At 45.4% G+C, this 230,686-nt stretch carries 194 protein-coding genes, 7 tRNA genes, 1 other RNA gene, 3 pseudogenes and 1 riboswitch (2 of these 206 cut by a window edge); of the genes and pseudogenes, 139 read left to right on the top strand and 66 right to left on the bottom strand.

All coding sequences use genetic code 11. The annotated features are described in order from the left end of the window. Window positions 1-544 carry the 3' portion of a COG3650 family protein gene (locus A3773_RS02050; protein WP_156473418.1) on the top strand. The gene continues 464 nt to the left of window position 1, outside the view, so 544 of the gene's 1,008 nt are visible here — the last part of the coding sequence; its start codon lies beyond the left edge, outside the window; it ends in the stop codon at window positions 542-544. Here A3773_RS02050 and A3773_RS02045 read toward each other — a convergent pair. Continuing rightward, window positions 534-1,031 (bottom strand): DnaJ domain-containing protein, encoded by a 498-nt coding sequence (locus A3773_RS02045; protein WP_067982356.1) that lies wholly within the window; start codon window positions 1,029-1,031, stop codon window positions 534-536. The genes A3773_RS02050 and A3773_RS02045 overlap by 11 nt on opposite strands. A 216-nt stretch (window positions 1,032-1,247) precedes the next feature. On the opposite strand from A3773_RS02045, the gene A3773_RS02040 reads away from it, so the two are divergent. Continuing rightward, window positions 1,248-2,999, top strand: coding sequence for a hypothetical protein (locus A3773_RS02040; protein WP_067982353.1), 1,752 nt, complete (start codon window positions 1,248-1,250; stop codon window positions 2,997-2,999). A gap of 73 nt (window positions 3,000-3,072) precedes the next feature. On the opposite strand, the gene olsF is transcribed toward A3773_RS02040, so the two are convergent. Continuing rightward, on the bottom strand, window positions 3,073-4,842 hold the full coding sequence (gene olsF, locus A3773_RS02035; protein ID WP_067982350.1) for a bifunctional ornithine lipid synthase OlsF: 1,770 nt from the start codon (window positions 4,840-4,842) through the stop codon (window positions 3,073-3,075). Between the two features lie 138 nt (window positions 4,843-4,980). Here olsF and dinB point away from each other — a divergent pair, with 138 nt between their 5' ends. The 3 genes from dinB to A3773_RS02020 all read left to right on the top strand — a co-directional run bounded on the left by dinB (window position 4,981) and on the right by A3773_RS02020 (window position 8,290). After that, window positions 4,981-6,045: a DNA polymerase IV gene (gene dinB / locus A3773_RS02030; RefSeq protein ID WP_067982347.1), complete on the top strand. Its 1,065-nt coding sequence runs from the start codon at window positions 4,981-4,983 to the stop codon at window positions 6,043-6,045. 38 nt (window positions 6,046-6,083) lie between these two features. Beyond that, window positions 6,084-6,650, top strand: coding sequence for a nucleoside deaminase (locus tag A3773_RS02025; protein ID WP_067982343.1), 567 nt, complete (start codon window positions 6,084-6,086; stop codon window positions 6,648-6,650). 86 nt (window positions 6,651-6,736) lie between these two features. Next, a complete protein-coding gene (locus tag A3773_RS02020; protein WP_067982339.1) occupies window positions 6,737-8,290 on the top strand; it encodes a SulP family inorganic anion transporter in 1,554 nt (517 codons plus the stop codon). A gap of 69 nt (window positions 8,291-8,359) precedes the next feature. Here A3773_RS02020 and A3773_RS02015 read toward each other — a convergent pair whose 3' ends face one another. Beyond that, window positions 8,360-8,695 carry a HopJ type III effector protein gene (locus tag A3773_RS02015; protein WP_067982337.1) on the bottom strand — a complete coding sequence of 112 codons (336 nt, stop codon included), beginning with the start codon at window positions 8,693-8,695 and terminating at the stop codon, window positions 8,360-8,362. Window positions 8,696-8,920: 225 nt separating this feature from the next. Here A3773_RS02015 and A3773_RS02010 point away from each other — a divergent pair, with 225 nt between their 5' ends. Next, window positions 8,921-9,172 carry a hypothetical protein gene (locus A3773_RS02010; RefSeq protein ID WP_067982334.1) on the top strand — a complete coding sequence of 84 codons (252 nt, stop codon included), beginning with the start codon at window positions 8,921-8,923 and terminating at the stop codon, window positions 9,170-9,172. 50 nt (window positions 9,173-9,222) lie between these two features. Here A3773_RS02010 and A3773_RS02005 read toward each other — a convergent pair whose 3' ends face one another. Continuing rightward, complete coding sequence (locus tag A3773_RS02005; protein WP_067982331.1) at window positions 9,223-9,468, bottom strand: TIGR02647 family protein; 246 nt, start codon at window positions 9,466-9,468, stop codon at window positions 9,223-9,225. Window positions 9,469-9,739: 271 nt separating this feature from the next. Continuing rightward, window positions 9,740-11,779 carry a methionine--tRNA ligase gene (gene metG / locus A3773_RS02000; RefSeq protein WP_067982328.1) on the bottom strand — a complete coding sequence of 680 codons (2,040 nt, stop codon included), beginning with the start codon at window positions 11,777-11,779 and terminating at the stop codon, window positions 9,740-9,742. 76 nt (window positions 11,780-11,855) lie between these two features. On the opposite strand from metG, the gene A3773_RS17760 reads away from it, so the two are divergent. The 13 genes from A3773_RS17760 to A3773_RS01940 all read left to right on the top strand — a co-directional run bounded on the left by A3773_RS17760 (window position 11,856) and on the right by A3773_RS01940 (window position 27,969). Further along, window positions 11,856-12,065 (top strand): hypothetical protein, encoded by a 210-nt coding sequence (locus tag A3773_RS17760; protein ID WP_156473417.1) that lies wholly within the window; start codon window positions 11,856-11,858, stop codon window positions 12,063-12,065. Between the two features lie 110 nt (window positions 12,066-12,175). Continuing rightward, window positions 12,176-13,414, top strand: coding sequence for a response regulator (locus tag A3773_RS01995; RefSeq protein WP_067982325.1), 1,239 nt, complete (start codon window positions 12,176-12,178; stop codon window positions 13,412-13,414). Between the two features lie 129 nt (window positions 13,415-13,543). Continuing rightward, on the top strand, window positions 13,544-14,632 hold the full coding sequence (trmA, locus tag A3773_RS01990; protein ID WP_067982322.1) for a tRNA (uridine(54)-C5)-methyltransferase TrmA: 1,089 nt from the start codon (window positions 13,544-13,546) through the stop codon (window positions 14,630-14,632). Between the two features lie 68 nt (window positions 14,633-14,700). Further along, window positions 14,701-15,384 (top strand): response regulator transcription factor, encoded by a 684-nt coding sequence (locus A3773_RS01985; RefSeq protein ID WP_067982319.1) that lies wholly within the window; start codon window positions 14,701-14,703, stop codon window positions 15,382-15,384. A 9-nt stretch (window positions 15,385-15,393) separates the two neighbouring features. Beyond that, on the top strand, window positions 15,394-16,821 hold the full coding sequence (locus A3773_RS01980) for an ATP-binding protein (RefSeq protein WP_067982316.1): 1,428 nt from the start codon (window positions 15,394-15,396) through the stop codon (window positions 16,819-16,821). Between the two features lie 181 nt (window positions 16,822-17,002). Then, window positions 17,003-18,226: an efflux RND transporter periplasmic adaptor subunit gene (locus A3773_RS01975; RefSeq protein WP_067982312.1), complete on the top strand. Its 1,224-nt coding sequence runs from the start codon at window positions 17,003-17,005 to the stop codon at window positions 18,224-18,226. A 6-nt stretch (window positions 18,227-18,232) separates the two neighbouring features. Next, window positions 18,233-20,224, top strand: coding sequence for a MacB family efflux pump subunit (locus A3773_RS01970; protein WP_067982308.1), 1,992 nt, complete (start codon window positions 18,233-18,235; stop codon window positions 20,222-20,224). Between the two features lie 216 nt (window positions 20,225-20,440). Next, window positions 20,441-23,896, top strand: coding sequence for an acyl-[ACP]--phospholipid O-acyltransferase (locus tag A3773_RS01965; protein ID WP_067982305.1), 3,456 nt, complete (start codon window positions 20,441-20,443; stop codon window positions 23,894-23,896). Between the two features lie 176 nt (window positions 23,897-24,072). Then, complete coding sequence (gene apbC, locus A3773_RS01960) at window positions 24,073-25,164, top strand: iron-sulfur cluster carrier protein ApbC (protein WP_067982727.1); 1,092 nt, start codon at window positions 24,073-24,075, stop codon at window positions 25,162-25,164. Between the two features lie 162 nt (window positions 25,165-25,326). Further along, window positions 25,327-25,506 carry a hypothetical protein gene (locus A3773_RS01955; RefSeq protein ID WP_067982302.1) on the top strand — a complete coding sequence of 60 codons (180 nt, stop codon included), beginning with the start codon at window positions 25,327-25,329 and terminating at the stop codon, window positions 25,504-25,506. A gap of 151 nt (window positions 25,507-25,657) precedes the next feature. Then, the gene (gene dcd / locus A3773_RS01950; RefSeq protein WP_067982299.1) at window positions 25,658-26,224 is read left to right on the top strand and encodes a dCTP deaminase; all 567 of its coding nucleotides are present in this window, start codon (window positions 25,658-25,660) and stop codon (window positions 26,222-26,224) included. An 18-nt stretch (window positions 26,225-26,242) separates the two neighbouring features. Continuing rightward, on the top strand, window positions 26,243-26,887 hold the full coding sequence (locus tag A3773_RS01945) for a hypothetical protein (protein ID WP_067982294.1): 645 nt from the start codon (window positions 26,243-26,245) through the stop codon (window positions 26,885-26,887). A gap of 275 nt (window positions 26,888-27,162) precedes the next feature. Then, window positions 27,163-27,969 (top strand): hypothetical protein, encoded by an 807-nt coding sequence (locus A3773_RS01940; protein WP_067982291.1) that lies wholly within the window; start codon window positions 27,163-27,165, stop codon window positions 27,967-27,969. Between the two features lie 9 nt (window positions 27,970-27,978). Here the strand turns inward: A3773_RS01940 and A3773_RS01935 are convergent, their stop codons facing one another. Together A3773_RS01935 and A3773_RS01930 are read right to left on the bottom strand one after the other, a co-directional pair. Continuing rightward, a complete protein-coding gene (locus tag A3773_RS01935; protein WP_067982287.1) occupies window positions 27,979-29,949 on the bottom strand; it encodes an HD domain-containing phosphohydrolase in 1,971 nt (656 codons plus the stop codon). Between the two features lie 120 nt (window positions 29,950-30,069). Continuing rightward, window positions 30,070-30,666, bottom strand: a complete 597-nt coding sequence (locus A3773_RS01930; RefSeq protein WP_075109452.1) for a transglutaminase-like cysteine peptidase — start codon at window positions 30,664-30,666, stop codon at window positions 30,070-30,072. Window positions 30,667-31,005: 339 nt separating this feature from the next. Between A3773_RS01930 and A3773_RS01925 the strand changes: the two genes are divergently transcribed. The 7 genes from A3773_RS01925 (at window position 31,006) to A3773_RS01895 (ending at window position 37,879) form a co-directional block, all read left to right on the top strand. After that, on the top strand, window positions 31,006-32,301 hold the full coding sequence (locus tag A3773_RS01925; RefSeq protein ID WP_067982281.1) for a HupA family protein: 1,296 nt from the start codon (window positions 31,006-31,008) through the stop codon (window positions 32,299-32,301). A gap of 154 nt (window positions 32,302-32,455) precedes the next feature. Continuing rightward, window positions 32,456-33,730 (top strand): outer membrane protein assembly factor BamD, encoded by a 1,275-nt coding sequence (locus tag A3773_RS01920; RefSeq protein WP_067982278.1) that lies wholly within the window; start codon window positions 32,456-32,458, stop codon window positions 33,728-33,730. 565 nt (window positions 33,731-34,295) lie between these two features. Further along, on the top strand, window positions 34,296-35,465 hold the full coding sequence (locus A3773_RS01915; protein ID WP_156473416.1) for a hypothetical protein: 1,170 nt from the start codon (window positions 34,296-34,298) through the stop codon (window positions 35,463-35,465). A 161-nt stretch (window positions 35,466-35,626) separates the two neighbouring features. Then, window positions 35,627-36,328: a DUF1538 domain-containing protein gene (locus tag A3773_RS01910; RefSeq protein ID WP_067982269.1), complete on the top strand. Its 702-nt coding sequence runs from the start codon at window positions 35,627-35,629 to the stop codon at window positions 36,326-36,328. Continuing rightward, window positions 36,328-37,107, top strand: a complete 780-nt coding sequence (locus tag A3773_RS01905; protein ID WP_067982266.1) for a DUF1538 domain-containing protein — start codon at window positions 36,328-36,330, stop codon at window positions 37,105-37,107. Before A3773_RS01910 ends, A3773_RS01905 begins: the two co-directional genes overlap by 1 nt. A gap of 20 nt (window positions 37,108-37,127) precedes the next feature. Beyond that, a complete protein-coding gene (locus A3773_RS01900) occupies window positions 37,128-37,478 on the top strand; it encodes a P-II family nitrogen regulator (protein WP_067982263.1) in 351 nt (116 codons plus the stop codon). Continuing rightward, window positions 37,475-37,879, top strand: coding sequence for a CBS domain-containing protein (locus tag A3773_RS01895; RefSeq protein WP_067982260.1), 405 nt, complete (start codon window positions 37,475-37,477; stop codon window positions 37,877-37,879). Before A3773_RS01900 ends, A3773_RS01895 begins: the two co-directional genes overlap by 4 nt. Window positions 37,880-37,947: 68 nt before the next feature. On the opposite strand, the gene A3773_RS01890 is transcribed toward A3773_RS01895, so the two are convergent. The 4 genes from A3773_RS01890 to A3773_RS01875 all read right to left on the bottom strand — a co-directional run bounded on the left by A3773_RS01890 (window position 37,948) and on the right by A3773_RS01875 (window position 42,719). Beyond that, entirely contained in the window at window positions 37,948-39,303 is a 1,356-nt protein-coding gene (locus A3773_RS01890; RefSeq protein WP_067982257.1) for a class II 3-deoxy-7-phosphoheptulonate synthase, read from the bottom strand. A 257-nt stretch (window positions 39,304-39,560) separates the two neighbouring features. Beyond that, the gene (locus A3773_RS01885) at window positions 39,561-40,475 is read right to left on the bottom strand and encodes a LysR family transcriptional regulator (protein WP_067982255.1); all 915 of its coding nucleotides are present in this window, start codon (window positions 40,473-40,475) and stop codon (window positions 39,561-39,563) included. A 106-nt stretch (window positions 40,476-40,581) separates the two neighbouring features. Next, entirely contained in the window at window positions 40,582-41,487 is a 906-nt protein-coding gene (gene argF, locus A3773_RS01880; protein WP_067982251.1) for an ornithine carbamoyltransferase, read from the bottom strand. Then, window positions 41,484-42,719, bottom strand: coding sequence for an aspartate aminotransferase family protein (locus A3773_RS01875; protein ID WP_067982247.1), 1,236 nt, complete (start codon window positions 42,717-42,719; stop codon window positions 41,484-41,486). Before A3773_RS01875 ends, argF begins: the two co-directional genes overlap by 4 nt. Window positions 42,720-42,999: 280 nt before the next feature. Here A3773_RS01875 and grxD point away from each other — a divergent pair, with 280 nt between their 5' ends. Further along, a complete protein-coding gene (grxD, locus tag A3773_RS01870) occupies window positions 43,000-43,338 on the top strand; it encodes a Grx4 family monothiol glutaredoxin (RefSeq protein ID WP_067982244.1) in 339 nt (112 codons plus the stop codon). A 90-nt stretch (window positions 43,339-43,428) separates the two neighbouring features. Beyond that, window positions 43,429-44,031, top strand: a complete 603-nt coding sequence (locus tag A3773_RS01865; protein ID WP_067982241.1) for a peroxiredoxin — start codon at window positions 43,429-43,431, stop codon at window positions 44,029-44,031. An 85-nt stretch (window positions 44,032-44,116) separates the two neighbouring features. Here A3773_RS01865 and rnt read toward each other — a convergent pair whose 3' ends face one another. Further along, window positions 44,117-44,743 (bottom strand): ribonuclease T, encoded by a 627-nt coding sequence (gene rnt, locus A3773_RS01860; RefSeq protein ID WP_067982724.1) that lies wholly within the window; start codon window positions 44,741-44,743, stop codon window positions 44,117-44,119. Window positions 44,744-44,929: 186 nt separating this feature from the next. Here rnt and A3773_RS01855 point away from each other — a divergent pair, with 186 nt between their 5' ends. The 3 genes from A3773_RS01855 (at window position 44,930) to A3773_RS01845 (ending at window position 48,915) form a co-directional block, all read left to right on the top strand. After that, window positions 44,930-45,787: an OmpA family protein gene (locus A3773_RS01855; RefSeq protein ID WP_067982238.1), complete on the top strand. Its 858-nt coding sequence runs from the start codon at window positions 44,930-44,932 to the stop codon at window positions 45,785-45,787. A 162-nt stretch (window positions 45,788-45,949) separates the two neighbouring features. Then, entirely contained in the window at window positions 45,950-47,176 is a 1,227-nt protein-coding gene (locus A3773_RS01850) for an argininosuccinate synthase (protein ID WP_067982235.1), read from the top strand. 131 nt (window positions 47,177-47,307) lie between these two features. Beyond that, entirely contained in the window at window positions 47,308-48,915 is a 1,608-nt protein-coding gene (locus tag A3773_RS01845) for a response regulator (protein ID WP_067982232.1), read from the top strand. Between the two features lie 22 nt (window positions 48,916-48,937). Here A3773_RS01845 and A3773_RS01840 read toward each other — a convergent pair whose 3' ends face one another. Beyond that, on the bottom strand, window positions 48,938-49,297 hold the full coding sequence (locus A3773_RS01840) for a hypothetical protein (protein ID WP_067982227.1): 360 nt from the start codon (window positions 49,295-49,297) through the stop codon (window positions 48,938-48,940). A gap of 92 nt (window positions 49,298-49,389) precedes the next feature. Here A3773_RS01840 and A3773_RS01835 point away from each other — a divergent pair, with 92 nt between their 5' ends. The 11 genes from A3773_RS01835 (at window position 49,390) to A3773_RS01785 (ending at window position 64,011) form a co-directional block, all read left to right on the top strand. Continuing rightward, entirely contained in the window at window positions 49,390-51,510 is a 2,121-nt protein-coding gene (locus A3773_RS01835) for a type I secretion system permease/ATPase (RefSeq protein WP_067982224.1), read from the top strand. Then, the gene (locus A3773_RS01830; protein ID WP_231902112.1) at window positions 51,507-52,835 is read left to right on the top strand and encodes an HlyD family type I secretion periplasmic adaptor subunit; all 1,329 of its coding nucleotides are present in this window, start codon (window positions 51,507-51,509) and stop codon (window positions 52,833-52,835) included. The genes A3773_RS01835 and A3773_RS01830 overlap by 4 nt, the downstream gene beginning before the upstream one ends. A 499-nt stretch (window positions 52,836-53,334) precedes the next feature. Continuing rightward, entirely contained in the window at window positions 53,335-53,979 is a 645-nt protein-coding gene (locus A3773_RS01825) for a response regulator transcription factor (RefSeq protein WP_067982221.1), read from the top strand. A gap of 53 nt (window positions 53,980-54,032) precedes the next feature. Then, entirely contained in the window at window positions 54,033-55,391 is a 1,359-nt protein-coding gene (locus tag A3773_RS01820; protein WP_067982218.1) for a TolC family outer membrane protein, read from the top strand. Window positions 55,392-55,507: 116 nt separating this feature from the next. Beyond that, window positions 55,508-56,542: a hydroxymethylglutaryl-coenzyme A reductase family protein gene (locus tag A3773_RS01815; RefSeq protein WP_067982215.1), complete on the top strand. Its 1,035-nt coding sequence runs from the start codon at window positions 55,508-55,510 to the stop codon at window positions 56,540-56,542. Continuing rightward, window positions 56,542-57,570 carry a type 2 isopentenyl-diphosphate Delta-isomerase gene (gene fni, locus A3773_RS01810; protein WP_067982211.1) on the top strand — a complete coding sequence of 343 codons (1,029 nt, stop codon included), beginning with the start codon at window positions 56,542-56,544 and terminating at the stop codon, window positions 57,568-57,570. Before A3773_RS01815 ends, fni begins: the two co-directional genes overlap by 1 nt. A gap of 15 nt (window positions 57,571-57,585) precedes the next feature. Beyond that, window positions 57,586-58,752 (top strand): hydroxymethylglutaryl-CoA synthase, encoded by a 1,167-nt coding sequence (locus A3773_RS01805; protein ID WP_067982208.1) that lies wholly within the window; start codon window positions 57,586-57,588, stop codon window positions 58,750-58,752. After that, window positions 58,739-59,737 (top strand): mevalonate kinase family protein, encoded by a 999-nt coding sequence (locus A3773_RS01800; RefSeq protein ID WP_067982205.1) that lies wholly within the window; start codon window positions 58,739-58,741, stop codon window positions 59,735-59,737. Before A3773_RS01805 ends, A3773_RS01800 begins: the two co-directional genes overlap by 14 nt. Continuing rightward, entirely contained in the window at window positions 59,730-60,659 is a 930-nt protein-coding gene (gene mvk, locus A3773_RS01795; protein ID WP_231902111.1) for a mevalonate kinase, read from the top strand. The genes A3773_RS01800 and mvk overlap by 8 nt, the downstream gene beginning before the upstream one ends. After that, a complete protein-coding gene (gene mvaD, locus A3773_RS01790; protein WP_067982202.1) occupies window positions 60,646-61,650 on the top strand; it encodes a diphosphomevalonate decarboxylase in 1,005 nt (334 codons plus the stop codon). Before mvk ends, mvaD begins: the two co-directional genes overlap by 14 nt. A gap of 3 nt (window positions 61,651-61,653) precedes the next feature. Next, window positions 61,654-64,011, top strand: coding sequence for a DNA polymerase II (locus A3773_RS01785; protein WP_067982199.1), 2,358 nt, complete (start codon window positions 61,654-61,656; stop codon window positions 64,009-64,011). A gap of 35 nt (window positions 64,012-64,046) precedes the next feature. Here A3773_RS01785 and A3773_RS01780 read toward each other — a convergent pair whose 3' ends face one another. Beyond that, complete coding sequence (locus tag A3773_RS01780) at window positions 64,047-64,256, bottom strand: hypothetical protein (protein WP_067982197.1); 210 nt, start codon at window positions 64,254-64,256, stop codon at window positions 64,047-64,049. Between the two features lie 308 nt (window positions 64,257-64,564). Between A3773_RS01780 and A3773_RS01775 the strand changes: the two genes are divergently transcribed. Next, the gene (locus tag A3773_RS01775; protein WP_067982194.1) at window positions 64,565-65,059 is read left to right on the top strand and encodes an SRPBCC family protein; all 495 of its coding nucleotides are present in this window, start codon (window positions 64,565-64,567) and stop codon (window positions 65,057-65,059) included. 77 nt (window positions 65,060-65,136) lie between these two features. Here A3773_RS01775 and A3773_RS01770 read toward each other — a convergent pair whose 3' ends face one another. From A3773_RS01770 to A3773_RS01760, 3 genes are read right to left on the bottom strand one after another with little or no spacing between them, the layout of a single operon-like run. After that, the gene (locus tag A3773_RS01770) at window positions 65,137-65,805 is read right to left on the bottom strand and encodes a LutC/YkgG family protein (RefSeq protein ID WP_067982191.1); all 669 of its coding nucleotides are present in this window, start codon (window positions 65,803-65,805) and stop codon (window positions 65,137-65,139) included. Then, window positions 65,802-67,220 (bottom strand): LutB/LldF family L-lactate oxidation iron-sulfur protein, encoded by a 1,419-nt coding sequence (locus tag A3773_RS01765; RefSeq protein WP_067982188.1) that lies wholly within the window; start codon window positions 67,218-67,220, stop codon window positions 65,802-65,804. The genes A3773_RS01770 and A3773_RS01765 overlap by 4 nt, the downstream gene beginning before the upstream one ends. 15 nt (window positions 67,221-67,235) lie before the next feature. Further along, entirely contained in the window at window positions 67,236-68,024 is a 789-nt protein-coding gene (locus A3773_RS01760; protein WP_067982185.1) for a (Fe-S)-binding protein, read from the bottom strand. Between the two features lie 184 nt (window positions 68,025-68,208). Here A3773_RS01760 and A3773_RS01755 point away from each other — a divergent pair, with 184 nt between their 5' ends. The 4 genes from A3773_RS01755 to A3773_RS01740 all read left to right on the top strand — a co-directional run bounded on the left by A3773_RS01755 (window position 68,209) and on the right by A3773_RS01740 (window position 72,150). After that, the gene (locus A3773_RS01755; RefSeq protein ID WP_067982182.1) at window positions 68,209-68,925 is read left to right on the top strand and encodes a FadR/GntR family transcriptional regulator; all 717 of its coding nucleotides are present in this window, start codon (window positions 68,209-68,211) and stop codon (window positions 68,923-68,925) included. 293 nt (window positions 68,926-69,218) lie between these two features. Continuing rightward, complete coding sequence (locus A3773_RS01750; RefSeq protein ID WP_082800512.1) at window positions 69,219-70,052, top strand: (Fe-S)-binding protein; 834 nt, start codon at window positions 69,219-69,221, stop codon at window positions 70,050-70,052. Beyond that, on the top strand, window positions 70,039-71,463 hold the full coding sequence (locus tag A3773_RS01745) for a lactate utilization protein B (RefSeq protein WP_067982179.1): 1,425 nt from the start codon (window positions 70,039-70,041) through the stop codon (window positions 71,461-71,463). Before A3773_RS01750 ends, A3773_RS01745 begins: the two co-directional genes overlap by 14 nt. A gap of 3 nt (window positions 71,464-71,466) precedes the next feature. Next, window positions 71,467-72,150 (top strand): LutC/YkgG family protein, encoded by a 684-nt coding sequence (locus A3773_RS01740; RefSeq protein ID WP_067982176.1) that lies wholly within the window; start codon window positions 71,467-71,469, stop codon window positions 72,148-72,150. Window positions 72,151-72,217: 67 nt separating this feature from the next. Here A3773_RS01740 and A3773_RS01735 read toward each other — a convergent pair whose 3' ends face one another. Beyond that, window positions 72,218-72,664 carry a cupin domain-containing protein gene (locus A3773_RS01735; RefSeq protein WP_067982173.1) on the bottom strand — a complete coding sequence of 149 codons (447 nt, stop codon included), beginning with the start codon at window positions 72,662-72,664 and terminating at the stop codon, window positions 72,218-72,220. Between the two features lie 84 nt (window positions 72,665-72,748). Further along, window positions 72,749-73,300, bottom strand: a complete 552-nt coding sequence (locus A3773_RS01730) for a TetR/AcrR family transcriptional regulator (RefSeq protein ID WP_067982170.1) — start codon at window positions 73,298-73,300, stop codon at window positions 72,749-72,751. A gap of 294 nt (window positions 73,301-73,594) precedes the next feature. On the opposite strand from A3773_RS01730, the gene A3773_RS19415 reads away from it, so the two are divergent. From A3773_RS19415 to A3773_RS01715, 4 genes and pseudogenes are all read left to right on the top strand, one after another. After that, window positions 73,595-73,687, top strand: a complete 93-nt coding sequence (locus A3773_RS19415) for a hypothetical protein (protein ID WP_438942549.1) — start codon at window positions 73,595-73,597, stop codon at window positions 73,685-73,687. A gap of 134 nt (window positions 73,688-73,821) precedes the next feature. Then, window positions 73,822-74,320: pseudogene (locus tag A3773_RS17675) on the top strand (Y-family DNA polymerase). 113 nt (window positions 74,321-74,433) lie between these two features. Then, window positions 74,434-74,730, top strand: a pseudogene (locus A3773_RS01720) (LutC/YkgG family protein); the annotation flags it as partial. 350 nt (window positions 74,731-75,080) lie between these two features. Then, on the top strand, window positions 75,081-76,247 hold the full coding sequence (locus tag A3773_RS01715; protein WP_067982161.1) for an OprD family outer membrane porin: 1,167 nt from the start codon (window positions 75,081-75,083) through the stop codon (window positions 76,245-76,247). A gap of 112 nt (window positions 76,248-76,359) precedes the next feature. Here A3773_RS01715 and A3773_RS01710 read toward each other — a convergent pair whose 3' ends face one another. Then, a complete protein-coding gene (locus tag A3773_RS01710) occupies window positions 76,360-77,190 on the bottom strand; it encodes an AraC family transcriptional regulator (RefSeq protein ID WP_067982159.1) in 831 nt (276 codons plus the stop codon). A 149-nt stretch (window positions 77,191-77,339) separates the two neighbouring features. Here A3773_RS01710 and A3773_RS01705 point away from each other — a divergent pair, with 149 nt between their 5' ends. The 17 genes from A3773_RS01705 (at window position 77,340) to A3773_RS01625 (ending at window position 90,906) form a co-directional block, all read left to right on the top strand. Then, a complete protein-coding gene (locus A3773_RS01705) occupies window positions 77,340-77,816 on the top strand; it encodes a YHS domain-containing (seleno)protein (RefSeq protein ID WP_067982156.1) in 477 nt (158 codons plus the stop codon). Window positions 77,817-77,822: 6 nt separating this feature from the next. After that, complete coding sequence (locus tag A3773_RS01700; protein WP_067866330.1) at window positions 77,823-78,149, top strand: thioredoxin family protein; 327 nt, start codon at window positions 77,823-77,825, stop codon at window positions 78,147-78,149. 14 nt (window positions 78,150-78,163) lie between these two features. Then, window positions 78,164-78,445 carry a BufA1 family periplasmic bufferin-type metallophore gene (locus tag A3773_RS01695; protein ID WP_067982153.1) on the top strand — a complete coding sequence of 94 codons (282 nt, stop codon included), beginning with the start codon at window positions 78,164-78,166 and terminating at the stop codon, window positions 78,443-78,445. Window positions 78,446-78,485: 40 nt separating this feature from the next. Beyond that, window positions 78,486-79,415 carry an MNIO family bufferin maturase gene (bufB, locus tag A3773_RS01690; protein ID WP_197462704.1) on the top strand — a complete coding sequence of 310 codons (930 nt, stop codon included), beginning with the start codon at window positions 78,486-78,488 and terminating at the stop codon, window positions 79,413-79,415. Beyond that, window positions 79,405-80,175 (top strand): HvfC/BufC family peptide modification chaperone, encoded by a 771-nt coding sequence (locus A3773_RS01685; RefSeq protein ID WP_067982148.1) that lies wholly within the window; start codon window positions 79,405-79,407, stop codon window positions 80,173-80,175. The genes bufB and A3773_RS01685 overlap by 11 nt, the downstream gene beginning before the upstream one ends. A 65-nt stretch (window positions 80,176-80,240) precedes the next feature. Beyond that, window positions 80,241-80,711, top strand: coding sequence for a DoxX family protein (locus A3773_RS01680; RefSeq protein ID WP_067866320.1), 471 nt, complete (start codon window positions 80,241-80,243; stop codon window positions 80,709-80,711). Between the two features lie 242 nt (window positions 80,712-80,953). Next, on the top strand, window positions 80,954-82,870 hold the full coding sequence (gene thrS / locus A3773_RS01675; RefSeq protein WP_067982145.1) for a threonine--tRNA ligase: 1,917 nt from the start codon (window positions 80,954-80,956) through the stop codon (window positions 82,868-82,870). A gap of 73 nt (window positions 82,871-82,943) precedes the next feature. After that, entirely contained in the window at window positions 82,944-83,447 is a 504-nt protein-coding gene (infC, locus tag A3773_RS01670; RefSeq protein ID WP_067866316.1) for a translation initiation factor IF-3, read from the top strand. 106 nt (window positions 83,448-83,553) lie between these two features. Beyond that, window positions 83,554-83,748 (top strand): 50S ribosomal protein L35, encoded by a 195-nt coding sequence (gene rpmI, locus A3773_RS01665; RefSeq protein WP_067866314.1) that lies wholly within the window; start codon window positions 83,554-83,556, stop codon window positions 83,746-83,748. Window positions 83,749-83,790: 42 nt separating this feature from the next. Continuing rightward, window positions 83,791-84,147, top strand: coding sequence for a 50S ribosomal protein L20 (rplT, locus tag A3773_RS01660; protein WP_067866312.1), 357 nt, complete (start codon window positions 83,791-83,793; stop codon window positions 84,145-84,147). 193 nt (window positions 84,148-84,340) lie between these two features. Continuing rightward, a complete protein-coding gene (pheS, locus tag A3773_RS01655; protein WP_067982143.1) occupies window positions 84,341-85,324 on the top strand; it encodes a phenylalanine--tRNA ligase subunit alpha in 984 nt (327 codons plus the stop codon). 48 nt (window positions 85,325-85,372) lie between these two features. Continuing rightward, complete coding sequence (gene pheT, locus A3773_RS01650; RefSeq protein WP_067982141.1) at window positions 85,373-87,769, top strand: phenylalanine--tRNA ligase subunit beta; 2,397 nt, start codon at window positions 85,373-85,375, stop codon at window positions 87,767-87,769. 20 nt (window positions 87,770-87,789) lie between these two features. Next, window positions 87,790-88,095: an integration host factor subunit alpha gene (gene ihfA, locus A3773_RS01645; RefSeq protein WP_067866305.1), complete on the top strand. Its 306-nt coding sequence runs from the start codon at window positions 87,790-87,792 to the stop codon at window positions 88,093-88,095. Next, window positions 88,073-88,429 carry a MerR family transcriptional regulator gene (locus A3773_RS01640; protein ID WP_067982138.1) on the top strand — a complete coding sequence of 119 codons (357 nt, stop codon included), beginning with the start codon at window positions 88,073-88,075 and terminating at the stop codon, window positions 88,427-88,429. Before ihfA ends, A3773_RS01640 begins: the two co-directional genes overlap by 23 nt. A 188-nt stretch (window positions 88,430-88,617) precedes the next feature. After that, entirely contained in the window at window positions 88,618-89,847 is a 1,230-nt protein-coding gene (locus tag A3773_RS01635) for an FIST signal transduction protein (RefSeq protein WP_197462703.1), read from the top strand. Between the two features lie 81 nt (window positions 89,848-89,928). Then, window positions 89,929-90,005, top strand: a tRNA-Pro gene (locus tag A3773_RS01630). Window positions 90,006-90,270: 265 nt separating this feature from the next. Beyond that, complete coding sequence (locus A3773_RS01625) at window positions 90,271-90,906, top strand: DUF6515 family protein (protein ID WP_067982131.1); 636 nt, start codon at window positions 90,271-90,273, stop codon at window positions 90,904-90,906. Window positions 90,907-90,998: 92 nt separating this feature from the next. On the opposite strand, the gene A3773_RS01620 is transcribed toward A3773_RS01625, so the two are convergent. From A3773_RS01620 to ubiM, 3 genes are all read right to left on the bottom strand, one after another. After that, the gene (locus tag A3773_RS01620) at window positions 90,999-91,421 is read right to left on the bottom strand and encodes a c-type cytochrome (RefSeq protein WP_067982127.1); all 423 of its coding nucleotides are present in this window, start codon (window positions 91,419-91,421) and stop codon (window positions 90,999-91,001) included. A gap of 67 nt (window positions 91,422-91,488) precedes the next feature. Next, on the bottom strand, window positions 91,489-93,207 hold the full coding sequence (locus A3773_RS01615) for a PQQ-dependent dehydrogenase, methanol/ethanol family (protein WP_067982124.1): 1,719 nt from the start codon (window positions 93,205-93,207) through the stop codon (window positions 91,489-91,491). 304 nt (window positions 93,208-93,511) lie between these two features. Then, the gene (gene ubiM, locus A3773_RS01610; protein WP_067982121.1) at window positions 93,512-94,831 is read right to left on the bottom strand and encodes a 5-demethoxyubiquinol-8 5-hydroxylase UbiM; all 1,320 of its coding nucleotides are present in this window, start codon (window positions 94,829-94,831) and stop codon (window positions 93,512-93,514) included. 159 nt (window positions 94,832-94,990) lie between these two features. On the opposite strand from ubiM, the gene A3773_RS01605 reads away from it, so the two are divergent. The 4 genes from A3773_RS01605 (at window position 94,991) to A3773_RS01590 (ending at window position 98,171) form a co-directional block, all read left to right on the top strand. After that, entirely contained in the window at window positions 94,991-95,623 is a 633-nt protein-coding gene (locus A3773_RS01605) for a class I SAM-dependent methyltransferase (protein ID WP_067982119.1), read from the top strand. Between the two features lie 177 nt (window positions 95,624-95,800). Further along, the gene (locus A3773_RS01600) at window positions 95,801-96,172 is read left to right on the top strand and encodes a response regulator (protein WP_067982116.1); all 372 of its coding nucleotides are present in this window, start codon (window positions 95,801-95,803) and stop codon (window positions 96,170-96,172) included. A gap of 60 nt (window positions 96,173-96,232) precedes the next feature. Then, window positions 96,233-96,826: a molybdenum cofactor guanylyltransferase MobA gene (gene mobA / locus A3773_RS01595; protein WP_067982113.1), complete on the top strand. Its 594-nt coding sequence runs from the start codon at window positions 96,233-96,235 to the stop codon at window positions 96,824-96,826. A 274-nt stretch (window positions 96,827-97,100) separates the two neighbouring features. After that, the gene (locus tag A3773_RS01590; RefSeq protein WP_067982712.1) at window positions 97,101-98,171 is read left to right on the top strand and encodes a YeeE/YedE family protein; all 1,071 of its coding nucleotides are present in this window, start codon (window positions 97,101-97,103) and stop codon (window positions 98,169-98,171) included. On the opposite strand, the gene A3773_RS01585 is transcribed toward A3773_RS01590, so the two are convergent. After that, window positions 98,161-98,901, bottom strand: a complete 741-nt coding sequence (locus A3773_RS01585) for a hypothetical protein (RefSeq protein WP_067982111.1) — start codon at window positions 98,899-98,901, stop codon at window positions 98,161-98,163. The two genes, A3773_RS01590 and A3773_RS01585, sit on opposite strands and share 11 nt — an antisense overlap. Before the next feature lie 141 nt (window positions 98,902-99,042). Here A3773_RS01585 and A3773_RS01580 point away from each other — a divergent pair. The 8 genes from A3773_RS01580 to A3773_RS17670 all read left to right on the top strand — a co-directional run bounded on the left by A3773_RS01580 (window position 99,043) and on the right by A3773_RS17670 (window position 104,438). Further along, window positions 99,043-99,118 (top strand) — tRNA-Glu (locus A3773_RS01580). Between the two features lie 16 nt (window positions 99,119-99,134). Beyond that, window positions 99,135-99,209, top strand: a tRNA-Gly gene (locus A3773_RS01575). Between the two features lie 355 nt (window positions 99,210-99,564). Next, window positions 99,565-99,640: transfer RNA gene (locus A3773_RS01570), tRNA-Glu, on the top strand. A gap of 18 nt (window positions 99,641-99,658) precedes the next feature. Beyond that, a tRNA-Gly gene (locus A3773_RS01565) sits at window positions 99,659-99,733 on the top strand. A gap of 27 nt (window positions 99,734-99,760) precedes the next feature. Further along, a tRNA-Glu gene (locus A3773_RS01560) sits at window positions 99,761-99,836 on the top strand. A gap of 162 nt (window positions 99,837-99,998) precedes the next feature. Continuing rightward, complete coding sequence (locus A3773_RS01555; RefSeq protein WP_067982109.1) at window positions 99,999-100,409, top strand: hypothetical protein; 411 nt, start codon at window positions 99,999-100,001, stop codon at window positions 100,407-100,409. Continuing rightward, entirely contained in the window at window positions 100,384-101,580 is a 1,197-nt protein-coding gene (locus tag A3773_RS01550) for a porin family protein (RefSeq protein WP_067982106.1), read from the top strand. Before A3773_RS01555 ends, A3773_RS01550 begins: the two co-directional genes overlap by 26 nt. A gap of 5 nt (window positions 101,581-101,585) precedes the next feature. Beyond that, entirely contained in the window at window positions 101,586-104,438 is a 2,853-nt protein-coding gene (locus tag A3773_RS17670) for a bifunctional diguanylate cyclase/phosphodiesterase (RefSeq protein ID WP_067982104.1), read from the top strand. A 20-nt stretch (window positions 104,439-104,458) separates the two neighbouring features. Here A3773_RS17670 and A3773_RS01540 read toward each other — a convergent pair whose 3' ends face one another. Then, complete coding sequence (locus A3773_RS01540; protein WP_067982709.1) at window positions 104,459-104,854, bottom strand: PA2817 family protein; 396 nt, start codon at window positions 104,852-104,854, stop codon at window positions 104,459-104,461. A gap of 235 nt (window positions 104,855-105,089) precedes the next feature. Between A3773_RS01540 and A3773_RS01535 the strand changes: the two genes are divergently transcribed. The 6 genes from A3773_RS01535 (at window position 105,090) to A3773_RS01510 (ending at window position 111,000) form a co-directional block, all read left to right on the top strand. Further along, window positions 105,090-106,022: an ABC transporter ATP-binding protein gene (locus A3773_RS01535; RefSeq protein WP_067982102.1), complete on the top strand. Its 933-nt coding sequence runs from the start codon at window positions 105,090-105,092 to the stop codon at window positions 106,020-106,022. Then, the gene (locus A3773_RS01530; protein WP_067982099.1) at window positions 106,019-106,792 is read left to right on the top strand and encodes an ABC transporter permease; all 774 of its coding nucleotides are present in this window, start codon (window positions 106,019-106,021) and stop codon (window positions 106,790-106,792) included. The genes A3773_RS01535 and A3773_RS01530 overlap by 4 nt, the downstream gene beginning before the upstream one ends. Continuing rightward, window positions 106,792-107,616: an NADPH-dependent 7-cyano-7-deazaguanine reductase QueF gene (gene queF / locus A3773_RS01525; RefSeq protein ID WP_067982096.1), complete on the top strand. Its 825-nt coding sequence runs from the start codon at window positions 106,792-106,794 to the stop codon at window positions 107,614-107,616. Before A3773_RS01530 ends, queF begins: the two co-directional genes overlap by 1 nt. 12 nt (window positions 107,617-107,628) lie before the next feature. After that, window positions 107,629-108,180, top strand: coding sequence for a nitroreductase family protein (locus A3773_RS01520; protein ID WP_067982093.1), 552 nt, complete (start codon window positions 107,629-107,631; stop codon window positions 108,178-108,180). 25 nt (window positions 108,181-108,205) lie between these two features. Beyond that, entirely contained in the window at window positions 108,206-108,670 is a 465-nt protein-coding gene (locus A3773_RS01515; RefSeq protein WP_067982090.1) for a YiiD C-terminal domain-containing protein, read from the top strand. A 92-nt stretch (window positions 108,671-108,762) separates the two neighbouring features. Then, window positions 108,763-111,000, top strand: coding sequence for a heavy metal translocating P-type ATPase (locus A3773_RS01510; RefSeq protein ID WP_067982087.1), 2,238 nt, complete (start codon window positions 108,763-108,765; stop codon window positions 110,998-111,000). A 55-nt stretch (window positions 111,001-111,055) separates the two neighbouring features. Here A3773_RS01510 and A3773_RS01505 read toward each other — a convergent pair whose 3' ends face one another. Further along, entirely contained in the window at window positions 111,056-111,622 is a 567-nt protein-coding gene (locus tag A3773_RS01505) for a peptidylprolyl isomerase (protein WP_067982085.1), read from the bottom strand. Between the two features lie 492 nt (window positions 111,623-112,114). Between A3773_RS01505 and A3773_RS01500 the strand changes: the two genes are divergently transcribed. Continuing rightward, complete coding sequence (locus tag A3773_RS01500) at window positions 112,115-113,803, top strand: methyl-accepting chemotaxis protein (protein WP_067982082.1); 1,689 nt, start codon at window positions 112,115-112,117, stop codon at window positions 113,801-113,803. A 171-nt stretch (window positions 113,804-113,974) separates the two neighbouring features. Here the strand turns inward: A3773_RS01500 and A3773_RS01495 are convergent, their stop codons facing one another. From A3773_RS01495 to A3773_RS01480, 4 genes are all read right to left on the bottom strand, one after another. After that, a complete protein-coding gene (locus A3773_RS01495) occupies window positions 113,975-114,925 on the bottom strand; it encodes a diguanylate cyclase domain-containing protein (RefSeq protein ID WP_067982080.1) in 951 nt (316 codons plus the stop codon). Window positions 114,926-114,928: 3 nt separating this feature from the next. Next, the gene (locus tag A3773_RS01490) at window positions 114,929-119,737 is read right to left on the bottom strand and encodes a CHASE domain-containing protein (protein ID WP_067982077.1); all 4,809 of its coding nucleotides are present in this window, start codon (window positions 119,735-119,737) and stop codon (window positions 114,929-114,931) included. Further along, entirely contained in the window at window positions 119,734-121,815 is a 2,082-nt protein-coding gene (locus A3773_RS01485) for a two-component system response regulator (protein WP_067982074.1), read from the bottom strand. The genes A3773_RS01490 and A3773_RS01485 overlap by 4 nt, the downstream gene beginning before the upstream one ends. 436 nt (window positions 121,816-122,251) lie before the next feature. Continuing rightward, the gene (locus A3773_RS01480) at window positions 122,252-122,659 is read right to left on the bottom strand and encodes a hypothetical protein (RefSeq protein WP_067982069.1); all 408 of its coding nucleotides are present in this window, start codon (window positions 122,657-122,659) and stop codon (window positions 122,252-122,254) included. A gap of 209 nt (window positions 122,660-122,868) precedes the next feature. Between A3773_RS01480 and A3773_RS01475 the strand changes: the two genes are divergently transcribed. After that, complete coding sequence (locus tag A3773_RS01475; protein ID WP_067982066.1) at window positions 122,869-124,287, top strand: aminotransferase-like domain-containing protein; 1,419 nt, start codon at window positions 122,869-122,871, stop codon at window positions 124,285-124,287. A gap of 28 nt (window positions 124,288-124,315) precedes the next feature. Here the strand turns inward: A3773_RS01475 and A3773_RS01470 are convergent, their stop codons facing one another. Beyond that, window positions 124,316-125,056: a spermidine synthase gene (locus A3773_RS01470; RefSeq protein ID WP_067982063.1), complete on the bottom strand. Its 741-nt coding sequence runs from the start codon at window positions 125,054-125,056 to the stop codon at window positions 124,316-124,318. A gap of 142 nt (window positions 125,057-125,198) precedes the next feature. Here A3773_RS01470 and A3773_RS01465 point away from each other — a divergent pair, with 142 nt between their 5' ends. The 3 genes from A3773_RS01465 (at window position 125,199) to A3773_RS01455 (ending at window position 127,882) form a co-directional block, all read left to right on the top strand. Continuing rightward, the gene (locus tag A3773_RS01465) at window positions 125,199-126,518 is read left to right on the top strand and encodes a deoxyguanosinetriphosphate triphosphohydrolase (RefSeq protein ID WP_067982060.1); all 1,320 of its coding nucleotides are present in this window, start codon (window positions 125,199-125,201) and stop codon (window positions 126,516-126,518) included. A 78-nt stretch (window positions 126,519-126,596) separates the two neighbouring features. Continuing rightward, the gene (locus tag A3773_RS01460; RefSeq protein WP_067982706.1) at window positions 126,597-126,971 is read left to right on the top strand and encodes a translation initiation factor Sui1; all 375 of its coding nucleotides are present in this window, start codon (window positions 126,597-126,599) and stop codon (window positions 126,969-126,971) included. Between the two features lie 152 nt (window positions 126,972-127,123). After that, complete coding sequence (locus A3773_RS01455; protein ID WP_067982057.1) at window positions 127,124-127,882, top strand: retropepsin-like aspartic protease; 759 nt, start codon at window positions 127,124-127,126, stop codon at window positions 127,880-127,882. A gap of 14 nt (window positions 127,883-127,896) precedes the next feature. On the opposite strand, the gene A3773_RS01450 is transcribed toward A3773_RS01455, so the two are convergent. The 5 genes from A3773_RS01450 to A3773_RS01430 all read right to left on the bottom strand — a co-directional run bounded on the left by A3773_RS01450 (window position 127,897) and on the right by A3773_RS01430 (window position 134,273). Next, window positions 127,897-129,093, bottom strand: a complete 1,197-nt coding sequence (locus A3773_RS01450; RefSeq protein ID WP_067982055.1) for a hypothetical protein — start codon at window positions 129,091-129,093, stop codon at window positions 127,897-127,899. Window position 129,094: 1 nt separating this feature from the next. Beyond that, window positions 129,095-129,892: an outer membrane lipoprotein-sorting protein gene (locus A3773_RS01445; RefSeq protein ID WP_067982051.1), complete on the bottom strand. Its 798-nt coding sequence runs from the start codon at window positions 129,890-129,892 to the stop codon at window positions 129,095-129,097. Then, window positions 129,867-132,218 (bottom strand): efflux RND transporter permease subunit, encoded by a 2,352-nt coding sequence (locus A3773_RS01440; protein ID WP_067982048.1) that lies wholly within the window; start codon window positions 132,216-132,218, stop codon window positions 129,867-129,869. Before A3773_RS01440 ends, A3773_RS01445 begins: the two co-directional genes overlap by 26 nt. Before the next feature lie 142 nt (window positions 132,219-132,360). Then, a complete protein-coding gene (locus tag A3773_RS01435) occupies window positions 132,361-133,104 on the bottom strand; it encodes a TetR/AcrR family transcriptional regulator (protein ID WP_067982045.1) in 744 nt (247 codons plus the stop codon). Between the two features lie 215 nt (window positions 133,105-133,319). Then, window positions 133,320-134,273, bottom strand: coding sequence for a methylenetetrahydrofolate reductase (locus A3773_RS01430; RefSeq protein ID WP_067982042.1), 954 nt, complete (start codon window positions 134,271-134,273; stop codon window positions 133,320-133,322). Window positions 134,274-134,416: 143 nt separating this feature from the next. Between A3773_RS01430 and A3773_RS01425 the strand changes: the two genes are divergently transcribed. Together A3773_RS01425 and A3773_RS01420 are read left to right on the top strand one after the other, a co-directional pair. Beyond that, the gene (locus tag A3773_RS01425) at window positions 134,417-134,983 is read left to right on the top strand and encodes a DUF1285 domain-containing protein (protein WP_231902110.1); all 567 of its coding nucleotides are present in this window, start codon (window positions 134,417-134,419) and stop codon (window positions 134,981-134,983) included. Between the two features lie 108 nt (window positions 134,984-135,091). Further along, window positions 135,092-136,261 (top strand): response regulator, encoded by a 1,170-nt coding sequence (locus A3773_RS01420; RefSeq protein WP_067982036.1) that lies wholly within the window; start codon window positions 135,092-135,094, stop codon window positions 136,259-136,261. A 152-nt stretch (window positions 136,262-136,413) separates the two neighbouring features. On the opposite strand, the gene nirD is transcribed toward A3773_RS01420, so the two are convergent. From nirD to A3773_RS18300, 3 genes and pseudogenes are all read right to left on the bottom strand, one after another. After that, window positions 136,414-136,761 carry a nitrite reductase small subunit NirD gene (gene nirD, locus A3773_RS01415; protein ID WP_067982033.1) on the bottom strand — a complete coding sequence of 116 codons (348 nt, stop codon included), beginning with the start codon at window positions 136,759-136,761 and terminating at the stop codon, window positions 136,414-136,416. Between the two features lie 31 nt (window positions 136,762-136,792). Continuing rightward, complete coding sequence (nirB, locus tag A3773_RS01410) at window positions 136,793-139,315, bottom strand: nitrite reductase large subunit NirB (RefSeq protein WP_067982703.1); 2,523 nt, start codon at window positions 139,313-139,315, stop codon at window positions 136,793-136,795. A gap of 102 nt (window positions 139,316-139,417) precedes the next feature. Further along, window positions 139,418-140,551: pseudogene (locus A3773_RS18300) on the bottom strand (NAD(P)/FAD-dependent oxidoreductase); the annotation flags it as partial. A gap of 188 nt (window positions 140,552-140,739) precedes the next feature. On the opposite strand from A3773_RS18300, the gene A3773_RS18500 reads away from it, so the two are divergent. Next, complete coding sequence (locus tag A3773_RS18500; protein WP_269454466.1) at window positions 140,740-140,871, top strand: hypothetical protein; 132 nt, start codon at window positions 140,740-140,742, stop codon at window positions 140,869-140,871. Here the strand turns inward: A3773_RS18500 and A3773_RS01405 are convergent. The 7 genes from A3773_RS01405 to A3773_RS01375 all read right to left on the bottom strand — a co-directional run bounded on the left by A3773_RS01405 (window position 140,860) and on the right by A3773_RS01375 (window position 149,771). Beyond that, window positions 140,860-142,578, bottom strand: a complete 1,719-nt coding sequence (locus A3773_RS01405) for a bifunctional protein-serine/threonine kinase/phosphatase (protein WP_067982031.1) — start codon at window positions 142,576-142,578, stop codon at window positions 140,860-140,862. The genes A3773_RS18500 and A3773_RS01405 overlap by 12 nt on opposite strands. A 112-nt stretch (window positions 142,579-142,690) precedes the next feature. Then, complete coding sequence (locus tag A3773_RS01400) at window positions 142,691-144,160, bottom strand: NarK family nitrate/nitrite MFS transporter (RefSeq protein WP_067982028.1); 1,470 nt, start codon at window positions 144,158-144,160, stop codon at window positions 142,691-142,693. Between the two features lie 258 nt (window positions 144,161-144,418). Then, window positions 144,419-145,267 carry an ABC transporter ATP-binding protein gene (locus tag A3773_RS01395; RefSeq protein ID WP_067982025.1) on the bottom strand — a complete coding sequence of 283 codons (849 nt, stop codon included), beginning with the start codon at window positions 145,265-145,267 and terminating at the stop codon, window positions 144,419-144,421. A 29-nt stretch (window positions 145,268-145,296) separates the two neighbouring features. Further along, window positions 145,297-146,262, bottom strand: a complete 966-nt coding sequence (locus tag A3773_RS01390) for an ABC transporter permease subunit (RefSeq protein ID WP_067982699.1) — start codon at window positions 146,260-146,262, stop codon at window positions 145,297-145,299. 80 nt (window positions 146,263-146,342) lie between these two features. Then, window positions 146,343-147,722, bottom strand: a complete 1,380-nt coding sequence (locus A3773_RS01385) for a CmpA/NrtA family ABC transporter substrate-binding protein (RefSeq protein ID WP_067982023.1) — start codon at window positions 147,720-147,722, stop codon at window positions 146,343-146,345. A gap of 406 nt (window positions 147,723-148,128) precedes the next feature. After that, window positions 148,129-149,157 (bottom strand): CmpA/NrtA family ABC transporter substrate-binding protein, encoded by a 1,029-nt coding sequence (locus tag A3773_RS01380; protein WP_067982020.1) that lies wholly within the window; start codon window positions 149,155-149,157, stop codon window positions 148,129-148,131. 17 nt (window positions 149,158-149,174) lie between these two features. After that, a complete protein-coding gene (locus tag A3773_RS01375) occupies window positions 149,175-149,771 on the bottom strand; it encodes an ANTAR domain-containing response regulator (protein ID WP_067982016.1) in 597 nt (198 codons plus the stop codon). A gap of 361 nt (window positions 149,772-150,132) precedes the next feature. Between A3773_RS01375 and A3773_RS01370 the strand changes: the two genes are divergently transcribed. From A3773_RS01370 to A3773_RS01295, 16 genes are all read left to right on the top strand, one after another. Then, window positions 150,133-152,772 carry a nitrate reductase gene (locus tag A3773_RS01370; RefSeq protein WP_067982013.1) on the top strand — a complete coding sequence of 880 codons (2,640 nt, stop codon included), beginning with the start codon at window positions 150,133-150,135 and terminating at the stop codon, window positions 152,770-152,772. 165 nt (window positions 152,773-152,937) lie between these two features. Continuing rightward, complete coding sequence (locus A3773_RS01365; protein WP_067982010.1) at window positions 152,938-153,324, top strand: YbaN family protein; 387 nt, start codon at window positions 152,938-152,940, stop codon at window positions 153,322-153,324. Between the two features lie 313 nt (window positions 153,325-153,637). Continuing rightward, window positions 153,638-154,885 carry an HDOD domain-containing protein gene (locus A3773_RS01360; protein WP_067982007.1) on the top strand — a complete coding sequence of 416 codons (1,248 nt, stop codon included), beginning with the start codon at window positions 153,638-153,640 and terminating at the stop codon, window positions 154,883-154,885. 205 nt (window positions 154,886-155,090) lie between these two features. Next, on the top strand, window positions 155,091-156,062 hold the full coding sequence (rlmF, locus tag A3773_RS01355) for a 23S rRNA (adenine(1618)-N(6))-methyltransferase RlmF (RefSeq protein ID WP_197462701.1): 972 nt from the start codon (window positions 155,091-155,093) through the stop codon (window positions 156,060-156,062). Between the two features lie 250 nt (window positions 156,063-156,312). After that, window positions 156,313-157,107: a gamma-glutamylcyclotransferase family protein gene (locus A3773_RS01350; RefSeq protein ID WP_067982003.1), complete on the top strand. Its 795-nt coding sequence runs from the start codon at window positions 156,313-156,315 to the stop codon at window positions 157,105-157,107. 10 nt (window positions 157,108-157,117) lie between these two features. Beyond that, complete coding sequence (locus A3773_RS01345; protein ID WP_067982000.1) at window positions 157,118-157,831, top strand: hypothetical protein; 714 nt, start codon at window positions 157,118-157,120, stop codon at window positions 157,829-157,831. A gap of 22 nt (window positions 157,832-157,853) precedes the next feature. Then, window positions 157,854-162,911 (top strand): diguanylate cyclase, encoded by a 5,058-nt coding sequence (locus tag A3773_RS01340; RefSeq protein ID WP_067981997.1) that lies wholly within the window; start codon window positions 157,854-157,856, stop codon window positions 162,909-162,911. Window positions 162,912-163,275: 364 nt separating this feature from the next. After that, a riboswitch (guanidine-I (ykkC/yxkD leader) is annotated at window positions 163,276-163,375 on the top strand. A 62-nt stretch (window positions 163,376-163,437) separates the two neighbouring features. Beyond that, a complete protein-coding gene (locus tag A3773_RS01335) occupies window positions 163,438-164,517 on the top strand; it encodes a putative urea ABC transporter substrate-binding protein (protein ID WP_231902122.1) in 1,080 nt (359 codons plus the stop codon). Between the two features lie 48 nt (window positions 164,518-164,565). After that, window positions 164,566-165,396, top strand: coding sequence for an ABC transporter permease (locus A3773_RS01330; protein WP_067981990.1), 831 nt, complete (start codon window positions 164,566-164,568; stop codon window positions 165,394-165,396). Further along, on the top strand, window positions 165,389-166,192 hold the full coding sequence (locus tag A3773_RS01325) for an ABC transporter ATP-binding protein (protein ID WP_067981988.1): 804 nt from the start codon (window positions 165,389-165,391) through the stop codon (window positions 166,190-166,192). The genes A3773_RS01330 and A3773_RS01325 overlap by 8 nt, the downstream gene beginning before the upstream one ends. Window positions 166,193-166,201: 9 nt before the next feature. After that, window positions 166,202-166,933, top strand: a complete 732-nt coding sequence (locus tag A3773_RS01320) for an urea amidolyase associated protein UAAP1 (protein ID WP_067981985.1) — start codon at window positions 166,202-166,204, stop codon at window positions 166,931-166,933. Between the two features lie 13 nt (window positions 166,934-166,946). Next, window positions 166,947-167,585 (top strand): urea amidolyase associated protein UAAP2, encoded by a 639-nt coding sequence (locus tag A3773_RS01315; protein ID WP_067981983.1) that lies wholly within the window; start codon window positions 166,947-166,949, stop codon window positions 167,583-167,585. Window positions 167,586-167,705: 120 nt separating this feature from the next. Next, complete coding sequence (uca, locus tag A3773_RS01310; protein WP_067981981.1) at window positions 167,706-171,329, top strand: urea carboxylase; 3,624 nt, start codon at window positions 167,706-167,708, stop codon at window positions 171,327-171,329. Next, on the top strand, window positions 171,326-173,134 hold the full coding sequence (gene atzF, locus A3773_RS01305; protein ID WP_067981980.1) for an allophanate hydrolase: 1,809 nt from the start codon (window positions 171,326-171,328) through the stop codon (window positions 173,132-173,134). Before uca ends, atzF begins: the two co-directional genes overlap by 4 nt. A 301-nt stretch (window positions 173,135-173,435) precedes the next feature. Further along, a complete protein-coding gene (yghU, locus tag A3773_RS01300; RefSeq protein WP_067981978.1) occupies window positions 173,436-174,293 on the top strand; it encodes a glutathione-dependent disulfide-bond oxidoreductase in 858 nt (285 codons plus the stop codon). Window positions 174,294-174,359: 66 nt separating this feature from the next. Next, window positions 174,360-175,010: a DsbA family oxidoreductase gene (locus A3773_RS01295; RefSeq protein WP_197462700.1), complete on the top strand. Its 651-nt coding sequence runs from the start codon at window positions 174,360-174,362 to the stop codon at window positions 175,008-175,010. Between the two features lie 23 nt (window positions 175,011-175,033). On the opposite strand, the gene A3773_RS01290 is transcribed toward A3773_RS01295, so the two are convergent. Continuing rightward, a complete protein-coding gene (locus A3773_RS01290) occupies window positions 175,034-175,888 on the bottom strand; it encodes an EamA family transporter (RefSeq protein WP_067981976.1) in 855 nt (284 codons plus the stop codon). 591 nt (window positions 175,889-176,479) lie between these two features. Here A3773_RS01290 and A3773_RS01280 point away from each other — a divergent pair. Beyond that, complete coding sequence (locus A3773_RS01280) at window positions 176,480-177,001, top strand: REP-associated tyrosine transposase (protein ID WP_197462699.1); 522 nt, start codon at window positions 176,480-176,482, stop codon at window positions 176,999-177,001. A gap of 137 nt (window positions 177,002-177,138) precedes the next feature. Here the strand turns inward: A3773_RS01280 and A3773_RS17930 are convergent, their stop codons facing one another. After that, window positions 177,139-177,399, bottom strand: coding sequence for an HlyU family transcriptional regulator (locus tag A3773_RS17930; protein WP_067981972.1), 261 nt, complete (start codon window positions 177,397-177,399; stop codon window positions 177,139-177,141). 394 nt (window positions 177,400-177,793) lie between these two features. Between A3773_RS17930 and A3773_RS01270 the strand changes: the two genes are divergently transcribed. Continuing rightward, entirely contained in the window at window positions 177,794-178,525 is a 732-nt protein-coding gene (locus A3773_RS01270) for an AraC family transcriptional regulator (RefSeq protein WP_067981970.1), read from the top strand. Window positions 178,526-178,610: 85 nt separating this feature from the next. Then, window positions 178,611-179,486, top strand: coding sequence for an aromatic amino acid exporter YddG (gene yddG, locus A3773_RS01265; protein WP_067981968.1), 876 nt, complete (start codon window positions 178,611-178,613; stop codon window positions 179,484-179,486). A 713-nt stretch (window positions 179,487-180,199) separates the two neighbouring features. Here the strand turns inward: yddG and A3773_RS01260 are convergent. From A3773_RS01260 to A3773_RS01250, 3 genes are all read right to left on the bottom strand, one after another. Next, window positions 180,200-181,246: an alpha/beta fold hydrolase gene (locus A3773_RS01260; protein WP_067981965.1), complete on the bottom strand. Its 1,047-nt coding sequence runs from the start codon at window positions 181,244-181,246 to the stop codon at window positions 180,200-180,202. 37 nt (window positions 181,247-181,283) lie between these two features. After that, the gene (locus tag A3773_RS01255; protein ID WP_067981963.1) at window positions 181,284-182,912 is read right to left on the bottom strand and encodes a flavin-containing monooxygenase; all 1,629 of its coding nucleotides are present in this window, start codon (window positions 182,910-182,912) and stop codon (window positions 181,284-181,286) included. An 868-nt stretch (window positions 182,913-183,780) separates the two neighbouring features. Next, window positions 183,781-185,796 carry a sigma-54-dependent Fis family transcriptional regulator gene (locus A3773_RS01250; RefSeq protein ID WP_067981962.1) on the bottom strand — a complete coding sequence of 672 codons (2,016 nt, stop codon included), beginning with the start codon at window positions 185,794-185,796 and terminating at the stop codon, window positions 183,781-183,783. Between the two features lie 607 nt (window positions 185,797-186,403). Between A3773_RS01250 and A3773_RS01245 the strand changes: the two genes are divergently transcribed. The 5 genes from A3773_RS01245 to A3773_RS01225 all read left to right on the top strand — a co-directional run bounded on the left by A3773_RS01245 (window position 186,404) and on the right by A3773_RS01225 (window position 193,778). Continuing rightward, window positions 186,404-187,993 (top strand): DUF1302 family protein, encoded by a 1,590-nt coding sequence (locus A3773_RS01245; RefSeq protein ID WP_067981960.1) that lies wholly within the window; start codon window positions 186,404-186,406, stop codon window positions 187,991-187,993. 19 nt (window positions 187,994-188,012) lie between these two features. Continuing rightward, window positions 188,013-189,290 (top strand): DUF1329 domain-containing protein, encoded by a 1,278-nt coding sequence (locus A3773_RS01240; protein WP_067981957.1) that lies wholly within the window; start codon window positions 188,013-188,015, stop codon window positions 189,288-189,290. Between the two features lie 78 nt (window positions 189,291-189,368). Then, complete coding sequence (locus A3773_RS01235; protein ID WP_067981955.1) at window positions 189,369-190,433, top strand: WD40/YVTN/BNR-like repeat-containing protein; 1,065 nt, start codon at window positions 189,369-189,371, stop codon at window positions 190,431-190,433. Between the two features lie 5 nt (window positions 190,434-190,438). Continuing rightward, entirely contained in the window at window positions 190,439-192,781 is a 2,343-nt protein-coding gene (locus A3773_RS01230; RefSeq protein WP_067981952.1) for an efflux RND transporter permease subunit, read from the top strand. Window positions 192,782-192,896: 115 nt separating this feature from the next. Next, a complete protein-coding gene (locus A3773_RS01225) occupies window positions 192,897-193,778 on the top strand; it encodes a helix-turn-helix domain-containing protein (protein ID WP_067981949.1) in 882 nt (293 codons plus the stop codon). A 287-nt stretch (window positions 193,779-194,065) separates the two neighbouring features. On the opposite strand, the gene gcvP is transcribed toward A3773_RS01225, so the two are convergent. Then, a complete protein-coding gene (gene gcvP / locus A3773_RS01220; protein WP_067981947.1) occupies window positions 194,066-196,966 on the bottom strand; it encodes an aminomethyl-transferring glycine dehydrogenase in 2,901 nt (966 codons plus the stop codon). A 258-nt stretch (window positions 196,967-197,224) separates the two neighbouring features. Between gcvP and A3773_RS01215 the strand changes: the two genes are divergently transcribed. Beyond that, the gene (locus A3773_RS01215) at window positions 197,225-199,210 is read left to right on the top strand and encodes a TonB-dependent copper receptor (RefSeq protein ID WP_067981945.1); all 1,986 of its coding nucleotides are present in this window, start codon (window positions 197,225-197,227) and stop codon (window positions 199,208-199,210) included. A 125-nt stretch (window positions 199,211-199,335) separates the two neighbouring features. Here A3773_RS01215 and A3773_RS01210 read toward each other — a convergent pair whose 3' ends face one another. The 8 genes from A3773_RS01210 to A3773_RS01175 all read right to left on the bottom strand — a co-directional run bounded on the left by A3773_RS01210 (window position 199,336) and on the right by A3773_RS01175 (window position 205,398). Continuing rightward, a complete protein-coding gene (locus A3773_RS01210; RefSeq protein ID WP_067981943.1) occupies window positions 199,336-200,397 on the bottom strand; it encodes a lipid A deacylase LpxR family protein in 1,062 nt (353 codons plus the stop codon). Further along, window positions 200,394-200,921, bottom strand: a complete 528-nt coding sequence (locus A3773_RS01205; protein ID WP_067981940.1) for a disulfide bond formation protein B — start codon at window positions 200,919-200,921, stop codon at window positions 200,394-200,396. The genes A3773_RS01210 and A3773_RS01205 overlap by 4 nt, the downstream gene beginning before the upstream one ends. 74 nt (window positions 200,922-200,995) lie before the next feature. Then, window positions 200,996-201,340, bottom strand: coding sequence for a YdbL family probable chaperone protein (locus A3773_RS01200; RefSeq protein WP_067981937.1), 345 nt, complete (start codon window positions 201,338-201,340; stop codon window positions 200,996-200,998). A gap of 14 nt (window positions 201,341-201,354) precedes the next feature. Then, window positions 201,355-201,555, bottom strand: a complete 201-nt coding sequence (locus A3773_RS01195; protein WP_067981934.1) for a YnbE family lipoprotein — start codon at window positions 201,553-201,555, stop codon at window positions 201,355-201,357. 48 nt (window positions 201,556-201,603) lie between these two features. Further along, entirely contained in the window at window positions 201,604-203,967 is a 2,364-nt protein-coding gene (locus A3773_RS01190; protein ID WP_067981931.1) for an intermembrane phospholipid transport YdbH family protein, read from the bottom strand. A 34-nt stretch (window positions 203,968-204,001) separates the two neighbouring features. Further along, window positions 204,002-204,412: a hypothetical protein gene (locus A3773_RS01185; protein WP_067981927.1), complete on the bottom strand. Its 411-nt coding sequence runs from the start codon at window positions 204,410-204,412 to the stop codon at window positions 204,002-204,004. Beyond that, entirely contained in the window at window positions 204,412-205,050 is a 639-nt protein-coding gene (locus A3773_RS01180) for an O-methyltransferase (protein ID WP_067981923.1), read from the bottom strand. The genes A3773_RS01185 and A3773_RS01180 overlap by 1 nt, the downstream gene beginning before the upstream one ends. 15 nt (window positions 205,051-205,065) lie before the next feature. Continuing rightward, window positions 205,066-205,398 (bottom strand): hypothetical protein, encoded by a 333-nt coding sequence (locus A3773_RS01175; protein WP_067981920.1) that lies wholly within the window; start codon window positions 205,396-205,398, stop codon window positions 205,066-205,068. A 177-nt stretch (window positions 205,399-205,575) separates the two neighbouring features. Between A3773_RS01175 and A3773_RS01170 the strand changes: the two genes are divergently transcribed. The 7 genes from A3773_RS01170 to A3773_RS01140 all read left to right on the top strand — a co-directional run bounded on the left by A3773_RS01170 (window position 205,576) and on the right by A3773_RS01140 (window position 211,799). Further along, window positions 205,576-205,935 carry a hypothetical protein gene (locus tag A3773_RS01170; RefSeq protein WP_067981917.1) on the top strand — a complete coding sequence of 120 codons (360 nt, stop codon included), beginning with the start codon at window positions 205,576-205,578 and terminating at the stop codon, window positions 205,933-205,935. Between the two features lie 4 nt (window positions 205,936-205,939). Then, window positions 205,940-207,397 carry a DNA recombination protein RmuC gene (locus tag A3773_RS01165; protein ID WP_067981914.1) on the top strand — a complete coding sequence of 486 codons (1,458 nt, stop codon included), beginning with the start codon at window positions 205,940-205,942 and terminating at the stop codon, window positions 207,395-207,397. Then, a complete protein-coding gene (locus tag A3773_RS01160; protein WP_067981910.1) occupies window positions 207,394-208,029 on the top strand; it encodes a hypothetical protein in 636 nt (211 codons plus the stop codon). The genes A3773_RS01165 and A3773_RS01160 overlap by 4 nt, the downstream gene beginning before the upstream one ends. Before the next feature lie 661 nt (window positions 208,030-208,690). Continuing rightward, window positions 208,691-209,929 carry a cell division protein FtsA gene (gene ftsA / locus A3773_RS01155; protein WP_067981907.1) on the top strand — a complete coding sequence of 413 codons (1,239 nt, stop codon included), beginning with the start codon at window positions 208,691-208,693 and terminating at the stop codon, window positions 209,927-209,929. A 78-nt stretch (window positions 209,930-210,007) separates the two neighbouring features. After that, window positions 210,008-211,231 carry a cell division protein FtsZ gene (gene ftsZ / locus A3773_RS01150; RefSeq protein WP_067981903.1) on the top strand — a complete coding sequence of 408 codons (1,224 nt, stop codon included), beginning with the start codon at window positions 210,008-210,010 and terminating at the stop codon, window positions 211,229-211,231. A gap of 316 nt (window positions 211,232-211,547) precedes the next feature. Continuing rightward, window positions 211,548-211,635, top strand: a tRNA-Ser gene (locus A3773_RS01145). A gap of 42 nt (window positions 211,636-211,677) precedes the next feature. Beyond that, window positions 211,678-211,799, top strand: a non-coding RNA gene (locus A3773_RS01140) — RtT sRNA. A gap of 81 nt (window positions 211,800-211,880) precedes the next feature. On the opposite strand, the gene A3773_RS01135 is transcribed toward A3773_RS01140, so the two are convergent. Both A3773_RS01135 and A3773_RS01130 read right to left on the bottom strand, forming a co-directional pair. Further along, complete coding sequence (locus A3773_RS01135; RefSeq protein ID WP_067981898.1) at window positions 211,881-212,444, bottom strand: hypothetical protein; 564 nt, start codon at window positions 212,442-212,444, stop codon at window positions 211,881-211,883. A 103-nt stretch (window positions 212,445-212,547) separates the two neighbouring features. Continuing rightward, the gene (locus tag A3773_RS01130; RefSeq protein WP_067981895.1) at window positions 212,548-213,135 is read right to left on the bottom strand and encodes a 2-hydroxychromene-2-carboxylate isomerase; all 588 of its coding nucleotides are present in this window, start codon (window positions 213,133-213,135) and stop codon (window positions 212,548-212,550) included. Between the two features lie 166 nt (window positions 213,136-213,301). On the opposite strand from A3773_RS01130, the gene A3773_RS01125 reads away from it, so the two are divergent. Then, entirely contained in the window at window positions 213,302-214,051 is a 750-nt protein-coding gene (locus tag A3773_RS01125) for an AraC family transcriptional regulator (protein ID WP_067981893.1), read from the top strand. Between the two features lie 60 nt (window positions 214,052-214,111). Further along, window positions 214,112-214,987, top strand: a complete 876-nt coding sequence (locus A3773_RS01120) for an AEC family transporter (RefSeq protein WP_067981889.1) — start codon at window positions 214,112-214,114, stop codon at window positions 214,985-214,987. A gap of 63 nt (window positions 214,988-215,050) precedes the next feature. Here the strand turns inward: A3773_RS01120 and A3773_RS01115 are convergent, their stop codons facing one another. Both A3773_RS01115 and A3773_RS01110 read right to left on the bottom strand, forming a co-directional pair. After that, window positions 215,051-215,728 carry a haloacid dehalogenase type II gene (locus A3773_RS01115; RefSeq protein ID WP_067981886.1) on the bottom strand — a complete coding sequence of 226 codons (678 nt, stop codon included), beginning with the start codon at window positions 215,726-215,728 and terminating at the stop codon, window positions 215,051-215,053. An 81-nt stretch (window positions 215,729-215,809) separates the two neighbouring features. Next, complete coding sequence (locus A3773_RS01110) at window positions 215,810-216,349, bottom strand: carboxymuconolactone decarboxylase family protein (protein ID WP_067981882.1); 540 nt, start codon at window positions 216,347-216,349, stop codon at window positions 215,810-215,812. A gap of 171 nt (window positions 216,350-216,520) precedes the next feature. On the opposite strand from A3773_RS01110, the gene A3773_RS01105 reads away from it, so the two are divergent. From A3773_RS01105 to A3773_RS01095, 3 genes are all read left to right on the top strand, one after another. Then, a complete protein-coding gene (locus tag A3773_RS01105; RefSeq protein ID WP_067981879.1) occupies window positions 216,521-217,105 on the top strand; it encodes a TetR/AcrR family transcriptional regulator in 585 nt (194 codons plus the stop codon). 139 nt (window positions 217,106-217,244) lie between these two features. Beyond that, window positions 217,245-218,207 (top strand): ABC transporter substrate-binding protein, encoded by a 963-nt coding sequence (locus A3773_RS01100; RefSeq protein ID WP_082800508.1) that lies wholly within the window; start codon window positions 217,245-217,247, stop codon window positions 218,205-218,207. Continuing rightward, window positions 218,207-220,180 carry a diguanylate cyclase gene (locus A3773_RS01095; RefSeq protein WP_067981875.1) on the top strand — a complete coding sequence of 658 codons (1,974 nt, stop codon included), beginning with the start codon at window positions 218,207-218,209 and terminating at the stop codon, window positions 220,178-220,180. Before A3773_RS01100 ends, A3773_RS01095 begins: the two co-directional genes overlap by 1 nt. A 16-nt stretch (window positions 220,181-220,196) precedes the next feature. Here A3773_RS01095 and A3773_RS01090 read toward each other — a convergent pair whose 3' ends face one another. Further along, the gene (locus A3773_RS01090) at window positions 220,197-221,159 is read right to left on the bottom strand and encodes a ketopantoate reductase family protein (protein ID WP_067981873.1); all 963 of its coding nucleotides are present in this window, start codon (window positions 221,157-221,159) and stop codon (window positions 220,197-220,199) included. Between the two features lie 449 nt (window positions 221,160-221,608). Here A3773_RS01090 and A3773_RS01085 point away from each other — a divergent pair, with 449 nt between their 5' ends. From A3773_RS01085 to A3773_RS01055, 7 genes are all read left to right on the top strand, one after another. Beyond that, the gene (locus tag A3773_RS01085) at window positions 221,609-222,961 is read left to right on the top strand and encodes a magnesium transporter (protein ID WP_067981869.1); all 1,353 of its coding nucleotides are present in this window, start codon (window positions 221,609-221,611) and stop codon (window positions 222,959-222,961) included. An 11-nt stretch (window positions 222,962-222,972) separates the two neighbouring features. Further along, a complete protein-coding gene (locus tag A3773_RS01080) occupies window positions 222,973-223,770 on the top strand; it encodes a DUF432 domain-containing protein (protein ID WP_067981867.1) in 798 nt (265 codons plus the stop codon). Then, window positions 223,771-224,622, top strand: coding sequence for a mechanosensitive ion channel family protein (locus A3773_RS01075; RefSeq protein ID WP_067981864.1), 852 nt, complete (start codon window positions 223,771-223,773; stop codon window positions 224,620-224,622). A gap of 22 nt (window positions 224,623-224,644) precedes the next feature. Continuing rightward, entirely contained in the window at window positions 224,645-226,879 is a 2,235-nt protein-coding gene (gene ptsP / locus A3773_RS01070) for a phosphoenolpyruvate--protein phosphotransferase (protein ID WP_067981861.1), read from the top strand. A gap of 88 nt (window positions 226,880-226,967) precedes the next feature. Beyond that, window positions 226,968-227,399: a phosphate-starvation-inducible PsiE family protein gene (locus tag A3773_RS01065; RefSeq protein ID WP_067982689.1), complete on the top strand. Its 432-nt coding sequence runs from the start codon at window positions 226,968-226,970 to the stop codon at window positions 227,397-227,399. 36 nt (window positions 227,400-227,435) lie between these two features. Continuing rightward, window positions 227,436-228,038, top strand: a complete 603-nt coding sequence (locus tag A3773_RS01060) for a DNA-3-methyladenine glycosylase I (protein ID WP_067981859.1) — start codon at window positions 227,436-227,438, stop codon at window positions 228,036-228,038. 78 nt (window positions 228,039-228,116) lie between these two features. Beyond that, on the top strand, window positions 228,117-229,121 hold the full coding sequence (locus tag A3773_RS01055) for a class I SAM-dependent rRNA methyltransferase (RefSeq protein ID WP_067981857.1): 1,005 nt from the start codon (window positions 228,117-228,119) through the stop codon (window positions 229,119-229,121). Here the strand turns inward: A3773_RS01055 and A3773_RS01050 are convergent. Next, entirely contained in the window at window positions 229,118-229,444 is a 327-nt protein-coding gene (locus A3773_RS01050; protein WP_067982686.1) for an MGMT family protein, read from the bottom strand. The genes A3773_RS01055 and A3773_RS01050 overlap by 4 nt on opposite strands. A 99-nt stretch (window positions 229,445-229,543) precedes the next feature. Between A3773_RS01050 and A3773_RS01045 the strand changes: the two genes are divergently transcribed. Further along, window positions 229,544-230,686, top strand: partial view of a protein adenylyltransferase SelO gene (locus tag A3773_RS01045; protein ID WP_067981854.1) — the 5' portion only. Its footprint extends 324 nt past the window's final position; only the first 1,143 of its 1,467 coding nucleotides appear in the window; the start codon lies at window positions 229,544-229,546; the stop codon falls past the right edge of the window.

The raw sequence follows: 230,686 nt of genomic DNA, 5'->3' as shown, positions 1-230,686 counted from the left end.
TAGAAAGCAACCGATGAGGAGTGGCAGTGGTTTTGAATGGCATGGCCAACTGGAAGGGACTGAATCCTTTTCAGTGACGTTAACGCTGGAGAAACGCTGGTGTCGGGATCAGTTTGATATTGATTATGAATACAGCAGCCGTATGATATTGAATGGCAAAGTGTTTACCGGTTGCGCACGGCAAGGCAATTTAGAAAAACGCACATTACCGGGCCTATATACGTCGCTATTAGCGGGGGCTAATGGTTTGGATCGCTTCGTCTCACTGGATTTAGCATCCGATAAAACGGCTATATTGACGCAAGATTATAGAAACAGTCAGCCTTTGATTTTACAAAAAGGGACATGGAAGCACCTTAGTAAAGGCAAAATCTTAGTGCACTTAACTGAAATTGATGGCCGTGAAGATAATGAGTTACTCATTTTTCAGCGAGATAAGCGGGGTGGTTTGGTTGTCAAAGGTTATAGCTCCACTTATGGGAGCAAAGGCCTCAGGTTAGAACGTGCTGGACCCGAGCGAGTACATCGTCGGTTTAATCGTTGAGAAGGGTATCTTTTGCTTGGTTTATCTTTGCGGCTAAGTAATCACTGCCACCGCGATCGGGGTGGTTCTTTTGCATAAGGCGGCGATGGGCCGCGATAATTTCATCCTTACTGCAGCCGGGTTTTAAGCCTAAAATATCATAAGCTTCACGTACCTGCTGCCGGCTATATTGGGTGTTGGGCCCTGTCCGCTTCTGACCGCCTTCACGGTTGTGCTTTTCCTTACGCTGTTTATTCCAAATGTTCAAAAAAGGTAGGGCTTTCAGCAGGAACGGTAGCAGGTGGCGAGTAAAGGGTAGTAAACCGGCCACTAGGGCGGCGATCCAAGGGAGGCGTCCGGTAATGGCCATGAGCACAATAACGAGCGCACCAAGGGCAAGAATAATCGTGACTATGGCCGTCAGTCGTTTTCTTTTTGGCAGTGAGCGTAACCACAAAATAACGAGAAATGTGATGCCAATTAATAGGACAAAACTGATCGGATTCACAGGTTACCTTTTGGAGCGGCGTTGTTTATGGACGAACGTACAATGTTAAGCATATACGAACATAATAAACGCCTCTGAATCTAGGGGCAAACCTTCTCTACTCCCTTGGCTATAAGCTGTCCGTTTGGGGATAGACGCTTCAGGAATAATCACTATTTTTTTGCCTAAGTAGGGACAGGTTTCAATCGATCGGTTACTATGCTAGCAAACATTTAAATGGAGTTTAAAACGGTGCGTAAAGTTATTATTGCCGGCGCAGTTATTGCTGCTGGAACAGTTGGTTACATGGTCAGTCAGCAAGGTGATTTAGGTTCGTCTTCTGAATATTCCCCTATAGCATACGTGCCAGCAGATAGTGTTATTTTCTCAGGCCAGTTTGAGCCTTTTCCTCTTAAAGATTACTTAAGCTCAACGATGTTTGCGCAAACAAACATGCCTGATGATCTGCTTGAAGAGTTGGATGATAGTGATGATCCGAAGCAGCGTTTCTTAGCGAGTTTAGTGACATCATACTTTACTGCGGCGCGCTCTGTTGAAAGTTTCCAGACCACGTTCGGCCTTCCTGACCAAATTAAAACCTTTGTATATGCCGTTGGTTTTATGCCGGTTGTGCGTTACCAGGTAACGGATGAGCAAGGTTTGTGGGCGGTTTTGGATAAAGCTGAACTGGATAGTGGCTTTAAGCACGAGGCGCGTACATTAGGCGAATTTAAGTACAGAGCTTACACGTTTGACGATACTGAAAAGGGTGAGTTCTTTGAGGTCGTCGTTGCCTATGAAAATGGTTGGGCGACGTGGACCATTAATACCCATGCGAATACACCGTCTGATTTAGCGCTCGCATTGGCTCAAACTAAACCTGAAGCCTCTTTAGAGGCTGCAGGCGTGTTGGAATCTATTCAAAAGAAACATGGATTTATCGGTTCAACACTGTCTTATGTCGATCATAAAGGGATTGTGACTGCACTGACTACGGCAGAGGGTAATCGATTAGCTGCGATGTTAACTAAAGCCATGGAGATGGATGGAAGTGCAGCTGAGCTCGACGATATTCGTACACCCGAATGTCAAGCGGAGATGGGTGCGATTGCGGCTAACTGGCCACGTACAGTGGCTGGGGTACGTAGCGCCGATGATTTAAAAATCACGCCTGAACGCAGCTATATGAAAGCGGCATTAGTGGTAGAAAGCAATAACCAAGTTGTGTTGGATGCGCTCACCTCAATGCAAGGCTTTATTCCCTCTTACCTGAACGAAACTCAAGTGTTTGGTATGGGCTTAGGGGTCGATGCGAATAAGCTAGGCCCAGCGTTATCGTCAATTTGGAGCAATATGCTTGAGCCAAGTTATACCTGCGCACCCTTAGTGGAGATGCAAGCCGGTATGCAGGAAGCAAACCCTGCAGCTTTAGGTATGTTTACTGGTATGGCGCAAGGGGTTAAAGGTGTTGCCTTTGGTGTCCAAGATTTCTCTATCTCTATGGACACGGCAGAGCCTAAGCTTAATTCCTTAGAGGGTATTATCTCTTTGAGTGCAGAAGAGCCTGCAGTTCTCTTTAATATGGCTAAAGCGTTTGCACCGCCATTGGCACAGATTCAATTGCCTAGCGATGGAAGCCCGATTGACCTGTCTACAATTATACCGCTGCCTGCCGAACTTGATATTAAACCGATGCTGGCGCTAAAAGGTAAGCATTTAGTGGTTTATAATGGTGCAAAAGGTGAGGCGACGGCTAATCAGTTGGCAGCAGAAACCATTGAAAGTAATGGCTTACTTAACTTCTCTGTTGATTATAAAAAGATGCTTCAACCCCTATTGCCTGTTTTAGCGATGGCGGGTGATCCAGAAGTGACTGAGCAGTTAGATGCACTTAAAAATATAGATATGCGAGTGAAGATGGATATTCATCTGAACGCTCAAGGTATTTTAGTTGAGAGTGAAGCGGATATTAAAGCGCCGTCTAAATAAGCGCTAACGCTGACCTGCGTAAATAAAAAGCCCCCATGTGTTTGCATGGGGGCTTTTTTTGTATAGGAGGGGTTTAAGCGCTTTCTACCGCGTCGTCACCCATATAACGCTTTCTCTTTTTCGCCTTAACGAACTCAATATCTACAAGCACTAGGCCATCAATACAGTAGTTAAAGTCAGCATCAACGCCAAAGTCGAGGAAACGGACACCGCCCTCTTCGCAGAGCTCACTGTATTGTTTATAGAGCGTAGGCACACTGACGCCTAAAAACTCTAACTGTTCCTTTAGTACTCTAAAGTCCGCCTTGTAGTGATCACCACAAAAGATGCGATCCATTGTTTCCAGCGCGTCCTGATCTAGCACATAGGGCGCGAATGAATGGCCGAGATCTTCGTTATCATTAAAATAATGGCTGTAGAACCATACCAGCATATCTTTAGCGACGCGTGGATAGCTGTTACTTAAACTAACGGGACCAAACATGTAACGTATCTCAGGGTGTTTTCTTAGGTAAGCGCCGAGGCCGTACCAGAGGTAATCTAAGCTACGTTTACCCCAATACTTGGGTTGCACAAAACTTCGACCTAGTTCAATCCCTTGTTCAAAATAGGGCTGCATCTGCTCACCATATTTGAACAGCGTTGCACTATAAAGGCCGGTGTCTTCTGCGGTTGGATTCATTTTTCCCGCTTCCGCTAAGCGGTATGCGCCTGCAATTTCTAGCTCATCTTCATCCCATAGAATCAAATGTCGATAGTATTGATCATATGAATCGAGATCTTTTTTATCTCCAGTCCCTTCGCCTACGCAGCGAAACGCGATCTCCCTAAGGCGTCCAATCTCTTGGATAACAGCTGATTCTGCTTTGTAGTCAAAGAGGTAGATCTTTTTTCCATCGCTGGTCTCACCCAGCAACTCCGATTCCCTTAACTCGTGTTTTAAGTTCTGTCGATTTTGCGGGTGGGCAATCGTTTTTTCAGTGAGGAAAAGCGGCTTTTTGTTTTTTGCGATGCGGTAAAGATGCTTTTTAAGCAGCTTCGTTTTTTCTGCTGTTGAGACCGGTACGGCATCTATCTGGCTAAAGGGGATCGGCTCCCCGACGCGCATAGGGATCGTGACCGAGCGTTTGTTAAACATCTCCCTCGCTAACATCAAGGTGGAGAGGGTTTTATTAATATAAGAGACACTATAAAACAGCGAGGAGTTTTTGCCGCCAATGAAAATGGGTAGAACCGGTGCATTGGCTTTACGTGCGAAACGGATAAATCCACTGTTCCATTTGTCATCCTTAACACCGGTGATCCCAGCTCTGGAGACTTCGCCTGCGGGAAAAACAATAATGGCCTGTTCCTGATGGAGTGCATCGACAATGCGCTCTATATCACGTTTACGTGTGCCTTTTCCGAGGTTATCTACAGGCAGGAACAGGTTTTTAATCGGGTCAAAGTTCATCAGAACATCATTGGCGACTATTCTTACATCGCGTCTGACTTCGCCAACCATCTTCAGCAAGGCCAGTCCGTCTAACGCACCTAGAGGGTGATTAGCAACAATCACAACGCGACCAGAGGAGGGGATATTGGCGCGATCATGATTACTGATGCTGTAACCAAAATTGAAGTAGTCCAGAACGCGCTCAATAAACTCAAACCCCGTTGCATCTTTATTGATGTCGAGAAAGCTGTTGATCTCATTTTCATGGACCAGCTTTTTTAGCATGAAAAGCGCTGAGCGTTTGAACGGCGCTGGCTTATCGGTAAACGCTGGGTATTTGCTTATAAGTGCCTTCTCTACGTTAATAGTAGGCTCTTTTATGATGAGTGTATTTTCATGTGTATTCATAACGTGAAAAATATAGGTGAGTTAAGTGACTAACTCTTTACAGAAGTATGACGGTTTGATGACGCCCTAAAAATAGATTTTCAGCGTAGGCTATTTTTAATATACTACTGTATATCTAAACAGTATTGGGTGGTGTGTATGCAACGGAAGATCATTCACTGTGATTGTGATTGTTTCTTTGCTGCGGTTGAGATGAGAGATAACCCGGAACTTAGGTCGATTCCCATAGCCATTGGCGGTAGCGCTGATCGGCGAGGGGTTATTGCTACCTGTAACTACATGGCACGGGAGTTTGGGGTGCGGTCAGCCATGTCCACTGCCCATGCATTGAAGCTGTGTCCACATCTACGGGTGGTCTCTGGGAATATGGCGAAGTACCGTGAAGTGTCACAGCAGGTGATGAATATCTTCCTTGAGTACACCGAGATTATTGAGCCGCTCTCGTTAGATGAAGCGTTTATTGATGTGACGGGTTCGCAGCACCTTCAGGGCAGCGCTACCCTAATAGCCGATGAAATAAGACGCCGCGTGAAAGAGGAGGTGGGTATCTCGATTTCGGCGGGCGTGGCCCCGAATAAGTTTTTGGCCAAGGTGGCGAGCGACTGGAATAAGCCAGACGGCATCTATGTGGTGCTGCCTAATCAAGTGGATGCGTTTGTATTAACGTTGCCGGTTAAAAAAATATCGGGCGTAGGTGAAAAGACCGCTGAGAAATTAAAAAAGATCGGGGTAGAAACCTGTCAAGATTTACGTGCTAAGTCGCTTGCTGAGTTGGTGGAGGGGTTCGGTGCGTTTGGTAAACGCTTATTTGACCTATCTCGTGGTGTTGATGAACGTCCCGTTAAAGTCAGCCGAATTAGAAAATCGATCAGCGTGGAGCACACCTATCCTCAGGATCTTGCCGACCTAGAAAGCTGTATCGCCCAACTGCCCGTGTTGATGGAGGAGCTTGACTTGCGCTATACAAAACTGAAAGAAGCGCGTGCTATTACAGGGGTTGTTGTCAAAGTTAAGTTCTTTGATTTTGTGCAAACCACGGCAGAGCACACAGTTACCTACCCTGATATAGCACACTTTAGACAGTTGTTAATCGATGCCTTTAATCGAGGTTTACGACCCGTTAGGCTTATAGGGGTAGGGTATAGATTAGCAGATGAGGGTAAAGATCAACCTTTACAGTTAAGCTTATTAGGCGACTATTAAGACACTATACGACATGTTGAGCCTTTGAGGGGATGTGTATGACATCGGACTGCAGCAGTATTGATGATTTAAGGGTGCGCTTAGCTATATATGCTTCCGAATATAGGTTAGGTGAGTTTCGGTGGCTATATCGCTGCTGTGAGCTTGCCCTGCGTGCGCTTGAACAGGGTAATTATGGTGTCGGGGCGGTCTTAGTTGATAGGGATAGTAACTTACTGGTTGAGGCTGGTAATCAGGTGTTTAGTGAGGGGTTTGATTCGTCAGCCCATGCAGAGATGAGAGTGATCGATCAATTTGAGCGTATGTACCCCAATTATCCTGATCGCAAAGGGCTGCAATTGATCACATCATTAGAGCCTTGCCCTATGTGTTGTGGGCGAATTTTAGCCGCTGGAATCGGTCAAATTATCTATTTATCACAGGATAAATCAGGTGGCATGATGTCGCATTGCGATAACTTACCTGCCGCGTGGGTCAACCTTTCCCAACTTATTGTTATAAAACATTTTCACAAACAACATGAGCTTTCTGATTTAGCTCAAGATATTGCAGCTGCACAGATGGGGGTGCTAAGGGAAAAACTTATGTTAATTATTCGTTCCTGATGCCTGAAATTAGACGCTGCATTTGCTATACTCCCGCGCTTCGCAAGTCTGGTTAAAAAAGAACCAGTTTTTAACTGAGGTGATAAATGATTCAATTGCTTGTGTCGCGTACACAATCACTTAAAAGTGACATTCTGTCTGGACTAACCGTTGCACTCGCATTGGTTCCTGAGGCAGTTGCGTTTGCTTTTGTTGCCGGTGTTGACCCTTTGGTCGGTCTTTATGCCGCGTTTATGGTTGGTCTTATTACTGCGACTATCGGTGGGCGTCCTGGGATGATCTCTGGTGCGACCGGTGCGCTTGCGGTTGTTATGGTGAGTTTAGTTGCAGATCATGGGGTTGAGTACCTTTTCGCAACGGTCGTGCTGATGGGGATATTCCAAATATTGGCGGGTGCCTTTCGCTTGGGTAAATTTATCCGTTTAGTACCGCATTCGGTTATGTTGGGATTTGTGAACGGGTTGGCAATTGTTATTTTCCTTGCCCAGATGAAACAGTTCCAATTTACGGATAGTGAAGGTGTTATTCGATGGTTGCAGGGTGAGCAGATGTTCATCATGTTAGGCCTGATTGCCTTAACGATGGCGATTATTCACTTTTTGCCTAAAGTTACCCGTGTTATTCCCTCTACACTTGCGGCGATTCTTGCTGTGACATTACTGGTGATGGGATTAGATCTAGATGCCCGTACGGTGCAAGATGTTTTGGCTGATATGTCGGGTAATGTTGACGCGACAATTGCCGGTGGGCTTCCTCAGTTCCATATTCCAATGGTGCCGTTGAGCTTTGAAACATTTAAGATCATCGTACCTTATGCGCTGATTCTTGCCGCTATCGGTTTGATTGAGTCGTTGCTAACGTTGACCTTGATCGATGAGATTACGGAAACACGTGGGCGGGGTAATAAAGAGTGTGTCGGCCAAGGCGTGGCGAATGTGGCGACAGGCTTTTTTGGCGGCATGGGTGGTTGTGCCATGATTGGTCAGAGTATGATTAATATTAACTCTGGCGGCTTTGGTCGTGCGTCAGGTATCTCTGCCGCGTTATTTCTACTCACCTTTATTCTTGTGGGCTCCCATCTTATTGAAGTCATTCCGGTGGCTGCGTTAGTGGGCGTGATGTTTATTGTTGTTATTGGCACGTTTGAGTGGGCGAGTTTGCGTTTATGGGGCAAAATTCCACGTTCTGATCTGATTGTCGTTATTGCGGTTACGGGCGTAACGGTGTGGCAGGATTTAGCTATAGCCGTGATTGTGGGTGTGATTATTTCTGCCTTAGTGTTTGCGTGGAAACATGCGAGCCATATGTCGTTTGTTGTACGTGATGAGTATGACACTAAGGTTTACTTCCCTAATGGGCCGCTTTTCTTTGCGTCGATTCATACGTTTCGTGATCAGTTTAATCCTAAGCTAGATCCACCTGAAGTCATTGTCGATTTTGCCAATTGCCGCGTTGTCGATCATTCTGGCATTGAAGCAATAGAATCGTTAGCTGAACGTTATGTAAAGGCGGGTAAAGAGCTTAGTCTACGTCACTTAAGCCCTGAATGTCGTAAGCTTTTAAATAAGGCGGGCAGTCTGGTGGAAGTGAATATGATTGAAGATCCAAATTATAAAGTGGCCGATGACCGTTTAGCTTAAGGGTCTAAAGGTTCATAAAAAAGCCCGGGTATAGAGTCAGCTCTTATCCGGGCTTTTTGTTGTTATGAGTTATGACGTAAGTGCTTGGCCTTGAAACTGAATGCCAGCCCAGCCCGACTTCATGAAATTACGAATGTTGCCGTGATCGTCACCTTCGGGAGTATTGAGTACATCTTGATAAAAGCGACCGAAGCATTTGAGTGTTGTGGTTTCATCTAGATTATTTAACTGAGCAAATGCAAAAATCTTACAGCTTCCCTCATTTTGCCCCGCATCATTATTGATCGTACCGTTTGTGAAAGCGGTTGGGGTGTAACTATAGTTATCTTTGATTACTTGCATTGTATCTTCAAAATCTAGCTCTGAGCTGTTGTCGAGCTTTGCTATAAAATCATTCAGCGTCATCGGGGTTTCATCCTCTTTCGTAATCGTCAGGCGGAAAATGATCTTAGTGATATTGACCAAATATGCAATAGATTGATGGGGGTCAGTTATAAATGCATTTCTGAGTATTATCTGTCGTTTCTCCCTGCCAAGGTGTTTCTTTCATCTAGACTGAAGGTGAGGGAGGGCTTTATTAAGAAGTCGGTTCTCTGAAGATAGACCATTAATTTAAAGCGAGGCTGCGTCATGTTAACTTACAACGAATGTCTTGAAATGAGTGGACTCTCTGTTGGTGAAGTCAATGCCATCGCTGAGCATGAACATGTAGACCCGATCATTGCTGTGGCGTTAGGTAATTACTTAGTCGAGCATGAGGGCGAAGATAAAATCAAAAAGATCATCTTAGATGATATGGCGCACGCAGAGCGTTGTGGAGATGAAGCACATGCTAAGTTGCTTCGACGCGTCATGGAACATTTTATTGCGGTTCACGCGTAGGCGTTATCTTACAGTAACAGAGGGCCGGATGAGGCCCTTTGTTTTATCTGCTATAAACGGCTTTCTGTAATGAGGATAGTGAGTAGGGTTTGCGTACTTTCCGCTGCATCATGCCCGAGTGGCGTTAGATAACCACCATCGTGTTGGGTAATCAGCCCTTTATCAAATAGTCTTTGGGTGGCCGCAATGACTTCCGGTTGTGCCGAGGAGTGGACTTTAATTCCCTCCTGCGTGGTATTTAGGTTGAATAGGTTTAATACGTTCAATTCCTGCATTATTTCTTCGTTGTATGGCATATACGCTCCTGAATTATTCACGGGAAGATCTTTATAGCAACTGTCTAAAAGTTGCTTACAACGACGTACGTGTGAACAGCATAGACTTAATTCTTGCTAAATATAAGCCTTCAGTAATCAACAGGTATATTTATCTATGCCGAGGCCGTGATCGGGAGGAACGTTAGGAACTGTATTGAGGTGCTATAAGCGAGCAGGGGGAGGGTAGAAACAAAAAAGCTTACAAACCTTATCAGGTTGTAAGCTTTTTAGGTTGCACTGATAGTGAGTGCTATTTAATGCGCATTCCTGGTTGTGCACCGTCATCTGGACTTAAAATCCAAATATCTTCACCACCGGGACCTGCGGCTAATACCATGCCTTCAGAGACGCCAAATTTCATTTTACGGGGCGCAAGGTTGGCTACCATAACGGTTAGCTTTCCTTCTAAATCTTCAGGTTCATAAGCTGATTTGATCCCGGCAAAAACATTGCGTGTTTCGCCGCCCAGATCAAGGGTCAGTTGCAGAAGCTTGTTAGCGCCTTTGACATGTTCTGCTTTAGCGATGCGTACGACACGCAGGTCAACCTTGGCAAAGTCAGGGAACTCAATGGTTTCTTCGATGGGCTCATCAGTCAGTGGTGTTGACGCAGCGGGAGGCGTTGCTTGAGCCGTCGCAGCTTCTATCGCTGTTTTTGTGTCATCAAGTATGGCTGCAATTTTGTCTTCGTCAACGCGCTGCATCAGCGGCTTAAATTTATTGATTTTATGGCTGAGTAGAGGCGCTTTAATGCTATCCCAGCTGATATTGTCGATATTTAAAAATGCTTGGGTGTCTTGAGCAACCTGAGGGAGTACCGGTGCTAAATAAGACACAATAACGCGGAACAGGTTGATACCCATTGAGCAGCAATCTTGTACTTCCTGCTCTTTGCCTTCCTGTTTCGCTAAGACCCAGGGTTCAGCGGCATCAATATATTGATTTGCTTTATCAGCGAGGGCCATGATTTCACGCATCGCTTTACCAAATTCACGCTTTTCGTAAGCCTCTGCAATGAGCTCTCCTGCGGCGATCGCTTCATTATAAAGCTCCGGCTCGGCTAACTCTGCAGACATTTCACCGTCGAATTTCTTTTTAATAAAGCCCGCACATCGAGATGCAATGTTAACGACTTTATTAACAAGATCTGCATTGACGCGCATACGGAAGTCTTCAAGGTTTAAGTCGATATCATCGATACCTGAGCTTAATTTAGCGGCAAAGTAGTAGCGTAGGTATTCTGGACGTAGATGGTTTAGGTAAGTCTCTGCCATGATGAACGTGCCACGGGACTTGGACATTTTTTGCCCGTCAACCGTTAAGAAACCGTGACAAAAAACACCGTTAGGCTTACGGAAACCAGCACCTTCAAGCATTGCAGGCCAGAATAGGGTATGGAAATACGCTATATCTTTACCGATAAAGTGATAGAGCTCGGTTTCTGATGATTCAGACCAATACTCATCAAAATCTACATTGTTTTTGTCGCACCAGTTTTTAAAACTGGCCATATAGCCGATCGGTGCATCCAGCCATACATAGAAATATTTACCGGGCGCATCGGGTATTTCGAAGCCCCAGTAAGGCGCATCACGTGATATGTCCCAGTTTTGCAGACCCGATTCAAACCACTCATTGAGCTTATGGATCATCTGCTCCTGTACGTGGTTATCTACCCATGAGCGTAGGAAGGTCTCAAAGTTGCCCAATTTAAAGAAATAATGTTCAGATTCTTTTTCAATAGGCTTGGCGCCAGAGACGGCAGAGTACGCGTTTTTCAGATCGACAGGGCTGTATGTAGCACCACATTTCTCGCATGAATCGCCATACTGATCTTTCTCGCCACACTTGGGACAATCGCCTTTTACGAAACGATCAGGGAGAAACATCTCTTTTTCAGGATCATAGGCTTGGGTGATTGTTTTCTTATCGATATGCCCACCCTCACGTAAAGCGGTGTAGATGTGGGAGGCAAAGTATTTATTTTCTTCGGAATGTGTTGAGTAGTAGTTATCAAACCCAACCATAAAACCAGAAAAATCACGTTGATGTTCAGCGCTTACATTATCAATCAGCTCTTTCGGAGAGATACCTAATTGATCGGCTTTAAGCATGATCGGCGTGCCGTGGGCATCATCCGCGCAGACGTAAGTACATTGATTACCCCGAAGTTTTTGAAAACGAACCCAAATATCGGTTTGGATATATTCCACTAAATGGCCTAAATGGATAGGTCCGTTCGCGTATGGAAGGGCGCTAGTAACAAGAATTTTACGTTTGCTGTCAGTCATGGTCTGCCTGAAAACCTGAAATCATTGAAATAAGGAGGGCAGATTCTACGCTTTTTCGTGAATTATATGAACCATTATGAGTGGGGATTCTACAGAGGGTTGGAGAATTAGCGGCTTACAACAGATTTGCTACCGTGTTACATCCATGGTGAGTTCGATGAGTGGAGGGTGGCGTCTACAAGACGTGGATTGTTGTTATTTTGTACATGAGTTTCCATCTGTTAAACTAGAAGACGCATTGTCATGCGATTTAGGTACTATTTCTTCTGTTTTTCATTCTGAATAGTTTTCATGTAGGTGTTTAGTTTCTGGACAGGGTTGGAATAGCCAGCTAAACATATATTGAGAGAATGACGATGTTATCAAGGAAAGATTGATGAATTGGATGGTTTTTTTATGGACGCGCAGATGACATCCCAGCAACTACAACCTTCAGCTATTTTTTGTCAGACATGCCCGCAAAGTGTTCGTTTGGGTAGAGCTGTGTCTGATATTACCGATTGGCACACGGTTTCAGTGACCCGCTTAGACGAGTTATTAGCGGCGCTGGATAATAATCACGTTGATGTACTTGTTTTACCTTTAGGCGATAACCCTACACAAACACTTGAGCTCTTAGCAAAAGTGATTGAAAAACACCCCAGCGTTATTCGGGTGGTTTTATCCGATTATCTAACACCGATGCAAACCGCCAGAACCTCCGAGTTAGCGCACCATTCGTTACCCTTAGATTGCACATCTGAGATGCTAATAGAGGATATATCTAACAGTATTCATGTATCTGGGTTGATCAATAAACCAGCAGTGAAGGAGTATATTACCTCGCTACAAGCACTGCCTGTACTACCCGAGGTGTATGAAAAGCTCAATCGCGCGCTCAGTTCAGAGCGTTCAAGCGCGCGTGAAATTGCTCAGATATTAGAGCAGGACCCCGTTATGACGGCCAAGATTATGCAGTGGGTTAATTCTGCATTTTTTGGTTTAAGCCGGAATATCAATAGAATTCATGAAGCTGTGACGATTCTAGGTGTCAGAATGATTCGTGATTTAGTGCTGACATCCCATCTATTTGATGCCTACCCTCAGACGGATGTATGGAAAAGTTTCTCGTTTAAGCAGATCCACCAGCGCTCGATGGCCGTCGCGCGAGCAGCTCAGCATATAGCGCGTTCAGTCAAAGCGGATCGGCATGTGCAAGCCCAAGCTTTTTTAGCGGGTTTACTCCATGATTTTGGCATATTGGTGTTGGCAAGCCATAACCCTGCCGATTACCACCGTATTATTAGTAAGGCGAGCTTAATGGATCAGCCTGTTTATGCGATTGAAAAGCTGGAGCTGGGGGTGACTCATGCTGAAGCGGGTGCATATATGCTGGCTTTATGGAACTTGCCGCCTAAAGTCGTTGAAGCCGTACTCTTCCATCATTTTCCTAAAGCCAGTCCTGGCAATGGTTTTACGCCGTTGACCGCAGTTCATGTGGCCGATGCGCTGTTACCTCCTGCAACAAGCGTTGTGGGGTGCGATATGTCGAGTCGCTTGAGTATGGATTATATTAAGCGAATAGATATGGAAACTGAGTTGGACCATTGGCAGTTGATTACCGCAGATTACCAAGCTCAAGTCGGGTTTGTTTGAACCGGTGGTTTTAGCGCGCTAGCTTTATCTGCGGTTAGTGTTTTGCCTAAGCCCTTCATACTGTTAAAATGCGCGCACTTTTTTGTGGGCGCATTTTTTGTGTCTATAGCACTTATTTTAGAGGCGTAAATGTCAATCTCAGTTGTCGAACCTGAACAGTATGAAGCTCAACTTGCGGTTAAAAAAGCCGGTGTTGAATCGCTTTTTTCTTGTTTTGATCTACCCGAACTCGAAGTTTATGAATCGCCACGTAGCCATTATCGTATGCGCTGTGAGTTCCGTGTTTGGCATGAAGATGATGACCTTTTCTATGTGATGTTTGAGAAGGGTAATAAAAACGTCCGTATACGTATAGATCACTGCCCAATGGTGGCTGAACGTATTCACGATATGATGTTCAAACTGCTTGAAGAGATACGCCCGAGTGACGTATTACGCCGCAAGCTGTTCCAGATCGACTTTTTGAGTACATTGAGTGGTGAGCTGTTAGTCACGCTTTTATATCATCGTCCTTTAGGGGATGACTGGGTTGAGGCGGCAAAAAAATTAAAAGACAAGTTTAATATCCAGTTAGTGGGGCGCTCGCGCAAAGCTAAAATCTTGCTAGATCAAGATTTTGTGATAGAAACGCTGGATATTAATGGTCGGGATTATATCTATAAACAGGTAGAAAACAGCTTTAGCCAGCCGAACGGTGAAGTTTGCCGACATATGATTAAATGGGCGCTTGATGCGACTCAGGGGGCCGGTGGCGATATGGTTGAACTGTATTGCGGTAATGGTAACTTTACCTTACCTATGGCGCAGAACTTTCGCCGAGTGGTCGCGACCGAGATCTCTAAAACCTCTGTACGTGCGGCTCAATTTAATATTGAAGCGAATGCTATTGATAATGTTGATGTGGTCCGCATTAGTTCTGAGGAGTTTTCCCAAGTGCTCAGCGGTGCGGTTGAGAAGCGTCGGACAAAAGACCTTGGTTTAGAGAGCTGTGATTTCACAACCGTCTTAGTAGACCCACCGCGTGCTGGGTTAGATGATGATACAGTGAAACAAGTGCAGTCCTATGACAATATTCTTTATATCTCATGTAACCCAGATACATTGAAAACGAATTTGGAAACACTGACTCAAACTCATGTTTTAAAACGGTTTGCGATTTTTGATCAGTTTCCCTATACCGAACATCTAGAATGTGGCGTGTACCTTACGCGCAAGTAACGTAAGGACTTTATGGTACAGGGTGGTTCAGCTGAGATAGTAGGTCGACGGGCTAAGGATTAAACCTCATGAACGTATTACTGGTCGAAGATGAACAAAAAATTGCAGATTTTATCTGTGAAGGCTTGCGGGTAAAAAACTTTAATGTCATCCATTGCGCTGATGGCGATCAAGGCTATGAGATTGCGAGCCAGCAGCGCTTCGACGTTATTATCCTTGATATTATGCTGCCGGGCCGCGATGGGTTGGATATTCTTCGTACGCTTCGGGACGTCGGGGTTGAAACGCCTGTCATTCTGCTGACGGCACGTAACGAATTAGGTGATCGTGTTCAGGGCTTAGAGATGGGGGCTGATGATTACTTAGCAAAGCCTTTCTATGTGGAAGAGCTAAATGCGCGTATTCAGGCTGTACTGAGACGTCATAGTGGTCGTCCACAACATCGGCTGGAGGTAGGCTCGCTGCAGCTGGATTGCATTCACCGCAGTCTCCACTGTCAGGGGCAATCGGTCGAACTCACCCGTCGTGAATTTAGCCTGCTCGAGTATTTAATGCGCTCGCCAAATCAAGTCTTAACTCGGGGGCAGTTGCTGGAACATGTTTGGGGCTACGACTTTGACCCCTGTACCAATGTGGTGGATGTGTGTATTAAACGTATTCGTCGTAAGATCGCATCACTAGAAGGCGCGGGTAAGATGGTGGGCGCGATTGAATCCGTACGTGGTACGGGCTACCGTTTGAACGCCTGTTGAGGGAATAGCATGTATTTTCGCACGCGGATTATTACTATCTCCCTGCTAACGGTGAGCGCAGTGCTTGCGATTGTGATCACCTTGAGCTGGTCGCGTATTATGCAAGTAGAGCTTAATCGCCTTGATGCACGTCTCTGTATGGAAGCGCGGCGCATTATTCCTCGCTTGGATGCGGACGGTGTCCCTCGCAACCGGCCCCTTTCCAGTGCGGCTAGGATATCCGATAGTCAGCTGATTGATGACCTCGTCAACAAATTAAGAATTAGTTCACCGACCGGGTTAATGATACACCTAGAAGCGACTAAGTCGGGCCGCTTACGAACATCTGAGGGGGTTGATGTTAGCGGCGTGATTAGCAACATTAATTGGCTGAGCGCTGAACAGTTAGCATTAGCGGATAGAAACCAAACTAAGGCCCTTTGTCGCGTGGCCTTTTTTGAGCATGAACAAAAGCAATGGCGTGGCGCGCTATTAAAGGTTCGAGAGCATCAGAGTTTTATCGGTATTGATGTGGCAGCAACGACCAGTGAATTAAAAAGTACCTTGCGCGAAGCCCTAATCGTTGTGATTCCGTTCTCTTTTTTACTCAGCCTTTTAGGTTCTTGGGTGATTGCGAGTCACACCCTGCGGCCTATTAATCGTCTGCATCGTTCAATGGATAAGGTGACAGAGAAAGATCTGAGCCACCGCTTGCCTGAACATAAAGAAGATAAAGAGTTTCAACGCTTAATTGAAGCTTACAATACAATGCTCGATCGGCTTGAGGATAGCTTTCAGCAAATCTCACGCTTTACCGCTGATGCTGCCCACGAGCTGAAAACACCACTGACCGTTCTAAGAGGCAAGTTGGAACAAGCGGTGCTCGCTGAGAATCCATCGCAATTAGATCTCAATGCTATTCTTGATGAAGTTGGGCACCTCTCTGCGATTACGCGTAAATTACTGCTTCTGTCTCAGGCTGATTCGGGCTCCATGGCGCTTCACCTAGAGCCGGTTGATATGACGGATCTATTAGATGAGCTGACGGCTGATATGGAGTTGTTGTCCGATGACTTGGTGCTGCACTGTTCGATTGATCGAGGGCTGATAACAAAAGGCGACTACGTCTTACTGACCCAGTTGTTGAATAATTTGCTTGTTAATGTGATGCGCTATAGCTTGCCTGAAAAAGGCGTGACGATTAACGCGAGCGAAAACGAATCGACTCTTGAAGTGGTGATCAGCAACGCTTGTCTTCCGCTGTCAGCGCAGGTTAGAAGCCAACTATTTGAACGTTTTTACCGTGGAGAGTCAGCACAAACCCAAGGCGTTTCAGGCAGTGGTCTTGGGTTAAGTTTAGCGCGAGAGATCGCCCGCGCTCACGGCGGTGATCTGACACTTGAGCCCAGCGCCCACGATGCTGTAGTGATGAAATTAGTCTTGCCCATCGTTAAATGACAGCATTGTCATCCATCCCCTCCACCTAATCGTTAGACTTAAGGTCGTTGATTCATTTATTACCTTAATGTTTAAAGCGATTGGGTTATGCCGACGAAAGCTGTTGCTTCCCTATTGAACGTCACTTCGATACTGCTTGTGTCGGGGGATGCGTTACCTATGAATTCTTCATGAGATTGAGATGAAACAGAAGACGAGAAATATACTGATAGGCCTCCTTTTGATAGCCGTTGTTGCCATCGGCGTGGGGTATAAATACACGATGGCGCAGCAGGTTCAGCCGGCCTTTATCACTGATGCGGTAAAGCGTGGGAATATTGAAAATGTTGTGTTGACGAACGGTGTGCTGTACCCCTCGAAGTTGGTGAGTGTGGGTGCTCAGGTGTCAGGCTTGATCGAAAAGATAGATGTTCAGGTGGGGGATGCGATTAAAAAGGGTGAGTTGATTGCTCAGATAGATAACCTGACGCAACAAAACGCCCTAAAAGAGGCGGAAGCCTCACTTAGGAGCCTTAATGCTCAATACACCGCAAAGCAGGCCCAGATTAAAGTCGCATTATCTGAATTTAAACGTAAACAACAATTGTTGGCGAGAGGGGCTACCTCCCAAGCGGAATATGATACGGCGGAATCACTACTGGCCGTTTATCGGGCAGAACTCGATCAGCTTAGCGCTGAGAAAGAGAAGTCGATTATCAGTGTGGATAACGCCAAGCTTAATCTTGGGTACACCACCATAGCATCCCCTATTGACGGCACGGTGGTCTATGTTTCGGTCGAAGAGGGACAGACCGTGAATACCAATCAGGGGACGCCCAGTATTATTGAGCTGGCACAGCTAGATGTGATGACCATTAAGGCGCAGGTGTCTGAAGCCGATATCATCAATGTGAGTGCAGGGCAGGAGGTTTATTTCACCATCTTAGGCGCGACGGATAAGAAGTATCACAGTGTTTTACGGGCGATTGAACCCGGTCCTACTTTGCTCAGTGGTGATGATAGCGACCTAACGATTGGTGATGATGAAGCGATCTACTACAACGCTCTGTTTGATGTGGATAACCCCGACAACCTATTGCGCTTTGGTATGACTGCGCAGGTCTCCATTATTTTAGAACGGGCAGGGGATGCATTGCTGGTGCCTTCACAAGTGTTAGTCGCTAAACGGGGGGGTAAGGCCGCTTATAAAGTGCTGGTGAAAAACAAGGATGAGGTGGAATACCGCGATGTGACGGTGGGTATCAATAATAAAATCTACGCACAAATATTGTCAGGTCTTACTGACGCAGATGAGATTGTGGTCGGCCAAGCGTCAAGCGGTAAGGGGGCTGGAGCGGCGAGAACGGGGGGGCTTGGTGGTGTGCTCGGACAAAGTCGACCGAATTTAGGTCCAGGTAGAAGGTGATAAGCCATGACTGAAGCACTATTAAATGTGGTGGGTGTGAGTCGTAGCTTTTCTGCTGGAGAAGACGAACTAACGGTATTGAAGGAGATAAATCTCCAGGTTAATCGTGGCGAGATGGTGGCGATTATCGGCGCTTCGGGTTCGGGAAAGTCGACCCTGATGAATATCCTCGGCTGTTTGGATAAACCCAATAAAGGGCATTACTTCATCAATGGCCAAGATACCTCGGCGATGGATGAAAATGAGTTGGCGGCGCTACGGCGTGAATACTTCGGCTTTATTTTCCAGCGTTATCATCTATTGGGTGATTTAACCGCATTGGGAAACGTCGAAGTGCCGGCCCTTTATGCGAATGAAGGGTCTCATGAGCGACAGAAAAAAGCGACGCAGTTGCTCACTAGGCTGGGGTTGAGTGATCGCTTAGAGCATAAGCCAAATCAGTTGAGTGGTGGCCAGCAGCAGCGGGTGAGTGTCGCAAGGGCGTTGATTAATGGCGGTGATGTGATTCTCGCGGATGAACCGACCGGTGCGTTAGATAGCACCAGCGGTGAAGAGATGATGAAGCTGCTGCGTGAGCTACACCGTGATGGCCACACGATTATTTTGGTGACACATGATCCGCATATTGCTGAGTTTGCCGATCGCGTGATTGAGATCAAAGATGGTGAGATCATTGGCGATACACGTAATGATAACGTCAATGCCTACCAATCGAGCGACCGTGCGGCAACCGAGCTTGTCGATAACCCCCCACAAACCCATCCACAAACGGCTAAACAGCAAACAACTAAGTACCGTATCAACTGGTCTCGCTACCTCGAAGCGCTAAAAATGGCGTTGATTGGGATGTCTAATAATCGTCTGCGTACGTTTCTGACCATGCTCGGTATCATTATTGGTATTGCCTCCGTGGTATCGGTGGTTGCACTAGGGGCTGGGTCGCAGCAATCGATTATGGCGAACATCGCGTCTATGGGTACCAATACCATTGAGATAAAACCTGGAACCGGTCGCGGTGATCGGCGTTCTGGACGGATTCGCACACTGATGGCGGCGGATGCTGATGCGCTGAAAACCTTGTCTTTTGTCGATAGTGTTACCCCAACGGTGAGAGCCAATGTGGCGATTCGTTATGCCAGTGAAGCGGTGACCGGGTCAGTGCAAGGGGTGGGCACGGATTACTTCCGTGTGCGCGGTTATAGCTTAGCGCAGGGTCAGTTTTTTGCTGAAGACAGTGTGGTCGCGATGGAGCAGGTGGCGGTGATTGACGAAAACACCGAGCAAGCGCTTTTTGCTGAAGGGAATGCACTGGGTAGCGTTATCTTTCTTGGTCACCTGCCGGTCCGGGTGATTGGCGTAACAGAGCCCATTGAAAGTGTTTCTAGTAACAGTGATGAACTGAATGTTTGGTTGCCTTATACCACCGTATCGGGGCGTATTTTCCGGCAAAACTATGTCAGTGATATCACCGTCAGAGTGGATGAAAATGTCGAGAGTGAGGTGGCAGAGCAGGGTATTATTAGCCTGCTAACGATGCGTCATGGCACGGTAGATTTCTTTACGATTAATACCGACACTATACGCAAAAGTATTGAGAAAACATCAGCCACAATGACCATGCTTATCTCGGCTATCGCTTTTATCTCGCTGCTGGTGGGCGGCATCGGTGTCATGAATATTATGTTGGTTTCTGTTACCGAGCGGACCCGTGAGATTGGTATACGCATCGCCGTTGGCGCAAGGCAAACGGATATTATGCGGCAGTTTTTAATTGAAGCGGTACTGGTCTGTTTTTGTGGTGGTGCGTTGGGGATTGGGCTAGCTTATTTTGTTGGCGTAATCTTTAGCTACAGTGGCAGTGATTTCCAGATGGTTTATTCGGGTACCTCTATCATTGCAGCGTTTGCTTGTTCGACATTAATTGGCGTTCTGTTTGGTTATCTTCCCGCCCGTAATGCCGCACGACTTAATCCTATTGATGCGCTTTCTCGCGATTAGGCTCGCGATTTTTACAACATTAGGTTGCAGCATACGATACTTTTCCAATAAAAATCCGGTTTAAAACCGGTTTTTTATATAGTGCTCTACAGCGAGAGTCGTTCGATATGACCGTTAAGTCATCAGCGGTTCTTTATTTCCATAAAACTGTCGTAATTCCTTGATCCCAGTATGGTAATCGCCGTAGCATGAGTTTGGAATAGGCTGGAGCACCCCATGAAAGAGCTATTAAAGTTAAACGGATTTTTTGCATTTATATGCGTCGCATTTATTAATGCCTTTGTCGATCTTGGTCATAAAATAATCATTCAAAATACGCTCTTTAAGGCCTATGACGGTGATTTACAAATACTGTTGACCGCCGTGGTCAATGGCTTGATCTTGCTACCCTTTATTTTACTTTTCACCCCCTCGGGATTTTTAGCGGACAAGTATCCTAAAAATAAGGTGATGCAGCTCTCTGCGTGGGGCGGTGTGGTGATCACCTTGTTAATTACGGCGTGTTATTACCTTGGCTTATTTATCCCTGCGTTCGCATTAACGTTTGTTTTGGCTCTGCAAAGTGCTTTTTATTCGCCTGCTAAGTATGGATATATCAAAGAGTTAGTGGGTGCGAATAACCTGAGTGAAGGCAATAGCTGGATTCAGGCGGTGACGATGATCGCTATTTTAAGTGGCATTGTTGTTTTCTCGCTGCTATTTGAATTGAGTTTGGACGGCGCGGCGCAGCTTTCCCCTGAAGAGAGCTTAATGTTGTGCGCGCCCCTCGGTTGGCTTTTAGTGACGGGTGCGGTTGTTGAACTGTATTTAGCGTATCAGCTGCCTGAGTTGCAGAAAACGGATAAGAAAGCGATTTTTGATACTAAGGCCTATCTAACGGGCCGGGCTTTAAAACGCAACCTTGGTTTACTTAAAAGTAAGCGACCTATCTGGTTGTCGATTATTGGATTATCTATTTTTTGGTCCATCAGTCAGGTGATGTTGGCGGTTTTTCCTGCGTTTGCCGAAGAACATATGGATCAACATAATACCTTCGTGATTCAAGGTATTATGGCGTTTGCGGGTATAGGGATCATGGTGGGGTCCATAGTGGCGGGGCGTTTCTCTAAACATTATATCAATGTTGGTTTAATTCCTGTTGGGGCCGTTGGTGTTGCGGGTGGACTGATTCTCTTACCTCAGCTCGATACTATGGTTATACAGGCGGCGGTCTTCTTTTCGATTGGCCTGTTTGGCGCATTAATGTGTGTGCCATTAAATGCATTAGTACAGTTCCATGCGGGTGAAACTGAAACGGGGCGAGTCTTGGCGGGTAGCAACTTCATTCAGAATCTTATGATGCTGAGCTTTCTATCACTAACGGTGCTATTTGCGTGGAATAGTATTGATGGCCTCTGGTTGCTTTGGTTGCTGGCCGCATTAGGGTGTGGGGGCGCTATCTATGCGATTGTCACCTTGCCCCAGGCGTTTATTAAAGTCTTAGTGATGCTCCTGTTTCGCCGGAAATATAACCTTCAGGTACTGGGTTTTGAAAACTTACCTGAAGCGGGTAAAGGGACGTTGCTATTAGGTAATCATATTAGTTGGTTAGATTGGGCAATGATCCAGATGGCCTGTCCTCGCCATATCCATTTTGTGATGGAGCGCAGTATATATGAGCGTTGGTATCTCCGTTGGTTCTTAGATCTATTTAAAGTAATTCCTATCTCTCAGGGTAAGAGCCGTCAGGCGCTTGAGCAGGTACGTGACTTAATCAGTAGTGGTGAGGTGGTGTGCTTGTTCCCTGAAGGTGCGATCAGCCATATAGGCCAACTAGGTGAATTTAGACGCGGTTTCGAAAAAGCCTGTGAAGGGGCGGACGGTGTCATTGTACCTTTCTATATGCGTGGGTTGTGGGGAAGCCGTTTCTCCCGCTCGACCGATAAAATGAAAACCATTCGCCGTAGCGGTTCTAAGCGTGATGTGATCGTTGCTTATGGTCAGCCGATGCCGATTGATAGTTGTGCAGCTGAGGTTAAACAGAAGGTGTTTGAACTATCGATTCGCACCTGGGAGCAATATACAGAAACCCTTGAAACACTTCCAAGTGCCTTTGTTCGTAGCATGAAAAATGCCGACGGTGGTTATGCGATAGCCGATGTGGATGGTGGGCCGCTGAGTCACCGAAAGTTGTTAACCGCAACGGCTTTATTTAGAAAACGAATGGTGCAGACCGCGGGAGATAATATTGGCTTGTTGGTACCGACGTCGAGTGCCGGAGCGATCGTCAATATGGCTGCGTTAATGGCGGGAAAAACCGTAGTTAATATGAACTTTACAGCTCCCGTCAGTTCACTAAAGTCCGCGTTGGAACAGGCGGATGTGAAAACCATTGTTACATCTCGTCGTTTTGTTATTAAGCTGAAGGCTCGAGGGGTTGATCTTTCTGAGCTGTTTGAAGGCCGTGAATTGCTATACATGGAGGAGATTAAAGAGCAGATCAGTAAAGCTGAGGGGCTGTTGACGTTAGGGCTCGTGTCGCTGCTGCCCACGTCATGGTTACAATATTGGTTGTGTCATAAGGCGCACGTTGATCAAACGGCGGCCATACTGTTTTCCTCAGGTAGTGAGGGTGCGCCTAAGGGGGTGATGTTAAGTCACCGGAATATTATGGGGAACCTGCGTCAAACGGCTGATGTGCTCAATGTACGTGAAGATGATTGTATTATGGCTACTTTACCCCTGTTTCATGCGTTTGGGTTAACAGTAACCTGTTTTATGCCACTCATTGAAGGGATGCCTGTGGTTTGTCATCCAGACCCAACGGATGCCGCTAAAATAGGTAAAGGTGTGGCCCGTTATAAAGCAACATTGATGTGTGCTACGTCCACTTTCCTACGTTTATATACACGGAATAAGCGGGTTCACCCACTGATGTTTCAGTCGCTTCGGGCGGTCGTCGCGGGTGCAGAGAAGCTTGATGCTGCTGTGCGAGACGGGTTTGAAAAGAAATATCATGTACCGGTTGTGGAAGGCTATGGCTCTACAGAAACTACGCCGGTAGCCAGTACTAATTTACCTGATGCTTTAGATACAGACTGGTGGACAATACAGGTGGGCAACAAACCCGGTACGGTTGGTATGGCCTTACCCGGCTCGACCTTCCGTATAGTGGACCCGGAAACCTTAGATGAGCTCCCTATAGGTGAAGATGGGTTGATTCTGATTGGGGGGACTCAGATTATGCAGGGGTACCTGAATGATCCAGAGAAAACTGCGGAAGTGGTTGTCGAATTAGAGGGTATTCGCTGGTATAAAAGTGGTGATAAAGGCCACTTAGATGACGATGGATTTTTAACGATTGTTGATCGTTATAGCCGTTTCGCTAAGCTGGGCGGGGAGATGGTGAGCCTTACTGCAATAGAGGGCGAAGTGCGTCGTATATTAGAGTTGTCTGAGCAACCTTTAGTTGCAGTTAATCTACCTGATGTGAAAAAGGGCGAGAAGGTCATTCTGCTTATTGAGGGGATTGACGTTGATGATGTGCGGGACCGTTTAGTCAAAGGTGGAATGGCGCCGATGATGATACCGTCAGATGTCTATAGCGTTGAGGCCGTCCCTGTTTTAGGCAGTGGTAAAACAAACTTTAGTGCGGCCCGAGAGATGGCTGAGGCTATGGCTCGCCCCGTATAAACAGCGCGGTGTATGTGCTTCGTTTTAGTAGGAGTTACCTCTGTTAATGTAATTCCTACTAATCTACTTGGTTATTATGCGTTATACTGTGAGTCTATATAATTTAGAAGGTCATAATGAGTTTTTTTAAACAGTTTTTTAACCGACATTATAAAGCTCAGAAAGCGGAGAGAACCGTGTCAAATATTGAATCTAAAGTCACTGACTTGTTAGCGGAAATCGATGATCCGTTGATGGGGACTGATCTTATTACTGCACACCATGTTAAAGAAGTGTCTTTAACCTCTGGTAAATTAGTGATCGCAATTGAGTTGGTTTATCCAAGCGAAGGTGTGGCAGCAACATTTAAACAACGTATCAGTGAAAAAATGTTGGCCTTGGGTGAGGTGTCTGAATGTGACGTGATTTTGAGTCATCAGATTGCTTCCAATCAAGGGCAAAACCAACTCCCTTCGATGTCAGGTGTTAAAAATGTTATTGCCATCGCTTCAGGTAAAGGGGGGGTTGGTAAATCGACCACGGCGGTGAACTTAGCGTTGGCGATGGCGGCTGAGGGTGCCAAAGTCGGTATTCTTGATGCCGATATTTATGGCCCAAGCCAGGGCATGATGCTCGGTGTAGACGAAGGAGTTCGCCCTTCTCAACATGATGAGAAGCATTTTAACCCTATTGAAGCGCATGGCTTACAATCGATGTCGATGAGTTATCTAATCGAAGATAATACGGCGATGGTATGGCGAGGCCCAATGGCGGCAGGTGCGTTACAGCAGCTGCTAACGCAAACACGCTGGCATGATCTTGATTACCTGTTTATTGATATGCCACCGGGCACCGGTGATATTCAGTTGACGTTATCGCAGAAGGTACCGGTTGCGGGGGCCGTTATTGTAACAACGCCGCAGGATATTGCTTTGCTGGATGCGAAAAAAGGGATAGAGATGTTTCGTAAAGTCGATATTGATGTACTCGGGGTCATTGAAAATATGAGTACCCATATATGCAGTAACTGTGGCCATACTGAAGCGATCTTTGGCGATGGCGGTGGAGAGGAGATTGCTGCGCTATATGATACTGAGCTCTTAGGTAAATTACCCTTGGCTTTATCGATTCGTCAGCAAGTTGACTCTGGCTCACCAACTGTTGCAGCTGATCCTGAGGGTGAATACGCACTTATCTACAGAGAGGTAGCACGTAAGTTAGCGGCAAGGCTGGCTACAAAAAATGCTAGCCATGTTGAGGTTCCTTCAATCGTGATATCTGACGATTAATAGCCGCGTAGTTTGCTAGAATAAGCGACTCTTTTTACGTTTGTTGATTACTTGACTGAGATCAAAAAGTAACCAGTTATTTTGTTAGACTCTAAAATCTTGTCTACACTGATAGTTCTGACGATTAGATAGACCACATAAAAATAAATGAGGGTTGTTGTTATGGATTATAGAGAGACAGCAGATATTAAAGAGATACAGATGAAGCCTTCAACGCCTTCCCGTAGCGATATGGCAAGGGAGCTTCGTAAACAAGATGATTGCTTAAGAGATGAAGGTAATACCGCAGCAGAGTTCTGGCTTGCTGAGCAATATGAGAAAACAGCTAACCTGCTTAATTAATCTGGTTTTATGAGGTATTGTTAATAAATAACATAAACGGCCCTTAGTGGGTCGTTTTTTATATGTGTTGAGTGTGATTGATCTTTGTTCATCTCTATGAAAAAAGGTACAATACGCGGCTAGCAAATTATTAACTACTGGATAGGCCAATATGGGCATTAAAGCTGATCGTTGGATTCGTCGTATGGCGGAAGAGAAAGATATGATTTCACCCTTTGAGCCGGGTCAGGTTCGTGAGGTTGCTGGATCACGTATCGTCTCTTATGGAACATCGAGTTACGGCTACGATGTGCGTTGTGCGAATGAGTTTAAAATATTCACCAACATCAACTCATCCATTGTTGATCCCAAAGATTTTGATGACGGCAGTTTTGTCGATGTTCAATCAGATGTTTGCATCATTCCTCCAAACTCGTTTGCGTTAGCGCGTACCGTTGAGTACTTTAAAATCCCTCGGGATGTGCTAACTATCTGTTTAGGCAAAAGTACATACGCTCGTTGCGGTATTATTGTCAATGTCACACCTTTAGAGCCTGAGTGGGAAGGTCACGTTACGTTAGAATTTTCTAACACTACGCCATTGCCCGCTAAAATTTATGCCAATGAAGGGGTTGCTCAAATGCTTTTCCTTCAAGGGAGTGAGGTATGTGAAACCTCATATAAAGATCGTGATGGTAAGTATCAGGGGCAGACCGGTGTTGTGGTTCCTCGTACTTAAGTTTGACTGTATCTATAAATGATTTTAAAGCACGAAAAAATTAGTCTATTTTGGGATCAGCTCCAAGAAACCATTGAACAGCTTCTATCCAGTAGAAGTGACGATCGTTTCGAGGCGGAGCCGTTGCTCAAGCAATACCGTGAACAATTACAAAAAATTGATAGCAACCTGACATTTCATTTTCAGAGTGATGAAGATGAAGAGGGGGCTTTAGAGATGGTTTTTGGCTGTGACGGCTTTCCTGAATCCATCCATTCAGTTTTAAGTGTGATTGGCGCTGCTCCTGAACTGTCGGGTATTGAGTTTAAAGCATTTAATAATCGTTATGACCCGATTCCTCTATCCGTCAATATTGGCGATGAGTTTTGTGAGATAGATGACTTTTGGTGCCGTGTAAGTGTTGTAAATGATCGTATGCATTTAGAGATCTATTTAGAGAATGCACCTAAAGTGCTCGATATGGATCCACGTGTTGAGGCTGTTATGATCTATCTAGACGCGCTTATTGGTGAGTATGAGCTGATGACCCGAGTATGGGCATTAGATTGGTTTGAGATACCTGCTTCGCCAGAGGATTATGGCTTAATCAGATTGGTTGATTTACGTGATTATTTTGACGAAATTAAACAGGGCGCATCGCCGATAGGGATCACGTTGCATTAGTTCTGCACTCAGCATTTTTAGCTATATCGTAGACTAAAAGTGCTGAACGCAGTCGAGGCTATATAAACGAGTCTATTCATTGCTCAGTTGTCTGAGAGAATATAAACGCTGCCTTCTTCATCTTCGGTTTGTTTTTCACCTGCTTGAAATAAAATACGCATTTTTCCCCTTCCTTGTGTTTTTTAGTTGCTTCCTAAGTAACAATCGACCATTGTTTTATTAACCTTAGCGTTTACATTGCATTTTTCATTATTTGGCTAGGAATTAGGCGTTTTATGAGTGGATTGCTAACAGCGTTACTCGAAGAGATCCGTATTGAATATGTTTCGCGGATGCAGGCCAGTGGGTGCAATGAACCTTATTTAACCGCTGAGCGTTTATGTCATGAGCGGTTGTTCCTTGAAGCTGATCTGTTGGCTGAGATAATAGAGCAGGACCCAACCCTGCTGGCTGCACGTGCAGGCGATTTAATTATGAATCGCCAAGAAAGCGAGAACCCTTCGGTTGGAATTATCGTCTGTAGCAATATATTAGCGGCTGCGTTAGAAGGGCTGTTGGCTGTGGCAGTTGATCGAGCGTGGTTAGAGGTCGATGATGATGGACGTATTTTAGTTGATGATGAGGAGCTGCTGAGAGATAGTCAGTACCCTATTAGTATCGATTACAGCCGCTCAGAAACGGCAAAGCGAAATATTAGTCAGGGGGGTGTTAGTAAACTATCTCAACTATTCGCTGCTGCAGAATCAGATTATCTTGATTCATTACAGCAAAGTACGCGTGATGTGGACGCTTATCAGCGCGCTTTGGATATTTCGTCAAGCCATGCTGTTTTTGCGCCGGAAGAGATCTCACCACTTGTTGCCGAAAACCCGTTACTGTTAGGTCTGAGGCCTGAAGATATGATGGACGAGGACCTGTTTGACGGTGACCCGCCTGCGGGTTTAATCATTAGCGCCCATTTGACCCATATGATGCTCCAGCACATGCTTGAATTAGGTGTGGAGCAGGGCGTATTGGTGCTGGATAGTAGCGGTCACATTATTGTGCCCGATCTGCCAAAAGCCCCGCCAACTATCCACTAGCTAAACCTGTTAAAGGGTGTCGAAATTAATCTTGTTTTCCGCCACATGAAATAGTGATGCCACTACTTGGCGGTCATAACGCTTGCCGGCATCTTTTAGAAGGGTCGCTAATGCTGTTTCGACCGGTAAGCTCTCTCTGTATGCCCTTGGGCTAATCATGGCAACAAAATCGTTAACGGCTGTCAGTATTCGAGCGTTGAGTAACAGTGCATCACCGGATATGCCTTGAGAGCCTGAGCCATCCAAGTACTCATGTTTTTGCAAGATGGTTTCTAGTACGGGGCCGTCAAACTCAATATTTTGTAGTATTTCCCGTGTGTGTTGTACTTCGTTTTTGACCACTGCACGCTCTTCTGCTGTAAGCGGCTCCGTTTTTGTGAGTAACGCTTGTGGAATGGATAACTTTCCTAAGTTACAAAGGTTTGCTGCAATCTCAAGCGCATCACGATCACTCTCTTTGAATGCCATTGCGTCGGCGACTGCGACCGCTATTTTGGCTGTTTTTTGCGAATGGTTCGCTGAGTAAGGGTCGTGTAGATCGATCGCATTCATGAGTGATTGCATGATTTGTCGAAGCAGTTGGGTTTGTTGTTTCTGGTGTTCCTCAATCAACGTAATGTCATGGAAATGCAGCATCACCGCTGATGTTTCGCCATAGAGCATGGGGACTAAATTGATAACAAATGTACTGACCTTTCCTTTGAGTTCTAGTGACTTTTTAGATGTACTCTCTTTTTGATTTGCAAAGCACGCTTTAATGAGAGGGGACAGCTGCTCAGCATAATGGCTTCCGAGTACTGAGTTTAGGTTTTTCCCTTCGCTATCTTCTGGATCTATTGCAACTTGGCTGGCTAGGGCGTGGTTAATAAAGGCAAGGTTGATGTTTTGGTCAACGATCATAACCATATCGGTTACATTGTTATTGATCGCATCAAGTAGGCTGGTCTTCTCTTTTAGTGCAAGGGTGGTGGCGCGTAGTACTTCATTTGACTTCTGTTCTTTCAGTAGGTGGCCATACCAGCCGGCAGCAACTAGCATTGCCAGTAACGCCAGAGTGCCAAGTATCAGCATCATTTGCAGATCAGCTTGTTCGTCTAAACTTTGTCCGAGGGCATCCCTTCTGTCGACTTTAATGATGAGCTTAAGGTCGGTGCTGGCAATATCACGGCTAACGGCGAGCACCTCAATGTTACGGTAATCTATTGCCTGAATGAATTGGCCGGGTGTATTAAAGGCCTGCGCTGCTGCGGTTTGTCCGTTCGTGGGGATGAGCTTGTTAAGGGTTGAGTCTCTATCTTGGCGTAAAGGGCTTGCATATACGAGGCCGTCATCCTTTTTCTGTAACAGGGCTGATTCTAACGACTGTAATTCGACACTAAAGTTGCGCAGTAAACTATAGAGCTCATTCTCGGCGTTTTTAATACCGATAAGGTAGCCTATTATCTCATCTTCGGCGCCAAATTGAGGTAAACCTGTTATTGCGCTAACGAATGCAATTTGCCCGACTTGGTTTTCATTTTTCCATATATGGGTGGGAGAAACGCTGCCGATTGTTAGGTTTGATTGCAGTGTGTCTTTAATTGCTTGGCTGATGGGAGCTAAGCCAGGTGTGCCTGCGACCAGTTTTAAGTCGGCGTCATAGAGCGCAAGTGAGGTGTTAGCGATAATTCTTAAATTTGCATTAATGCTGCTTCGCGCTTTATCGGTATAGCCTTCACGGTTAGCGGCAGCAATAATTAGGTTGCGCAGATAATCAATTTGCGCGGTTTTCTCTTGTTCAGCGGACGACTTTCCATTTAAGCGTTGAAGGTATAAGCGAACGGAGTTGTTATCGGTGATCTCTTTCAGCGGTGCTTCTGTTGCAAACATCCACCGTGTAACGCTTAGGCTTTGATTGTCGGCCAGGGCTGATAGTGTGGTTTGCCAATGCTGTACACTTTGCGCTTGTTGGTTTTCAGTGAAACGGTTAATTAACAACATACATATCAAAAAGATAAGTGTGAGGCTGATAACTCCAGTAGTTAATATGCGCTTCATTGTTAAGGCCCGATATGTGTAAGTAAGTTATGAATTACAGATAGCTTGATACTAGCAGTAATCTTAGTAAACCGGCATATGTAACCACCAGCGTTTTTCATTAACGGTGTACAGAGGGGTGTAGTGTTTAATGTTGCGATGGGATATGACCTGCCGACTTTGATTATCAAGAATGAGTTCATCCCCTCCGTACTTGACGGCGAGTACCGCGTGGCCAATACGTAAGTTTGTGTCTTGCAATACAACAATGCGTAACTCATCGTTACTGAAACCGAGTAAACGTAATGAGAAAAATTTCGTGAGGGAGTAGTCCTCACAATCCCCGCTTCGTGATAAAAATTCTTTCACTACGGCCCAGTAATCCGCTTTTCCGTAATTGTCTATATCTTGGATGTAAGGTTGGCGGTTTGCATATTGGTTGACGCGCTCAAGTTGCTGGCGTTTTGGTAGACCTCTGATGCTCTCAAGAAAACTATACCAGGGCTTCAAATTGCATAGGCCGGATTGGCGACATATCTCTTCAGGTGTGTCTTCTCTTAAATGACGCTCCATGTAGCTAAGCCAATCAGGCAGTTCACTCAGTGTGCGCTGGGGTAATTCTTGTGAGCCAAAGAGCCCCGCATGGGTTTGAGGTGCCCATGTCAAAGGGAAAAATAACATGACTCCGAATATGAGGAGTGAACAGCGTGCTCTCATTAGCAATTATCTCAATATGTCCCTGATCATGTAAGCATATCTAACTAAGCTAAAAATACTACTGCTCAAGCCGTTTAAAGCTTATTTCAGACAATTAGCGTGCCCGTGGCGGTTAATGTTGATGCGCATTATGGCTGAGCCGTACCAATAGTACTGAAATATCTCATTTGAATGAAAAAAAATACAGTGGATGTTTGGTTGTTTTTTGTACTGTTTTTTACGATAGGGGCTATTCTTAGGGTAAGTAAGAACGTAGATGATAAATTCAAAAGCTGTAGGGCGCAGCTTTTGAGGGGGTGTGTGATGAACTTAAAAATAGGTATTGTAACGGCGTTAGTCTCTTCGTTGTTAGCATCATCGGTTTTTGCAAATCAGCAAGAAGATGATGAGCAAGATTCGGTTCGTGAGTGGGGGCCTTGGGCGATGCCGGTCACGACCGCTGCAGGGCCTGAAGCGGCTGTTAATCCCCTTTTACTTGCGGGAGGCGGGGGGCCTGAATATGTTTTTTTTGACCCTGATATTTCAGGTAATCCTGATAGCGAGGTTTCTGGAGGCTGTTTGCCAGGTGCCGCTTGTGGTTATGCTACTTATTATCCGCTCGTACATGATTTTTCTGAAAGTGAGCGTCAATCACTGCAAAGACGCTCACCCAATGGGTTGTTGGTGCGAATGGGGGTGTCTAGTTTGACGCCTGTTGTCGCTGGGTTTTCTATGGAAGGCTATGAATCTGAAAGTCAGAGCATTAGGCGTTACGATGCACTAGGTTTTTCTGTGACGCCTAATGGGGATGATCCCCGCTATATTAATATCGAGTCTCTAACACTAGATGAGCGAATGCGCTTAAATTCAATGTTAACGCATTATGGTTATGATGAAGACAATCTACGTTTAGATGGTTTGACGGATACGTCTATTCGTTGCTTGGGTAACTGTCGTGGGCCTTTTGCGCCGTATATGAGACTTGATCATGGCCGCTTAGGTGGTTTAGACGGACGAAACGTATCTCATGGGCTTTGGTTCTCTAGTGCGCTAAATCGCGACGAACAATACGCGCAGGCTTATTTGGGTAGTTTTATCTTTGGCGTGAGCTCTACCTTGGATGATCTAACAGCGCTGCAAGATGAGTTGAGTGCTATGAATAGTTTTGCTGAGCTGAGTGGTGATCTCATTGCTCAATATAAAGGACATAGTGCATGGGGGGCGCCTGTGCAGTTGAGTGTTAACTTCTCAAATCAAACGTGGGGAGGTTCTTTTAATGGGGGGTATGATGGGCAGGTGATGACCTATGCGAGCGAAAATGGAACGACAGTTGTTGGGCAGGTCGGTTTTAATATTCAGGGTGGTACAATTAATGGTATTAATTTGAGTGCCGACTCGAATGCGCTCAGTGCCTTTGATGGCGCTGTTTCAGGCACTGTTAATGCTTCTTTTTTCGGTGAGAAAGGGGGCGAGATTGCGGGTGTGGCCGATATAGTTAAAACGCAGGCAGGTACCCAACCCAATGTACCTTCAGTGAATGTCGAAGGTTATACTGATGCGGTTCACGTAACAACGTTTAATACGAGTCGTCAAATATCACCGCAAGCGAACGGTATCTAACGGGTGTTCGTCTTTATTAGAGGGTGTTATTCGACTAAAAGGCACTTTTAAAAGGTGCCTTTTTGGTTGTGTGAAATATACTCAGTAGTTATACTCCCTTTCAATAAACGCTGGTCATTATCAATAGCGTACATACGAAAAGGGGATTTAGAGTATGAAAAATTACAGCGGGGTTTCTGTGCTGTCAGGTGTTTTACTGTCAATGGTGGCGACGTCAGGTATGGCAGAGGAAAACACAGCAGAGCAGTTTGATCCGGAGCAGTTTTTCAAACAGGGCATGGAGGCACGTGAAAAAGGTTCTCCTTATAGTGCAATTGAATCATTCCAAACGATTCTAAGTAACCAGCCCTCACTTCACCGTGCGCGACTTGAATTGGCTGTTGCTTATATGCAGACGCTGCAATATCAAGAAGCTGAAGCGCAAGCACAAACGGTGCTAGATGACCCTCAAACTCCTGCAAGTGTACGTGTATCTATATTGGCATTTTTAGCGCAGTTGAAAAGAGATGAAGAGCAGCTAACGCCGCAGCATGATCATAAGTTTAACCTTTCCGCTGGAGTCTTATTCGATAGCAATGTAAACGTAGGGCCATCAAGCTCTGTTGTGAATGTTAACGGCACTCCTTTTACCATTACGGGTGGTTCCCCGGTCAGTGATAATGCACTGGTGGTTAGTGGTAGTTATGATCATAGCTATCGTACAGGTAAGACACTTCGTTTAGGGCAGAGTACAGGTATGTTGTTCTGGCAGAGTGGCGCGTCGGTTTATCATCGTGGTTATGATACGGAAGATGATTTTAACCTAGATGTTTTGTCATTGCGTACAGGGCCTGCGGTTATTACTAACAAAAAATGGCGTGGTAACATCGCTTTGCAAGTGGATCATATCCGTTTAGGCGGTAATGATTTAGCTAACTATATTGGTCTTCAGCCATCGATGACTTGGTCATTTGATGGGAGTACTGAATTAACAGTTGATGCTGAGTTTACTGACCGTAACTTCCAAGAAGCAACGGATCAGGGGCGTGATTCTGATTATTACTCCGTTGGTATAGCGCTTGGTAAAGGTTATAGAAATAACACAGTGGGTGTTCAAGCGGGTATTGAAGGTTTTGAAAACGATGCGAATGAGGCGGAGTTTTCTAATAATGGTTGGGAAGTGTTTGCTGGTGTAAATTGGCAAGTTAAGCCGACTACGAGTTTGTTTAGCCGTTTATCCTATAATGAATCCGATTTCAAAGGTGTAGTTACAGGGGTGGGTAAAGTTAGAGATGATGAGCAGATTCAGCTTATTATTGGTGGTAAGCACACCTTTGCTAATGAGCTAGAGTTGTCTGCGGTATGGATGAGATCTGAGGCTGATTCGAATGTTGAGTTGTATCAGTACGATCGTAATCAGCTATCAATCAATTTGGCTAAAAAGTTCTAACGTCCGCACGTGATTTTTTTGAAAGGCCCCTTTTTAGGGGCCTTTTTTTCATTATTTTTTTGGCCTAGCCTTCATCTTCTCGTCATTATTTAGCTCTGCTAGACGAAAAATACTGGTGATATACCATCGCTAAACTATAATTTATATAAGTTAAGATGCTTTTCGAAAGGCTAGGGGGACACCCTTTTGTGTTTGGTGCTTGATGGATGAATGGGAGTAGCTATCTATTTGTTTACTAAGTAGTTAAATTTTTATCAGTTTGCTGCTGTTTGAATAGGCTTGTACGTGCTTAGGTATGAAAATGAGCTACTACCCTCTTAACTATTGGCAATATCGTTGATGTTGTTGTTTATTTTTGTAGGAAAAACAACGTGTGTTATACGTATTTCTTGTTTGAAAGTGGTGAGCGGTAATTGTTTTTTTATAGTTAAATAAAAAATACTTACCTGTACCTTGGTACAATTACAAACATGACTTATATGTATAAAATATAAACATATACTAATTATTACCCGCCTATGTTTAAACACTAGGAGCTGGGTCGCTCATTAAGATAAGGGATATAATGATGTTTAAGCGAAATCTAGTTTCTGTATCTATAGCTTCGATTCTTTTAGTTGCACCTTTAGTGGCTTCGGCTAATACAGGGTCTTCGGATGATGAAGACTCTGTACAATCTTGGGGTCAGTGGGCGCAAAACTTTGCGACTGCAGCGGGTGGTGAAGTTAACACAGCAGCCTTAGGATTAGCATTTGCTGGTGTAGGTCAAGGTGAGACGGGTCGTAATGGACAAAATGAACCTGGGTTTGGTGTACCAGTAGATCCACTAGATCCAGGTGCTGCCGATATTGCATTATGCGAAGCCGGTGCAATCTGTGGGTTTGTTACCATTCGAGAATCTAACTATTCTCAAAGCTCGGCTCCAGCGTCTCAAAGCGAACAAAGTAGACTTCCAGTACCGACAAGATTTGCTGTTGTTGATGTAGGTACTTTTACCGCAGAGGTGCATGAAGTGGATACCGATCGCCCTAATTGGAGACGGGTTCTGTTTCCTCATATAGGAGGTTCGTTTACTGTTCAGGGTAATGAGGGGTATGAGCTAACGGTTGAGGATGCTATAGGTACTTTTGGTTATGGCTGGGGTGGCTTAGCTAAACAGGAAGGGAGTACTTATTCTCGAGCCTTCTTTGATAACGTCTTCCCTCTATTAGGTGTGGCTGAGGGTACGTGGTCCGATAGTACGTTGTCTCGTTCTGGTTTTGATAATGCTAATGGCGCTGTTTGGGCGGGTATTACAACCTCTTTGGATCAGTTAAATGATTATACTGGTTCTAATGGTGTCATCGCTTCTTATAGCGGTATTACCATGCATGGAGGTACGTTCGCGGCATCCATCGATTTTGGCAATAATACATGGAATGGTGCTTGGAATAATGGCGATGTTCAAGGTGATGGCTTTGTTCGTACAACAGCTACTAATGTTGTAGGTCAGGTTGCTTTTGCTGTTACTAATGGTACGGTTGATGGCATTAACTTTATGGCAAATTCAGGTAACTTGAGTGCTGTTGATGGCGTGGTAACGGGTTCGGTTAACGGTGCCATTTTTGGTGGTAATGCTCAATCTGTAGTCGGTATGGTTGATATTGTTAAGTCTACAAATGAATACACTGACTTACAGCATGAGACGCTGTTTGCGGGTGTTAATGACGCGATTACTTCTCCTGTGCCTCGCTAGGCTCTGTATCTTTTTAGTATAAAAAACCAAGGCAGTTGCCTTGGTTTTTTTTTCTGAAATTTTTGTAGGAAGAGTTAAAGTTATTATTTTTCTGTTATGACTACCTAATTTGTAAAGAGTTGACTGTCTTGAGAGTAGGATTATTAGCATTAAGTCAATCGATGCTCGGTAGCTTACGTGATTTAGCGCCTATTGTGCTCGTTATTGCATTTTTTCAGCTTGTTGTTTTACAGCAGCCGATTCCTGATTTTTTTAACCTTCTTGTTGGCTTTTTGTGTGTCGTTGCCGGCCTTACTTTTTTTATTTATGGCTTAGAAATGGGGTTGTTTCCCATTGGTGGGAGTATGGCGTATGAGTTTGCGAGAAAAGGAAGTCTTTTTTGGTTATTACTTTTTGCGTTTGCTCTAGGTGTGGGAACGACTGTAGCCGAGCCTGCATTAATTGCGGTCGCGGCTGAAGCGGCTCAGGTGGCTGCAGCTGGTGGTATGATCGCTATGGAGCCTCAAGCTCAACTTGAATATGCGTCCGGCCTTAGATACACCGTCGCTTTTTCTGTTGGCTTTGCAATTGTTTTGGGGGTGCTTCGTATTCTTAAAGGGTGGCCAATTCAATATATGATTATTGGTGGTTATCTTTTAGTGGTTATTATGACTTTTTTTGCGCCTAAAGAAATAATTGGAATAGCGTATGATTCGGGTGGCGTCACCACCTCGACTATTACAGTGCCTTTAGTGACTGCTCTGGGGGTTGGGTTGGCTTCTTCTATTAAGGGGCGTAATCCGATGATTGATGGCTTTGGGTTGATTGCCTTCGCTTCACTTTCTCCTATGATTTTTGTAATGGCCTATGGAATGTTGATGTAATGGGATTTTGGGAGCAATTTGCTGATATTACACTTGCTACCATAAAAGATGTAATACCTATTGTGGTTATTCTTTTTGGTTTTCAGTTTGGTGTGATCAGACGGCGTATAGCCAACCTTCGAAAGGTGTTAGTTGGTTTTGTTTATGTAGTGCTTGGTCTTGCACTATTTTTGTTAGGACTAGAAAAAGCGTTGTTCCCTATTGGCCGTTTAATGGCTGAGCAGTTAACAGATCCTGATTTTATTCGTGCTTGGAGTGGCCCTTCCGATATGGGCCTTCGTTGGTATGATTATTTTTGGGTGTATATCTTTGCCTTTGCTATAGGTGCCAGCACAACAATTGCCGAACCCTCTCTTATTGCTGTAGCTATGAAGGCGAATGAGGTTTCGGGGGGCTCTATAGGTGTTTGGGGACTTCGGATTGCGGTTGCTATAGGGGTTGCTATAGGGATCTCTTTAGGTGCTTGGCGTATAGTTACAGGGTACCCGATTTACTGGTTTATTATTGCTGGTTATATCATTGTTGTTATTCAAACATTTTTTGCCCCTAAAATGATCGTGCCGTTAGCATATGATTCTGGTGGGGTTACAACATCAACGGTCACGGTTCCTTTAGTTGCAGCATTAGGCTTAGGGTTAGCTGAAACCGTGCCGGGACGTAGCGCTTTAATAGATGGTTTTGGCTTGATTGCATTTGCTAGTTTGTTTCCGATAATAACGGTTATGGCATATGCGCAAATTGCAGAATTACGTACTAAACGTAGCAAGATAACGGACTAATAGTAGTCGAAGGGGCGGTTATGCATTTCAAGTTATTAGTGGTTTTTGTAGAAGATTCAAAAACTGAGGCGGTCATGGAAGCTGCGCGCGAAGCGGGTGCTACAGGCGCTACTGTCATTAATAATGCTCGCGGAGAAGGTGTAAATCAGCCTAAAACGTTTTTAGGATTAACGCTTGTATCTCAGCGTGATGTTGTGCTCTTTATTGTTGAAGAGCATTTAAGTCGGAAGATTCTAGAAACAATTTCTAACGTTGCGGAGTTTGAAGAGCATCCTGGTCGTGGAATAGCGATACAAGTTGATATAGAGGATGCAGTAGGGATTGCTCATCAAGTGAAAGAGCTATCGAATATCGTTGAGGATGAGCTATGAAAGTAGAAAAGAAAGTAGTCCGTGTCCGCGATGTAATGACGGATGAGTTTGCTATTATTGATGGTTTAATTACTGTGCAGGATGCTTTGATTGTATTTCAGCAACAAAATTCTGAAGTGCTTATCATTAATAAGCGAAACCCTGATGATGAATATGGACTGTTACTTTTATCTGATGTGGCCAAGAACGTTGTAGCTAAAGATCGTGCACCAGAGCGAGTCAACGTCTATGAAGTAATGGCGAAGCCGGTCGTTTCCGTGGATCCCGAAATGGATATTCGCTATTGCTCACGTTTGTTTGAGAACTTTGGTTTGGCGCATGCGCCTGTTATTAAGGATGGTAAGGTCTTAGGTGTTGTGAGTTATAGCGGTATTGTTTTAAAGGGTGTGTTGGGCGTTTAAATACAGTCGATTGTTTTACATAGAAAAGCCTGCATGAGCAGGCTTTTTAATTTAGAGTAATGGGCTGCTTACCGTCGTGCGGCTTTTAGTGTGTCGGCAATTAGATAAGCAAGTTCTAAAGCTTGTTCTCCATTAAGACGGGGATCGCAATGGGTATGGTAGCGATCAGCGAGGCCCTGTTCGCTAATCATGTAAGCGCCACCTATGCATTCTGTTACATTTTGCCCTGTCATTTCGAAATGAACGCCGCCCGCATGGGTGCCTTCCGCTTTGTGAACTTCAAAGAAGCCTTTAACCTCTTTAAGGATCGCGTCAACACTACGTGTTTTATAACCACTGGAGGCTTTGATCGTATTGCCATGCATAGGATCTGAACTCCATATCACTTGATGACCGCTCTGTTTGACGGCGCGAACAAGTCTAGGCAGGTGCTCAGTGATTTTATCGGCTCCCATTCGAGCAATTAGTGTAATACGTCCTGCTTCGTTTTCCGGATTTAAAATATTTAACAGCTGCTCTAAGTCGTCAACTTTTGTACTTGGCCCTACTTTAATACCAATGGGATTTTTGACGCCTCGTAAAAACTCCACATGGGCGTGATCGGGTTGACGTGTTCTGTCGCCAATCCAAAGCATATGTGCTGAGCAGTCATACCAATCACCTGATAGGCTGTCGGTTCTAGTTAAAGCTTGCTCATAACTCAGTAGCAGTGCTTCGTGAGAGGTATAAAGTGCCGTTTCATGGAGCTGGGGTGTGTTGGATGAATTGATACCACAAGCTTCCATAAAACGAATAGATTGATCAATTTGATCCGCTAGATTTTGATATTTATCTGCCAGCGGGCTGTTACTAATAAAGCTTTGGTTCCATGCATGTACTTGATGGAGATCGGCAAAGCCGCCACTAGAAAAAGCTCTTAGCAGGTTAAGCGTCGATGCGGCCTGGTGGTAAGCGGTTACTAAGCGCTCTGGGTCTGGCTGTCGGGCGCTGTCCGTGAATTCAATGCCATTAATGATATCACCACGGTAACTGGGTAATTCCACGCCTTGGTTGCTTTCCATGTCGCTGGAGCGGGGTTTCGCATACTGGCCTGCAATTCGACCCACCTTTACGATGGGGCTGCTCGCGGAGAAGGTCATTACGATGGCCATCTGCATGAGTACTTTAAATGTATCGCGAATTTTATCGGCGCTGAACTCACTGAAACTTTCTGCACAATCGCCTCCTTGAAGAAGAAAGGCTTTTCCTTTTGCGACGTTAGCCAACTCTTTTTTTAGCTGGTTTATCTCGCCTGCAAAAACTAAAGGTGGCATTTTACTTAATCGCTGTTCGGCTTGTTCTAATGCGCGCGCGTCAGAGTAGTGCGGTTGTTGAACGATGGGTTTGGTTCTCCAGCTTGCAGGTGTCCATATTTGTGTAGTCATTTTTTGAATCCTAGGGTGTTCTTCTAATTTAAAGCGAGAAATATAATGATTGACGCTAACGTCTAAAAACGAAGTGGGGGCGGCCTGTCAACTTTGTGCAGATAGCACAAAACCTACAGACCTAAATAAAATAGGAGTATAGAAAAAAAGCGGGGCAAGTAATGTAGTTTGATTGCAGGGTGTCTGCATTCATATTGCTACGGTTCACGTTGAATTACTTATCTTGTTAAATATCGATTAATTATTTATATCATTTATTAAGCGGTCTTAATACCCGTTAAATTACGGAAAGAGATATCTTTTGCTGTATTAAGGAAGTCGACCATAAACTCTGCATCTTTTTGATCATCACGAATCGCTGCGTAAAGGGTGCACCATATTCCCTTCTCGCCAAGTGGCTTGGAGGCAATGTATTCCCGTTGAATGTACTCATGCAGTGCCCAGTTTGGTAAGGCTGCTACACCGCGACCACTTGCCACTAGCTGCAGCATCATAATGGTCAGCTCAGCGGTTCTGATCGTTTGTGGTTCTACGCCCGCTTCATCCAGGAAGTGATTAAATATATCTAACCGCTGGTGCTCTACTGGGTAGGTGATGAGCGTTTCTTGCGCTAGGTCTTCTGGGTGGATAAAGCGTCTTGCCATTAAGCGGTGTTGTTTGCTGATCGCTAGCCGAGACTCGTAGGTGAACAGCGGGATATAGGTGATGCCATTACGTGGCTCAGGATCGGACGTGATAACGAGGTCTAAATCGCCGCGGGCAAGTGCTGGTAAAGGTTGAAAACTGAAACCGCTGGATAGATCGAGTTCAATTTCAGGCCAATGCTGACGGAAATGATCGATGGTTGGCATGAGCCAATCGAAGCAGCTATGGCACTCAATACATAGATTAAGTCTACCGGCTTCACCGCCTGCAAGGCGTGCAATATCGCGTTCGGTATTGCGAATCATTGGCAGAATTTCATCGGCTAATGTTAATAGGCGCTGGCCTGCGCTGGTGAAGCAGATTGGTTTTGTTTTGCGGATAAATAGAGAGCAGTTGAGGCGGTCTTCTAGGTCTTTAATCTGATGGGATAGGGCAGACTGAGTAAGGTGAACTCGTTCTGCTGCTTCGACAAGACTACCGGCGTCGCGCAAGGCGGACAGTGTTTTTAGATGTCGAAGTTCAACCATTTGCTCGTCTCTCTATTGGGTGATCTTGTACTCGGAATATACGCAGTATAGTACGTTGGAGCAAGAAGAGCAGGTAACCCAGTAAATTACTGGAGTTACCTTAATTTTACTTCACGAGTAAAAACTCTAATAGTGCTTTTTGTGCGTGTAGTCTATTTTCTGCTTCATCAAAGACGACAGAACGAGGATCGTCCATCATATCTACACTGATCTCTTCGCCGCGGTGAGCGGGAAGGCAGTGCATAAACAGGGCGTCTTTATTCGCAAGATCCATTAGGGTAGGGGAAACTTGGAAGCCTGAGAATTGCTTCTCGCGTTCCTTTTGTTCCTCTTCCTGTCCCATGGAGGCCCATACATCTGTCACGATAAGATCGCTACCTGTAGCGGCTTCTTGGGGTGAGCGAGTAATCATGACCCGTTCTTTGTTCTCTTCAACCAGCGCCATGTTTGGATCAAATCCTTCAGGGCAAGCTATGTTGAGTTTGAAATCAAACAGTTTCGCTGCATTGATATAGGAGTGGCACATATTATTGCCGTCACCAATCCAAGTAACCGTTTTACCTTGAATTTCACCGCGATGCTCAAAGTAGGTTTGCATATCTGCAAGCAATTGGCAGGGGTGATATTCATCGGTCAGTGCGTTTATAACCGGTACAGATGAATTAGCTGCAAAATCTACAACCAGTTGATGGCTAAAGGTTCTAATCATCACCACATCGACCATGCTAGAGATGACTTTAGCACTGTCGCTAATGGGCTCGCCGCGGCCTAGTTGTGTATCACGAGGCGATAAAAACATGGCGTGACCGCCAAATTGAGCCATACCTGCTTCGAAAGATACACGGGTGCGGGTCGATGATTTTTCGAAGATCATCGACATTACTTTGCTTTTTAGAGGCTCATAGACTTCGCCGCGATTCCTAATCGCCTTGAGTTCGCTTGCGCGTCGGATCAGGCGGCGTAGTTCAGTTGAGCTTAGGTCATTAAGTGTTAAAAAGTGTCTAATCGTCATTGTACTCTACGGTCGCTATTGGGTGCTTCTGGAAAAGCTGTGCTACGTTCATCCGCGGCATACACTCTAATTATTTGTGACAGAGTGTTGACCAAAAGTTCAGCTTCATTATCAGTCATTGTTAGAGGGGGAAGCATTCTTATTACTTTCCCGCCGCCCGTAATATTTAATAGGATACCCTTAACTTTTGCTAAGACGGCAAGTTCGCTACCCCCTTCGGTCAGCTCGATTGCAATGAGCATCCCTTTATTACGAATCTCTTTTACATAGGGTGCGGTGCCAATCTCTTTGCGGAAACCATCGGCAATTTTATTGCCTAAAGATTCAGCGCGCTCACACAAGTTTTCATTCATTATTGTATTGACGACCGCTAAGGCGGCGGCGCATGCAAGCGGGTTTCCGCCATATGTGGAGCCATGAGTGCCTGGTGATAAGATCGTGGCAGCAACGCCCCGTGCGAGGCAGGCACCAATAGGTACGCCATTGCCTAGGCCTTTTGCGGTTGTTACGACATCGGGCAGAATGTTGTTGTGTTGGTAGGCAAAGTATTTTCCTGAGCGACCATTACCGCTTTGTACTTCGTCGAGCATCATCAACCAGTTATTTTCATCGCAAATCGCACGAATTTGATTGAGGTAGTCGTCAGCGGGTATCTGAATACCTGATTCGCCTTGAATCGGCTCGACTAAAATAGCAACAATATTGGGGTTGTTTGTTGCGATGGTTTTGATCGCGTCAATATCATCATAAGGGGCGCGGACAAAACCGCTGACCAGAGGTTCAAAGCCCGCTTGTGCTGAGCGATTACCGGTGGCGCTTAGGGTTGCCATGGTGCGTCCATGGAATGCGTTTTCCATAACGATGATGGCTGGATTATCAATATTGCGAACGGTATGGCCGTAGCGACGAGCAATTTTTATTGCCGCTTCGTTGGCTTCAGCGCCTGAGTTGCCAAAAAAGACATTATCCATACCCGATATTTGGGTTAGGCGTTCAGCCAGTTGCTGCTGATTGGGAATGGTATATAAATTTGATGTATGAAGAAGCTTGCCTGCTTGTTCTGATATGGCATGCGTAACAGCCGGGTGTGCATGGCCTAAGCCACATACAGCGATACCGCTTAATGCATCTAGGTATTTATTACCGTTTATATCAAACAACCAGCTGCCTTCTCCGCGCTCGAACGCTACGGACAACCGGTTGTAGGTAGTCATGATAGATTCTACAGCCATGTTTATATTTCCCTACAACGCAAAAAGGCAGCCAAGGCTGCCAATCAAAGGACGAATAATAGGCAGCTTTTATCAATTTGGCAAGATCTTGGATAAATAAAGTCAGGAAATAGTCTGATAGATTGAGCGGCTAAGGGCGTAGCGATAGAATTTATTTATCGACCTAATTAAGAAATGCAAATGTACATTATCAGAGTAAGATGGTCGGATATATGGTATATTGTTCGCCACGATATACATAAGAAATGTTCTCAGAATTTAGTAAATAGTAGGTGTACGAATGAGTGTAATTGAAACCATCAAAGAGCAGCTTGAGAGTAATGACATTCTGCTTTACATGAAAGGGACGCCTCGCTTCCCTCAGTGCGGCTTTTCCTCCCGTGCCTCTGAAGCAGTAATGGCTTGTGGTGAGCGTTTTGCTTTTGTAAATATTTTGGAAAATCAAGAGATTCGTGCTGAGTTGCCAAAATATGCCAACTGGCCAACCTTCCCGCAGTTGTGGGTTAAAGGCGAGCTAGTCGGTGGTTGTGACATTATTTGTGAAATGGCTGAAAATGGTGAACTTGAAGCCTTGATCAAAGAAACCGCAGCGAATTCTGAAGCAACAGACGCAGAATAAGTTTTTAAAGGAGAGCGCTTGATTTTAAAGGGTGCTCTCCTATCATAATATCCTTAAACGCTAGATATCACTTAATGGAGATTTATTACAATGGGCGTACTTGTAGGTAAGCAGGCACCTGATTTCACTGCACCAGCTGTATTAGGTAACGGTGAGATTGTTGATTCCTATACACTGTCTGAAGCTACAAAAGGTAAAAAAGCGGTAGTTTTCTTCTATCCTCTTGATTTTACTTTTGTTTGTCCTTCTGAGTTATTGGCTTTCGATCACCGTATCGAAGAGTTCAAAAAGCGTAATGTAGAAGTGATCGGTGTTTCTATTGATTCTCACTTCTCACACAATGCTTGGCGTAACACTGCTGTTAATGACGGCGGCATCGGTGCAGTTAACTACACGTTGGTTGCTGACATGACTCACAGTATCTGTAAGTCTTACGATGTGGAATCTGAAGGCGGCGTTGCTTTCCGTGGTTCTTTCTTGATCGATGAAGATGGTTTAGTTCGTCATCAAGTTGTTAACGACCTGCCTTTAGGCCGTAACGTTGATGAGATGCTACGTATGGTTGATGCGCTTGCGTTCCACCAAGAGCATGGTGAAGTTTGCCCTGCAGGCTGGAATCAAGGCGATAAAGGTATGGTTGCATCACCTGAAGGTGTTGCGTCTTACCTTTCTGCTGAAGGCGACAAGCTATAATTTAGCTGCCTTAATAAAAAAAACCCGCAATAGCGGGTTTTTTTGTGTTCATATCGAACAGTTAATTGATGGGGGCCGTGATTATTTATTCGTAATCATCATAACTGTCGACCATGTCCCATCCGCCTAGCTCTTTCCAGCGATTAACAATAATACAAAAAAGCTCAGCAGTTTTGGTTGTGTCATAAAGGGCGGAGTGTGCTTGTTTTCCATCAAAGTCGATCCCTGCAACTTGGCAGGCTCGAGCCAGTACGGTTTGACCAAACGCTAAGCCGCCTAATGTGGCCGTGTCGAATGTGGAGAACGGATGGAATGGATTACGTTTAATATCTGCACGGTTTGATGCGGCATTAACAAAGCCTTGATCAAATGAGGCATTATGGCCGACTAATACGGCACGTTTGCAGTCATGTGCTTTAATTGATTTACGTACAGCCTTAAAAATTTCTTCAAGTGCTTCACGTTCAGGGACTGCTTCTCTATCGGGGTCAAATGGGTCGATACCCGTGAAGTCGAGGGCTGATTGCTCAATATTGGCACCTTCAAATGGATCTACTTGCGCTTCAAAGCTTTGATCTATAATTAAGAAGCCATTTTCATCCATTGTGAGTGTTACTGCGGCTATTTCCAGTAGCGCGTCGGTGCGGGAATTAAAACCAGCCGTTTCGACATCGATTACTACGGGCAAAAATCCGCGAAAGCGGTTAGCCATGGGATGTTTTGTGTCATGAAGGTTATTCAAGTGCTGCCCTTACTTGGCGATAGGTTTCCGTTTAATCAGCGGCTATTCTAACAGTGTAATTGAAGTCACTCCAATTACCTTCTCAAGATAATGATGTTTTGGCCGAAAAGAAGTAGATACTATTGTCTTTATTGAATTTTCTAGGCGGTTTATTCTGTGCTTGTTCGTGTAATTATCTCATTGCTCATTTTGTTTTCGGCAGCTTCTGTACAGGCTATGACGTTTCGTAGCTCGATTGATGATGCTAAATGGGAATTAGAAGCGTCTAAATTTAGCTGTCGTTTGAGCCAGATGATTCCCTCGTTTGGTAGTGCTGTGTTTGAGCATGAAGCAGGCGAGACGGTACGTTTCATATTAAAGCCGACTGAAAATATTCATTTTACCGAGGGGGCCAAGTTAGTTGCGGAAGCATCGCCATGGCAGCCCGGTATCGCGCCTCGCTTTATCGGTTCGCTTAAGTCTGAGGAGCAAACGGGGTTTATCAAGGTAGAACCGGCGCAAGCGCAAAACATGTTGGCGGCGCTATATAAAGGGATGATGCCTACCTTCACCTCTAAAGAGTGGTACGGTACAAATGAGTCACTGCGGGTCTCGGTCTCAGCAGTTAACTTTCAATCCGCTTACTCTGACTATGTTGGTTGTACGGCGGGTTTACTCCCTGTTAATTACCGTCAGGTAGCGCGAACCGCAATTTTATTTCCTTCTGCCCAATGGCGTTTGTCAGATGCTTCCCGTGAGCGTTTAGACTTGATTGCGCTCTATGTTAAAAATGATGACAGTATTAAAGGGATTTTTGTTGATGGCCATTCTGACAGTATGGGACGTCGCTTAATGAACCGAGATATGTCTAAACGTCGAGCGGAGGAGGTGACCGCTTACCTGATCAGCTTAGGTCTAGACCCCACGTCTATCACCACACGTTATCATGGTGAACGTTATCCTGTGGTTGAAAATAATAGTAAGAAAAACCGTGATCGAAATCGCCGTGTAACCATTCGTTTGGAGCGTGATTAAGCGAACCGAATCTGTTTTTGATCAATACGGGTGAAATTTTAAGCCTAGTCCATCCATTCGTTTCGCTACCCGTATAGTTTCTGCTATACTTTCGCGCTAAATTTGAATCATCCCTTTCAGTCGACTTCTCGGCTGAAACTGTTCGCAAGTTGGAGCTTGAGAATGTCCGAGATCAAAAAGGTCGTTCTGGCCTATTCCGGTGGATTAGACACGTCCGTAATTGTTCGTTGGTTGCAAGATGAATACAACGCAGAAGTTGTTACTTTCACTGCCGATTTAGGGCAGGGGGAAGAAGTTGAGCCAGCACGCACTAAGGCCGAAGCGCTTGGTGTTAAAGAGATCTATATTGAAGATCTACGTGAAGAGTTTGTACGCGACTTTGTATTCCCAATGTTCCGTGCAAATACAATTTACGAAGGTGAGTACCTATTAGGTACGTCTATTGCCCGTCCGTTAATCGCAAAGCGTTTAATTGAAATTGCGAATGAAACAGGCGCCGATGCCATCTCTCATGGTGCTACAGGTAAAGGCAACGATCAGGTTCGTTTTGAGTTAGGTGCTTATGCGCTTAAACCTGGTGTTCATGTGATTGCTCCTTGGCGTGAATGGGATCTAAACTCCCGTGAATCCTTGATGAATTATTGTGAAACTCACAACATCGAAGTTGATTACGCGAAAAACAAGAAAAAGTCCCCTTACTCTATGGATGCTAACCTTCTTCATATCTCTTATGAAGGTGGTATTTTAGAAGATCCTTGGGCTGAAGCTGAAGAGGAGATGTGGCGTTGGTCGGTCGCACCGGAAAATGCACCTGATCAGCCTACGTATCTTGAGTTGACTTATGAAAAGGGTGATATCGTCGCTATCAATGGTGAAGCGATGAGTCCTGCGACTGTTCTTGAATACCTGAATAAAGTGGGTGGCGAGAACGGTATTGGGCGTTTAGATATCGTAGAGAACCGTTTTGTGGGTATGAAATCGCGCGGTTGTTACGAAACACCGGGCGGTACCATCATGATGAAAGCGCATCGCGCGATTGAGTCTATTACGTTAGACCGTGAAGCGGCTCACCTTAAAGATGAGTTGATGCCTAAGTATGCTAAAACTATTTATAACGGCTTCTGGTGGTCAGAAGAGCGTAAAATGATGCAGCAGCTTATCGATTACTCTCAGCGTGTTGTTAACGGTGATGTGCGTGTTAAGTTATACAAAGGCTCTGTTGATGTCGTCGGCCGTCGTTCTGACGATAGTCTGTTTGACGAAAGTATCGCAACATTTGAAGATGATGCGGGTTCTTACGATCAGAAAGATGCAGCAGGCTTTATTAAGTTGAATGCGCTACGTATGCGTATTGCAGCAAGTAAAGGACGTAATCTTTTAGAAGATTAAGTTGGTAATTGTGTTTCTAAAAAACCCCGTACTTGCCCTACGGGGTTTTTTATTGTCTATGCCTCGCTTAAACTTTGATAATAGCCTGATTTATATGCTACTTTTGCTGATACGTAATCTTTATGACGCCTATGGAAATTAATTACTCAGGAAAGTCGGCTCTCATCGTAGACAGTAAGCTTGAAGACCTTGGGACGCTACGACAAATCCTGGGTCGTATAGGTGTGGGGCAGATTCAGGTTGCCTCCTCTGTCAATATGGCGCTCAGCCTAATGAGAGAGTTTTCATATGATCTATGCTTTGCTGCTTATGATATGGGCAAAGGCGAGAAAAACGGTCTTCAATTACTCCATGAAGCTAATGCTGAATTTATCTTTCCCGCGTCGAGTGCTTACTTTCTTGTTGTTGATCCTAAAGATGCAGAGCTTCTTTTCGGCTCTTTAGAGAATTCGCCGGATACCTACCTTTCTAAACCCTTCGATCAAGCGAAGATCCGCCAGCGTGTGGAAAAACTCTTACGCATAAAAGATGCAATAAAGCCTATAGAGCAGCTATTGGATGATGAGCACTTTGATGAGGTGATCGAGAAAAGCGAGGTGCTCATAAAGCATTACCCTGGTTTGAGTATTGTGCTGCAGCGTATTACTGGCATCGCTTTAATTAGAATGCGACGCTTTAGTCAAGCAAAGACACTGTTCCTTACCTTAACGGAAAAGCGTGCTCTGCCTTGGGCTGAGGTGGGAAAAGGGATCGCCTATTTTAATTTGGGCGAATATTCGCAAGCGCTAACCTCGCTGAATCATGTGGTGAATCAGCAGCATATCTGTGTCGAGGCATTTACATGGCTTGCACGTACCCATCAGGTTCGAGGTGAGCTTGAGTTGGCTGTTGCGCTAATGCGGAAAGCGGTCATGTTGCAGCCGACGGTGCCCGCGCTGCAGGGTGAGTTAGCTGAATTAGCGAGTCAGACAGCGGAGTGGGATATAGCGAAAGGTGCTTATCAGCAGGCGGTACGTTATGCGCGCTATTCGGTTTTTCAATCGCCAAAATATTATTTTGGCTTGGTGCGGGCGCTTATTCAGGCCAATGCCCAACGTTTACCGGAGATTGAAGATGACGTTATTAGAGTGCTCGAAGATGTTGTATTGGATCACCCTGATAATCAAGAGGTGATGTTTAGAGCCAAACTGATTAATTGTGACTTTTATCGTTTGGAATCAGACACCTCTCGTTTACAGCAGATGTTGCAGCAAACGTGGAACTTTTTCTTAAGAATGGATGTAGACAGCCAGTGTAAATGGCTGGATGTCATGGTTGATACGGCCCAAGGTACAGATTTGGAGGATGTGGTTCAAAAACGGCGTAAAGAGTTAAGTCGAAGCATGATTGAGAAGGAGTGGGGTAAGGCGAATTACTCTGCGATGACAAGCTTTAGGGGCGGCGATTTAGATAAAGCATTTCAGATGTTTGGTCGCGCCCATGAGCTGCTTCCTAGTCATACGGGGATAGCGTTAAACCTAGTGCAGGCGGGTATTGAAAAAGCGAAACGGGGGGAGAGCGCGTTGTGGATTTTGCTCTCGGTGCGGGATGTGCTTTCAACGATCAGCTTTGGGGCATTACCGTTGAAGCAGCAGCAACGTTATCAAGTCTTAAGCGCGCGGTTTGTTGAGCAGTATAATCAGCTCGTCGGCCCGCCAGTAGATGCATCGGGTAACGACCCGCTTAGCCAAGAGCTTTAACGCTAGTGGGCGAGCGCACAGCTTAAATCGTATCATCATCTTCAATTAAAAATGAGGTCGATGGGGTCGGGGCGGGGTCACCTTCTTTTCTCTGTATGTTTCGCACGAGCTTTCTGCTTAACAGTTTTTTCTGTGCCATGGCAGGCAGGTCGGTAAACATAATAATATTTTTTCCAACAAGCACGTCGATTAAATCTTCAAAAATACGAGAAACGGCGGCATCGGATTGCTCTAAAAATTCTTCCGCAGAGAACTCGTCATCATTGATGGAGAGAAACTCTAAAACCTCTTTGTTTTTTATATCAACCCGTTCGGCTTCCGGTTTAAATGTTTCGGAAAGGCTGATAATGCGTCCTTCTTCATTGCGTATGGCGTATAACATATTGATTTGCTACATTGGTTGGGTTTTAAAACGTTGTTAAAGTATGCGTTTTTTTTGAGTATCTCTCTCATATAAGGTTAAGGTCAAGGTAAATGGAAGTTGTTCAGGATCCTTTGCTCGGTTGTCTAGTTCATCTAAGTAAGCAAAATCATAAGCCTTCATCCCCAGAAGTGCTCTGTGAAGGGCTTCCGTTAGAAAATAACAAGCTAACACCTAAGCTGTTTGTTCGTGCGGCTAAGCGCGCTGGTTTTGCCGCTCAAGTCTTAAAGCGCTCCCTTGATGATATCTCACCGCTGGTGCTACCTGCGGTGTTGTTATTGGAAGGTAATAATGCCTGTGTTTTGCAGGAGATTGATGAGGCGTCTGGGCAAGCACTGATTGTTCAGCCTGAAAGTGGTGGCGAGCATAAGGTTGAGCTAGAGCAGCTTCGAAATAGTTATCTGGGGTATGCTATTTTTGTGCGCTTGGAGTATCGTTTTCAAGAGCAAGTCTCAAAACTATTAGAGGGTCACAAAGGTCACTGGTTTTGGGGGACAATTAAACGCTCATCTGCGATCTACCGTGATGTGCTTATCGCTTCCTTCCTGATTAACCTCTTTGTGATAGCCAACCCCCTCTTTGTGATGAATGTTTATGATCGCGTTGTACCTAATAACGCGATTGAAACCTTATGGGTTTTAGCCTTAGGGGTCTTTATTGTCTATCTGTTTGATTTTGGCTTAAAAATGCTACGTTCCTATTTTATCGAAGTGGCGGGTAAAAAAGGTGATGTGATTTTGTCGGCACTGCTTTTTGAGAAGGTGCTGTCGTTAAAATATAGCGCGCTACCGGCATCAGTAGGTTCTTTTGCCAGTAATTTACGCGAGTTCGATAGTATTAAAAACTTTTTAAGTTCCACAACCAATGTGGTGTTTATTGATCTGCCATTTGCAGTGCTGTTTTTAATTGTTATTGGCTTTATTGGTGGCCCCCTCGTTATTGTACCGCTTGTTGTGATACCGCTGATTATTCTCTTTTCGTTTATCGTTCGTCCCCATTTAAAAGAAGCGGTAGAGAAAACCTTCGCTTCCAATTCGCAAAAGAACTCCACCTTAATTGAAAGTTTAACCGCGATGGAAACGGTGAAAACCCAGCGAGCTAGCTCGTCAATGCAGTTGGGCTGGGAGCAAGCGGTAGGTTACATCGCCAAGTGGAGTTTAAAATCACGGATGTTGTCAGCCAGTGTGGTTAACTTTGCATCATTTGCCCAGCAGTTGACCTCTATTGGGATCATCATCACCGGCGTATACCTTATTAGTGAGCGGGAAATTACGATGGGGGCGTTAGTGGCTTGCGTCATGCTGTCGGGGCGAGCGATTGCGCCGATGAGTCAGGTGGCTAATTTAGTGATCTCGTTCCATCAAGCATCGACCGCCTTAAAAGGGTTGAATGAGATCATGGAGATGCCCTCTGAACGTACAGATGGCCAGCAGTTTGTTTATCGCGAAGCGCTAAAAGGGGCCATTGAGTTTAAAGGTGTCAGTTTTGCTTACCCTGGTGAGCAGCAAAAAGCGCTGGATAATGTGTCATTTAATGTTAAAGCTGGGGAAAAAGTTGCGTTGATTGGCCGTATCGGCTCAGGTAAATCGACCATCGAAAAGCTGGTGCTAGGGTTATACGATGCGTCGGAAGGCTCTGTCCGTATTGACGGGTTAGATATCAATCAAATTGATCCGGTCGATTTACGCCGAAATGTTGGCTACATGCCGCAGGATATCATGCTATTTGCCGGCAGTGTGCGTGACAATATTGTCATTGGCTCCCCTCAAACAGAAGATTCAAGGCTAGTGGAAGTGGCCGAGATGTCTGGTGTGTCTGATATGGTAAACCGGCACCCGCAAGGTTTTGATATGCCGGTCGGTGAACGCGGTGCGTCGTTGTCTGGAGGCCAACGCCAATCAGTGGCTGTGGCCCGGTCCTTAATTCATGATCCCAATATATTGATCTTGGATGAGCCAACAGCCTCTATGGATAATGCGTCCGAAGAACATATCAAGATGATGCTGAAAAAACATGCTAAAGATAAAACAATGTTAGTCGTGACGCATAAAATGTCGTTACTCTCTCTGGTCGATCGCATTATTGTGATGGATTCGGGCAGAGTTGTTGCTGATGGTCCTAAAGAAGCGGTATTGGATGCCTTGAAACAAGGACGACTGCAGGTGCAGAAATGAGTACTATGAATCACAATAAAAAAGACCTGCCTTATATGTCGAGTGTGAGTGAAGCTATCGCAGAGCAGGCGCCTAGGGGAGCAAGTTTACTGCTGTGGATGATGGTGCTTTTTGTCATGATCGCCATCGCTTGGGCGATGTGGGCTGAACTCGATGAAATTACACGGGGCGATGGTGAGATTATACCGTCTAGTCAGCTACAAATTATTGAAACGCTTGAGGGTGGGGCTGTATCGGAAATTCTTGTGCGTGAGGGGGATGTGGTTGAAAAGGGCCAAGTGCTTTTACGTATTGACGATGTTCGTTTCTCTAGCTCGTTACAAGAAAATCTAGTACGCCAGTATGAGCTTATTGCTAAAGCTGCACGCTTAAAAGCGGAAGCAGAGAATGTTGAGTTTGTGAGCCCAGAAGGTTTTCCTGAGCAGTACCAGTCCATGATTACGCAGGAAAGAGACCTGTTTTCCACACGCAAGGCTGAAATGCAAGCGGGTATGGAGGGGCTTAAACAGCAGCTTTCTCAGCGTGGACAAGAACTCAAAGCGGCCAAGTCGCAAGAGGGACAGTTGGCGAGAAGTTATAGTCTACTCAAGCGCGAACTGGATATTACACGGCCCTTATTAAAAGAAGGGGTTATCTCTGAAGTCGAATTTTTACGCCTAAAGCGTCAATTAAATGATTTGCTAGGGGAGCTCTCCGGGGTTCGTTTGAATATTCCCCGTATCGAATCGACACTGCGGGAAACTCAGCAGAAGTTGGGTGAGTTTGAGCTTCAGTTTCGCAATGAAGCGCAAAAAGAGCTTAATGAGGTGGGCGCGGAAATTTCACGTATCACCCAAGCGCTGACCGGCATGAATGATCGTATCGCGCGATCTGAGGTGAAATCGCCGGTAAAAGGCACCGTTAAGCAGCTGTTGGTGAATACCATTGAGGGTGTTGTACAGCCAGGAGACGAGTTGCTCAATATTATTCCTTGGGAAGATACTTTGCTGGTTGAAGCGAGAATCAGACCGTCGGATATCGCAAACATAGTGACTGGGCAAAAAGCGGTTATCAAAGTGACCGCTTATGACTTCTCGATCTATGGTGGCGTGGATGCAACCGTGGTGTTTGTGAGCCCGAGTACAATCCTTGATGAAGAGGGTAAGAGTTACTACCTTGTTCGCTTACAAACAGAGAAGCCCTATATAGGCACGGCATCAACCGAACTTCCGTTGATTGCAGGTATGACTGTTGGTGTTGATATCTTGACAGGTAAGAAAACCGTAATGGATTACCTGTTAAAACCTGTGCTCAAAGCAAAGGAAAAAGCATTAACAGAGCGATAGTATTTTTTCATGAATAAAAACAGGACGTTACTGTTTTGTTGACTGTATGTTCAATATATCGAGACGATATAATGCGTAACAGGCTAAGAATTGTGTATAAGTATTACATTGGACATATTTTTTTGTTATAACGGGCAATGGCGTTGCGTTCTTTACTATAGCTTTTAGTACTGTACGCTTAAAAACTTAGGATAAACCTTACGATCGATAGGATAAATGATGGGTGGCTATGCCATCGTTTATTTATCGATAGTTGATCAAAAAATGAGAGTCTTTGGTTGCTTAGTAACCTAAGTAATTAAGAGGCCTAAGTGATTCGGGTGGATGGTGTTGCGGCGGTATTGGCTGACGTCAATTCTATTGATAGATTTAGTCAGCCTCTATTCAGTTACAACGGTGATAATTACATAACATTACAAATGGTGTGGTTATTTCTGTTATTGTAGTGCGCTTGCATTTTTACCGAAAATCGAAGATAGAATGGTGGATTCTAAGCATTATGCAGTTATTCTTCATTAGTAACCGACCGAAAGTTCTGGAGCGTTGGAATCACTTATTAAGTGATTGGAATCCAGAGACGGTAGGAGTGAGTGAAGTTGCATCTAAGTTGACGAACGGGGGCATTCTATTGATGCACCTGAGTTCAGTGAATGAAGTGGATAGTCAGCTTATATTCAGTTATAAAAGGGATAATCCTAAAAGCATTTTGATTGTCTGTACCGATGTCCCTAATGAGGAAGAGGGGGTTGAGGTTTTACAGTTAGGTGCGAATGGTTATACAAACACGTATGTAACAGGTTCGCTGCTATTAGAAGTGGTGAAGACTGTACTCCGTGGTGATATTTGGGCTGGCCCCGAGTTATTACAGACGTTGCTTCGGCGGCTCTTAAGTAATTTGCCTGCATCAAATAGTAAAGTGGACACCGCAGAGTCTGTAGATTGTTTTGACGGATTAAGTAGTCGTGAGCAACAAGTGCTGTCAGTTCTAGTGACGGGTGCTAGTAATAAGGAGATTGCTCGCGAGCTTGAAATTACTGAACGAACAGTTAAAGCCCATCTGAGTTCTATTTTTCAGAAAACCGGGGTTTCAGACAGAGTTTCGCTGGTCTTATTGGCCAGTAAATCACCAGTATTGGTGGTTTAGCAGTAATTCGGTGGTGGCTACAAAACTATTTATTTATAAGGCGGAAGACAGTTATGCTAAGGGCAATGATTGCTGGTGTACTTATTGGGACAGTAAGTACACTTTCTTATGCGGCCTCGCTTGAAGAGGTTGTTACACAAGGGTTAACAGATAACCCTAATGTGCAGAGAGCGATTAACTACAGAAATTCGGTATATCAAGAGGTTAGGCAAGCTAAGGGTGGCTACCTACCAACCGTTGATGTGTCAGCCGGTTATGGTTACGAGTGGACAAACAACACAACAACCGGCGCTAACGGTTTAGATGATGTTGAATTAAAGAGAGGCGAAGCGGGGTTAAGTATCCGTCAAATGCTTTTTGATGGTTTTGCTACGGCAAACGAAGTTGATCGTCAAAAAGCACGGGCCTTGTCTGCCGACAAGCGTCTTGTTGAGTCTGCGGAATCTTATGCATTAGATGCAACGCGCGCCTATATTGAATTGAATCGTAGACACGCCCTTTTCCAACAAGCGAAAGAAACCCTATATAATCACGTTAAAATCTATGACCGTATCAAGCGTCGTTCTGAGTCTGGTTTAGGTGCTTTGGCCTCCATTCAGCAAGCAGAAGGTCGTTTAGCGCTGGCCGAAGTTAATGTGCTGGCCGCTGAAAATAACTTATTAGATGCCCAAGCTAACTTCCAACGTGTGACCGGTGTTCCTGCCCCTGAAGAGATTGTTTACCCTGAGCTCACTAACATCAGCATTCCTGAAACCGTTACAGAAGCGACCGAAGTGGCGATGAGCAATCATCCGACCTTGCAGGTGGCTGAAGCTGATACGATGGCGGCCGTGGCGCAATATAATGCGGCGAAACGGAACTATTACCCCCGCGTTGATTTTGAAGTAGACCGTACTTGGAATAATGACTTAGATGGCGTTGATGGTATGAATGAAGACCTCACCGCTATGGTCCGTATGCGTTATAACTTGTATAACGGCGGTGTAGATCAAGCGAAAGTACGCCAAACTCAATATCAAATTGAGGAAGCGAAAGCGGTTCAGAATAATGCACACCGCGATGTTATGCAGAGTGTTGAGCTTTCATGGAATGCATTCTCTATTTTAAGTCGTCAGGTTCCTTACCTTGAGCAGCATGTGGCTGCGAGCCAAGAGACTCGCAACTCATACCTAAAACAGTTTAATATTGGCCAACGTTCATTGTTAGATTTGCTGGATACTGAGAATGAGGTTTTTTCAGCTAAAAATGACCTGACTAATGCATTACATGATCAGTTAATTGCAAAGTATCGTGTTGTGAATGGGATGGGAACGTTGTTGGATAGCTTAAACCTTTCATTGCCTGAACCTAATTTGGGCGATGTTGAGGAAAAAAACCAGCTAGCAGACGCTAAATCAATGGAGAATGGCTAATCAAGCTGTTCTATCATTGAAAAGAGAGGGTGAAGTTCATTAAAATCCCTCCTCAACCTTGTTATTTGAAAAGGGTTGCCATTGGCAGCCCTTTTTTCTTTGTGTGAAGTGCCAAAATGAAAGCTCATAAAATAAGCCAAGCTCCAATCCCAATGCGTACTGTGGGTCCTATTAAAATTTGTGGATCTGTATTGGATGAAAAAATATCGGTACCTTTGGCTACCTATGAAACACCGCTTTGGCCTTCTGTGGGTCGAGGGGCGAGGATCTCAGTATTAACGGAAGGGATCAAAACCACGGTGATCGATGAGCGCATGAGTCGTTCCATTCTTTTAGAAGCTGACGATGCCTATGAAGCCCTTCAAGCGCTGAACTCAATCAAAGCGCGTATGGATGAAATAAACGCAGTAGTGGCTAAAAGTAGTCGCTTTGCCAAATTGATTGATATGAACAGCCAGATCGTAGCAAATATGATCTACCTGCGTTTAGAGTTCACGACAGGGGACGCATCGGGTCACAATATGGTGACGAACGCTGCGGATAAGATCATTCCTTGGCTATTAACTGAATACCCACAACTGCGCTACTCCTCTATATCGGGTAACTACTGTTCAGATAAAAAAGCGACAGCGGTGAATGGTATCCTTGGGCGTGGCAAATATGTTGTTTGCGAAATTTTAATCTCGCGTGAGCTCTGTGAGCGTCGCTTAAAAACGACGCCGGAGAAAGTGGTAGATCTTAATATTAAGAAAAACCTCATTGGTACGATGATCGCGGGTGGTCTACGCAGTGCCAATGCGCATTTTGCTAATATGTTGTTGGCTTTTTACCTTGCTACTGGGCAGGATGCCGCCAATATCATTGAAGGGTCTCAAGGTATCGTTCATGCGGAAGTGCGGGGCGATGATCTTTATTTCTCATGTACATTACCTAATTTAATTATGGGATCGGTGGGGAATGGTAAAGGGATCGATTTTGTCGAAGAAAACCTTGCTATGCTCGGCTGTAAAGAAGAGCGAGAGTCGGGTGCAAATGCACGCCGTTTAGCCGCTATTTGTGCAGCGACGGTGCTGTGTGGTGAACTGTCTTTATTAGCTGCGCAGACAAATCCTGGTGAATTAATGGAAGCGCATCTTAAATTGGAGCGGTAATGACGGATCTAACCAATGATCGCAAGCTTGAGCATATTCGAGCCATTGAGAACGACCCGCTCACTGATCGCTCAGGCCATTATTTTGACCAAATCAAATTAATGCATCGGGCGTTTCCTGAAATGGCACTGCAGGATGTAGATAGTTCTTGTCAATTTTTAGGAAAGACGTTGAGTTTTCCTATGTTGATCTCCTCCATGACCGGTGGTGATCATCAAGTCGTTAAGCAGGTTAACCAGAATTTGGCAACGGCGGCGCAGGCCTGTGGGGTTGCCATGGCCGTTGGGTCTCAGCGGGTGATGTTTACCGCCCCCAGCGCTCGAGAAAGTTTTCAATTGCGTCACTTGGCACCTGATATTCCTTTAATTGGCAATATAGGTGCGGTACAGCTCAATTGCGGTATGTCTCATGCTCAAATTCAAGAGGCGATTGATTGTTTAGAAGCGGATGGCCTTTACCTTCACCTTAACCCGTTACAAGAGGCGGTCCAGCCTGAAGGTGATACGGACTTTCGTCACTTAGGCCATCGAGTTGCTGACTTAGTTAATGCACTTGAGGTGCCTGTGTTGTTAAAAGAGGTCGGCAGTGGGTTATCGCCGGCTGATATAGAGATCGGCTTACAGGCGGGTGTATCTATCTTTGATGTCGCCGGCAGTGGCGGTACCTCATGGAGTCGTATTGAACATCATCGCCGTCAAGATAGCAGTGACCTAGGGTTAACGTTCCAAGATTGGGGCATTTCTACCCCCGCAGCACTTAAAATGGCAAACCCTTATCTTGGCCGTGCCACATTAGTTTCAAGTGGTGGCTTAAGGGATGGGATTGATATGGTTAAATCTGTTATACTCGGCGCCTCAATATGTGGCATGGCTGCTCCACTGCTTAAACCAGCGATGGAATCAAGCGAAGCTGTTGTCGCAGAAATAGAAAAAATTAAAACAGAATTCAGAACTGCTATGTTTCTGCTTGGCGCTCGGGATGTTGCCGCTTTATTTAATAACCCAGCCCATATTCTAGAAGCGCGTTAGGATCGAGACCCCATAATGTCAGTTGGTATTGACGAAATTAGTTTCTATACATCTAATTATTTCCTAGACTTGCGAACTCTTGCAGACGTTCAAAAGATTGAATCTGGGAAGTATTATCAAGGTATTTGGCAAGAACGAATGTCAATGGCCGCCCCAGATGAAGATGTTGTGACTATGGCTGCAAATGCAGCTAATCCATTAATCGATCGTGTCGGTACTGATACGATCGGTACCCTATTGTTTGCTACAGAAACAGGGATCGATCAGTCTAAAGCGGCAGGCGTTTATGTCCATCGCTTGCTAGGACTGAACTCTAACTGCCGTGTAGTTGAGCTAAAACAAGCATGCTATAGCGCAACAGCCGCTGTGCAAATGGCATGTGCACTCGTTGCCCGTCAGCCTAACAAGAAAGTCCTTGTTATCGCGTCTGATGTTGCGCGTTATGATCTGGATACTTCAGGTGAAGCGACCCAAGGGTGCGGTGCTGTAGCCATGCTCATTTCGACTAACCCACGGTTAGTTGAAATTGATCCCGAAGTTGGTAATTACACTGAAGATGTCATGGATTTCTGGCGTCCTAATTACAGAACAACGGCGATAGTTGACGGGAAATATTCAACAAAAATTTATCTGAAGTCGCTTAAACACGCGTGGGAAAATTTTGTTGAAGTGAGTTCGTTAGCGTTTAATGATTTTTCTCACTTTTGCTATCACTTGCCTTTTAGTCGTATGGCTGAAAAAGCACATAAGCATTTAGCAAAAGTAAATAAAGTTGGCTTGTCACTGGATCAAATTGAGCAGCAGGTTGAAGATACGCTGCACTACAATCGGGTTATTGGTAATAGCTATACGGCCTCAATGTATATTGGTTTAACGTCGTTGCTAGAAAATTGTAAGGATAACCTTGCAGGCCAAAAAGTTGGCTTTTTTAGTTACGGTTCGGGCTGTGTCGCAGAGTTTTTCTCGGGCACTGTTGTGCCAGGCTATGAGCAATGCCTACATACATTGACACACAAAAACATGTTAGATGCACGTCGTGAAGTGACCTATGACGAGTACCTAACGCTCTACCATTATCCTGACCCTCGGGATGGTGAGCACCATGATATTCCAGAGTCCACGACAGGGCGTTATCGATTAGCGGCAATTAGTGGTCATAAACGAGAATATGTTATCTGCTAAAGCCCCGGGTAAACTGATACTGAGTGGTGAACATTCAGTTGTTTACGGGGCGCCTGCCATTGCAGTAGCTGTGAATCATTATGTCACAGCTACTTTTTCGCCTTCTGATACCGATACATTGATCATCACCTCTTCTGTATTGGGGCAAAGTCGTCGCACCTTGGTGCAGTTAGAGCACCTTGTTGCACACTTAGATCAACGTTTTGAACGTTTTTTATTAGGTGAGTTGGCTGTTCAAGATGTTTTACAAACCCCCCATGATCTTCTTTATTATACTGCGCTGCAGTCGGATAGCTTACCGAGCGGTACTGTAACGATCCATAGTGATATACCGACAGGGGCTGGAATGGGGTCATCAGCGGCGGTGATTGCAGCATTGCTACAGCTTTTCCAATCTTCCTCTTGTGCACAACAACGTGACGATAAAAAGCCTGAGTTTTTCCAGAAGGTAAAATATTGTGAGCGCTTACAGCATGGCCGAGGTAGTGCAATTGATGCGGCAGCGGTGACCTACGGTGGTGTGCTTAAAGTGCAGGCCGATAAAGTTACGCCTTTACCGCTTGAGCTAGGGGACGGTTGGTACCATTTCCATACTGGCACACCCTGTTGCTCTACAGGTGAGACGGTTGCAGCTGTGCGTGCAAAGTTTTCCCATCGAACCGACCTATGGCAGCAGTTTGCCAAGATAACCCAAGCCTTTGAAGCGAACATCAAGCAGCCATCAAGACTAGGTTCAGTTATGCGTGCTAACCATCAGCTCTTACAAGAGATTGGGGTTGTGCCAGCACCGGTATCAGCCTTGATTGCGCAGATTGAAAGTATGGGCGGCGCGGCTAAAATTTGTGGTGCGGGTGCTCATCAAGGTGAGACAGCGGGGCAGGTGCTCGTGTACTTTCCCGAACAAAATAGTGAGACATTAAGCGCGCAGCTTGGTGTTTGTTTAACGCCCTTACAGCAACAGTTAAATGGAGCGCATCGTGGTTAATATTCGCGCAAAAGTCCCCGGTAGTATTATGTTGATGGGCGAGCACTCAGTGCTTTCCGGCGAGAAGGCTTTAGCCTGTGCTGTAGATAAATATATCGTTGTTGAACTTAGGCCTTTACGTGAACGGCAGGTGGTGATTGAGTCTGCGTTAGCTCACTACCGGTCAACCTTAGATCAGCTTGAACCTAACTCAAATTTAACCTTTGTGTTGGCTGCGATTGAGTTATTTGCCAGCCAACTGCCAAGTGGCTTTGTATTAACGATTCAATCAGAGTTTTCCCATCAGGTGGGGTTAGGCTCTTCAGCCGCGGTAACGGCGGGTGTCGTGGCAGTATTGGCGGCGTACGCTGAACGTGATGTAGATAATAAATCGCTCTTTGAAAATGCGTTGACTGTGGTGCATAAGGTTCAAGGAGGACGGGGCTCGGGTACCGATTTAGTGGCCAGTATATATGGCTCTATTGTGTCTTATTCGGTTAAGCCTTGTGTGGTTAAAACTCTGCTGGGTCAACCTGACATCGCGTTGTTTTATGCCGGTTATAAAACGAAGACACCCGATGTATTGCGTAAGGTTGAACAATTAAGCCATGCTAACCCAGAGATATATCAGCAGATTTATCACCTAATGGGGCAGATCACATTAAAAGCGGAAAAGGCTGTTGTCGAGAATGATTGGCAGAATTTAGGCTGTTTGATGAACCATTACCAAGGTTTGATGGATGCCTTAGGTGTCTCTGATCATACGATCTCCGATATCGTTTATCGCCTTAGATCGAGTGATAAAATCCAAGGTGCTAAAATATCAGGTTCAGGGTTGGGTGACTGTGTGTTGGCATTAGGAACCGACCCCGATCTTTCTATTCCATATGAGCAGATAGCTGTCGCAGTATCAGAAAAGGGTGTAACGCTTGAGTATTTCTAAACAGAAGGTGATTGCAAACTATCTACCGAACACGACTGAACCCGGCACAAAAGCTGATGCCTTTGCCCCCAGTAATATTGCGTTATGTAAGTATTGGGGTAAGCGAGATGTAGAGCTGAATTTACCGATCAATGCATCACTGTCGATTTCGTTAGGTGAGTTAGGTAGCCATACGACCCTGAGTGAATCTGATAGGGGGCAAGACCAAGTGTATTTAAATAATGAGTTACTCTCATTAGACAGCCCCTTTGCACGTAAAGTCATCGGTTTTATTGATCTCTTTCGGCGGGACCTTAAGCAGCCGGTTCAGGTGCGTACGGTTAATAATATTCCGACGGCAGCGGGGCTTGCTTCATCGGCTTCGGGCTTTGCTGCTTTAACCTTGGCCATTGATAAGTTTTATCGCTTTGATTTAGCGCTGGACCATCTCTCCGCGTTTGCGCGGATGGGAAGTGGTAGTGCATCTCGTTCACTCTACCAAGGCTTTGTTGAATGGCATAAAGGTAGCCGAGAGGATGGCATGGATAGTTGTGCCGAACGGTTGGCGCTTGAGTGGCCTGGATTTAGGATCGGTCTGCTCAAAGTTGCAACCGGTGAAAAGAAGGTTGATTCCCGTTCAGGTATGCAACGTACCGTTGAATCGGCGGCACTTTATAGTGCATGGCCGCAGCAAGCGGCGAATGACTTAGTGGCGATTAAGCGCGCTATTCAGCAGCAGGATCTGGAGTGCTTAGGTCAAACCGCGGAACAGAACGCATTATCTATGCATGCAACGATGATCGCTTCTTGGCCTCCTTTGCTGTATTGGCAACCCGAATCCGTTGCGGCGATGCATAGAGTTTGGGAGCTTCGGGCATCGGGTGTTCCTGTTTATCTAACGATGGATGCGGGGCCTAACTTAAAGCTTCTGTTTCAGCATGCGGATGAGATGCAGGTGAGAGATGCTTTCCCTGAGTTGGTGGATGCCGATATTGTTGCGCCGTTTGGGTAGCTGATGCCTAATCTAGACCAGCCCAAGTTGAAATCGACAACGGGGTTTATTTTGACGCGTCAGCAACAGGATAGCCAAACGGGGGTCCTATTAACCTATTGGGTTAGAGCGGCGGATCAGGTTTTTCCGATTACTATCCCCAACCAAGAAACGGTTTTCTTTGTTCTTGATGCACAGGTTGAAACGTTGCAGCGTATTTTGGCGCGCTTCTCGGGCTGGCGCTTAGCTAAACTGGCATTAACCGACCTGAATTATCAGGGTGTCCACGGCCTCTATTGTCGAAGCCTTAAAGTGATGCGTCAGATCGTCGACCTGCTACGGGTGTCAGGTATTGTGATGATGGAGGAGGATATCCGTCTTACGGATCGCTTTTTGATGGAGCGCTTTATTCAAGGCGGTGTATCCATTACGCAACGTGCAGATCAATTCAAACTTAGGCCGGCTGAGGTCTCCCCCCGTTTTAAAATTTTATCTATTGATTTAGAAACGACCATGCGTGCAGATAAGATCTTATCTGCTGCCTTTTACGCGGATGATTTTCGTTTAGTGCTGATGCTCGGTGAGGGAGAGGACAGCCCAGAGTTAAAATATGTCAGTAGCGAAAAAGCGCTTTTATTGGCGTTTATCAATACGGTTGATCACTACGACCCGGATATATTTATCGGCTGGAATGTTGTGGGGTTCGACTTTAACGTGTTAAAAGCGCGAGCGGATGCTTTGCATGTCTCGTTAAGACTGGGCCGTGATAAGCAGTCCATGCAGCTGCATGAGTCAGGACAAGGGAAGTTGTTTGTCCGTATGGCAGGGCGGATGGTGCTTGATGGTATCGACACCCTTAAAGGGGCAACCTATCAGTTTGAAAGTTTTTCGCTAGAAAATGTATCCCGTCAGATGCTCGATCGCGGCAAACTGATCGACCATGTCGATGTGCGTGGGGATGAGATTCAACGACTTTTTCGTGATGATAAAGCCGCTTTAGCGCGCTATAACCTTGAAGATTGTAAGCTGGTTTGGGATGTTTTTGAGAAAGCCAATCTTATCAATTACCTTATCGAGCGTGCGCGGCTTACGGGCTTACCACTTGATAAAGTCGGCGGCTCTGCTGCGGCTTTCGACAATCAATACCTACCTCACCTTCACCGCAAAGGTTATGTTGCACCTGAATATGCCTCCGGTGTATCGGGATTAGGTGCGCCGGGCGGTTATGTTATGGAGTCTCGTCCCGGCTTGTATCGCCATGTACTGGTACTGGATTTTAAGAGTCTGTACCCCAGCATTATACGGACATTTAAAATAGACCCTTATGGTTTGGCCGAAGGGCTTAAAGAGGGGGCGCAACCGGAAGACCTGTTGCCCGGCTTTAATCACGCTATCTTCTCCCGCAGTAAGACCATTTTACCTGAGTTAATTGAAACCTTATGGGCGGCAAGGGATCAGGCCAAGCAGGTTAATAACGCGGCACTCTCCCAAGCGATAAAAATTATCATGAACTCTTTTTATGGCGTGCTTGGCTCCAATGTTTGTCGGTTTTACGATCAGAGGTTATCGAGCTCAATTACATTGAGAGGGCACGAGATACTGACAAAAACGGGCGAATGTATCGAGGAGAATTTTGGCTTTAAAGTGATCTATGGTGACACCGATTCTGTCTTTGTATGGCTGGGAGATGATTTTCCTGTGGCAGAGGCTAATGCCAAAGGAGAGGCCTTAGCTTGTTTTTTAAACCGCTGGTGGCGAGATAACTTACAACAGCGTTTTCAGATCGATACCCAATTAGAAATAGAGTATGAGACCCACTATAGTCGTTTTTTAATGCCAACCATCCGACACTCTGAAAAAGGTTCAAAGAAGCGCTACGCTGGATTAAAACGGTTCCCCGACGGTACTGAACGCATGGTCTTTAAAGGCTTAGAGAATGTGCGTACCGATTGGACGCCCCTTGCTCGCGAGTTGCAAGAGCAGTTGTATGAACGTGTATTTAAAGGGCAGGCGTGGAAACCGTTGTTAAAAACAGTGGTGGAACAACTTAAGCGCGGAGAGCTAGATACTAAGCTCGTGTACCGTAAACGCATAAGGCAGGGCTTAGATCAGTACGTTAAAAATAAACCCCCTCATGTTCAGGCGGGCTTGAAAGCGGAGCGGGCTTATCAACAGATGGATCAGCCAACTCCTTATCGTTCGGGGAGTTATATCGAATATGCCATTACTATTAATGGCCCTGAGCCTATCGAATTTTTAAGCTCTTCACTGGATTATCAGCACTATCTTGAAAAGCAGATTAGGCCTGTTGCTGAGGCCATAATGCAGTTTTTAGGTGAGGATTTTGATGACTTAGTTGCACCGCAAATTAAGTTGTTTTGACCGTATTGCGTCGTGCGCGAATAGTCGAGCCGCGTTTAAGCGGTGACATCAAGGAGTGAACCGAGCGGGCTCAAGGGGTCGGTCCGTAATTTACCGGGGGCCGTTACTTCCAATAGCTGCATCACCTGCTCACCGGTTTGCTCACGTTTATGTTGAGCCATCTCCGCCGATTTGATTGCATGACTTGTTGGTAATGTAGGCTCGTTAGCAATTGACGCACTGGCGCTGATCTCATTTACTTCCATACCTGACCTTTGCCTTTTGTATGACGGGGCTTAGTTGTTACACCCCTGCCGCGTTTTCTTTTTATGTTTATAAAGAGGTGATCTAGTTGTCGGCTATGAGTGTAAATACTTGAGTGTTATTTCATGGAGAGGTCAGGGATCTGGAGATGTGATAGGTGACTTCTTGGGCAGGAAACGCTATTTTGGAACTAAGCCTCAAGAATGATTTAAAAGTTAGCGTTTAGCGTTCATGCTTAATTTGATTTTTTTGGCTTTGAATATACGACATTCCACATCATTAAAAATTAAAATTAGAAAGGTCAGGGATAATGAAAAAGAAATTAAGTGTTACTCGTAATATTATAATTGGATTGGTTGCAGCGTCTGGGATGCTGTCCAGCAGTGCTTTCGCTGCGGGTAATATTAATATAGAAGAAACGGTTAACCTGAATGTTAAGCCTGCAGGTTTATGGGCATTAGTGGGTGACTTTAATAGTTTGAATCGCTGGCTGCCAGGTATTGTTGCGAGTGAACGTACAGACAATACACGCGTTCTTACATTAGGTGACGGTGGTAAAGTCACTGAAATTTTATTAGAAGAAGATAACGTTAATCACTTTTATCGTTATGCGATCACAGATTCACCACTTCCTGTAGCTGATTATGAAGCTAAAATCACCGTGGAGTCTAATGGTAAAGGTGGTTCAGTGGTCACGTGGAAAACCAGCTTTAATGCAGCAGGTCTTCCGGATAAAGAAGCAGAGAATGTGATGCGCGGCGTACTTAAAGCCGGTGTAAGCAATTTGGGCAAACTTTATAATTAATCCTTAGTGATCGAGTTCTCAAAAAGCCACCTTTTTAAAGGTGGCTTTTTTATAGCGAAGACCCTATTGAAGAAAAGCTATGTGTCTTTCAGCATAAAGATGGCCAGTACGCAGGGGCCGTGCGCGCCCATAAGTAGTTTTTGTCCAATGTCGGCGCTTCTTGAGGGGCCGGTAATCATATTAACGGTGCGCGGCATCTGGTTTGGGTTTTGTTCACGTACTTTCTGCCACGCGTCTTCATAACTACCGACAATATCGGACTCCTTTAATAACACTAAATGGCAGTCGGGTAAGAAGTTAAGTGTGGTTGGGCTTTCTGGGCGTGAGTGGAGCATGAGTGTGCCTGTCTCAGCAATGCCAGCCATCGATGTGGTTAGGCTGGCGAGGTCACCGGATTTTGCGACACGTTGTTCGCGTGTTATCTCACCGAGCGCCTGCCAATCTAGTGCATTTAGGCAGGCGTCACTGGCACTGACTAAGGTTTTGAACTCATGCTTGTGTAGCCAAGTGGAGACGGCTGTTGGTAGGTCGGTTAGTTGTTCAATATCGATTAATTCAGCGGATGCGCTCAGCGCCATCTCTCTAAATAGCTGTATTTGAGCGGGTTTGGCTAATTGCGAGCGCTTGGGAATAATCGTTGCTTTATGGGCGTTGATCCGCGCCATTACGGCATCATGCTGCTGTTGAGTGGCTACTCCACGACCTAAGCCTTGACGGATACGGTTTAAAATTTCTGCTCTGCTCATCGTGATTCCTCCGCCTTTTGTTTGGCTTTCCACTGGTCCATAAACGTTTTTCCTTGCGGGGCGGGCATGTCACGCCAGTCGGTCCAACCACCGGCAAGGGGTAATTTTTTAATGCGACCTTTTTTGCCCGCTATTGTTTTCATAAACCACGTTGAACTACGGGCTAACCATCGATAAAGGGCAGGCCGTTTAGCAAAAAATGCCCAACCTGCGATGCCAAAGCGAACTGCGCTTGGTGTTAAATGTTTTTCAAACTCCTTTTCTCGCCAGTGGCGCATCAGTTTAGGTAAGGGGATGCGTACGGGGCAGACCTCTTCACATTTGCCACAGGCTGTGGATGCATTGGGTAGATGTGCTGCTTGTTCAATGCCGATCATGTTGGGTGTTAAGACGGACCCCATAGGACCAGGGTAGACCCAGCCATAAGCATGGCCGCCCACAGCACCGTAAACTGGGCAATGGTTCATACAGGCGGAGCAGCGAATACAGCGCAACATCTCTTGAAACTCGGAGCCAATCATTTCGCTGCGTCCATTATCGAGCAGCACTACATGAAAGTTTTCCGGACCATCTTGATCTTCAGCGCGTTTAGGGCCCGTAGATAAAGTGTTATAAACCGTAAACTCCTGACCTGTCGCTGAGCGGGCTAACAGGCGTAAAAATAAACTCATATCTTCAAGCGTGGGCACCACCTTTTCGATCGAGGTGATTACAATGTGGGTTTTAGGTAAGGTTTGGGTTAGGTCTCCATTGCCTTCATTTGTCACAATAATGGTTGAGCCTGTTTCGGCGACTAAAAAGTTAGCGCCGGTAATGCCCACGTCCGCACTGACAAACTCCTTACGCAGTATCTCCCGGGCTTCCTTCATTAAGGCTTGAGGGTCGTCTGTTTTAGGACGCTTATGGTGTTCATGGAAGGTTTCAGATACATCATTTACATTGAGGTGGATCGCGGGTGCGATAATATGGCTAGGGTGATCCCCCCTAAGTTGTAAGATATATTCGCCTAAATCGGTTTCTACGGGTTGGACATCGTTAGCTTCTAAATAATCATTAAGGCTGATCTCTTCCGAGACCATTGATTTGCCTTTAGTCACCGTTTTGGCATTCACCAGCTGGCAAATATCTAAAATCGTTTTATTGGCGTCTTCACCCGTGCGGCACCAGTGTACATGACCGCCATTCTCGATCACTTTGCTTTCAAACTGTTCTAAATAGATATCAAGGTTTTCAATAATATGATTTTTCAGATCCCGTGCTGAATCGCGAAGTTGATCGAATTCCGGAAGTCGTTTAATCGCATTGGCTCGGTTTACGGGAAACCCGTATTTGAATTGGCTAAGTGCCTCTTGCAGTTCCACATCTTTTAGGGCGATACGCGCATTTTCTTTAAAGTCTGGACTGGTAATGTTCATTTTATTTTTCCCGCCCTAGAGTGATTTAGCGAGCGCATATTCAGCCCCGCCGATTGCTGGGGTATCGGTCATACCCGCCAGAATTTCGACGACGTGACGGACGTCAACGGTTTTCCCCTCGCGTTTGAGTTTACCTGCCATATTGAGTAAACAGCCTAAATCGCCACCGACTAAGGTCTGCGCTTTTGATGCGCTGATGTAGTCTGTTTTGTTAGAGACCATGCGATTAGAGATCTCTGGGTATTTAACGCAGAAGGTACCACCAAAACCGCAGCAAGTTTCTGCCTCTTCCATCTCGTGTAGCTGGAGCTTTTCTACGTTCGCAAGGAGTTTGCGTGGCTGCTCCTTAATGCCGAGTTGTCTCAGGCCAGAGCATGAATCGTGGTAGGTGATTGTGCCGTCAAAAGCGGTGTTGGTTAATTCGACGTTGATAATGTCTGTGAGAAATTGGGTGATCTCATATGCGCGGGATTTAAGCGCTTCTGCCCGTTTTTTCCATGGGTCGTCATCATCAAAGAGGTCTGGATAGTAATGCAACATGCCGATGCATGAACCCGATGGCCCGACGATATATTCATAACCATCAAACGCTTCAATCGTTTGGCGGGCGATCTCGGCAGTGGTGGCTTTATCCCCTGAGTTATAAGCAGGTTGGCCACAGCAGGTTTGTCTTTCGGGCACGGATACAGTGCAGCCAGAGGTTTCCAGTAATTTAATCGTAGCAAAGGCTACGCTGGGGCGGAACATGTCGGCGAGGCAGGTTACAAATACACCGACGTTAGGGCGCTGGTTTTTATCAGTCATATCATTGTCGCTATTACTGGGCGCTGATTGGTCAACAGTCGCGCCTATTATTATTGTTAAGAGAGGTTGACCCGTTAATAAAAGAGCTAAAGGTCACGTTGCTTTAAAGAAAGATAGTTAAGAGTGGGGTTAAAAGAAATGTTAAACTGGCAACTGGTCTGTCCAGAAGGCTATTGATACACCTATGTCTATTAAAAAAACAGGTTCTGATGTTAAGGGGCTTAGTCAGCAGTTAAGTTTAAAGCTGCAGCAAGCGATCCTATACGGTGATGTTTGCCCCGGTCATAAGCTGACGTCTCAACGAAGGCTTGCCGCTGCTCATCAAGTGTCTAGAGCCACCGTTAGAGAGGCGATACAAGACCTTGAACTCAAAGGGATGGTGAAAACCTATCCCGGTGGTGGTTCGGTCTGTCTAAATCTGCTTGAACCCCATGTAGATATGCCGTTGGGAGGTGTTGGGCAAAGTTTGTCGTTTCAGCTTCAGGTGATGGAGATGCGGGCGGCTTTAGAAGGGGAGGCTGCATATTATGCTGCGTTGAGGGCAACCGATGCACAGCTTGAAAAAATAGAGCAGGAATACAAAGTGATGCAAGCCCGCTCTAATGGTGCAACCACGTTAGCCAAAGCGAAAGCGGACCTCCGTTTTCATATGATGATTGCTGAGGCGAGTCATAATCTTTTGGTGATGTCATTTAGTCAGATCTTTTATGACCGTTATTTTAATGCAATTTATGGTGTGCTTGATCGTACATTAAAAAAGTTTGGGCGCTATCCCGACCGCATCAGCGCCCAGCATACGCAGATTTATCAGGCGCTGATTAATCGAGATGCCGTGTTAGCAAAAAAAGTAGCCACCGAACATATCAACTATACCCGTAGCCAGCTGGAAGGTGCGGGTTGATCTAATTCAATCACGCTTTGGCTATCTGGTTTTATCCCTCATTATATTTTCTCCCTACCTTTATCTTTTGCCAGAACTTTCTTGGTCAGACCAGTTGTTGTATCTATCTAGGTTTGGATAGAAATAGGGGTTAGTGTGTCTTTCATAAGCTTTAATGCCTAGCTGTGCTCAATTAAACGCTATTCTGTACAGTTAGATCGACTATTGTATTGACCAAGCATTGCCTGAAGCAGCTATTGGTTGATTAATAAAAAAATAAAAAGAACGTCACCTTCACTGATAAGGGCGGGTCAATGTCTCAAGAAATTATTAACGCTGATGTTAAGGGCGCGCAATCTAATGCGATTAAGTGTCTGAATATATCTGAAAAGAAAGTAGGTTTGTTTGTTACCTGTTTAGTTAACACTATGCGTCCTTCGGTGGGTTTTGCCGCAATAAAGTTGCTGGAAGACGCTGGATGTACAGTCGATGTGCCTGAGTCGCAGTCATGTTGTGGTCAACCAGCCTTCAATTCGGGTGATGACGAAGGGACACGTCAAATCGCCTATCAAACCATTAAGCAGTTTGAAACGTTTGATTATGTTGTGGTGCCGTCAGGGTCTTGTGCTGCGATGATCAAAAAGAACTTTGTTGAGGTGCTTAAAGATCAGCCTGAGTGGCTTGCCCGAGCTGAACATTTAGCCAGTATTACCCATGAACTGCTCTCCTTTTTAGTGGATGTATGTGATTTTGAGCCAAGCGGTGTCGAGCTTGAAGGCTCTTATACTTATCATGATAGTTGCTCAGGTTATCGCTCGTTACATGTCTATGAGCAGCCTCGAAAAATGCTCGCCAATGTAAAAGGTTTAGACCATCGCCCTCTACATGGTCATTCGGAATGTTGCGGCTTTGGCGGAACGTTTTGTGTCAAATATTCAGATATCTCCAATGAGATTGTGGCGGAGAAGGCTGAGAACGTACTTGCGACTGAAGCGGATTACCTGCTGGGTGGTGATATGGGCTGCTTAATGAATATGGCGGGTAAGCTCAACAGAGAAGGGCATAAAGAGATAGAAGCGCTGCATACGGCAGAAGTGTTAGCAGGCTTGGCTCCACAGATACTAGGAGGCAAAAATGCAAGCAAATAAACCGGAGAATTTTTACCAAAACGTTAAAGACGCGTTAGCGCAGCCGGATCTGAAAATGATCATTCGGCGTACGACCGATAAAGCAGAAGCAAAACGTGCAGAGGCGATTGCTAACTTCCCTGGGTTTGAAAATGCGCGTAAACAGGGGCAGAAAGTCAAAGACCATACGATTAAGTATATGGATCACTATTTGGCTGAGTTCGAGAAAAATGCGTTGGCACAAGGGACTATCATTCATTGGGCTAGTACCGCAGAAGAAGCGTCAAAGATTGTTTTAGATATTTGCCGCCAGCATGAAGCGAAGAAAGTAACGCGTAGTAAATCGATGCTGGGCGAAGAGATCGGTTTATCCCATGCATTAGATAACTCAGGGATCGAGCGAGTTGAAACGGATCTTGCCGAGCATATTATTCAGTTGGCGGGTGACCCCCCTTCGCATATTGTCTGGCCTGCTATGCACCGTAGTCGGGAAGATGTTATTAAACTCTTCCGCGAATACCATAAAGACCCTACCTATTCTGAAGAGATTATTGATCTAGTGCGCAGCGCGCGTCGAGATCTTCGAACTAAGTTTTTAACCGCAGATATTGGTATCAGTGGCTCTAACTTTTTACTGGCGGATAGCGGTTCATCTTGTACCGTTACTAACGAAGGTAATGCGGAGCTAACGATTACGCCGCCTAAGGTCCATATTGTGACGGCGGGTATTGAAAAATTAGTGCCGTCGATGGCTCATGCGATACCTTTACTGCGTTTGCTGACCCGTTCAGCAACGGGTAGTGAGATTACACAATATATCACCTTCCATAATGGCGCTAAGCGTCCTAATGATGCGGACGGGCCGGAAGAGTGTCATATGGTTTTGGTTGATAATGGCCGTACCAAAATGCTGGCTGATGGTATGGAAGAGATGTTGCGCTGTATCCGATGTGGCGCCTGCATGAACCATTGCGTAGTTTATAAACATATTGGTGGCCACGCTTATGGTTCAGTGTATCCAGGGCCGATGGGATCGGTGTTAACGCCGCATTTAAATAGCCTTGAAGTGGCAAATAAACAGACCCACGCCTGTACCTTGAATGGGCGCTGTGAAGAGGTTTGCCCAGTTAATATCCCCTTACCTAAACTCTTGCGCTCGTTACGTGCTCAGTCTTGGGATAAGAAGTATGAGCCGCTAACCAACCGTTTTGTTGTGAAAGCTTTTGCCGCCTTGGCGAAAAGACCGATGTTATTTCAATGGGTGTCTTCCTGCGGTGTTATCTTCATGAAACTGTGCAGTCGTAAGGGGTGGATCAGATCAATGCCTCTTGCTGGGGGGTGGACACGTAATCGTGATTTGATTGAGCCTGAATCAAAAACGTTTATGCAGCAATATAAAGCAATGAAAAAAGCCAAAAGTGATGGTGCGTAAATAATGAATAAACAACGAAATGAAATAAGTCGAGAACGTATTTTTGATGCGATTAGAGCGGCTGCGCCAACCGTCACTGCGGATGTAAAGGCTATTCAGGCAGAAGCGGCTGATATCTTACGTGAAAGCGAATTTGCACGTCCTGATCTGTTGGCAGATGATGCTGCGGACGCGTTGGTGCAACGAATTGAAGCGGGCTTAGTGATAGGCACCAGCTGTGAACAGATAGCAACGATGGATGCGCTGCCTAACGCAGTTGATCAGTTTTTAGCTAAATACGCCTTACCTAAAGCGTTGCAGGTTCAGAGGATAGAGCGGCTACAAAAACTGAACTGGGGTAGCCTATCTACTGAGGTCGATATTAAAAACGACAACACCGTTGGCCTCTGCTGGGCGGAGTATGGTATCGCTGAAACAGGTACGTTTGTTGTGCATTCAGGCCCAGATATGCCGATTCTGCTTAACTATCTACCTCTCTATCTTATTGCGGTCGTACCTCGATCAAAAATACTGCCTTATATGGACGATTATGCACTTATCGCAAACGAGATAGCGCAGCGGGGAGAAACACCGCGCAACATGTGCCTGATCTCAGGCGTGAGTGGGACCACGGATATTGAGGGCGTCCTTATTCAAGGCGCGCATGGGCCTGAGGTTTTGCATATGATTATTGTTGAAGATCAATAAGCTTTTATTCTAAGTAAACAAAAGTGCAGGCTATAAGCCTGCATTTTTTAAGGGCGTAGGAAAGCCTTTAGCTCCAGTTTGCAGCTTTTTCTGGAATGGTGGCATCATGAAGGCCGTACTGCTCCAGAGAGTTATGTTTGACCTGGATAATAATGTATACCAGAGGTTCATCCGAATTGTTGCGCCAGATGCGTTCACCTTCTGGACTGATTCTGACAATGCTGCCTTCTTTTATCTCTAGTGTTTCTCCGTCGACCTGCAGTTGCCCCTGTCCCTGAATGAAAATATATACCTCTTCATTCTGGTGATGGTTGTGATAGATCGGCATTCCACCTCCAGCAGGCATTGAGTTAATTGAAATTTCACAACCGCTCAGGTTCAGAAGATCTTTCAGAAAGAGCTTGCCAGGAATCTCCATACCCGGGAGTTCTACTGTGTAGTCGGGCCATTGTTGGCAGGATCCGGTGTCAATCGCTGAGAAATGTGTACCTGTTTTTACTTCATTATTAGTCATGGTTGCCTCGCTACCTATCAGTAGGTAGGTTTGTGTTTAAAAAAATAGCCTCTTAATAAGAGGCGTTGTATTTTCGTACGGGTTTTACGTTAATTCTGTATATAAGCCTGTAATACTCTGATTAAAAAAAGTACTGTTGCCAGCCGCTCTGGAAATGATCAATGCTCCCTGTAAAGCTGCAATAATCAGACAGGCTTGTTGTTCGGCTGTCTTTGTGAGCTTTAGTTCCCCATCGGACTGACCTTTTTTGAGTATGGCTGTAAGCCACTCCTGTTGATAATTAAAAAAGCGCGATAACAGGGGGTGAATGCAGGGATCCAGAGTCAGAACTTCTGTCGATAACATTCCGCCCATACACACACGCTCGTTCTCAATATTTTGCCGGTACAAGTTAAAGTATGCATTAAGAGCTTCTTGTGCAGATAGATTAGTGCGGCTTTCCAAATATTCCGTCAACTGCTCTGTATAACGCTCCATCAATCGTGCAATAAGATCGGTTTTCGTGGCAAAGTGGTGGTGTAAGCTTGGTTTAGAAACACCGACTTCTTTAGCTATATCGGCATAACTGAAGCCGTTCACCCCGCGTTGCTGGATGAGCCTCTGAGCAATTTCAAAAATTTTTTCTTTCATATTCATACGTTGAATTTAACCTACCAGTAGGTAGGTTGCAAGACTTATGTTAATTATCCCTCAACATGTCCCTTGGCAAAAAGGAAGTGAGTTAATTGTTCTGTGTAAATAATCAGTATCTTATTTGAGGCTGTTTAATGTCTGCTGTATTACTGGTTAAGCATGAAATTTGTTCAGTGCTTAATATCCCCTTTTATCTTTCTACCGTTTCGGTGGGGTTTCCCAGTCCTGTGCAGGACTGTGTAGAAAAAATTGGATCTGAATGAGCTGCTGATCATCAGACCTTCCGTAACCTACTTTGTGCGAGTGGAAGGCGATTCGATGTTAGGGGCAGGGGTACATAGTGGAGCTATTGTGATTGCTGCTTTTCAGGGTGAGCTGACTGTTAAGTAGTTGATGTCACATCCGGTGTGCTAGCTGTTGCCGCGTGACCTCCGTTATAAACTTATTGTTCTCAAAGAGGAGAGTGACCTGGGGCTCTTTGGGGGCGTAATCAATGTAATTCATAATTTTCGTTAGAGATTAGTATGAGTTATGCACTGGTTGACTGTAATTGCTTCTATGTTTCCTGCGAGCGTTTATTTCGCCCGGATTTAAAGTATAAGCCAGTTGTTGTGTTATCCAGCAATGGTGGCTGTGTCGTTGCAAGGCCTCCCGGGGCTAAAGCACAGGGAATTAAAATGGCGATCCCGTTTTTTCAGGTTCGGGAAGTATGTGTTTTCCAGTAATTATGCGCTTTATGCGGATCTGCCTGCCCGGGTCATGAACGTATTGGAGATGTTGGCACCTCAGGTAGAGGTGTATTCAATCGATGAGGCTTTCCTTAATTTGGAAGGGGCCGCGGCAGTAACTGGCATGAGTGCGCGGGGACAACAGTTGAAAAATGAGGTGTATAACCGGACTGGAATTTCAGTGGGTGTCGGTATTGCGCCGACCAAAACGCTGGCACAACTGGCCAACTATGTAGCGAAACACTATCCCAAAACCGGAGGGGTGGTGGACCTGGCAGATTTGTGCTGGCAGTAAGGTCCTCTACAGAAAACACCAGTTTTAGAAGTGTGGGGGGGCACGTAATCGTGATTTGATTGAGCCTGAATCAAAAATGTTTACGTGACCCGCCCTAATCTGTTGGCCTCTGCTGGGCGGAGTATGGTATCGCTGAAACAGGTACGTTTGTTGTGCATTCAGGCCCAGGCATGCCGATTCTGCTCAACTACCTGCCTCTTTATCTTATTGCGGTCGTACCTCGATCAAAAATACTGCCTTATATGGACGATTATGCACTTATTGCAAACGAGATAGCGCAGCGGGGAGAAACACCGCGCAACATGTGCCTGATCTCAGGCGTGAGTGGGACCACGGATATTGAGGGCGTCCTTATTCAAGGCGCGCATGGGCCTGAGGTTTTGCATATGATTATTGTTGAAGATCAGTAAGTGTTAGGAGGAGGTTGGACATAGCTTCCCGTGCTTAGCGCATTAAAAAGAGAATCTAAGGATTCTCTTTTTTTGTTTAAGCGCTAATGCTGGTGCTGGCTTGTCGCTCGGTCTGGATATCTTTGTTGTTGGCACGCGGGTTGTGCCTGTGTTTTTTGGTGCAGCGCTGGATTATATGCACTACTTTAATTCTTGAGTATTGTTTAAAAAACAAACAAAGGTAAATTCTAAAAAGAATAAAATTTCAGGATAATACACTACAAATTATTGAAATATAGTGAAATAAACCAGTGCTTCTTTAATAGAATGTGAGATTCCACTAATAATAAATAACATTGGATTCTGACACTATGCCTTATATTGGAAAGAAGGTTTTACCTTTAGCTGCTGCCTTATTAAGTATTAGCCCATTCGCAACTGCAAGTGTGACGGCCGAAGCGGACCTCAGTCTAAGAACATTCTATTTTGACCGTGATTTCAAAGATGGAAACACTGATCGAACCTCATTGACGCAAGCGCTGCGTATCGATACGCGGGTCAATGCAACGGATATGATCACATTGGGTGCGTCTGCCTTCGCTAACATGAAGCTCGATGGCAGCGGTGATGATCAAAGTATTGGTACCTTAACCAGCGGTAGTAATGGCTACGCCAAGTTGGGTCAGTTATATGCTGATGTCGCCTTTAGCGAAGGCACCACGTTACGTTTAGGACGTTGGGTGACCTCTAAAGCGCTGCTTAATGACAATGATAACCGTGCCACCCCTCCCTCTACGCAAGCCATTAAGCTAGAAGGTACGGTCGGTGGTGTAACACTGTTTGGTATGTACTCGGATCGTGCGTCGTCTAAAACGGATTCGGATTTTGATAAGTACGAAGATGCTAATGGTGATAGCTATGGTATCTACCTACTGGGCGCAAGCGGTTCCATTAATGGTTTGAACTGGGTGGGTGAGTATGGCGATGCGGATGATGTGAGCGAGCAGTTTTATTTAAATGCATCCTATACATTTGATAATGGTGTGTTGCTTGATTTTTACCAGTACGTTGCTGACTATGGCAATGCCCATACAAGTAAAGCAAACCTTGACTCTCGGTTAACTAACCTTGTGGTTCAATTCCCAATTACGGACGCGGTTAAATTGGCGTTAGCTTATCAAACCGTTGGCGGTGATACCGGGTATGATTTTGGTTGGGGTGGCAAGAACGATTCCTACCTAATGACCTGGAATGCTATTCAGTACTCTGACTTTAATCGTCAGGATGAAGACTCATATCAGATCCGTGTTGACTATAAAACGCCGATTGCTGGCTTAAACCTTATGGCACGCCATGTAGAAGGTGAGTTTACGGCTGGGGGTGTTGATCAAGAGCACCGGGAAACGAACATTGACGCTCAATACGCGGTCTCCGGTATCGAAGGGTTAAACCTGCGTGCACGTTATGCCCGCGTACGTGTTGAAACCGGTGGTGAAGATATTAACGAACTTCGCTTAATTGCAGATTACTCCTTTTAAGGCGTGATCTATCGAAGCCCTATTGGTTGGTACCCCCCTTCCTAGCCAATGGGGCTTTTTTTATTAGGCAGGGCTCCACTTTACTGTTACAACCCAGCCCCTTATTAAGCTGTTAGCGCGACTTTAGATGTTCTTGCAGCCATTTTTTTGGCGTAATTCCAAAATGTTTTTTAAATACTTTGGCTAAAGAGGAAGAGTTTTCATAGCCTACTTCGTTAGCAATGAGGCTTACGGGTTTATTTTGTTGCAGTAAGCCTTTTGCCATAGCCATGCGTAAGCTGGTTACATAACCCATGGGTGCTTGCCCGACGGTTTCTTTAAACACTAAGGCAAACTTTGAGCGAGACATAGCGGCAGACTCCGCCATCTCTTCAAGACTCCACTCTCGTTCAGGTTGCTTTTGAATCGCCTCGATCAAACGGGCAAGTTGAGGGTGAGATTGCGCTGCAATAAGGCCTAACTCTATGGTCCCTTGTTCAACAACCTTGCGTAATGTTTGGACCATAAAAATATCGCACAGGCGATCAATCATTATTTTACGCCCTTGTTTTTCAGCAAAGCCTTCCATAAAAATTTTCTCGACGGTGTCAGTGGTTTCTTGTTCCTCTAGTTTATTAAAATAGAGAAATTTAGGGAGATGACTAATCAACTGTTTGTGTTGGGAGGAGGGCAGCTTAATCGCAGCACAAATCATCTGAGCATCTTCTGATTTAGCTATTTCGATTTGGTGGCTGATTCCATTAGGGAAAAAGATTACTGAACCTGCATGCATCTTAAGGCTATGTTCTTGTTCAGTCTTGAGAGTTAATGATCCCGATTGTACTAAATGTAAAAAGCCCGATTCTTTATTATCGTCAAAGCGTTGAATTCCGCATAAATTGCCACTAAAAAAAACTTCCGCATTGATCTCTAAATTTTGCAGTAAATGACTTAATTTATCCATGTTCCCCCCTTTTTAGGACGATTGACGCTTTTTTACAGATGAATGGAGGCCTTTCCATTCTTAATTGTCCGTAATCTATACCTCAACAACAACGGGACAGATTTCTTTTGTCTAGTTTGTTTATTTAACCATTAAATGAGGAAAAAGGTATGAAAGTTTCAAAAACACTAAAGTTAGCAACAGCAGCTGGTGCGCTTTTACTAAGCAGCATGAGTTTTTCAGCTTCTGTGAATATTGGCACAAACGATGTAGCGATTCACGGTTACGATCCTGTTGCATATTTCACAAAAGATAAAGCTGTGGAAGGCTCCGCTAAATATACGGCTACACATGATGGCGCAATTTATCGTTTCGCAAGTGCTAAAAATCGCGACCTGTTTAATGCCGATGCTGATCGATATGCACCACAGTTTGGTGGTTATTGTGCAATGGGTGTTGCGCTTAATAAAAAGTTAGATGTGGATCCTCAGGCGTTCTACATTCAGGAAGGTAAGCTTTATCTTAATTTGAATAAAGATGTACAGAAAAAATGGTTAACAGATGTACCGGGCCATGTGAAATCGGCTGATCGTATTTGGGCGGGTATTGAAGATCTTTCAGTGGCTGTCACAAACGCAGAAGATTAATTCCTGATGTCTAAGTCTGAATTGACATTTTCAGCGACTGGGCACGACTACTCTGAACCTTTAGCGTTGATCTGTTTCAGCGCTAATTGGTGCGGACCTTGTCAGCAAATGGTGCCCATTATGAAAAAGCTTGCTGAAAAATATGCAGGTCAACTTCGCGTATTGAAAGTCGATGTTGATCAACAGCCGGAACTCTCAAATAAGTTCAATATTCGTGCGGTTCCAACCTTAGTTTTTCTAAGTAAAGACGCAGAGCTGGATCGGCAGATGGGGTCTATAGCCTATCAACAGATTAGCCATATGGCCGAGCAGCATCTAGCTAACTTTAAATAAAGTGGAGAAAAGTTATGGACAGTAAACAACGTATAGCCACTGCAGCGCTAGCCATAGCGCTGGCATCAGTAGCAACCCTTCCTGCAGCTAATGCCGCAGGTAAAGAAAAGTGTTACGGCGTGGCATTAGCCGGCCAAAATGATTGTGGCAATCTGGCTGGGACGCACTCATGTGCAGGTCAAGCAAAGGTAGATAACGATCCTGGTGAATGGAAGCTCGTAGCAAAAGGTACCTGTGAAGATATGGGTGGCATGTTAAAGGCTGAAGCGAAAGAGCGCTATCAAGCGCAGAAATAGCTGTTCGGTTACTGCAAAGTAAAACACTAGGAGAAAGAAGGTGTCCTGTTTAAATACAGCTCATACTAGAGGTGAGACTCTTTCATCAATGGTTGGGGTCGGGCTGCGCCACCCTCATTATAAGGAAGCGCTGCTTGGGTCATCTTCCATTGATTTTGTCGAGGTGCATGCCGAGAACTTCTTTGCTGAAGGTGGGATTGTACCTGCGATTTTAGATGATATCGCGCAGCAATATCCCATTAGCTTACATTCAACCTCCATGGGGCTAGGCTCGGCTGTAGGTATAAACAGAGATTATCTGCAGCGTTTAAAGCGCTTATCACAGAAAGTTACCCCGATATTGATCTCTGATCATGCCTGCTTCACTTGGAGTAACCTTAATGGAAATGCTGTACATGCGGGAGATCTTCTGCCTCTAGAGTTTAGCCAGCAAAACCTGCAAGTTATGACTGAAAATGTAGATAAAGTTCAGCAAGTGTTAGGGCGTAAAATTCTAGTTGAAAACTTATCTTCTTATGTTGAATTTCGGTTTTCAAATATGAGCGAAACAGAGTTTTTAACTGAACTTGTAAATCGCACGGGATGTGGATTGCTGGTGGATCTGAATAACTTAATTGTGAACGCGCATAATTTTAGTGATGAGAGTTCACTCCAAACTGCGTCACAGTGGTTGCAGCAATTACCTACTGGTGCAGTGGGAGAGATTCATTTAGCAGGTTATACACCGGTTGCTGAGAATGAACTGATTATTGATGATCATAGTCAGCCTGTTTCTGATGAGTGCTGGTCGCTATACCGCACGGCACTAAAGCAGCTTGGGGCGGTAACAACGTTGATTGAATGGGATAATAACTTGCCAAGTTGGCCTGTTTTATTAGATCAGGCGACCAAGGCGCGCTCTATTATGAGTGAGATAGCCATTATGAAAAACGTACCGATGAGTGAAGAGGGCTTTTTAAATGCAATCTGAACTCGATATTTTATGTCGCCGCCAAGAAGCTTTAATAGCCCTAATCTTTTCCGAACAATCAATGCTCGAAAATAAAGAAGAGGATCAGATGAGCAAAGGCTTAAAAATCTACCAGAACAACTTATTGATGACCGCAGTTCGAGCCTTATCATTAAAATACCCCGTAATTGATAAAATGATTGGGCGTGAGGCATTAAGCGGTTTAACGCGGAAATTACTGCATATAGAGCTTCCAGCTTCAGGTGATTGGGCTGATTGGGGTGAGCAGCTTTCATCACTAATTATGACAACTGAATTGTATGATCAGCACCCTTATTTAGCAGAAATTGCATCATTTGAGTGGTGCTTACATGAAACCGCTCGAGGCGTAGGGACCGAACTCAATGTTAATGCACTGGCTCGCTTATCCGAGCAGAATTTGAAGAGTGTATTTATTCAACTATCCAAAACGTTGAAGGTTCTGAGTTTTCACTATCCAGTGGATGAAATTTGGATGTTGCATCAATTAGATGAAAGCCAAATTGACACTAATGAATTAGCCGTGCTTTTAAAGGAACCTATAGAACTGCATCGTATTGTTATGTATCAGCGCGAAGCTGTGCCTTGCGTAGAGCGATTAACCGAACAAGAACAGGCTTGGTTAATAGACGTGTTGGCAGGTTTGAGTTTAGACCAGTTATTGGAAAAATATGTAACCTTTGATCTATCAGGTTGGTTAAGTGTTGCAATTGAAGAACAGTGGTTAGAAGGCTTACGTTGAAACAGATCTCGTCCGTTTCCATTGTGAATTTGATTTTTTAAAAGATTTTAAGAGTGATTATTATCATGAGTAAATTTTATCAAGGCTATCTTACAAAGGTAGATAAGATTGTTACCGCCCATAGCTGGGTTGCTCTATTAGCAAGATTATATATAGCAAAGATTTTCTTTTTAGCTGGGCTTACAAAGGTACAAGATTGGGATACAACGTTGTTTCTCTTTGAAGAGGAGTACCAAGTGCCGTTGATACCATTTGAACTTGCCGCTTATTTAGGCACGGTTGGTGAATTAGTTTTACCTGTGCTGTTGGTATTAGGCTTTTTTACACGGTTTACGGCGTTAGGCTTGTTTATTGTCAACTATGTGGCTGTCATTAGTTTGGTCGAAATAGCACCTGCAGCACTATATCTTCACTATATATGGGGTATTTTACTGGTTCAGCTTATTGTTTATGGTGCCGGTGTGGCGAGTATCGATGGATTTATGTTACGTGTTGCTGAAGTGAAGCAAAGAAAGGTACTTTCATACAGTACATAGGAAATAATTAAGGCGACATAGATATAGGGTAAGTTGTTAAATAATACGAATAAGTTTGGGTTTTTCGTGAATAAACTTAAATGCAATGCCTTGTCGAGTGTTTCTTAAGTGCGTTATAGCTACCTGCTCTGCAATAGAATATAATGGCGCGCCGCAGCGTACTTGGTTTGTATGATATGCGAGTTTAACCATTATTCTATGTGGCCTTCCGTATGGGTCACCACTGAAACTAAGGAAATAACATGCCTGTAATTACCCTACCTGACGGTAGCAAACGTGAGTTTGCTAATCCGGTTACTGTTTTCGAAGTTGCTGCTGATATTGGTGCAGGTTTAGCGAAAGCTGCCCTTGCTGGTAAAGTGAATGGTCAGCCAGTTGATACTTCTTTTACCATTGATGATGATGCAGACCTCGCGATTATTACCTCCCGTGATGAGGAAGGTTTAGAAGTGATTCGTCACTCTTGCGCGCATCTGATGGCAATGGCAGTTCAAGCACTTTTTCCAGGTGTTCAGGTAACCATCGGGCCTGTTATTGAAGATGGTTTCTATTACGACTTTGCTTACGAACGCCCGTTTACGCCAGAAGATCTAGAAAAGATCGAAAAGAAAATGGCTGAGCTAACAAAGCAGAATCTACCGGTTACCCGTTCAATTATGAGTCGTGATGAAGCGACTAAAATGTTTGATGAGATGGGTGAGAAGTACAAAGTAGAGCTGCTACAGGCTGTTCCGGATGCTGAAGATCTTTCATTCTACTCTCAAGGTGATTTTATTGATCTTTGTCGTGGCCCACACGTGCCATCTACGGGTCATATTAAAGCATTCAAATTGATGAAGGTTGCCGGTGCATACTGGCGTGGCGACTCCAATAATGAAATGCTACAGCGCATTTACGGTACTGCGTGGGGTGATAAGAAAGCACTTAAAGCGTACTTGCACCGCTTAGAAGAAGCTGAAAAACGTGATCACCGTAAGCTGGGTAAACAGCTTAATATGTTCCATCTGCAAGAAGAAGCACCGGGCATGGTGTTTTGGCATCCAAATGGTTGGACGCTTTATCAGCAGATCGAACAGTACATGCGTACTAAGCAGCGCCAGCATGGTTATAACGAGATTAAAACACCACAAGTGGTTGAACGCTCCTTGTGGGAGAAATCAGGTCACTGGGATAAGTTCTCAGAAGAGATGTTTACAACACACTCTGAAAACCACGATTTTGCAATTAAGCCAATGAACTGCCCTTGTCATGTTCAAGTGTTTAACCAAGGGTTGCGCTCGTACCGAGATCTGCCTTTACGTTTGGCTGAGTTTGGCTGTTGTCACCGTAATGAGCCATCAGGTGCCTTACACGGTATTATGCGTGTGCGCGGCTTTGTGCAAGATGATGCGCATATTTTTTGTGCTGAAGACTCGATTCAAGAAGAAGTTGCACGCTTTATCGAATTTCTTGATGAAGTATATGATGATTTTGGTTTTACCGAAGTGATTTACAAACTGTCTACACGCCCAGAACAGCGTGTAGGTTCAGATGAAGTTTGGGATAAAGCCGAGAAGGCTTTGGCAGATGCATTAGATGCTGCTGGCCTTGAATGGGGTGAACTTCCAGGCGAAGGCGCCTTTTATGGCCCTAAAATTGAATTTTCTTTGAAAGATTGTCTTGGTCGTGTTTGGCAGTGTGGTACTATTCAAGTAGATTTCTCAATGCCCGGTCGTTTAGGTGCTCAATTTGTAAATGAGCAGGGCGAACGTGAGACTCCAGTCATGCTCCATCGAGCAATTTTGGGCTCTTTTGAAAGATTTATTGGTATTCTGATCGAGAACTTTGCCGGTGCATTACCGACATGGTTATCGCCTGTACAGGCAGTTGTGATGAATATTACGGACAAACAAGCAGAATATTGTGAAAAAGTTGTCCAAAATCTTGAAAATAACGGATTCAGGGCCGAGTCGGACTTGAGAAATGAGAAGATCGGCTTTAAAATTCGCGAGCGTACTTTACAGAAGGTTCCTTACCTTCTTGTAATAGGCGATAAAGAAGTTGAGGCAGGTACCGTTGCGGTACGTACGAGAACAGGTGTAGACCTTGGTTCCATGTCTCAAGATGAATTTATAAACCTTCTTGGTAGCGATGTCGCCAAGAAAGGTCGTCAGGAATAATTAGACTAAATAATGGTCAGGAGATACAGCTATCAGGCGTGATAATAAAAGGGGCGCTCGCAGAGAGGAGCCCATGATCAATGAGAACCTGCTTAAAGTAACTAAAGAATGCAGGTTGATTGGTCCAGACGGAACGCAGATAGGCGTCGTACCGATTAAAGACGCTATTGAGGCATCTCAAGAAGCGGGTCTTGATCTGGTGAAGATTTCTGAAGCGGATCCTATCGTCTGTAAGGTGATGGATTATGGCAAACATTTATATGAGCTGAAAAAGCAAAAAAATGAAGCCAAGAAGAAACAGCACCAGGTTCAGATTAAAGAAGTAAAATTCCGTCCAAATACGGAAGAGGGTGATTATCAGGTAAAACTACGCAACCTGATACGTTTCCTTGAAGCAGGAGATAAAGCCAAGATAACACTACGTTATCGTGGCCGTGAGATGGCTCATCAGGAACTGGGCATGCAGTTGCTCCAACGAATCGAAAAAGATTTGGAAGAGACAACCGTAGTTGAACAGCGTCCTAAGATGGAAGGCCGTCAATTGGTCATGGTCTTAGCTCCGAAGAAGAAAAAGTAACTCGTTACTTACCTTAACCCGTGACTAACTCGTTAAAAAGTTAGCTGCGGGTTTTGTCGTTTGTTCTGAGTGAAAAAAAATTAACGAATGCGTGGAGATTTTAGTAATGCCTAAAATGAAATCTAATAGTGGTGCGGCTAAGCGTTTTAAGAAAACCGCTAACGGCTTCAAGCACAAGCAATCCTTCACTAGTCATATTCTGACTAAAAAATCGACTAAGCGTAAGCGTCAGCTACGCCCGATGATGCAGATTCATGCTGCTGATAAGGCTCTAGTTCGTCGTATGTTGCCTTATATTTAAACGATTTTTTTAGTTAATAGAATTTAGAAAGGAAGGAAAGTTATGGCTCGCGTTAAACGTGGTGTTGTTGCCCGTCGTCGTCACAAAAAAATCCTGAAAAAAGCAAAAGGTTATTACGGTGCTCGTAGCCGTGTATTCCGCGTTGCTAAACAGGCTGTTATTAAAGCTGGTCAGTATGCATACCGTGACCGTCGCCAGAGAAAACGTCAATTCCGCGCATTGTGGATTGCACGTATCAACGCTGGTGCACGTATCAATGGTTTGTCTTACAGCCGTTTCATTGCTGGTCTTAAAAAGGCTAACATTGAAATCGACCGTAAGGTTCTAGCTGATCTAGCTGTTCACGAAGCTGGCGCATTTGCTGCGATCGTTGAGAAAGCGAAAGCTTCTCTAGCGTAAGTAAGCACCCAGTGTCGTGTGAACGACTCGATTGAAATAGGGGAAGGGTGCAAGCTCTTCCCCTATTTTTTCGGTTTTTTTGCACAGATTTATTGATGAAATTTGCGCAAAGAAACTGATTTTATGTAGGGACCTACTTTTCTCATATAGATAAAGGTTATGGTCTTTTTCTCCTGATTATTGGAGCCGGATAATGGAAAACATTCAAAGCCTGTTGGCAGCAGGTACTGAAGCTGTTGCTAAGGCAACGACTACGCAAGCGCTGGATGATGTACGTGTTCAGTACTTGGGTAAAAAAGGTGAACTGACAGCCCTATTAAAAGGGTTGGGTAAGTTGTCTGCTGAAGAGCGTCCACAGGCGGGTGCCAAAATCAATGAAGCTAAACAGGCACTGCAAGATAAAATTAACGAGCGAAAAGCCTCGTTAGAGTCTGCGGCGCTTGAAGCTAAGCTGGCAGACGAAACCATTGATGTTACCTTGCCCGGTCGTGGTCAGGAACTTGGTGGTTTACACCCCGTAACTAAAACCATGGAACGTATCGAAGCGTTCTTTGCGGGCATTGGTTACAGCGTCGAAGAGGGACCAGAGATTGAAGATGACTACCATAACTTCGAAGCCCTAAATATACCGTCGCACCATCCGGCCCGTGCGATGCATGATACCTTCTACTTTAATGCCAATACTTTGCTACGTACACACACCTCGGGTGTGCAAGTGCGTACTATGGAAACGCAGCAACCGCCTTTGCGTATTATCTGCCCAGGGCGTGTTTACCGCTGTGATTACGATCAAACTCACTCACCTATGTTCCATCAGGTTGAAGGTTTGATTGTGGATAAAAATATTAGTTTTGCGGACCTAAAAGGCACGTTAGAGCAGTTTTTACGTGAGTTCTTTGAAGAAGATGTTCGGGTTCGTTTCCGCCCCTCTTATTTCCCATTTACAGAACCGTCGATCGAAGTTGATATTGATCGAGGCGATGGCAAATGGTTAGAAGTCTTAGGCTGCGGCATGGTACACCCAAAAGTATTTGAAGCATCTGGCATCGACCCTGAAGAGTACACTGGCTTTGCTTTCGGCATGGGTGTCGAGCGTTTGGCAATGCTACGTTATGGCGTAAATGACCTGCGCTTGTTCTTTGAAAACGACCTGCGTTTCTTAGCTCAGTTCAACTGATCAAAGCAAACGTTTAGCGGTTATTAACAGGATTTTCGGGAAAGCAAAATGAAATTCAGTGAAAAGTGGTTACGTGAACTGGTAAACCCTGCAATCGATACGCAAGGGCTTGTTGATCAGGTCACAATGGCAGGTCTGGAAGTAGATGAAGTAGACGCCGCAGCTAAAGAGTTTAGCGGTGTTGTTGTCGGTGAGATTCTAACGGCTGAGCAGCATCCTAATGCTGACAAGCTACAGGTATGTACTGTCTCAAGTGGCAGTGAAGAGTTTCAAGTCGTGTGCGGTGCGCCTAACGCGCGTGCAGGCTTAAAAACAGCCTTCGCTACGGTGGGCGCTGTACTGCCGACCCCTGACGGTAAAACGTTTAAAATTAAAAAAGCGAAGCTTCGTCAAGTTGAATCGTTCGGTATGTTATGTGCGGAAGATGAGCTGGGTATTTCTGATGGCCATGACGGCATTATGGAGTTACCTGCGGATGCGCCGGTTGGTACCTGTATTCGTGAGTACTTAAACCTTGATGATGCCATTATCGATGTTGACCTGACGCCTAACCGAGGTGATTGCTTAAGTATTACCGGTCTTGCGCGTGAAGTGGGTGTGCTTAATAAAGCGCCAGTTACCTTTATCGACGCGCCTGACGTTGCTGCAACCATCGATGATCAATTTACGGTTGAGTTAAAAGACAGCGCTGATTGCCCACGTTATGTTGGCCGAGTTATCCGTAATATTAACCCACAGGCCGAAACGCCATTGTGGATGAAGCAAAAGCTTGAACGTTCCGGTGTGCGTAGCATTGATCCTGTGGTTGATGTCACTAACTTCATCTTGTTGGAACTAGGTCAACCGATGCATGCGTTTGACTTAGATAAGTTGAAGGGCGGTATTGTTGTTCGTCGTGCAGAGCAGGGTGAAAAGCTTGTGTTGCTGGATGGACAAGAGGTTGAGCTTAACGCGGATACGTTAACGATCTCTGATGCTCAAGGGCCTGTTGCTATGGCCGGCATTATGGGGGGCGAGCCGACCAGTGTAAGCACAGACACGCAGAATATTTTCTTAGAAAGTGCCTTTTTTAACCCGATATCCATCGCGGGACGTGCACGTTCTTATGGTTTACATACGGACTCCTCTCACCGTTTTGAGCGTGGTGTTGATTGGCAGTTACAAACCAAAGCGATTAACCGTGCGACCGCATTACTACTCGAGATTGTCGGTGGTGAAGCGGGGCCTGTTGTCGAAACGGTTGATCAGGATGCGCTACCTTCGGAGCGTCATGTTGTTCTACGCCAAAGCAAAGTAAATAGTATGCTGGCATTTGCTATGCCGCCTGCTGAGATCGAAGAGATCTTAACGCGTCTTGGTTTAGGTGTTGAAAAAACATCGACAGAAGGCGAGTGGAACGTATCTGTACCCTCTTATCGTTTCGATATTGCCATTGAAGTGGACCTTATCGAAGAGCTAGCCCGTGTGTATGGTTATAACAACTTACCTGTACGCACGCCGATGGCATCGATGCCGATCAAACCACAGGATGAAACCTTGGTAACGTTGCATAACGTACGTCGCGCATTGACTGCCTTAGGCTACCAAGAAGCCATTACCTACAGCTTTATTGAAGCGGGTTTGCAGAAGAAATTTGATGACAGGTATGATGCGATCGCGTTAGCGAACCCAATCTCTGCTGAGATGGCGGTTATGCGTACCAGCATCTGGCCGGGTCTTGTTAAAGCGGTTCAGCACAATCAAAACCGCCAGCAAAGTCGCGTGCGTATGTTTGAAAGCGGCCAACGCTTTTTACCTACAGATGGCGATGAGATTATTCAAGAGAATGTAGTGGCCGGTGTGATCACAGGTCCACGTGATCCTGAAGGTTGGAATGCTGGCAAAGACGCGGTTGATTTCTTTGATATTAAAGGCGATTTAGAGAGCTTATTGTCTCTTGGTGGTGCGGCAGATGAGTTCAGCTTTGTTGCTGATCGTCATGTGGCTTTGCACCCTGGGCAGACGGCTCGAATCGAACGTAATGGCGAAGCGGTTGGTTTTGTAGGTGCTTTGCATCCGAATCTTATTAAAGACCTCGGCCTAAATAGCACGGTTTATTTGTTTGAGATTAATCAAGCGGCCCTATGCCAAGGCAAACTACCCCGTTACGAGGAAATTTCTAAGTTTCCAGAGTCCCGTCGTGACTTAGCCTTAATTGTTGATGAGTCTGTAGCATTTGAATCAATTCGTCAGATTACTGAGAAACAAGCGGGTGAATTTATTAAAGAAGTCACGCTTTTCGATGTTTATCAGGGCCAAGGTATTGAAACAGGACGAAAAAGTCTTGCTGTGGGCTTGACGTGGCAGCATCCTTCGCGCACTCTTAATGACGAAGAAATAAACAGCGCAATTGACGCGGTTGTTTCAGCACTGGCTTCTAAGTTGAGTGCCACATTGCGAGAGTAAGCAGCGAAAGGTGATTTATCATGAGTTCGTTAACAAAAGCTGAAATGGCGGAACGCCTAAATGAAGAGCTTGGGTTAAATAAACGTGAAGCCAAAGAGATGGTTGAATCGTTTTTTGATGAAATCCGTGCATGTCTGGCTGATAACGAGCAGGTTAAATTGTCCGGCTTTGGTAACTTTGATCTGCGCGATAAGCGTCAAAGACCGGGCCGCAATCCCAAAACAGGGGAAGAAGTACCTATAGCGGCTCGTCGCGTAGTGACTTTCCGACCTGGTCAAAAATTGAAGGATCGTGTCGAAACTTATGCTGGAGATGGAGCAGAGTAACGACCCTAACCCTATCCCGGGTAAGCGTTATTTTACTATTGGTGAAGTGGCTAAACTTTGTGACCTCAAAGCGCATGTACTGCGTTACTGGGAGAAAGAGTTTAGCCAAATATCGCCTGTAAAACGTAACAATCGACGTTATTACCAGCGTCAGGATGTTTTGTTAATTCGCCAAATTAAAAGCCTACTGCATGATCAAGGCTATACATTGAGTGGGGCTAAACAGTACCTGTCTGGCGAGAATAACGAAGACGACCAAAGCCAATACAAACAACTGCTAAGACAAACCATTACCGAGTTAGAAGCTATTTTGGCTGCGACTAAGCGGCCCTAAGCCAAATAGATGAATTTGGCTTAGATTACATCTTTAGTCGTACTTATCTTGCTATCTTCGAACAACCGTTTTACACATATAGTTCCTATCTTATCCCCCTTTGGCACTGTTTCCCTCTTAAACTATTGGCTTAGATCTCGCTCTTGATTAGCATCAAGTAACAAAAATAATAACGGCGAGATATGGATATGGCTATTGTAAGAGTCGGGCTAGGTCACGCGACTGAGGCGACAACCGCTGCTAATCAAGCAATGGAGAAAACTCCAAAACCGGATCTAGTGATCTGCTTCGTTAACTTCTCATTAGATATTCACCAAGCCTATGCTGACATAAGGGCTGTTGTGGGAGAAAAGGCACCGATCGTAGGCGGTAGTGCGTGGGGTGAATTTTCGAGTTTAGTTGACGGCCCTCAAACCGATACAGTTGTTATTCTTACCCTGCAAAGCTCCTATTTTAGTGTGGGCTTAGGGATCGGCGAAAACTTAACGGCACAGCCAGAACAAGCGGCCAGAGATGCCATTAGAAACGCTTACTCAAATTTATTATCAAACCCTGCTGTTATGTCCCTTATGGCGATTGCGCTAGACAGTAAGGGGGCTAACGAGGTATCCCGTATCAAGCCTTGCATCAACATGGTGTTACCGGATGGTACATCGGCACAAGAGGAAGCGTTTTTACGTAGCCTTATTCTTGAAACGGGCACCGTATCGCAAATTATTGGTGGCTCAACTGCCACGGGCTTAGGGGATAGTAAAAGTTATCAGATCTGTAACGGGGTCTACCAAGATGCAGCAGCTGTGGCCAGCTTTAGTAGTGGTTTAAAAATCGGTACCGCCATGGGGCATCCTTATATTCCTGCGAATAAAGGTGCGGTTGTGACAAAATCCGACGGTCGACGGGTCATTAGTCTTAATGGCAAACCCGCGACGGAGGTCCTGAAAAAACTGCTAGAAAGTGACGAGCTCACACCGGAGCTTTTTATACAAAATCCGTTCGGTATTAAATCTTCAGATGTGTTTGCCGAATACACCATCAAAAGTGCACAGCAGGTGCATGATGATGGTAGCGTAAGCTTTTATGCGGAGATCCCTAAAGGTGCTTTTTTACGTGAAATGAAAACCGATGCGGACACCGCTAAAAAGCGTTTTAAGGAAACCTTAGAAAAAGCGATCATTGATGCCGGCAGTCCTAAGAAGATTGCCGCAGTTATTGTCTTTAACTGTATCCTTCGCCACCAGCTTAAATGCCGCCTCCAGGTTGATGACCTAAGCTTGCTTAAGGAGGTTTGTGGTGATGATGTACCATTGATCGGATTTAACACTTTAGGGGAGCAGGGGGCTACTCAGGGTGGTTCCATTGGGCACTATAACCAAACCGCAACCGTTATGGTTATTGCAGAAGAAGTTATCACGCAATAATTGTTAAAAAATCTTCACAGATTCATACGGTTAAGTTAATATAGCGCCCTCTTGAGGAACGCTCGTTCCCAAGTTCAGAGTCGGGATGTAGCGCAGCTTGGTAGCGCACTTGCATGGGGTGCAAGGGGTCGGAGGTTCAAATCCTCTCATCCCGACCAATTATCATTAAAAAGTCTAAATGATCCAGTAGAAACGTAGCTTCTAGCGAGAGCTAGTATGCGTACTATTTTCGTTCCATTTTTGGCAATTATTTTTTCTGTTCAAACGCACTAAACACCCGGAAAATTTGCATTAAGGCGCAGCCAAAGGTTAAGGCGTGTCAAGAAGTGAAAAGGTTGTGTAAAGGTTCGCTAAGTCGCGTTTTTTGTTGTTTTTTCCGCGTAGTATCGATTGTGAATTCAGTCGGATTAGATGGAGAACACGATGAAATTAACCATACTCTTACCTATAGTCATGAGCTTGAGCGTGTTGCCAACTATCAGTGCTGCGCATAGTAAAGAGAGCTCATACCAAAGTACGTCATATTATAGCGCGCCCCACAAAGGGCAGATTACGCATAAACGGGTGGTTTATAAAACAGGTGCGGTGGTACATAAGGTGCCGTCCAGTGGCATCAGTCTTCGTTTTGGGAATGTGTCTTTTATCTTTAATGAGGGGGTGTATTATCGCCCTGTCAGCCAAGGTTATGCGGTTGTTCGCCCGCCGGTGGGGTTAAAGGTTCGATCCCTACCCAAAGGGCGTGAAAAAGTTGTGATTAAAGGCCGTGGCTATTATGTTTCTCAGGGCATTTATTATATGCATGATAATGGGTACTACCGGGTTATCAATGAGCCCCGTAACGATCTAATTTATAGTAGCCATACGTCAGCGGTTGCTGAGAAGAAAGGGAGGGGGGCGCGTAGCGCTGGGTTTCAGCTTGGCAGCACTTATGGTTCTATACCTCAAGGTGCAAAGTCTGTAACGGTTAATGGTCAACAGTATTTTAAATACCGTGATGTTTATTTTCTTCCGCAATCATCCGGCAGAGGCGTTCATTACTTAGCGGTAAGGTTGAACTAGGTTGAGCTGGTAGGACCCGTCGCCCTTGGACGGTAAAAAGGGCACGTCTAAGTAGACGTGCCAAACGCCGGGTTATTACTTGGGGTTTAAAACTATTTTTCTGCTGCAATAGCGGCAGAGCGATCTCGCAGAAAGGCTAAAATCTGCCAAATCTCATCATCTGTATGGCTTTCTTTAAATGACGCCATAATGGTGCCTGGGCGACCTTGCATAACAACGGAATACATATATTCAGGCGTGTTACCGCCACCGGGCCGATAAGGACCTGTTACTAGGGATGGGGCGCGAGCGCCTTTACCATCGGGACCGTGGCAAAATAGGCACGTATTACCAAAAAGTTGTCTGCCTGTGGCGATAGAGTCGGGGTTGCCGATGTGTTTTTCAGCAAGTGCCGCTAGATCCTCTTCGCTTGTGCCTTCTTGTTGTTGGAGGCCTTCTACACCAAACCCCCATGCGGTTGAGACGATGCTCATCAGAATCAAAATTGCGAGTTTGGTTTTTAGTAATTTTTGCATGGAACACCTTTGAAGATAATAGAGGGAGCAAGCGCCCCCTCGTAAAGGTTAAAAATGATTCAGGTGGTTATTTTTTATGGAGTGCAAACACGAAGAGACCGCCGCCCTTAGTGTTATGTTTGAAAAACTCGCCATACACGAGTGGCCATAAGCTACCGCCACCAGGGCCTACAAGTACGGCAACATATTGAGTGTCGCCTACCATGTAGGTGGTTGGGTTGCTGTGGATACCCGTACCTACGTTGTATTCAAATAGGGTTTCGCCAGTATCATCTTTAATGGCGCGGAAGAAGCCTTCAGCATCACCGTTAAAAACAAGTCCGCCTGCCGTGGCGAGTACACCGCCTGTTGCCGGTACGTTTTGTGAACGCATCCATTCAAGTTCGCCGGTGGTCGCGTTAAATGCTTTTAGGTAACCTGCACCTGGGTGTAAACGAAGGGTGTTGGTGCCTAAGAACCATTGCCCAGGTTTAAACTCCTGTTTTTTGGCTTCTAGGTCCATCGACATATCAATGACAGGCACATAAACCATACCGGTACGTTTACTGTACGCGGCTGGGTGCCACTCTTTACCGCCACCTAGCGTCGGCGCGATATCGGTTGTGATTTTGCCTTCGGTTGGTACTTTGTCTGGGTTAACCGTTGGTCGGCAGTTGTCATCAAAGCTTTTAACCCAGTTGGCCCGCTGCATAGGAACAACCCAGTTACATTTCATCGTTTTGCTGTTGATAGAATATAAGTGGCCGTTACGGTCAGCATGTAGGTAGGTGTCTCTGTTTTGCTTATCTTTGATCAGGATCGCTTCGTTGGTACCGTCATAGTCCCAAACGTCATGGGGCGTGTATTGGAAGTGGTTAACGATTTTGCCGTCTTTCGGATCGATTGCGACGGTGGAGCCTGTATATAAGTTGTCACCTTTACGTGAACTACCATCAAAGTCAGGGGTCGGGTTACCTACACCATAAAGGATGTAACCTGTTTTTTTGTCATAAGTCGGTGGCAACCACGGTGTGCCACCGGCGGTTTTCCAGGAATCTCCTGCCCATGATTTGGCAATTTTTTCTTTGCCGGTCATTGGGACCGTGTAGGTTTTCCAGATCAGCTCGCCTGTATCAGCATCCAACGCATACACGGTGCCTGGGTTTGCGCCGAGGTCACCACCGGAGTTGCCTATTACGATCATGCCATTAATAACCATTGGCATAGACGTTAGGATCTCACCTGTTTTGTAGTCACCGAGTTTCTTTTCCCAAACCACTTCGCCGGTATTGTTGTCTAAAGCAACCATATGGGTGTCGAGTGTGGCCATATAAACTTTATCTTTATAGACCGCGACACCACGGTTAACTGAACCACAGCAAAGCTTTGAACCTAGATCGCCCGGTAGTGCGCGTTGGTATTTCCATAGGATGTCGCCTGTCGTGCCGTCAAGGCCAAAGGCTAGGTTTTGGCTAGAGGTAACATAGAGTCGACCATTGACGGCCATGACTTGGCTGTCTTGTGCGCCAATTACACCAAAGGAAAGATTCCATTTAGGTACCAGATCGCTGACATTGTCTTTGTTGATCTGTGTTAGGGGCGAGTAACGTGTACCTTCGTAATCTCGACCGTAATGTAGCCAGTTATTTGGGTCTTTATCTGCATTGAGCAGCATGTCGTCCGTAACGAAGTTATTAAGATGCTTGCCTTCTAATACATTGACGCCTAGTGCGTGGGTGTTGATAGACAGGCTTAAGCCTAACAAAGCCGTGCAGGCGACTATGCCTGCCATTTTTTTATGCATCATCTTTGCTCTCACTTATTTTTTTTTTAATTTTTATATATACGTGCGCACTAGCTGTTCAGCATTATCCGTGCCATGCAAAAACAAGGGTAAATGGGGCTTATTTCTTTTATTTGGCGTTATTTGTCGTTATCTGGTGGAACTGTTTGTGTCATGGTGCGACATTGTGTTTTATCTAAATTTTAGGTTTGTCGGCGCTTTTGTAGGTAGGAGGCCCGCCTGTGAGGGAACGACTTATGTTTTTATTTCGGCCAAGGGTTAGCCTCCAACATCTCTTCTTGTTGGAGGCTGTGAAATGAATAAAAGCTTAGTAGGAACGAAAGAAACGGGTCGGGTTATATTTAGCGAGGGGGCTATTTTCTAAGCGTAGTTTAAGCGTGTCAGTGGGTAGGCCGACCGGTAGCGGTGGTAGGTAATTTTTTAAGGTGTGTAGCGGCCCTGCTTTATCAAGTGCTTTTTCGGTGAGTGATTGGGTGATCAGCTGTTTGAAGGGAGTTATGTTATTGGCCAAGCGTAAGGTGGCTTTACGCGCTACTTTTGCCGCTAAGGTTTCGTTTGTAAATAGGCCGACCACCACGTTGGTACCGTGATAAAGGATACGCGTTGTTGTCATCATCTCTGATTCGTACTGTTTTAAAAGTGCCTCGTTGGCGATGGCTTCTCCATCAGCAAGGGCGTGGGCGATGAGCTTAGCTAAGGTTGCTTGGCCTTTAAGCCCAAGGTTAAACCCGTGGGCGGTGACCGGGTGCATGCCCACAGCGGCATCGCCAATTAAGGCGAACCGCCGTCCGATAAATTGATGCGCATGTACTGCAACCAGTGGGTAAGTGTGGCGTTTGCCCAATAATGCCATCTCGCCTAATAACCCACCGAGCTTTTGCTCTATATTTTGATTGAACGCGGTATCGCTCATCTCTGCATAGTGCTGAGCTTCACGGCTATTGACGGTGACAACAATGGAGGAGCGGTTTCCATTCATTGGCAGTATGGCGGTGGTGCGTCCGTAGTGAAAGCACTCAAAGGCGGTTTGATTATGGGGCTTTTCATGGACCATGCGACAGACAATTGCGCTACGTGAGAAGTCTTTAAGGCTGGCAGAAAGTCCCATCTGACGGCGCATTTCAGAAAAACGGGTGTCGGCGGCGATAATGAGTTCGGCGGTTAATCGGGTGCCATTGTTGAGGGTGATCTGTCCGCTGTTGTCATCGGAGGTGATGGTTTTAACAACGGTTTCAGTCAATACCTCTATCTGGGGGTGGGATATCAGCTCTTCATAATATGCTTTGCGGATCTGGTGATTCGGTACTAAATAGCCGAGGGCACTCAACGCTTCTGTCGTGTTATCAAAATTTAAGCTGTAGCTAGATTCACCATCGAATACTTTAGCGGCTTCTATAGGTGAAATGTCTTTGTCGGGCAGCCTTTGCCATGCGCCGCAGGCTTTCATAATTTCGACCGATTGATGGGTGAGCGCAATTTCACGTCCATCCTCAGGAGGGTTCGCTAAGGTTGCTCGGGAGGAGCGTTCTATGATGGCCACGTTGAGAGGGAGGTCGGCTAGTGATCGAGCAAAGCTTAACCCCGCAGGGCCCGCACCAATAATAACGACATCATAGTGTTCTTGCATAACGCTTTCTCCCGTTGAAAAAAGCTACTTTACTCTGCCATTTAGTTTTAAGCTTGGATGTAAATCAAGAAATGGTTTCAATCTCGATTGATTGATTGATTGATTGATTGATTGATTGATTGATTGAGTGGGTGGGTAAGCGATAAGCGTGGGGTGTATATGACAGATAGACAGAGTCGTGACGGGGTTGAGGATATTGAGCGGATCACCTTGGGTCATTATGAGGCTAATGCTGAATCATTTTGGCAGGGTACGCGCGATCATGATGTTAGCCAAAATATTGAAGCATTGTTGCAGGCGCTTCCCCAACGTTCAGGGCTAGATATTTTGGATTTAGGCTGTGGCCCAGGACGAGATTTGCACTATTTCAAACAGCTGGGCCATAAGCCCGTTGGTTTGGATGGGAGTCAAACTTTTTGTGATATGGCGAGGGCTCATAGTGGTTGTAAAGTATTGAATCAAAATTTTGCGCAGTTGGATCTAGGTGAAGCGTGTTTTGATGGTATTTTTGCCAACGCCTCGTTGTTTCATGTCCCTAGTGAACTGTTACCGAGTGTACTTAAAGCCTGTCATCATGCTTTGAGAGAGGGAGGGGTTCTATTTAGCTCGAACCCTCGGGGGAGTGATGAGGGGTGGAGTGGTGAGCGTTATGGTCACTATATGGAGTTTGATGTGTGCCAGCGCTTTTGGCATGACGCGGGATTTGATGTGCTGCATCATTATTACCGTCCTGAGGGGATGCCGCGTCAACAACAGCCGTGGTTAGCGATGGTGAGTGTGAAGCGCACCTAGAGCATCATTATGGTGCGGATTGAGGCGCTGGATTAACGTAATTATTGGCGTAAAGCGGGTTGGCAGCAGGGGTAAATAGATCTACCCTTTATATAGCGACTGTGAATTAATAGCGACAAGAAACAATGCCAATTTAATAGGCCTCGTGTACTTAGTAGAAAGGTTAACGGTGTTTAGATGCGTAAAATTATCATTCTTGATGATGAAGTGATGATGCTCAGCAGTTTAGAGCGTCGTATTAAATCTGAAAATTTAGCTTATGAGCCCCACTGTTTTAGTTCAATCAAACTTGCGTTGGCTGAATTAGACAAGGGCGACTGTTATGCCTTTATTACCGATGTGAAGATGCCCCACCTTACGGGGGATCAGGTGGTTAATTACATTAGTAAAAAGTACCCTGAACAGCCTTGTATCGTGATTACGGGGCAAGCAGAAAAACGTGAAATTAGACATATTATGGATGCGGGTAATGTTAAAGAGGTTATTTGGAAACCGATTGATTTTGAAGCACTGGTCACCGCGTTAGACAATATTGCAGTGACTGAATAACCCTGTATCCCTTTATACGCTGCCGCTCGTCTTTTATCATCTTTATCTGTTAGGTCATTTATGTCCCATTCATTACCTGCCTCTTCGCCGATAAAAATTGCCGCTGTAGTACTCGCGGGTGGGCAGGGGGAGAGGATGGGGCGCCAAGATAAAGGCTTAGTGCTGTATCAGGGTGTGCCGATGGTGTGTTGGACATTAGATCGGTTAACACCGTTGTTGGACAAGGTTGTGATTAGTTGTAATCGTAACTTCGAACAATATGAGTCCTATGGCTATACCTTGGTGAAAGATCAGATTGGGGGCTATCAAGGGCCGTTGGCGGGGGTGCATGCAGCGATGCAGCAGTTGGAGGGTTATACCCATGTACTGGTACTTCCTTGTGATACCCCATTACTAGATGAAGACGTTATCCAGTGTTTATTGCAGGCCGTGCGTGTGCATACAGAAGAGATCGTGTTGTTAAAAACGGATGACCAACCGCAGTTTCTTCACGCAGTGATACCCCTTAAACTCACTCAAGCACTGGGCCTGTGGCTCGAGACGGGGGAGAGGGCAGTGTACAAATGGTACAAACAATTCCCTATGTATTTTGTTGAGGTGGGGGCGCAATCGCCCACACTAAAAAACATGAATACCGTGCAAGACCTGTCGTAAGGCTGTGCCTTCTTTTATTGCGTTTTCCCTTCAAAAACCTATGTGGGCTATATAGACGTACTTCCTTTATTAGTTTTTATTAATAAAGCTCATTGCCTGTTGGTGTAGGTCAATTTATATACATATTTGTTTTGTTATTATTCCATTAAGAAATAATCTAATAGCCCGTCAGTGGTGATGTGTCCCTTTATCGAGCGTTGACTCAGTAGAGAGGGCTTAGTTGTGATCTTCCTTTAGCTGAGTGGTGTCTATTACCTTTGTAGGTTTAGTCATTATGGATTTCGATTTTTTAATTGACCGTTTAGGTGAAGACGGTGCGACGGCCGTGGGTGGATTGGTGTTAGGGCTTTTGTTTGGTGTGTTTGCTCAACGAAGTCAATTCTGTTTGCGTGCCGCTGTTGTTGAATTTGTGCGTGGCAGGATGGGGCCTAAAGTGGCGATATGGTTGCTCACCTTTTCTGCGGCTGTGGGGGGGACGCAGGCCCTTATTCTACTCGGTGAGTTGGATATCACTGATTCTCGCATGTTAGCGTCCTACGGTAGTTTATCCGGTGCGGTTATCGGTGGGTTGATGTTTGGTGCGGGTATGATCTTGGCGCGGGGCTGTGGTGCGCGTTTGCTTGTCTTAGCGGCGACAGGAAATTTACGAGCTTTGTTTTCGGGGTTGCTATTTGCGGCCATCGCGCAGGCGAGTTTACGAGGTGTTTTTGCGCCCGCAAGGGATGCGGTGGCCCACTCCGTTTTACTGCATGAAGATGGTGGCTTGGAGCTGCTTAGCTTTTTAGGGTTGGGCGATTATGCCGGTCTTTATATTAGTGTTGCCTGTGCGGTGGTTGCGGTTATCTATGGTATTAAGAATAAACTGACACCTTGGGCGTGGGTTGGTTCGGTGGGAGTCGGCTCTATAATTGTGGGTGGCTGGTGGTTTACGTACCACATGTCGTATCAAACATTTGAGTCAACTCAGGTTGAGAGCATGACATTTACAGGGCCGTCTGCAGATACGTTAATGTATTTTCTGACGCCAGGTGGTGCGCCTATGGACTTTGATGTGGGGCTTGTTCCGGGTGTTTTTGTGGGGTCGTTTTTAGCCGCTTTATTTTCCCGTAGCTTAAAGCTTGAAGGGTTTAAAGATGGTAATAGCATGGTGCGTTACATCTTAGGTGCTTGCTTGATGGGGATGGGTGGCATGTTAGCAGGGGGGTGTGCTGTAGGAGCAGGCTTAACGGGCGGGTCGGCGTTTTCTATTACGGCTTGGATCGCCTTGGCATCTATGTGGGCAGGCGCAGGTCTTACTGACACGTTTGTGGACCGGAAGCGCGAGATGGCGGCGGTTAGAAGTTAAACTTTTTGCCTGAATCTTTTTCTAGTTCTTTTTCTTTAGCTTTCTCTTCTGCTGCGGCGTCGATCTTTTCCGCCAGTTGGGTTACATGTGTCCGTATCTCATATAACTGTCGGTCTAAGGTTTGGTGGCTATTGAGGTTCTGTAGTTTGCTAAAACAGCTGCGGTAATGATGTATAACGACTTCTGGTCCTCTCGATTTTTCCGTTTCGAGCGCATTTAATAGATCAAGATCAACCTCAACACGTGCATAGATACGTTTGGCGGCTTTTGTTAGGTTGTCTGCTGAATCACTGTTGAGATCGCCCTTGTTTTTGATATCGATAATGAACTGAGCCAGTTCCTTGATAATCCCCATGGCTCTTGCGGCTTCGGTGTGACTGTTAAATATAGACATTGATCCGACCGGATGGGGAATCGGTTCAGGCAATATGGCGGCTTGTGCTTGGAGCGCGCTTCTTTGTTGTTTGTTGCTATCGCTTGGGTCAAGTTCAACAACGGCGTTCCAACGGGCTTCTAAGTATTTGCAGAGCAGGGCGCGAATGTCGGTTGTTAGTAAGATCGGGGGAAAGGCGTCGAGTAGGTGGGTTGCTCTGCGTATGCCTGATTTTAAGCTGATCAGGCGGAGGTTACGTTCACGCTTTTTGTTTTCGATATCTTGTATGATAAATGCAATGCAGGACATGAGCGCAACGCCACAAAGAATAATTACTGCTATGTAAGTTGGGCTCATGAAAGGTTCCTATTCCTAATAACTTTACACTATCGAAAAAAACACAGATTTTATAGTTAAATAATTAAATAAAACACTTGTATTTTGAATGTTGGGTCAGTATTATTTGCCCCGCTTTAAAGAGCTGTTACAGCTTGCAGCGTCCCATTCGTCTAGAGGTCTAGGACACCGCCCTTTCACGGCGGTAACAGGGGTTCGAACCCCCTATGGGACGCCATTCTCTTTAAAGTATTGCGGGAATAGCTCAGTGGTAGAGCACAACCTTGCCAAGGTTGGGGTCGCGAGTTCGAACCTCGTTTCCCGCTCCATAGTCTATATTGAGTATTCTATCGGCCAGCTTTTGCTGGTTTTTTTGCGCCTAAATCTTCGTTTTTTCTCATTTTGTTTCTTTCTTCTGCTGAAACCTTAGCGTTTTAATTATGTACTGTGCCTGAAAAGTAGGCTTGATTCAGCATAAGAGATCTCTAATTTATTCCTCTAAAAAGTTCCTTAATATTACCAAAGGGTTAGCGTAAAAACGGCGTTAATGCTGTTTGTTGTATTTGCAACCACTATCAAGAAAACAAAGTGTTCTTTTTTCTTAAAAATAGGGTTGACCCTCAAGAATCAGTTCTTTAATATACGCGCCTCCTTACAAGGCAACGCTGCTTGTAGGGATGTAGCGTCCCATTCGTCTAGAGGTCTAGGACACCGCCCTTTCACGGCGGTAACAGGGGTTCGAACCCCCTATGGGACGCCATTCTCTTTAAAGAGATTAGCGGGAATAGCTCAGTGGTAGAGCACAACCTTGCCAAGGTTGGGGTCGCGAGTTCGAACCTCGTTTCCCGCTCCAAATTCAGCAATGAATTTACAATTTAGTGTCCCATTCGTCTAGAGGTCTAGGACACCGCCCTTTCACGGCGGTAACAGGGGTTCGAACCCCCTATGGGACGCCACTTCCTTTCTTTTTACTCATTATCTAATTTTTTACCTCAGTTGAAGGTAATATTGCTTCCTTTGGACTAAACTAGCTAAAGTTATACCTTGTTTGGTTTGGAGTAATCTCGTTTTATTCCAAGTAAAGGTTGTTTCACATAGGATGTGGTTGTCTTCATTGTATGATCCGACTTCTGCTATTTTTACTGTTGTTAACGTTTTCTCGGATAGGCTTATCTGAGGTGATCGTCAATTCGAGCGTATCGCTTGAGCATGTTAGTCGGCAGTACCTTCTTTCTATTTTCTCAATGCAAACCCGTGTTTGGCCCGATGGCCAATCTGTTCGGGTCTACATTCTTCCTCCTCATCAATCAGAACACCAAGCGTTTGTTAAGACAGAGTTAAAAGTCTTTCCCTATCGATTAGTAAAAATTTGGGATAGAGCTGTTTTCTCTGGTGCGGGACAATCACCGATGGTTGTTGGGTCTTATCAAGAGATGCTGGACAAAGTATCTAGTCATAAAGGAGCCATAGGATATATGTCCACGGGTATGGAGGTAGGCAGCGATGCTAAAAAATTACAGGTTGATTAAATGGCTTGGCTTATTTCTTTTTAGTCTTCCGTGGATGCATGCTACTGCTGATGAGATCAACTGGGAGGTAAATGGCTTCGTTACTCAAGGGTTTGCCCTGAGCGATGATAATAATTTCTATGGTGATAGTGAGTCAGGTAGCTTCGATTTTAGGGAGCTAGGGCTGAGCACGTCAGCGCGGTTAAGTGAGCGTTTACTAGTATCGGGCCAGTTAGTTTCTCGAAAAGCCGGTAAGGTAGATGACGGTGATCTGAGTGTCGATTATGCCTTGGTGGATTATCGCTTTTTAGAACAACAGTGGGGGAATGCAGGGGTACAGTTGGGGCGTATTAAAAATCCTTTTGGTTTTTATAATTCGACCCGCGATGTGGCCTTTACTCGGCCGTCTATTATGCTACCGCAATCTATCTATTTTGACCGCGCGCGAAACTTAGAGCTTTCATCCGATGGTTTTGTTCTTTATGGAACAAAAATGTTCTCATCAGGGCGGATTAAATCAGAGTTGTTTGCGGGGGCTCCGCGTAAGGATGCCAACGTTGAATATGCTTATCTGAACGCTGATTGGCCCGGCTCGTTTGAAGACAGTGAAGGTTACCTGTGGCGTAATGAATATAGCTCTAACGATTATAGTTTTATTGCGGCGATTACCTACGGCAATTTTAAATTAGACTTTGAACATCCCGGTACCCCTGCACCTGGAGCGCCAGGTGATGGGGTGCTTGATCTCGATATTGCGGCTATCTCACTTCAGTATAACTGGGATCGTTGGAGTTTAACGGGCGAATATTTTAGACAAAATATAGACTGGGGAGACATCGGTGGCATTTTTTCTATTAAGCCTCAGACATCTAGTGAATCGTTCTATGTACAGTTAGAGCATAGGCTAACCTCTGATATATCTATGTTTGTACGGCGCGATATCTTTTATATGGATAAAGATGATAAAGATGGGACCAAAGGGCAGCTGCTTGATGGTCAGCCGCCTTATACTCACTATGCCTTTGATTGGACGGTGGGTGTGGGATGGGAGGCGACTCCTAATTGGTTGCTTCGGGCAGAGTTGCACAAAGTGGAAGGTACCGCGTGGCTAGCAACTCAGGATAACCCCGTTGGCGTTGAGAAAGAAAAAAACTGGAATATGTTCTTACTGCAAGCAACTTATAGGTTTTAATCTATATGCCTTACTCAAATGTTGACCCTCGTACGTTTTTGAGTTTGCGTTGGAAGGTCTTTATCTACTTGGTGTTCGCGCTGGCGATGGTGCACCTTATTTATGGTTATTACTCCTACCACAGCTTAAAGCAGGACAGCGCAGAGGAGCGTTTAGAATTAGCGGAACGTGATTTCAGCGTGCTGGAAGGCTTAGTCGCCACCTCTTATGACCGTCTCCTCGAATTGTCTGAAATAATCCCCTTGGTTGTTGATCACAACGCTAAAGGCGCAGCGACGCCGAGTGCCTATATTGATGCGTTAGAGACCTTGTTTCCCAGTCTTGCTATAAACGGCTCAATGGATGCGATCTATTTTTATGATGGAGCGGGTGAGCTAACGACGGAGCAGGGTATTGTTGTTGATTTTCCCTCGTCGGTCATTACAACGGTGATTGAAGAGGAGGAACCGGTTAAGTTCTTCCACTGTTTTGGCCAATGTTTACGTTTTGTCGCGATGCCAGTCACGCTTGTGGGCAATAAAACTGGTGTGGTGGTGGTGGGTCGCGAGATGCGTGACATTATTCTGGAATTTAATCACCAAACAGGGCGCGACATTGGACTTGCGTTGCAACCGTCCGGTAGTGCAGCTGCGGCCCGTTTGTGGACATTAGAGTTAAAGTATTTAACGAAAAAAGCTGAAAATACCGCACTTTTAAACCGCCTTGTGAGTGAGCAGAGTATCTCTTTAGGCGGTGGGGCATATGAAGTCAATGTAGAAGGGCGTCGTTATCAGGTTATTTTAAAACCGCCAGAAGGGGCTGCGTCAGGCCGAGCCTTTTGGATTTTAATTGAGGATCATACTCGCTCCTATATTGATGCGAGGGATGATTTGATTCAGCGTTTGTTGGTATCGGGTGCCGGTCTGTTTTTAGCCGCCCTGTTTTTGTTGACGGTTTTGCGCTCACCGTTGAGCGCACTTGCTAGAATATCTGCTCTGCTGCCTCTACTTGCCAAAAGCGCCTACGAAGAGATTCGTTTAGGCATACATTCTATTAAACGCAGCAATCTGTTTGAAGATGAACTTGACCTGCTCAAGCACAGTACCCTAGACCTTACGGAACAGCTTGAGCGGTTAGAGCAATCCTTACTTGAGCGTGCCCTGCATCTGTCTGAGCGGTCGGATCAGCTTGAAGCAGAACGTGATTTTGTGACGAGCCTATTAGATACCGCTGAAACGATCATTATGACGTTAGACCATAACGGCAATATAGTGACGCTTAATCGCTTTGGTTTAGAGGCCCTTGGGCTTAGCGCGGATGAAGTAAAACTACTCAGTTTCTTTGATCTCAGCCATGACAAAGTAGGGTTGGACGAACATCAAAGGTTGATGCAGCGTTTGTTTAATAAGCAAGAAACTAAGGTACAAGTTGAAACGGCCATTAGATCTAAAAATGGTCAGATGTTGCAGGTTTCATGGTTACATTCAGTGTTAAATATTCCAGATTCAGAGGCGCAGGTTTTATCGATAGGCCTTGATTTTACCGAACGTCAGCAAGCCGAAAAACAACTGGTTTGGATTGCTAACCATGATCCACTTACGGCACTGCCTAACCGGTTAATGTTTAATGATGAAGTGGCGCGAGCACTTAAACAGCACTCAGGTAACAAGGACATTATCGCTGTACTGTTTTGTGACCTTGATTCTTTTAAAGATGTTAATGACTCCTTAGGTCACCCTGTAGGTGATGAGTTGCTTCAGCAAGCGGCTGAACGTATCCAAAGCGTCATCTGTCATGATGGCCTTTTAGCGCGTTTAGGCGGAGATGAGTTTACCGTACTGTTAGAGTCCCGTTCCTCTATTCAAGAGATCGAGGATGTGGCTACACAGCTGTTAAAAGCGTTTAGGGAATCTTTCTTTATTGATGGGTATGAGATATTTAGCACGTTGAGCATAGGTATCGCTATGTACCCTGAAAATGCTACAGACGTCACAACCTTGGTGCAGTATGCCGATGTGGCGATGTTTGATGCGAAGGAGCGAGGTAAAAACCAGTTACGTTTCTATCATGATGAGCGGGGCAGTGAGCGTTATGAACGTTTCTCCTTAGTGAATGACCTTAGACGGGCGTTGGAGCATGATGAACTCAAAGTGTATTTTCAACCTCAAATTGATACGCGCTCCGGTAGCGTGATGGGGGCTGAGGCACTTTTACGCTGGCAGCATAAAGAGTTAGGTATGATCTCGCCTGCTAAGTTTATTCCTTTGGCAGAGGAGCAAGGGCTGATTATTCCTATTGGCGAATGGGTATTACGCGAAGCCTGTAAGCAAGGAAAAATATTACATGATCAGGGCTTTTATGTCCGTATGGGCGTGAATGTGGCGGGTCAGCAGATCATGCATGAAAGTTTATTGTCCAGCGTGCAGCGGGTGATTAGCGAAACCGGTATAGATCCGAAGCTGGTGGATTTGGAGGTAACGGAGAGCTTTTTACTACGCCAGCCTGAGATCACGATTCCTAAGCTTCACACATTCCGTCAAATGGGCATGTCGCTTTCGATGGATGATTTTGGCACCGGTTACTCATCCCTGAGTTACTTAAAGAAACTGCCTTTGAATACACTCAAAATTGATCAGAGCTTTGTATGTGATATCGGGAACGACCCAGAAGGGGAGGCGATTGTTAAGGCCATTATTGTGTTGGCTAAAAGTTTAGGGTTAGGCGTGTTGGCTGAAGGGGTCGAAACCACTGAACAGTTGGCTTATTTACGTGCGCACGGTTGCCATCTTATTCAGGGTTATTATTTTAGCCGTCCACTGCCTGTGGAAGCGTTTGTTGATTTTGTTGCTAATCAGGCAGTGGATATCAGTGCAGACTAAATAGCGTGCAGGCGTGAGTCTTAGTGCTGCTCAAATACCTTTGCCCGCTGGTTTAGGTAGTCGAACGTTTCACCGCTTTCTTCTGCGCTGAAACGCATCTCGTCTAATTGTTGGAATCGTTCGATCTCTTCATCGGCCATATTATGCAGGCAGCTGCCGCCAAAAAACCATAGCAGGTCTCTAGCAATTAAGTGAGCAAGGGCAGGGTACATTCTAAACGCACGTTCTATTACATGTTCTCCGGTGGTATAAATCTCTTCGCTACCGGCCTCGAATGCTTCGATCAGTTCTTTAAGGCTAAGGATAAAGGCTTCATCTTCATGGGTGATCTCCTCATGGGTGAAGGGCTCGCACTTGATCAAATTGTTATATGCAATTTTCAGGAAATTAAGGTGATGAATTTGGTAAGATGTCATTTCGAGCTCCAATATCATGATGGCGCTTATTTTATAAGGTGAAACACAAGCTAGCTAGGTGGATATGAACAAATAGTTCATTGAATGCTTAGCTGAGTCACTTAAAATGTGCGGCGACTTTTAGTTGATAGGTGAGCTGGGCATTTTAGCGCCAGACTCTCTATCAAGCGGTTGTAGTCGAAAACGTATGTTTACAAACTTGAAATCACCCCCTTATTTAAGTCGGGATAGCTAGATGACATTAGCGTTAACAGTTGAAAATTTACATAAAGTGTATGGCAACGGTTTTGAGGCCTTAAAAGAGATCTCTTTTGAGGTTAAGCAGGGCGACTTTTTTGCTTTGCTTGGTCCTAATGGCGCCGGTAAGTCGACCACGTTAGGTATCGTCTCTTCATTAGTGAATAAAACCTCCGGTAAGGTCTCTATTTTTGGTGTAGATATTGATAAAGATTTAATCGGTGCAAAGTTAAACTTAGGCGTGGTGCCACAAGAGTTTAATTTTAATATGTTCGAAAATGTTAAAGACATATTAGTGACGCAAGCGGGCTACTATGGCATCGAGCGCAAAAGAGCGTCAGAGCGTGCTGATTACTACATGAAAAAATTAGGGCTATGGGAAAAGCGCCACGGGGCTGCCCGTATGTTGTCCGGTGGTATGAAGCGTCGCCTTATGATTGCTCGCGCTTTAATGCACGATCCTAAATTACTGATTTTAGATGAACCTACAGCGGGTGTTGATATTGAGTTACGCCGCTCTATGTGGGAGTTTCTGCGAGAACTCAATGCCGCAGGGACGACCATCATTTTAACGACACACTACCTTGAAGAAGCTGAAAGTTTATGCCGCAATATCGCTATTATTGATCGCGGTAAAATTATTAAAAATACCAGTATGAACGCGTTGCTGCAGCAGCTCACCACTGAGACCTTTATTTTAGATATCGAAGATGCGTTGACTCAGGCGCCGCACTTGGAAGGTTATGGGGTGCGTTTAATTGCAGAGAATGTTTTAGAGGTCGATGTGGAAAAAGAGCAGGGCTTAAATGGTCTGTTTGAACTTTTACAGGATAACAATATCTTAGTTCGAAGCATGCGCAACAAATCAAACAGGCTAGAGGAGTTATTTGTGTCTCTTGTTGATAAAACTCTTAATCAGGATAATGCATGAACAGCCACGATCTTTTCATCGCTTTTTGGACCATTTTACGCCGTGAAATACGTCGCTTTACGCGCATTTGGGCGCAAACCTTGCTACCCCCCGCAATAACAATGACGCTGTATTTTATTATTTTTGGTAACCTGATCGGTAGCCGTATCGGTGAAATGGGCGGTTTTGATTATATGGAATATATTGTTCCAGGTTTAATCATGATGTCGGTTATCACTAACTCGTATAGTAATGTGGTGTCCTCATTTTATAGCACTAAGTTTCAGCGCAGTATTGAAGAGTTGCTGGTCTCACCTGTACCCAATTGGATCATTTTAAGTGGGTTTGTGTTGGGGGGAGTTGCCCGCGGCTTAGGTGTGGGACTGATTGTCACACTGCTATCGCTGTTCTTTACTGACCTGCAAGTGCAGCATTTATTCGTTACCGTAGCGATTGTGTTTTTAACAGCGGTTCTTTTTGCGTTGGGCGGCTTTATTAATGCGGTCTTTGCTAATTCGTTCGACGATATCAGTATTATCCCTACCTTTGTGTTAACGCCACTGACATATCTAGGCGGTGTTTTTTACTCGATTCAGTTGTTGCCAGAGTTTTGGCAGGGTGTATCGCAGTTGAACCCGATTCTTTATATGGTGAATACCTTCCGTTACGGTATCTTAGGGGTGAGTGATATCAATGTAGGGTTCGCCTTTATGATGATCCTACTGTTTATTGGTGGGCTCTTCTCTTATGCGCTTTATCTGCTTAAACATGGCAAAGGAATTCGTAGTTAATGGACACAAACGACGTAGTAACACAGTCACCGCTGGGTAAAGACACAGAGTATATTAATAGTTACGATCCATCGTTACTCTACCCTATCGCGCGTGATACTAATTGGCAGGCCCAAGGGATTGATCGTGAAACGTTGCCTTTTAAAGGGGTTGATATTTGGAATGCGTATGAGCTTTCTTGGATAAACCATCGGGGCAAACCTGAGGTGCGCCTTGCTGAGTTTCGTGTGTTTGCTGATAGCAAAAATATTATAGAGTCTAAGTCATTTAAGCTTTATCTAAACTCCTTTAATTTAAGTAAGTTTGCGTCTCAAAAAGAGGTCGAAGCGTTACTGATTAAAGATCTATCTGAGGCCGCAGAAGGGCGTGTTACCGTCAGGATCTATCACCCAGATCAAGCCCCTGAATTTGGTCAATTTACAGGTTTCTGTATTGATAATCAGGACGTTGATATTACGGCCTATACCCCCGCGCCTGATTTACTGTTTACCGGTGAAGATGAGGTCGAAGAGGTGCTTTATAGCCATCTATTAAAGTCTAATTGTCCGGTTACAGGGCAACCCGATTGGGCGACGTTAGGGATTAGCTATAGCGGCAAGGAGATCGATCGAGAGGGGTTACTTAAATATATAATCTCTTACCGTGAACACGGTGATTTCCATGAGCAGTGTGTAGAAAATATCTTTATGCATATCTGGGAGCGTTGTAAGCCCGATAGCTTAAATGTTTATGCGCGTTATGTGCGTCGTGGTGGGTTAGATATTAATCCGTTCCGTAGTAGTGAGATGGACGATATTGATAATCTTCGTCTTAGTCGACAGTAGGGGAGAGAATTTATGGATGCGCTAGAACTGCTGCATCATCGTGTATCTTGTCCTGCACTCATGGAGCCGGGGCCGACAAGTGAACAGTTACAGAATATCTATCAAGCGGCCCTAAGGGCGCCGGATCATGGTGCCATTAGGCCGTGGCGATTTCTAACCGTATCGGGTGCGTCCCGTGAGCGTTTAGGCGAGTTGTTTCTAAAGGCCGCCTTAACTGATAATCCCGAGCTTGCACCGGAGCGGCAAGAGAAAACACGTAATATGCCGCTACGTGCACCGACGCTGATCGTTGTGATTGCCGCGGTGTGTGACCATCCTAAAGTGCCACCTTTAGAGCAAGAGATCTCTGCAGGGTGCGCCGCGCAAAATATTATTTTAGCGGCACATGCCCAGGGTCTAGGTGCTATGTGGCGCACAGGTGATATGGCCTATCATCCGGTTGTAAAGTCAGGTCTCGGTGTCGAAGCGACAGAAACCATTATTGGTTACATCTACTTAGGTAGCGCTAAAAAATTACGCACTGCCCCTCAGCATGAGCACGAGGCTTATGTTACTGAGTGGTAAGGTGAGATGGAGAGGGTAAGCAATTTTGATCGACTATAATCGAATTGCAGATGCGTTCCTTGTTCGCTTAAAAGGCGAAATCCCATTGGTTAACCATTTGGGGTTATCCCCGTTACAATGGGATGGTCAAACGCTGGCAATGACAGCAGCACTGGCGCCTAATGTGAATGATAAAGGCACAGGGTTTGGGGGTTCATTGGCGACAATTGCTACGTTATGTGGTTGGAGTATTGTCATGCTCTACCTCAGGGCTAAAGGGCGCGATGATGATGTGGTCATTCGGGATAGCCATTTAGAATACTTTCTACCGGTTACCTCGGACTTTACCGCTAAAACATCGTTACCTGAACCTGCGCTATTAACGGCGTTTTACCAGAAAATGTTAGAAAAAGGTCGGGCTAGAATCGATCTTGTTATCGAAATAAAACAGGGTGATAAGGTCGCTATGCGCTTGACGGGTAGCTATGTAGCGTTAGAAAAACAGCGTTAATACTTATTATGTTTGATCTAGATGCCGACTCAGCTGCGCTTATGGGTTAGGCCCCCGCTTATCTATTGTGTTTCTACTGATTGGGTAACAGCATGCTCTATCGATTTTCCTTACAAGGTGTTAAATGCGCAGGTTGCGTACGTTCGTTGGAGAAGGGCTTAGCCTCGAACGCCATTATCGATGACTTTTCAGTTAATTTTGCTGATCGAAGTTTGAGTGTGTCCTCCTCCGGTACTGTTGCACAAGTGATTGCTGTCGTTGAGGCGGCGGGTTATGGGGCGATTGAAATCACAGACAGTGCGGGCTTAGCACAGGTACAACGTGCAGAGCAGCAGCATTATCAAAAAACATTGAGCCGTAGTCTTTTAGCCTTGGGCTTGGGTGCGGTTTTGATGCTTCAGATGTGGCTCGGTTGGATGCCGAGTATTAATCATATCAATGGTATTCTGGTCGGGGCTATTACGGGCCTGTTAACACTTCTTATTATGTACATCTGTGCGCGTCACATCTATCAAGGCGCTTGGCGTTCTGCGCGTAAATTAAACTTTAATATGGATAGCTTAATTGCCCTCGGGACGGGGGCTGCTTGGATCTACTCTACGGGCATTCTAGTGGTCTCATCTGCGGGTGTTACCCTACCAGAACCGGCAACACATCTGTATTACGAAGCGTCCGTGATGATCCTTGGCTTTATCTTGTTAGGGCAGGCCTTAGAGGCGAAAGCGAGAAAGAAAACCGGTGATGCCGTGCGTAGTTTAATGCAACTACAGCCGAGCACTGCGCTGCGGGTACGGGGTAGCGAAGAGAAAGAGGTCGCCATTGAATTACTGTCGTTACAGGATTTCGTCCGTGTGCGTCCCGGTGAAAGTATTCCTGTTGATGGCGCTGTGGTCTCTGGTGAAACCTATATTGATGAGTCTATGCTGACGGGGGAGTCTGAGCCTGTGCATAAGGTACAAGGCGATAACCTTGTTGGGGGTACGCTCAACGGTTCGGGTAGTCTATTAATGCGGGTAGAGCAGATCGGCTCCCAAACGGTACTTGCGCAAATTATTGAATCGGTTCGGGAGGCGCAAAATTGTAAGCCTGAACTGGGAAAACTCGCCGATAAAATAGCATCATTTTTTGTGCCTTTGGTGATGTTCTTTTCAGCCTTAACGGGCCTTATCTGGTTTAACTTAGGCCCCGAACCGCAGCTCACCTATGCGGTAATCACGATGATGACGGTATTAATTATTGCCTGCCCCTGTGCATTAGGGTTGGCCACTCCGATGTCGGTGATGGTGGCTGTAGGACGCGCAGCCAGTGAAGGCATATTGATTCGCAATGCCGATGCCTTACAAGTGGCCGAACGGGTCACAACGGTTGTGTTTGATAAAACAGGTACAGTGACGGAAGGTAAGCCCGCGGTGACTAATCAGGTCTATGTGTGCGGCCGTGACAGTATCGGGTACGTGACCCAAGCGGTGTTAACGATACAATCTCGCTCGGAACACCCGCTGGCATCAGCGCTATGCGCCAGCATGCTAGCCGAAGGTGTAAATAAAGATGACAAAGTAGCGGTCGATGCCTTTGAAAGCATGTCTGGGCTAGGTGTGTCAGCCACTGTGGCGGGGGCAGACTGGCTTATCGGGAATGCGGCATTGATGGCTGAGCATGGCGTTGATTGTGACGCGGTATTACCTCAAGCCAAGCAGTGGGCGTCAGAGGCTCGCTCTTTAGTGTATATCGCGCGTGCTAAACAGGTTGTGGCGCTATTTGCGATTGCTGATCGGGTAAAAAGTGATTCAAAATCTGCAATCGAGACCTTAAAAAAGGCGGGACTGGAGATTATTTTGTTGTCTGGAGATAACCAGCTTACCGCCGAAGCGATTGCCCGTGAGGTGGGCATTGAGCGGGTGATTGCGGATGTTAAACCTGAACAGAAGCAGAAAGTGATTCAAGATCTACAAGCGCAGGGTGATGTGGTCGCAATGGTGGGTGATGGTATCAACGATGCCCCAGCGTTAGCTCAGGCGGACTTAGGTTATGCGATTGGAACGGGATCGGATATTGCAATTGCCAGTGCGGATGTCACCCTTATCTCTGGATCGATTACGCGTGTGTCTAAAGCGATGGCGATCTCGAAAGCGACAGTCAAAAATATTAAGCAAAACCTGTTTGGTGCGTTTATCTACAATGCGGTTGCGATTCCTGTTGCGGCCGGCGTACTCTTTCCCTTTATCGGGGTTCTCCTCAACCCAGCGATCGCGGGTGCCGTTATGGCAATGTCGTCTATTACGGTTGTAAGTAACGCTAATCGGCTTAGATGGCTGAGAATTGATCGTTAATAGGGTGAGCCTTACCTCATCGATAATCTTAGGTAAGGCTCATGCAGGGGGCGCTTTATTCGCTTACACGTACGACTTTTTCTATAATGATCGGTGATTTTGGTACGTCCCTATGACCACCTTTTTCAGCTCTAGGTACACGGCTTATTTCTACCGCTAATTCCATACCATCAGTGACACGGCCAAAGACGGCGTAGCCAAAACGGTTACCGCGTGCATCTAAGTTTCTATTATTAACGGTATTGATAAAAAATTGCGATGTGGCGCTGTGTGGATAATTTGTCCGTGCCATAGCAATAGTGCCTTCGGTATTGCTTAGGCCGTTTTGCGACTCATTTTTTATCGCCTCTAAGGTATCTTTCTTTTTCATATCTGCGGTAAACCCACCGCCTTGAATCATAAACCCTGCGATTACACGGTGAAAAATGGTGCCCTCGTAGTAGCCACTGTCTACATACTTAAGGAAATTAGCGACCGTTTCCGGAGACTCATTAGGGAATAGCTCAAGGGTGATGTTGCCTAAATTCGTTTGCAGCGTCACTTTAGGGTTAGCCTCTTCGGCAAAGGCCGTTGAGGTGAGTAAAACAGGTAAAAGGATAGTTAATAGAATCTTTTTAAACATGAGAGGTCCGTTAGTTTTTATTTAAGACGTATAGGCACTAAATTTACCGTTTATTCTTGTGTCTGGGTAGGTAAATTTTGCGTCAGTGATTCGGGTCTTATGCCCGTGTAGACGGTAAGGTTTTGTTGTCATATCTGTTTTTTGGGTGCTAAGGGATAGGTGCTGGGTTACTGTAGATATTTATTATCAATGTTATTTAGTTCGATCTTGTTACTATGGTTGTGTGCTTTATTTTACGGACGTAGTGGAGGGCTTAGTTTAAGGTGGCTGATGTGAGGAGGTGGCCACGTTTATATGCTCGTATTGTGATTTTTAAGGGCAGGTACAGGCATTTGATCTAGAATTAAGTGCAGAGGTTGTAAAGGAAGCAAGACGAAAGGACTTCTTTGATAATTAAAACTATAAAATTCTGAGTATCTTGTGGTGTTCATCTCTTACGTAGCTTGAGTATGTCCTGCAGTACGCAGTAGTAGAACTGGAGTCGATTGAATAATGGTGAATCTGACGTTAAAGCAGAAAGTGCTTTTGTTAACACTCATACCGCTCATTGCTATTTTGGGTATTGTTATGTTTGTTGCGAATATGCAATTAAGAGTGGTGGGTGAGCATCAAATTGAAGCGTTTCGTGCGGAACTGCTAGAGAGTAAACATAATGAGGTAAAAAGTTATGTTGAGCTTGCGCTTTCTTCAATAGAGCATATTTATGATCATTCGTATGCGGGTGATCAAGCAGGACAAGAGAAAGCACTAGAAATTTTGACCGAGTTAAGTTACGGCAAAGGGGGGGACGGTTATATATTTGTTTATCAATATGATGGTACGAACTTAGCCACGCGGCCTAAACCTGAGCTGAAAGGTAAAAACTTAATCGACCTTAAAGATAAAGATGGCGTTTTGATTGTTAAAGACCTGATTGATCATGCGAAAGGTGATGGTGGTTTTGTTCGCTATATGTGGGTTCAGCCTTCTCAAAATAAGGACGCCCCTAAGTTGAGTTATGCAGAGGGCTTAGATAAATGGCAGTGGATGGTTGGCACTGGGTTCTATATTGATGATATTGATAATCAGATATTGGCGGCTAACAAAAAACTAGAAGATGAAATTGACCATACTTTGATGGTGTTTGCGTTGGTAGGCGGAGGCTTTTTGGTTGTGTTTGGTCTATTGGCCGTTATGTTTGCGAATGGGATTGCTAACCCTTTGGCGAAAGCGGCCGCAGCCCTAACTGAGATTGCAGAAGGAGGGGGTGATTTAAGTAAGCGGCTGGATACTACAGCTAAAGGTGAGGTCGCTGATGTTGCGTATGGCTTTAATACCTTTGCGGCTAAAATTCAAACCTTAGTGAGTGAAGTTAAAAGTGTGATTGATGAGCTGTCCCGCACCTCTCAGCGTATGACCGGTGTTGTTGATGAGACCCGGACCGAAGTGAATGATCAGCGCCGAGAAACAGAACAAGTGGCGGCCGCTATTCATGAAATGGCAGCGGCGGTACAAGAGGTGTCGACGAATGCAACCAATGCGTCCCACTCAGCTCAGGTAGCGGATGAGTCAGCGCAGGGGGGGCAGCAAGAGGTTAATGAGACCATCGCGTCCATTGAGTTGTTACAAGGCAGTGTTAATGCCGCATCTGATGTTATCGCACAACTTGATCGTGATTCTGAACATATCGGTACTGTGATTAATGTGATTAAAGAAATAGCAGATCAAACGAATCTGTTAGCCTTAAACGCAGCGATTGAAGCGGCGCGAGCGGGAGAGCAAGGGCGAGGTTTCTCGGTGGTTGCCGATGAAGTACGTACATTGGCGACACGGACTCAGCAGAGTACGGATGAGATACAGTCGATGATCGAAAAATTACAGGCGGGCGCACGTAAAGCGGTCCATGAGATGGAGAAAAGTCGCGTTCAGACAGAGAAAACTGTCGAGAAGGCGGGCCATACCGGCTCAAAACTGGATCATATTACCGCCTCTGTTGGGGATATTAGTGCAATGAGCACGCAGATCGCGACGGCGACAGAAGAGCAAACGGCGGTGGCGGATGAGCTCAGTCGTAGTATCCAGCACATTGCTGATATCTCAGAAAGAGCCAGTGGCACAGCCGATCAGTTGGCCGCTACCACAAGCGAGGTATCCCAGTTGGAGATGCGTTTAAGCACTTTGGTTAATCAATATAAAGTGTAGGCGGGATTAACGCATGGGGAAGATACCAACGGCCTTATCAGGCTTTTAAGTACAAGATAAGCCCCGTTTAGGCTGTTCTTTTTAAGGGGAATTGCCTAAGCCAACGCCGCTGTTGGACCGGTTCTAACAGCGGCTTTTTTGTGCGTTTTAGCTTGAGCAATTGCTTGATTATTACTTAGACGGTGCGGCCAATGCTAAGGGGTTATAGTGAAGGCAGTTTCGCCCTTTCTGTTTAGATTCATAGAGTGCGGTGTCTGCCGCTTCAATAATTGCAGCGTAATCATGCTCAATGGACGTTACATTTTCAGGGTTAAGCGTACTGTATCCAATCGATACAGTAACGGCTTGGTAGGTGGCGTCGGGTGCGTGAGTTAGGTTCAGTTGCTCTATCGTTGTCAGCAGCTTATATAAAAGCTTTCGTGCACCATTGGTACCTGTGTGGGGAAGGATAAAGGCAAACTCCTCCCCTCCATACCTTGCGGCCATATCCGTTGGGCGTTTAACGCTTTCACCTAACACCGTAGCGATACTTTTTAAACACTCATCCCCAGCAATGTGGCCAAAATGGTCGTTGTATTTTTTAAACTCGTCAATATCGATCAAGGCGACGGTTAGCGGGTCTTGTACTCTTAGCGCACGTTTAAATTCGATGACGATCTGCTTATCAAATGCACGCCGGTTGGCAAGGTTTGTCAGACTATCGGTGTGGGCTTGCGTATCGAGCAATTGAATGGCTCGGTGATAAGCTAAATGGGTTTTGACTCGCGCAGACACTACTCTTGGATTGAGTGGTTTAAGAATATAGTCGGCAGCACCGACATCAAATACTTTTTCTTCAAAACCCGCCTCAATGTTGCTGGTAATAAAGAGGATGGGGATCTCCGCCGTTTCTGGGTTCTGCTTTAGGCGTGCGCAGATATCTAAGCCATTGATGTCAGGCAACCCCATGTCCAATAAAATCAGGTTGGGTGGAGTTTCATTGATCATTATTAAGGCTTGTTCAGCATTCAGTGCAAAACGGATCCGCCCAAATTCTTCTAGGGTTTTCTTTAATGCGATGACGACCGTGCTGTCATCATCAACAATTAATATATCAGGACATTCAGTGTATGCACTTAGCATAGTTTATCGCGTTCCACGTGTTTGGATAAGAGATTCAAGCAAGGTGATAGCGTGTTTATAATTGAGCTGTGTCAGGCTCTCTTGCAGCTGTATAAAGCGTTCATCACCTAGTGCTTCACGAATTGATGCACTGTGTGTGTCTATTTTATCTAAGGCGTTTAGATCTTGCTCTGCTAGTAGCCTTAAAATATGTTGTACGGTTTCTTGCTTGAGAGGGGGAGCATCGGTTTTTATGGCCGAAGCGTCAAGCTTTTCTTTCCGCCATTGCGCTACTGCTTCGGCACTGTCTGTTTTTAAGTTGAGTAGTGCGTCCGCAAGCTTTGTTAATAAATCATTTGCCGGTTCATCTTCTGTTCGTAACGCTGTTTCTACTTTGGCTGAAAGTTGGTGTACCTCCTCGGCTCCGACCATGCCTGACGCACTTCTTAGTTTATGCACTTGAGAGGCGACCTTAAGGCGTACATCACTGGATTGGTGTGCGTCTAGATCTGCTTTAGGTGGTTTGGTTAGGTTGTTATGCTCGGTTAGCAACGTATCTAATGTGGTGAAAAACAGTTGCCTATCATTGAGTAATAGGTTTTTCGCTTTATCAATATTCAGTCCGGCAATAACGGGCCATGCATGATCGTTTTCAGCTGTAAACTCATCGATCGGATGCACCCTTATTGTTGTACCTCGATAGGCGGCTATTAAGGTGCGTAAAACATTAATGAGTTTTGTGGGATCGATCGGTTTAGTCAGAAAGTCATTCATACCGGCTTGCAGTGCTCGATTTTTTTCTTCTAATAACGCGCCAGCCGTCAATGCGATGATCGGTAAGGCGTTTAGACCTAAATCCTGACGTGCTTGCTGTGTCGTTTCAAGGCCGTCGATGCCGGGCATTTGGATATCCATCAATACGGCGTCATAGTCTTTAGCGGAGGTTTTTAATAGGCTTAGCGCCTCTTCTCCATTGTGTGCGGTTTGTACTAGGGCGCCGTTGTGCTCCAATATATGACTAACCACCACGAGGTTCGTCTCACTATCATCGACGACGAGTATATGTGTACCGCCTAACCATTTAGCGTTTACGGCTTCGATACTCGAAGAGTCAAATACACGCTCCATGTTGCCAGTATGCTCTATCACAACATCATTTACGGCATTGAATAAGGTGGATGCATTGACTGGTTTGAGTAAGAAGTTGTGTATCACATTGTCTACATCGAGGGGTGTAATACTGTCTTTATCGTGCGCAGATACCATCAGTACAGCGGGAGTCTTATCGTCTCCAATTTGATTCGCTAATGTACTAATCGCACTAATGCCATCCATGATAGGCATCTGCCAGTCGGTAATGATCACATCAGGTGGTCGCAGCTGACTCTCTTTACGTTTTAGGTAGGTTTCAACAAGCTCGGTGCCATCCTTTACTATTTTAGTACGCCAGCCGAGCGCGTGTGCCATGCCCTGTAGTTGTTTAGCATCGGCAGGGTCATCTTCGGCAATGAGGACAAAAAGTGTTTGGCTTTGGTTTTCCTGTAAAGCGGTTTCTTCGGGGGTTTGGACATTAAAGGGCAGGTCTACCCAGAATGTACTGCCCACATGCTCGGTGCTTTCGACACCCACCGTTCCCCCCATTAAGTGAGCGAGCTGATGCACAATAGATAAGCCTAAGCCTGTGCCGCCAAATTGACGAGTCGTGCTTGAGTCCGCTTGAGTGAACGGGGTAAACAGGTGTGCATGTTTGTCTTGTGGAATACCTATTCCCGTATCAGTGACTCTGAAGCGAACGTTCGTAACATCTTTTAGCAATGTTCCTTCTGTTTCGGTGTTTACGTCAGCGGAAATAGAGATGTGGCCCGTTGTTGTAAACTTGAGTGCATTGCTGAGTAGGTTAACTAAAATTTGACGTAGCCTTAGGCTGTCTGTCACCACCCAATCGGGCAGGTCAGGGGAAAGTTCTATATTGAAGGCTAAGCCTTTGGCGTCAGCCTGTAGTACGAATACGCTAGAGATCTCTTCAATCAACGCTCGCAGTTCGGTTGGATGTGTATCTAGCTCCATCGAATTTGCTTCTATTTTTGATAAGTCCAACACGTCATTAACAATACCCAGTAATGATTTTCCAGACACTTGGACCTTTGAAACTAACTGGTGTTGCGCGTCTGTCAATTGGTCTTCGGCTAATAGGTAGCTAAGCCCGATAATGGCATTGAGTGGTGTACGAATTTCATGACTGATGTTGGCTAAAAACGCACTTTTAGCATCGGTTGCCATTTCTGCATGGCGTAACGCGGTACGTAGCTTTTGCTCATTCGCCAGCCTTTCAGTGATATCACGTACGGAGGCCGATATCAGTACTTTTTCATCCAGTTGCATGGCGCTTAAGCTGACTTCTATTGGGAACTCTTTTCCATCCGATGTCAGGGCAAAGAGCTCTTCATTATTACCAATACAGATGGCTTTAGATTGTTGTAGGTTATCCATTATTTGGGCTTTATAGGTGTCGCTAAAGCTATTCGGTAATAATTTTTCTATTGATTGCCCTTCCAATTCAAGCGGTGAGTAGCCAAACATTTTAACGGCTTGGGCATTGACCAGCTGAATGATGCAAGCCTCATTCATCACAAAGGTGGCATCGGGGGCTGATTCTAAGAGCGCCTTGAATCTCGCCGTTTCTTTCTGTCGTTGAGCCTCTACCTGTGCGTTCCATATATCTTTTTGACGCATTTTTTCCGTCAACCATATCCAATATTGGATAATGACACTGACCAATACGGCGATTAGAAGAAGAGTAATAACGCCGCCAAATTGCCAAGCGATACTGTTGAAGATTGAGTGGAGGGGCTTTGTGCTGTAAATATTCAAAACACGGTGATTCGGACTATCACTAAGCATTAATTGACTGTGCTCGCCTAACACATCGCCTATCGCCCCTTGCCAGGTCTCTAAGTTCAACCGGTCTAAGCCATAATCAGACGCTGAGGGGGTAAATTCGTCTTGCCAGCGATGAGAGAAACCATGTTCAAAGGTAAATGATTTTGATGCGTTTGGGTGATATAAAAACTCGCCCTGTGTATTGGTAATATAGGCCTCTGTTTCGGCGGGAAGGTTGCTGGCAGCCATTTTTAGTAGGTGGTCAGCGGTGACATTGATAATGAAAATGCCAAGAATGCTACCATCCGCATGGAATAAGGGGGTAGAAAAACGCCAAACCGGCTGTTCAGGTTGTTCTATTTTTCCATGTTCACGATTGAGATTGATGTCTGAGTTGTAGACGTTATTCGCCCCTACTTGCAGGGTTTTTTCTATATATGGCTCATTTATCTTCGATTGAAGTAATGCCTGATCGAGCACGATAAGTTCATCGTTAAGGCGTTGAACTTTGACACTTTCTTGCCAATCATCCGTCGCTTTAATAAAACGTACTTGAAAGACATCTTTTTTGGACAGCATATAGGCTTTAAAGGTTTCTTCTAGCTGCTCGTGCCAGCGTTGTATAGCTGCATTAAACTCTTCTGGGCTGGTAATGTTTGTATGGAGGGTTTTCAATATTTCCGTTGCGGGAGTGTTAGCAAGAAAGAGAACATCACGGCGATATTGGCTTACTTCTTTAGTCAGGTATGAAAGGGCCGATTCATTTGCTTGTAAAAGGTCATTACGTGCTTCTTGAAGCTGGTTTTGTACAATTAATCCGCCTGAGACTATGCCTATCAGCGCAATGGTAAATAAGATGAATGGGTAGGAGCGCTTAAAACGATCGATTTTAAAAAAAGCACGTACGCTCTGAAGGTCAACACGGTATGTTGTATTTTTATCATCTTCTGCTGCTGAGTCAGTGCGCAGTACATTGATCACAACTAAGACGCAGAAGGTTAAGCTTAAACCTAGGATGATTATCCAGCCTAGATTCCATGGCTGTATTCGGCTCGCTTCCTCAGCAGAGGGGGTTAGCTGTAATTTCCATTCCTGACCATACAAATAGATGGTTTGAGTGACGCTATGTTTACGTTGGTTTGGCGGTGTTTCTTGATCATGTGAACGATAAAAAGGTTCACTTTCTTTAAGATTGGTTAGTGTTATAAAGGCTTGGTCTGTTAAGTCGTGAAGGTTCGCGAGTACATCATCAATCACTAAGGGGGCATAGACCCAGCCAGCGACGAGCTTTTCTCGGGCATCTGAGGTGTTTTGAGGTGTATTGTTAGCGTAAACAGGGAGCAAGATAAGTGCGCCCTGACGGCTTTTTTTATTGGCTTGAACCAAGGTGATAGGCGCAGTTAAGTAGGTTTTATCATCTCTAGCCGCTGAGATGGCGGCGGTACGTCGGTTTTCTTCCGAGCCTATATCTAGGCCCATGGCTTTTGCATTCTTGTCGATGGGGTAGATGTATTCTATGACAAAGCGATCACGGTCATGGGGTGTCAATGTGCGGATCGTAAAGTTAGGGGCGCCATCTTTGCGTGCTTGAGCAAGAAACTGAGCTTCCTGATCAACCGGCACACGCCTTATAAAACCAAACCCTAGGGCAGCGGAGAACTCGTGTGCTAAGTCACGACTATTGATGTAGTTCTCAAACTGTTGTCGCGTGATGCTGTTTACGCCAGCGGTGACTATCGCGCCTCGTGTGCTGCGTAATCCGTATTCGAAGTGCTCAAAGCGCTGTTCTATCAGGTTTTCTGTTTTAGTCGCAAGATCGTGCGAATATGCATTTAAGCGGTATTCATTTTCATAGTTGAGGGCAAGGGTTACCACTACGGTCAGCAATAGGCCAACTAATAATGGAAGCCAGCAGCTAATGAAATCAATTTTGGCTATCTTTTTTAAACTCATAGGGGGTAGTTTTCTTTTATCTCATTAGCCGGAATGGGGCGTGAAAAGTAATAGCCTTGCAGCAGAGATACACCAAGGCCTTGTAGTTGCTGTACTTGATCGAGTGATTCAATACCTTCGGCCACCGATTTTAATTTCATGCTTTGTGCTAATGTGGTGATTGTCTTAACGAGTATGGCATCAGGTTTTTGGGTATTCAGTTGGGCGATAAAGGATTTATCAATTTTTAAAGCGTCGACAGGCAGGTCCTTTAGATAACCTAGGCAGGAAAATCCGGTGCCAAAGTCATCTATGGAGATCGAGATGCCCAGCGCTCTAAGCTGTTGCATATCGCGGGTGACTTGCTCTAAATTTTGCAGCATTAGGCTTTCTGTTACTTCTAACTCAACCAGTGCCGGGTTTACCTTATACTGGTCAATGGCATCCAGTAAAAAGGGCATAAAATGCGGGTCCAGGAACTGGACTGGAGACACATTAAGGCACATTCGAATATGACGCCCGCGGTCGCTCCAGTGTTTCAACTCGGTAAAGGCGAGTTGTATCATTCTCTCTCCCAGAGGAATAATTAAACGTGTTTCTTCAGCCAGCGGGATGAACTCAATGGGAGGAATGAGGCTCCCGTCTTCGTCCTTGATGCGCATTAATGCTTCAACGGCCTCTAAGTCACCGGTATTCGGGTTGATCATGGGTTGGTATAGCGCAACGATATTTTGATTAGCAATAGCCGATGTTAGTTGCGTATAGCGCTGACGCCTTGATAGAAAATGCAGCTCCATCTCTTCTGAATAAAAACAAAGGCCCTCATGACTTGAGTCCGTTTTTGCTCTAAGTAAAGCCGCATCCGCGTGCAGCATGAGAGACTGAGCGTCGAGTGAATCATTGGGGTAAACGCTGAGTCCCATACTCATCGAGAAGTTATGAATTTCAGGCCAAAGCGCGGTAAGTTGCATGACCTGTTCTTTAATAGTAACCGCTAAATTGGCTAAATCGCTCGGGTGCTCTAAATCTGGCACCAGCAACATGAACTCATCTGCATTATGTCGGCTCAATGTTTCATTATTCGGTAACTGAGCTTTGATACGTTGGGCTATTTTTTTAAGTAGGGCGTCACCAAACTCGAACCCAAACTCTTCGTTGATCAGCTTAAAACGATCAATGTTGAATAAGATTAAACCCAAGTGTGTGCTGTTCTTTTGGCTGCGTGCCATTTCTGCATTAAGGCGCTCCATCAGTAAAAATCGATTTGGAAGGCTCGTTAATTGATCATATTGAAGGGTGTGCGACATTTTAAGTGCCATCGCACGGGACTCATTTATATCATCAAAGACGATGACCGCCCCGGTTACCTGGCCACTTTCTGAAATAAGAGGTGCGGCGCTATCTTCGACCGCAATCCAACGGCCATTTTGTTTCATCATCTGGCAATTCAGCGCCATACCCGCCACTCTATTTTCTTTTATACAAATACGCATCGGGTTGATATGTATGGGACCGTCATCACCTATTCTTAATGGCATTATCTCTTCAATAGGGCGTCCCTGGGCATCATGTAGTGTAATCCCCGTCATTAACTCTGCCGTTGGGTTCATAAACGTTACATTGCAATCTTGATCGGTTGTAATCACCGCATCCCCGATTGAGTTGAGTGTGACTTGAGCATGTCGATAAACCTCAAGTAATTCTCGTTCTTTGTTGCGTAACGTTAAATGTGTATTTACACGGGCGGCGACAATGTTGGGTTGTAATGGCTTAGCGATAAAGTCGACGGCGCCTTCTTCTAAGCAGCGTAGCTGATCTTCTGCGGAGTCATGGGAGGTGATAAATATGATCGGGATATCGCAGGTTTTTGGATGCTCTTTTAATTGCGCTAGAACTTGATGGCCATTCAAATCCGGCATCTCTATGTCTAACAAGATAATATCGGCACGCGTTTTTATCGCTTGCTCGACAGCGGAACAACCCTTTTGCTCAAAGAAAACCTGACCGATGTTCTTTAGCACGTTATTCAAGAGTGTAATTTGATTTGCATCATCGTCAACTAATAGAATTCTAGACTGTGTGTTTGTGCGTGAAAACATGAACTCTCCGTGTTAACTGGCAGTGATCACTATTGTGCTTTTTTTGTGGCGTACAAAATGCACCTATTACGTTTTTTATTTTTATTTTTATTTATGTTTAAGGTAAGAATAGGCTAAGCGGTCAAAGAAAACAAAGTGAGTATCACTTAATAAACGCTATCTTAACAATAAGTATTTCATTCTTTATGCAGCCTTAACCTCCGCTTTGTGTGGACGTAGCACCTGAGCGTTTTAGTTAAGAAAAAGAGGCGCTTCTATGATGGCTCGAAAAACATGAGTGGCGGTTGGCTATGGCGTTTTGACGCTTTCACTATGGGGGTATAGGAAGAGGGTTGTTACTGTGTTTTTTTTGTCATATTGCGTGGTTCCTGATACTAAGGAATAGACAATAGGGGGCTGATAGTTAGCCCCCTTGTCTCTTACGCATTAGGTCGTGCTAAGGCGTGCTACGATTGCTCAGTAAAGCATTGTGCTCTGGCTGATTTTTGGCCGCGTAGGTGGGGGCTAAACAGGTAACTTCACCTTTTAAGAGGTAGTTATTATCTTTGGGTAGAAAACTCGCATCGATACCTTGTTTATCGGTGTTTTCCCGTTGCTCTACCGGTAAAAGATTATGTTCATAGGCGCCACCTTTGCAGAGTTCTCGTGCTTTGTGGTGCCACATGGCGTTGACATCGCTTAAGCTGCTTTTCTCATTACCGTAGTATTGAATTGAAAAGCGATCAGGCGTGATCGTTGCAAATTTATACCCTGATAGACCATCAAATAAGTGGTAACTGCTATCACAACCATTTAATAAACAGCTTCCTAATATGAGTAGGATACCTTTGTTGAGTGTCAGCATGTGCGTGCTCCCTAAATTGACCTTTAATAAGTTCTCTTTTGCATTACAGATATAAAGTAGATCTTGGTAATTAGGATAAATCAGGTTGATTTTTGGTTACAGATCTAGAATTATGTATATTGTTCATATACAGATTGGCTTTTTTTCAACTGTTATGTACAAATTTTATAAATCTGTATTATTTAGTTAAGGTGTCATGGTGTTTTTTTATGAAACTGTATGAACGATTGCTAGAAGAGCTGAGTGTGCGTATTGAGCAGGGCTATTACCCTGTTGGCAGCAAGATGCCGTCGATTCGTACGTTGAGTAAAGAGCGCGGTGTGAGCATTTCAACGGTACAGGAAGCCTATCAGCGGTTAGAAGAGCGAGGGCTGGTTGAGGTTAGGCCTAAATCTGGTTATTACGTACAAGGCCGTTTAGTTGCTCCGACACTGCCTGAGGTTAGCCGACCCGCGCAACGGCCACTTGAGGTCTCCCATTGGGAGCAGGTTTACCATCTTTTAAATACTGAAAAGGGTGAAGGGCATCTGTCATTAGGCACAGCCATGCCTGATATTAGTTCGCCAACCCTTAAGCTATTAAAAAAATCGTTAGCTGATGCGGCCAAGCGAGTGGACGATAGCTTTATTAACTACTGTGACATTCGTGGTTCGGAAAAGCTCAGACGGCAGATCGCCCGTCTTGCGTTAGATTCGGGGTGTAACCTTCATCCAGATGAGATCATTATTACCAGTGGTTGCCAAGAGGCGTTGGTGTGCAGTTTACGGGCGACAACAAATCCAGGGGATGTTGTCGCAACTGACTCCCCTAGTTTTTATGGTTCCACACAAGCGATTAAAGCTTTGGGCTTAAAGGCCTTAGAGATTCCGACCCACCCGGAAACGGGAATAAGTCTTGAAGCGTTGGAGTTAGCCTTAGATCAATGGCCGATTAAAGCGATTCAAGTGACACCTACCTGTAATAACCCGTTGGGATACACGATGCCGGAGGAGCGGCGTAAGGCGCTTTTACGCTTAGCACAGCAGTTTGATGTACCTATTATTGAAGATGATATTTACGGTGATCTTTTTTATAAATCCCCCCGGCCTCGGACGATTAAATCGTTTGATGATGAAGGGCGGGTACTGCTATGTTCCTCGTTCTCTAAGACCCTTGCTTATGGGTTACGTTTGGGATGGGTTGCGCCAGGGCAATGCACTGAGCGGGTACTGCATAAGAAGTTTGTATCGACGGTGAGTAACCCACCTATTCAGCAAGCCGCCGTGGCTGAATTTATCGCGCAAGGGGGTTATGAGCGCCATATGAGAATTATGCGAGCACAGTATCAGCAAGCCCGTGATCTTATGATCGATCTGGTTGAGCGGAATTTTCCGCAGGGGACGCGTATTAGTTATCCTGGGGGCGGCTATCTGTTGTGGATTGAGCTGCCTGTCGAAGTGGATACGATTAAACTGAATAAAGCGTTAGAGAGGCATAATATCAGTATCGCGCCGGGGGTGATCTTTTCTGCATCCGGCAAATATAGAAACTGCATGCGTTTAAGCTTTGCTAAAAAACCGGATGCTGCGGTAAAACAGGCGATAGAACTCATGGCAGCGCAGATTCAGAGCCTCTTAAACGAGGCATGATCTGCGATTGTCATGATGAACGGTAGGTTTAGTACTGTTTTAAGCGGCTGAGCGATGAGGAGAGGGAGAAGCCTAGCTTTAGGTTGAGCTCCTTTGCATGCTGTTTTAGTTGTTTGCTGGTGAGCGTGTTTTCTTGCTTACCCGCAAAAATAACCCAGTTACCGCAGCTGGTGGTACAGCCTCTTATATCGGTAAATAAGCCCCGTAGAATATCAAGGCAATCTCCGGATTGGTGCTCCCGCCAGCAGTTAAGGACTAACCAGCCATTTTCTTTTAAGAGGCCATGGGCCGCGGTTAAAAACTCGGGGGAGAGTTGTTTTACATCTAATCCCTCTTCGCTATAGATGTCGCTAAAGATAATGTCAGCTTTGCGTTTATGCTCATCATGTAGAAAGTCATAGGCGTCCATATTGATCATTTCCATGCGCTTACTTCGGGGGAGGTGGAAGTATTTATAAGCGGTTTGGATAACATCTGCTCTGAGTTCAACAATCTGCTGTTTGAGCTCAGGGTAGTGGTGATGTAAACAGCTATTGAGAGCACCCGCGCCTAAACCTAAGGTGATACAGCGTTTAGGTTCTCTCATGAGCAATGCCATTAACATCGCACGTGAATACTCATGTTGGGGTACAAGCGGCTCACTTTTAAGCCAGCAGCTTTGCTCGTCGGTGTCGCCAAACGCAAGGTAACGTTTATTGCCGTCGTCAATTACACGTATCGCGCCATATTCGTCATAACTGCGATGTATCTCTTTCCCGGGTATGGACATGTGGGTACCTTGCTTGATGAGTGTAGAGCGGGCATTCTATAGCGGTCTCATACTATTATGCTACTTCAGTTTTAGCTTTCAGAGTCGACAGCATGGGCTCACTCTAAAAAAAGTATATGAACCCCCTTTAGGAGAGTTGTCAATGGAGATGCAGTGGCCGCGTTTATTAACGACTAAGCGTTATGGACATACTGAGCTTACAGATGAGGAGATCGGCCGGAGTCATTTTCATAAGGATCAAGATCGGATTATCTTTTCCAGTGCTTTTCGCCGTTTAGGTCGGAAAACGCAAGTCCACCCAATGGCGTTAAATGATCATATACATACCCGTTTAACCCACTCGGTTGAAGTGGGTAGTTTAGGGCGTAGTTTAGGTATTCGCGTCGGTGAGCAGATTCAAGATCAACTGCCAGAGTGGGCGACGGCTTATGATATCGGCATGATCGTACAGTCAGCCTGTTTAGCCCATGATATTGGAAACCCCCCGTTTGGTCATGCGGGTGAGTATGCCATAAGGGATTGGTTTAAACGTCGGGGTGACGATAGGTTGTTGGCTGATCTGAGCCCAGATGAACGCTTAGATCTCATGACCTTCGAGGGCAACGCTCAAGGTTTTCGCGTGGTCACGCGGATAGAAAACCATTTATTTGATGGCGGTTTGCGCTTAACGTACCCCACCTTAGGTGCGTTATTGAAATATCCATGGAGCGCAGAATATGCGGGCGCTAAAGGGAAGTTTAGTGCGTATAAAACCGAGTTAGAGATCCTGAATAAATTAGGCCGTGAGCTCGGGTTAGTGCCTTTGGGGGAAAATCGTTGGTGTCGTCATCCTCTTACGTTCTTGATGGAGGCTGCTGACGATATTTGTTATGCGATTGTAGATTTAGAGGATGCGATTGAACTTAACATCCTTAGTTTTGATGAAGTGAAACCGATCTTATTACAGCTCTGTGGGGATAGTAGTTTTGATGACGAGATCTTTACATCTCAGGCTTCATCGCGGCGTAAAATTTCGGCCTTAAGAGGTAAGGCGATGGAGTTTATGGTCTCTTCGGCAGTACAGGCTTATATGGCGAACCAGACGGCCATTATGCGAGGTGAGTATCAAGGGGAACTGTTGAGTGATGGTGATCCTGATGTGCGTGATGGTCTGTATGCAGCTAAAACCTTAGCGAAAGAGCGGGTGTTTCCTGATACACGCAAAGCAGAGCTTGAAGTGGGTGCTTACACGACCTTAGGTATTCTGCTTGAGGCGTTTTGCCATGCGGTTTATGACAACCATTATCTTGATGGCGAAAAGCTAAGCTATCGCAGTGAACGCATTATTAGCCTGATGGGAATACACGCGCCAAAACCGGATCTACCGCTTTATAACGCCTATATGCGTGCGTTAGATTTTATTAGTGGTATGACCGATAACTATGCGACCTATTTAGCGCGTCAGATTGGCGGGTTAAGTTAGTATAGATCTCTCTGCGGGTTAGTGTGGGGCCTGCAACTGCCTTATAATAGGCTTTTATTATTGATGAAGGGAACGGGTGTGGCATCGTTAAAAGATCAGTTGAGCGGTTTAGTGTATTCAACCGAAAAGGGGGCGTTGTGCCCTAGGTGTTCAGAATCGGTGGATGCGTGTATTTGCGCCTCATTAGATGATCAGCAGCGTTTAGATGAGCTGGACGGTATTGTGCGGCTTAGACGTGAAACCTCGGGCCGAAAAGGAAAAGGGGTGACAACCATCTCTGGCGTGCCTTTGGCTGATGCGGAGCTTAAAAGCTTAGCTAAAAAGCTAAAAAAAGTGTGCGGTACTGGTGGTGCGTTAAAAGCGGGTGTGATTGAGATTCAGGGGGATCATCGAGAAAAACTGAAAACCGTGTTAGAAAAAGAGGGATTTACGGTTAAGTTGGCCGGAGGCTGAAATGGCAAAAAAGAAAATGTGTACGCGCTGTATAGCGATGCGTTTTGCGTTGCTTTTTATGGCCGTAGTGGTGTTGTTTATGCTGAATGGGCTTTCGCACTTTTTTGCATAACCCCTATGGCTGGATCATGGAATCGATAAGGAGTAATGGAATGTTTAGCCCGTTGCATACGCTGTTATTACTGCCGTTACTGTTACTCGTTTCTACTTTTAGCGAGGCTAAAATATACCAATATACTGATGCGAGTGGACGCAATGTCTATGTGGATCGGTTGTCGAAAGTGCCTGCGCAATATAGGGATCAATTGGATGCACGGGAGGAGAGTAAAGATCGACTCTCTACTGAAGCACTTGATGCCCTTGCTAAAGAGCGAGATATCAATCAGCTTCGGCGTAAAATAAAGACGGAACGTTCTAAGTTACAAGCGGCGATGAAAAAGTGGATCACGCCTTTTACCTTCCACGCTAACCGTATCCAGCTGCCCATTAAGGTGGTTTATGGTGCTCGCTCTGTGAGGTTGAATTTGGTTATGGATACGGGAGCATCGTTTACGGTTGTCCATCAGTCCGCTATTGCTTCATTAGGTGCACAGCTACTTGATGCTGGCGCAGCTAGAGTAGCGAACGGTGGGATTGTACAAACGCAACGGGTCAACTTTGATCGTGTTGAGATAGGTCCCTATAAAATCCCCCATGTGTCGGCTGCGGTTATTGATTATCAAGGTGAGTCTGGCGGTAGTCAGGGATTACTGGGTATGGATTTTTTATATAATGCTCAATATGAGCTGGATAGGGAGAAGCAGCAGATTATTTGGGCACCGGCTCACTATAAAAAGTTACAAGGTGATCTGCTGGAACTCGATAAGCTGGAGCAACGGCTTCTTGATGAAACCGCGTCTCCAGAGCGGTGATGAGGCGCTGCTTATTAGAAGTAGCGTTCTACCGTGATTTGCAGATGATCATCTTGCTTGATGTTGTAGCTTAAATCGGCAGGATTGTCGCTACTAAAAAAACGGCCATCCAGACTGAGTTTCCAATTATTACCATAACGGCGGCTTGCCTCTATGATAAAACTCTCACTGTCATAGTCGAGATCATGACTCATGCCCGCGAGCATCTCAGTGCTATCGACATCATTTAAAGTTAATCGCGCGCCAATAAACAGATCGTTTTGTATGGCGGCATCAGCGTTTTCGCCGCGCTCATCCCAACCATATTCCAGCAGCACACCTACGTCTGCTGAGCTATTGCGGATACCGTAGAAAGTGTATTCAACGCCGCCCTGTGCGGCCCAGTAGTTTTCGCTCTGGGTATCACGGTTAATGGTTTCTAATTTCCATAGCCAGCTATCAATGGTGGCTTGTAGATCAAATCCAATTTGATCCATCTGCTCATAGTAGGGGGCTAAGTAGGTGGTACCGTTGCTGTTTTTGAGCAACAGCTTTGGATCTCGGTTGGTACCATGAAACCAATAAGCGCCTAAGTCAAAATCCCCAAGGGTATGGCTCCAGCGCAGGGCTGTATCAATATGATTTTCACCGGCAGAGGATTCGTAACTAGCAAGATCGTTATTCACAACGAGGCCGGAACGCAGGCGGCCATTTTTACCGATCGTGGTTCTCTCCCGAAACCCCGGTAGCAGATAGAGGTCAACAATCCCCCAATCCCTGACTAAGGATAGGTTGATCATCTGTTGGCCTAGTTTATCTTCACCGTCAAAGTCTTCAACGCTATCGGTTTGGTTGATCACGTCCACGAGGTGCTGGAACTCGGTTACGCCCCAAAATACTTTACGCAGACCTGCGCGTAACTCCCAATCTTCACCAATGTGAATCCAACTAAGCTCACGAATATCACCGTGTGTACGCTCATTGTCATTTTCATCCACGCGGAGATAGGGGGTGAAGGTTAGGCTATCAATACCCTCATTCCACTCCCAATAGAACTCGGGCTCCACCGTGAAGGATAGGTTTGAGCTGTAGTCCTGTTGTGGAAACTGAGCATCTTGGGTGAAGTAACGAGCTTCTGCCGTCACTTTGCCTGAGAGTTCATAGAGTGTTTCTGCTTGGGCAGGCAGGGCTAAAGATAGCCCTGCTGCGAGCAGTAGTTTTTTTCTGCTCATATTAACGTGCCCGTTTAAGGGTGTTTTTATTAAAGTCGTTATCGTCTAGCCCGGTTTTAAACTGGTAGTCGCTATACGTTAGATCGGTGCTTTTGCCAGACTGGTGATTAACCATCTTCATTAAGTTTGGCCGCCAGTGTTTACCTTCATACTCATTGTATTCATGGTAGGTTAGCGTTTTTAAGGGTGTATTTTTACGGTCAAAAAACTCAATCTTCCATGGGCGATACTCTGCTTGGTCGAGCCAAGCCACGCGGCGCGTATACCCTGAGTTTTTGTCCACAGGGTATTGTTCAACAACATAACAGGTGCCTCCTTCACAGGGCTCGTCACGTAAAAATTTGTAGGTGTACTTTTCCACTTCAAATGAGGATAAGTCCTCATAGGAGAATTCGGACCCCATAAATGGGCCTGATTTGTTACGGGATGCAATACGTTTAACGCGTTTTAATTTTGGTAGGTATAGCCACTGATCATCAGCCCCGACCGCATGGGAGAAGCTGAGAAACGCCGTGCCTTTTACATCTTTTGGTTTATCAAAAACCGATAAGCTTTTATCACCGTCGTTTTCAATTTCGAGCGATTTCAGGCGAATATCACGGATACTTTCCTGTCCTTCTTTGTTGCGTAGGATCATATTCATGCTGGTTTGCATATCTTGCCAGCCTTTGTCACTGGCTTTGGCTTCTATTGCAATGCGAGTGCCTTTCTCTTCAGCAGTTTCTGCTGAAGCGATCAATGGTGCCGTCATTAGGCCTAAAACGACTAACGAATTAAGCGATTTTTTTAACACAGTCATTGTTGTCTCCTTCAGCTGAATTGCTATTGTCTTCGGTGGTTGAAAGGTTGTTTTTGTCCAGTTTCATTAAGAGCGCGGGTAGGAATAAGAAATCTACAATCAGGGCGATAAGAATCGTGATCGCTGTGAGTAAACCCATATCCGCATTTAATTTGAAGCTAGATTGCGCCAGTACCATAAAGCCGGCAACGAGGACAAAGGTTGTGATCCATAAGGCTTTGCCCACACTGGCAAAGGCATATTCTACGGCGGCTTTAGGGTCCTTATTACGGTCCCGACGGGCATGTAGGTATTTACTTAGGAAGTGAACGGTATCATCAACAATGATCCCTAAGGTCATGCCTGCAACCACAGATAAAGCTAGGCCGATCTGACCATCAATAAAGTACCAGACACCAAAGCCCATAGCCGCTGGCGCGATATTGGGAATGAGACTGATCAGGCCAAATTTAAGTGATTTTAAGGCAAAGCCCAAAATGAGTGATATTAAGATTAGCGCAACGGTTGTGCCTAATAACATGCTCTTAATATTACGTTGTCCAATATGGGCAAACATTAAGTTAGGGCTGGCAATATCCACTTCATAGGTTGAAGCATTAGCGGCGAACCACGCATAGATCCGCTCTTCAATTTCAATTTGCTCGGTACTGGTTAAGTTACGAAAGGTCGCGATAACGCGCGCAGATGACTTATCCACATTGAGTTGGTTGTTGAGATCGAGTCCGTAAGGCAAAGACATCTCGTACAATAATAAATATTGTGCGGCGAGTTCACGATCGTCGGGCAGCGTGTAGTAACTGGGGTCATCACCATGCATGTTCTTATTGAGACGTTTAATAATGTCTGACAAGGAGCTTACGTGGTCTGTTTCTGGTTGTGCGCGGAGCCATTCGGTTAAGTTGCCAACAGATTGAAGGAACTTAGGATCGTTGATACCACTGGCCTCACCGGTTTCGATGGATATTTCCATGGTCGACATGCCGGATAAGTTTTCCTGCATATAATCGGTGGCCTGTCTAAAAGGTACGCTGGTATCAAAGTACTTAACAAAGTCATCATTGAGTGTGTTTTGCGGCATGAAGACGATGACGCTGACCATAATGGCAGACATACCGGGCAGCAAAACCTTCCGGTTGCGGACAACAAATCCCGCTAACTTATGCATGACATCATGCTTACCTTCATGGGTTGCTTTAACCCGCAGCGGTAATAGGCTCAACATGGCAGGAAATAGGGTGATCGAAAAAATAAACGCGAGCATGACACCGGCCGCGACCATATTACCTAAATCCCTAAAGGGCGGGGAGTCAGAAAAGTTTAAACTTAAGAAACCGATAGCGGTGGTCACACTGGTTAGAAAAATGGGCTGGAAATTGATACGTAAACTGTCTTGAATCGCTTTTTTCTTCTCTACCCCTTGGCGCATCTCATAGAACATAGTGGTTAAAATATGGATGCAATCTGCCACCGCGAGTGTAAGAACCATGATGGGTGTTGTGGAGGAGGGGCCTGTTAAGAAGAAGCCTGTATGCCCCGCCAAACCCATCGTTGAGACAATGGTAAAGATAATGATGATAACGGTTGCGAAGGTACCACTAAAGGTCCGTAGTAGAAGAATCATACCCAGAAGCACAACGCCAAACATAATGGGTACTAGGGTCGCATTATCGCTTAAGGAGGATTCTGCGAAACTGTTGTTCATCATGACCATGCCGGATAAGCGCACCGAGATCTCTGGATTTTGCTCGATAAATTGAGCTTTCATCTGCCGTATTTTTGAAACGACGTGTGGGATCTCTTCTACCGGATTGACTCCTGGTAGTTGTACCGTGACATTCACGACAGTGACATGGGCTTGGGGCGAGATTATTTTATGAACAAGGAGCGGTTCATTGATGGCGATCTCTTTTAAACGCGGCATATCAGCGTCGGTCAACGTGTCAGCATCTAATACTAAATCTTCCACAAACATATCGTCCTCTTCGGACCATGAGTGTTGGAAGTTTGTGATGGAATCAACGCGGGTAGAGAAGGGGACTTGCCATGATTCAGTGGTTAATGCCTGAATCGCTTTAAGTGTTTTTGGCGTAAAGACATCACCGTCTTTAGGTGAAAGGATAAACGCAACATTATCACTTTTACTGTAGATCTTTTGCATCGATTCGAATGCGGTTAGTTGAGGGTTTTCCTCACTAAAAAACACGCGGTAATCGCTTTTAAAGACCAGATTTTTGGCACCATAGGCAGAGCCCAGCACAAACAGCACAGTGAGCAGGATGACCCATATTGGGTGATCAAGCACAAATCGGAAAAGACGTTCTTTCATTTTCCTTCTCCAGTGTCCCTTATAAGGATTGGGTTGCTCTAATGGCAACTTGGGGTTGTTTAAATAATAAGCAATGACGTTTCGTCATTACGGCGTTTTAAAAAAACGATGCGCTCATCGTTTTCTGTTGTTTTAGTGTTACTTAGGTTGTCTGCAGTTGTTTTAACTGCCGTATCTCATTTGGAAAGAGGTCGGTTTTATATTGCTTAATGGTCTCATTCCAATCATGTGCTTGTGTATAAGGCTGCCAGTTTAAGCCATCTAACATTAAGTTAGCGTGATTAATTAGCTCCCTCTCGAGTTTCATTTCGGTTCTAACGCTACACCGATCCAAAGATTCATGCAGTAGCAAAATCGTTCCAAAGCACATCGACCAGAGCGCAAAGGCGACTTGGGCAGGGCTTAAATGATTTTGTAGCTTAAAGTCGCCCTCGGTAAGCCCTTCAGATATTACATGTAAAATACTATCGAGCAGTTTGTGTTCAAGTGCGAGGTGTTGCTCTCGACGTTTATCCGATGCTTTTTCAAAAATTGAAGGGGTCTTCGCTGAAATAACGAGCATAAATTCGGTGGGGTGCAGTAGAGAATAAAGCATGTAGGCATAGCCTATGGCGAGAATCTTCTCGCGGCTAGAGCCATTGAATGAGGCGGCGTGACAAAAAAGATCATATAGGTTTTGTACGCTTCGGTTACATAACCCCGTAAGGATATCTTCTTTGCAAGTAAAGTGGTTGTAGATGGTGCCTTTGGAATAGGGCACGTTGGCGACAAGTTTATCGATGGTCAGCCCTGCAACACCTTGAGCAGTCATCATCTCTAAGGCTTTATCCATTATCTCTTCTTCGCGTGTCTTTAGCGGGCAGCGGTTAATCGTTTCAGGAGGCATTTCAACTAACTTTTTATAAGTGACGATTCGTCAAAATAACGTAGCTTTAGTCGTTAATCAAGGATTAAAAATACAACAAACTATCCTGAACTTATGTGAAAGGCGAATAGGTCAAGGGGTGTAGGCTAAAACGCACAAGGAAATATCTAGGGGGGAGCGGCTCTATTTATCGTTTTTTGATAAACGAGCCGCGATGTTGACGAGTTTTGACGGGACTATATATTGGCTTCAGCGAGCTTGAGATCCACGATGGACTTGAGAAGTTTAAATAAACGAATAGAGGCATCAATCTCCTCTTTACGGTTTGTTAAACTCTCAATGTTTAAACCAATGGGGATATTTAGCGGCATGACCGCTTCTAATATCTGCTCTAAGTTATTGCGACAAATTTGCGTTGATTCTTGCAGTGGGTTTTCCGCATCAATAATGCGGAATTTAGTCGCTTCAGGTACTGAGATACCTAGCCATTCCATAAATTCCAGTGTTTTCGCACTTCCACAAGGGGTAAAGGTGAGAATGACACGTTTCGGCGTTATCCCCTCTTTGCGACATTGGCGTGCGTAGCTACTTAGCATATCAATAGTTGCTTGGGCATTGTAAACCGCTTGTGAAACAAAGAACTCACAGCCATTCGCTGATTTGCTAATGAGCCGCTCATGTTCATTACGTTTAACCGCATGACGCTCAGCAATGGTCACGCCGCCCAGCTGGAAGTTGGCGGGGTGGTCAGCAATCGCTGCATAGGCATCATTAAGGCTGAGTTTTATCTCCCCTTCGGATGAGGGGCTACCCACAAGCACAGTATCGCGCACATCATAGGTATTCCACGCGGTGTCGAGCCACTCAATAAAAGCCTCTTTATCCCGTTGGGAGACACTTTTATACGTGATGATCGGCTTTTCTGATTTTTCACGCAGTAGCTTAGAATAGACAAGTGGATCTAAGGTACGCATATAGGGAAACGGCCGAGGCATGTCAATTCGGCTGCTTTCGTCCTGAATGTCATAAACAATGAGGCCATCAAACTCTACATGTTTAAGGCGATCAAGCAACTTGTCTGCGATCTCTGAGGTTGCCTCATCGCTGGTTGTCGCTTTAGGTGGCGTGGTACCAAAAAGGTAAACGCCGCGACTGCTGTCTGCAAACTTGGTTCTTAGATCCTGTTTCATGGTATTTTTTACTTTTATCGCTAAGCTTTAATTGTTGGCCATTCTAACAATTAATGATTTTCATGTAGTTAGCTGAGCGCATGAAAGTTTTTCCAATGGTGTTGAGTAAATTTAATAGCAAGTGAGTTAAGTGGAGCGGGTCGTTGTCCAATAGTGATTTTGATTTAATGAAAGTGAGCAAGGAAATTAAAGGCGCGACGGATGGCCAACCTCCACTGGCGAGTTGGAACCCTCCGTTCTGTGGTGATATTGATATGCGTATTGCCCGTGACGGTCGTTGGTATTATATGGGTACCCCTATTGGGCGCCCTGCGATGGTAACGCTGTTTTCAACGGTGTTGTGGATGGAAGGGGATAAATACTTTCTTAAAACGCCGGTAGAAAAAATCGGTATAGAAGTAGAGGACGCGCCTTTCTTATTTATTTCGGTTTGTCATAATGAGGGCGAAAAGGGCGTTGAACTGACCTTTACCAGTCTTACAGGGGATAGGGTGACACTGGGGCCAGAGCACCGACTTTGGGTTGAGCACTGTCCTGAAACCGGTGAACCTTCACCCTATATTAATGTTCGATATGGTATGAAAGGTTTACTCCATCGCAATGTGTTTTATGAATTGGTTGCAATGGCTAAAGAGGTGGAACGGCAGGGCAAAGCAACATTCATTATTGTTAGCCAAGGTGTTGAGTTTGTTTTAGGCACTTTGGCCTGATTTATTCGTTAAAAGAGAACTTAATTTAGTGATTTTAAAGCAATTTTTGCAGAGTGGATTAAACTTAGAGGATCAATGCGAAGTAAGCATCGCCAGAGGTATAGGTAGATGAGTTCCAGCAAACGGTTTTCTGTTCTTTTAGTCATTAAATCGACAAAAGAGATCGAGTCTCTTTGCAATATGATTAAAAGGCATTTTCCACGTTTTTATACAGCGTCTACTGAAGAGGAGGCGGTCAAGCTGATTGTGGAGCATCAAATTGATGTGCTTCTGCTTGGTCTGGATGGCATTAAAAATAATGAGGTGTTTTACCTTCATCTCCTCAGTGCAAAGAAAAATGTAGAAAAAATTGTGTTCAAACGGATTGTTTTTTGCAGCAGAGAAGAGCTTAAAGAAGCCTTCGGGATTTGTAATAAAGATGTGTTTGATGATTATTTTATCATTTGTCCCCTCTATGACCCTTACCACCTGTTACTGCGTCTACGCTTTATACGTCGTGAAATTACGGAACGGGCAGATAAAAACATTCTGGCGGCGGGAGAGTGCAGTGTCGAAAATTTGTGTGAGTATTTTGATCAGATCATTAATTGCGACAATGAGATCACTGACCTTAACGAAGATAACTATGAAAAATTGATGGATCTTGTCTCTTTTTCAATGAAGCATATGAAAGAAAAAATTATCGACGGTGGCGACATTACTGAACGGTCGCGTAAAAATATCAGTAGTCTTATTGATACCCATGCGCAAAAGCATATGCAAGAAGTAGGCGTGCATCAGAAAGGCGCGAATGGCCAAGTACAAGCTAAGTTAAATACGGTTGCGAGCACGGCTCAACAGAAAAAAACAAAACTGCAGGCCGAGAGTGAAAACCCCATTGTTTTTGATGATAGCAATATCTTACTTCTAGAGGATGAGATTGAGCAGCGAGATGAGATTAAGAGCATATTGGATGGCGCGGGTTATAAAGCGCAAATATCGGGTAGCGCAGTTCATACTATGAAGTTATTAAAAAACTGGAAGCCAGACATCATACTGCTTGATTTAACGCTGCCAGATATGAGTGCGTTATTTGTGATTGATCAGATTAAACAAGACCCTGAAATGAGCCATACGCGGATAATGGTATTAGCAAAGCCCGGCGACAGCCAAAACGCGAAAGAGGCGATGAAGCAGGGCGTACATGAAGTGATGCTGAAACCGTTGGATAAAGATATGTTGCTCTTTAAAATGGGGCATAACTTAGACGCGATAAAGCTCGCGGCTGAGAAATCTTGATCCGATGGCTATAAAAAAACCGCAGGGGCTGCCTGCGGTAAAAAACCAATGTCATCACATTGGGTGAGTGCTCTAAAAGTATGGGTATACGTCATTTTAGAGCGTACTTACACATCGCTGTGTAAGTTATTCCTCGCGGAAGTCGGTCCTCATTATGCGGCTATGATCTCGACGTTTTCACCTTTCAAACGTACGGGCCATACCGGTACTTTAATGTTTGAATCCTCAAAGCAGCTTCCTGTATTTAAGGAGAAGTGCTGTTTATATAAAGGTGATGCCACCATAGGTTCACCTTTGATATCGCCGATTAAACCACGGGCTAATATATTTGCGCCGCTAAAGGGATCTTGGTTGCCGATCGCAAAAACTTCATCTTTATATTCAGGAATATAAAAGATGGCGATTTGCTGATCTTGGTATAATGCAGCAACACCTGTGTTAGGTACTAAGTCGCTTTTATTACAGAGTTTAAGCCAGTCTGCATTTGGATTAATTGTCATAACATTGTCCTCTTTTTGTCAGCGTACTTAATTAAACAGGGCGAACCTGATTGCGTTCGATAATATGTACAATTTGTGGATCTGTTTGTTCTTCCGTATTTACAAGGCTGCGGAACTGTTTCAACTTGTCTTCATCCCCCAGCGTTGTCTTCCACTCACATTGGTAGGTATCAACAACATGCTGCATTTGTGCTTCCAGTTCTGCCGCAATATTTAATTTGTCATTTAGCACCACCTCTTTGAGGTAGTCTAAACCGCCTTCCAAATTTTCCATCCAGACAGAGGTACGCTGTAGGCGGTCGGCTGTTTTTACGTAGAACATCAGTACGCGGTCGATATATTTAACCAACATCTCGTCATCTAGGTCAGTAGCAAATAGATCTCCGTGGCGAGGTTTCATACCGCCATTACCGCACACATAAAGGTTCCAGCCATTTTCGGTGGCGATCACACCAATATCTTTACTTTGTGCTTCTGCACATTCGCGGGTACAACCGGATACGGCAAATTTTATTTTGTGAGGAGAGCGTAGACCCTTATAGCGATTCTCAAGCTCGATTGCCATGCTTGCGCTGTCCTTCACGCCGAAGCGGCACCAGGTACTGCCGACACATGATTTAACGGTACGAAGTGACTTGCCGTAGGCATGACCGGTTTCAAAACCCGCATCAATCAGTTCTTTCCAGATCAGTGGCAGCTCATGTAGTTTTGCGCCAAATAGATCGACACGTTGGCCACCGGTAATCTTGGTGTATAAGTTGTATTTTTTACCTACCTGACCTAAGACGATTAGTTTGTCAGGGGTGATTTCACCACCGGCAATACGCGGGACAATAGAGTAAGTGCCATCTTTTTGCATATTGGCCATAAAACGATCGTTGGTATCTTGTAAGCCGACATGGGGCTCATCTAATACATGCTCGTTCCAGCACGAAGCAAGAATAGAGCCCGCTGCAGGCTTACAAATCTCACAACCTAAGCCTTTACCATGTTTAGTAAGCAGATCAGAGAAGCTACGAATCCCTTCGACACGGACAATGTGGTAAAGCTCTTCACGGGTGTAAGCAAAGTGTTCACAGATATCTTTACAGACTTCAACCCCTCGTTTTTCAAGCTCATGGTCAACTAGGTTTTTTAACATAGCGGCACAACCACCACAGCCAGATGCGGCTTTAGTGACCTCTTTTACATCAGCGACAGAGGCCGCACCTTCGTCGATTGAGCAACAGATTTGGCCTTTAGTTACGTTTAAACAAGAGCAAATTGTGGCGTCGTCTGGCAGTGCATCAGGTCCTAATGTGGGTGCGGAAGCACCATCGAATGAAGGTAAAATTAAGGTTTGTGGCTTTTCGGGCAGATCAATGCCGTTGAGCGCGTATTGAAGGAGCGTATCGTATTTACTGTTATCTCCAACCAGTACGGCACCGAGTAGTTTTGTTCGGTCTTCAGATACGACAATGCGAGAATAAATTTGCTCATCTTCATCAAGGTAACGGTAACTTAGGCTGCCAGGGTTTTTGCCATGAGCGTCGCCAATCGAACCTACATCAACACCAAGTAGTTTCAGTTTTGTACTCATATCCGCGCCGGTAAAGGCGGTATCGTTTTCTAAGTTACCGATAATGGCTGCAACGGCTGTCTTTGCCATCGTGTAACCGGGGGCCACTAAACCAAAAATTTGATTGTTCCATAATGCACATTCGCCGATGGCAAAAATATCTTCGTCAGAGGTTTGGCAGTGATCGTTAACAACAATGCCGCCGCGCTCGCCAATGGTGAGAGCACTGCTACGCGCTAGGGCATCTTGAGGGCGGATACCGGCAGAGAATAGGATTAGGTCGGTTTCTAAGAACGTGCCATCGCTGAAGTTCATACGGTAGGTATGCTCTTCACCTGGGACGATCTCTGAAGTGGCTTTGTTGCAATGAACATCTACGTCCAAGGCTTCTATTTTTTTCTTTAAAAGTTCGCCGCCATCTTCATCTAATTGCACGGGCATTAAGCGCGGTGCAAACTCTACAACATGTGCTTTTAACCCTAAAGATTTGAGCGCGTTAGCGGCTTCTAAGCCTAATAAACCACCACCAACAACGACACCGGTGGTTGCGTCTTTCGCACAGGCTTGAATTTTATCTAGATCCTCTAAGGTGCGATAAACAAAGCAGGCGTCACCGTCATTTCCCGGAATGGGGGGGACAAAAGGGTATGAACCGGTAGCAAGGACTAACTTGTCATAGGGGTAGCTAGTTTGCTCGGTGATCACCTGCTTTGTATCGCGATCGATCTGCGTCGCTCCTTCACTCAAGTGAAGTTGCACGCCATGTGTTTCATAAAAGTTATCTTCTACAAGGCAAAGGTCTTGATAGGTTGAGTCACCAAAGTATTCTGATAGGTGAACACGGTCGTATGCGGCGCGCGATTCTTCGGCGAGAATATGAATGTCATATTCGTCAGAGGTCTCGCTTGCAACAAAATTTTCAATAAAGTGGTGACCCACCATACCGTTGCCAATAACGACCAACTGCTTTTTTTGAGAGTCCGTTGAAGTAGTCATAGAAGATATACCCATGTCTTGTGTTTGAGTGTCTTGAGAGCAGAACGGACTGCCAAATAGCAGTTGTTGTCTGTTCGCACTCAAATCAGTTTTTTGTTTTAGCTGATCGAAATACCACTGTCCCTCACGGACATCACCGTATAAAACGGCGCCGACTAATCGGTTATCTTTCAGCCAAAGTTTTCTGTATTCATTGTGTTGAATATCGTGATAAATCATGGTCTCTGTTTCAGGTGAATCCTGTAGAGAACCGCATGAAAAAAGCGCTACACCACTGATTTTTAACTGGGTGGCGACCGCTTCCTCTTTATATGTGTTGGCTTCGTTAAGCAGACTTGAAACGAGAATCTCTGCCTGTTGCCAAATGGGGGCGACTAAACCATAAGTAAATGATTCGAACTGACAGCACTCCCCTAATGAGTAGATCGCGGGATCACTGGTGTTCATCTGTGCATCGACTAAAATGCCGCGTTCGCACTTGAGTCCAGAATCGCTGGCGAGTGCTTTATTTGGTGTTACGCCGATGGCGGCTACAACAAGGTCGGCCGGTAGGATTTCACCTGTTGTTAGGCGAACGGATGTAACCCTGTCGCTCCCTTGAAGGGTTTGTGTGTTCGCTTTTATACGGAATTTAAGGCCGCGTGCTTCAAGGGCGTTAAGTAACAGTTCGCCTGCGGTGTCATCTAACTGATGGTCGAGAAGGTAGCTGCCGCGATGAAGTAAGGTGACATCCATGCCTTGAGCGCGAAGCCCCTCTGCGGCTTCTAAGCCCAAGAAACCACCGCCAATCACCACCGCCTGTTTTTTCTCTTTGGCGATCTGTTTCATCCGCTCGACATCTTTCAATGTTCTAAAGCTCATCACTCCGTCTAACTGAGCGCCATCTACGGGTAATGGCGTAGGGTAAGAACCCGTTGCAATAACCAGTAGGTCGTAATGTACGTGGACACCGGCTGCGCTGATAATGACTTTGTTAGCACGATCAATCTGTACCGCAGGGTCTTGGCTGTGTAGTGTCACCCCGTGCTCTGTGTACCATTCAGGAGGAAGGGTTATGACCTTATCCTGATCGAGCTCGCCACTGAGTAGGTTTGATAAAAGGACACGGTTATAACTGCCGCCTGGCTCTTCGCTAAAAACAGTGACATCAAGTGAGTGGTCCGCACGCTCAAAAAGGCGTTGCAGTAACCGACCTGTTGCCATTCCGTTTCCAATGATGACCAAACGTTTTTTCATAACGATCCTAAATCCCAAAAATAAAAAAAGGCGTTCACATTCAACATGTATGAGCATGTTGATGTAGAACGCCTTTGTTCTCAGAGCTTGTTGTGATAACGACTATTAAACAAATAACAGTGGTTATTGTTTTTAATAAGCACGTAGTATGCCATTTATTGAAATCTATTATATTTCAGTGAGTTGCTGTGTTTTTGGGGGTGTTGTTACGTGGTATTTTGATGGGTTTTGGCTTTGTTTTGATGCAAGTACCCATTGATGCGAACTGTTTTGGTGCGATTGAAGAGCGGCAGCGTATGCCGCGCGGTCTATTTAAGTAAGAGTTGAATCAGGTTAAGGATCAGCATCAGTGCTGCGATCATCTGCCACGTGAGAATAGGGTTTTTCTCTAGCATCGGCTGATGTTTTATTTTGGCTTCAAGGCTTTGGTTGGGCTGGGTGAGATCTTGTAAAAATTCAGATAGGGCTTCATATCTAAAGCGGGGGTTTGGCTGTAACGCCTTTTTTAAGCAGCCTTCGACCCATAAAGGCACGCCTTTACGGTAATGGAGTGTCGGCGTGTAGTGCATTTGGCCATAGTTTTTAAGCGTTATATTATTGGTTTTCATCTCTTTGTAAGGCAGATGACCTGTGATCATCTCATACACAATGACCGCGAGAGAGAACAGGTCCGAGCGAAAACTACCGGCCTCGCCAAGTAGGTACTCAGGGGCGACATAGTTGATTGAACCTTGGGGAATTGATTTATCGAGAGGGGAGTTCATCTCCTCAATACCCGCAATTTTCACGGTACCAAAATCAAGAATCTTGATGCGCCCATCTTGGTTGATCATGATGTTTTCGGGCTTGAGGTCTTGATGCACCATGTCGGCCCGTTGGAAGGCTCGTAGCCCTTGGATGACCTGTTTGGTTAGATCCCGCACTTCATCAAGCTTTGGTGCTGGATTATCGTTCATCCATTCGCGTAGGTTCATGCCCTGAATATGTTCCCCTAAGTAGTAGAGGTACTGCTTTTCGCGCAGGGGAGGGAAGGTTTTCATCACATTGGGGTGGTCAATCCGTTGTCCTACCCACTCCTCTCGGATAAAACCATCAAGGTAGAGAGGGTCTTCCGCGAATTGAAGCGAGGGTGCTTTTAACACATATTGCTGCCCTGAAGCGGTATCTTTAACAAGGTACATATGGCTGCGGGTGCCACTAAAAATAATGTCGAGCACTTCGTAATCATCAATTTTGTTACCAATGGCCATGACCGGAGGAATAGGCAATTGGGCCAGCCGCGCATGGCTTTCATCTAATGTTTCTGAAGGCAGGTGATCTATGCAGGTAATGAGTGCAGTCAGGTTGTCATCACTACCGCGCTCAAGGGCAAGATCAATGCATTGTTGTGCCGCGGTTTCAGGTGAGTCGAAATGTTCTGCAAGGATGGCTTGCAGGTCGCGATTCGAGAGGAACTCATGGATACCATCGGTGGTCATTAAGAGCATGTCGCCCTCTTTTACACCGCTGGTTGCGTAATCCACGTCTAAATGTTGATCGCCCCCTAAGGCGCGAGACAAGTAGTGTTTTCCACCTGTTTTGCGGACATGGTCTTGTGTAAGTTGCTCTAGTTGACCCGCTTGAAAATGGTAAATCCGCGAATCGCCAACGTGGAACCAATGCAGGGTGTTGGATTTGATAATTAAGGCGGAAAAGGTGCAGAGTAAGCTATCTTTTTCGCGGCTATTTTGAATGTTTTCTTTGTGTAACCAGCTGTTCAAGGCGGTTAATACACGGGAGACGGAATTCTTTACGCTCCAGCTATGGGGGGTGCTGAAGTAGTCCTGCATAAAACTGGTGACGCTGGTTTGGCTTGCAATATGAGAGTCTTCGCAGCTGCTCACGCCGTCGGCAATAGCTGCCGCACCGCCTTTAAAGTCAAGCTCAGCATGGCTTGGTAGATGGGCGGCAAAGGCATCTTGGTTTTTTTTCTTTCTGCCCGCACTGGATTTTCCACCAAAACGTAAGGCTAGCGTTTTCTTACTCATGTTCACTCTTACCTAAACGTAGGGTGAACAATGGATCCATTGTTCACCGCTTGCTGAGGGTCAGGCCTGTGCACTGAAGTGAGTGTTGATAACGCGTTAGGCCTTAACATGGTTAACTTACTTTAATGAGTTCTACCGTACCATCTTCATTGACCTCAGCCATATGCCCTTTCGGCTCTTCTAAGAAAAGCAGGGTGATAAAGCCAATGACCGCTGTTACCGCAATCACGGTAAAAAAGGTTGAGTACTCAACTAAAGATAACACGGTTAGATAGAAGACGGCGCCAACATTTCCGTAAGCCCCTGTCATACCCGCAATTTGCCCCGTTAGACGGCGCTTTATTAAAGGTACGACCGCAAAGACTGCGCCTTCACCTGCTTGAACGAAGAAGGAGCACGCCATGGCAGCGGCAACGGCGAGGAAGAGTGGCCAGCTGCTATCGATTAACGACATTACCGCATAACCTGCGGCTAAACCTGCGGTTAAAATTAATAGTGTTTTTCTACGGCCGAAACGGTCACTGATCCAACCGCCTCCAGGGCGTGACATCAGGTTCATGAACGCATAAGCGGACGCAAGCAAACCGGCATACACCATATCTAATGAAAATACGTCGGCAAAGAAGAGGGGCAGCATAGAGATAACCGCAAGTTCTGAACCAAAGGTGGCAAAGTACAAGATATTTAATACTGCGACTTGCTTAAATTTGTAGCGCTCTAATTCGGGAACGGGCTGGGTAAAGATGGTTTTGTTAATACGATAAGCACTGTAGCAGTCATAGATAAAAATAGCGGCTAAGGTGAGGTATATAGCGAGTGCGGCCGTATCCGTTAAGATCGATACCCCTGCTGGTGAAAGCTTCCATGTGAGCAAAGAGAGAGCCGCATAGAGTGGGATCTTCATGATGATCATTAAGATGAAATCACTGGTGCTAGTAACCTCCATGCCGCCTATTTTCTTAGGTTTAAAATAGGTTGAGCCTTTTGGCGTATCGGTTACATTTTTGTACCAGATCACACTAAAGAGCAAGCTCATTAAGCCGGTTAGGCCGACCGCATAGCGCCAGCCATCGTCGCCCCCAAAGATCACGACTAAGGTGGGTAGTAGCATAGCTGCTGCAGCGGAGCCAAAGTTACCCCAACCGCCGTATAAGCCTTCAGCTGTGCCGAGTTCGTTCGCAGGGAACCACTCACTCACCATACGAATACCGATAACAAACCCTGCGCCGATAAAGCCGAGTAAAAAACGGGATACGGCGGCTTGCGCGAAATCAGTTGATAGGGCAAACATGAAGCAGGGGATACTGGCAATGGAGAGGAGGGCGGTGTATGTAATCCGTGGGCCATACTTGTCTGTGAGCATGCCGATAATAATTCGAGCGGGGATGGTCAGTGCAACGTTTAAAATCAGTAAGGTTTTAATTTCTGCGTTCGTTAGCCCTAAAGATCCCGCGATAGCGCCAAGTAAAGGGGCATGGTTAAACCACACAAAAAAGGTGATGAAAAACGCCATCCAGCTTAAATGTAGAATCTTCATTTTTCCGCTGAAGGAGAAGAGAGTTAGCTTGCCACTATCACTCATATTATAGGCCTCAATTATCGTTATAGGTGTTAAAACAAAAAAGGCGTTCTACACGTCCCCTCTGATAGTGTAGGGGGACGGTATGAACGCCTTTGTTCAAGCTGTTTATGTTTTTTGCTATCTATTGGTGCGTCGATTGAGCCTGAGTGCAGAGTTGCGCACTTATTTGGTCCGCCGATTTACCTTTATTCGCCTTTGAATAGAGATATACGGACCTTAGGCTGCTTTTTCCTCGCGTTTTCCTTTTGCTGGTGAATCCTATTGCATATCTTGTGCCACCTTTAACTTAGCCTCCTTTTTTTTAGGGATGCTGTCGGGGGTGCGCTGTTTTTCATACAGGAAGGTCAGCACTTCATGGCGGTAGTGGTTATATTTAGGATCGTCCGCTAACGCAATACGGTTGCGTGGGCGGGGGAGGTCAATATTTAGTATCTCGCCGACGGTGGCGGCAGGGCCATTAGTCATCATCACAATGCGATCGGATAGGAGTACCGCTTCATCCACATCATGGGTGATCATAATAACGGTGTTATTTAGATCTTTTTGGATCTCCATAAGTGAGTCCTGTAGATGGGCACGTGTGAGCGCATCTAAGGCACCAAAAGGTTCATCCATCAACATAACAGTGGGTTCCATTGCAAGGGCGCGTGCGATACCGACACGCTGCTTCATCCCCCCTGATATCTCATCAGGGCGCTTATCCATGGCATGATCCATATGGACGAGGGCTAAGTTATGTTCTATCCATTCTCGCATCTCAGCTTTGCTTTTTGAGCGGCCAAAGACCTGTTTTACGGCAAGTTCTACGTTTTCATAGGCGCTTAACCACGGCAGTAAGGAGTGGTTTTGAAAAACAACAGCGCGTTCTGGGCCGGGGGCATTTACCTCTTTTCCGTCCAATAAACAGCCGCCGCTGGTGGCTTGATAAAGGCCCGCTACAATATTCAGAACTGTGGACTTACCGCAACCGGAGTGACCAATTAACGAGACAAACTCCCCTTTGTTAATGGTGAGGTTGATATCCTGAAGCGCTTTAAAAGGGCCGTTAGGGGTTGGGAAATCGATATCAACTTTTGTTAACTCTAAATGTTTAGGAGGCTGAGTCATAATAATTATCCTTTCTCTAACGTCGCTCATTAGCGAAGTATTACTGTTTTATCCCAAGACATTTTGCGCTGTAAAAACAGCATGCAACGGTCCAGTAAAAATCCGATCAGTCCAATAATGAGTACGGCCACCATGATTCGGCCAAGGGAGTTGGAGCTACCGTTTTGGAACTCATCCCAAACAAACTTACCAAGGCCAGGGTTTTGGGCCAGCATCTCTGCTGCAATAAGGACCATCCATGCGATACCGAGTGATAAACGTAGGCCGGTAAACATCATTGGGATGGCGGATGGCAGAACGATCTTGATGATATGGGTAAGCCAATTAAGGCGAAGTACTTGAGAGACGTTTTGTAGATCTTTACTGATTGACGACACGCCGACCGCTGTATTAAGGAGTGTTGGCCATAAGCTACACAGGGATACAGTGATCAATGAGGTGATAAATGACTTCGCAAACATCGGGTCTTTACTGACGTATACCGCACTGACAACCATTGTTACTAAGGGCAACCAGGCCAGTGGTGAGACGGGTTTAAACAGCTGAATCAGTGGGTTAAAGGCGGAGTAGAGCGTGCCATTTAAACCGATGAGTATTCCCGCCGGAATAGCAATCAGTGAGGCGATAATGAAGCCTGCAAGCACGGTGATCAGGCTTGTTAAAATCTGATCAAAAAAGGTTGGTTTACCGGTGTATGGACGCACTTTTACTGTAGCGTCAGGATTTTTTTCGAGTTTCTTTGCATTGCGTAGCTCTTGGCGCTCGTGGAATTTAACCTCTTTCGCTCGCTCCGCTTTATGTTCCTCTATTAAGGTAATCGATTGTTGATAAACCGCCGCAGGACCGGGGAAGGTGCCTAGCGAAGTGTGGACGCTTTTGGCCCCGATCTCCCAAATGAATAAGAAAATTAACAAACCAATTAGCGGTATCAGTAAAGACTTTCCCAGCTGACTGAAGTTTGCTTTAGGGTTTTCAATAAAGCGGCTTAGGCCCATTGTGGCTAAAATATTACTCATGACGTATTACCTTCCGTTGATCTGTTGCCCCTCTGGTGCAGAGGGGCTTTGTTGTTAGATCAAAGTGTTTGATCTGGCTTCAGACCGATTGAGAATTTTTCTAGGTAGGCGTTAGGTTGTTTGCCATCAAACGTGATGTTATCGATAAAGTGCGTTTGCGGTGCTTTGTAGCCATCTTCAGTCACAAAATCAGGGAACATATCCGCGGTCATTTTGCCTTCCTCGATGAGTTCTTTCGCGGCAATCGCGTAGATATCTGGGCGGTAAACTTTCTTAGCGATATCCATAAACCACTTATCTGATTTAGGCTCAGCAATTTGTCCCCAACGGCGCATCTGGGTTAGGTACCAGATTGCATCTGAGTAGTATGGGTATGTTGCGTTATAGCGGAAGAATACGTTGAAATCAGGTACTTGGCGTTTATCACCTTTCTCATATTCAAAGGTACCTGTCATGGAGTTAGCGATAACATCATAATCGGCACCCACATAATCGGATTTGGATAAGATCTTCACCGCTTCGGGACGGTTGGCATTGTTGTTGTCATCTAACCATTTAGCAGCACGGATCATCGCCTTGACTACACGCAAGTGAGTATTGGGGTTTTCGTCAGCCCAGCCTTTAGAGACACCAAACACTTTCTCGGGGTTGTTTTTCCAGATCTCATAATCGGTAACAACAGGTACGCCGATCCCTTTAAAAACAGCCTGCTGGTTCCACGGTTCACCTACACAATAGCCGTAGATCGTGCCGGCCTCCATTGTGGCGGGCATCTGAGGTGGTGGTGTAACGGATAAGAGTGCATCGGCATTGATTGTGCCAGATGTATCGCCGTTATGAGGCGCATAATAACCCGGGTGAATACCACCTGCCGCTAACCAATAACGGAGTTCATAGTTATGGGTGGATACAGGGAATACCATGCCCATATTAAAAGGCTTACCTTCATCTTTATATTTATCGACAATAGGCTTTAACGCGTCCGCTTTAATGGGGTGAACGGGTTTACCGTCGGGACCTTTTGGTACGTACGGCTTCATCTGATCCCAAATGTCATTGGAAACGGTGATGGCGTTACCATTAAGGTCCATACTAAACGCCGTGATAATGTGGGACTGAGTACCAAATCCAATGGTTGCGCCTAAAGGTTGACCTGCAAGCATATGAGCGCCATCTAGCTGACCGTCAATAACGCGATCTAAAAGTACCTTCCAGTTGGCTTGGGCTTCTAAAGTGACGTAGAGGCCTTCATCCTCGAAAAAACCTTTTTCGTAAGCAATTGCGAGAGGGGCCATATCAGTTAGTTTAATAAAGCCGAATTTTAAATCTTCCTTTTCAGGCTCGCCGATGGCTGCCCATGCAGGGGCTGTAATGAGAGCGGCGGCTAACACCGTACTACTGATAATTTTGCTTAGTAGAGCAGTTTTCTTTTTAAGCATGGTTGGCTTCTCCAATCTTGAAAAATAAAAAAGGCGCCTAACGTGATCACAGTCTTGTGATTCGTTAAGGCGCCTTTGCCATAAAATAAACGGGTGGGCTTTTCTGCCCCTTTTAATATTTATCGAGCACTCTTCGTTGAATGACTCATTTGTTATTTATAAAGCACTACCTATGCCAAAAAATAAAATTCCCTTTATATACAATTGGTTATATTTGTCTTTGATAGGTTTGCTTGCGCTGTCTATGCAGGGGTGCGCTGCACAATAGTGCGTGTTTGTTCTAGCAGGGTGCGTATTGATGCACAAAATTAAACGGATGGGGTAAGTGGATGCCGATGATAGAACTGTAGGCAAACTGATTAGTTCGGGGAGAAGAAAGGCAGAAGCTGCGCTCCTGCCTCGGCGTTTAGCTAACCCATTTTTGAAAGAGGTCTTGGCGGTAAACTGTACGGCTAATGGTTGCAAAATCGGCAGGGTTGTCTGTGTCTGAGAGTTGCCCGCAGTCTAACATCTGTCCCAGAAGAAACTCGCCCTGCTTCGGGTCGGGAACATTCACGTGCTTGCCCGCGAAATGTTGTTCCATCGCAAGAGGTGGAGTGTAATTGGCGAGCTGTGTGGCTGCTTGATCGAGATAAGGTGGAAGTGCGAGGAGTTGGAATAGTTCCTCCTTATTCGCACTATCTTCAGCCCATTGGCATGCTTCGTATAGGGCGTTAACCAGTGCTTTATGGCTATTCGGGTGGGCGTTGGCCCATTCTTGAGTGACCCCAAGGACTTTCTCCATATGGGCTCCCCATATTTCATGCCCTGTGGTTAGTAAGCCGCCTATTTGTTGAATTAAGGCTAGGCTGTTCCAAGGTTCGCCTACGCAGTAACCATCAATCGCGCCATTAGATAAGCTAGGAATCATGTGTGTGGGAGGCGCAGCGATCAGTTGGACATCCGTTTCGGCATTAATACCCTGTTGTTCTAACCAATAGCGAAGCAGGTAGTGGTGATTTGAATAGGGGTAGACGGTTGCGATAACCGGTTTTACCTTGCTGTTTTTTACCTGCTTTTTAAACTCTGCACCGACACTGCTCGTGTCTTTCCAGTCAGCGATTGATTTAGATAAGAGGGTGTAAAACTCGAGGGACAGGGTGATGGCGGTGCCGTTTTGGCTCAGTGCAAGGGCTGTTAGCATCGGTGTTTTGTTGCCGTTTAAGCCAAGCGTAGATGCCAGTGGCATCGGGGCAAGCATATGTGCGCCATCGTACAGGCCAAAGCTTACTTTATCGCGTATCGAGGCCCAAGATGATTCTTTGCATAAAACGACGTTGAGGCCGTGTTTTTTGAAAAAGCCTTTTTCTCGGGCGACAACTAAAGGTGCGCAATCTAAGAGCGCGACAAAACCGAGCTTCAGGTTGTTTTTTTCAAGTGTCAGTGGTGCTGACATAAATTATCCTCTTCTCTCTACTTGCTCAGGCCGTTCGTTAGTTCCAGAACATCTATAACGCTCTGGGCGACATCGGGTAGCTTTTGACCGCGATCCATGGCGAGCTTACGAAGTGTTTCAAATGCTTGTTTTTCATCGCACCCTTGATGCTTCATTAACATGCCTTTGGCTCTTTCGATCACCTTCCTGTCAGCCAGTTGGGTTTTTGCTTTTTCGAGTTCTGCGCGCAGTGAGCTATGGGCATCGAAATGAGCAATAGCGGTATCCATAATCGCTTTTACCCGGTCGGGCTGTAGCCCGTCCGATATGTAAGCACTGACGCCCGCATTAATGGCATCAGACATCGTTTTACGATCATTTTGCTGCTCAGCGAAAAAAACGATAGGTCTTGGATTGTTTTTGCTCATCGTCGACATACTTTCGAGTGTGTCTCGATTAGGCGAATCCATATCGATAATAACGATGTCTGGATGGGTATCCTCAACACGCTTATTGAGATGGGTAGTATTGGGTAGTTGGCAGACGACATGATGGCCTAGTGAGTGAAGCGCTTCTTTGAGCGCCTGGACTCTTTCCGGTTCGTCATCTATCAGTAAAACATTTAAACGATTCACGTTACGTATTAATCCATATCCGGAGGTGGATACTGATTAAATAAGCAATAAATGTTCCATTGTGGTGCGGATGGCTTATTTAGTTGTTGTTTGGTGGCTCGTCGCTGTGTATAAGCGGGTCAGGTGCAGGGCGTGTAATCACGCGTTGGGTCTTAGCGGTATACCCAATTGGCACAGTGCTTGCTCAATCACGGGTAATCTTTCTTTACAACCATGTACTCATTGTTAGTACATAAAAAATTATAGTAGCGCAACGGAGCGCACTTATCTGGCAATACGCAGATATGTGGCTCCGTGCCATATATACCGTGAACTGGAAAGTGCGTCTGGATTTGTGTGTTACAAAGCAGTGGAGGTTTAGATGCACAAAATGACAACGTGTCCATACTGCGGTGTGGGCTGTGGTGTTGATGCTGATATTCTTGATTCCGGTTCAATTGGCGTTAAAGGCGATAAATCTCACCCCTCCAATTTTGGTCGGTTATGCGTTAAAGGATCAGCGCTTCACGAGGTGTTGGGTGCGGATGGTCGACTGCTGACTCCGCTGATTAATCACCGCCCCGTAAGTTGGGATCATGCACTGGAAGAGGTCTCTTCCCGGTTTCTTCGCACTATATCAGAGCATGGGCCTGATTCTGTCGCGTTCTATTTGTCCGGTCAGTTACTAACAGAAGATTACTATGTGGCTAATAAACTGATGAAGGGGTTTATTGGTAGTGCTAATGTGGATACCAACTCTCGCTTGTGTATGTCGTCTGCGGTTGCGGGTTATAAGCGAGCATTTGGTAGTGACACGGTGCCTTGCTCTTATGAGGACTTAGAGAAAGCAGAGTTGCTTGTTTTAGTGGGCAGTAATGCGGCGTGGAACCATCCCGTTTTATATCAAAGAATGAACGCGGCCAAGAAAAAGAACCCTGCCCTTAACGTTGTCGTGATTGATCCCCGACGAACGGCGACCTGTGATTTAGCGGATCTTCATATTGCCTTAAAACCGAGCACGGATAGTGAGCTTTTTTCCGGCTTATTGCGCTTTTTGGCAGACAGTGACGTCCTAAACGAGACCTATATCGATCAATATACTGAGGGTTTTGAGGGGGCGTTAGAGGCCGCACGGCAGCAGTTTGATTCTATTGCGTCGGTCGCGGAATACTGTGATGTAGATGAGGATAGCTTAAGTACTTTTTATCATTGGTTTTCTGCAACCGATAAGGTTGTGACCTTCTATTCTCAAGGGGTTAATCAGTCGTTTAGTGGCACCGATAACTCCAATGCAATCATTAACTGTCACCTTGCCACGGGACGTATAGGTTTTGAAGGCGCAGGGCCCTTTTCTATTACCGGTCAGCCTAACGCGATGGGTGGGCGCGAAGTCGGCGGGTTGGCGAATCAGCTGGCCGCCCACTTAGATTTTTCTACAGAGGCATCGATCGATCTTGTGTCTCGTTTTTGGAAGGCGCCGAATATCGCGAAGACGGAAGGACTAAAAGCCGTTGAGCTGTTTCAGGCGATAGAAGCCGGTACAGTTAAAGCGGTTTGGATCATGGGGACAAACCCTGCGGTAAGCTTACCTAATACCCACCAGGTCACTGCCGCACTGGAAAAGTGTCCTTTAGTGGTTGTTTCTGATTGCATGGCGAGCACCGAAACACTGAAATATGCCGATGTGTGTTTACCTGCGACCGGGTGGAGTGAAAAAGATGGCACTGTAACCAATGCGGAGCGGCGGATCTCCCGGCAGCGTAGTCTTTTAGCGCCGACAGGTGAGGCGCGGCATGATTGGTGGATTGTCAGCGAAGTGGCAAAACGGATGGGGTTTGCTGAAGCGTTCACTTACCAGCATCCGGCTGAAATTTTTGCTGAACATGCGGCCTTGTCAGGCTTTGAAAATGAGGGGACGCGTGATTTTGATATTAGCTTGTACAAAGATATTGATATTCAAACCTATGATAACTTTAAACCGGTTCAATGGCCGGTAACGGCAGCAGCTCCTTATGGCACGGCCCGTATGTTTTCAGATGGACGCTTTTTTACACCGACAACCCGTGCTCGCTTTGTACCTATTCATACCTCCAGTCCCGTTCAGCAAGTCACAGAGGCGCTGCCTTATCTATTAAATACGGGGCGTATTCGCGATCAGTGGCATACCATGGCTGTGAGCGGACGGGCGCCCCGATTGTTTCAGCATCGAGATGAGCCTTTTGTTGAGCTACATCAGGCTGATGCGATTAAAGAGCATATCTCTGATGGGGAGTTGGTTAAACTGAGCCATCCGCAGGGTGATTATATTGGTCGGGCACGGGTGATGGCATCGGAGCAGCGTAGGGGCGAACTGTTTGTGCCTATGCATTGGAATAGCGAATTTAGTGCCTTAGGTAAGATGGGCGCGTTGCTAGAATCGGTGACGGACCCTATTTCGGGTCAGCCAGAATCAAAACATGGCCGTGTGAGTCTTGCTAAGCTGAATCCGTGCTGGCAGGGGTGGTTGATGTGTCGCTCTGATATTGAGCTGAACCTCCCCGTTGAGTATTGGTCCAAAGTACCTAAAGGTGATCTCTCTTTTTACTATTTGGCGGATACGGTGGAGCTGCCTGATGCGCTAGCATGGTGCAAAACGCATTTAGGTGAGGTGGCGGTTTGGTTAGAGGATAAACATAACCAAAACTTTAGAGCGGCTGGCCTTAAGGGTCATCGGTTAGCATGGACGTTCTTTGTTATGCCCTATGGGGAGATACCATCCACCAGCTGGCTGGAAGCGATGTTTGCGGAAGCTAACCTGTCGATTGAGCAGCGTCGGTTTATATTAAGTATGACCGGTTGTGATGTTGAAGACCCTGGCGCCATGATATGTAGTTGTTACCAGGTGGGAAGTCATGCGATTGAGACGGCGATAGGGCAGGGATGTACATCCGTTGACATGCTGGGCCAGCAGTTAAAGTGTGGCACCAACTGCGGGTCCTGTATTCCTGAATTAAATGAGATGCTGAGCAACGCAGTGAAGTGAATAATGATAACCAGAGAGAGGCCGTTACACTGTGTGTAGAGCTTTTCCAGAGTAGAGATAATTATAGGCATCGTTAGATGCCTTTTTTTTTACTTGCTATCCTATGCGGTAGGCGCACTATCTACATTTCTACTACATTGGCTTGATAGGGTTAGGGAGGCATCGTTGAAAGCTAAAATTGTACGTTATACCTATCTTTTTTGTGGCGGCTTATGCGTGGTGTTGGGCTTTATTGGTGTCATTTTACCTCTGCTGCCAACAACCCCTTTTTTACTGGTCGCCGCATTCTGCTTTTCCCGTAGTTCAGAACGCTTGCACCAATCGCTGTTAAATAATCGCTATTTTGGTAACTATATAAGGGAGTGGGAAAACGGGGGTGTCATCCCATTAAAGATAAAAATAGTCGCGACCACGATGATGTTGCTGATGGTGATATATCCACTGTTTTTTAAAGCGTTCCATATTGGTTTGAAGCTCGCGGTTGTTGTGACAATTATCATCGCGGTGCTGTATATCTGGTCGCGTCCCTCCGCGTTGGAATCCCCAGAATAATTACATCTTTCCCTGCAGATCGGGTCAGAATAACGGGGTATTAATGATTAAGGGCGGAGGGCGTTGTGAGATTATTTAAGGTTTTAAAGTGAAATATTCTCATTAAAAGGTCGATAAAATTTTAATCAAAACAGCTTTGTTCTTATAGCCGCCCCGTTTTACTGACGCTTGCTCTGTTTTTCAAACAGATGATTTTTTCTCCCTAAAAAGCCGCTAAAATTTTAATAAAAACAGGCTTTTAAAACGCTTTATACTCACTATTTTACAGGTACAACCTCTGTAATGATTAATTTAATTAATGTGAGTCAAGATCATGAGCAGCGCCATAAATAGCTCTTTACATAACTTCAAAGTGGTCATGTTAGATGCCGAGTGTCGCTATGCCAACTGGGCAGGTGACATTGCAGCTTCGGACTTTGTGTGGGACTTTGTTCGTTTTGATTCTCGGGAAAGTTTGCTTTTACATTTAGAGGAGCATATATGTGATGCGGTGATTATACCGTGCTCTATGCGTGCTCAAGTCGACATTGAGTTAATGGCTAAAATAGCCAACGTGCAGCCTACGTTAGTGCGCGTTTTTATCGGGGCTGAATATTGGAATGCCGCCCAAAAATCTAACGCGGCTGATGTTGCCCATCGTATTTATCCCAGCTCAGTAAACATTGAGGGGATGGGCGAATCGCTGGAATATCAGATTAAACTACTCAAGTTGCTTAACCGTAACTCCTTGCAAGCGTATGTGGGTGCAGTGGGTTGTCTGCCTTCACCTCCTAGTATCTATCGCCAGCTGACTGCGGCTATTAATTCTGATCGCGCTGACTTAGGCGAGATTAGCGAGATTGTGGAGCAAGACCCTGCTGTGGTTGCCCAAATTATGAAGCAAGTGAACTCCGCTTTCTTTGGATTTGAGCGCACGATTGTTAATGTCAATGAAGCGATCTCAATGCTCGGGGTGCGTAACTTACGTAGCCTTGCATTAAGCAGCCAGTTAAATGATCAGTTTAAAAGCCCCGATGACTGGCAGGCATTTTCATTTGAGAAACTCCATGCACGGTCGTTAATTATTGCTCGGTTAGCGCAAAGTATCTGTCGTCGTGCCGGTGCCAGTAAAGTGATGCAAGACCAAGCCTTTTTAGCCGGTTTGTTGCATGATCTCGGTGTGTTGATCATGGCATCCAATAACCCTGAACAATATAAAAAATTACTGAACTACGCGGTTAAAAAGAAAAAACCTATCTATTTAGTTGAGAAGGCGGCCTTTGGCTTTTTTCATGGTGAAGTTGCCGGTGCGTTACTGGCTCTCTGGAATCTGCCACCTCAGGTTATTGAGGCGGTGATGTTGCATCATGTTCCTCATCTATCTAAAGACAATAGTTTTAGCGTATTAACTGCGGTGCATGTTGCTGATGCCATGATTCCGTCTGTACATGTGGAAGGCGAATGTAACTTAGCCAGCAATCTATCACTGCGTTATTTAGACCAAGTGGGTGTTATGGATGAAGTCCCACAGTGGCGCATTGTCGCCAATGAATACCGTGTTCGCATGGTATCTAACTCATAACAGGGAGGATCTTATACTATCGCTGGTAACTTTAGCCAAGTCTTGCAGGAAGCATACGTTAGGGGTCTGTAACAGGTAAGGCTTGGCGCTCTTTTTTCTCTCTTCTCGCTTTTCATTCGATAAGTGATAACTTTCTAAACGCCTCCCAGCTTATCTTGCTACAATCCCTGCATAAATCGAGATTGATATAAATGTGTGAGGCTGTGTGAGTAAACGTTTGCAACAAGGCAGTGAAAAATCCGCCATTAAAGTATCGCTGCATGCTAGGAATCTTCATCGTTCGCGTTATGATTTTGAGCAGCTCTGCACAGCATGTCCTGAACTTTTACCCCATGTATATCAAACACCGAATGGGCAGGATTCTATTAACTTTTCTGATCCGCACGCGGTTAAGTTACTCAATCAGGCGCTGTTGAAAGTGTTTTATCAGATCGCCTTTTGGGATATTCCTGCGGGTTATTTATGTCCACCGATTCCGGGGCGTGCCGACTATATCCATTACATTGCTGATCTCTTAGCTGAAAGTAACACCGGGAAGGTGCCTGTTGGTGCGAATGTTCGCGGTTTAGACGTGGGGGTAGGGGCGAATTGTATCTACCCTATTATTGGTAGTCAGAGTTACGGTTGGCAGTTTGTTGGTAGTGATATCGATCCTGTCTCTATCGCTGCAGTGAATGAGATTGTTAGGTCAAACAAGGTGATGAAGAACAAATTGCAGTGCCGGCTGCAAACCTCTTCAGAGCAAATATTTCAGGATATTATCATGCCTGAAGAGCGTTTCCATTTTACGATTTGTAACCCGCCTTTTCATGCTTCACTGGCAGAGGCGCGGACGGGTAATCAGCGTAAAGTAAGAAATTTACATCGGGCTAACGGGACAACCAGCGATGGTAAGGAAACACTCAATTTTGGTGGTCAGGGGGCTGAATTATGGTGTAAAGGGGGTGAAATTTCCTTTGTACGCCAAATGATCAAAGAGAGCCGGCAGTATGCAGATAATGTGCTGTGGTTCACTACCTTACTGTCTAAAAAAGATAACCTGCCTGCCGTTTATCAGGTGCTAAAACAGGTTAATGCTAAAAAAGTTAAAACCATCGAGATGGCCCAAGGACAAAAGATTAGTCGTGTTGTTGCGTGGAGCTTCCACACCGCTTCAGATCGAGAACAGTGGTCGTAGGTTATAGATTCCTTTAGCCTTGGACGTTAGGCCTGCGGAGCGGGCGTTAAATAAGCGGAAAACCTCAGGGGTGAAGCGGCGTATACCTGAAGTGTCAGGTAAAATACTGGCGTGAGTACACCTGTTGTTAGATTGTTGATTTCGCGCATGATCTCTGTATTGTAAAAGGTCTTGCTGTCAGTGATTTAACGTATGTCTAAGCTACCTATTAGCTTGATTAGTTGGTCGCTATAGGGTGGTTTATATCAACATGTTTCGTTATTTTGGCTTTGGCTCTAACATGAACCGTACTTCGCTGCGGGCTAAAGGTGTAGAACCTTTAACGGCACAACGAGCGGTTTTACGGGGTTGGCGTCTTAGGTTTAATGTCCAGCATTTCTTCCGCCAGGAAGGGGGTGTTGGCAATATAGAGCGTAGCGATAATCCGAATGATTGCGTTCAGGGGGTACTTTACGAGTGTCCTGACGCTGCACTTGCCCCGTTAGATGCGGTTGAGGCCTATGGTCATGGTTATGACCGTATCAGTGTTAATGTTGATACCCATAAAGGCCCGGTAGCAGCGCTGACCTATATTGGAATGCCTGAGTTTATTGATGACACCTGCCTGCCAAGCCGTCGTTACCTTAATATTGTTGTTGCAGGCGCGCGATCGGCTGGGCTTGATCCTGAGTATGTTACTCAGCTTGCGCAACAGCCTACCCATCAGATCGATCCTTACCCTATTTTTATGCCTCCTGTGGGTAACTATCCTATATTTACTCGGGCGTCTTTAGCACAATACCCTTTATATACGGCTCTTGATGGCGCTGTTTTTGATATGTCAGCGGCGCGCCCACTTCATGAGTACCTGAAACGCTTTTTTGGTGGTAAAGATATGACCTTGTTTCACCTAAAAAGGCTCGATTGTAGTGATAATAGTGAAACGATGGAGGATGTTCGCTTAGGGCGTTTTAGCCAGGCCCAACGGCAATACCTTGATGGTTTTTTGCATGAATATGCCCGAGAGTATTGTTACGTAGGGCGCTTCGATTACAACGAAGATTGAGGAGTATGTAATGGATGATTTTTCTCCCGCACTCGCCCATGGTGCTATAGAGGAGGTGTTTCCTGATCTGTTTTTTGTCAGCGGTGCTATGGAGACCGTGTTGCAAGGGGTGGATTGGACGTTCAGTCGAAATATGACCGTCGTGCGGGACGGTGAACGCCTTATTCTCGTTAATAGTATTCGTTTAGACGATGAAGGCTTAGCTGAGCTGGATCGCCTTGGGAAGGTAACGGATGTGGTTCGTCTTGGCTGTTTACATGGGCGCGATGATCAGTTTTATATTGACCGTTACCATGCAGAATACTGGACTATCCCCGGTATGGAGATAGAAGAGGGTGTGCAAGCAACACGCTGTTTAACGTCCGATAACATCCCTATTTCTGATGCCACGCTCTTTACCTTTAGTACGACCAAAATCCCTGAGGGTATTTTACGTATTGACCGAGCAGGCGGTGTACTGATTGCCTGTGATGCATTACAGAACTGGTTGCAACCAGATCAATATTTCTCTGATGCATCCACTGAGTTGATGCAAACCATGAACTTCTTTACTCCGGCCAATATAGGCCCCGTATGGGCACAAGTTGCCGAGCCGAGCGGTGATGATTTTATGCGTCTATCCTCGTTGTCATTCAAGCATGTTTTATGTGGACATGGTGAGCCTGTACGCGATACCGCGGATAGTGATTATCAGGCGACGTTTCAACGAATGTTCTCCCTTTAGTGTTGAGTCTAAGGAGCATTAGGTGAAGAACGGGCTCAATTTACCGGGTTATAGTTTAGGCTCCGTGCTTTGGCGGGCCGATGGCCGTGTGGTCTATCGTGCCCGTTGTTTGGCCACCGATCAGCCCGTGGCGGTTGAAACGTTAGATACGGAGTATCCTGCACGTCATCAGGTTGCGAGTATTCGTCGAGAGGGCGCGTTAGGTCAGCAGTTAGCCGATGTTGCGGGCGTACGGAAGATCCATGCCGTATTACCCCATGGCAGTGGTAATTTAGCGCTGGTGGGCGAGCTGTTTGATAACACCCTTAAAACCTTATTGGTTCGTGAGGGGGCTTGGGGATTACCTGTAGCCAAAGTGCTGAATATTGCGTTAGGCATTGTACGTGCGTTAGAGGGTATTCATGGGCAAGAGGTTGTCCATAAAGCGTTAATGCCAGGGCACATATTGTTCGACACCGTCACCACCACTGTCTCGATCTCCGGTTTTGGGATCGCGTCTGAACTAGATCAAGAGCGTCAGGCGGTTCAGATGTCACGTCGCCTTGAAGGGCCGCTGCCTTATATATCCCCTGAACAAACCGGTCGCATGAACCGTGATGTGGATTACCGTTCGGATTATTATTCGTTGGGTGTGCTGTTATTTGAATTGCTAACCGGCGAATTACCCTTTCACGCCGATACGCTCTTGGAGTGGGTGTATAGCCATATTAGCCGTTTGCCACCGGCCCCTCACGCTATAAACGTCAACGTGCCAGAGGCGGTATCGGCGATTGTACTAAAACTCTTATCTAAAGAGCCTGAGGCACGCTATCAAAGCGCTGATGGGATTATCTACGACCTAGAGCGGTGTGTTGCACTGTTGGCGGCGGACCAACCGATCGAACCCTTTACCTTAGGCGAGCAGGATGTTGTTCAAACGTTTCTAGTACCGCAACACCTATATGGTCGTGAAGATGAGCTGGCGCAACTGCAGACCCTATTTGAAGACGCTGTGGCTGGGCAGACTGCGCTATGTTTAGTCCATGGCTATTCAGGGGTAGGCAAATCAGCCCTTGTTAATGAGATTGACCGGCCATTGGTACGTGAGCGTGGTTTCCTTGTGCAAGGGAAATTTGAGCAGTTTCAGCAAGGGGAAGCGTATACCGCATTAGCAACGGCCTACCGAGGGCTTGTTCAGCAGGTACTCGCGGAATCGGAAGAGGAATTGGATCGATGGCGGCAAGCCCTGCTTGATGCGTTAGGGCCTAATGCGCGTTTAGTGGTGGATCTAATACCCGAGCTAGACATTATTATAGGTGAACAACCCGCTGTAGCGACACTGCCCCCAGCTGAAGAGCGTAACCGACTACAGATCTTATTAACGGCCTTTCTGCATGTCTTTGCTGGGGAAGGGCATCCAGTGGTGCTGTTTCTGGATGATTTACAGTGGAGTGATGCCCCGACATTAGCCTTGCTTAAACGCTTAGTCACCTCATGCGAGATGAGCCATCTATTATTAATAGGCTCATACCGCAGTAATGAAGTGGGGACTGGCCATCCACTGCGTTTGCTGCTGGATGACCTTAGCGTTCAACAGGCCATTTGTCAGTTGCCTCTTGGACCATTAGATCACGAGGCTGTTGGGCAGTTAGTGGCTGATGCGTTATGTCGCCAGCCGAGCGAAGTCGCTGCCCTGAGCGATATGATTTTTTATAAAACACAAGGTAACCCGTTCTTTATTAATGAGCTGTTACGGCAGTTGTATAAAGAGGGAGGGATCACAGCGGATCAGCAAACAGCTCAATGGCGTTGGGATTTGGATGCGGCACGTTGGGCTAATGTGAGTACCGATGTTGTCGAATTTATGGTGGAGAACCTCCGACAACTACCGCAGACCACCCAAGCGGTTCTTCAATTGGCCGCCTGTATTGGTAGTACGTTTGATCTGGAAACGTTGGCGGTTATTTATGAGCATAGTCTTGATGAAACCGCGACGGCGCTTCTGCCCGCACTTAAACTGCATACGGTACTGCCTTTACACAGCGACTATCGGCTGGTCGGCCGTGGTTTAACGTCGTTGGATTTTAATCCAACCTATCGCTTCCAACATGACCGTATTCAACAAGCGGCTTATGCTCTGATTGATCTCCAGCGCCTACAAAGCGTACACCTATCGGTAGGCCGATTGATGCTACATCATGCGGGAGAGGTTGTACCTGATAAGCGGCTGATCGATATTGTTGAGCACCTTAACGAAGGGCGCTCACTGATAGACGCCTATGCAGAACGTCTTCACCTTGCGGAACTGAATCTACGCGCGGGTGTGCGTGCACGGCATACGTCGGCGTACGATGTTGCGCTTAACTACCTTCAGGTCGCGCTTGATCTACTGCCGCAAGAGCCTTGGCTTAACACGCCAGCATTAATGCAGCCTTTGGCTGCAGAGATACAGCAGTGTACCTATCTCACCGCGCGGCCTGACGAAGCGGAAGCGTGGATAGAGATTTTACTTAAACATGCTAAGACCGACTTAGAAAAAAGTGACATTCTGGCCACGCGGACACGTCAATATGCAACCCTCGGCAAAATGGAGGCGTCGATTCTATCGGCGACCCAAGGTCTTGCGTTACTTGGCGTCCCCTTCACCGATAACCCAACAGATGATGAGGTTGCGGAGGAGCGACGGCGAGTGCAAGTGAACTTAGGCGCCCGTTCGATTGCTGACCTTATTGATGCTCCTTTAATTGAAGATGAAGCGGTGTTGACCGCCATACGTCTGATGATGGAGATTTTTCCGGCGACCTTTCTGTCGGGTTGTGGCAACCTTTTCCCTTATCTCGTATTAAAAGCCGTTAACCTGTCTTTGCGCCACGGAAACTGCCCGGAAACCGCATTTGCCTATGCCGCTTATGGCATGCTTTTGTGTGGAGATCTTGATGAGCCTGAGGAGGGTTATCAATATGGAACAGTGGGGTTAGCCCTAAATGAGAAGTTAGACGACCTGACCTTACGGACACGCGTAATCTATGTGTACGCGATGTTTGTACACCATTGGAGCAATCACTGGTCTACGTTAACGCCGCTGTTCCGTAAGGGGATTGAAGCCGGTTATCAATCGGGCGACCTGCTGTACCTAGCCTACAGTGCGCAAGATTGCGTCATTTGGGATCCTACACTCGACTTAGAAACCGCTCACCGTCTACATGGGGAAAATTTAGCCATTGTGCGGGAGTGTGCTTATCAAGACTCATTAGATTCCGGTACATTATTTTTACAGTTACAGCGCAACTTGCTGGGGCTGACACATACCCCGTTTACCTTAAGTGATGATGACTTTGATGAGCAGCGTTGTTTGGCCGGTATGCGTGAGCGCCAGTTTATGACAGGGATTGCGAACTACCAGATTTACAATGCCGAGATCTGCTTATTGTACGGTGATTATGATCGCGCGCTCAGCTTTGTGCGTGCGCAAGATCTAATGATTAAATCGTCTATGTCATTACCGCAGCTGGTGCGTTTTTATATCGTGTCGTTTTTAACCCTTACCACTCATTTTCCTCAGATGGGGCGGGATGAACAGGCTGAAACGGGTCAACGTTTAACGCGTGATCTAGCTCGTATGACCCGTTTAGCCAATAACTGCGCGGATAACTTTCGTCATCTTCAGTTTTTAATGGAGGCGGAGTTAGAAAAGATCTATGGCTGCCCCGAGAGTACGTTGGAACGCTATGATGTGGCGATTGATGCGGCCAGAGAGAGCGGGTTTCTACATGATCAAGCCACTGCGTTTGAGCGCGCCGCGCGGTTTTTGATCGAACTGGGCCGTAGGCGGTCAGCGGAGGGGTATTTAAGGGCTGCTCACCACATCTATGACCGTTGGGGGGCGCAACGTAAGGTGAGCTTGCTTGAGCAGGAGTTTCCTATTTTACGTCCCCATGCTGCGGACGCTTATCTATCAACAACGCGCCATGTGATGCCTGACCTTGATCTTGCGTCGGTGATGAAAGCCTCTCGCGATATTTCAGGTGAGATTCTCTTAGATCGTCTACTCAAAACGACGATGGATATACTGTTGGAAAATGCCGGCGGACAGTGGGGCTGTTTAATGGTGCGTCGGGAGGGCGAAATGATAGTCGAAGCGGCAACTTTAGCAGAGCCGTTGACGACAAAAGGGTTGCCTAACCATGCGTTACTAACGGGTCCTGATGGAGAGCAGATTCCGCTGCCAGTGACCTTATTGAGCCAAGTGCTACACACCGGTACGGCGATCGTGCTGCATAATGCAGTGGAAGACGGGGCCTTTATGCAAGATCCGTATATGTGCGTATGCCAGCCCTTATCCGTGTTATGTGTGCCTATTCAGCGGGAACGCTTTGAAGGGGTGCTCTATATGGAAAACAATCTTGCCAGTGGTGTTTTTAGTAATGAACGTGTTGAGGTTATTCGTCTGCTGGCTGCTCAAGCATCAGTGGCTATAGAAAATGCGCGACTTTATGAGCAGGTACAAGAGCACTCTAAAACGCTGGAAGAGAAAGTTGCTGAACGTACGGCCCGCTTGGAACACCTTAACCATGAACTGCAAGGGCTGGCCGATCGTGATGGGTTAACCGGCGTTGCAAATCGCCGCCGCGGTGATGCTTATCTTGCTGAGGTCTGGGGGCGTTTACGTCGAGAGGGGCACCCATTAACGATCATTATGCTCGATGTCGATCACTTTAAAGCGTTTAATGATAACTACGGCCATCAAGGCGGGGATGATTGTTTAATCGCGGTAGCAAAAATGGTGCAGTCCCAACTCCTGAGGCCCGCAGACCTGATTGCCCGTTATGGTGGAGAGGAGTTTATGCTCATTCTACCTGACACAGGTTACAGCGGTGCCGAGATTATTGGCGAGAAAGTACGCCGAGCGGTGCAAGATATGGCGATTGAACATGCGTATTCATCGGCGGGCGCTGTCGTGACGGTGAGTGCAGGGGCGGCCACCATGGTGCCAGGCAATGGCGGTGCGGATGAGCTGGTTCGCGAAGCCGATATCGCGCTTTATCGCGCAAAGCGTATGGGGCGAAACCAACTACAGCAAGCGCCTATTATCGTTAAATAGACGTGGCCTAGATCAGCCGAACCTGATCCCTCGCCGCACTCTCTTCCCTTAAACACCCCCACCTCAAATATCCCCGCTGGCCTTTATTCCAATACGCGTTTACAGCGCCTTTTGTAGGGACGGGTCGGTTAAATACAGGCGTAACGGAGTTTAGATAAGCGTTCATTTTTGGTGCGTTATCAGCTGTTGTGACATTGTTTGGGGCGATTATCTGATTTTAGTCAGAAGTATTTTTTAGTTAATAATTTGTTTTTAAATGTTTTTTTCTGTTTGGCATCTGTTTTGCTTTTGTCCTATGCAATATGCACAAGAGCATACTTAGGTGGATGTGTACGCAAGTTAACACCGCTTATGACAATTTGACCCAATAGGTATCTAGGGTTCCGACTACAACGCTGTAGTGTCTGGACCGAGAGTTACCAACCTCACCTGAGGTCACACGGAGGGATAAAAGCCCGGGAGAACAAAACCTATAGGTGATGTCTCTTGTGCTTAATTTTCGTGAAACTATACAGGTGAAGTTATGATGAATACCCTTCGATCTTTCATGCGAACACTACTGATCTGTGCTTCTGCATTTTCCCTTCTGATAACCGCGTCCTCCAACCTTAAAGCCGAAGAGAAAAGCGAATTTAAAGTCGCTTGGACTATCTATGTGGGCTGGATGCCGTGGGATTATGGTGCAGCGACTGGGATTGTCGATAAATGGGCCGATAAATATGGCATTAAAATCGACGTTGTTCAGGTTAATGATTACGTTGAATCCATCAATCAGTTCACGGCCGGTCAATTTGATGCCACGGTTATGACCAATATGGATGCACTTACTATTCCAGCGGCGAGCGGTGTCGATTCTACGGCCCTGATCGTGGGTGACTTTTCAAACGGTAATGATGGGGTTGTGCTTAAAGAGGCTAAAACACTTGCGGAGATTAAAGGCCAGCAAGTTAACCTTGTTGAGTTAAGTGTTTCCCATTACCTGCTTGCGCGTGGACTTGAAAGCGTTGGCATGACTGAGCAGGACGTTAAAGTAGTAAACACGTCTGATGCGGATCTTGTAGCAGCCTTCAGTGCTGACGATGTAACAGCTGTTACGACGTGGAACCCGCTGCTAAGTGAAATTACCGCTCAACCTAATGCTCACAAAGTTTTTGACTCCTCTATGATCCCTGGTGAAATTATTGACCTGATGGTTGTTAATACTGAGACCCTTGAAGCGAACCCTAAACTGGGTAAAGCCTTAGTCGGTGCTTGGTATGAGATCATGGCCACAATCGCTGCAAAGGATGAAAATTCCGTTAAAGCGAAAAGCTTTATGGCTGAAGCCTCAGGTACTGACCTTGCGGGTTATGAAGCGCAGCTTGCGTCTACAAAAATGTTCTACACCGCCGCCTCTGCTGTTGAGTTCACAAACAGCGATAGCCTGACTAAAACAATGCAGAAAGTGAGTGAATTCTCATTTGATCACGGTCTGTTAGGTGAAGGTGCGCCGGATGCGAAGTTTATCGGTATTGAAACGCCTGCAGGTGTTTACGGTAATGCCGCGAATATCAAACTACGTTTTAACCCAACGTACATGAAAATGGCTGCCGACGGCTCTCTGTAATCTCTTAATACACTTATTGCTTAGTCCAACAGAGAACTGGAGCCTACGATGACACGCCTTATAAACCGTCAACCTAGCCGCTACTCGCGGTTGATGCTTGGGTTGCTGCCTTTCATTGTTTTGTTTGTCATATACCTTGTGACATCCGATGCTCGATTGGCTGAAAACCCAAGTGATAAATTACTGCCCTCACTGGGTAGTTTTGCCGATGCCATTGTTCGTATGGGCTTTGAGCCTAGCAAGCGAACCGGCGAGTATCTGTTGTGGCAAGACACGTTTGCCAGTTTGCAACGGTTAGGCATCGCTGTTGGATTAAGCGCAATGATCGGGCTAGTGATTGGTGTCTTTAACGGCATGATCCCTTATGTTCGATCACCTTTATCACCTTTAGTGACGGCATTATCGCTTATCCCACCGATGGCTATTTTGCCGATCCTATTCATCACCTTTGGCTTAGGTGAACTCTCTAAAGTGGTGCTGATTGTGATTGGCATAACGCCAGTGATTATTCGGGATATTCAGTTACGTACCGATGCGTTGCCCTCGGAGCAATTGATTAAAGCGCAAACCTTAGGAGGGAATAGTTGGCAGATCATTCTGCGGGTGGTTTTACCACAAACGATGCCACGCCTTATTGATGCGGTACGGCTGACATTAGGGAGTGCGTGGCTCTTCCTCATTGCTGCTGAAGCGATTGCGGCGACAGAAGGGTTAGGTTATCGGATCTTCTTAGTGCGTCGTTACCTCGCCATGGATGTGATTTTGCCTTATGTCTTTTGGATCACAACACTGGCGTTTGCGATGGACTGGTCTTTAAAACGGATCTCAATCTTAGCCTTCCCGTGGTACCACTCAGCACAAGGAGCTCGAAATGACTAAACATGAGCCCCCTATTATTCAGATCAAAAACCTATGGAAAGAGTACGGCGATAACGTTGTGCTAGAACGGGTCAACCTAAGTGTTCAAGCGGGCGAGTTTGTCAGCATTGTGGGTGCATCCGGCTGCGGTAAAACCACCTTTCTCAACCTATTGCTGGGCATTGAAGAGCCAAGCCAAGGTGAGATTTTACTGGATGGCCAGCCGCTAGACCCCGAACCTAGCGTTGAACGCGGCATTGTTTTTCAGAAGTATTCTGTTTTTCCACACCTCACGGCCGTTGAAAACGTCATGTTGGGGCAGGAGTTTACGCAATCAGCGGTGAGTAGTTGCTTGTTGGGACGCCTGTTTGGAACCGCACGACGTGCTGCTAAAGAGGAGGCGATGGATATTTTGGAAAAAGTGGGGCTCGCAGCCGCCGCCGATAAATACCCAAGTGAACTATCAGGTGGGATGCAGCAGCGTTTAGCGATCGCCCAAGCACTTATTCGTAAGCCAAGAATACTGCTACTTGATGAGCCTTTTGGCGCACTTGATCCCGGTATCCGTAAAGATATGCACCGCTTAACCCGTGAGTTGTGGACGGAACAAAAACTCACGGTTTTCATGATTACCCATGACCTAAGTGAAGGGTTTGAACTGGGTAGCCGTTTATGGGTGTTTGATAAAACACGCCATGATTTACAAGCCCCTGAGCGTTTTGGTGCCAACGTCACCTTTGATATTCCACTCAGTACAGGGCAGGAACACCACGAACATCTGGCTAAATTACAGGCCGCTAAGTCGCATACGGCCTGAGGAGACATTATGAGCAATCCAATTTTTACTGATCTTATCCCTGGGGCCAGCCACTGGTCCTTGGTTGTACCTGCCGGTCACAGCTTAACGCTGACTGATCTGGAAGGTGGGGCCAATGTCAGTATGTTGTTTTACAACCCACAAAACTTATTAGAGCGTTATAACGCACCGGACTCACTGAAGTGCCAACACACCTTTAAATTAACCACAGGTAATTGCCTGTACTCGGATATGGGGCGGATCTTCTGCTCGATTGTGCGTGATGATACCCAGTGGATTGATACCGTGGGCGGTGTGGCTAATAAAAACAAAGTCGCTGCAAAGTGGGGCGCACGTGATTATCAGACAGACCGTAATGCATGGCTGCAAAACGGTTATGACAGCTTGTTGGTTGAAGTGGCTAAATATGGTTTAGGTAAACGTGACTTGGCGGCCAACCTTAACCTTTTCAGTAAGACATTTACCGACGATGAAGGCAATTTAGCCTTCGCTGAAGGGCATAGCAAAGCGGGCGACACAATTGAGCTACGTTTTGAAATGGATACCTTAGTGGTGTTTACAACCTGCCCACACCCGATGAATCCTGCGGTTGAATACCCTAATCGTCCGGTTGAAGTGAGCCTATCTAAAGCGGCGCCTTTAAGCGCAGATGATAGCTGTTTAAACCACCGGCCTGAGAATGCACGCGGGTTTGAAAATAACCAGCGCTATTTAGCGATGCCTAACGTCTGTTCGCACTAAGGAGAGCACCACCATGATTAAAGAAAGTTTATTAGTCGCAGAACAGGCAAGTCAGCGCGAGGTTGTACCTGCCGGTGATTACTACATGAAAGTGGTTAAAGCGGGTCAGGTTTTTCGTATCCTCGATTTAGAGGGCAACCAAGCTGCAGATACATTGTTTTATAACGCCGATGATCCCTCTGAGCGATACAGCGCGATGGATACCATCCGTGAGCAGGGCAATGTGTACCTTAGCGCCGGTAGCAAGTTGTTATCGAACGAAGGCAATCTAATGCTCGAGATTGTTGCCGATACCTGTGGTCGTCACGATACCTTAGGGGGCGCTTGTGCGAGTGAAAGCAATACCGTGCGTTACGCCTTAGAGAAAAAATGTATGCATGCCTGTCGTGATAGCTGGTTACTGGCCGTTGCGGAAAATGAGCAGTTTGGAATGTCCAAACGTGACATTACTCACAACATTAACTTTTTTATGAATGTCCCTGTGACGGCCGATGGCGGCTTGAGTTTTGCGGACGGTATTAGTGGTGCCGGCAAGTATGTTGAGATGAAGGCAGCCATGGATGTGATCGTTCTGATCTCCAACTGTCCACAACTGAATAACCCTTGTAATGCTTACAACCCTACGCCGGTTGAAGTGTTGATCTGGGATTAATTTTACTCTGTTGATACGCAGAGCCTGCCTAGTAAGCAGATCAAAATACCGGGCTGGGGACGACCCCAATTAAGCCCTGAGAGTGTTGCTGGGACGACCCAGACATTCAGGTGAATTCCTATGTTTTCTAAAGTACTGATTGCTAACCGTGGTGCTATTGCTTGTCGCATTATTCGCACACTTCGTAAAATGGGTGTTACCAGCGTTGCCATTTACAGCGAAGCGGATGCAGATAGCTTACATGTGCTTCAAGCGGATGAGTCCTACTCTTTAGGTGAAGGTGCTGCTACGCAGACCTACCTTGATCAAGATAAAATTATTGCCATTGCTAAACAGAGCGGTGCAGAAGCGGTGCACCCTGGCTATGGCTTTTTAAGTGAAAACCCCAATTTTGTTGCGCGCTGTGAACGTGAAGGGATTACCTTTTTAGGCCCAACACCAAAGCAGATGAATAATTTTGGTCTTAAACATTCAGCGCGTGAGTTAGCCGAGCAGGCAGATGTACCGCTTTTGCCAGGTACAGGGCTATTAGCTAGTTTAGCGCAGGCACTCGAAGAGGCTGAGCGTGTAGGTTATCCCGTTATGTTGAAAAGCACAGCGGGCGGTGGCGGTATTGGTATGCAACGTTGTGATACCGCTCAAGAGCTAAATGACGCTTATGATTCAGTACGTCGATTAAGCGAGAATAACTTTAGTAATAGCGGCCTTTTTATTGAAAAATTTATCCAGCATGCCCGCCATATAGAGGTTCAGATTTTTGGTGATGGCGCTGGCAATGTAGTGGCGTTAGGTGAACGAGATTGTTCGGCTCAGCGTCGCAATCAGAAAGTGATTGAGGAAACACCTGCGCCGAACCTACGTGAGGAAACCCGTACTGCGTTACAGGATACCGCCGTACGTTTAGCGGAGCAGGTTAATTACAGGAATGCAGGCACCGTTGAGTTTGTACTGGATCAGACCACTGAATGTTTCTATTTCTTAGAGGTAAATACACGTCTACAGGTTGAGCACGGTGTTACGGAAGAGGTGTTTGGTGTCGACCTTGTAGAATGGATGGTGAAACAAGGCGCGGCTGAACTTGATCTTCTCACTGTAGGTAAAGGACTGACGCCTAAAGGTCATGCGATACAGGTGCGTTTATACGCTGAAGATGCGAATAAAGATTTCCAACCGTGTGCTGGTCTATTAAGCCATGTTGAGTGGCCAGAAATAGATGGGCTACGGGTTGAGCATTGGATTGAAGCGGGCGTTGAAGTCTCCCCGTTCTTTGACCCTATGTTAGCGAAAGTGATCTTTCATGCGCCTACGCGCCAGCAAGCATTAACCGGTTTAATGCAGGCGCTGTCTGAGTCAACAATCTACGGCATTGAGCATAATTTAGGTTATCTGCATCAGCTATTGGGTAGCGAGGTTGTTCAGAGCGGCCAAGTATTAACGCGCTCCCTTAATGACTTTAACTATCAGCCTTTTACGTTTGATGTACTTAATGCAGGCACACAAACAACGATTCAAGATTACCCTGGTCGTGCGGGGTATTGGGATATTGGTGTACCACCGTCTGGCCCAATGGATTCCGTTAGCTTTAGGTTAGCCAATCAGCTGCTTAATAACCCTGTGGATGCCGCTGGACTCGAGATTATTATTAGTGGGCCGACCCTGCGCTTTAACCAAGCGACTCAAGTGGTGATTACGGGGGCTGAACTTACTGCAACCTTAGAAGGTCAGGCGGTACCTATGGGCACCGTGCTAGCCATTAAAGCCGGTCAAACCTTACAGTTGGGTGCGACGAAAGGAGAGGGCGCGCGTGCTTACCTCGCGGTTGCCGGTGGTATTAAATGTCCCGACTATCTGGGCAGTAAATCGACCTTCACCTTAGGGCAGTTTGGTGGCCATGCGGGTAGAGCCTTACGTTCTGGTGATGTACTCCAGCTGGATGCTGGTTTCAACATCTCTGCTGAGGCGGGTGCTCACGTTAAATCGGCACCTGCGTTAACAAACGATTGGCAGATTCGCGTTATCTATGGTCCCCATGGCGCGCCTGATTTCTTCACAGATAACGACATTTCTGAGTTTTTTGCCGCAGACTGGCAGGTACATTTTAATTCGAGCCGCACAGGGGTTCGTCTTATTGGGCCAAAACCAGAATGGGCGAGAACAGATGGCGGAGAAGCGGGTCTTCATCCTTCAAATATTCATGATAATGCGTACGCGGTGGGGACGATCGATTTTACCGGCGACATGCCGGTTATCTTAGGTCCTGATGGCCCAAGTTTAGGTGGCTTTGTTTGTCCTGCGACGATTATAAAAGCGGACTTATGGAAGATGGGCCAGCTAAAAGCGGGTGATAAGGTACGCTTTTTACCTGTATCTATCGCGGATGCCGCAGAGGCGGAGCGGGCGCAGTTGCAGCAGTTATCTTCGCTGGCGATAGAAGAAAGCGCTTTACCTTGCGCTGTTATTGATTCCCCTATTGTGAAAGAGCTGCCGAAAGAGCGCTATGGTGAGCATGTTGTTTACCGTCCAAGTGGCGAAGACTTTCTGCTGGTGGAGTACGGTCCGCAACGGCTGGATATCCGATTACGTTTCCGTGTTCATGCGTTAATGCTAAAGCTCCAAGCGCTGAATATCTCAGGTATTAAAGAGCTCACACCGGGTATCCGCTCCCTGCAAGTTCACTACGATAATTTACAGCTGCCAATGGCTGAGTTAATTGCATTACTCGAGCAGGCTGAGGCAGACCTAGGGGATATCGATAAGCTGACCGTACCTGCGCGTATTGTCTCTTTACCCCTCTCATGGGATGACGAAGCGACTCGATTAGCGATTAAAAAATATGATGAAGTGGTACGTAAAGATGCACCATGGTGTCCGGATAATATTGAGTTTATCCGCCGTATTAATGGCTTAGCGTCGGTCGACGAGGTTAAAAAGATCGTCTTTGATGCAAGCTATTTAGTGATGGGCTTAGGTGACGTGTATTTAGGTGCGCCCGTGGCGACGCCGATGGACCCAAGACATCGTTTAGTGACAACCAAATATAATCCGGCACGGACATGGACACCTGAAAATGCGGTTGGCATTGGGGGTGCTTATATGTGTGTTTACGGTATGGAAGGCCCCGGCGGTTATCAATTTATTGGTCGTACCTTACAGATGTGGAACCGCTACCGTAAGACCGAAGCATTTACACAGCCGTGGTTACTGCGCTTTTTTGATCAGATCCGTTTTTATGAGGTCAGCGCAGAGGAGTTGAAGGAGATTCGACGTGATCATCCTCGGGGTAAATACCCTGTCAAAATAGAGGAAACCACCTTCTCTCTTGCAGAGTACCAAGCACTGCTTGATCAGCATCAGGATGAGATTCTGCAATGTAAAGAGCGCCAACAAACCGCGTTTGAAGAGGAACGCCAACGCTGGGTTGAGAGCGGTCAGGCCAACTTTGAAGCGGACATGATGGTTGAGTCGCAAGGGCTAGACGAAATACTGGCTGAAGGTGAAACCGCAGTGGAAAGCCAAGTTGCGGGTAATATCTGGCAAGTGCTGGTGGAGCCGGGTCAGTCGGTAAAAGCGGGCGAAGTCGTGATGATTTTGGAAGCGATGAAGATGGAGTTAGAGGTGCTTGCCTCAGAAACCGGTGTCATTAGTCAAATCTGTCAGGACGCCGGGGCTCAAGTTCACTCCGGTCAGCGTCTTATGGTTATCAACACCTCAGGAAACAGTTCACAGGAGACAAGTGCCGTATGAATACGCCAATTACTGTAATAGAGTTATTAGCTGCCTATCAATCAGAGCAGTTGTCCCCCGATGGGTTTTTGACGCAAAAGTTAGCTGAAGCACGTGCTGATCAGCGTAACTGTTGGATTGAGTCCATCTCCGATGCACAACTGGATAGCTTTTTAGCCAATTTAAAAGGTAAATCACCCAAAGACCTGCCTCTTTTCGGTGTTCCGTTTGCGATTAAAGATAATATTGATTTAGCGGGTTTACCTACAACGGCAGGCTGTAAAGACTATGCCTATCAACCAGAATCTTCGGCGTATGTAGTACAAGCCCTGATTAATGCCGGAGCGGTGCCCCTAGGAAAAACCAATTTAGACCAGTTTGCTACTGGGCTTGTGGGTACGCGTAGCCCTTGGGGGGCAGTAAAAAACAGTTTTAATGATGCGTATATCTCTGGGGGGTCAAGCTCTGGCAGTGCTGTAACCGTTGCAACGGGTCAGGTCTGTTTCTCCTTAGGTACAGATACTGCCGGTTCTGGACGGGTTCCAGCGGCGTTTAATAATATCTTGGGGATGAAGGCAACCAAAGGGATGGTGAGCTGCACTGGGCTCGTACCGGCATGTAAAAGCCTCGATTGTATTACGCTGTTTGCGCATACCACCGATGATCTTAATCTGTTGCTGGATATTGCGGGTCACTATGATGAGACCGACTGCTATGCACGCCCCAACCCTGAATCTAATCACGCGACAGCCTACCACCCTGAAAACGCGCTCACAGGCCGAAAGGTCGGGGTGCCTGCCCCTGAGCAGCTAGCCTTTTTTGGTAATGACAGCGCTAAAGCACTTTTTAATGCCGCATTAGATAAGCTTAAAGCGCAAGGTGTTGAGCTGGTCGAAATCGATTTTGAGCCGTTTGCGCAAGCGGCCTTACTGCTTTATGAAGGCCCTTGGGTCGCTGAACGATACGCGGCTATAGAGACTTTTTTTGAAGCAGACTCCAGTCGCTGTTTGCCGGTCATCGAGACCATTATTGGCGGCGCTCAAGGTAAAACCGCGGTGGATGCATTTAAGGCGATCTACCAATTACAAGCGTATAAAGTGCAATGTGATGCTATTTTATCGACCGTAGATTCGGTTGTTATTCCTACGGCAGGGACGATCTATACCATTGATGAGGTCAACGCTGATCCCATTAAGTTAAATTCAAACGTTGGTTACTATACCAACTTTATGAACCTATTAGATTATGCCGCCATTGCGTTACCGGCGGGGATTCAAACAACAGGCTTGCCGTTTGGTATTACCCTGTTTGGTCCCGCTTGGTCGGATCGTAAGCTACTCAGCTTTGGTGGGGCATGGCAGCAATCGTTAGGTTTGCCTTTAGGGGCGACGCATGCGCCACTGCCTGCACTTGAGCCTTCCGCTGCAACGCAGGAGGGTTGGGTTGAGCTGGCGGTATGTGGTGCACACCTTGAAGGCTTACCCTTAAACGTTCAACTGCTAGAGCGGGGCGCACGTCTCGTTAAAGCAACGCATACATCCGCTCATTATAAGCTGTACGCATTGGCGGGCGGCCCTCCTTTCCGTCCCGGTCTTATTCGGTCTGAAGGGGCTGGTAGTGCAATTGAGGTTGAAGTGTGGACGTTACCTCAAACGGCGCTTGGAAGCTTTCTTCAAGGGATTCCCCAACCTTTAGGGCTAGGTAAAGTGGAATTAGCAGATGGCGCTTGGGTAACCAGTTTTATCTGTGAAGGTTATGCGGTTGAAACGGCGGAAGAGATAACCCAGTACGGCGGATGGCGACGTTATATGGCTGAAAAATCATAAGTGCTTGATGCCGCAGTTACCTATCAGCGGTGAGCCTATTTTACCGACTAGGTGAGTGATAAACCGAAAAGCTAATGCGCGATGCATTAGCTTTTTTTATGGCTGACTTTCGTTGTTAGCTATTTTATATCAGGGTTGAGGAGGAATCTTTTATGTTCAGTCAGCGCTTGAGGGCAGTGCTTAAAGAGTAACGGCGCTTTTTTATTGAGTAATGGAATGATTGATCAAATATTAATTGAACGATCGTTCTTGTTTGTTTATAGTGGCCTTAGATTAAGACATAGTCCTAGGAGTCATGATAATGGAAACGCACTATACCCCGCCCACAATCTGGACCCACGATGAAGAAAGTGGTGGAACATGGGCGAATGTTAACCGTCCTGTTTCGGGGGCAACCCATGAAAAAGCGTTACCGGTTGGCCAACATGCTTTGCAGTTGTACTCAATGGGCACGCCTAATGGTCAAAAAATAACCATTATGTTAGAAGAGTTATTAGCATTGGGTAAAGCGGCGGAATATGACGCCCATCTGATCAAAATTGGTGAGGGTGAGCAATTTTCCTCAGGTTTTGTCGTGCTTAACCCTAACTCTAAAATTCCTGTGTTAGTTGATCAGTCTAACGGGGATGCGGTACCTATTTTTGAATCGGCTTCAATTCTTGTCTATCTTGCGGAAAAATTTGGGGCTTTTCTACCTGAAAAGGGCGCTCAGCGAATAAACGTCCTTAACTGGCTGTTTTGGTTACAGGGGTCTGCGCCTTATTTAGGCGGTGGTTTTGGCCACTTTTATGCGTATGCACCCGAAAAATTTGAATACCCAATTAATCGTTTTTCGATGGAAGTTAAGCGTCAGCTCGATGTGTTAGATAAACAGTTAGCGCAGCATGAATTTATTGCTGGTGACGAATTAAGTATTGCTGATATAGCTATATGGCCTTGGTATGGCAACCTTGTGTTAGGCAAGCTTTATGATGCAAAAACCTTCCTCCAGACCGAGGATTACATCCACCTTCAGCGTTGGACTCACGCTATGTTAGCCCGTCCTGCTGTACAGCGTGGTCGTATTGTAAATCGCAATTGGGGTGAGGCGTGGGAGCAGCTTGAAAACCGGTATAGCGCTGAAGATATTGACAAGGTTTTAGCGTTAACACCGGCGTAAAACGGGTGGTATCCAGCTAGCCGTTGACGCGGTCTGCTTATGAATAAGATGACGAGGAGCAATACCGTGAACGATCATAAAATTAAGCTCGATATTGTATCCGATGTGGTGTGCCCTTGGTGCATCATTGGTTATAAGCATCTGGAAGCGGCTATCCAAGAGTTAGACTTACAGGATCAGGTTGAGATCGAGTGGCAGCCCTTTGAATTAAACCCTGATATGCCTGCGGAAGGTGAAAACCTGCGGGCACATGTACTGCGTAAATACGGTGCTAATCGTGAGGATAGCGATAAAGCACGTGCCAATATTAGCGCACTGGGTGCGGAGTACGGGTTTAAGTTTGACTATTTCGAAGAGATGAAAATGGTTAACACCCGTGATGCCCACCTTCTGTTAGATTTTGCGTATGAGCAAGGACTTCAGCACGCGTTAAAACAGCGTTTGTTTACCGCGTTTTTTACTGAGCACAAAGATATCTCAGATCGCGCCACTTTACTGGCTGAGGCGCTACGTGTTGGTTTAGATCCTACGGAAACCGAGAACGCTTTAGGTCATGCTGAGCGTCGTAACCGGCTTGTGCATCAGGAGATGCAGTGGCAGCAACAGGGGATTTCTGGCGTACCTACCGTCATCTTTAACCGAAGCAGTGTATTGACCGGTGCGCACCCACAAAGCACTTACAAAGAGGTGCTACAAGAGCTGGCAGGATTAGCGTAACAACGGCGAGCCCCTATGGATTTTTAGCTACCTGAATAAAGAATCACTAAGCCCGCGCTGACAACCATTGCGCCAATCAGGCGTTTCTTCCACTGCTCCTTTTCATGGAAGACAAAGATCGACAAGAGCACCGCTAAGATAATGCCTGTGTTGGTAAAAGACACAACATGAGCGGCAGGCATCAGCTGCATGGCGCTGACGACCAGCGCATAAGAGGTGCCTATACAGCAGCCGCCAAGCACAATGTAAAACAACGACGGGCGCTCAGCAGGGACCCAAATGTTACTTTCAACGCGTTGCACTAAGGTTAAGCTAATAAAAGCGCATAGATAACCGACAGTGATAAAGCCCAGTTGCTCAGAAAACCCTGGCAGATAGGTGACGGCCACTTTGTCACTTAATGAGTAAATACTCGTACCGAGTGCCGCGGCAAATGTCCAAGGCAGTGCTTTTTTAGTATCGCCTACCTTAGATGATGAACCAACAATCCACAGCCCCACTACACTGACAAGAATGGCAAACAGCTCGAAGGGGCTGTAAGTGTTGCCAAAAAACAGAAATGACCATAAGGCAATTAAGAGGGGAGAACTTCGCGCCAAAGGATAAACTAAAGAAACTGGGGCATAATGATAAGCGCGGCGTAAGGCGATAAAGTAAAAAGCATTAGCGCAGGAGGTGATCACAATCGCTGAGATAAGTGGCCCTTCCCACTGGGCGTTCCGGAACAGATGCCAAAGCGCAAACGGGCCAAGAATGACGCAATGGGATAACAACCCCCACCAAAGATAGTTCGCTTTTGGGTTTACATGTCGAGCTAACAGGTTCCATGTCACGTGCATAATCACTGACAGCCCAATTAACACATAAGGGTTATCCATTACTCCAAAAACTCATCCCTCGGCTATACTATTTTTTGTTTTCGACAGTATCATCCACTGCGTATTTTCAGCAATAGGCGAAAGTGACAGAATCCGGGTTATCCAAGCCTGCGCCGCTCCTCGTTCCCGCGCTGCAGTCGCTCTCACCTCGTTCCCACGCTCCGCGTGGTAATGCAGCTTCCTCGTTCCTCCGCGCGACCTCTCGTTCCCACGCTCCGCGTGGTAATGCAGTTGGAGATTGAGCTTGTGCAGTATTCCATCGGTGTACCCACGCAGGAATACAAGGCCCGAGAGGGAAGTACCCGCCCCCACGCAGGAGCATGGGGGCCAGCGTGGTGTGCTGCGTTTTTGCGCATAGCGCCTCGCTTTCACTCTCTGCTCCTCGTACCAGCGCCCTGCATGGTAATGATGCAGTCGCTCCCACCTCGTTTCTACGCTCCACCTCTCGTTCCTCCTCGTTCCCACGCTCCGCGTGGTAATGTAGTTGGAGATTAGTTAATGTACAGATGTGGATAGATGTACCCGCGCAGGAGCATGGGTAAAAGAATAAGCTCCCACGCATTGCGTGGTCATTAACAGGGAGGTTAATTAATGGGTAGAAGTCGTTACGTCTTTACCGCACCAGAACAGCCGCACTTTCTAACGCTAACCGTGTTGCACTGGTTACCAATTTTTACGCGTCCTGATGCGGTTGATATCATTTTTAATTCATTGCGCTACTTAATGGGTGAAGGCTTTAAGGTTTACGCCTATGTGATTTTAGAAAACCACTTACATCTTGTAGCGCAAAGCGATCAGCTAGATAAGGATATCGCACGTCTTAAATCATTTACGGCAAGGCAGTTGATCGCTTATCTACAAACCAAAAAAGCAAAAACTATTTTGGATCAGCTGGCGTTTTATAAAAAAGCGCATAAACGTGATCGTACTTATCAATTGTGGCAAGAGGGTGTGCATCCTGAGCTGATACAGAGTGAGGGGATGATGCGCCAGAAGATTGAGTATATTCATCATAATCCCGTTAAACGGGGCTATGTTGATGCACGCCGTGCATTGGCGCTATTCCAGTGCAAGAGACTATGCCGGAATGGTGGGACTGTTGGAGGTGTGTAAAGCGTGGTGAGGAAGCATGTGGGAGAGGGTGAAGGTTTCTACGCAGGAACTTAGCGTTCCCACACAGAGTGAACGTTCTCACGCAGAGCGAGCGTTCCCACGCAGAGCATGGGAACGAGGAGGAAAGTTTTTAGTGCTTAATGGGCGAAGATCTTATCGCCTTTTTGATCAATGAGGCTTTTCGCTTTTTGATGCGTCAGTGTTATACAGTTTTGCTTATCCGCAACACGGTCAATTAAGGTATAGCTACGGTGATTATTCTTTTTGCTGATGACTGCATGCAACCGGTACCGACCAAACTCTTCCTCTGGTAGGGCCGCAATGGTGTAGCCTTTATAGCGAATGGCGCCATCAGGCAGGGGTGAAAATAAAGACTTAATTGACCCGAGTAGACTCATAACGATGCTCCTATATTTTATTGTTTTCGACACTATGAGCATTGTTAGAGGAAAGTGGAATAGCTCCAGTACCAAATGATTATTTTTTGTACAGTTAGGTTGTAGACTTAAGTTGTAATTATATCGCTCCCACGCTCCGCGTGGTAATGCAGTGGGTCTCACCTCGTTTCCATGCTCCGCGTGGTAACGTAACCGGAGGTTGAGCTTGTGTATTATTCCATTGGTTTTCCGGAATGCGAAGCCAGAGTGGTAAATACCCATCCCACGCAGGAGTATGGGGGCTAGCGTGAGTCTTCAATGGTAAAAGCTGCTGCTTTTTTTGTGTGCTGTTATGTCCCTTTGTGCCATAAGCGGATATGGATATTATAATGTACTCACCTGTACAATCATTGTTATGAAACAATCAAATTTAATGTTGGAACTTCGTAGCTATAGCTCTGAAAATCATAGCCATCACCATGACTATCATCAGCTGGTTTTACCCGTTGTCGGTGGCTTATCTATGAGTGTAGGTTGTCAGGAAGGGGAAGTATCCTCTCAACAGATTGCGGTGATCGCTGCGGGTCAGGAGCATGGGTTTGCTGCACCTGATCAAAACCTTTTTGTGGTTGCTGATGTACCTGCAGTATTGACGCCAGAGTTAGATCGTTTACCTGCATTTATTAAGCTTGACGCCGCTCTGGTTCATTATGTCTCCTTTTTACACAATCAATTGAAGAAAGAGGGGGTTAGCCGGAGCACTGAAAGGCAGATGTTGTTATTACTTATACAGTTACTACATGAGCGCTTTGGTGAGGCCTTAAACCTAGATAGACGTATTGACGTTGCCCGTAACTACCTTGATAAACACTTTCACGAACGTGTGTCTCATACACAGTTAGCGGCTATTGCTAATCTGAGTGCTCGCCAACTGAGTGAGCTTTTTCGTCGCCAGTTGGGTATGACACCACAGCAATACCTTACAGAAAAACGGATGCAGCAAGCTTGGAGGCTCTTAGAGAGGGGGGAATTAAGTATTCAAAAAATCGCAGACCAAGTTGGTTATCGCAGTGCCGCTAGTTTTAGTGACCGTTTTCGTAAGCACTTTGATCACCCCCCGAGTTACTTTCGCCAGATCGGTAAATAATCCCGCCTAATCGGCAAAGATTCACTCCTGTTGAGACGATACAATTTCGTTTTTGATTATGAGTATTTTTTGTTGAGGTAGGTGTATGTCTAAGTTAATTAAAGCAACGTTTGTAGGTTCTATATCTATAGTCCTATGGGGTACATTGGCTTTATTTACTCGTCTCACTGATGGAGCTATTCCAGCATTTCAGATGATGGCGATGACATTTATCATCGCCTTTCTTCTTATGAGCCTAAAGTGGTTATATCAAGGGCATTTAGGCTTGCGCTATTTACGTCAGACACCTGTTGCATGGTTCGTGGGTGTAGGTGGGTATTTTGGGTATCATTTGTGTTATTTTGTGGCGATGAGTAATGCGCCTGCGGTCGAAGTGAGTTTACTGGCTTATTTATGGCCATTATTGATCGTTATCTTTGCTGCATTTTTACCTAACGAGAAACTTAAGGGGCAGCATATATGCGGTGCACTTATCGCCCTTATAGGCTGCTGGATACTGATTAGTAAAAACGATAGTGCTTTCAGTTCTGAATATATGAGTGGCTATTTGTTGGCACTGCTCTGTGCATTTATATGGTCTGGTTATTCAGTGATTAGTAGGGGTGTTAGGGAAGTGCCCACTGATGCTGTTGGTTGGTTTTGCTTAGTGACAGCTCTTTTAGCAATTGCCTGCCACCTTTTATGGGAAGATACCGTATGGTCGCTTAATACACGCCAATGGATGGGTGTAGTCGGGTTGGGCTTAGGCCCCGTTGGTATCGCATTTTTCACATGGGACTATGGCATTAAACATGGGAATATTCAGTTATTAGGCGTACTTGCTTATGCCGCACCTTTAATCTCAGTTTTGTTATTAATTATATCCGGTGAAGCAGAGCCTAGTTGGGCTGCGCTATGGGCTTGTATTGCTATCGTATGTGGTTCCGCATTGGCAGGTATTCGCCGAAACAGTGAGAGGTGATAAGACGTAATCCACTAAGAGAAGCGGGTTAATCGTCAAGGTGTTAAATAATGCTTGAAAAGTGCTTACTTCATCAGCCCTGAGGCCCGTTTTGTCATTTCAACGCTATTGTAAACCGACAATGTAGGCTTACAATAAAGATTGTGATAAGTATACCGTGAAGCTTTATTTCAATAAAAGTTGATAAATTCTTACTATATTTACACAATTTATTTGGAAGGCTATTGTTGAAAAGTAGCCTTAATTCATGAGGTTTTCCAAATAGCTTAGAGTACCTTTCAAAGAAGGACATAAAGGCTACATTGGTGACGACATTATTGCCACCTTCCACCTGAATCAGTTGGGTCAAATCAAGCAAAGTTCTCTATTGACGCCCCTAAGTATGTAAAAATACTCAGATAGACACTGAAGGTTATAAAATATTTAGGTCGCTCACTTAACGCACAGCACAATTAAGAAGAATACCCATCGCTTCAGCCTTACTCCTATCAGCCCTTAGCCCATCAGCAGTGTTGGTAGAAAGCAGTAATCAGGCTCAGGAAACGAAAAGAGCCATAGGTAAAACCATATGACTCTTTTTTGCTTTCAAAACCAGTAACAAGAAAGCGCAACAACTTGGTTAGACCTCCCATTTCTTTAACTATGAGGTCTGACTAATGTTTTAGAATATCCCTGTTACTAGGAGTTAAGTTGGAATTCCTTCCTTTAAAAAATTAGAGATCCATGCTTAGTAATTCATCAAGATATTCATCCACTTGATGTATCATCTGTTCGTCAGTACCAAAAAGGCCAAGGTGTCCATCAATGGATATTATCGGTCGCAATTCACTTCCTGGAATCATTTGCTGTTCAGTACGGCAATCATCTACAGTGAAGAACATATCATGACTGATTGGCATTACATACGTTTTGGCTTTGATCCTGCCAAGCGCAGCGGGAAGGTCACCTGCTGTATGACGACTGACATCACCTCTTTGCCATTTCCAAATCATTCTAAGTAGATTGTTCGGATCCATTTGCGCGAAGTATTCAATCATGAAATCATTAACAAAGCCCCTGATGTTGGCGTGCCCAAGATCTTTATGCCTCTTTTTAGCAAAAAAATCAGTGCTCCACCCCATCACTGTCCACAGTTTTGCATGGCGTTCTAAACCTTCAGCCACTTCGGAGCCGAGATTGTAAAAACCATCCTTAAAGTTAGGATCTGATTCGATGGCTTCAATCAACGTTTCTGCAAAGATGAAGTCATGTTCTGTGTTTTTAGCTGTTCCAGCCAAAGACGCTGCACGTTTCACAAAATCAGGATAGCGAACGGCCCATTCATAGCTTTGTTGAGCTCCCATGGAACCACCAAAGACTAAAGAAAGGCTCTCTAAACCATAGTGCTCTGTTAGAAGCCTATGTTGAGCTCTGACATCGTCCCCTATGCGCACAAGTGGGAATCGTGCCCCTTTTAAACTCCCGGAAAAGTTACTTGGGGACGTTGAAAGACCATTACCTATTTGATTGACAATAATGATGAAATATTCAGACGGGTCTAAAGCTCTCCCTTCCCCGATGTACACCTGTTCCATAATCTTATTGGTACCTGAATACCAAGTAGGAATAAGAATAGCGTTATTTTTTTCAGGGTTAAGCTCTCCGAATGTGGCTACAGCAAGCATACAATTTGGAATATTACCGCCTTCCTCAAGTTGTAAATCACCGATATTTATTAATTCATAAGGACCATGGATTTCTTGAGTGTAATAAATACTCATATCAAGCACCTACTTTAGATAGAGGATGTAAAAACCGTTAATCTATTTTGAATCCTGGATAGCCTTTTTCAGCAATTTCATCGCATCTATTATGATAATCGCCAACACCACCAATGTATGACAATAATCGGCGAGGTTTACCTTCTACATTGGATCCCATGTACCATGAGTCTGTTTTTACAACCAACGTTTTTGAAGCCACTTCATCGTGATGCTTGACCCATGCATTTTCTACTTCTTTGGATACTTCTATTGTTTTCTTACCGTTTTTTAGTGCAAAATCTATACAATTTGTGATCCAGTCAACTTGATACTGAAGACAAGTTGTCATATTGCAGAGCGCAGCTGATGGAGCAAGAGGCGCGCCTGTTGTAAATAGGTTTGGGTACCCATGTACTTGGAGGCCCATTGCCGTGGTAATTTCTTGCTGCCATTGATCTTTCAATGAACGGTTATCTCGACCTCGAAAATCAATACGACTAAGAGCGCCTGAACCTGCATCAAAACCGGTCGCTAAAATAATCACATCGAATTCATGAATAGTTCCATCTTCAGTTTTGATACCTTCAGGAACAAATTCTTGGATGGGAGTAGTTCTGCAATCTACTGGCTCTACATTATCTTGTAGGTAGACTTCAAGGTAGTTCGATTCTAATGGAACACGGTGAGTACCGAAGGTGTAATCATTTTTCGTTGGAATTAAAAGGTTACAAAGTTTTTCATCATTTCCTAAGCGTTGACGCATTTTATTTCGTACGAATTCTGAGACTTCTTCAGCAATATCTTCATCAAAGAAAATTTCTGAGTAACTAGCTAACCATAATGAAAGTGAGCCTTCTTCCCAATGTTTCTCAAGGACAGCGAGTCTCTCTTCTTCAGTAGATTCATGCCATGGTTTTGCTGTGAAATCATAGTCAAAACCGGCAAAAGAGTTCATTACTTTGTCTTTTGTCTCATCATAACGTTCACACCAATAGGCCCAGTCTTGTTCAGAATATTTTGGGTTTTTCATTGGAATAGCGTATTGAGGAGTTCGACAAAAAACTTTCATCGAGCTAACTTCTGGAGCTATTGTCTGAATTACCTGTATACCTGTAGCTCCTGTACCAATTACAGCTACGCGTTTTCCAGTTAAACTTTTCGCGTCTTTCGGCCATTTTCCGGTTAGATATGTTTCGCCTTGGAACGTTTCTTGGCCCTTAAAGCGGTTTTCGATTGGAGCTGACAGCATGCCGCAGCAAGCAAGTAAAAACTGAGTATTGATTAGCTCTCCCGAATCAGTAACTACATTCCATCTATTAGTCTCTTCGTCATAGTGAGCAGACTTAATACGAGTACTGAATTGGATGTCTTTTTTCAGTTCGTGACGGTCGGCAACATAATTTAGCCATTCTTCAGTTTCAGGTTGAGCAGGGAAACGCTCGCTGGGTTTCCAAGACTTATACATCTCTTCATCAAACCAGTATTGATAGATCTCTGCTTGAGAATCAAAACGAGCACCTGGGTAGCGATTCCAATACCAGGTACCTCCTACACCGGTTGCTGTTTCGTAAGCACGTACCTTTAGGCCCATTTTTCTTAAATTATAAAGTTGGTACATACCCGCAACACCAGCACCAATCACCATTGCATCTAATACAGTTACTTTATCAGCTGCTGCATTCATATAGATTCTCCATTTTTATGATTATTTAGAGCTTTGTAAAAATAATATTGGTTGAAATAACAGTTATGAATATATAAGTTGCCCACAGAATGGTCTTGAATAAAAAAATGTTTCTTTTGAATCAATAAGTGATGTCTGGGAGTAAAAAGATGGCGGACCAAGAATTCGGAGAAAACCTAAAACTTAGCCCACCATAAGTCAAACAACTAAGTGTATAATTGCTTGTAGAGAGGAGTACAAATCTTGCTGATGAAAATTGTTAATTAGAGATTTAAGTGACTTAAGAGTATTCTTTCTGGGGAGAAAGAATAAAATTTACTAAATAACTAATATCTCTAATTCGACATGAGAACCCTCCCCCTAAAAAAGGGTGGCAGGCCAAGCAGTCGGGGGCGACCGAAAAGCCCAGCCCACCATAACAAAAAAACTTAAAATCTAAGTAAAATTTTTATGTAGAAGGTTTCTAATGTCGAAAGAATTCTACCTTTTATGCGGATCAAATAATTGAAAATTTCTTTGTTTTCTTTGAATTAATTTTAGTTGTTATGATGGCTTAGGAATGTTTTGTTTGGCAGTTATTTAGTTTCTATTAATAAAGTTTATAAGGTTTTTGTTTTATACTGTCCTAAATTAGATGCTGTACTTTTTAGTTAGTTGTATTGCCACTTAAAAGTGGTGAGCTAAAAGGCTGAGGGGTACTGAACAAATTAGCTCGCCAAAAACGTGTCACCTGCCTAGCTTAAAATGAATCTTCACATTTTTCTATAAAAGAGGATACGTATGAAGTTCACGATTACAAGGTGCTTCAAAAAGAAAGGAATAGATTGTTGATTTTTTGGTTTTTTGAATGTTTTTTGTTCGATTTGCTCTATAGGCTATATTTTTTTACTTTCTGATAAAGTGTGCTTTTTGCTATGCCCAGTAATTTTGCTGCTTTGGTCATATTTCCATTATTCGTTTTTATCGCTATTGCAATATTGGTTTTTTCTGCGTCTTCCAGGCTAATAAGTTTTTCATTTTCAGGGAGTAATTGTTTAATGATTTTTAAATCAGTATGAATGATGTTCTCGTCTTCTATGTATTCTGGAGGGAGGTCAGTTGTCATTAATACATTTCCAGTTGACATAAAAACCATATATTCAAGAACATTAGAAAGTTCCCTAATGTTACCAGGCCATGGGAGTGACTGTAATTTTTCGAGGAGTTCATCAGAAACAAACTTTCGGTCAGTTTTATATTCAAAGCTAATCCGATACAAAATTGATTCAATTAACCCGGGTATTTCTTCCTTCCGTTCGGAGAGTGGATTGAGTTTGAGTACGATATTGGCGATTCTATAATATAGATCTTTTCGGAAGCGGCCTTCAGCAACGGCTTGCTTTAAATCAATATTGGTAGCTGCTATGAGTTTGAATTTTACAGGTCTGGGTTTCGTTTCGCCTACGCGATAAATTTCCATTTCTTGCAGTACTCGCAAGAATACTGGTTGTATTTCTAATGGCATTTCTCCAATTTCATCAAGAAAAAGAATACCTCCATTGGCAGCTTCAATTTTGCCAGCCATACCGCCTTTTTTTGCGCCAGTAAATGCGCCTTCGATATACCCGAATAATTCCCCATTGAGTAAATCTTTAGAAAAAGCTCCACAATTTAAGGCTACAAAAGGGGCATCCGGTCTGGCGTATTCAGCGTGAACAGCTTTCGCAACATATTCCTTACCTGACCCAGTATCTCCAAGTAATAAAATCGGCAAAGGTGATTTAGCCGCTAATTTTACTTTATCGTTATCGAGTGATGATCCTAGATTAAGGGCGCTGACATCGGATGAATCACTAGATCTTGAAACGTTTTTTTCTGTATGAGTATATTTGTGGGAAGCTTTAGCTATTGTGTCGCTACCTGGTAGGTGGACTTTGAAACCTAACAATTCACTTTTACGTTTAGGGTCTGCGATTGGCTGAATCCAACTATCCATTGAAGAATTAAATGAAAGAGATTCAAGTTCTCTTTCCTCACCACCATATCTTTCCAGATTCAACCGGAATCTCTTATTATTTTTATACTGAGGAATAAAGCTTCTTAAAAGCTCTTCGTCGTTGGTATTTGAGCTGATAAATCGGCCCTGCTTGTCGAAGAGAAGGAAATCATCAGCGCTGTTTAATTTGGTATCTGCAAGAATAGCTTCTTCAATTTTTGCCCAGCGTAGAGTATTTAATGCCTCAAGTTCAGCCTGAATAGTGTTGGCCCACGAAACAACCAAAGGGAGGTGAAAACGGTCAAAGTTTGCGGATAAACCTGATATATCAATCACCCCAATTCGTTGTTTATCATAAGGGTCATAAATACAAGCTGCGGTACAACTCCAAGGTTTAAAACCCTCGCAAAAGTGCTCTTGGCCATGTACTTGAGTGGGAAGGTTGGATTCTATTGCTGTTCCTACCGCATTGGATCCAGAGAATATTTCTTGCCAGCCGCTTCCTGGTAGCAAACTGATATCTCTTGCACTATCTAATGTTCTTGGATCGCCAACAATCTCGATGTTAAGTGCGTTTCTGTCGGTAATAAATAAAACGGTTTCTAAATCGTTAAGCAGTACTTTTGCCAGATCAATTGTGGACTGAGAGCAGAGAAGTAAGTCGCGGTTTTGAATTCGGGTTAAATCTAAGGCCTCCTGAGAGGCTACAATTGGAGCAAGTTTAGTCGACGGGTTGACACCATTAGATTGGCAACGCTCCCAAGAATTAATAATACTGCTTCTTACCTTAATGGGTTCAGATTTCTCAACACCACAGAGAAACCTATCCCAAGCCTGATCAATTTCTTTTTGAGAAAAGACCGCAGGATTAGTGTAGTTTGCTGCGTACTTCTGATGACTGCGTGCCACTTATTTAATCTCTTTTTATTTTTGTTGAGGTAATCATGTGAGGTCACTTCTAGCCAGAAATGTAAGCTTTGATTCAAACCGCTAATTTCACAAATTCTCATTAGCGCTAACAATAAATCGTTTTAACATCCTTGTAGTTGATTGCGTATGAGTAGGCGATCTTAAACAAAATAGCTACGTAACTGAATCGCCGTTATCTTTTTTATTCCATAATACCTCAGTATGGTGTTCTTTAAGGCTATTTCAAGAGTAGCATATTTGTATTATTCAATATGATTGTTTGTATTAAACCTATTGGTTGGTTCTTAAGTTTTATAGCCTGTATTTCTATCTTTTACAATAGCTACCCCTCTGGATGAATTGTCCACAAAAGTATGCGTTCGATAATAAAACGTTGCGTTTGATTATCGAACGAAACAGGTTTTTTTTTATTTTATTGCTTTGAATATATTCAATAAAAACAAGTAGATATAAGTTTGTTTGTTTGTTGGCATAGTAATTGTATGTTCACCTGTTGCTGATGGCCGTGAATGCATATGCATTCCTGAGGTCTGGCAGACAAAGTCTTAATTTGTATAAACATAACAAATATAAAATGTAGGCAGTCATGGTGAAAAATAATCAAAAAAAAGCCAGTGTTTTTCTGGTAAGCGCAGGGCTGTTGCTTAGCGTAGCAACGCATGCAAGTGATGATTACAGTGTCAACTTTAGTGGATACGTTCGTGCACAAGCTTCTATGTTTCTTGAAGACCAGGACGAAACCTCAGGAAATGATGAGGGTGATCTGGGAATGGCAAGAACATCCTTACAGTTAGAGATGGATGCTCAAACTGGAGATGTATTCTGGAAGGCTATCGGACGAATCGATAAAGAGCATCAGACAAGTTATCTCGATGATCTTGAGAGAATGACTCGGCTTCAGTCTCCGGGTGGTTTTTCTACAACCCAAGATTATATGGATCAGTACGATACGGATAGTTTTGGTGATTTCCTACGTGAGTTTTACGTAGATTTTGCTTTGAACGATCGTGTAGACGTACGGTTAGGGAAACAACAATTGGTTTGGGGGGAAAGTGATTTCTTCCAGGCCCTGGACTTGGTTCACGGGTTTGATTACAGGAAGCGACTTTTTTTCGAAAATAATGAAGACTGGCGTAAGCCCCTGATTCTGGCAAATTTTAATGTCGATATTCCTGAACTGGACGGCAATTTAAATTTCTACGTTAGACCGGGGTGGGACCGTGCTGAAGATATGGGAAGTAATTTCAATATTGAAGGCGGTCGCTGGATACCTCATCCATATCGAGGCGTAGATTTCACTGCATTTACTGACTACAACGAAGATAATCCGAACGGTGACTGGGATGACCCTACCTTTGGTCTGCGTTGGAATGGTACAGCAGGCTCAATTGGTTACTCATTTGCTTACTTAAAAACCTTTAACCCTCAACCGATCATAAACCCTGCGGTCAATTCTGCAGTGCCAGATGCGTTTGGTGTAACGTCTATGCAGTCTTACGGTGAGCTTGCAAAGAATCAGGTTCTTGGTGACTGGGTGTTCCCTGAAATAGATGTATTTGGCTTTACAGCGAATACATATAGCCAAAGCATTGATTCTACACTGAGTGCTGAATTCGCATTTATTCCTGACAAACCATATAACTATGGTGCTCTGCAATCATCATTACCTGGTTGGGCTGGGGTAAAAGAAAAAGATACTTTGGTCACTATGGTGCGCTTAGATAAAGAATTAGATTTATCTAGCTGGCTTGGTACCAATCGTCCTTCGCTTACAAGTATCCAGCTGTTTGATACCTGGATTGTCGATTATGACGAAAATGATGAAATCGTAGAATTTGCTTCTTTCGGAGCGAAAAAGAAAGAACATACAACCTACCTAACCTTCTTCACTTTACTCAATTTCAACCGCGACACAATTAATCCGTCTTTAGTGCTGGGTACCGACCTTAGTAATGGCGGTGGATTTGCTATTCCTGCTGTTGAAATGGTCTTTGGCGATGATTGGCGATTCAAAGGTGAAGCTAACCTCTGGTGGACAGATGGTGATCAGAAACATGTTGCTGCTGGAGATGTGCCAAGTAGAAACCCACTGGGTGCTCTTGAAAACTCAGCTTCATTCTTCGATTGGTTCGGTGACGATAACCAGTTGACCTTCACGTTAACTCGCCAATTCTAATTATACGAGGCTAAAAATTATGAATATTGGATATTTGAAGAAAATATCTCAGGCTGTTTTATTGTGTTGGGCTGTTGTTGGAACAGCGCAAGCGGCCGAACTACCTGCAGGTACTGTAATTTCTAAAGCTAACTTTGACACGGTAAAAGATACGCTGTTTGAAGGAAAGCGTGTAGGCGACATGATCCCCGAAAGGCTTGAGTGGATGATTAAAGAACGTGGTTTAACCATGAAAATCCGTCACTCTGAAAAAATTGAAATGGATTCCAAATATATGGAAGCCACACAACAGGGTAAAGGCAAGGTGAAATTTGATCCTGCTACAAGGCAGGTGTCAGGTTGGACCTCTGGTATGTTCTTTGATCCGCAGGATATTGATCCAAATGATCCTCATGCGGGTGATAAATTGATCTGGAACCTGCGATCTCCAACTTATGGTGCAACCATGGATCTGCGTGATATTTCATTTGTCTTTATCGATGGTGAAGAAGGTGTTGAGCGTGTTCAGCGTTGGTGGTCACGCCGCTATTACATGGAAGGCCGCTTAGATGGTGGTCCGGTCCAGGAGGGTGATGGCGACATTATGCAGAAAACCATTCTAGTTGCTCAAAGTCCTCAAGACATCAAAGGCCTGGGAACTTTTTCTATTCGGTACAATGACCCGAGTTCTGCCAAGCCAGATGATACATGGGCGTATTTAAAATCGGTTAGACGTGCAAGACGACTGACGGGTAGTGCTTGGATGGACCCTATCGGCGGCACAGTGCAGCTCTATGATGATTGGGATATCTGGGATGCAATTCCTACTAAATATAAATCTACCAAGTTGGTTGATACACGTTGGGTCTTTGCAATTGCGCACAGTCCAGAGCTGAGTGTTGATAAGAGTAAGGAAGGATCTCATGCAGAGTTTCCAAGTGTAGGATTGGGTGAAAAACCTTTCTATTACCCAGCCAAGCATATCGAGTGGGAACCTCGAGAAGTTTATGTAATCGAGGGCACACCGCCAGAAGGTCACCCGTATAGCAAAAAAGTTGTGTATATGGAGAAAGACTGGCCTCGTCCTTACCTAGGTGAAGCTTATGACCAAAATGGGAAATTCTGGAAATTTTTTATATTCCAGAACAGACCTGACATTGGTGATGATGGCTACAAGGCTGTAATGCCAGTGGTTGGACACGTAATTGATTACAAAGCTAATTTCTCGACTACTTGGTCTTCAAATATGAAGTCTAACCCTGCGGGAGTAGAAGAGAACGATGTCAGCTTGAAGCAATTGCTCAAAATTGCGAGATAAATAAAAGAAGTATTTCCTCTAATTTGCTGCTAGGTGGTGATTAATTCACTGCTTAGCAGGTTTTCTCCTGGTTTTAGTATGTCGAATAATAATTACAAATGTGATTTATCACAGAAAAATAAATTTAGTGTTAGTAAAACGGTTATTTCAACCATACCTTGGCTGATAGTTAGCGGTTTATTGTGGGCAGGGGTTTTTGTTAAACCAACTGTCACAATTGAGAAAGTTGAAAAGCCAGCTATCGAACCAAGAGATAATATATATGGAGTTGATGTCGTAGATAGTGAAAATATCTGGTTGGTAGGGAGCTACGGAAAAATTTTGCGATCAAATGATTCCGGTTCTACCTGGCGTGTTCAAAAAACTAATGTTGTAAATCATTTTCAAGATGTATCAGCTTGGGATAACAATAAAGCAGTTTTGGTAGGTAATTCAGGGGTTGTTTTCATAACAGAGGATTCTGGAGAAACCTGGAGGGAAGTTATTGTTCCTAAAAATGACGTTGCAAATAAATTACTCCGCGTTCATACATATATTAATGGTGAAGCTTGGTCAGTTGGTGAGTTTGGTACGATCCTTAGAACAAGAGATTATGGGCATTCCTGGGAAAAAATGCGTGAAGATGAAGATGTTATCTTAAATGACATTATTAAAATTAATGATAGTAAAGTTATTGCTGTAGGTGAGTTTGGAGCAATTTTAATAAGTGATAATGATGGTGCCTCATGGGACTTAGTTGAACTCGATTTTGATATTGAAAGCAGCTTAATGGCTATAGAATTCAAAGACCAATTCAATGGGGTGGCCGTAGGTTTGGATGGCTTAATCATCACAACCGAAGATGGTGGCACAACTTGGAAAAGAGGAATAACTAGTGGGGAAAAAACCTCTGAACACTTAATGGATATAATTTGGGATGAAAGTAGGGATGTTTGGTTCTCTGTCGGAAATAAAGGTGCCTGGGTCGAAATTGATAGTAGCCTAGAAAACCTGAAAAGCGGCATCTTCGATAAGATGGATTTGTCTTGGCATACGGAAATTAATCAAGTTGATGGGGAATATGTTGCAGTTGGGGCAAATGTTGGAAAATTTAGCCCGAAATATAACAAATTCGTTGAGTTAAGTGATAAGTTGGTTTGGTGATCACTATGGAAAAGTTTGCGCTAGCGTGTATAAATAAAAGAAAAATCGTATTAGCTCTTGTATGTTTTTTTACACTACTTTTGTCATACCCTGCATTTAATATTGATGTAAAAACTATTTTCGAAGACCTTCAGCCAACATCTCATAAATATATTAAAACCCACGAGGAGTTTAAAAATACTTTTGGTGGTACAAACATCATTACCTTTATGGTTGTAGCGAAAGATGATGATATTTTTAATCTCAATGTTTTGGAGAAAGTTCAGGGTATTACACAAGGACTTTTGAAAATTGATGCTATTAATGAATTCCAGATTTATTCATTGGCTGGTAAAAAGCTTAAGGAAGTTAAAGCATCAACCGAGGGTATAGAAAGTAGGCCTTATATGTGGCCAAATCTTCCCCAGTCTGAAAAAGAAATTAACGAACTCAAGCAAGCAATTCTTAAAAATCCGTTGGTTTACGGCCCTTATGTATCTAAGGATTTGAAGGCTACGCTGATTACAGTCGACTTCTTTGATGATCTTCTGAATTATAATCTAGCTTTTGATCAGGCATATGAACTGGCTAAACAATTTGAAGATGATTCTGTTGAAGTAAGTGTAGTTGGTAACCCTATCCTCTATGGGTGGGTGAACCACTACCTACCTGAAACGATGAATTTAGTATTGCTAGCATTATCTATTTTTCTAGTCCTACTGTTCATTATCAATCGTACATGGCGGGGTACACTTTTACCTCTTATTTCTGGAGCTGTTAGCGCAATTTGGGCATTAGGTATTTCGCAACTGTGTGGAATTCACTTTGATCCCTTGGTGGTTGTAATTGCAATGTTGATCACTGCGAGAGCAGTCTCGCATTCAGTGCAAATGATTACCCGGTTTCACGAAGAAATTGATCTGTTAGGCAATAATCTGTGTTCAAAAATTGCGGCACGCCTTACTCTTAAAGATCTCCTTCGTCCTGGATTGCTTGGCATTGCGACAGATGCAGGTTGTGTGGCGGTGGTAGCGATTAGTCCCATCCCTTTGTTGCAAAAGTTAGTTATATTAGCGGTTGTGTGGGTATCTACTGTAGCTGTAAGTGCAGTGATACTGACACCTGTTTTGCTCTCATGGGTCAAAAAACCAAACTCTTATGCTCATGGTTTAAATTTGGATGTGATTTTAATTCGTCCGGTTCTTAATCTTTGTGTGAAAGTTGTTGAAACAAGAGCGCGTTATGCAGTGGTTTTTATAGCTGTGACATTATTCATGGTTTGCGGTTATTACTCTCTCGGATTGAAAGTGGGTGACGCAAATCCCGGTAGCCCAATCTTATGGCCTGAATCAGAGTACAACGAAGATTCAGCGAAGATAAACAAAAAATTCCCCGGTGCTGATCGAATGTTCGTTGTCGTGGGAGGAGAAAGAGAGAATCAAGTTAAAGAAGTTGAAGTACTTAACACTATGCTACGTTTCCAAACACACATGGAAGCGCAGCCTCAGATAGGCGGAACTTTATCAATTGCTGATATTCTACCTGAAGTTAATAAAACCCTTCGTGAGGGTAATACTCGTTATCACGAACTAGGTGAAAATACATTAGTGAATGGTGAGCTGATGTATATGTTTGAGAATGCGGCTGAGCCTGGTGATCTTGACCGGTTTGTTGATACGGAACGCCGAAATGCCTCTGTTACTTTGTTCTTTACAGATCGTAAAGGGGAGACAATTCAGACTGCGATCGCGAGAATTAACCAATTTATCACAGACAATCCTCTAGTTAATCAGGCCCAGATACATTTGGCTGGTGGAGTTATTGGTGTAATAGCTGCTGTAAATGAAGTCATTTTGTCAGGGCAAATTCAATCAATTGCTTTGGCTCTGTTTATTCTGGTCATTATGTGTATTGCGGTATATCGCTCCAGCATTGCCGGTATGTTCTTTATGGCACCTGTTATTCTGTCGAATTTGGTTACATTTGCATTTATGTCTTGGCAGGGAATAGGGATGAATATCAATACGGTCCCTGTAGCTGCACTAGGCATCGGTTTAGGGGTAGATTACGCTCTCTACATCTGTGATCGAATTAAAAGTGAATATGAAAAAGGACATTCGTACATAGAATCAATTTCTACTTCTATTCATTGTGCTGGTAGAGGGGTTTTGGTTACTGCGCTTGTACTCATTGCAAGTGTATGTGTTTGGTTTTATTCATCATTACGCTTTCAGGCGGAAATGGGGCTCTTGATAGGAATTTGGCTATCAGTGTCTGCACTGAGTGCTTTGTTCTTAATGCCAGCTTTGGCTTATATTTTTAAACCAAAATTTATTTTTAGCGAAGAGAAAAGGCGGTCTGCCTTATAGGCCGCTCTTTCTTATGATGTAGGTAATCAAGGTCTAAGAATAATAGAATTTTAAGGATGACCTTAATCTATTGTTTTTTTATTAATCACAAATAATGACCTCCAGAGGTTGTGATATGAATAATATAATTAAGCCCCAAGAGCTTCCAGAATGGGTTCCAGGTAGATTATTAAGTTCAAGTGAAAATTTAGGGTGGGAAGGTATTTCCCATCGGGCCTACCATTATAGAGGTCAGGATGTTCCCATCCCTCCAATTGATCACTACATGATTGTTAAATACACAAATGCTCATACCCCAATGCAAAGGTGCTTTGATGGTAAATGGACAAAAAAAACATGCTCATCAGGTGATATTTCGTTACTGACCACGCTATCGGATTCTCATTGGTATTGGACTCAAGATATTGATGTATCTCATGTCTACATCACTAATGAGCTCATGTCTAAAGTTGCTTGTGAGGTTTTAGATAGGCCAATTAAAGATGTTTTCCTTCATGATGAATTACAGCTTCATGATCCTGTATTGTTAAATCTGGTTGACTCAGTTCAGAACGAGGCTGCTGCAGGAAGTATGGGTGGAACTTTATATGCGGAGTCACTAGCGATTCAGCTAGCAGTTCATTTACTTCGGAATTATGCGAATGTGATAGTCAAAGAATGTTCGTTAGCCAACCTGCTTTCCAATCATCAAAAAAGGTTATTAATCGATTACATAAATAGCCATATACACGTTAAATTTAGAGTTGAAGATTTAGCAAATTTACTAGGTATGGGGTTATGGACTTTTACCAAAAAATTCAGTGAATCTTTCAGCTGCACACCGCACTCTTTTATTACTTCGTTACGTGTAGAAAAAGCAAAAAAAATGTTAATGGAAGGAAATTATGCTATCAAAGAAGTTGCCTATGGCTGCGGATTTTCAGATCAAGCGCATCTAACGCGTGTGGTTCGAGCGAGTCTTGGGGTAACACCAGGTCAGCTTAAGAGGTCAGCTTAGCGATTTATGTGGATCAATGTGCTGTGCTTGAAATTTGAACAGGTATATTTCGTAGCTTTTAGAGGTTAATTTGCTAATTGACGTTGATAAATATCCCATCACATAATTTCTCTCGGTAACATATTTAGCTGCTGTAAACGAAAAACGGGCCCTGAGGCCCGTTTTGTCATTTCAACGCCAGTGTAAATACTTCCCTAGTTTAACCGGAGATGTTTTCACAATCTTTATTGAAATTCACAATCTTTAATATCGATTCACAATCTTTATTGTAAACCGACAACGGTGTATTACTCAGCGTAATCCTCTACCGGAAGACATGAGCAAAATAGGTTGCGGTCGCCGTATACGTTGTCGATACGGTTAACGGTTGGCCAGATTTTGCTGTCTTTTAGGCGTTTAACAGGGAAGGCGGCTTGAGCCACGCTGTAGGGACGATCCCAGTTTGGGTCGATGAGGTCTTCCAGTGTATGGGGCGCATGTTTTAGCGGGTTATTCTCCGCGTCCATTGTGCCATCTTGCACTTGGCTGATCTCTTCGCGAATGGTGACCATCGCTTCGATGAAACGATCCAACTCTGCTTTAGATTCAGATTCGGTCGGCTCGATCATGAGTGTGCCCGCAACAGGAAACGACATGGTCGGCGCATGGAAGCCAAAGTCCATTAGACGCTTAGATACATCTTCTTCGGTAATGCCGGAAAGCTCTTTTAGTGGGCGCATATCGATGATGCACTCGTGGGCAACCCGACCATTACGGCCAGCGTAGAGAACGGGGTAGTGCTCACCTAGTTTTTTCGCTAAGTAGTTAGCGTTTAGGATGGCGTTTTCGGTTGCAGCGCGTAGGCCTTTAGCGCCCATCAGTGCAATATAAACCCATGAGATCGGCAGAATGGAGGCGCTACCCCAAGGAGCTGCGGATACTGCACCGTTTTCAGGGTTAGGCCCTTCGATCGGTTGTATTGGGTGGTTTGCTACAAAAGGAGCAAGGTGCGCTTTAATACCGATTGGCCCCATACCTGGGCCACCGCCACCGTGTGGAATACAGAATGTTTTGTGCAAGTTCATATGGGAGACATCGGCACCAATGGCTGCAGGCTGGCTGACTGCCACCTGTGCGTTTAGGTTAGCGCCGTCCATGTAAACTTGTCCGCCGTTCTCATGGATGATGTCGCATATCTCACAAATACTTTCCTCATACACACCGTGGGTGGATGGGTAGGTAATCATGAGGCAGGCAAGGTCATCTTTATGCTGCTCGGCTTTGGCACGCATGTCTGCAACATCAACATTACCTTGATCGTCACAGCTAACCAGTACGACTTTCATATCCGCAAGGGCCGCAGACGCAGGGTTTGTGCCGTGAGCAGAGGTTGGGATTAAGCAGATGTTGCGGTGGTGATCGCCATTTGATTGATGATATTTTCGAATTGCTAAGAGGCCCGCATACTCCCCTTGAGCACCGGAGTTAGGCTGCATGCAGATAGCATCGAACCCTGTAATCGCTTTTAGCTGATCTTCCAGTTCATCAATCAGTTGTTTATAGCCCTGCGCCTGATCAATCGGTGCAAAAGGGTGCAGTTGGCCAAACTCAGGCCACGTCACTGGGATCATCTCTGCAGTTGCGTTGAGTTTCATAGTGCATGAACCTAACGCTATCATGCTGTGCGTGAGGGAGATGTCTTTGTTTTCCAGTTTCTTAAGGTAGCGCAGCATCTCAGTTTCACTGTGATAGCTGTTGAAAACGGGGTGCTGAAGAATGGCTGATTCACGTACGAGCGCAGCAGGTATAGAGTCAGAGCCATTGGCGGTTAGATCGGCATCTATTGCTTCAATATAAAGCCCATGCCCTTCACCTAAAATGCAGTTCCATAAGATATTGATAATCTCACGGTTCGTGCATTCGTCGCAGGTCATGCCTAGTTGAGTGTTGCTAATTTTGCGTAGATTAATACCGGCATCAAGGGCTGTTTGATAGATCGCTTCTGCGTTGTCTACTTCCAATGTGAGGGTATCAAACCAGCTGTTATTTAACAGCTTAACGCCTTTGGATTGTAGGCCTTTAGCGAGAATGTCGGTTAGACGGTGGATACGGCCAGCAATGGTTTTAAGACCGTCTGGGCCGTGGTAAACCGCATAAAAAGAGGCCATGTTGGCTAGCAGTACTTGTGCAGTACAGATGTTTGACGTGGCTTTTTCGCGGCGGATATGTTGCTCACGGGTTTGCATCGCCATACGTAGGGCTTTATTACCACGGGCATCGATAGACACACCAATAATACGGCCGGGTACGGAACGTTTGTAAGCATCACGGGTAGCAAAGTAAGCCGCATGTGGGCCACCGTATCCCATAGGTACACCAAAACGTTGGGCACAACCAAACACTACGTCAGCACCGAGTTCGCCAGGTGATTTAAGCAGGACTAAGCTCATGATGTCTGCGGCTGCACAGAACAGCGCTTTCTTCGCGTGTACTTTTTCAACCAATGCTGAGTAATCGTTGATATCGCCAGTTGTGCCCGGGTATTGAACTAATACACCAAAAAACTCATGTTGATCGACCAGTTCGGCGACATCACCTACAACCACGTCATAACCGAGTGGTTCGGCACGGGTTTGTATAACGCTGATGTTTTGTGGGTGTACGTTTTTGTCGACGAGGAAGGTGTTTGCCTTTTTCGCTTTTGACATACGTTTACACAGTGTCATCGCTTCAGCGGCAGCGGTTGCTTCATCAAGCAGTGAGGCGTTCGCTAGATCTAAACCTGTGAGGTCAAGAATCATGGTTTGGAAGTTAAGGATCGCTTCTAAACGGCCTTGGGATACTTCCGGCTGGTAGGGTGTATAAGCGGTATACCAGCCTGGGTTTTCTAATACATTACGCAGAATGACATTAGGCACGATGGTATCGGTGTAACCCATACCTATCATCGATGTGTTGATCTTGTTTTTTTGCGCAACCGATTTAAGGTAAGCCAGCACTTCGTCTTCAGTACGGCTATCATCTAAGGCAATAGGTGAGGTTACTTGAATCGATTCAGGGACTGTTTGTGTTATCAACTGATCAAGATCAGCTACACCTAGTTCGTCCAGCATAGCCTGTTGTTCTGCGGCAGAGGGGCCAATATGACGTGCGATGAACGCATCTTTTTGCTCCAGCGTAGAGAGTGGAGTCTGATTCTGTAACGGCATCGTGTAATTACCTGTAATCAGTTGCTAATGTAGTTAGAAAAAGTGCTCAAAATTTGGGCTAATCATACCTGTTTTTTTCTTTTCTTGTGAGTGGTAAACAGCAAAAGTTTACTTTAGGAAACTTTTTTCCCTGATTTGGAACACGCGCGCGGGGTGAAAAATAAATCGCCTTTATCTGCGACACTGTGTCACATCCCTTTTTAACCAGCCTTCCATTAGAATTCGCGTAATTTAGTCTTATCTAATGAAGGTGATTGTGTGAAAAAGAAAGCTTTAGCGTTGTGCGTGGCCGCGTCTGTTTCTCAGTTGGCTCAAGCGGGTCATGATTCTGATCAAAATATGGTTATTGAGATCAACCAAGGGCTACCTTCATTAGAAACAACGGTGAGTAAATCTACGTCGGGTGTTCAAGCGTCTCCTGTCTCTGATGGGGGGGAGTTACTGCGTAGTGTGAGTGGAGTCTCTGCGGTTCGAATGGGTGGGCGCGCATTGGACCCTGTGATTCGTGGTCAGAAAGAGACTCAACTCAATATCTTATTGGATGGTGGCTATATTCATGGGGGCTGTCCTAACCGTATGGATCCGCCAACGGCTTATACCTCGGTTGATAGCTATGATCGTGTAACGGTCATTAAAGGCAATCGCACCGTGATTTATGGTGGCGGTGGATCTGGGGGAACGGTCTTGTTTGAACGCGACTGGCCGATGATCGATGAAAAAGGCTATAACGCTGATATATCGGGTAGCTACCGTGGTAATGGTGAGCAGTGGGAGCTAGGTGCAGATATTAAAGCAGGTAACGATGATGGTTATATCCGCTTTATTGCCCATGAAGGCGAGTCTGAAAACTATGATGATGGCGCGGGCAATGAGGTCGATTCTAAGTATGATAGCCAATCCAATGCGATTTTGGCGGGGATTCGTTTAGGCGAAAACACCATGCTACAGGCGAGCTTTGAAAAAGCCAATGAGGAAGATGTCCTGTTCCCCGGTGCTCAAATGAACAGCCCTTATGCGGATGCAGAAAACTCCCGTCTTAAATTAGAGCATCAATTTACTCAAGGTGCGTTGCGTAGTTTAAAAGTAGAAGCGTATAAATCGGATGTTATCCATTTAATGGACAACAGTATGATGAGCTCGCCTTCAACCTCTGATACCGAAGGTATGCGTATTGTTTTAGATGCCAATGCGGCTGATATTGATTGGACCTTTGGTGCCGATATGCAAAATAATGATCGGACAGCCATTGCGTATATGAATATGAACGGCATGGCTGCGTTTAGTCAGTGGCCGGGAGTATCCATCGACCAAACCGGTATCTTTGTTGAAGGTGAAAAGGCCCTTACACGTGATGATGTCCTTAAAGCCGGTATGCGTTATGACCGCGTTGAAGCATCGGCCTCTAGAGCGGGTGAAACCTTTGGTATGGCAACGCCAGCGTCGCAATATACGGCAGTGAACGGTACGACTGAGACCGATAGTGATGAGAATAACGTAGGTGGTTTTGCGTCATGGACGCATCGTCTTAATGAGCAGTATACGATTGAGACAACCTTCTCCCGTAGTGTCCGTACGGCGGATGCAACAGAGCGTTATGTGGCTAAAACTGGCGCGACCCCTTGGATCGGTAATCCTCAGTTAGCACCGGAAAAACACCATCAATTAGAAGCCGTATTGGCCAGTGATCAAGGTGATTTGAACTGGACATTGACCGGTTGGTATAACCGTGTTGATGATTACATTCTGCGGTTTAAATCAGGTGGTACCGAGCAGTATAAAAACGTTGATGCCACCCTGTACGGTTTAGAAGCTGGACTGTCTTATAAATTAACAGAGACTTTGCAGTTTGGTTCCTCGCTGGCTTGGCTTGAGGGTGAGAATACAAGTGATGATACCAACTTGTCGCGTATCTCTCCGCTTGAGTTAAACACCTCTCTGGATTATCAGAAGCAGCAGTGGAAAGCGGGCATTGAGTGGAAACTGGTTGCGCAGCAAAATGATGTTTGTTTAAGCAGTGATGCCTGCGGTGGCCAAGATGTTCGTAAGACACCGGGTTATGGCTTAGTTAACCTGCACGGTGAGTATGCTGCGAGTAATGGCTTTGTGGTTGCGATGGGTGTCGATAATCTGTTTGATAAAGATTATACCCTGCATGAGAGCCGTGATTATGTGTTAGACAGTGCGCCAATACAGGTGGCAGAGCCCGGCCAAAATATCTGGATCAAGCTTAGCGCACACTTTTAATCGATTGTTGTTGTAATAACCCCCCCTCGATATCTTAGATCAGACCGTGCCTTTCACGGTTTGGTCTAAGATTTTTTTTGTTTGAGACAGCGGCTATGGTTGCTCTTTTGGATCGATAGCAGGGGTTATATGCTGTAGGAGTAGCTTACGCTGAGGGAGCCAAAGGCGTGCCCTTCATCTTGTGTTTTAAACTCTCGGCTACGATGAACTTGAGCAAATGAAATTTTCCAGCCGTGGTAAAGCGCGGCAATACCAAAAGCTGTTTCGCCAACAAGGTGCTCTTTGTCGATCGAATGACTATCCCTAAAGGTGTTTCCATCTAAGAAAATATCTTGTACCACCCAGCGGCCATCCATTGATATAAACGCATGCACCCCTAAGTTATGATTTCGACTACCCCGCTGGTAGCGTCCATCACCTAAGCCCGGCGCGCTATTATCCCCGCCGCTGCGTAAAGCCGATGTGCCAAAATCTTGTGGTAGGTTCCAGCCGAACCTGACTTCTGCACCGGCGTTGAGGTAGGTCGCCACATTTCCTAAGCTACCACCGCCGTGGATAATCGTATCGTATTCAAAGAAGGGTGAAAATTGCCCGCGAATAATACGGTTTTTGTGCTCGTAGACAAGCTGTAAGCCAGGTTCATTTTTGAGTTGGTTATCCCACCCTTTAAACTTTTCAAAGCCCCGAATGTCATGGATAAAATCTTGTGCCTCTTGCCCGAAGGCGAGGGGGCCGACAATACCTAAGTTGATTTCAGCCGTATTCATTCTGTTTTTGGTGCGGCTATGGTAAGCAAGCCCAGTGTATAACCACGCGGCATAAGGGCGATCATTAGGATCAATGGTGGTTCGATCAATATCTTGTGGTGTATAGATCTGCTGGCCAACGCTAATAACAACGTTGCGCTGTAACTGAGTTGAGTTTTTATCACTGGGGTCGAACAGGGGAAGGTAGGGCGTTATGCCTCGTACCCAGCTTGGCAGCCGCTCATCATTGAGGTAATCATTCACATTAGGTGAAACCCAAGAGGCGCGCACACCATTGGTGTAGTCTTGATCGGTTTCCGAGAACAGATCATTTTCAAAATAGAGGTTTAAGGTCCAAGGTGCACCGGTTTCAGCACAGGCCGACTGTGCTGTTGTCAGCAATAAGCAGGAGGCTAACGCCAGAGGTGTTGTTGGTGTCACAGAAAAAGCCCTTCATTTTTTTTGCGGCGGATCAAGATTTTCCAACTGATCACAAATAGGCTGACAAATAAAAGCAGGCATTGTTCTGCCGCACCTAAGCCGATTAAGTTAGCTGATTCAACGGGACACTGAACAGCCGCATTCATTAATTCGGTTAGTTTAGCATCAATATGCTGTTGTCTCCCTAACAGTAACTCAATGGGTTGCTCACAATAGGCGGGAGGACTTTGGCTATCGGCTGAATGCTTCCATAAATGGTAGCTTGCTAAGGCTAAACCCGCGGCAGATAGGGTAAAATTCATCACACCATAGATCCGCTGCCCAAAGGTACGCGGGTTGTGGGCTAAGGCGATAAAAAAGAGTACCGCGCTGGTTAGCACTAACAGCTTTGATATTGAAATTAATGGGCTGCTGATATGTGTGATCGGATCTTGTAGGCTGGAAATCGCATAGACGAAGGCAACTAGGCACAGTGTTAAGCCTAAGAGATTAAAGCGGCGATAGATCGGGTCTTTAGTACTCATGTTGCTCTCTTTTAGTTATCTACGAACAAGCCTGTTATGTGTTAGGTACTTGCCCGTAGATACTCGACGTTAGCTTATTTTTTTTGCCAATTGCCGTTTGGGAGCTGAATAAATTGCCCTGCAGGTGTGCGCGCTTGTAAGCGTTGCCCCATGCGAATTTCAAACACCGACTGTTCTACGCCAGCGCTGGAGGCTCTATTTGCGTAAGCGGAACGACGTTTGTTGTTGATAGTGTCTACGAGCTTGCGTACGTCAGTGGACGCATTTGAGGTCACAATACCAAGATAGCCGTTGCTTCTTTCGCCTATAAGCCCTTGTGATTTGGCATCATCCATGGATATTGCCCAGACGGGTGTTGCCATAATAGAGAGCAAAAGTGCAAATAAGGCCATAAAATTACGTAGTTTAAACTGTGTCATCACTTAATCTCCCGTTAAAAAATATCGCTGTTTTCAGATAGAAGGTCGTCAATTTCACGATCCACTTTGACAAGAATTTCATGTTCTATCTTAACATTAAGATTGATAGTGATGGGTTCGCTGGGAACGGCGACTTCAACACGGGGTGAACATCCGCTAACACCAGCTAACGCAATCAAAAGCGCTAAGGGTGGAAGTAAAGAAGTTAGTTTCATGGTCGTTCCTCAATATAGGCTTCATTTGTTACTTAAGTCTTAATTAGCTCAACGATAACGCTTCTCAATCGTTCTCGTCAATTTATCTGTAAATTGAAGCGTTTTCATTAGTGTCGGTATATTCTCTTCAACATTGATTGTGAAGTCGATGGGATGGCCATTATGCCAGTTGGGGTTACTTCCTTTTAGGCGTGTTGTGAGTAACGCGGTGCCATCGGGTTCATAATTAAGTTGAATGTTTAACAGCTCAAAATGGAAGTTTTCTAACGCATCGATTGCTGTTTTTAAGCCAATGTTTGTTGCAGCATAGGCAGACACTGACGCGCTGGGTAGGAAGATGATTTTCCCCCCTGGTGCTAAGCTCAGCAATTTACCGTTGCTAATGCTGACTTGTCCCGCTTTATACTGTAGGGGAAAGTGGCCTGAGAGTTTTCCCTCGCCTGACAGTCCCTGTTGCTGCTCCAGTTTGAGCACTTCACCTAAATCAAGCGCTTCAATATCCACTTGGGTGGCAATCTCTGGGTTTAACGGATCAAACTCAATATCATTAACTGTAATGTTGCCACCGAGTATCTCAGCGCTTAGTGCGTTAAGTGAGATGAGATCACGCCTTTTGCTACGATCATGGGTGTAGCTGTAATGAGTACTGACCTTTGTGATCTCAATACCATTTGTAACCTTTCCAAGCTTAATATTGCCTGTATCGATTAATGTGCCTGAGGTGGAGAGTGTGGTTCTAGAATCCAGATCCAGTTGTTCTATCAGTGTCTCGTTCCAGCCGATCTGTGCTTGTCGAATGCTGTTATCCGCCATGAGGGAGAGTTTGTTGTTTTTAAACTGACCCGTACCTTTATGGAATAAGGTGCCCGCCTTGAGGCTGAGTTCGGGGGGGAGGATGACATATTTACGTAAAGGGGTATTGATGGCGGCTAAACTGATCGGTTTTAGCGTCCAACTAAACTGGCTGGCCAATGAATCTAACTGGGTTGATGTTTTGCCGCTAACCGCCAATGGGAGCTCGGTTGAGTTTAGATCGTAGGTTTGGCTTAGTACGCCGTTGTTGAGTTCGAACCCTGTCGTAAAGTTAATCAGTGGTTGTTGTTTTTGTTGGTGTTTGATTGCGATATTTTTAAGCTCGGCGCGGCCTTTGAAATAGCCTTGGGCTAAGGCTATTTTTTGCATATCCAGATTGAGCGTTAATGGGGCTATGTCGATATCGGGTAAGGCTACCGCTGTCGTAACGATTGTGACGTTAAAGGGATCGATCTGCGGCTCTAACGGGGTGTCTTTTGTCGTGTTAGCGAGGTTTAAGCCTATATTTAGTGCTTTTTTAAACTGGATACTCGCCTTTTTAATGGGGTTGCTCAAGCTGGCGTGGTTGATGTTGAGTAGGGATAACGTGCTGGCACTATCCATAACGACGGCCAAATGGCTGAGTGAAAAGTCCACGGTTCCACTTAATTGCGCGTCGACCTGCGCTATTGCGGCTATAGGTTTAAGCACGCTGAGTGTGGCTTTGACCTTTTGTTGTGTTTGTATACTGCCTAACAGCGCATCCGGTGTTAATTTGGTACGCAGCGGGAAGAGTGTCCGGCCTTGAGTTTCAAGGTGTCCCGTTAGGCTGGGGAGTGCTTGCTTGAGAGGTTGCTCTTGGGGCTCAGGCGGGAAGATTTCGTTCTGCCAGCGTTGTAGTCGTGTTATCTCTATTTGCTGGGTCGAATCCAGTTGTAATTGCTCGGTATAAGATAGGGCACCATCGATTGTTATGAAGGGGTCGTCGTTTTCCAGTAACCGAAGATAAAAATGATTGTCATAGCCTAGTTTCAAGTCACCCCAACCTAAGTCTTTATTGTTACGGTAAAACTTTACGCGGCTGTAGAGTTCTTCGCCATCAAATAGCAGGGCACCGCTAAAGCGCCAGTCAGCGGTGTTGGATGGGTAATCAAGGTTGACATTAAGTTCACCCACTTGGACTAAGTTAGCGGGTATCTTTTTAAACCATTGCTCGGGCAGTAGGTTGCTGAGATCGAGCAGTTCATCGTCCTCTTCAGGTTGAACCGCAGAAGTTGAATAGGTAATGGTGATATCAGATTTAGGTAGCTGGATCAGGTCGAGGCGTTGGTGCAGATACAGTTCTATTGGGTTGAAGCGTAAAAGAATATGTTCGGTTGAAAGGCTGAGTTGTTTATCGGGTTGTTTTTTTTGTAACTTGAGCTTTTCTATATGCAGCGTGTTCCATGTTGGAGGCTGCATGACGAGCTCAATATGGGAAAAGTTTTGTGCTTGTAACCAATGCTCAAGCCCTTTTTTTGCCAGCAGTGGCGAGAGAAAGTATAAGCTGACAGGTAGAACGATCAGAAACAGTAGGCAAAAAGAGAGTAGCCACCAACGTAGCTTAACGCGTTTTTGCATACTGCCTCCCTTTACTTGAGTCGGTGATGGTTGGTTACTCTAATGCGAGTTCTAGATCGTACAGCCTTTCTACGGCATCTTTTAGGTGAAAGATGATATCGCTGTAGCGATCGGTATCATTTTCGATATCCATTTCGCCCAGCCTGTCAGCGGTTTCTTCAAGGGATTCGCCGCGATTATCTATCCCGTTATCACCCAGTAGCCAATACATGAGCCCATAGATCTCTTTCACCGAGTTAATTTGATCTAGGTCCTCAATGATCTCATTGCGGATCTGGATTAATAGGGGCATTAACGGCGCATCGTTATCGGTTTCTAGATAGAGATCCAATAGTTCGGCGGCGGTTGATATGCCGTAGTCTTCTGAGCGGATCATCGCCAATGGGGCTTCAATCTTCTCGATGCTGGGTGTTTCGGTTAAATGATTTTTGAGTAAATACAACATTAACGGATCTTCCTAACAACATTGATACCATCTCGGACGGTTAGGAATAGATTTTCCACATTTGGGTCGGTCGCGATCTCTTTATTTAGATCCACAAGCACGTCATCAATATCGGACTCGGGCTGAAGTACTTTGCCAGACCATAGCATGTTGTCTAAAACGATCAATCCGCCAGGACGGGTCATCTCTAGCACTTTATGGTAGTAGTTTAGGTAGTTACGTTTATCCGCATCGATAAAGGTAAAGTCCAAGGTCATGTCTAATGTTTCAAGGGTGTCTAGCGCCTTGCCAAAAATCGCTTCTATTTTGTGGCCATGGGGGCTGCGGTCAAAAAAGGTCTGGGCAAACTCAATCGCACGGGGGTTGGTTTCACAGCAGATAATTTTTCCATCGTCCGGCATACCTTCAGCGATTGATAACGCGGAGTAGCCGGTGAACATGCCAATCTCTAATACGTTTTTTGGCTGGTGGAGTTGTGCAAGCAGTTTTAGGGTGCGTCCTACTAAACGGCCTGATAGTTTTTGTGGCCAGCCCATATTTTTGTTGGTTTCGTCGATTAACTCCTGAAGTAGTGCGGGCTCAGGGGTTGTACTTTGAAAGGCATAATCTTCAACTGCTTCGTTTACCAGAAATTCCACGTATCTGTTCTCTGTCTAGGGCTTATCAGCCTTTAATATCACTTTACTGGCCCAAACATTCAGCACAGGGCTGCCATCCTCTGGGGTCAGTTCAAATTCGCAGATAATAATATCACTTTCTGGGCACTGCTTGATAATGGCTTTTGCATTCGCGGGTGCAGGAAAACAGCCTTGTTCTGGGATAGTGCCTACACCGTACAAAGACCAACGTAACAGTTGTTTGTATTGACCTAAGGTTTGGCAAACCGTATAGCTGCTATCAATAACGCGATAGCTTGGCAGAGGTTCAGAATAGGTTGGCAGTGAAAGCAAGAGCATAAGCCATAAAAGTGGCGTGGGTTTTAGCATTCAGGTTCCTGTTGGCGATAAAGTGATGCAGTGAATTATAGAACGTGATGTGGCAGAAGGTGTGATTGGTCTACATATTTTTGCTGTGCTTCTGTATCCATGCAAACAGTCAGTTAACAGCTATAAGTAAAAGCCTTACAATGGGATCTGATTTATTACTTTTACTGGAGTACAGGCGTGCCTATTATTGATCCGTTAATTATTTTCTTGCTGACTGGTGTTGTATCTATGTCCGCTGCCTTAAGCGCAGGGGCGATTAATAAATTATCTGAAGAGGACAAGCCAGCGTTAGCCCGTACACGTAATGGTATGGTGGCTATCGTGATGCTTGGCAATATTGCAGCACTGACACTGGTTTTCTCTGCGGCGTATGGATTTGTTAATTTAGAGTGGTGGATTGCCTTACTTTGCGTCTTTATTTCCTTCCCGGTTGTGCATGTTATTGTTATTCAACAGGTATTGGGTGAATTTAAAGCATTGATGCTGATGTCGCCTTTAGTGGTTCTTTCTATTCCTATCTTATATCTCTATTGGTAACTGAATGATGCCAACGCTTACGTCGCTTGATTTAGAAAGCCTATTACTGGGTTGTGTGGTTGGATTAGGTGTGGCATTTGCGCTAGCAAAACTCATGTTTTCTGCCCAGCAGCGCCAATCGCGTGAGCGTTGTGATCAGTTAGAGCAAACCTTGTTGCAGTGTCAGGTTGCGCTAGATACGTCACGTCAAGACTGTACTCAGCTCAATGAGCGCCAGCATCAATTAGATATGCAGCGCGCGCGTTTGGATGAACGCCTAAGTTATATTGAGCCTTTGCTAGAAAATACTTTAGCTGAAAAGCACGCGTTAGAGCGAAAATTGGAACAAACGGCGTTTCAGTTGGCCGATCGTAGTGAAGTGGTAGCCGAACTGGAAACGCGCTTAGACGCCGAAAGAGAGGCGCAAGTTGAGAAGCTAGCGACACTAGAAAAAGCGCGTGAGCAGCTAAAGCAAGAGTTTCAAAACCTTGCTAACCGTATTTTTGATGAGAAAGCCCAGCGCTTTTCTGAGACGAGTAAAGAAAATTTAGGCCACCTGTTAACGCCTTTGCGTGAACAGCTAGGGGACTTTAAACGGCGTGTGGAAGATGTATATGACAAAGAAACAAAAGATCGACAGGCGCTTTATACGCAAATAAGCCAGTTAAAACAGCTGAATCAACAGATGAGTGAGGATGCGATTAACCTCACCAACGCCTTAAAAGGTGAGAATAAAACCCAAGGTAATTGGGGTGAAGTCGTACTTGAACGTGCGCTTGAAGAGTCTGGCTTACGTAAAGGCAGTGAATTTGAGTTACAGGTTAATGCCTCGCAAGAGGGGAAACGTTATCAACCTGATGCCATTATTCATCTGCCGGATGGCAAAGATGTTATTGTCGATTCTAAAGTGTCGTTACGCGCGTACGAGCAGTACTGCTCATCTGAAGAGAACGACGCGAAGCAGCGGTTCTTACGGGAGCACCTGCTCTCGATGCGCGGCCATATTAAAGGGTTAAGTGATAAAGCGTACCAATCCCTAGAGGGGGTGCGCTCTCTTGATTTTGTTCTCCTGTTTATCCCAATCGAAGGGGCATTTTTATTGGCCTTAGAGAAAGAGCCCAATCTGTTTAAAGAAGCCTTCGATCGAAATATTATGCTGGTGAGCCCATCCACCCTTATGGTGACGTTACGCACAATCCACAATATTTGGCGTTATGAGCATCAAAACCAAAATGCGAAAGAGATCGCACAGCGGGGGGGCGACCTACATGATAAATTTGTTGGCTTTGTCGAGTCGATAGATGAAATTGGTCGTAACCTACACAAAACCCAGCAAGCGTTTGATACCGCCCATAAGCGGTTAAGCAGCGGTCGCGGTAACTTGGTTAATCAAGTGGCCATGCTGAAAAAGCTCGGTGCTGAAGGTAAGAAAAAACTGAGTGCCGACCTGTTGGAACGTGCTTCCGATACTGATCAGCCATGAAATCAGTAGTGGGTTATGGCTCCCTTCTGTGCGAACGTTCTGCACGGGAGACGGTGCCGGGGTTAACCCATTTCCGGATTGTTGAAGTGCCGGGCTATATCCGCATTTTTAATAAGGTGGGGGTTGTCTTTTTTAGTCGTCATAAGGCTGATCCCAGCACTCGACAGATCGCGTCTTGCTCAACGCGTAAAGCCGAGCACGCCACGATCATCTGTTCCCAATTTGAGTGCAGCGATGAAGAGTACCTCGCCCTTTATGAGCGGGAGCATCGGTTTAATTGGGTCGAGGTGGAAACGCGACACTCTATTGAGGGCGGTGCACGCGGTTTGATGTGCACAACCAGCACGGACCTTGAATATCGTCAGCATAAGTGCCAATCGGAACAGGATTATCATACCCGCGTAGGGCAATACTACGATGGCCTGTTATGGCGCGATGATATTTACCCTTTTCCCCGTTACCTTGCATTCTGTTTACAAGCCGCTGAAGGGCTTGGTCCGGATGTGCTCAACAACTTTTTGGATACCTCTTTCCTCGCTGATGGTGCATGTTCGATCAGGAGCTACCTTGACCGCACACCAGAGCTGAAAGAGTGGCGAACGATGGATACAGGTTACCACTACCCTCGATAGCACCTTGCTTAACTAAACAACAGCGCCGCCTATTTCGGTGCTATTCCCGACAGGTTTGACTGCTGAGTCTAGAGTTGACTATGCCTGCGTGCGGCCTGTATCGCAGTGCTGTTGCGGGTTATGGCGACAGATTATTTTTTAAATAATTGCTTAAACTGGGCCAAGCTGAAGCGGATTCATAGTTAAAAACAGGCATATTCATTTAATTTGGCTCGAATATTATTGTTTTAAAAATAATCAAAACCTAATTTTGATATTTGCATGAATATTCAATATTAATTTTTGATATTTGCTTGAATAATCAATATTAAGTTTTGATTGATGCGAGATTATTCAAAATTGATTTTTGATTTGTTGCTAAAACCTCAATATTAAATTTTGATTTTTAATATATTTTTAACCTGTTGAATAGGAAGTGTATATTTATTATACAATCTTGGTTTTTCTATTTAGTCAGAGCTAGTGTTTTGAAATATTTGAACTTTTTTCCTAAAATATATTTTTGTTTGGCCGATAAGTAAAATAGAGTGAATTTATTGCCTCGTTTTATCGATATAAAATAAAGCGTCAAAATATAAAAAAATTCATCGAAAATAGGTTGGTTTATTAATAGTAATAAGTGAAAATAAGGCAGCCTATAATTAATGTACGGCGTGTGAATATGGTAGCTAACTCAAATATGATTGTTGCACTCGATATTGGTACCTCCAAAGTGGTTTGTTTGGTGGGTGAAGTTAATGTCGACAATACAATTGATATTGTTGGAATCGGATCCCATCCCTCTAGAGGTCTAAAAAAAGGGGTGGTGGTCAATATCGAGTCCACGGTGAGCTCTATTCAGCGTGCGGTTGAAGAAGCCGAATTGATGGCCGGTTGTAAAATCCATTCCGTTGCGGTTGGGATTGCAGGCAGTCATATCAGTAGTTTGAACTCCCATGGCATCGTTGCGGTGAGAGAGGGCGAAGTAACAGAATTTGATCTAGAGCGGGTAATTGATGCCGCACGAGCAGTAGCCATCCCTGCGGATCAGAAAATTCTGCATATTTTGCCGCAAGAGTATGAAATTGATAGCTCCGAAGGCATCCGTGAGCCATTAGGCATGTCAGGCGTTCGTTTAGAAGCCAAAGTGCATCTGGTTACAGGGTCTGTTAATGCCGCACAAAATATTGAGAAATGCGTGCGCCGTTGTGGCCTTGATGTGGATAACATTGTTTTAGAGCAGTTGGCTTCTAGCTATTCCGTATTAACGGAAGATGAAAAAGAGTTAGGTGTCTGCATGGTCGATATTGGTGGGGGAACCTCTGATATTGCCATTTTCACCGGTGGTTCTATACGCCATACGGCTGTTATCCCTATTGCAGGGGACCAAGTCACTAATGATATTGCCATGGCGTTACGAACGCCTATGCAGCATGCCGAAGATATAAAAATTAAATATGCTTGTGCACTGGCTCAGTTAGCCGCGCCAGATGAGATGGTTAATGTCCCCGGTGTAGGTGATCGTCCGGCACGAACCCTATCTCGCCAGTCATTGGCAGAGGTGGTCGAGCCGCGTTACGAAGAGCTCTTTAATATGATTCAAACCGAGCTCAGACGTAGTGGGTTCGAAGAGCTTGTCGCCGCAGGTATTGTTCTCACCGGTGGTACTTCCAAAATGGAAGGGGCTGTTGAGCTAGCAGAAGAGGTGTTCCATATGCCTGTTCGCTTAGCCTTGCCGCAAGGTACGCGGGGAATGGATGATATTTTAGGTAATCCCGTCTATGCAACCAGCATGGGATTACTGCAGTACGCCCATGATGATCAAGGCGGTGAACCCGCTCAAGTGGTTGAAGTTGATGTGATTGAGCGTCAAGCAAGTATGCTGAATAAAATGAAGACATGGTTCCAAGGTAATTTTTGAAGCCCTGTTTATTAAACGGACTAATCATTAAATAAGCGCTACTAATTAGAATAAGCGTAAAACTGGAAGGAGATCGGTATGTTTGAGTTAGCGGATAATATCCCTCAAAGCGCCGTAATTAAAGTTATTGGTATTGGTGGTGGCGGTGGTAACGCTGTACAGCACATGGTTAATTCTGAAGTGGATGGTGTAGAGTTCATCTGTGCGAACACGGATGCGCAAGCCTTAGACAACATGCACTCAAAAACAGTGATTCAAATCGGCGGTGAGTTAACCAAAGGTTTGGGCGCAGGTGCAAACCCTGAAGTGGGTCGCCACGCGGCGATCGAAGACCGTGAGCGTATTGCCGAAATGCTTGAAGGCGCCGACATGGTCTTTATCACAGCGGGTATGGGTGGAGGCACCGGTACAGGTGCTGCACCGATTATTGCCGAAGTGGCAAAAGAGATGGGTATCCTAACGGTTGCTGTTGTTACAAAACCGTTCTCTTTTGAAGGCCGTAAGCGTCTTAAAATTGCAGACGAAGGGATCAATGAGCTTAAAGAGAATGTAGATTCCCTTATCATTATTCCAAATGAAAAATTACTTCCAGTACTGGGTAAAAATACCAGCCTGATTAATGCATTCAATACCTGTAATGACGTATTGAAAGGTGCAGTACAAGGCATTGCTGATCTGATCATCCGTCCAGGCATGATCAACGTCGACTTTGCAGATGTCCGTACCGTTATGTCCGAAATGGGCATGGCGATGATGGGTAGTGGTAGTGGCCGTGGCGAAGACCGTGCAATAGAAGCGACTGAAGCTGCGATCAAAAGTCCTTTGCTTGAAGATGTTGATCTGAAGGGGGCGAGTGGTATTTTGGTTAATATCACCGCGGGTCTTGATCTAAGTTTGGGCGAGTTCTCAGAAGTGGGTAACATTGTTGAAGAGTACGCTTCTGAGAACGCCACTATTGTTGTGGGTACGGTTATTGATCCAGAACTTACGGATGAACTTACCGTTACTGTTGTTGCAACAGGCCTAGGCCGTGCAGGGCAGCAGCATGTTGAAGTGGTTAATACAGGGTCTGGTCGTGCTTCCGCTGTGGCAACCGCCGCAGGCGCAGCCTCAGACTTTGATCAGCTAGAACTGCCCGCGGTTATGCGTACTGGGCGTAAAGATAGTGCGCCACGACAGAAAGCTGAACCGATTGAAATACACAGAGAGATTGAGCAGGAACAACCTGCGCTACAAAGAACAGGCACGGATGATATGGAGTTCTTAGACATTCCAGCATTCTTGCGTCGTCAAGCCGACTAAGTCTGCTTGATAGTTTTATACCTTCCAGGTATTACTTTGGCCCAGCTTTAAGCTGGGCTTTTTTTCTTGTCCGGTTAGCTCTCCATTCTCTTTTATCGAACCCGCTCTGCCATCTTAGTAAATAGGCGTGTTGTGTTGGGTATTAATTGATCGCTTTCTCTTTTCTTGTCCCTGTCCTATCCGTTTATTTTGTTACAAATCCCTTAAGATCGAATGATCTCCTATTTTTTCCGTTAAATGCCTTGCGGATAGGGTGGTCTATGTTACAATTCGCGCCGCGTTGATGAGCAGCTTTATGCCGCACTTAATGCAGGATGGTCAGGTGTCCGAGTGGCCGAAGGAGCACGCCTGGAAAGCGTGTATACCGCAAGGTATCGAGGGTTCGAATCCCTCCCTGACCGCCATCTATTTAAAACGAAAAAGCCTTGCTTAACCGCAGGGCTTTTTTGTGTCTGCGATTCAGAGGGATGAGAACCCGAGAAGAGGGGTTGAGCCGAGCGAAGCGAGACAACGTGGGAGCCTGCGACCACGGCCCCATAGGGGTAAAATAATCCCTCCCTGACCGCCATTATCATAAAATACCTATTAATCAATAAGTTATAGTAATGGTTCTGGCTAAATGTTGACACCTTTTCGACTAGTAAAAACCTCACTTGTCCCTTAAAGGTTCTTCCGTTGTGCAGATTGCAGCTTCTATGTTTTCAATAACCACTTTCCCTAATGTCGTAGCTGAATGTTCAGTTCCGTTAGAGTTCAAAGGTACATCGTATGTGATAGATCTGCTGGTGATGCTGCTTAGTTTAACTTGGGGGTGTTCGATCCTTATCTTTAAGAGTAACCCGGCACTGTAATGAACTGATTTTCCTTCTCTACGAATTGCTTGGGGAAGTTCTGATTTGTCCGGTTGCCTGAACTGAATACTTCCGGGTATTAGCTCTGAGGTTTGAGTTACTTTATGGAAGGCTGCATCTCTAGCCTTTAGGGTATAATCAATCTCAGGTATTTGTTTCACCTTATTAAAGGCTTGATGGTGGTGGCTGTGTTTCCCTCCGATGCTGGTAACTTGTTGTCTTGATACGTTGCATGCAGCAGCTATGCAAGTTCTGAAGGCTTGCCAGCATTTTCTGAAAGCTTTATGGTCTTGGGCATTCGATAGCTCCTCATAATAATCTTTCGCGAATTCAAGCTGTTCCCTTGCTTCTGATAATTCCATTTATGGTTCCTAACGCTAAATTTTATAATGTTCTAACAAGCATTCACATCGAAAACAATAGGGAGGCATTATGTCTCCCCCATGTCCCGCCGTACCTTAGCGCTTACCCCAACGTTTCTTCAAGTAGTTCTAACCGGTCTTGTCCCCAGAACTGTTCGCCATCATATACATAAGCAGGGGCGCCGAGTACGCCGGCTTTAATGGCGTCTTGGGTGTTGTTGGTGTAGATCTCTTCAATGGCTGGGGATTGTGCGCTTGCGAGTAGTGCATCCGCATCAATGTTGTGTGCATTGAGGATCTCTTTGAGGGTGCTTTCAGCGGCGATGTCTTTTTCGTGTTCCCAGCAGGCTGCTAAGATCTGGCCAATGACTGCTCCGGCTTCTACCCCTGAGGCTTGAAGCGCAATAACGCACTTGTCAGCTAAAACGGGGCTGGTTGGGAAAAAGCTTGGTTGCTTGTTGATCGGCAGGCCGCGTTTCTTCGCCCAGCGTCCCAGTTCAATTAAGCGGTAATCCAACCTGCTTTTTGGGCGTTGGGGTAAGGGTGTGGCGCCGGACTCAGCAAAAACTTCACCTAGTTTTACCGGTTTGAAATGTACCTTTGCGTTGGCTTTTTTGGCGATCTGTAAAAAGCGTTGATGGCCAAGGTAGGTAAAAGGTGAAAGGCTCGTGAAGTAGTAGTCGATTTCCATACTGAACATTCCTAAGGTTAAGTTTAGTCGTGAGTCATATACCCATCGATCAACGGTTGTGCTGTGAATAGACTTAGATGATAGTGGATAAAATATCTTGAAAAGTCTCTTTTATATGACTTATAGTCCGGTATTACTTAGATGTTCAGTGTGCATAAGGGGTTTAATGAGTAAGCCGGATCGTCTGTCAGCCTTAATATCTCGATTTGAATTAAAGGCTAATATTGTGAGTGATATCCGTGATGCTAACCTGTTTTTATTTGGTTGCGTTGCGAGTGGGGCGCTCAGTCGTATTGTATTTTGGCCGGTGAAACCTGAAGCCGTTGATGTGATGGCGGAGGAGTTGATTGTGGCGGCTGCCATTGATATGGGAGGGGAGGGAAATCCACTAGTGCGGGCTTTGCCGGAGCAGATATCGTTAACGGTTGATCAAGCCCGTTCAGTCCAAGATCTTAGTCAGTTGATATTAGGTGAGATTGTTGAGGCGCGTTGTGGTCGCACGACAACTATTCAGCGCTTATTTGAGGTGCTGGTCGTTATTTTATTACGTCACGCGATTCAATCCCATGTTGATAAAAAGGGGTTGATAGCGGGGTTGGCTGATGACCGTATTTGTCGTGCGATTGTGGCGATTCATGAACGCCCTGAGTTTGAGTGGCATATTGAAGATCTAGCGGATGTTGCGGGGTTGTCTAGGAGTCAGTTTATGGAGCGTTTTAAGCAGTGTGTGGGACAAAACCCTGCCCAATACCTTCGTGAGTGGCGTTTGGCTTTAGTATGTAAGGATTTAGACCGAGGGGAGCGAGTAAAGGCGGTTGCATTGCGTTATGGCTACCGGAGCCAAGAGGCGCTAAGTCGTGCTTTTAGTAAACAGTACCATTGCAGCCCTTCCCAGTACCGTATGCAAGCACGTTGAGTGGTAACGTGGCTCTAAAGGGCTTACATTTACTTTTTTAATATTTTAGGTTGTCGATTTATGTTTTCAGAAATTTTTTCCATTTTGGCGCCTGTCTTTGTCTGTGTAGCGATTGGCTATGGTTGGTCGAAGAGTGGTAAAGATTTTGATACCGGTTTGGTGACATCCATTGTTACTTACTTCGGTACGCCAAGTTTGGTTTTTTATGCCTTGGCAACGGTGGAGTTGGATGTTTCCCACCTTTGGCGGATGGGGTTATCTGCGCTGATCGCTAATGTGGCTTTTGTTGTGATTGGGGGAGCGGTTCTTGCGCTCCTTAAATTACCTCACCGCGCTTTTTTACAAGCATTGAGCTGGCCAAATGTGGGTAATGTTGGTTTGCCCTTGTGCTTGCTCGCTTTTGGGGATGAAGGGTTGGCACTGGGGATCGCATTTTTTACGGTCTATGTTGTGTTGCAGTTAACCGTTGGGGTTGCGTTTGTGTCTGGTAAGTTCACCTTAATGTCACTGCTTAAAATGCCCATTATTCCGGCAACATTGTTGGCGTCGCTGTTTTTGTTTACCGGGCTAGAGGTGCCTAAGTGGCTCTTTAATACGACGAAGTTGATCGGTGATCTAACGATTCCTCTTATGCTGTTTACGCTAGGCGTCTCACTGGCTAGCCTTAAAATTAGAGGCTTAAAAACCGCGTTTGGCCTCTCGCTTTTGAGGTTGGGAATGGGGGTTGGTGTTGGCTTGGGCATTGTGTGGGGCATGGGTTTAACGGGGCCCGCTGCCGGAGTTGTTATCTTACAGTGTTCGTTGCCTGCCGCTGTCTTTAGTTATCTTTTTGCGCAGCTTTACGATCAACGGCCACAGGAGGTGGCAGGGTTGGTTATTGTATCTACCTTTATGGGGTTTGCTTCGCTACCTGTTTTATTATGGTATGTGCTTTAAGTAAAAAAAAGAGGCGTCGCTTGCGAGTAAACTCAAGCGACTCTCTAAGGGGGAAGTCGTTAATCAAGTATCGATCTGTTCGCTGAACTCAATTAGGTTGTTAACGATTAAGTCTGGCTCTATATCCCAAGGGTCAAATATTTTACGTGAATCCCGTTTTATCCACGCGGCTTTTAAGCCCGCTGCTTTACCACCAATTACATCCCAAGGGTTGCTGGAGACCATCCAGCTATTTTCTGTATTTGCGTGGGTGCGTTTCATTAAATACTGATAAACCTGAGGGTTGGGTTTGTAGGTATTTAGGTCATCTACACTAATTACTGAGTCTAAATGGGGTAAAACCGAGGCATTACTGAGCAGCTTACGGACGGCAACTTCTGGGCCGTTAGAGAACGCGGCTAACCGGTGGTTTTTTTGGCGCAGTTTAATCAAACCGGGAATAACGTCGTCAAAGGCGTCAAGGTTTGCAAATTCACTGACCAGATGATGTTGTTCATCTTCGGTTAGCTCAATATTAAACGCCAGCATACAGTAACGGAGTGCTTGTAAGGTACATACACTGAAATCTGCATATTGCTGCATGAGTGCTCGGAGAAAGGCGTACTCCACTTTTTTATCATGCCATAGCTGACCAAACGCGTTGGCTTTATCACCGATAAGTTGCGCTAAGTGTTTACCCATATCGACGGGGTCGACAAGGGTTCCATATACGTCAAAACCAATGGATTGTTGTATCACCATAAACCTATTTATTAGGAGGGCATTCTATAGCTTTCAGTATAGTTTGCCCTGATTGAGCGACGGACTTAGTGCATTGCTTATTTAGGCAAACTTTTTGAAAGCGTCGTCGATCGGTGTTTTTGCAATATGGTTGATGTAATTGCTGATCACTTTTTGTGATAGGCCAAGTAGGATGCCTAGTATGTGCTTCTGTTCATAACCTGCTGCATAGAATGCTTCTAGCGCTTCATCGCTTAACAGGCCACGGTTGCGCAACACTAAAAGCGTGGTTTCATGTAATACCTGAAGCTTTTTAGTTGGCATCTCTGTCTGGTTTCTTAACGCACGGTCAATCGCTGGGTCTACATTCATCATATTGGCAATCATGCTGTGGGCCGGTGAGCAGTATCCACAGTCATGTTCAACGTTAATGGTTTGCCATACAACAGTAAGCTCTTCTGCATCAAACGCTGTTTGCTGAAACAGTTCATGTAGTCGTTGGTATGCTTCCAGTGTTGCTGGGTCTTCGCCAAGTACGGCATGCAGGTTCGGTATCATCCCAAAGTTCTTTAGTGATGTTTCAAAGAGCGTTTTAGTGGCTTCTGGTGCTGATTCCATCGTGTGTAGCGTAAAAGGTTTCATAGCATTCCCTAAAAATAGTTTCTATAAAATAGACATATCTTCAATCTATTATGATTTATGGGTGTTTTTCTTCTTGAACGATTGTTCACGGAGTTATCTTAGCTAGACTTGAATGAATGTTCAAGATAATATTTCATCATATATTCAGCTGTTTACTCGGTGTGTAATTCAATGGTCAATCAGATAAAACATGATAGAGAAGAGGTCATTAAAAAAGCCGCTAATCTATTTTGGGAAAAGGGGTTTCATGCAACCTCTATGCGAAACCTGCAAGATCATATAGATATGCGGCCGGGTAGCATTTATGCAGCGTTTGGTAGCAAAGAGGGGTTATTTAAAGAGGCCTTACAATGCTACACCAATACAAATATTGCGCTTATGCAGCAGTGTGAGGCGCAAGCTTCGTCGCCTTTAAACGCATTAAAATTGTTTATTAAATCGATTATTAAACGCCCTCAGGAGAACGGTGCTCCGAGTGAGGTCTGTATGTTAGTTAAAACCGTTTCTGAGTTAACCGATGAGAATGCTGATCTTTTAGCGCTGTCAAAGCAGTTATTAAACATGATGGAGCAGGGGATTGAAACGGTCCTAAAACGGGCCCAAGCCCAAGGTGAGATTAGTGCATCCAGTGATACTCGGCGTTTAGCGCAGTTTTTGCAGATTCAAGTAATTGGATTGCGTGCGTACATGCGCGCAAATGATGACAATGACTGTATTGATCAATTAATAGACGATGCGTTCTCCTGTATACAGTAACCACATAGGCAAGCATTAAAGGTGATGTTGCTTTATACGCCCAACACTTGATTTTAATGTGTTAGATACTTGCCAGTAACCAGCTATTTTCGGACTATTAATCTACACTTGTATTACTGATCCTCGTTACGTGGCACATATGAAAAAATGGAATTTTAAACGGTTTTTTTGGGCAACTGCATTTATAGTTTTGTTCCCTATGCTGCAAAGCTGCTCCAGCGCTAAAGAGCCCCTGATTACCGCAAGCCATGTCTGGCCCGGCTATGAGTTTATGTTTCTTGCTGACCAATTAGGTTGGCTCGATCATGAAAAAGTAACCCTTGTCGATACCTATTCAGCCAGTGAATCGCTTGGGTTGATCAAAGCGGGTGAGGTCGAAGCGGCCGCGCTGACATTGGATGAGGTCATCCGTGCGCGATCTGAAGGCGTGGAGCTTTCAATTGTGGCGGTTTTTGATATTTCAGCGGGAGCGGATCAAGTTATTTCTCGAACCGAATTTTCCTCATTGTCTGATATTAAAGGTAAGCGAGTTGGTGTTGAAACCTCAGCCTTGGGGGCGGTTGTTTTGAGCCAAGTTTTAGAGGTGGCTGGATTAACGAGGGAGGATGTCTCTATTGTTGAGTTAACAATAGATGACCAAGAGCAAGCATGGCTCGATGGGCGTGTTGATTGTGTTATTACCTATGAACCGGTTGCCCGAAAACTACTGACGGCGGGGGGGATTAAAGTGTTTGATAGTCGCTCGATGCCTGAGATGATTTTGGATGTGTTAGCGGTAAGGAAAGAGGCGCTACATAAGCAAACACAGATTCAGCATTTAACCGAGGCACACTTCAAAGCACTTCACCATTTTGAATCGCAACGTGAAGATGCCCTATATCGGATGGCGCCACGTTTAGGTGTTGAGCCGGATCAAGTCCCTTTCCTCTATGAAGGGCTTCTTTTACCTAACCCGTTGCATAATCAACGTTTGATGAACGGCACCCCCTCTAAGCTTGAGTCTGTGGGAGAAAAAATAATAAACGTTATGTTGCAATCGAATTTAATCGAGTCGCAGGTGAATGTGGATAACCTAGTCGACCCTAGTTTTGTTAGTCCCTAATGGGTAGGCTGACAGGGTTTTTAGTCGGTATTTATCTTGCGCTGTGCTGTTATAGCCCGGCGTCGTTGGCATTGGTGAACGACGAAATTATGATAGGTGTGCTGGCGGCTAGGGATAAAGCTGATGTGTATGAACGCTGGGCACCGCTAGCTGAATTATTAAATGAGAAGAGCGAAACCCATACCTTTAACGTTAAAGCCTATTATTTTGATGAGTTAGAAAGCGCGGTAGCCAGCCGCAGTATCGCGTACGTTTTAGTGAATCCCAGCTTTTATGTATATCTACAAGAGCTTTATGGCTTGTCTTCCCCGACCTTGACCATGATTAACCAAGCCGGTGGGCGTTTTATTAAATCGTTTGGTGGGGTTATTTTTACTAAGGCAAATAACCGTTCGATCACCGATTTAGCGGATCTTCACAATAAAAAAGTGGCGATCGTGAGTTACTTCTCTTTAGGGGGCTATCAGAGTCAAGCTTATGCCTTAGAACATCGTTATGAAGGGATCGGCGATAGCCTTGATATTATGCCGTTCGGCCGCTCCCAAGATGATGTGGTGCGGCGTGTTTTGTCGGGCGATGCTGATGTGGGGTTTGTTAGAACGGGTATTCTAGAGCAAATGGTCGCCGAGGGAGCGCTCTCTTTTGATCAAATTAAAATTATTAATCAACAGTCGCTTAACGCTTTTCCTCTGATCGCTTCCACAACGCTTTATCCTGAATGGCCGTTTGCTGCGCTGCCTTATAACGATAACGAGGTTACGAAGTATGTTGTTGCTGAATTACTTAAATTAGCGCCAGAAGATGCTTACTCGCAGGCGATGAAAATAGGTGGTTTTGATATTCCTGAAAATTATTCCAGTATTACTTCGTTACTTAGAACCCAACGGTTACCGCCATTTGATCAAGATTTTACCATCTCTCTTGGGGATGTTTGGGCGCAGTATAAACTGTCAATTATTCTGGCGATCACGCTGCTCCTGTCATTAATTATGGGTTACCTTTTCTTGCTACGTGGACATCAAAAGTTAACGGATACACAGCATGAATTAGCGGTCGAGCGAAGCCTGTTAGAGGAGATTATTTGGGCGACACAGGTCGGGACTTGGACTTGGAATGTTGAAACGGGGCATGTACAAATTAATGATAGATGGGCGGAGATGCTTGGCTATACCTATGATGAGTTGATGCCGATTACCGTTGATGCGTGGAAAGCGTTGATCCATCCAGATGATATCGCAGCGGTAGAAAACGAGCTAAATAAGCACTTAGCAGGCAAAAATAACCATTATCAGCAAGAGCTCAGGATGAGGCATAAGCGTGGTGAATGGGTCTGGGTTTTAACGCAAGGTAAAATTGTAGAGCGAGATAAAGCGGCGAACCCCCGGCGTCTTTCAGGGATTAATATGGATATTAATTCGCGTAAAAGCCTTGAAGCGGAGAAAGATGCTTATAGTCAGCAATTAGAGGTTTTAGCCACGAAAGATAGTCTGACGAACCTCTATAATCGACGAAGCTTTTTGGAGTTTGGGCAAACAATGTTTGAGCAAGCAAAACTCAGTGGTAATGGGTTAAGCTTTTTAATGATTGATGCGGATCATTTTAAACGGGTGAATGACCAATATGGACACCATGCGGGTGATCAGGTGTTAAAGCAGATCGCTGCTTTTCTGGAACGTAATATACGGCATGCGGATCTGCTTGCTCGCTTAGGTGGGGAAGAGTTCGGTATATTGATGCCTGCTACGGATAAAGCGACCGCCTTACATATTGCAAACCGTATTGCTGATGTGGCAAAACTTGAAGTGGTGCCTGTTGAGGCCGAAAAGTTGAATTTTGGCTTAAGTATCGGTGTAGCAGATATCAGTGACGGGCTTGAAACGCTCAGTGAGTTAATGGCTGAGGCGGATCAAGCACTGTACGAGGTTAAAGCATTAGGCCGTGGGTTTGCTAAAGCGACGGCCTGTCATCGTTAGAAACGGTGATAAGTGGCTAAGGAGCTGGCTGTTGCGCGTTGAGCTTATCGCATTTAATACGTAATAAAGTATCAATGAGCGCGGTTGTCGTTGCGGGGGTATTAAGTTTTAAGCAGCGCCTGATGACCGCACCACTAATCGCATCACGTTCTAAGGGTTTGCCTTTTTCTAAATCGACCAGCATGGAGGTTTTGATGGCATCAAAATTACTGATCAGTGTGAACATCTCATCGATATCCTCTTTGCTCAGCGAGACATCGTCATAGCGCGCGGCAAGGGCGACCTCCTCCATCATAGTGTAAACTGTGCGGCTTAGCTGAGGATCTGATGTTATTTGCCGAGTGTCGAGCTCTGTCAGGGCAGACAGTGGATTGACCCCGTTGTTGATGAGTAGTTTTCGCCATAGGGCTTGACGAATATCATCGCTTAACTCTGTATCAATATCAGCCGCAGTAAATAAGTTATAGATCTGCGTTAATTGGTTTTTATCCACACTATGCTGGCTGTTAGGCCATTGCCCAAATATAACTTGCGCTACACCGTCAACCTCGACATGGCCGGGTGTGATGATATGCCCGCCGATTCTAACCGCTAGTCCACCTAATGTTCTTTCTTGGCCGATGATAGCAGCAATCTGTGCTTCATTATCGACACCGTTCTGTAAGGAAAGCAGTGGGCACGTACCTTGTTTTAGCCAGTCGGACATCTCATCCATGACGGTCGCGGTGACGGTGCTTTTAAGGCACAAAATAATCAGATCAAAATCATTGCAGGTATAGTTGTTGGCCCATGTTGATTGATGTATCGCATCAACGGGACCTTGGTATGTGGTTGAGGCATGTTGCAAGGTAAGACCTTGGGTTTGCATCGCGTTAAGGTGTTCACCGCGTGCAATAAATGTGACGTGGTGACCTGCCTTTTTAAGTTTAATACCGTAGTAACAACCGATGCCGCCGGCACCCCAAATTGCAATGTTCATAACCTATACCTACATATCTACGTTGTCGTGTTGCTGTGTCGACTTCATCTGTTTTTAAAAGACTATCTGTTGCCGGCTTTATTGGCACAAAAGTGTAGCGGTTTATGCCTATACTTGATGCAGTGGTGTGCTCAAAATGGCGAGGCGGCGTAATGCTGAGGCGATTATCCTCCTCGCGCTGATAAGCGTAGCTAAATAGCAAATTTAATTGTAGGGTTTATTCGCAATCCATGTACAGTCTAAGCCTGATTATTTCTCGCATAGCAATGATTTAGCGGTTATAAATAGAGTCATTAAATGAAAGCGAGTCATGTCAATAATTGGGCCTACAATGGGTAAGGTTTAGGTCATTTAAAACGTGTTATTTATTACATCTTAGGTTATTTGGGAGAGACATAGGCTGAGCCCCATAACCTCGATATCAATTATTTTATTGTTTAGGCTGTTGAATGAGTGAAATAGACAAAAAGGAAGATCTCGAAGGGTTTGTATCTCAGCTACATACCCCTGAAGAGAGCCAATCGGTCGTGTTTGATCATGCGGTTGAGCAATTAGTACCGACAGAGCTCAGCCTGTTATTGGAATCCTTACCGATTGAAGCCCGTTGTGCGCGATGGCTTCAGGTCCCCGATGAGCTAAAAACATCGGTATTGCTAGGTATGCGCTACCAGGCGAGAGATTCTATTTTTCTCGCGATGGATGAAAGTACCTTAGATCTTATTTTAAGGTCACTGGATGCTGAATGCCTGATTGAACTGGCGGATAACCTTACCGAAGAGCAGATTGAAAGAGCGTTTAGTTATTTAGATTCTAAACAGCAAAGTTGGTATCAAGGCGCGGCTGAGTTTGATGAAAAGCATATTGGACGTTATGCCGATCATAAGCTGGTGACTATTCCCCCCAACGCTAAAGCGAGAGATGCTCTACGCGCACTTAAACGCGCTACGATTGATCTGTGTGATCAGGTTTTTGTGGTTGATAAGCAGGGACTTTTTTTGGGGGTGATCCCCGTGTCTATGCTACTGAAAGAAAAAGACCCTATGCGGATGGTTAGGGGGATGATTGAAACGGTGCCTATCACCGTCCTTGGCACTGATCCATTAATCACGGCGACTGAAACGCTTGAACATTCGGGCGGTTATTCACTGCCGATTGTGGATAACGACGGCAGGCTGGTGGGGCGTATTACCCAAGCGACTGCGTTGTGGATTATGAAGGAGCATTTTGAATCACAGTTGATGGCGAAGGTGGGTTTAACTGAATCGGCGGACCTCTTTGTACCTGTGTTTAAAGGCGCACGGCAGCGTGCGGTTTGGTTAGGCCTGAATCTACTCACCGCGTTTTTGGCTTCATGGACCATTGGGTTATTTGAGACTGTACTGAGTCAGGTGGTGGCGTTAGCGGTGTTAATGCCGGTGGTCGCCTCAATGGGGGGGATTGCGGGTAGCCAGACATTAACCCTGATTATTCGAGGGTTGGCGACTAAGCAAGTGACCTTTAGGAACTCCTGGGCTTTAAGTAAGCAGGAGCTGGGTATTGCGCTGTTTAATGGTGTGGGTTGGGCGGCGGTGATTGGTGTTGTTACCTGGTACTGGTTTGAAAGTGGGGTGATTGGGTTAGTGATCGGTATCGCGGTCATGGCGAATATTCTGGTGGCTGCGTTATCGGGTGTCTATATCCCATTGATCTTAGATAAGTGTAAGTTTGACCCTGCGTTATCCGGTGCTGTTGTGTTAACGACCGTGACAGATGTGGTGGGTTTTGTGACGTTCCTTGGGTTAGGCACGTTGTTGATTCTTTAATGGGATACATCATGGACATAATTGATCAGCCCGCTCAACAAGAATTGAATTTAGATGAAAAACAGTGGTATTCAATGTCACTGGGCGATCTGACGCTTTTTTTGCAACAAAATGGTAACGAGCTGCTGACGGCGGTGAGCTATCAAGACAGAGATAAACCCGCTTTATGCAAAGCATTAGGCAAAATAGAGCAGTTACCCGACGGCGTGAGCGTAGGAGAACGCCTGTATAGCGGCCCCGAAGAGGAGTCAGTTTATATTGAGTTACAGTTAGCGGATAAGCCCTACCAAGTCAATGCGGATAGGCCGATTAAGTTAGGCCCTAAAGGGCGGGCCGTACTTTATGTGAGCACGTCATTATGGGTGCAGTTAAAAACGGTTGATACGCAAAAAGTGATGACGGAGTATCCTGCTATTGTACCGCGTATGAGTTGGGTCGGGAGTACCACCATAGAAGGGGCGCTGTGTTATAGCACTAAAACCGCTGCGCCTTCAGAACTAAGTCAGGTTAGCCGTAAAGTGCATCGGGCGATTACCGCGTTAGAAATTGTGAATGATAGTAATCATTCACCCTTAACGATCCAGCGGCTGTCATTACCTTTAAATATGTTGAGTCTGTTTTATTCAGAGTCCGCCGGTTATTGGACAGAGTCTGTTCGGTTTAGGATGGATGCCTCAACCGGTGAAACCGTGATCGTGACCTCACAGAAACCACCGGACGAGTTAGGGGATTGTACAAAGATCTCGACCGCGAGAGATTCAAAACAATCCAGTAGGCTACGCACGGCTATGAAGTTGATAATGGGATAAATGATGCCTGAATTTTTACAAAGTATAGCGTTGCTCGCTTGGGTTAGAGCCATTCTCTTTATTGTGGCGGGCTTTGTGATTGCTAAATTAGCATCGCGTCTGTTTCGTAAGCTGAGTGATAATAAGTTAAGTACCCATCATCAGTTATTAGGCAGCATGCTGATTTTCTATTTGCTGTTTATGCTCTTTTTCTTGTCGGGATTAAAAGAGCTGGGCTTTAGTATGAGCGTGCTGTTGGGGGCGGCTGGTGTGTTATCGGTTGCGGTTGGTTTTGCCTCGCAGACATCCGCGTCTAACTTGATTAGTGGTTTGTTTCTTATCGCTGAAAAACCGTTCGAGGTCGGCGATGTTCTAAAGCTCAATGAGTTTTCGGGTGAGGTAATTTCGATCGACCTACTGTCCATCAAGTTGAGGACATTTGATAATGTGATGATTCGGGTGCCTAATGAAACCTTAATTAAGACCACGTTTATCAATATGTCTCGATTTCCTATACGTCGTGTAGACCTTGTTATCGGTATCGCCTATAACGAAGATATAGAGACTGCTCGAACCGTCTTGTTAGAGGCGGCGCTGCATCATCCTAGGGCGCTGGTCAATCCAGATCCTTTTTGCATTGTAACTATGTTTAACGCCTCGTCAGTGGATCTTCAACTGTCTGTTTGGGTGGTTAGAGCTGAGCTTAAAGATGCTAAAAGTGAGCTGTTAATTGCGTGTAAAAAGGCATTAGATGCGGCAGGTATTGAAATACCGTTTCCCCATACCAGTATGTATGTGGGGGAGCATACTAAGCCATTTCCAATTCAGATGGTGGAACCCGCTGTGGTAGATAAAGGCCCCAGTGGTAAGTAACTAGTTTATTAAGGGATATCAGATGGATAATGTCGTATTCCAGATCTCCAAGCTTATAAATCGCGTTAGTAATGAAGTAGATCCGGAAAAACAGATCAAATTGATCGTTGATTCTATTAGTGATCTGTTTTCGATCGACGTTTGTAGTTTGTATCTGTTAAATGAAAAACGTGAGCCTACGCTCTATGCAACCCATGGTTTGAAAGCTGATCACCCTATTTCGCTGGGTGAGGGTAAGGGCTTGATCGGGCGAGTCATTAGCTCCAAGCATTTAATTAATGTGGCTAATGCGGCAACGGAAAGGGGCTATGAACTTATCCCGAGTACGGGCGAGCAGGCGTTTAAGAGTTACTGCGGTGTCCCTTTAGTTCGGCAAGGTGAAAGTGTTGGTGGGTTAGTTGTACAAAACCGACGGGAAGAAAAACTTTCAGAAGATTATGAAGCGCTTTTAGTGACCATGGCTGCCCACTTAGCGGCCATTGTGCCGAACGTGATGCTGCTAAAAGGTAAAGGTAAAAAACGCTTAAACCTCCGTATTAACGGTGTTAAAGGGGCTCCCGGTATTGCGGTTGCTCCCGTCTATACCTTGTCATCGGTTAGTCTTGATCAAATACAGGCCGGTCAGTGTAAGGATGTGAACGCTGAATTAGCGCAGTGGGTATCGTTAAGAGAGAAAGTTGTTCTTAGTCTAAATGAAGAGAAAGAGCTGCTGAGTGAAAGCTTAGGTGATAGCAGTATTTCCGGCATTTTTGATGCGTACCGCATGCTGCTTTTGGATCCTGCTCTCAACATGATGATTGAGTCGGAAATTACCTCGGGCGCAAATATCTTAACCGCTCTGAAGCGCGCGCTGTACTCTTATGCTGATTCATTTCGGGCGATGGATGATTCCTATTTAGCGGCGAGAGCGGATGACCTTTTGCATTTAGGCAACAAGATTCTCGCTATTTATAACGGCCCCGTTAAACGTGAGGACACAGACCTACCCAAAAAACCGGTTATTCTGCTGGGCTCCGATATTAGTGTGACCGATATTGCTAGGTTTCCTACCGGCGTTATCGCGGGCATTGTGTGTGTTAATGGATCTTACTTATCCCATACGGCGGTACTCGCTAATGCGTTGGGTATTCCTGCGGTACTTGGGATTGGGCGTAATAACCGTTTTGTTCAGGGTGAACGCATCGTACTGGATGCAGATAACGCGTGTGTGATTCAAAACCCCAGTAAAGCGATCTGTAATGAATACCGTAGGGCCGGTAAAAAGAATAGCAAAGAGGTGGAACAGCTTAAACAGCTTAAAGGGCTGCCAGCGGAAACCGTCGATGGTGTTCAAATAAGGCTGATGGCTAACAGTGGTTTGGTGAATGATATCAAACCCAGTGTAGACAGTGGGGCAGAAGGGATCGGTTTGTACCGAACTGAGATCCCCTTTATGACGTGCCAAGCGTTCCCCACGGAAGATGAGCAGGTGCAGATCTATTCTCAGATCTTTTCCGCGTTTCCTGACAACCCTATCTATATGCGTGTTCTGGATATTGGTGGGGATAAACAGCTTCCCTATTTCCCTATACAGGATGAGATGAACCCCGCCTTAGGTTGGCGCGGTATTCGTTTTGGCTTAGATAATGCGCACCTTCTGTTAACGCAGATTCGTTCTATGCTGCTCTCTGCTGGTATGAGCGGTGAGTTAAATATATTGATACCGATGGTATCGGCTAAAGAGCAAATCCAAGCGTTTAAGTTACTGGTGGGTAATGCGTTAGAGCAGTTGGAAGAGGAGGGGATCAGTGTTAAACCGCCAAAGATTGGCTGTATGATTGAAGTCCCTGCGGCGATTTCGCAAATACCTTTTTGGGCTGAGGAGTTGGACTTTGTTTCTATCGGCTCCAATGACCTTAGCCAATATCTCTTATCGGTTGATCGTAACAATGCGCGGGTGGCGAGCCTTTATGACCCCCTTCATCCAGCGGTTGTGCATGAGGTGAACCGTGCGGTGACAAATGCGAAAGCGGCCGGTTTACCGATCAGTTTGTGTGGCGAGCTTGCATCTGAGCCGTTAGCCGTTGTTTTACTCATAGGAATGGGGCTCTCATCGTTGAGTCTAGGTGCTGCTTACCTACCTAAAATTAAAAAACTCATTAGGATGATTGACAGTAAAGATGCCCATGCGGTTTTGCAGCAGGCTCTGACGTTGCATACAACACAAGAGATACGTGATTGTGTTAAAGGCTATATGGAGACCATCGGCTGGGTGTGATGTGCATGGAACTGTCTATAAAGCCGCGTTTGGCTTTCCCTTATTGCAAGGCTAACCATTGAGAGACCTTATGTCTTTAGATCATAAAATGAAAACAATTTTCGACAGAATGACAGACGTGGTTTTCGGATTTATTCTGTTTTTTATTGTTATTGCTATCTTTATTGGCGTAATACAGCTGTTTTTCTCTGTTGGTAAACTCCTCTCGTTTGAGGGCATTACAGGCTATTACATCGACTTTATCTCAGACGTTTTAACCATCTATGTGTTGGTTGAGTTGTCCCGCTCTCTCACTGAGTATTTTAAATCGCATAAGCTTCGGCTGACCTTTATTATTGATGCCGCGATTGTCTTCACGATCAGGGAGTTGCTCATTGGGCTATTTAAGCACGAGTTAAAGCCCGACATGTTATATGCCTTTTCGGCGTTTATTTTAGTGTTAGGCTTGCTGCGTATCGGTTCTATTTTGGTGTACCAAAAAGAAAAAGAGATGATTCATAACGATAATGCAGCCGATTAATAGGCTTTGTTTTACCGCTGATGATAGAGGTGTGTAATGGATGTTTCTCTGAGCGATGGAAAAATGCGCTGTTTCGGTAATAAACCGGGGCAAGACTACTATGCTGACTATCATGATAATGAATGGTCAGTCCCTGAGCGGAATGACCAAAAACTATTTGAGATGCTCGTGTTAGAAGGTGCGCAAGCAGGGCTGAGTTGGGATACCGTTTTAAAAAAGCGTGAAGGTTATCGTAAAGCGTTTCATCAATTTGATGTGTCCAAAGTTGCAGCGATGAGTGACGATGCGCTGGAGGCGCTACGGGAAGATGCCTCAATTATACGAAACAAGCTTAAAATCTACTCCGCCCGTAAAAACGCCCGTGTATTTCTTGCGATACAAAAAGAGTTTGGCTCGTTCGCTGATTACCTGTGGGGCTTTGTCGATAATAAACCGCAGATCAATCATTGGGTTAGTTTTGAGCAGGTGCCCGTTACAACCGATGTGAGTGATGCCCTTGCTAAAGATTTAAAAAAGCGCGGTATGTCTTTTGTCGGTTCGACGATCATCTATGCGTATATGCAGGCCGTTGGTCTGGTGAATGATCATTTGACTCGCTGTTGGTGTTACGGACGCGATCATGAGACGTTTCAACGGTGAGTGACCATCGCAAGCGTTTCTTAATCGCCCGTGAGCACGTAGAATCACAGCCCCTTTTACCTTAGTAGTGCAGATTAGATGTCAGAATTAGTATCTTTGCTTCAGCAGGCTTATGAAAATCGAACCTCTTTGCTTGAAACCCTTCATGCAGAAGATACAAACTGCTATCGGCTTTTTCATGGTACGAATGAGGGGGTGGCAGGTTTAACCGTTGATCGTTACGGGCCGCAACTGCTGATTCAAAGCTTCCATGATTCTCTCAATGAAGCGCAAGTCGCGCAGGTTAGTGAGTTCTACAGTGTGCTCTTTTCTGCGCAAGAGGTTATTTATAACGACCGCAGTGCCAGTAACTCACGTCGCCAAGATGCTCGTGATAAACGGAGCTTACCCCTGGTTGGGCAGGAGCTAGGTGTTAATTACCGCGTTAAAGGCAAACATTCAGGGCAAGACCCTTACCTCTTTTTGGATATGCGTGTGGGACGGCGTTACGTGATGGCCCATGCGGCGGATAAAAGCGTATTGAATCTGTTTTCATATACCTGTGGTGTCGGTGTCTGTGCCGCGATGGCGGGGGCAAAAACGGTTGTGAATGTCGACTTTGCTGAACGCAATTTAGCGATAGGTAATGAAAATGCAGAACTGAATGGGCTTACGTCGGATCAGATCAGCTTTATACAGAGTGATTTTTTTACTGCGGCCAAACAGTTTGCCGGCATCCCGGTTAAACAGCGCATTCGCCGTGGGCAAAAGCCCCGTGCGTTTCCCCGTTTGGAGGCGCAGCAGTTTGATATGGTTTACCTTGATCCACCACGATGGGCGAAAAGCCATTTTGGTACGGTGGACCTTATTCGCGATTACCCGAGTGTCTTAAAACCATCCCTGCTAGCGACAAAAGAGGGTGGGACACTCATATGTACCAATAACGTTGCGAAAGTCTCAATGGATGAGTGGCTTGATGTGGTTCGCCGCTGCGCTGATAAATCGGGACGGCCGATAAAATCGATAGAGCTACTGCCACCGGAAGCGGATTTTCCATCATCCGATGGCCAGTCGCCATTAAAAATCGCCGTGCTGCACCTTTAAGGGCGCCATTGATAGGAGGTCAGTTTAATCTTGCCATTGATAAAACTGATCCCTTCCTCCTCTAATCTATCCCGTTGGCGCATGTAAGCTTCACTCTCCGCAGGAAATGAACACATCCCTTTTGCATTGATAACCCTATGCCAGGGCAGCTGCGTATCCTTGGGCAGTTGGCTTAATGTACGTCCAACCGCGCGTGCCATACGGGGTAAGCTAGCCAGTTCAGCTACTTGGCCGTAGGTTGCTACAGAGCCCTTAGGTATCATGGAAACAACATGCCATATTTTTTCCTGATAGCTCGGTTCAGTCGTGGATTTTTGCTCCATCTTAGCGCTCATTATTCATAGGGTTATGGATTTTAGGGATGCTAATACCTGACTAAAATGATAGGGTAAAGGCACGTTATTATGTAGGATGATCATTCAATGGCAACGCTGAAAACACTTAATTTTGATAACAGTTACCTTAGTTTACCTGAAAATTTTTATCAGCGGCTTCATCCTACCCCGTTAAAAAATCCGTTCTTAATTGGATTTAATCCAGATGTGGCCCGGTTATTGGATATTGATCCCTGCGCGGTCGACCCTTCTGTTATCGCCCGTTATTTAGGCGGAGAAGCCTTACTGCCAGGTAGTGAGCCTTTGGCCATGAAATATACCGGACATCAGTTTGGCGTGTATAACCCAGAACTGGGTGATGGCCGCGGTTTGTTATTAGGCGAAGTGGTAAATAAAAAGGGTGAGCGTTGGGACCTGCATCTGAAAGGGGCGGGTAAAACCGCGTTTTCCCGTTTTGGTGATGGCCGTGCGGTGCTGCGTTCGAGTATTCGTGAATATCTTATTAGTGAAGCGATGCATGGGTTAGGTATCCCGACTACCCGTGCGTTGGCGCTGGTGGGAAGTGAGGAACTCGCGATGCGTGATGGGATGATGGAGCCCTGCGCAACGGTTTTACGTGTCACCCCATGTCATATTCGTTTTGGCCATTTTGAACACCTTTACTATACCCGCCAGCATGATGCACTTAAGGTCTTGGCGGATTACTGTTTAGAACGCTATTTTCCTGAATGCTTAGCCGCCGAAAAACCCTACCTCGCCATGTATAGTGAGGTGGTTAAACGCAGTGCCGCATTAGTCGCTAAGTGGCAGGCTTATGGTTTTGTTCATGCGGTGCTTAACACCGATAATATGTCGCTGATCGGGGAGACCTTCGATTACGGCCCTTATACGTTTATGGATAGTTATAAGCCGGATCTTGTTGCGAATGGTAATGATCATCAAGGTCGTTATGCCTTTGCGAACCAACCCTCGATTATTCAATGGAATCTCTCCTGTTTAGGCCAAGCGTTATTGCCATTAATTGAGCGCGATGATGTGGTGGCGGTATTAGATCACTATGCTGAGCAATATAAACAGGCAGAGCTAGCTGAGTTTAGGAAACGTTTAGGCTTACAGCTGCAAAATGAAGGCGATGAGGAGTTAGTCATGTCATTGCTTAAACTGTTTGCGCTTTATTCTGTTGATATGAACCGTTTTTTCCGTTGCCTATCGGATTTTGATGGATCAGAT

Source organism: Neptuniibacter pectenicola, assembly GCF_001597735.1.
GTDB classification, from domain to species: domain Bacteria; phylum Pseudomonadota; class Gammaproteobacteria; order Pseudomonadales; family Balneatricaceae; genus Neptuniibacter; species Neptuniibacter pectenicola.
Note: the sequence above shows the minus strand (reverse complement) of the source record. Positions and strands in the feature narration are given on the sequence as shown.

Excerpts from the sequence above, each read along its gene's own strand:
- A3773_RS01395 (WP_067982025.1), bottom strand. The coding sequence starts at position 145,267 with ATGACTCAGCCTCCTAAACATTTAGAGTTAACAAAAGTTGATATCGAT.
- A3773_RS01585 (WP_067982111.1), bottom strand. The coding sequence starts at position 98,901 with ATGAGCCCAACTTACATAGCAGTAATTATTCTTTGTGGCGTTGCGCTC.
- mobA (WP_067982113.1), top strand. The coding sequence starts at position 96,233 with ATGTCCCATTCATTACCTGCCTCTTCGCCGATAAAAATTGCCGCTGTA.
- A3773_RS01840 (WP_067982227.1), bottom strand. The coding sequence starts at position 49,297 with ATGTTATACGCCATACGCAATGAAGAAGGACGCATTATCAGCCTTTCC.
- A3773_RS01400 (WP_067982028.1), bottom strand. The coding sequence starts at position 144,160 with ATGAGTGATAGTGGCAAGCTAACTCTCTTCTCCTTCAGCGGAAAAATG.
- pheT (WP_067982141.1), top strand. The coding sequence starts at position 85,373 with ATGAAATTCAGTGAAAAGTGGTTACGTGAACTGGTAAACCCTGCAATC.
- A3773_RS01160 (WP_067981910.1), top strand. The coding sequence starts at position 207,394 with ATGAAATCAGTAGTGGGTTATGGCTCCCTTCTGTGCGAACGTTCTGCA.
- A3773_RS01405 (WP_067982031.1), bottom strand. The coding sequence starts at position 142,578 with ATGAGTAAGAAAACGCTAGCCTTACGTTTTGGTGGAAAATCCAGTGCG.
- A3773_RS01350 (WP_067982003.1), top strand. The coding sequence starts at position 156,313 with ATGTTTCGTTATTTTGGCTTTGGCTCTAACATGAACCGTACTTCGCTG.
- A3773_RS01470 (WP_067982063.1), bottom strand. The coding sequence starts at position 125,056 with ATGTCCATACCCGGGAAAGAGATACATCGCAGTTATGACGAATATGGC.
- A3773_RS01680 (WP_067866320.1), top strand. The coding sequence starts at position 80,241 with ATGAGTAAATTTTATCAAGGCTATCTTACAAAGGTAGATAAGATTGTT.
- A3773_RS01605 (WP_067982119.1), top strand. The coding sequence starts at position 94,991 with ATGACAGATAGACAGAGTCGTGACGGGGTTGAGGATATTGAGCGGATC.
- ftsZ (WP_067981903.1), top strand. The coding sequence starts at position 210,008 with ATGTTTGAGTTAGCGGATAATATCCCTCAAAGCGCCGTAATTAAAGTT.
- A3773_RS01770 (WP_067982191.1), bottom strand. The coding sequence starts at position 65,805 with ATGAGCAGAGCAGAAATTTTAAACCGTATCCGTCAAGGCTTAGGTCGT.
- A3773_RS01945 (WP_067982294.1), top strand. The coding sequence starts at position 26,243 with ATGATTTTAAAGCACGAAAAAATTAGTCTATTTTGGGATCAGCTCCAA.
- A3773_RS01555 (WP_067982109.1), top strand. The coding sequence starts at position 99,999 with ATGATCCGACTTCTGCTATTTTTACTGTTGTTAACGTTTTCTCGGATA.
- A3773_RS01705 (WP_067982156.1), top strand. The coding sequence starts at position 77,340 with ATGAAAGTTTCAAAAACACTAAAGTTAGCAACAGCAGCTGGTGCGCTT.
- A3773_RS01890 (WP_067982257.1), bottom strand. The coding sequence starts at position 39,303 with ATGACTACACAAATATGGACACCTGCAAGCTGGAGAACCAAACCCATC.
- A3773_RS01540 (WP_067982709.1), bottom strand. The coding sequence starts at position 104,854 with ATGACATCTTACCAAATTCATCACCTTAATTTCCTGAAAATTGCATAT.
- ptsP (WP_067981861.1), top strand. The coding sequence starts at position 224,645 with ATGGATAATGTCGTATTCCAGATCTCCAAGCTTATAAATCGCGTTAGT.
- A3773_RS02020 (WP_067982339.1), top strand. The coding sequence starts at position 6,737 with ATGATTCAATTGCTTGTGTCGCGTACACAATCACTTAAAAGTGACATT.
- A3773_RS01050 (WP_067982686.1), bottom strand. The coding sequence starts at position 229,444 with ATGGAGCAAAAATCCACGACTGAACCGAGCTATCAGGAAAAAATATGG.
- A3773_RS01830 (WP_231902112.1), top strand. The coding sequence starts at position 51,507 with ATGAGTACTATGAATCACAATAAAAAAGACCTGCCTTATATGTCGAGT.
- fni (WP_067982211.1), top strand. The coding sequence starts at position 56,542 with ATGACGGATCTAACCAATGATCGCAAGCTTGAGCATATTCGAGCCATT.
- A3773_RS01175 (WP_067981920.1), bottom strand. The coding sequence starts at position 205,398 with ATGCTAAAACCCACGCCACTTTTATGGCTTATGCTCTTGCTTTCACTG.
- A3773_RS01055 (WP_067981857.1), top strand. The coding sequence starts at position 228,117 with ATGTCAGAATTAGTATCTTTGCTTCAGCAGGCTTATGAAAATCGAACC.
- queF (WP_067982096.1), top strand. The coding sequence starts at position 106,792 with ATGGACACAAACGACGTAGTAACACAGTCACCGCTGGGTAAAGACACA.
- A3773_RS01935 (WP_067982287.1), bottom strand. The coding sequence starts at position 29,949 with ATGTTGTTAATTAACCGTTTCACTGAAAACCAACAAGCGCAAAGTGTA.
- A3773_RS01885 (WP_067982255.1), bottom strand. The coding sequence starts at position 40,475 with ATGGTTGAACTTCGACATCTAAAAACACTGTCCGCCTTGCGCGACGCC.
- dcd (WP_067982299.1), top strand. The coding sequence starts at position 25,658 with ATGGGCATTAAAGCTGATCGTTGGATTCGTCGTATGGCGGAAGAGAAA.
- A3773_RS01120 (WP_067981889.1), top strand. The coding sequence starts at position 214,112 with ATGTTTTCAGAAATTTTTTCCATTTTGGCGCCTGTCTTTGTCTGTGTA.
- A3773_RS01500 (WP_067982082.1), top strand. The coding sequence starts at position 112,115 with ATGGTGAATCTGACGTTAAAGCAGAAAGTGCTTTTGTTAACACTCATA.
- A3773_RS01360 (WP_067982007.1), top strand. The coding sequence starts at position 153,638 with ATGAGCAGCGCCATAAATAGCTCTTTACATAACTTCAAAGTGGTCATG.
- A3773_RS01480 (WP_067982069.1), bottom strand. The coding sequence starts at position 122,659 with ATGCTGACACTCAACAAAGGTATCCTACTCATATTAGGAAGCTGTTTA.
- A3773_RS01320 (WP_067981985.1), top strand. The coding sequence starts at position 166,202 with ATGAGCAATCCAATTTTTACTGATCTTATCCCTGGGGCCAGCCACTGG.
- yddG (WP_067981968.1), top strand. The coding sequence starts at position 178,611 with ATGTCTAAGTTAATTAAAGCAACGTTTGTAGGTTCTATATCTATAGTC.
- A3773_RS01785 (WP_067982199.1), top strand. The coding sequence starts at position 61,654 with ATGCCTAATCTAGACCAGCCCAAGTTGAAATCGACAACGGGGTTTATT.
- A3773_RS01485 (WP_067982074.1), bottom strand. The coding sequence starts at position 121,815 with ATGTTTTCACGCACAAACACACAGTCTAGAATTCTATTAGTTGACGAT.
- A3773_RS01995 (WP_067982325.1), top strand. The coding sequence starts at position 12,176 with ATGGACGCGCAGATGACATCCCAGCAACTACAACCTTCAGCTATTTTT.
- A3773_RS01185 (WP_067981927.1), bottom strand. The coding sequence starts at position 204,412 with ATGTTGTATTTACTCAAAAATCATTTAACCGAAACACCCAGCATCGAG.
- A3773_RS01980 (WP_067982316.1), top strand. The coding sequence starts at position 15,394 with ATGTATTTTCGCACGCGGATTATTACTATCTCCCTGCTAACGGTGAGC.
- A3773_RS01230 (WP_067981952.1), top strand. The coding sequence starts at position 190,439 with ATGGAAAAGTTTGCGCTAGCGTGTATAAATAAAAGAAAAATCGTATTA.
- A3773_RS01765 (WP_067982188.1), bottom strand. The coding sequence starts at position 67,220 with ATGAACATTACCAGTCCAGACTTTAAAGAAAATGCGCGTATCGCCCTA.
- A3773_RS01325 (WP_067981988.1), top strand. The coding sequence starts at position 165,389 with ATGACTAAACATGAGCCCCCTATTATTCAGATCAAAAACCTATGGAAA.
- A3773_RS01550 (WP_067982106.1), top strand. The coding sequence starts at position 100,384 with ATGCTAAAAAATTACAGGTTGATTAAATGGCTTGGCTTATTTCTTTTT.
- A3773_RS01740 (WP_067982176.1), top strand. The coding sequence starts at position 71,467 with ATGAATAAACAACGAAATGAAATAAGTCGAGAACGTATTTTTGATGCG.
- thrS (WP_067982145.1), top strand. The coding sequence starts at position 80,954 with ATGCCTGTAATTACCCTACCTGACGGTAGCAAACGTGAGTTTGCTAAT.
- A3773_RS01780 (WP_067982197.1), bottom strand. The coding sequence starts at position 64,256 with ATGGAAGTAAATGAGATCAGCGCCAGTGCGTCAATTGCTAACGAGCCT.
- A3773_RS01505 (WP_067982085.1), bottom strand. The coding sequence starts at position 111,622 with ATGTTTAAAAAGATTCTATTAACTATCCTTTTACCTGTTTTACTCACC.
- A3773_RS01435 (WP_067982045.1), bottom strand. The coding sequence starts at position 133,104 with ATGCCTCCTGAAACGATTAACCGCTGCCCGCTAAAGACACGCGAAGAA.
- A3773_RS01970 (WP_067982308.1), top strand. The coding sequence starts at position 18,233 with ATGACTGAAGCACTATTAAATGTGGTGGGTGTGAGTCGTAGCTTTTCT.
- A3773_RS01115 (WP_067981886.1), bottom strand. The coding sequence starts at position 215,728 with ATGGTGATACAACAATCCATTGGTTTTGACGTATATGGAACCCTTGTC.
- A3773_RS01600 (WP_067982116.1), top strand. The coding sequence starts at position 95,801 with ATGCGTAAAATTATCATTCTTGATGATGAAGTGATGATGCTCAGCAGT.
- A3773_RS01465 (WP_067982060.1), top strand. The coding sequence starts at position 125,199 with ATGGAGATGCAGTGGCCGCGTTTATTAACGACTAAGCGTTATGGACAT.
- A3773_RS01490 (WP_067982077.1), bottom strand. The coding sequence starts at position 119,737 with ATGAGTTTAAAAAAGATAGCCAAAATTGATTTCATTAGCTGCTGGCTT.
- A3773_RS01955 (WP_067982302.1), top strand. The coding sequence starts at position 25,327 with ATGGATTATAGAGAGACAGCAGATATTAAAGAGATACAGATGAAGCCT.
- A3773_RS01205 (WP_067981940.1), bottom strand. The coding sequence starts at position 200,921 with ATGAGTACTAAAGACCCGATCTATCGCCGCTTTAATCTCTTAGGCTTA.
- pheS (WP_067982143.1), top strand. The coding sequence starts at position 84,341 with ATGGAAAACATTCAAAGCCTGTTGGCAGCAGGTACTGAAGCTGTTGCT.
- yghU (WP_067981978.1), top strand. The coding sequence starts at position 173,436 with ATGGAAACGCACTATACCCCGCCCACAATCTGGACCCACGATGAAGAA.
- A3773_RS01825 (WP_067982221.1), top strand. The coding sequence starts at position 53,335 with ATGCAGTTATTCTTCATTAGTAACCGACCGAAAGTTCTGGAGCGTTGG.
- A3773_RS01625 (WP_067982131.1), top strand. The coding sequence starts at position 90,271 with ATGAAATTAACCATACTCTTACCTATAGTCATGAGCTTGAGCGTGTTG.
- A3773_RS01430 (WP_067982042.1), bottom strand. The coding sequence starts at position 134,273 with ATGAAACAGGATCTAAGAACCAAGTTTGCAGACAGCAGTCGCGGCGTT.
- nirB (WP_067982703.1), bottom strand. The coding sequence starts at position 139,315 with ATGACTACTTCAACGGACTCTCAAAAAAAGCAGTTGGTCGTTATTGGC.
- A3773_RS01110 (WP_067981882.1), bottom strand. The coding sequence starts at position 216,349 with ATGAAACCTTTTACGCTACACACGATGGAATCAGCACCAGAAGCCACT.
- A3773_RS01530 (WP_067982099.1), top strand. The coding sequence starts at position 106,019 with ATGAACAGCCACGATCTTTTCATCGCTTTTTGGACCATTTTACGCCGT.
- atzF (WP_067981980.1), top strand. The coding sequence starts at position 171,326 with ATGAATACGCCAATTACTGTAATAGAGTTATTAGCTGCCTATCAATCA.
- A3773_RS01535 (WP_067982102.1), top strand. The coding sequence starts at position 105,090 with ATGACATTAGCGTTAACAGTTGAAAATTTACATAAAGTGTATGGCAAC.
- A3773_RS01345 (WP_067982000.1), top strand. The coding sequence starts at position 157,118 with ATGGATGATTTTTCTCCCGCACTCGCCCATGGTGCTATAGAGGAGGTG.
- A3773_RS01450 (WP_067982055.1), bottom strand. The coding sequence starts at position 129,093 with ATGAGCAGAAAAAAACTACTGCTCGCAGCAGGGCTATCTTTAGCCCTG.
- A3773_RS01805 (WP_067982208.1), top strand. The coding sequence starts at position 57,586 with ATGTCAGTTGGTATTGACGAAATTAGTTTCTATACATCTAATTATTTC.
- A3773_RS01060 (WP_067981859.1), top strand. The coding sequence starts at position 227,436 with ATGGATGTTTCTCTGAGCGATGGAAAAATGCGCTGTTTCGGTAATAAA.
- A3773_RS01820 (WP_067982218.1), top strand. The coding sequence starts at position 54,033 with ATGCTAAGGGCAATGATTGCTGGTGTACTTATTGGGACAGTAAGTACA.
- A3773_RS01910 (WP_067982269.1), top strand. The coding sequence starts at position 35,627 with ATGCTCGGTAGCTTACGTGATTTAGCGCCTATTGTGCTCGTTATTGCA.
- A3773_RS01710 (WP_067982159.1), bottom strand. The coding sequence starts at position 77,190 with ATGGATAAATTAAGTCATTTACTGCAAAATTTAGAGATCAATGCGGAA.
- A3773_RS01800 (WP_067982205.1), top strand. The coding sequence starts at position 58,739 with ATGTTATCTGCTAAAGCCCCGGGTAAACTGATACTGAGTGGTGAACAT.
- A3773_RS01495 (WP_067982080.1), bottom strand. The coding sequence starts at position 114,925 with ATGCTAAGTGCATACACTGAATGTCCTGATATATTAATTGTTGATGAT.
- A3773_RS17760 (WP_156473417.1), top strand. The coding sequence starts at position 11,856 with ATGAGTGGGGATTCTACAGAGGGTTGGAGAATTAGCGGCTTACAACAG.
- A3773_RS01235 (WP_067981955.1), top strand. The coding sequence starts at position 189,369 with ATGTCGAATAATAATTACAAATGTGATTTATCACAGAAAAATAAATTT.
- A3773_RS01920 (WP_067982278.1), top strand. The coding sequence starts at position 32,456 with ATGAAAAATTACAGCGGGGTTTCTGTGCTGTCAGGTGTTTTACTGTCA.
- A3773_RS01290 (WP_067981976.1), bottom strand. The coding sequence starts at position 175,888 with ATGGATAACCCTTATGTGTTAATTGGGCTGTCAGTGATTATGCACGTG.
- ubiM (WP_067982121.1), bottom strand. The coding sequence starts at position 94,831 with ATGCAAGAACACTATGATGTCGTTATTATTGGTGCGGGCCCTGCGGGG.
- A3773_RS01095 (WP_067981875.1), top strand. The coding sequence starts at position 218,207 with ATGGGTAGGCTGACAGGGTTTTTAGTCGGTATTTATCTTGCGCTGTGC.
- A3773_RS01270 (WP_067981970.1), top strand. The coding sequence starts at position 177,794 with ATGAAACAATCAAATTTAATGTTGGAACTTCGTAGCTATAGCTCTGAA.
- ftsA (WP_067981907.1), top strand. The coding sequence starts at position 208,691 with ATGGTAGCTAACTCAAATATGATTGTTGCACTCGATATTGGTACCTCC.
- A3773_RS01835 (WP_067982224.1), top strand. The coding sequence starts at position 49,390 with ATGGAAGTTGTTCAGGATCCTTTGCTCGGTTGTCTAGTTCATCTAAGT.
- A3773_RS01930 (WP_075109452.1), bottom strand. The coding sequence starts at position 30,666 with ATGTTATTTTTCCCTTTGACATGGGCACCTCAAACCCATGCGGGGCTC.
- A3773_RS01760 (WP_067982185.1), bottom strand. The coding sequence starts at position 68,024 with ATGACTGATAAAAACCAGCGCCCTAACGTCGGTGTATTTGTAACCTGC.
- A3773_RS01100 (WP_082800508.1), top strand. The coding sequence starts at position 217,245 with ATGAAAAAATGGAATTTTAAACGGTTTTTTTGGGCAACTGCATTTATA.
- A3773_RS01635 (WP_197462703.1), top strand. The coding sequence starts at position 88,618 with ATGGCTATTGTAAGAGTCGGGCTAGGTCACGCGACTGAGGCGACAACC.
- A3773_RS01245 (WP_067981960.1), top strand. The coding sequence starts at position 186,404 with ATGGTGAAAAATAATCAAAAAAAAGCCAGTGTTTTTCTGGTAAGCGCA.
- A3773_RS01695 (WP_067982153.1), top strand. The coding sequence starts at position 78,164 with ATGGACAGTAAACAACGTATAGCCACTGCAGCGCTAGCCATAGCGCTG.
- A3773_RS02040 (WP_067982353.1), top strand. The coding sequence starts at position 1,248 with ATGGAGTTTAAAACGGTGCGTAAAGTTATTATTGCCGGCGCAGTTATT.
- A3773_RS01815 (WP_067982215.1), top strand. The coding sequence starts at position 55,508 with ATGAAAGCTCATAAAATAAGCCAAGCTCCAATCCCAATGCGTACTGTG.
- A3773_RS01730 (WP_067982170.1), bottom strand. The coding sequence starts at position 73,300 with ATGAATATGAAAGAAAAAATTTTTGAAATTGCTCAGAGGCTCATCCAG.
- A3773_RS01865 (WP_067982241.1), top strand. The coding sequence starts at position 43,429 with ATGGGCGTACTTGTAGGTAAGCAGGCACCTGATTTCACTGCACCAGCT.
- gcvP (WP_067981947.1), bottom strand. The coding sequence starts at position 196,966 with ATGCCGTTACAGAATCAGACTCCACTCTCTACGCTGGAGCAAAAAGAT.
- A3773_RS01380 (WP_067982020.1), bottom strand. The coding sequence starts at position 149,157 with ATGTCAGCACCACTGACACTTGAAAAAAACAACCTGAAGCTCGGTTTT.
- rplT (WP_067866312.1), top strand. The coding sequence starts at position 83,791 with ATGGCTCGCGTTAAACGTGGTGTTGTTGCCCGTCGTCGTCACAAAAAA.
- A3773_RS01940 (WP_067982291.1), top strand. The coding sequence starts at position 27,163 with ATGAGTGGATTGCTAACAGCGTTACTCGAAGAGATCCGTATTGAATAT.
- A3773_RS01750 (WP_082800512.1), top strand. The coding sequence starts at position 69,219 with ATGTCTCAAGAAATTATTAACGCTGATGTTAAGGGCGCGCAATCTAAT.
- A3773_RS01445 (WP_067982051.1), bottom strand. The coding sequence starts at position 129,892 with ATGACTGTGTTAAAAAAATCGCTTAATTCGTTAGTCGTTTTAGGCCTA.
- A3773_RS02025 (WP_067982343.1), top strand. The coding sequence starts at position 6,084 with ATGACATCGGACTGCAGCAGTATTGATGATTTAAGGGTGCGCTTAGCT.
- A3773_RS01390 (WP_067982699.1), bottom strand. The coding sequence starts at position 146,262 with ATGGGCCTAAGCCGCTTTATTGAAAACCCTAAAGCAAACTTCAGTCAG.
- A3773_RS01640 (WP_067982138.1), top strand. The coding sequence starts at position 88,073 with ATGCTGGAGATGGAGCAGAGTAACGACCCTAACCCTATCCCGGGTAAG.
- A3773_RS01105 (WP_067981879.1), top strand. The coding sequence starts at position 216,521 with ATGGTCAATCAGATAAAACATGATAGAGAAGAGGTCATTAAAAAAGCC.
- dinB (WP_067982347.1), top strand. The coding sequence starts at position 4,981 with ATGCAACGGAAGATCATTCACTGTGATTGTGATTGTTTCTTTGCTGCG.
- A3773_RS01190 (WP_067981931.1), bottom strand. The coding sequence starts at position 203,967 with ATGCAAAAACGCGTTAAGCTACGTTGGTGGCTACTCTCTTTTTGCCTA.
- A3773_RS01420 (WP_067982036.1), top strand. The coding sequence starts at position 135,092 with ATGAGTTCCAGCAAACGGTTTTCTGTTCTTTTAGTCATTAAATCGACA.
- A3773_RS01385 (WP_067982023.1), bottom strand. The coding sequence starts at position 147,722 with ATGCTTAAAAAGAAAACTGCTCTACTAAGCAAAATTATCAGTAGTACG.
- A3773_RS01620 (WP_067982127.1), bottom strand. The coding sequence starts at position 91,421 with ATGCAAAAATTACTAAAAACCAAACTCGCAATTTTGATTCTGATGAGC.
- A3773_RS01125 (WP_067981893.1), top strand. The coding sequence starts at position 213,302 with ATGAGTAAGCCGGATCGTCTGTCAGCCTTAATATCTCGATTTGAATTA.
- grxD (WP_067982244.1), top strand. The coding sequence starts at position 43,000 with ATGAGTGTAATTGAAACCATCAAAGAGCAGCTTGAGAGTAATGACATT.
- A3773_RS01510 (WP_067982087.1), top strand. The coding sequence starts at position 108,763 with ATGCTCTATCGATTTTCCTTACAAGGTGTTAAATGCGCAGGTTGCGTA.
- A3773_RS17670 (WP_067982104.1), top strand. The coding sequence starts at position 101,586 with ATGCCTTACTCAAATGTTGACCCTCGTACGTTTTTGAGTTTGCGTTGG.
- rnt (WP_067982724.1), bottom strand. The coding sequence starts at position 44,743 with ATGGCTAACCGCTTTCGCGGATTTTTGCCCGTAGTAATCGATGTCGAA.
- A3773_RS01845 (WP_067982232.1), top strand. The coding sequence starts at position 47,308 with ATGGAAATTAATTACTCAGGAAAGTCGGCTCTCATCGTAGACAGTAAG.
- A3773_RS01200 (WP_067981937.1), bottom strand. The coding sequence starts at position 201,340 with ATGACACAGTTTAAACTACGTAATTTTATGGCCTTATTTGCACTTTTG.
- ihfA (WP_067866305.1), top strand. The coding sequence starts at position 87,790 with ATGAGTTCGTTAACAAAAGCTGAAATGGCGGAACGCCTAAATGAAGAG.
- A3773_RS01985 (WP_067982319.1), top strand. The coding sequence starts at position 14,701 with ATGAACGTATTACTGGTCGAAGATGAACAAAAAATTGCAGATTTTATC.
- trmA (WP_067982322.1), top strand. The coding sequence starts at position 13,544 with ATGTCAATCTCAGTTGTCGAACCTGAACAGTATGAAGCTCAACTTGCG.
- A3773_RS01895 (WP_067982260.1), top strand. The coding sequence starts at position 37,475 with ATGAAAGTAGAAAAGAAAGTAGTCCGTGTCCGCGATGTAATGACGGAT.
- A3773_RS01090 (WP_067981873.1), bottom strand. The coding sequence starts at position 221,159 with ATGAACATTGCAATTTGGGGTGCCGGCGGCATCGGTTGTTACTACGGT.
- A3773_RS01280 (WP_197462699.1), top strand. The coding sequence starts at position 176,480 with ATGGGTAGAAGTCGTTACGTCTTTACCGCACCAGAACAGCCGCACTTT.
- A3773_RS01255 (WP_067981963.1), bottom strand. The coding sequence starts at position 182,912 with ATGAATGCAGCAGCTGATAAAGTAACTGTATTAGATGCAATGGTGATT.
- A3773_RS01475 (WP_067982066.1), top strand. The coding sequence starts at position 122,869 with ATGAAACTGTATGAACGATTGCTAGAAGAGCTGAGTGTGCGTATTGAG.
- A3773_RS01130 (WP_067981895.1), bottom strand. The coding sequence starts at position 213,135 with ATGGAAATCGACTACTACTTCACGAGCCTTTCACCTTTTACCTACCTT.
- A3773_RS01925 (WP_067982281.1), top strand. The coding sequence starts at position 31,006 with ATGAACTTAAAAATAGGTATTGTAACGGCGTTAGTCTCTTCGTTGTTA.
- A3773_RS01240 (WP_067981957.1), top strand. The coding sequence starts at position 188,013 with ATGAATATTGGATATTTGAAGAAAATATCTCAGGCTGTTTTATTGTGT.
- A3773_RS01755 (WP_067982182.1), top strand. The coding sequence starts at position 68,209 with ATGTCTATTAAAAAAACAGGTTCTGATGTTAAGGGGCTTAGTCAGCAG.
- A3773_RS01700 (WP_067866330.1), top strand. The coding sequence starts at position 77,823 with ATGTCTAAGTCTGAATTGACATTTTCAGCGACTGGGCACGACTACTCT.
- A3773_RS01745 (WP_067982179.1), top strand. The coding sequence starts at position 70,039 with ATGCAAGCAAATAAACCGGAGAATTTTTACCAAAACGTTAAAGACGCG.
- metG (WP_067982328.1), bottom strand. The coding sequence starts at position 11,779 with ATGACTGACAGCAAACGTAAAATTCTTGTTACTAGCGCCCTTCCATAC.
- A3773_RS01065 (WP_067982689.1), top strand. The coding sequence starts at position 226,968 with ATGAAAACAATTTTCGACAGAATGACAGACGTGGTTTTCGGATTTATT.
- rpmI (WP_067866314.1), top strand. The coding sequence starts at position 83,554 with ATGCCTAAAATGAAATCTAATAGTGGTGCGGCTAAGCGTTTTAAGAAA.
- A3773_RS01915 (WP_156473416.1), top strand. The coding sequence starts at position 34,296 with ATGATGTTTAAGCGAAATCTAGTTTCTGTATCTATAGCTTCGATTCTT.
- olsF (WP_067982350.1), bottom strand. The coding sequence starts at position 4,842 with ATGAATACACATGAAAATACACTCATCATAAAAGAGCCTACTATTAAC.
- argF (WP_067982251.1), bottom strand. The coding sequence starts at position 41,487 with ATGACGATTAGACACTTTTTAACACTTAATGACCTAAGCTCAACTGAA.
- A3773_RS01085 (WP_067981869.1), top strand. The coding sequence starts at position 221,609 with ATGAGTGAAATAGACAAAAAGGAAGATCTCGAAGGGTTTGTATCTCAG.
- A3773_RS01135 (WP_067981898.1), bottom strand. The coding sequence starts at position 212,444 with ATGGAATTATCAGAAGCAAGGGAACAGCTTGAATTCGCGAAAGATTAT.
- A3773_RS01195 (WP_067981934.1), bottom strand. The coding sequence starts at position 201,555 with ATGAAACTAACTTCTTTACTTCCACCCTTAGCGCTTTTGATTGCGTTA.
- A3773_RS01965 (WP_067982305.1), top strand. The coding sequence starts at position 20,441 with ATGAAAGAGCTATTAAAGTTAAACGGATTTTTTGCATTTATATGCGTC.
- A3773_RS01315 (WP_067981983.1), top strand. The coding sequence starts at position 166,947 with ATGATTAAAGAAAGTTTATTAGTCGCAGAACAGGCAAGTCAGCGCGAG.
- A3773_RS01330 (WP_067981990.1), top strand. The coding sequence starts at position 164,566 with ATGACACGCCTTATAAACCGTCAACCTAGCCGCTACTCGCGGTTGATG.
- A3773_RS01455 (WP_067982057.1), top strand. The coding sequence starts at position 127,124 with ATGTTTAGCCCGTTGCATACGCTGTTATTACTGCCGTTACTGTTACTC.
- A3773_RS01715 (WP_067982161.1), top strand. The coding sequence starts at position 75,081 with ATGCCTTATATTGGAAAGAAGGTTTTACCTTTAGCTGCTGCCTTATTA.
- A3773_RS02005 (WP_067982331.1), bottom strand. The coding sequence starts at position 9,468 with ATGCCATACAACGAAGAAATAATGCAGGAATTGAACGTATTAAACCTA.
- A3773_RS01370 (WP_067982013.1), top strand. The coding sequence starts at position 150,133 with ATGCACAAAATGACAACGTGTCCATACTGCGGTGTGGGCTGTGGTGTT.
- A3773_RS01590 (WP_067982712.1), top strand. The coding sequence starts at position 97,101 with ATGGATTTCGATTTTTTAATTGACCGTTTAGGTGAAGACGGTGCGACG.
- A3773_RS01850 (WP_067982235.1), top strand. The coding sequence starts at position 45,950 with ATGTCCGAGATCAAAAAGGTCGTTCTGGCCTATTCCGGTGGATTAGAC.
- A3773_RS01075 (WP_067981864.1), top strand. The coding sequence starts at position 223,771 with ATGATGCCTGAATTTTTACAAAGTATAGCGTTGCTCGCTTGGGTTAGA.
- A3773_RS01685 (WP_067982148.1), top strand. The coding sequence starts at position 79,405 with ATGCAATCTGAACTCGATATTTTATGTCGCCGCCAAGAAGCTTTAATA.
- A3773_RS01335 (WP_231902122.1), top strand. The coding sequence starts at position 163,438 with ATGAATACCCTTCGATCTTTCATGCGAACACTACTGATCTGTGCTTCT.
- uca (WP_067981981.1), top strand. The coding sequence starts at position 167,706 with ATGTTTTCTAAAGTACTGATTGCTAACCGTGGTGCTATTGCTTGTCGC.
- A3773_RS01260 (WP_067981965.1), bottom strand. The coding sequence starts at position 181,246 with ATGAGTATTTATTACACTCAAGAAATCCATGGTCCTTATGAATTAATA.
- A3773_RS01975 (WP_067982312.1), top strand. The coding sequence starts at position 17,003 with ATGAAACAGAAGACGAGAAATATACTGATAGGCCTCCTTTTGATAGCC.
- A3773_RS02010 (WP_067982334.1), top strand. The coding sequence starts at position 8,921 with ATGTTAACTTACAACGAATGTCTTGAAATGAGTGGACTCTCTGTTGGT.
- A3773_RS01165 (WP_067981914.1), top strand. The coding sequence starts at position 205,940 with ATGATGCCAACGCTTACGTCGCTTGATTTAGAAAGCCTATTACTGGGT.
- infC (WP_067866316.1), top strand. The coding sequence starts at position 82,944 with ATGATCAATGAGAACCTGCTTAAAGTAACTAAAGAATGCAGGTTGATT.
- A3773_RS01735 (WP_067982173.1), bottom strand. The coding sequence starts at position 72,664 with ATGACTAATAATGAAGTAAAAACAGGTACACATTTCTCAGCGATTGAC.
- A3773_RS01520 (WP_067982093.1), top strand. The coding sequence starts at position 107,629 with ATGGATGCGCTAGAACTGCTGCATCATCGTGTATCTTGTCCTGCACTC.
- A3773_RS01440 (WP_067982048.1), bottom strand. The coding sequence starts at position 132,218 with ATGAAAGAACGTCTTTTCCGATTTGTGCTTGATCACCCAATATGGGTC.
- A3773_RS02015 (WP_067982337.1), bottom strand. The coding sequence starts at position 8,695 with ATGACGCTGAATGATTTTATAGCAAAGCTCGACAACAGCTCAGAGCTA.
- A3773_RS17930 (WP_067981972.1), bottom strand. The coding sequence starts at position 177,399 with ATGAGTCTACTCGGGTCAATTAAGTCTTTATTTTCACCCCTGCCTGAT.
- A3773_RS01905 (WP_067982266.1), top strand. The coding sequence starts at position 36,328 with ATGGGATTTTGGGAGCAATTTGCTGATATTACACTTGCTACCATAAAA.
- A3773_RS01775 (WP_067982194.1), top strand. The coding sequence starts at position 64,565 with ATGAAAAAGAAATTAAGTGTTACTCGTAATATTATAATTGGATTGGTT.
- nirD (WP_067982033.1), bottom strand. The coding sequence starts at position 136,761 with ATGACAATTAATCCAAATGCAGACTGGCTTAAACTCTGTAATAAAAGC.
- A3773_RS01875 (WP_067982247.1), bottom strand. The coding sequence starts at position 42,719 with ATGGCTGTAGAATCTATCATGACTACCTACAACCGGTTGTCCGTAGCG.
- A3773_RS01225 (WP_067981949.1), top strand. The coding sequence starts at position 192,897 with ATGAATAATATAATTAAGCCCCAAGAGCTTCCAGAATGGGTTCCAGGT.
- A3773_RS01900 (WP_067982263.1), top strand. The coding sequence starts at position 37,128 with ATGCATTTCAAGTTATTAGTGGTTTTTGTAGAAGATTCAAAAACTGAG.
- A3773_RS01080 (WP_067981867.1), top strand. The coding sequence starts at position 222,973 with ATGGACATAATTGATCAGCCCGCTCAACAAGAATTGAATTTAGATGAA.
- A3773_RS01615 (WP_067982124.1), bottom strand. The coding sequence starts at position 93,207 with ATGATGCATAAAAAAATGGCAGGCATAGTCGCCTGCACGGCTTTGTTA.